This is a genomic window from Streptomyces sp. NPDC103540, from assembly GCF_055584445.1.
On record NZ_JBVJMA010000011.1, the window covers coordinates 1 to 224,891 of the forward strand.

Genomic DNA, 224,891 nt, shown 5'->3' on the forward strand with positions numbered 1-224,891 from the left:
GACCCTGTGGGAGAGTAGGACGCCGCCGAACAATCATTGTGGGAAAGCCCCGCACCTTATGGTGCGGGGCTTTTCTGCGTTTACGGCCAGGTAGGTGCCCGGGCCGGCCGCAGGTTCCACCGTTTACCGGTACGAGCTTGCCGTGAACCTGAGCTGACGACTCGTACGCTGGGCCGATGGGCTATGAGCTGGTCATCTTCGACAACGACGGCGTCCTCGTGGACAGCGAGCCGCTCGCGAACTCCATCCTCGCCACGTACCTGACGGAGCTGGGCTTCCCGACGACGTACGAGGAGTCCCTGCGGGACTACATGGGCGCCGCCGTGCACCGGGTGCACGACCTGGTCTACGAGCGGACCGGGCGGCGGCTGCCCGAGGAGTTCGACCACACCCTCCAGGAGCGGGTGGCGGCGGCGTTCGAGCGGGAGGTGCGGGCCGTCCCCGGTGTGACGGAACTGCTGGGAGAACTCTCCGCGCTGGGGATCCCGTACTGCGTGGCCTCCTCCGGGAGCCACGCGCGGATCCGCGCCGGCCAGAGCGGTGCCGGACTCGGGGAGTGGTTCGAAGAGGAGTGGATCTTCAGCGCCGAGGACGTGGGCAAGGGGAAGCCGGCGCCGGACCTGTTCCTGCACGCTGCGGACATGATGGGCGTAGCCCCCGCGCGGTGCGTGGTCATCGAGGACAGCCCCCTCGGGGTGGAGGCCGCGCGGGCCGCCGGGATGGACGTCCTCGGCTTCACCTCCATGACGCCCGCCGAGGGACTCGCCGGTGCCACCGCCTGCTTCGGGGAGATGAAGGAGCTCTACCCCCTCCTCGGATTGGGCGTGTGATCTCTCTACCCACGGGTAGGGCCGGGCCCTACGCTGTGCCGCCATGACGGTTGAGGCACGTGATGCACGGCTGCGGCGCGGGCGCGGCGCACTGGGGTTCGGCTTCTTCGTGCAGGGCGTCGCCTTCGCGCTGCTCGTGACGCGGATCCCGGCGATCCAGGACCGGTACGGGATATCCGACGGGCTGCTGCCCGCCTTCCTTGCTGCCGTGCCGATCCTCGCCGGGGTCTCCAGTGTGGCCACCGAGCACCTGGTGAAGCGGGTCGCGCCCAGTGTCGTGCTGCGGTGGGCGCAGCCCGTGGTGCTGTTGGCGCTGCTGGGCGTGGGGGCCGGCGAGCGGATGTGGCACGTGGCGCTCGCGCTCGGGGTGTTCGGGCTCGCGGTGGGGGCGCTGGACGCTTCGATGAACATGCTGGGCGTGAGCCTCCAGCGGGCGTACGGGCGCAGCATCATGCTGGGTTTCCACGCCTCGTACAGCCTCGGCGGGATCCTGGGGGCGTCCGCGGCGTGGGTCGGGGCGCACTGGCACCTGAGCCTGTTGGCGGGGTACCTGCCGGCGGTGGCGGTGTTGCTGCCGCTCGCGTTCGTGGGGAGCCGGGCCTACGTGGACGCCGTCGACGGGGGCGGGGGACCCCGGGGGGCGGAGCAGGAGAAGGGGCTGGGCGCCGGCGGGGGGAGGTTGTTGCTGCCGCTGTGCCTGGTGATGGCGTGCGCGTACATCGGGGACTCGACGGTCGCGAACTGGAGTGCCAAGTACCTCCAGGACGTGTTGGGGAGCTCGGAGCAACTGGCGACGGTCCCCTACAACGTGTACATGGTGACGACGCTGATCGGGCGGGCCGTGGGGGACCTCGGGGTGCGTCGGTTCGGGGCGGTGGCCGTGGTGCGGGCGGGGTCGGTGGTGGCGGCCGGTGGTTTCGCGGTGGTGGCGTCCGCGCCGGGGGCGTGGGTGGGGATGCTGGGGTTCACGTTGCTGGGCGTCGGGTTGTGCGTGATCGTGCCGCAGACCTTCGCCGCGGCGGGCCGGCTCTTCCCGGGGGCCTCGGACACGGCGGTGGCCCGGCTGAACATCTTCAACTACGTGGGTTTCCTGATCGGTTCGCCGTTGGTGGGGGCGATCGGGGACGTCTGGAGCTACCGCGCGGCGATGCTGGTGCCGATGGTCCTGGTGCTGGTGACGCTGGTGTCGACCCGCTCGTTCGGCGCGGACGGCGCCCGATACCGTGTGCGGCATGAGCGGCGAGCCGGTGACCGGGTTGTTGATGTGGGACGAGGCGGTAACGAGGTATGACTTCGGACCGAGCCATCCGATGGACCCGGTGCGTCTTGCCCTGACCATGGGCCTGGTACGGGCCTTCGGGCTGGACCGGGAGATGGAGGTGCGGGCGGCGCCCGCGGCCGGGGACTCCACGCTGAGGTTGGTCCACCGCGAGGACTACGTGGACGCGGTGCGGGAGGTGTCGGCGGATCCCGGTGTGGCGGACGGCTCGTACGGGCTCGGGACCACCGACGATCCGGCGTTCCACGGGATGCACGAGGCCTCGGCGCTGATCGCGGGGCAGTCGGTGGCGGCGGCGGAGGCGCTCTGGCACGGGGAGCCGGGCGGGCACGCGGTGAACTTCGCGGGGGGCCTGCACCACGCGATGCCGGGCGGTGCGGCGGGTTTCTGCGTGTACAACGACGCGGCGCTCGCGATCGCGCGGCTGCTGGAGCTGGGGGCGGAGCGGGTCGCGTACGTGGACGTGGACGTGCACCACGGGGACGGGGTGCAGGCGGCGTTCTGGGACGACCCGAGGGTGCTGACGGTGTCGGTGCACGAGCATCCGCGGACGCTGTTCCCGCAGACGGGTTGGCCCGAGGAGACCGGTGGGGGCGCGGCCGAGGGGAGCGCCGTGAACCTGGCGCTGCCGGCCGGGACGGGTGACGAGGGGTGGCTGCGGGCGTTCCACGCGGTGGTGCCGGAGCTGTTGGAGGACTTCCGGCCGCAGGTGCTGGTGACCCAGCACGGGGCCGACACGCACTTCGAGGATCCGCTCGCGCACCTGGCGGTGTCGCTGGACGCGCAGCGGGAGGTCCAGGAGGCCTGTCACCGGTTGGCGCACGCGTACGCGGACGGGCGGTGGCTGGCGCTCGGCGGCGGGGGCTACGCGGTGGTGGACGTCGTTCCGCGGTCGTGGACGCACCTGGTGGGCATCGCCGCGCACCGGCCCGTGGATCCGGCGTCGGAGGTGCCGCGGGAGTGGCGGGACGAGGTGTACGCGCGGACGCGGCAGCTCGCGCCGGCGCGGATGACGGACGGGCGGACGGTGGAGTGGCGGGACTGGGAGGAGGGTTATGATCCGGCCGATCGGATCGACCAGGCGGTGTTGGCGACGCGGCGGGCGGTGTTCCCGTTGCGGGGGATGCTGACCTGAGGGGTCGTCGGGCGGATCGGTTCGTTACGCCAACTGTGGGGCGGTCGCGTGGAATTGATGAACCGCCAGGTGTCGTGCGGCAGCATCGGAGGGTGTTGAGCACCGGCGCGCTGCGTGCGCATCTGCTGGCCGCCCGTCTGGCCGGGCCCGTCGCGACGACGCGGGAGGAGAGCCTGCGCAGTTACCGTCTGTTCGCCGCGCGGGATCCGCGGGTGCTGCTCGGGCTGGATCCGGTACGGGTCTGGGACGAGGGTGCACTGTTGGGGCTGATGGCGGACAAGTGCGGGGTGTCGGGTGATCCCGCGCACGTCAGCGGGCCGGACGTGATCGATCCGGAGCTGACGGTCGCGGCCCTGGAGGCGTTCGGGGAGCGGTTGGGGGCGGCGGTGCGGGCGCGGTCGCCGGTGTTGTTCGGTACGGGACACCCGCATCGGCTCCTGGGCTTCTACGCCGCTTTGGCCCGTGCGGTGTCGGCGGCGGGATGTGTTGTCCTCACTCCGGCGCGGGGGGTCCATGTCGACATGGCGACCCGGTTCGGCGTACGTACGCACCGCATCGATTACGTACGGGGGGTCGCACTGGTGCGGGAACCCGGCGCGCGTGGGGCCGGGAGTGTCACCGGCGCACACACCCATTCCCCGCTGCCGGTTCGGGTCGCTCTCGGGGCGTCGGTGGATGCCGGCGAGCCGTTGCCGGAGCTGGTGGTTGGGGACCACGGTTGGGTCTGCGGTGCAGGTCAGCTGGGTATCGATGCGATCGGGCTGGCCGATACGGATGATCCCGCGCTGTTCGTGGGGGAGGCCGAGGGGCGGGTGGCGGTGACGGTTCCGCTTGATGACGGGGTGCGCCCGGAGTCGTACCGGCCCCTCACGGGGTATGTCCTTCGACGCGCGAACCTGCCGGGGCGTCAGGAGTGGCCGTAGCTCCTCTTCCCCACTCGTATCACGCGCCCCTACTCTGGGGAGTGAGCGTGCGACGACGAGGAGTAACCGGAGGGGAAGCCGGTGCCCGTCATGCGCGGAAGGTCAAGGTGTGTCATGGCTGCTGGCGAGAGGCCTCTCAGTGAGGTTCAGTTCCTGACCGTGGCGGAGGTCGCCTCGGTGATGCGAGTGTCGAAGATGACCGTGTACCGGCTGGTGCACAACGGTCATCTGCCCGCGATCCGGGTGGGCCGGTCCTTCCGGGTCCCCGAAAACGCGGTCCACGAGTACCTCCGGGAGTCCTTCGTGGGGGTGGAGTCGGCCTGAGAGTGAGGCTCAGGGCAACCTACGGGGGCCCTCGGATTACAAGCTCGGACTTCGGGCGGGTAGGCTAGGCCGACGTAGGTCGTGTGGGCCCAGACGCCCCGCACCGATCCCCGCTGGCGCGGGGATGTTCCGAGAAGTGAGCGAGGGTAGTCGTGGGCTCTGTTATCAAGAAGCGGCGTAAGCGGATGGCCAAGAAGAAGCACCGCAAGCTGCTCAAGCGCACCCGCGTCCAGCGCCGTAACAAGAAGTAAACGGTAGCTGTACGTGTTCTCCGCAGCCCCTCCACCATCCTGGTGGGGGGGCTGCGGTGCAGCCGGGGTACTTCTTCGAGGGAGGCGCTGAGCTCGTGGGGAAGGTCGTGCTCGTCACCGGGGCAGCCAGAGCGCTGGGGGGCCGCTTCGTGCGCCGCGTCCAGCGGGACCCGGACGTGGACAGGGTCATCGCGGTCGACGCGGTGAGCCCGCCGCACCGACTCGGCTCCGCCGAGTTCGTGCGCACGGACATCAGACAGTCGGCGATCGCCCGCGTCCTCGCGGAGCACGCCGTGGACACGGTGGTCCATCTGGCGGTCACCGGAGGCAGTGCGGGGGCTCCCGGTGCGCGCAGCACCGTCAAGGAGACCAACGTCATCGGGACGATGCAGCTCCTCGGGGCCTGCCAGAAGTCCCCGACCGTACGACGGCTCGTCGTGAAGTCCAGCACCAGTGTGTACGGGGGCACGGCGCGGGATCCGGCCGTCTTCACCGAGACCACCCAGCCGAAGTCGCTGCCGTCGGCCGGCTTCGCCAAGGACGCCGCCGAGGTCGAGGGCTACGTGCGCGGGTTCGCCCGCAGGCGGCCGGACGTGGCGGTGTGCGTGCTGCGCTTCGCGAACATCCTGGGGCCCTACGCGGACTCGGCGCTCGCCGACTACTTCTCCATGCCGGTCATGCCGACGGTCCTCGGCTACGACCCGAGGCTCCAGTTCGTGCACGAGGACGACGTGGTGGACGTGCTGCGCCTGGCGGCCGGGGAGCCGCGGCGCGGGACGCTGAACAGCGGCACCTTCAACATCGCGGGCGACGGCGTCCTGCTGCTGTCCCAGTGCTCGCGCCGGCTCGGACGGCCGACGGTGCCGCTGGTGCTGCCCGCGGTGACGTGGGTGGGCCACGCGCTGCGCGCGGTGGGGGCGACGGACTTCTCGCCCGAGCAGATCCGGCTGCTGACGCACGGGCGGGTCGTGGAGACGACGCAGATGCGCGACACACTGGGCTTCGACCCGATGTACACGACGGCCGAGACGTTCACGGACTTCGCACGCAGCCGGGGGACCGGGCTGCTGCCGCCGGAGCGGGTGGGGCGGGCCGTGGACCGGGTGGCGGGGTTGCTGAAGGTGGACGAGGGAGTGGAGCGATAGTGGCGGACGCCAAGGTCATCCCGTTCGACGAGGACCGGCCGCGCCGCCGGGGTCCCGCACGTGCGGTGCGGGCGGTGCCGCCCCCTGCCCCCGAGAGCGCCCCGCGGGCCGCCGCCGCGCCCGAGGAGCCCGAGGAGTCCGTGGAGTCCGTGGAGGCGGCGGGCGGGTCCGCGCGGGGCGGTGGTTGGGACCGGCGGATCGCCGGCGGGCTGTCGTTCCTGCGTCGGCGGATCACCGGCGACTACGAGGTCGACGACTTCGGTTACGACAAGGAGCTGACGGACCAGGTCCTGATGTCCCTGATGCGGCCGCTGTTCGACAAGTACTTCCGGGTCGAGGTCAAGGGCATCGAGAACATCCCGAAGGAGGGCGGCGCGCTGATCGTCGCCAACCATTCGGGGACGCTCCCGTTGGACGGGCTGATGCTCCAGGTCGCCGTGCACGACCACCACCCGGCGGAGCGGCACCTGCGGCTGCTCGCGGCGGACCTGGTGTTCATGCTGCCGGTGGTGAACGAACTCGCGCGCAAGGCCGGTCACACCCTGGCGTGCGCGGAGGACGCGCAGCGGCTGCTGGAGGCCGGGGAGCTGGTCGGGGTGATGCCCGAGGGCTTCAAGGGGATAGGGAAGCCGTTCGGTGAGCGCTACAAGCTCCAGCGCTTCGGGCGGGGCGGGTTCGTCTCGACGGCGCTGCGGGCGGGGACGCCGATCGTGCCCTGCTCGATCGTGGGCGCGGAGGAGATCTATCCGATGATCGGCAACGCGAAGACGGTGGCCCGGCTGTTGGGGGTGCCGTACTTCCCGGTGACGCCGACGTTCCCGTGGCTGGGGCCGTTGGGGGCGGTGCCGCTGCCGACGAAGTGGACGATCCAGTTCGGGGAGCCGATCCCGACGGACGGGTACGCGGCGGAGGCCGCGGAGGACCCGATGCTGATGTTCAACCTGACGGACCAGGTCCGGGAGCAGATCCAGCACACGCTCTACAAGTTGCTGGTGCAGCGGCGGTCGGTGTTCTTCTGAGGAACGTCTCCCGAGGGACGTTCCCCTGAGGGGCGTTTTCGCACACGGGTGAGCGCCGGCGGGGCCTGGGGCCCCGCCGGCGCTTCGTGCACCGCGACCTACTCCGCGTCCTCCGCCTGGATGCCCAGGCCCGGGAGGAGGCCCGGGAGGAGCGGCGGGAGGGTGATGTCCGGCTTCGGGTGGTCCGGGGTCGCCGAGGTGGGCGGCGCGGACTGGCCGGGGGCCGGGGGGTGCAGGAGGTCGCCCGTACCGCCCAGGAGACCGCCTCCGCCCTGCTGCGCCGGGGGCCGGCTGCCGGTGGAGGGGCTGGGCGCCGCGGGGGTGGCCGGGGCGGCGGGCGCGTCGGCGGCCGGTGGGGGCTGCTGTTGCTGTCCCGTCGCGGGCGCGCTGGGTCGGGGCGTCGACGACGAGCCGCGGGACTGCTCCGGCGGCTTGGGCAACAGGCCCTGGAGCGGCGCCACGTCATCGTCTATGGCCTGGAAGACCGAGGACACCTGGTCCCCGACGTCCGTGAGCTGCGGGGGCAGGTTGGACCGCAGTCGGCCCCACGCGTCGCGGTGCGAGCGGGAGAACGAGGACAGGGCCTGGATCGGGCCGAGCGAGCCGTCCCGTTCGTACGCCGCCTGGAGCAGCCGGTGGCCCTCCGTCGCGTCGTGCTTCATGCCCGCCAGCGCACGGCGGATCGCGCCCAGGGACTCGTGGTCCAGGGTGCCCGTGCGCCCGCGCTCCATCAGCCTGCGCGCCTCCGACAGCCGGTTCGAGGCCTGGTCGAGGTAGAGCTCGCCCCGGTCCGAATCCTCGTCGGCCATGCCCAGCTTGAGATCCTCCATGCCCCGTTTGATGGGGTAGAGGGAGTCACCCGGCAGGGCGTCCGTGCTGGCAGCGGCCACTCCGCTGAAGGCCCCTGCGGCCACACCCACGGTGAGGCCTCCCGCTGCGATGCCCTTGGACCAGCGGGAGCGGGGCCGCAATTTCCGGAGCGAGGTCGCCCGGTGGGCGCCGCGGCCGGTCCGCTGCTCGGGCACCAGAGGGTCCTCGGCGGCACCGCCTCCCGCCCTCTGCTCCATCACCATGGCCTCCATGGCGGCGACGAGCTGCGCTCGTTGCACCACTTTGACCTCGGGGTCCAGCACCGGGCGCGGCATTCTTTCGCCGAGTACGTTCGCCAGGGCCAACAACCGGTCGTGGTCGGCAGGTTCGGCAGGTGCCTCGGACTGCTCGGCCGCCGGGTCCGGTGCGGAGGGGTCGGACGGGGTCCGATCCTCCAGGGCCTGGGCGAAGGCGTTCGCCCGCCGGTGCGGAGTCACGTTCGCGATCACTGGCGGCACCTCCTCTCGTCATGACGATCGACTCCCCAAGGTGTCCGGAAGGTTGCCTTCCTTGAGCACATCCACACTTTCGGGTGAGCGGCTTCGGGCAGGGCGTGTCCAAAGGGAGCCTGCATTCCGCACAACGAGCGGCGCGGCACTTGGGTTACGGACGAAGGATGATCGGACCACAGCGTCATCGAAGGGTCACCGTATGTGAGGTTGTTTGTCGTGGTGGCATGGGTGGCGACAGGGGCATGGGTGTGGGTTCGGCTCGGGGTGGTGGACCGGGCCGGCGGGGCCGGGGCCGGTCAGCGGGCGTCGTCCGGCAGCAGGCGGGCCAGGGTGCGCACCGCCCGGTACTGGAGCGTTTTGATGGCGCCCTCGTTCTTCCCCATCACGCGGGCGGTCTCGGCGACCGAGAGGCCCTGGAGGAAGCGCAAGGTGACGCACTCCTGCTGTTGCGGGTTCAGTTTCCGTACGGCTTCGAGCAGTGCCGCGTTGGAGAGGGACTCCAGGACGGAGTCCTCGGGGCTGCGCTCCACCTCGTTGGCGTCGAGCATCTCGCCGGTGGTGACCTCCAGCCGGAAGCGGCTGGACTTGAAGTGGTCCGCCACCAGGTTCCGGGCGATGGTCACCAGCCAGGCGCCGAAGTCGCGGCCCTGCCAGGTGAAGGTGGAGATGCGGCGCAGCGCGCGCAGGAAGGTCTCACTGGTGAGGTCCTCCGCGGTCGCCTTGCCCCCGACGCGGTAGTAGATGTAGCGGTACACCGTGTCGCTGTACTGGTCGTAGAGGCGGCCGAAGGCCTCGGCCTCGCCGGCCTGGGCGCGTTCGACCAGGTCCATCATGCGGGCCTGGTCGCTGTCCGCGGTGGGGCGGCGTGCGGTGGGGGCGCTCGTGCCGCCGCCGGCGCTCGCGCCGCCCGTGCGACCGCGTCTGCCCACCGTCGCTCCGCCGTCGGTGAGGGCGTAGCAAGGGCCGGCCGGGCCGGGTCCGGCGGGGATCGCGGCGGCGAGGGCGGGGACGGCGTACGCGGTGGGGACGAAGCCACGCAGGTGGTCGAGGACCGTTGCGCGCAGCGTAGCCAGGCCCGAGGCGTCAACCCCGACAGGTGGGTACACGGGACTCCCAGAGGCAGAGCTTCCATCACGTGCAGTGCGGGACCGTTCACCCGTCGTGGCGACAGATGGGCGGTGGCATGCGTTTGAGGAGAATAACGCTTCGTACAGGCAGCGCTACACCCAGTTGCTGAAATCACCGGTTCCGACACTTCTGTTGCGTGTCCAGGGCATATTCAGATCTGGTTGGTGATCGATTCTTGATCACTTGCATGCACGGAATGGACGCTTCCACGGTGGCTCCCGACCGAGTCGGGCATGCCGGAGTGCCGCGCCCACGGCGCGGGTAGAGGTGAGCGAATGAACGCCGGGCGGCCCCCCTGCGGGGGCGGGCCCGGCGTCCTCACGTGCGGCGTCGCTACTTGCGGCGGCGGTGCAGGGCGATGGCGGCGGCCGTGCCGCCCGCGATGGCGCCGACGCCGGCGGCGGCCGGGACGCCGACCTTCACGGCCTTGCGGCCGGTGCGGTAGTCGCGCAGTCGCCAGTCGTTGGCGCGGGCATGCTTGCGCAGTTTCGTGTCGGGATTGATCGCGTACGGATGTCCGACCAGCGACAACATCGGAATGTCGTTGTGCGAATCGGAGTACGCGGCGCAGCGCGCGAGGTCGAGGTCCTCGGCGGCGGCCAGGGCGCGGACCGCCTCGGCCTTGGCGGGGCCGTGCAGCGGTTCGCCGACCAGTCGGCCGGTGTAGACCCCGTCGACGGACTCGGCGACGGTGCCCAGGGCGCCGGTGAGGCCGAGGCGGCGGGCGATGATCGTGGCCGTCTCGACGGGGGCGGCCGTGACGAGCCAGACCTTCTGACCGGCGTCGAGGTGGGCCTGGGCGAGGGCGCGGGTGCCCGGCCAGATCCGCTCGGCCATGTACTCGTCGTAGATCTCCTCGCCGATGGCCATGAGTTCGCTGACCTTGTGGCCCTTGACGATGGACAGGGCGCTGTCGCGGGCGTCCTGCATGTGGTCGGGGTCCTCGACGCCGGCGAGCCGGAACCAGGCCTGCTGCCAGGCGAAGCGGGCCAGTTCGCGGCGGCGGAAGAACTCGCGCTTGTAGAGGCCGCGGCCGAAGTGGAAGATCGCGGCGCCCTGCATGACGGTGTTGTCGAGGTCGAAGAAGGCGGCGGCGAGGTCGTCGCCGGGGACCGGGAACTCCGGCTCGTCGGACTCGGCGGCCTCTTCGGCCAGGCCGTCGAGGACCTCGTCGAGGGCCTCGGCGGTGTCGATGGAGTCGAGGTCGGCGGGGTACGGCGCGGCGTCGGGCAGGGCTTCGGTGCCCGGTGGGGCGGTGTCCGCCGCCGTGAGGGCGGTCTTGCGGGCGGCTTCGGCCGAGGCCTCGCCTGCCAGCACGCTCCGCGCGGTGGCGGAGCGCCTACGGGGGGTGAGCCATCCGGGAGCGGCCATGACGCGAGCATAGCCATTGTGTTCGGGACTTCCCGAACCGCCGGGAAACGGAGCGGTTAACTCTTCGGGGCCCGCCCTGCGGGGCGGGACAATGAGGACATGACTCCGTTGCTGCGCCGTAAGGAAAAGAAGCGTCCCGAGGAGCGGCTGGTGACGCTCATCGGGAAGCCGGGCTGTCACCTCTGCGACGACGCCCAGGAAATGATCGAGAAGATCTGCGCCGAGACCGGGGCGCGGTGGGAGAAGAAGGACATCTCGCAGGACGAGGAGCTGTACCGCCTCCACTGGGAGCAGATCCCGGTGGTGTTGGTCGACGGCGAACAACACACCTTCTGGAGGGTGAACCCCGACCGGCTGCGCCGCGCATTGGGAGCCTGACCGTCCCGACCGTTACCATCATGGGCGATTTATGGGGACTCGGGGGCGTATCGATGAGGAGTGTGTGCGGTTTTGCCCCCTTCGGGATTTGAACGGGTTCGGGCCGTTCTCGGTTCCGGGGTTCCGTACCCGGTACGCGTGACCCCGGTCACTTTGCTCGGACAAAGCGGACACAATCTTTGTGCACGCGTTCACAAAGACATAGCCTGCATTCGACGGGGCGGTCCTGGGACAACTGGCCGCCTGCAGCCCCGCTCATCCCGCAGGAGCATCGTGGCAACTGGCCGAACTCACCGACCGGCGACCCGCAGCCGAGGTATTCCCGAGGCCACTGTCGCCCGGCTTCCGCTGTACCTGCGCGCCCTCACGGCGCTGTCCGAGCGATCGGTCCCCACGGTGTCCTCCGAGGAGCTCGCGACCGCCGCCGGCGTGAACTCGGCGAAGCTGCGCAAGGACTTCTCCTACCTCGGGTCCTACGGCACCCGCGGCGTCGGCTACGACGTCGAGTACCTCGTCTACCAGATCTCCCGCGAGCTCGGGCTGACCCAGGACTGGCCGGTCGTCATCGTCGGCATCGGAAACCTGGGCGCCGCCCTGGCCAACTACGGCGGTTTCGCCTCGCGCGGCTTCCGCGTGGCCGCGCTCATCGACGCCGACCCGGCGATGGCGGGCAAGCCGGTCGCCGGCATGCCCGTGCAGCACACCGACGACCTCGAAAAGATCATCGAGGAGAACGGCGTCTCCATCGGCGTCATCGCGACCCCGGCCGGCGCGGCCCAGCAGGTGAGCGAGCGGCTCATCGCCGCCGGCGTGACCTCCATCCTGAACTTCGCGCCCACCGTGCTGTCCGTCCCGGACGGCGTGGACGTGCGCAAGGTCGACCTGTCGATCGAGCTCCAGATCCTGGCCTTCCACGAGCAGCGCAAGGCCGGCGAGGAGGCCGCGGCCGGCGGTGCCCCCGGCGCCGCCGAGGCCGAGGCCGCCCCCGCCGGTACCGGTTCGGGTACGGGCGCCGCCCCCGCGGCCGCCGTCGAGCCCCCGGCCGGCCGGGCCGCCGCGGCCGCCCGCAAGGGCGGTCCCGAGGGCGACGTGCCGGCGGTGATGCCGGCATGAGTCTGCTCGTAGTGGGCCTGAGCCACCGCAGCGCGCCCGTGAGCGTGCTGGAGCGGGCCTCCCTGTCCGTCGACGCCAAGGTGAAGCTGCTGCACGACACGCTGGCCACCGAGCCGGCGACCGAGGCGGCCGTCCTCGCCACGTGCAACCGCATCGAGCTGTACGCGGACGTCGACAAGTTCCACGCCGGTGTCGCCGAGCTGTCCACGCTGCTCGCGCAGCACAGCGGCGTCGCCCTGGAGGAACTGACCCCCTACCTGTACGTGCACTACGAGGACCGGGCGGTGCACCACCTGTTCTCGGTGGCGTGCGGACTGGACTCGATGGTGGTCGGCGAGGGCCAGATCCTCGGCCAGATCAAGGACGCGCTGGCGCTGGGGCAGGAGCTCCACACGGCGGGCCGGCTGATCAACGACCTCTTCCAGCAGGCCCTGCGGGTCGGCAAGCGGGCGCACTCGGAGACCGGCATCGACCGGGCCGGGCAGTCGCTGGTGACCTTCGGGCTGGAACAGCTCGCCGCGCACCGTCCGGTGGCCGAGTGGGCCGCGGGCAAGCGGGCGCTGGTGATCGGCGCCGGGTCGATGTCCTCGCTCGCCGCCGCCACGCTGGCGCGGGTGGGCGTCGCCGAGATCGTGGTGGCCAACCGCACCGCCGAGCGGGCGGACCGACTCGTCGAGATTCTGGTTGCCTCAGGCACTGGGGTGTCGGCGCGTTCCGTGCCGATGGCCTCGGTCGCCGACGAGCTGACACGTGTTGACGTGGTGGTGTCCTGTACGGGCGCCACCGGACTGGTCCTGACCGGCGACGACGTCGCGGCCGCGGTGGCCGGCGTCGACGCGGCGGCCTTCGCCCACGAGGCTCCCCCCGCGCCGCGCGCGCCCGAGTCCCCGGCCGCCGGCGGCGCCCTCGTCGACGCCGCCGTCGTGGCCCGGCTCGCCGCCGCCTCCCAGGCCGGGGTTCGCCTGGCCGACGCCGGAGTGGCCCGCACCATCGCACCCGGCGCCGACCGCGACGGATGCCCCGTCGAGGCACCGGCCGGCGACGGCCGGGCCGCGCTGACCGGCGTCGACGCCGGCTCCCTCGAACTCCACGGAGCCTGGGCCGACCAGGGCGAGGCCGCCGCGCAGAGCCGGCCCCGCCGGGCCGTCCGCAGCAGCGTGAACGGCACCGCCGTACGCCTGGCCCTGCTGGACCTGGCCATGCCCCGCGACATCGACGCCGCCGCGCACCGCGTGCCCGGCGTACGGCTCGTCGACATCGAGAGCCTCGCCGAGGCCTCCGCCGACGCGCCGATGGCCGCCGACGTGGACGCCGTACGCGGCATCGTCGCCCAGGAGGTGGCCGCCTTCGGCGCCGCCCAGCGGGCCGCGCACATCACGCCCACCGTCGTCGCCCTGCGGGCGATGGCCGCCGAGGTCGTCGCCATGGAGGTGGCACGGCTCGACGGGCGGCTCCCCGACCTCGACGAACGGCAGCGGGCGGAGGTCACCCAGACCGTGCGCCGCGTCGTCGACAAGCTCCTCCACGCGCCGACCGTGCGCGTCAAGCAGCTCGCCAGCGAGCCCGGCGGCGCCGGGTACGCCGAGGCGCTGCGCGAACTCTTCGACCTCGACCCTCAGACGGTGGCATCCGTCAGCCGGGCGGACGCGGCCGATCCGAAGACCGACGACCCAGGACGGGCATCATGAACACACGTCCCGACCAGCCCCTCCGGCTTGGCACGCGACGCAGCAAGCTGGCCATGTCCCAGTCCGGGCACGTCGCCGAGGCGGTCCGGGCGGTCACCGGCCGGCCCGTGGAACTCGTGGAGATCACGACCTACGGTGACGTCTCCCGCGAGCACCTCGCCCAGATCGGCGGCACCGGTGTGTTCGTCACCGCGCTGCGCGACGCGCTCGTGCGCGGCGAGGTCGACTTCGCGGTGCACTCGCTGAAGGACCTCCCGACCACCCAGCCCGCCGAGCTGGTCGTCGCGGCCATGCCGAAGCGCGAGGACCCGCGCGACGCGCTCGTCGCCCGCGACGGCCTGACCTTCGAGCAGCTGCCCGACGGCGCCCGCGTCGGCACCGGCTCGCCGCGCCGCACCGCGCAGCTGCACGCCTACGCGCGCAGCCTGGGCAAGTCCATCGAGACCGTCGCCATCCGCGGCAACGTCGACACCCGCATCGGGTTCGTCCGCGCCGGCGAGCTCGACGCGGTCGTCCTGGCCGCAGCCGGCCTCAACCGGATCGGCCGCGGCGACGAGGCGACCGACCTGCTGGCGGTCGACAACGTGCTGCCCGCCCCCGGTCAGGGCGCCCTCGCCGTCGAGTGCCTCGCCTCGGACGCCGAACTGATCGCGGCCCTCGGCCGGCTCGACGACCCGATGACCCGGGCCGCCGTGACCGCCGAGCGCTCCCTGCTCGCGGCCCTGGAGGCCGGTTGCAGCGCACCGGTCGGGGCGCTCGCCGACCTGCTGGCCGACGGCCAGACTGTCAATGAAATGCGCCTGCGCGGCGTCGTCGGAACCCTCGACGGCTCGACGCTGGTGCAGCTGTCCACCACCGGTTCCGTGCCCCAGTCGTACGACGAGGCCATGGCGCTCGGCCGTGAACTCGCGGACGAGATGCTGGCCAAGGGCGCGGCCGGTCTGATGGGGGAGCGATCCCTTTGAAGCCCTCAAGCCCCACCACCTCCGCTTTCCCGGCCGTCGCCGCCCAGGGGCTCGTCACCTTCCTCGGTGCCGGCCCCGGCGATCCGGGGTTGCTGACGCTGCGCGCCGTCGAGGCGCTCACCGCCGCGGACGTACTGATCGCCGAGCCGGACGTGCTCGACGTCGTACGCACCCACGCGCGCGCGGGCGTCGACACGCCGCAGCTGACGGTCGCTGACGAGGCGTCAGCAGCCGCCGGGGTCCCGGTGATCCGCGACGCCGCCAATCTTGTCATGGAGGCCGCGCGCGCCGGCAGGCGGGTCGTCCGTGCCGTCACGGGCGACCCCGGGCTCGACGGGAACGCGGCCGGCGAGATGCTGGCCTGCGCCAACGCGGGCATCCCCTTCGAGGTGGTCCCCGGTGTCGCCACCGCCGTCGGCGTGCCCGCGTACGCGGGTGTGTCGCTGCGCGGCGAGCAGGGCGCGGACGTGCGCTTCGTGGACGCCCGGACGGCCTCGGCCCGCTGCTGGAGCGAGGTGGGCGCCAGCGACGGCAGCCTCGTCGTCTCCGCCACCCTGGAGACGGTCTCGGCCGCGGCCGCCGAGCTGGTGTCGGCGGGCCGCAGCCCCGAGACCCCCCTGACGGTCACCGTGGGCGGTACGACGACCCGGCAGCGCACCTGGTGCGCGACGCTGGGCACGATCGCCCAGGTCTTCAAGCAGGGCAAGGTGCTCCCCTCGCCCGAGGGCTCGCGTCCGGTGATAGCCGTGGTCGGCGAGCAGGGCGCGAGCGCGCGCCGCGAGGAGCTGGCCTGGTTCGAGTCGAAGCCGCTGTTCGGCTGGCGGGTGCTCGTGCCGCGCACCAAGGAGCAGGCCGCTTCGCTCTCCGACCAGCTGCGTTCGTACGGCGCGGTGCCCCACGAGGTGCCGACCATCGCCGTGGAGCCGCCGCGCACCCCGCAGCAGATGGAGCGGGCGGTCAAGGGCCTGGTGACGGGCCGCTACGAGTGGATCGCCTTCACCTCGGTCAACGCCGTCAAGGCGGTCCGGGAGAAGTTCGAGGAGTACGGTCTCGACGCGCGCGCCTTCGCGGGCATCAAGGTCGCCGCGGTGGGCGAGCAGACGGCCGCCTCGCTGATCGAGTTCGGCGTGAAGCCGGACCTGGTGCCGAGCGGCGAGCAGTCGGCCGCCGGGCTGCTGGAGGACTGGCCGCCCTACGACCCGGTCTTCGACCCGATCGACCGCGTCTTCCTGCCGCGCGCCGACATCGCCACCGAGACGCTGGTGGCGGGCCTGATAGAGCTGGGCTGGGAGGTCGACGACGTCACGGCCTACCGGACCGTGCGCGCGTCGCCGCCGCCGGCGGACACCCGCGAGGCGATCAAGGGCGGCGGCTTCGACGCGGTGCTGTTCACCTCGTCGAGCACGGTGCGCAACCTCGTCGGCATCGCCGGCAAGCCGCACAACGTCACCGTCATCGCCTGCATCGGCCCGGCGACGGCCAAGACGGCGGAGGAGCACGGCCTGCGCGTGGACGTGCTGTCGCCGGAGCCGTCGGTCTCGAAGCTGGCCGAGGCGCTGGCCGCGTACGGCGAGGCCCGCCGCGAGGCGGCCAAGGAGGCCGGCGAATCGGTGGCCCGCCCCAGCGAGCGCCGTCCCGGCGCCCGCCGCCGCCGTACGACCTGACGTTCCGCGTCCCCACGGGGCCGGGTGCCGAGCGCACCCGGCCCCGTGGCATGTTCGAGACCATGGACCCGGACGAGGCGGTACGGATCGTCGAGGGGGGCTCCCCGGCGGCGTGCGGGGCGCTGCTCGGCGGGGACGCGGGGGCGGCGGTACGGGCCGCCGCCGGCGACGTCCTTGCCTCCGGCTACACCACCACCGGGACCCGGGCCGTCCTCGCCGACCTGCTCCGCGATCCGCGGCGGGCCGTACGACATGCGGTGGCGGCCTCACTGGCCACGTCCCTCGACCGGACACCGGCCGTCACGGCCCTGCTGGTCCCGCTCCTGGACGCGCAGGACCAAACGATGCGTCTGGAGGCCGCGTTCGGACTGTCCCTGCGCGACGACCCCCGCACCCCGGACGCCTACGCCCGCGTGGGCCCACTCGGCCCGGACCACGACGACGACCAACGCGCGGACGGCCTGTGGCGCTGGAGGCTCAGGAACGCACCCAACGGGTGAGGTCGACCCAGGCCTCCGGCGCGAGGGCGAGGGTGGGGCCGTCGGTGACCTTGGAGTCCCGGACGTGGACGGCGTGGGTGCAGGTGGCGATCTCGACGCATGTGTCGCCCTCGTCGCTGCTGTAGCTGGACTTGAACCACTTCAGGGGGACGGTCATGACTCTCCTAGCAGCCGGTCCAACAGGCTTTTCGTAGCAGTGATGTTGAGGGCTTGTGACCGCAGCATCGCGTACTTCTGCGTGAGGATACCGACCTCATCGGGGGACCGGATGACGAAGCTGACGCGCTGGTTCTCGGAGTACGCGACATGTTGGCGATCGGGCGTTTCCAGCAGGGTGAACGACCCGGCGAGACCTGCGTGACCAAGGAGTCCGAGAGGCAGGACCTGGAGTGAGATCGTGGGACGGTCGGCGCATGCGCGCAGGTGGCGTAGCTGTCCGCGTCGTACGTGGTCGCCGCCGATGCGGTCGCGTAGAGCCGCTTCCCCGATGATGAAGCTCAAGGTGGGCGGGGTGTCGCGGTAGAGGATTTTCTGCCGCTTGATGCGGAGTGCCGTTTGAAGTTCGATGTTCTCCTCGCCCCAGTACGGGATGCGGCAGCCGAAAAGGGCGCGGGCGTATTCCTCTGTCTGAAGCAGACCGGGCACGACCCCGGCTTCGTACATGTACATGGCGAGAGCCTCGGCCTCGTAGGCGAAGTACTCCTCCACCCAGGGCGGGGTCACGTCGACCGCCGGCATTTTGTTCGCCGCGACGGTCAGCAGGCCCGGCAAGCCGAGGACGCGGTCCATATCCTCGGCGACCTCCGGTACAAGGGTCCGTCGGCCCTGCTCGATCGAGGCGATGGTCTCGACGTTCATGTGCAGCTCTTCCGCGAAGGCGCGCTGCGTCAGGCCCTTGGCGGTTCGCGCGGTGGCGACCAGAGCGCCGACCATCCTCAGCGCGGTTTCGTTGGGCCGGGGCCTCTTGCGTGGTGGCATGCCTGTGAACTCCCCGGACGGGTACGAGGGATGCCGGTACGGACCCGTACTCATCAAGGAGTACGGGTTCCCGACCTTCCCCACGCTAGTCACGCACCGCGACGATCGCCCCGTGAACGTGGAAATCCAACCCGCCCTGCTGCGCGAGCGGTTCTATCCCCGCAGCCGTCAATCCGTCCGCTCGGCCAGGGAGTTCGCCGCAGAGACACTGCACGCGTGGGGTGTCACACGCCACCGCGACGAGGTGTTGCTGTGCGTGAGCGAGCTGGCCACCAACGCCCTGCTGCACGGCGTTCCGCCCGGGCGCGGGTACCGGGTGCGGATGCTGCGGTTCGAGGGGGTGGTGCGGGTCGAGGTGCACGACAGCGGGGGCGGGCGGCCCCGGATCGAGGACCGGGATCCGGGGTCCGAGGGCGGGCGGGGGCTTTTGCTGGTGGCGGCCCTCGCGGACCGGTGGGGGGTCGGGACGAGGGTGCCGGGCAAGGTGGTGTGGGCGGAGTTCGGGGACGGGGCGTCCGGTACGGGGCCGACCCCGGGCGGCCTCTAGGCTGGGTGGCGACTGCTGTCGAAGCTCGAAGAGGCGACTGAAGATGAGCGCGTACGGATCCTTCCCCGGCTCCCGGCCCCGCCGGCTGCGCACCACCCCGGCCATGCGGCGGATGGTGGCGGAGTACCGGCTGCACCCCTCGGACCTGATCCTCCCGGCGTTCGTCCGGGAGGGCATCTCCGAGCCGCTGCCGATCTCGGCGATGCCGGGCGTGGTCCAGCACAGCCGGGACACGCTGCGCAAGGCGGCGGTGGAGGCCGTCGAGGCGGGCGTGTCGGGGATCATGCTCTTCGGCGTGCCGGCCGACGAGAACAAGGACGCGCGGGGCACCGCCGGCACCGAGCCGGACGGGATCCTCCAGGTCGCGATCCGCGACGTGAAGGCGGAGGTCGGCGACGACCTCGTCATCATGTCGGACCTGTGCCTGGACGAGTACACCGACCACGGCCACTGCGGGGTCCTCGACGAGCACGGCCGCGTGGACAACGACGCGACGCTGGAGCGGTACGCGGAGATGGCGCAGGTCCAGGCCGACGCGGGCGTCCACGTGGTGGGGCCGAGCGGCATGATGGACGGCCAGGTCGGCGTGGTCCGTGACGCGCTGGACGAGACGGGTCACGAGGACGTGGCGATCCTCGCCTACACCGCCAAGTACTCCTCCGCCTTCTACGGCCCCTTCCGTGAGGCCGTCGCCTCCTCCCTCCAGGGCGACCGCAAGACCTACCAGCAGGACCCGGCGAACGCGCGCGAGTCCCTGCGGGAGCTGGCGCTGGACCTGGAGGAGGGCGCCGACATGGTCATGGTCAAGCCCGCCGGCCCCTACCTGGACATCCTGCACCGGGTCGCGCAGGCCGTGGACGTGCCGGTGTCGGCGTACCAGATCAGCGGCGAGTACGCGATGATCGAGGCCGCCGCCGAGAAGGGCTGGATCGAGCGCGACCGGGCGATCATGGAGACGCTGCTCGGGATCAAGCGGGCGGGCGCGGACACGATCCTCACCTACTGGGCGACCGAGGTCGCCGGTTGGCTGCGCGCCGAGCGCTGAGCGCCGTCCCGCGGTGGGCTCCCGGGGGTGCGTCGGCGTCGGCGCGGGCGCACCCTGGAGGCAGAGGCCCACTGTGGAGGTGATCCGCCATGCCCACTCTCGCAGGCTGGCACGTCGAGATGGAGTTCACCGAGGACGGCCACCGTACGAACGCGGCGGCGATGCTCAGGCTCGCCGACGGCTCCGAGATGCGGGCGAAGGGGTACGCGATGCGCCACCCCTCCGACCCGGAACAGTTGCGGGTCGGTGAGGAGATCGCCGGTTCGCGGGCGCTGATGGACCTGGCGTCGCAGCTGTTGTCGAAGGCGCACGGGGAGATCGACGAGGCCACGGGCAAGCACTCGTACCCGCTGACCCGCTGACCGTCCGACCCGTCGCACACCACTGGCGCTGACGCGCGGTCGGTCCGCGCGTCAGCGTGTGCGGGTCGCGGGCGCGCGCTCAGCGCGTGCGCCGGCGGAAGAGGACGAGGGTCAGGGCCACGGAGCCGACCAGGATGCCCGCGCACCAGGTGAGGGCCGTCCACGGGGTGTTGCCGGCGGGCTGGTCGAGCAGGAGCGCGCGCAGGGACTCGATCACCGGGGTCAGGGGCTGGTGGTCGGCGAAGCCGTGGAGCCAGCCCGGCATGGTGTCGATGGGGACGAAGGCGCTCGACGGGTAGGGCAGGAACATCATCAGGAAGGTGAAGCCGCCGGCGGCCTCGGGGGTGCGGGCGAGCAGTCCGAGGGCGGCCGCGAGCCAGGAGATGGCCGTGATGTACGCGACGAGGAGTGCGGCGGCGGCGAGGTAGGCGGCGGCCGAGGCCTGGGGGCGGAAGCCGATGGCGAGGGCGACGGCCAGGACGAGGGTCGTCGAGACGAGGTTGCGCACCACGGAGGCCGTGACGTGGCCGGCCAGGAGGGGTACGCCGCCGACGTCCAGGGAGCGGAAGCGGTCGATGGCTCCGCTGTGCATGTCGTGGGCGACGCTCACGGCGGTGCTCGCGGCGCCGAAGCCCGCGCAGAGCAGCATGGCGCCGGGGACCACGTAGGTGACGTAGGTGGTGCCGGTGTCGATCGCCCCGCCGAAGAAGTAGACGAAGATCAGCATCAGCATGATCGGCAGCATGAGGGCGGCGATGATCGCGTCCGGGCTGCGGCGGCTGACGCGCAGGCTGCGGCCGGCCATGGTGAGGGCGGTGGCGGTCATCGGGCGGCTCCCGTCAGGGCGAGGAAGACGTCGTCGAGGGTGGCGCCGCGCAGGGCGAAGCGGTCGACGGCGGTGCGGTCGGGGTCGAGTTCGTCGAGCAGGGCCCGTACGTGGGCGGCGCTGCCGTCGGTGGGCAGGCCGAGGGTGAGCGCGTCGGGGTCGTGGTGGACGGCGCGGGCGGCGAGGGCCTCGTAGGCGGTGCGGCTGGTCAGGGTGAGGTCGAGGCGGTGGCCGGCGACGCGGGCCTTGAGCTCGGCGGGAGTGCCCTCGGCGGCGACGCGGCCGGAGTCGAGGACGGTGACGCGGTCGGCGAGCCGGTCGGCCTCCTCCAGGTACTGGGTGGTGAGCAGGACGGTGGTGCCGTCGGAGCGCAGTTCCCGTACGACGTCCCAGAGTTCGGCGCGGCTGCGGGGGTCGAGGCCGGTGGTGGGCTCGTCGAGGAAGAGGACCTCGGGGCGGGTGACGAGGCTCGCGGCGAGGTCCAGGCGGCGGCGCATGCCGCCCGAGTAGGTCTTGGCGAGGCGGTCGGCGACCTCCGACAGTCCGAAGCGTTCGACGAGTCCGTCGGCGCGCGCGGCGGCGTCGCGGGCGGAGAGCCCGGCGAGCCGGCCGACCATGCGCAGGGTCTCGGTGCCGGTCTGGAGGTCGTCCAGGGCGGTGAACTGGCCGGTGAGGGAGATGCGTTCGCGTACCCGGGTGCGGGCGCCCGCGATGTCGTGGCCGGCGACGCGGGCGGTCCCGGAGTCGGGCGCGGTGAGGGTGGCGAGGATGCGGACGGTGGTGGTCTTGCCCGCGCCGTTGGGGCCGAGGAGGGCGAGGACCGAGCCGCGGGGGACGGCCAGGTCGAGGCCGTCGAGGACGCGGGTCTCGCCGTAGGACTTGGTCAGGGCGGAGGCGTACAGGGCGTGGTCGTTCGTCGTCACGGGGACACGAATCCCTTCTGCGTATGGGTTACACGCTTCTGTGTAAGTAATACACAGAACTAGGATGTGGGTCAACGAGACGAGAGGGGAGGGGCGACATGGAGAAGGACCAACCGGACGAAACCGGGCTCCCGGTGAGCCTGCAAATGGCCTGGGGCCTGCGCGAACGCCCCGGCAAGGGCCCCCGCCCCACCCTCACCCTGCCGAAGATCGTCGACGCGGCCGTGGCCCTGGCCGCCGCCGAGGGCATGGACGCCGTCTCCATGGGCCGCGTGGCCAAGGAACTCGGCGTCTCCACCATGTCGCTCTACCGCTACGTCACGGCGAAGGAGGAGCTGCACATCCTGATGTCGGACGCGGGCGTGGGCGCCCCGCCGCCGCTGCCGCCCGAGGCCGCCGACTGGGGCTGGCGGGAACGGCTGACGCGGTGGGCGCACGACCAGCGGGCCGTGCTGATGGCCAACCCCTGGATCCTGCGCATCCCCATCACCGGGGCACCGCTCAGCCCCAACCACCTCGCCTGGATGGAGCGGGGGCTCGCCTCGATGGCCGGCGCCGCCCTGAAGGAGGGCGAGAAGATCTCGACGATCATCCTGATCGGCGGCCTCGTGCGCAACGAGGCCGTCATGGCCGCCGACATGATGGAGGCCATCGTGAAGTCCGGCGTCCGCCCGGACCAGGTGCTCGGACAGTACGTCCGCACCCTGCGCCTGCTCACCGGCCCCGAGACCCACCCCGCGGTGACCCGGCTGCTGGAATCCGACGCCTTCACCGGCTCCGACGAGCCCGACTTCCAGTTCCGCTTCGGCCTGGACCGCATCCTCGACGGCCTGGCCGCGCTGATCGACGGGCGGTCGCCCGCGCGCTGAGCGGATCGGCTCGGCGCGCGGGACCGTCCACGGCCCGCGGGGTCCACAGGCTGTGGACGACGGCGGAGGCCGACGTCAGGCCGGGTCCTCCTGCGTCGACGAGGTGATGATCGAGAACGCCCCGCCCTGCGGGTCGGCCAGGACCGCCATCCGGCCCGCCACCATGTCGAACGCCGGGGCCAGGACGGTGGCGCCGGCGCGGACGGCCGCGGCCTGTACGTCGTCCACGCTGTCCACGTGGAAGTACGGCTGCCAGTGCGGGGGCACCCCCGGCGGCATCTTGGCCATGTCCATCATCCCGCCCACCGCGCGACCGGCGACCTGGAACTCGATGTAGTCCTCGGCGCCGGGCATCTCGGAGCGGTGCGTGGTCACCGGCAGGATCGAGGAGTAGAACGCGGACGCGGCCGGCAGGTCCGGGGTGGTCAGCTCGTTCCAGATCAGCGCGCCGTGCTCGTTGACGATGCCCGCCCCGTCGAAGGTGCCGGCCTCCCACAGGCCGACGACGGCCCCCGTCGGGTCCGCGATCACGGCCATCCGGCCGAGGTCCATGACGTCCATCGGACCCATCATGACCGTGCCGCCGGCGTCGGTGACGGACTTGGCGGTGGAGTCGATGGAGTCCGTCGACAGGTACGTCGTCCACACCGTCGGGGGCAGCGGGTCGGGGATCGAACCGTCCGGGTTCATCGCCTTCATGATCCCGGCGACCGGCTTGCCCTTGAGGGTGCAGACCGCGTACCCGCCCTGCTCGGCGGGACCGACCTCGCCCTGCCAACCGAACAGGTCGCGGTAGAAGTCGAGGGCGGCCTGCTGATCGGGGACCATCAGGTCGATCCAGCACGGGGTGCCGGGCTTGTAGGGGCCGTTCATGTCGGGCACGGATGCCTCCGGGATGACGCTCGGGGGAAGGACGGGCCGTCCCCTACCCGGGCTCCGACGGCGAAATCGAGCCGTACGGGTGAACCGTTCCTCCCGCGCCCCCGGCCCCGGGAACGCCGACGGCCCCCGGCGCGGGTGCGCCGGGGGCCGTCGGGCGTGCGTCAGAGCTTCTCGGGGGTGCGGATGCCCAGCAGGGACATGCCCTTCGAGAGCGTGCGGGCGGTCAGGTCGCACAGGAACAGGCGGTTCTCACCGACCGCGAGCTCCGGCTCCGGCTTGATGACGGGGCACTGGTCGTAGAACGTCGTGAACAGCGAGGACAGCTGGTAGAGGTACGCCGCCACCTTGTGCGGGGCGTACTCCGCCGCGGCCTCGCCGATCAGCGCGCCGAAGCCGTCCAGGTGCAGGCCCAGCGCGCGCTCGGCCGGCGCCAGCTCCAGCTCCGGGTGCGCGGCCGGCCGGCGCTCGCCCGCCTTGCGCAGGATCGAGCGGATACGGGCGTAGGCGTACTGGAGGTACACGGAGGTGTCGCCGTTCAGCGAGACCATCTGGTCCAGGTCGAACTTGTAGTCACGAGCCGCCGAGGTCGACAGGTCCGCGTACTTCACGGCACCGATGCCCACGTACTGGCCGTTCTCGACGATCTCCGCCTCCGTCAGGCCCACCTTCTCGGCCTTCTCCCGGACGACGGCCGTGGCCCGGTCCACCGCCTCGTCCAGGAGGTCGACCAGACGGACCGTCTCGCCCTCACGGGTCTTGAACGGCTTGCCGTCCTTGCCGAGGACCGTGCCGAAGGCCAGCTGCACGGCCTTGACGTCCTCGTTCAGCCAACCGGCGCGGCGGGCCGTCTCGAAGACCATCTTGAAGTGCAGCGACTGGCGCGCGTCCACGACGTAGATCAGCGTGTCGGCCTCCAGCGCGCCGACGCGGTCACGGATCGCCGACAGGTCGGTGGCGGCGTAGCCGAAGCCGCCGTCCGACTTCTGCACGATCAGCGGCGTCGGGTTGCCGTCCGGGCCCTTGTACTCGTCGAAGAACACGCACAGCGCGCCGTTGGAACGGACGGCCACGCCCGACTCCTCCAGCAGCTTGCAGGTCTCGACCAGCATGTCGTTGTAGCCGGACTCGCCGACCACGTCCGGGTCCTGGATGTCCATGTCCAGCTTGTTGAAGACCGAGTAGAAGTAGATCTTCGACTCGTCGACGAACCGCTGCCACAGCGCCAGCGTCTCGGGGTCCCCGGCCTGGAGGTCCACCACCCGGGCACGGGCCCGCGTCTTGAACTCCTCATCCGAGTCGAACAGGGCCCGCGAGGCCTTGTAGAGGCGGTTCAGGTTGGACATGGCCTCCTCGCCGGAGACCTCCTCCTCCGACTCGTGGTCCAGCTCGTGCGGGTGCTCCAGCAGGAACTGGATCAGCATGCCGAACTGGGTGCCCCAGTCGCCGATGTGGTGACGACGCACCACCTTCTCGCCCGTGAACTCCAGGATCTCGACCATGGCCGCGCCGATCACCGCGGAACGCAGGTGACCGACGTGCATCTCCTTGGCCACGTTCGGCTGCGCGTAGTCGATCACCGTGGTGCCGGCCGTCGGCGACAGCGGCACGCCGAGCCGGTCGTCGGCGGAGCGGGCCGCCAGGGTCTCGACGATCGCCCGGTCGGAGACCGTGATGTTCAGGAAGCCGGGCCCGGAGACCTCGATCTCCTTGATCAGGTCGCCGTCACCGGTCGGGATGCCCTCGACCACGGTCGTCGCCAGCTCGCGCGGGTTGGCCTTGGCCTTCTTCGCGAGCGCCAGGATGCCGTTGGCCTGGAAGTCGGCCCGGTCGCTTCGTCGCAGCAGCGGGTCGGCGGCGCCGGCCTCCGGCAGAGCGGAGGCGAGGGCGTCCGCGACGCGCTGTTCGACGGAGGAAGCGAGGGAAGGGACCGATGCCATGAGCTGCCGTTCCTGTGAGTCGGTTGGTGAGTGTCGAGTATCCCATGGGGGGCCTGTCCACATTCCGGGATTTACGGTCGCCCGACGGCGGGCGGCACACGGCGGTCCGGTGCGCGCGGGCAACCTCCGAGGGCCCGCTTCCGTCTGGGAGAATGGCGGACAGCCAGCATTTCGAGATAGAAGGACGTGTCGTGGCTCAGAGCAGCACCGAGACCGACTGGGTCTCCCGTTTCGCGGACGAGGTCATCGCTGAGGCGGAGCGCCGAGCACCCGGCAAACCTGTCGTCGTCGCGTCCGGACTCTCGCCCTCCGGCCCCATCCACCTGGGCAACCTCCGCGAGGTCATGACCCCGCACCTGGTCGCGGACGAGATCCGCCGCCGGGGCTTCGAGGTCCGGCACGTGATCTCCTGGGACGACTACGACCGCTACCGCAAGGTGCCCAAGGGCATCCCCGGCGTCAGCGAGGAGTCCCACGCCCGGCACATCGGCCGCCCGCTGACCGCCGTACCCGCCCCCGAGGGCTCCGCGTACGCGAACTGGGCCGAGCACTTCAAGGCCGCCATGGTCGAGGCGCTCGCCGAGCTCGGCGTCGAGTACGACCCGATCAGCCAGACCGAGCAGTACCTGGCCGGCGCCTACCGCGAGCAGATCCTGCACGCGATGAAGCACCGCGGCGACATCGACGCCGTCCTCGCCCAGTACCGCACCAAGCAGAAGCCCGGCAAGAAGCCCCAGCAGAAGCCGGCCGACGAGGCCGAGCTGGAAGCCGCCGAGGGCTCCGGCGCGGCGAGCGAGGACGACGGCAGCGCCGAGGGCGCGGAGTACTTCCCGTACAAGCCGTACTGCGCGGAGTGCAACAAGGACTTCACCAAGGTGACCTCGTACAACGACGAGACCACCGAGCTGACCTACGTCTGCACCGAGGACGAGCACACCGAGACGGTCAAGCTGTCCGAGTTCAACCGCGGCAAGCTCGTCTGGAAGGTCGACTGGCCCATGCGCTGGGCCTACGAGGGCGTGATCTTCGAGCCCTCCGGCGTCGACCACTCCTCCCCGGGCTCGTCCTTCCAGGTCGGCGGCCAGATCGTGCACCTCTTCGGTGCCGAGCAGCCGATCGGCCCGATGTACGCCTTCGTCGGCATCAGCGGCATGGCCAAGATGTCCTCCTCCAAGGGCGGCGTGCCGACCCCGGCCGACGCCCTGAAGATCATGGAGCCGCAGCTGCTGCGCTGGCTGTACGCGCGCCGCCGCCCCAACCAGTCGTTCAAGATCGCCTTCGACCAGGAGATCCAGCGGCTCTACGACGAGTGGGACAAGCTGGAGGCCAAGGTCGCCGACGGCTCCGTGCTGCCGGCCGACGCCGCCGCGCACACCCGCGCCGTCCGCGTCGCCTCCCACGAACTGCCCCGCACCCCGCGGCCGATGCCGTACCGCACGCTCGCGTCGGTCGTCGACATCACCGCCGGGCACGACGAGCAGACCCTGCGCATCCTCAGCGACCTGGACCCGCAGAGCCCGCTGACCTCCCTCGACGAGGTCCGCCCGCGCCTGGACCGCGCCGAGAACTGGATCACCAGCCAGGTCCCGGCCGACCAGCGCACCCTCGTCCGCGAGGAGGCCGACACGGAGCTGCTGTCCTCCCTCGACGACAACGGCCGCGAGTCGCTGCGGCTGCTCCTGGAGGGCCTGGACTCCCACTGGTCGCTCGACGGGCTCACCACCCTCGTCTACGGCGTGCCGAAGGTGATGGCGGGCCTGGAGCCCGACGCCAAGCCGACCCCGGAGCTGAAGGTCGCGCAGCGCGAGTTCTTCGCCCTGCTCTACCGCCTCCTGGTGACCCGGGAGACCGGACCGCGCCTGCCCACGCTGCTGCTGGCCGTCGGCGCGGACCGCGTCCGCAAGCTGCTGGCCGCGTAGCCGCCGGTGACGTGAGGAAGGGCCCGCACCCCTCAGGGGTGCGGGCCCTTCCGCGCGCGTGGCGCCGGCGCCGGGGTCGGTTAGGCGATGTGCTCGTTCTCCAGGTCACGCTGGTAGCGCTGCTTCAGCTCCGGCATCAGCCGGGAGATGGTCGAGAAGCTGCGCGGGTGCGCGATGCCGTGACGGTCCGAGAGGTATATGTCGACCTGCTCGGGGCTCGGGACCTTGCCGTTCTCCTCGATGTACGTACGGAACACCTCGTACGCCGCCTCGGTGAACCGGGCGTCGTCGATCGAGTCGACGTCCTCGGCCCCCCGCGGCCCCTCGGCCCCCTGCGGCCGGTCCGCGTCCGGGGTCGGCCGCGGCGCGGGGCCCTCCTCGACCGGCTCCGGGTGGTACCCGCCCTCGTACGCCGCCTTCGGGTCCAGCGGACCGGCGAACCAGGCGCTGTCGTGGGCCGCGGGCATGGCCGTGGGGTCCACGGCGAACGGCGCGGGGGCGTGGACGCCGGGGGCGGGGGCCGGGGCGACCGGAGCCTGGGCCTGGGCCGGAGCCTGGGCCTGGGACGGGATCCGGGCCTGGGCCGGCAGGGGCTGCGGGTCGGGGGCCCCGTCGTCGGCTCGCGGCGCGACCGGGGCGACCGGGGCGACCGGCGCGACCGGGGCGTCCGCGGCGTGGGCGGCGTCCGTCGTGTCCGGCGCCTCGGCGGCCGGCAGGGCCGCGGCCGCGGTCGCGGCCGCGGTCGCGGCGGGAGCCTTGCGCACCGGCGGCAGCAGGACCGGGTCGATGCCCGCCGCCGCCAGCCCCTCGGGAGCCGTCTGCGCGAGCGGCACACCGATCCGGGCCAGCCGCAGCGGCATCAACGCCTCCACCGGCGCCTTGCGCCGCCAGGCCCGCCCGTAGCGGGCCTGGAGCCGCGCCTGGTAGATCAGCCGGTCCTGCTCCATGACGACGGCCTGCTCGTAGGAGCGCAGCTCCCACAGCTTCATCCGCCGCCACAGCTTGAACGTCGGCACGGGGGAGAGGATCCAACGGGTGATCCGCACCCCCTCCATGTGCCGGTCCGCGGTGATGTCCGCGATCCGGCCCACGGCGTGCCGCGCCGCCTCCACCGTGACCACGAACAGGACCGGGATCACGGCGTGCATGCCGACACCGAGCGGATCCGGCCAGGCGGCGGCGCCGTTGAACGCGATCGTCGCCGCCGTCAGCAGCCACGCCGTCTGGCGCAGCAGCGGGAAGGGGATCCGGATCCACGTCAGCAGCAGGTCCAGCGCCAGCAGTACGCAGATGCCCGCGTCGATACCGATCGGGAACACCAGCGAGAAACTGCCGAAGCCTTTCTGCAGGGCCAACGCCCGTACCGCGGCATACGAACCGGCGAAGCCGATGCCCGCGATGACCACGGCACCGGCGACCACGACGCCGATGAGTATCCGGTGCGTACGAGTCAGCTGCATCGCGGCCACCCGCGGTCCCCTCCCCTTGTCGAGCTATGGCAGGCACAGCGTACGGGTGACCGGAAGCCGCTCTTCCCGTAGGCCCCCCAAGGGTGTTACTGCTGCGGCGAGGCAGAGGACGAGGCCGAGGCGGAGCCGGACGGGGCGGCGGAGCCCGACGGGGCTCCGGCGGGCTGGTCGGCGGCGCTGCCGACGGAGGTCACGGCCTCCTTCGTCGCGGCGATCGCGTCCTGGAGCAGCTTCGCCGCGTCCGGGGCGCCGGCGCCCTCGTAGGCGGCACCGTTGTAGTCCACCGTGATCACGACGTTCTGGGTGCGGGCCACGATCGTGGTGTTGGCGAAGTCCACGTCCTTCTTGACGCCGAAGGTCACCGAGGTGGCCTGGTCGCCTATGCCGCCGGCCTGCTCGGCCTTGACGTTCTGCGCGCCCTCGGCGGTCTTCGCGGTCTCGACCTGCTTGTTGTACTGCTCCTCGGCCCGCTTGTTGCCGCTGCCGAGCGAGGCGTGCGAGTCGTAGCGGACCAGCGAGACGGACAGCCAGCGGTACTGCGAACCCTTCGCGCCGTCGGTGTCGAGGCCGTTCCAGGAGCAGCTGGCGCGGTTGGCGAGGTCGTTCGACTTGGCCGCCGTACCGTTCTTCTCCTTCGCCTCCGGGACGAGCGAGTCGATGGTCTTCGACGCGACCGCCTTGCAGGGGTCGGGCAGCTTCGCGAACGCCACCTTCTCCAGCACGGCCGAGGGCTTCGAGCTGGGCTGGGAGGAAGAAGAGGAGGACCCGGACTTCTTGGCGGAGTCCGAGCCCGAGCCCTTCCCCGAATCGGACGAGCAGCCGGCGACGGTGAGGATCACCGGGACGGCCGCACAGGCGAGGACGCGGGTGAGGCGCGAGGCAGATCGCTGCATGGTTCCTTCAGACGGTTGGGGTCTTCTTGCGGGGCGCGTTTCGGGCGCGGGACCCGAGCAACGGTAGCCCGATCGGGTGGCGGCCTGCTGTGCGCGCCGTCACGATCGGCCCCCACGGCACCCGCCGGCGGGCCCGCTACTCGTTGAATCGCTCGGCGAGGGCCTCCGCCAACTCCAGCGCCCCGTCCTGCGTTTCCGCGCTCGGCGGGACCGTTCCCGCGGCGGTGGGCTGGACGCTGTACTCGACGGTGACGATGACGTTCGCGGTACGGAACACGATCCGCACCGTGCGCGCCTGCGCGGCGGTGGCGCCCGCCGCGCTCAGCTTGTCGTCGAGGAAGGCCTCGTTCCCGAGCCCTTCCAGGACACGGGAGCCGAGCTCGGGCGGGGCGGTGGGGGAGGTGGACGGGGAGCCCGACGCGGGGGCGGAGGGCGCGCCCGAGGGGGCTCCGGACGGTTCGGCCGGCGGGGGCGACGCGGGGGGCGTGGAGGAGGCGGCCGGGGAGGCCGGCGGTGCGGGTGTGCCGGAGGCGGGCGGGGCGCCCGGGGCCGGCGCGGAGGAGGACGCGGGCGCGCCGGGGCTCGTCGTCGGTCCGGGGGAGGGCAGGTGGGCGGCCGTCAGGCGGCTGACGTAGACCTGGCGGGCCTTGTCGTCGTCGCTCATCGCGGCGCGGTCGTAGGAGACGACCCGCTCGAACTGGACGGACAGCAGCAGGGTGCCCTCGGGGCCCTGCGCGTTCCACCGGCAGCCCACCTTGCGGTCGCCGTCGAAGGAGGCGTCCGCGGTGCCCGCGTAGAGCTTGTCGCGCTCCTCGGTGGTCAGGGAGTCCGCGGCCGGGAGCATGGCGCGCAGCCGCTTGCCGTCGGCGGCCTTGCAGGGCTGCGGCAGGCTGCGGTACTTGCCCGGTTGGGCCGGGGTGGCGGTGCTCGCGCCGCCCTTGGCGTCGCCGGTGCCCCCGATGCCGCCGCCGTCGGTGCATCCGGTGAGGCCGGTCGCTCCGGCCACGAGCGCGGTGAGCATCGCGACGCCGGGCAGCACCCTGTGTCGTACCGCCCTGCGCCGCTCCACGTCCACTGGCACGCCTTGGCTCCCTTGGTTCCCTCGGGAAAATCCGTTGCCGCGACTTGGGCACGGATGGACACAATGTCTATCGCACGCGCTGGTGCCGGCGCCGGTTCCCTGTCTGCTTTGGGGCGATGAGCGAGGCTTTTGCGTAATCAGACTTTTCTTTGGTTTTCGGGGGATTGACTCCTTATGTCGTATGTAGAGGTACCCGGGGCGAAGGTCCCGATCCGGATGTGGACCGATCCCGCGTCGGTCGAGGACAGCGCGATGCGCCAGCTCCAGAACACGGCCGGCCTGCCCTGGATCAAGGGCCTGGCCGTGATGCCTGACGTCCACTACGGCAAGGGCGCCACCGTCGGCTCGGTCATCGCCATGAAGGACGCGGTCTGCCCGGCGGCGGTCGGCGTGGACATCGGCTGCGGCATGTCGGCGGTGAAGACCTCCCTGACGGCCAACGACCTCCCGGGGGACCTGTCGAAGCTGCGCTCGCGGATCGAGCAGGCGATTCCGGTGGGGGCGGGGATGCACCGGGAGCCGCTGGACCCGGCGCGGCTGTACGGGTTTTCGGAGTCCGGCTTCGGCGACCTGTGGGAGCGGTTCGACTACGTCGCCGACGCCGTGAAGTTCCGGCGGGAGCGGGCGCTGCGTCAGATGGGAAGCCTTGGCCAAGGAAACCACTTCTGGGAGCTTTGCGTCGATACCGTCGGGGACGTTTGGATCATGCTGCACTCGGGATCCCGGAACATCGGGAACGAGCTGGCGGACTTCCACATCAACGTCGCCCGTGGCCTCACGCACAACCAGGGCCTCGTCGACCGGGACCTCGCGGTGTTCCTCGCGGAAACGCCCGAGATGCGGGCGTACCGGAGTGACCTCTTCTGGGCCCAGGAGTACGCGAAGTACAACCGTGCCGTGATGATGAGCCTGTCCAAGGAGGTCATCCGGCGGGAGTTCCGCAAGGCGAAGGTGTCCTTCGGCCGGGAGATCAGCTGCCACCACAACTACGTGGCGGAAGAGCGCTACGACGGCATGGACCTGCTGGTCACGCGCAAGGGCGCCATCCGTGCGGGCAGCGGTGACTACGGGATCATCCCGGGCTCGATGGGCGCGGGCTCTTACATCGTGAAGGGGCGGGGCAACGAGAAGGCCTTCAACTCCGCTTCGCACGGCGCGGGCCGCAGGATGAGCCGTACGGCGGCGAAGAAGCGGTTCTCGGCGCGCGACCTGGAGGAGCAGACGCGGGGCGTGGAGTGCCGAAAGGACTCCGGCGTCGTGGACGAGATCCCGGCCGCCTACAAGTCGATCGACCAGGTCATCGAGCAGCAGACCGACCTGGTCGAGGTCGTGGCCAAGCTCAAGCAGGTCATCTGCGTCAAGGGCTGACCCGCGTCCTGTGGCGCGGTTGTCGGGGGGATGGAGGAGCCCGGACCGGTACCCGGTCCGGGCTCCTCCGTTTCCGGGCGGTGCGGGCATGTCGCCCGTCGGCGGGTGGTGTCACGGTGAGCCTCCCCTGGAGAATCTCCACTCGGTGTCCCGGAAGCTCCCTGGAGAGTCGATCGGCGGCCTCCGCGATCGTGGTCTCGTGTCGCATCACGGCCATGGCTTCCTCCTCTTCGCGGCTCACGCTTCCGGAGCGTGTCCGTGGCCGTCGACACACCGCGCGGATTCACCCGTACGGGCCTCGGGCGGGTGCGGAATGGGCAACTTCCGCTTGTTGGGCGGGGGTTGACGAGGGGGTTGGTCTAGACCAGGGTGTGCGGCATGTGGAGATCTCGCGTGGTCGTCGCCGCGCTCGCGTCGTTGTCGCTCGCTCTCGGGGCCGCCGGGTCCGCGCGGGCGGGGGTGGGGTTGCCCCCCGTCGTGTCGCACGTGCCGACCCAGGAGAAGGTCGTCTTCATCACCATCGACGACGGCTGGAACCACGATCCGGAGGCCGCCCGGATCCTGCGGGAGAAGCGGGTGCCGGCCTCGCTGTTCCTGCTGCCCGGCGCGACCTCGTACGACACCGGCTACTTCACCGACCTCGCCGAGCAGGGCCGCGTCACCTTCGAGAACCACACCGTGAACCACCCCGACCTCACCACCCTCGACGCCGCCGGCAAGGACGCCGAGGTGTGCGGGGCCGGGGAGCGGCTCGCCGCGACCTTCGGGAAGACGCCGAAGCTGCTGAGGCCGCCGTACGGGGCCGTCAACGACGACGTGCGGCTCGCGGCGAAGGCCTGCGGGGTGAAGGCGCTGATCACCTGGACGTACGACTTCACCACCTGGGGGCAGACGCCGCCCACCCCGCAGCTGAAGGCGGGGGACATCGTGCTGCTGCACTTCACGCCGACGCTCGCGGCCGACCTCCAGCGGGCCCTGGACGCGGCGAAGGCCGCCGGGCTGAAGCCGGCGGCCCTGATGCCGCACCTGAAGGCGGCCGGGTACGTCTCCTAGGGCGTCGGGCCACGCCCCACCAGGCGCGGCCCGGCGCGGCGTGCGGCGCGGCGGTGTCGGCGCGCGTGCGGGGCGACGACGACGGCGAGGGCGCCGGCGGTGGGCAGGGCCGCGAGGGCGGCCCAGGTGGCCGGGCCGGTCCGGGGGGCCTGGGGCGTGGCGCGGGCCTCCAGGACGTCGTCGGGCGTGCGGGCGATGCCGGTGTGGACGAGCTCCAGCGCCGCCGACCGCCCGGCGGCCGGGGCCCGGACCCGGCCGACCGCGCCCTCGACCCGGCGGTCGATGCGCACCGTGAGGTAGGCCCGGTCGCCACCGCAGGATCCGGTGCGGGTCGGGGGTGAGCTCCGGACGCCGCAGTACGTCTCCTCGGACGGGTGGGAGCCGATCCCGGGCGGCTGGAAGGAGACGCCTTCGGGCAGGTCGACGCGGACGTTCGTCGCGTACGCGAGCGGGATCGTGACGTACTGGCCGACCCGGCCCCGCAGGGTCAGCGGGGTGGCCAGGAAGGCTCCGGTGTCCGGCGAGGCGGCCGGGGCGACGGGCATGCGGCCGGGTTCGCCGTATCCGCGGTCGCGGTCGAGGGTGTCGGCGTCGACGGTCTTCAGGCCGAGGGGGGCGCCGGTGCCCCGGGTCCAGCCGGGTTCCGTCCCCGCGTCCGCGTCCGCGGCGGTGTCCAGGGGGGTGACCTCGTACGCGTACGCGCCCCGGGCGGCGTCGCGGTCGGCGGGCGCGGCGCGCAGCGGCGCGTCGGTCTCGTAGGCCCGTCCGGGGACCGGGGGGCCGGGCAGGGTGCAGGCGGCCTCGCGGCGGTCGGGGGAGTAGGCGCAGTTGGTGTGGGTGGTCGCGAGGCGCGGGCCGGTGGCCGGGTCGCCGTCACCCGACGGGTCGGAGAGGGTCAGGCGCAGCAGCACCGGGCCGGGGGCCGGCGGGCCGCCGGCGACGAACGCCGGGGTGATCGGGGGCGGGACGGCGGCCTCGGCGGCGGGGAGCCGCGCGGCGCCGTGGATCCGGAGCCGGAACTGCGGGCGGCCGAGGTGGACGCGCGCGCCGTGGGTGACGGGGGCGTACCCGGGGGCGGTGAAGCGGGCGGTGATCGAGCCGGCGTCGCCGACCGCGGGGGTGAGCGGGGTCAGGGCGAAGGGCAGGACGTCGCGGTCGGGGCCGCCGGCCGGCAGGGCGCAGCGCACCCGGCCGGGGGAGGCGGCGCAGCCGGGGGCGAGGTCGTGGACGCGGACCGGGCCGGTGAGGGCGGTGAGGTCGTACGTCGCGACGAGGCCGTGCAGGGCCCGGTGGCGCGGGGCCCGCAGGTGGGTTTCGAAGGGGGTCCCGGCGGTGACGAAGAACGTCGTGCGGGGGTGCCAGAGCCGCAGGGCGGGCGCGTCCGGGTCGACGTCCGGCCCGTGCGGCCCGGACGGCATGACGGAGGCCGAGGTGAGCGCGCCCAGGCAGGCCGCCGCGGTGAGGAGCGCGGCGAGGAGGGTGTTCCTCGCCGCCGCGCCCCGCGAACGCGTGCGCGGACGTGTGCGTGCGCTTGACCGCGTGTGCGGCATCCCGGCCCCCCGCTCCGTGTGGTTCAGAGGTCGCGGTGGACCTTGGTGTTCGAGGCCTGGGCGCGGGGGCGGACCACCAGGAGGTCGATGTTGACGTGGCTGGGGCGGGTCACCGCCCAGGTGATGGTGTCGGCCACGTCGTCGGCGGAGAGGGGTTCGGCCACGCCCGCGTAGACCTTGGCGGCCTTCTCGGTGTCGCCGCGGAAGCGGGTGGTGGCGAACTCCTCGGTCTTGACCATGCCGGGGGCGATCTCGATGACGCGGACCGGCTGTCCGACGATCTCCAGGCGGAGGGTTTCGGCGAGGACGCGGGCGCCGTTCTTGGCGGCGACGTAGCCGGCGCCGCCTTCGTAGGTGGAGTGGCCGGCGGTCGAGGAGAGCACGACCACGGTGCCGTCGCCGGAGGCGGTGAGGGCGGGCAGGAGCGCCTGGGTGACGTGGAGGGTGCCGATGACGTTGACCTCGTACATCGTGCGCCAGTCGGCCGGGTCGCCGGTGGCGACGGGCTCGGCGCCGATGGCTCCGCCGGCGTTGTTGACGAGGACGTCGCAGCGGTCGAGGGAGGCGGCGAGGGCGTCGACGGCGGCGCGGTCGGTGACGTCGAGGGCGTGGGCGACGGCCTGGTGTCCGGCGTCCGTCAGCTCGGCGGCGAGGGCCTCGATGCGGTCCTTGCGGCGGGCGGTGAGGACGACGCGGTAGCCGGCGGCGGCGAGCTGGCGGGCGGTGGCCGCGCCGATTCCGCTGCTCGCGCCGGTGACTACGGCGGTTCGGGTGGCCGGGCGCGTGCTCATGGGCGGGGCTCCTCGTGCGGTCGTGTCGCGGTTCGGGCGTACGGGGTGGCGTACGGGTCGCGCCGCGCGGTGGTTCGTTCGTACGGGCGATTCCCGGCCAGCATAGGCGCGGTCACCGGCGCGGCGCGTACATGATCACGGCCATCCCGGCGAGGCAGACGAGGGCGCCCAGGACGTCCCAGCGGTCGGGGCGGTAGCCGTCGGCGACCGCGCCCCACAGGAGGGAGCCGGCGACGAAGACGCCGCCGTAGGCCGCGAGGACGCGGGCGAAGTCGCCGTCGGGCTGGAGGGTGGCGACGAAGCCGTAGAGGCCGAGGGCGATGACGCCGGCGCCGATCCAGGCCCAGCCCTTGTGTTCGCGGACGCCCTGCCACACGAGCCAGGCGCCGCCGATCTCCAGGAGGGCGGCGAGGGCGAAGAGGGCTGCGGAGCGGGCGATCTGCATGGGGGCAGCGTACGCAGGCGAATGGGGGTGGGCTCGCCCTCGTTCGTGTGATGGTCCGACCGCAGGGAGGGGTGGGTGGCCTAGCGTCCGCGCGAGGACACGAGGGTCACGAGCAGGAGGTGGTGACGGTGGCGGTGCGCCGTGGCGCCGTACGCGGTGTGGTGGTGGCGGGGTTGCTGGCGCTGGCCTGTGCCGCCCAGGCGGGCCCGGGGTCGTGGGCCCCGGGCGGCGCGTGGGCCGCCGGGTCCGGCCGGGGCGCGGGGCCGGAGGCCGACGTCGCCTACCACGGGCGGGTGACCCTGGACCGGGGGCGGCTGCGGGTGTGGATGGTGCCGGAGAACGAGGGGCCGGCGGCGCTGGCCAACGCGACCGTGCGGGTGAGGCTGTCCGCCGACCTGGCGGACCGGCAGGAGCTGGCCGACGGGTGCGCGCGGGCGGGGGCGCGGGAGGTGGTGTGCGAGACGGGCGCGCTGCCGCTGCACGGGCGGGGCCGGCACATCGGGTTGGCGCTGGCGCTGGAGGAGCGGCCGGCGGAGGTGCTGGTGCGGATCGACACCTGGTGGAACGGCGGGGCGACCGACCGCGACCTCGCGAACAACGACCACGTGGTGCTGGCGCTGGACACGGGGGACGCGTACGTCTTCTGAGCCGGGCCGTATGTCCGAGCCGGGCCGAACACGCCGACGGGGCGGCGTCCACGACGTGGTGTCGGGGGACGCCGCCCCGGGTGGGACGGGGTGCGGGAGCGGCCCGCGGGCGCACGGCGGCTACTTCGGGTCGCGGTTGAACGAGGCCGTCGACCAGCGGTAGCCGAGCGCGGCGAGGACCAGGCACCAGCCGAGGGCGAGCCACCCGTTGTGGCCGATCTCGGTGCCGAGCAGGAGCCCGCGCAGGGTCTCGATGGCGGGGGTGAAGGGCTGGTACTTCGCGAACGGCTGGAACCAGCCCGGCATCGCCGTGATCGGGGTGAAGGCGCTGGAGACCAGCGGCAGCAGGATCAGCGGCATGGCGCTGTTGCTCGCGGCCTCGGCGTTCGGGCTGACCATGCCCATCCCGACCGCGATCCAGGTCAGGGCGAGGGCGAACAGGACCAGCAGGCCGAACGCGGCGAGCCACTCCAGGGCGGTGGCGTCCGTGGAGCGGAAGCCGATGGCGACGGCGACGGCGCCGACGAGGACCACACTGGCGACGGACTGCATGACGCTGCCGACGACGTGTCCGATGAGCACGGATCCGCGGTGGATGGCCATGGTGCGGAAGCGGGCGATGATCCCCTCGGACATGTCGGTGGCGACGGACACCGCGGCTCCGATGACGGTGGAGCCGATGGTCATCAGCAGGATGCCGGGGACGACGTAGGCGACGTAGGCGGAGCGGTCGCCGCTGCCGCCGGAGATGCCCGCGCTCATCGTGCCGCCGAAGACGTAGACGAACAGGAGCAGCAGCATGACCGGGGTGAGCAGCAGGTTCAGGGTCAGCGAGGGGTAGCGGCGGGCGTGCAGCAGGTTGCGGCGCAGCATCGTGGACGAGTCGCGGACGGCGAGGGAGAGGGCACTCATCGGACAGCCTCCTTCGGCTGGGCGGTCGGGGCGGTCGGGGCGGTCGGGGCGGTCGCGGGGGCCGGCGCGGTCGCGGAGGTCGCGGGGGAGCCGGTCAGGGCGAAGAACACGTCGTCGAGGTCGGGGGTGTGCACGGTCAGTTCGTCGGCCTCGACGCCGACGGAGTCCAGCCGGTCGAGTACGGAGCGCAGGTCGCGCTGGCTGCCGTCGCTGGGGACCTGGAGCGTCAGCGCCTCGTCGTCGCGGGTCGCCCCGGGCAGGGCGGCGCCGGCGGCGCGGTGGGCGACGGGGTCGGTGAAGCGCAGGCGTACGTGGCCTCCGGGGACCAGTCGCTTCAGTTCCTCGGCGGTTCCCTCGGCGGCGATGGTGCCGCCGTGGAGCACGGCGATGCGGTCCGCGAGCTGGTCGGCCTCCTCCAGGTACTGGGTGGTGAGGAAGACGGTGACGCCGCCGGAGACGAGCTCGCGGATGATCTGCCACATGTTGTGACGGGAGCGCGGGTCCAGGCCGGTGGTCGGCTCGTCGAGGAAGATGACGCGAGGGTCGCCGACCAGGGTCATGGCGATGTCGAGGCGGCGCCGCATCCCGCCGGAGTAGCCGGCGGCGGGCTTCCTGGCGGCCTCCACCAGGTCGAAGCGTTCCAGGAGTTCGGCGGTGATCCGGCGTCCCTCGCGCCGGGGCAGGTGGTGCAGGTCCGCCATGAGGAGCATGTTCTCCTCGCCGGTGATCAGTCCGTCGACCGCGGAGAACTGGCCGGTCACGCCGATCGCGGCGCGTACGGCGCGGGGGTCCTCGGCGAGGTCGTGGCCGGCGACGCGGACCTCGCCGGCGTCGGGGCGGATCAGGGTGGAGAGGATCTTGACGGCGGTGGTCTTGCCGGCGCCGTTGGGGCCGAGGAGGGCGAAGACCGTGCCGGTCGGCACGCTCAGGTCGACGCCGTCGAGCACGACCTTGTCGCCGTAGGACTTGCGCAGTCCGCGTGCCGCGATGGACGGGCTGGTCATGGGAGGTGCTCCTTCTGGAGGCTGCGGGGCGGGGCGGGCCGGGTACCGGGGCCGGGGGTCAGAGGCTGCGGGCGGTGACGTCGCCGTAGGAGGTGGTCGCGTGGATGTCGAGCTCGGCGGCGCCGTCGTTGCGCAGGTGGTTGGCGACGCGGCCGTAGGCGGTGCCGGCGTCCAGCGAGGCCGAGACCCCGGCGGCGGCGGTGATCGAGATGTCGCCCTGCTGCGTGTTCAGGACGACCGTGCCGCGCCCGGCCTCGGCGACGCGGATGTCACCCCGGGTGGTGGCGATCCGGGCGGGGCCGGTCAGGCGGCCGACCTCGACGGTGCCGTCGACGGCGCTGAGGTCGACGCTCGCGGCCTCGTCGATCTTGATCTGTCGGTAGGCGCCCTCGAAGGCGATGTCGCCGAGGCGGCCGACGGCCCGGAACTCGGTGCTGGCCGCCTTGCCCTCGACGCGGGAGCCGGCGGGCAGTCGGACGGTGACCTCGACGGATCCGGAGGGGCCGAGGTACTGGTTCTTCGCCGGGACCGCGATCCGCAGGACCCCGTCGGCGAACTCGACCGAGGTCTGCTCGGCGGCCTTGACGTCGCGGCCCTTGGAGGGGTTGGTGGGTCGGACCTCGACCGTGGTGTCGGCGCGGTCGGCGGCGATGATCTGGACGCGGCCGGCGGGGATGTCCAGGGCGGTGGTGATCGGGGTGGGGGTGGGGAAGGTCTGCATGGCGCTCTCCTTGCGACTCGCTGTTTCCGATGAACGAAAAGCTACGTTGCGTTCATAATATCGGCAACATGCTTGTTGCGCTGAAAAGGCATAATCGCAGGTGAACTGCCGATTATCGTTGCGATGGTTCTGCGAAGAACGCAACTCGAAAGTATCGAATGTTGCAATGAAATGAGCGTGAACGCTATGCTCGCGGCATCGGACGACATGTGAAGGAGGGCGCGATGCCCGGCGGCAGGCTCACCCAGAAGGACCGTCAGCAGATCGCGCTGGGGCTGGCCGACGACCTGCCCTACGCCGAGATCGCCCGGCGCCTGGAGCGTCCGACCTCGACGATCACGCGCGAGGTGATGCGCAACGGCGGACCCGCCGGCTACCGCGCGGACCTCGCCCACCGCGCCACCGAGCGGCGCGCCCACCGCCGCAAGCCCGGCACCACCCCCGGGGCGGAGCCGGTCGTGCTGCCGCACGGGCGCGATCCCGAGGCGGTGGCGGAGTACGAGGAGCTCTACACCACCGTCATGATGGGCTCGGGCCTGTCCAAGATGATGTCGCGGGTGATGGTCTGTCTGCTCACCACCGACTCCGGCAGCATGACCGCGTCCGAACTGGTCCGGCGCCTCCAGGTCAGTCCGGCGTCCGTCTCCAAGTCGATCGCGTTCCTGGAGAGCCAGTCCCTCGTGCGCAGGGAACGCGACGAACGCCGCCGCGAGCGGTACGTCATCGACGAGGACCTCTGGTACCAGTCGATGCTGGCCAGCGCCCGCTCCCTCGTGCAGCAGGTCGAGATCTCACGGCAGGGCGCCCAGGTCCTCGGCGCCGGCACCCCGGCCGCCGTCCGCCTGGAGAACGTCGCCCGCTTCCTCGACTTCGTCGCCGAGAGCATCACCCGCTCCGCGGAACAGGCGCGCGAGATCCTCTACTCGACGTCCGGGACGGCCGCGCCGGCGCCGGACGCCGAGGTCGCCGGGGCCGACGCCCCGGCCCGGTCCCGGCCCTAGGCCGAGTCCCGGTCCGGGTCCCGGTCCGGGTCCCGGTCCGATCCCCGCGCCGCCGCGTCGCCGAACTCGGCCACCGCCTCCTGGACGATGCGCTCCAGGCGGGCGTGGTGGGCGCCGCGCCAGTAGACGCGCTCGCACGCGACGCACTGCGCGAAGACGTCGTACGAGCGCTGCGTGCCGTGCTCCAGCCGGTCCCCGACGGAGTCCTTGTCGGCCTCGCGCAGGGCCCCGTTGCAGGCGGTGCAGCGGGTCCAGGGGGCGAGCGCGGGGGCGAAGCGGCCCAGGACGTCGCGCAGTTGCTCGTCGGGGTTGTCGCTGTAGACGTAGGCGCCGGCGAAGATCTCGCGCCGGCGCAGGAGTCCGCGGTCGCGCGAGAGCAGGACGCGGTCCTCGGCGGCGGAGCGGGTGGCGAGGGCGGGGTCGCCCGGGTCCTCGTTGTCGTAGGCGGCGTCGACACCGAGCAGGCGCAGCCTGCGGGCGAGGGTGCCGAGGTGGACGTCGAGGAGGAAGCGCAGCGGGACACCCGGCACGCGCTGGGGGCGGTCCACGCCGAGCACCTCGACGGACTGGCCGGCCAGGGGCACGTAGGAGAACGGCACCTCCCGGCCGTCGACGAGGAGCCGGCCGACCTCGGTCAGCGGGACGCCCGCCGACTCGACGACGTGGCCGAGGCTGGAGGCGCCGTCGGTGGCGGTCGGTACGCGGTCCGCGCGCCGGCTGGGCGGGGCGAAGAGGCGCAGTTCGGGGGCGAGGGTGAGCTGAATACCGGGACCGTTCACGGGGTCAGCATGCCACCGGATCCCGGGCGGGCGCGGCCGAATTACGCCCCCCGCGACGACGACCCCGGCGGCAGGCCCGGCGGACGGCGGCCGACCGGCACCCGCCGCGCGGGCCCGGCCGATCCGCCCCGGTGTCGGGGGCGGTCCGTCGGGCGTGGGTCAGGGCCAGACCAGGCAGTAGGGCTGGTGGCCGGCCTCGTGGAGGCGGTGGGAGAAGTCCTGCCACTCGTGCAGGAGCTGGTAGACGTTGAACGCGTCGCGCGGGCCGCCCCGGTCGGGGACCGTCGACCAGATGAAGGCCGCCGCGCCGACGGACTCCTCGCCGACCCCGCGCAGCGGGTCGACGACCGTCATGGGGAGCTTGACCACCGCGTAGTCGGGGTGCAGGACGACGAGCTCCAGCGGGGGCACCTTGTGCAGGGGTATGCCCTCGATGCCGGTCAGGACCATCGCGGCCACCGTCTCCGGCTTGATCTTGGTGAACATGCCGCCCATGCCGAGCTCGTCGCCGCCGAGCTCCTCCGGGCGCATCGTCTGGGGCACGCGCGCGGCCGTCGCCCCGTCCGGGGCGCCGAAGTACTTGTAGGTCACGCCCATGCCGCGACCCCTGGGGAGGCCGTCTTCGGGTGCGTCGGCGGCCTCGCCGCCGTCGGGCCGACCGCTCGACGCGCGCGTGATGTCCGGTACGGGGTCCGCGGCCTCGGCGGCTCGCCGCCGGTGCTTGCCGCGACGGCGGGCTTCACGGGCTTCGCGGGCGCGCTGCGGGTCGAGGCCGTCCGTACCCTCGCCCGGTCCACCACCGCGTTGCATATCTCCACCCGACACGTATTGCCTGCCCCGGCCCCGCGGCCCCCGCCACGCAGCCTGATCATCATGGCAGTGACCTCCCCCGCGGCGGCGCGGTGAAACGCCCGCCCGCAAGTCTGTCGCGGCCTCTGAGACCATGGCTGGTGTGAGCTACCCGTACCCGTATGAAGCCCCAGTTTCGCAGACGCTCTTCGAGCGCGCGTCCCTCGTGACCCCCGGCGGCGTGAACTCTCCCGTCCGCGCCTTCCGTGCCGTGGGCGGTACGCCCCGGTTCATGGTGTCCGGCACCGGTCCGTACCTGACCGATGCCGACGGGCGGGAGTACGTCGACCTCGTCTGCTCGTGGGGGCCGATGATTCTCGGCCACTCGCACCCCGAGGTGATCGAGGCCGTCCAGGCCGCCGTCGCCCGCGGTACGTCCTTCGGCACGCCCGGTGAGGGCGAGGTCGCGCTGGCCGAGGAGATCGTCGCCCGCATCGAGCCCGTCGAGCAGGTGCGCCTGGTGTCCTCCGGCACCGAGGCGACCATGTCGGCGATCCGGCTGGCGCGCGGATTCACCGGCCGCGCCAAGGTCGTCAAGTTCGCCGGCTGCTACCACGGTCATGTCGACGCGCTGTTGGCCGCCGCCGGTTCCGGTCTGGCGACCTTCGCGCTGCCCGACACCCCCGGGGTGACGGGCGCGCAGGCCGGCGACACGATCGTGCTCCCCTACAACGACCTCGAAGCGGTGCGGGCGGCGTTCGCCGCGCACCCCGGTGAGATCGCCTGCGTCATCACCGAGGCCGCGCCGGGCAACATGGGCGTCGTGACCCCGGGCGAGGGCTTCAACCAGGGTCTGGCCGACCTGTGCCGCGAGAACGGCGCGCTGTACATCTCCGACGAGGTCATGACCGGTTTCCGCACCTCGCGGGCCGGCTGGTACGGCGTCGACGGGGTCAAGCCCGACCTGATGACCTTCGGCAAGGTCATGGGCGGCGGCTTCCCGGCGGCGGCGTTCGGCGGTCGCGCCGACGTCATGGGCCACCTGGCCCCGGCCGGTCCGGTCTACCAGGCGGGCACGCTCTCCGGTAACCCGATCGCCACCGCCGCGGGTCTCGCGCAGCTGCGGCTGCTGGACGGGGCGGCGTACGAGAAGGTCGACGCGGTCTCGAAGGAGATCCAGGGCCTGGTGACGGGGGCGCTGGCCAAGGAGGGCGTGGCCCACCGGCTCCAGACGGCGTCCAACATGTTCTCCGTGTTCTTCACGGCGGACCCGGTGCGCAACTACGACGAGGCGAAGACCCAGGAGGGCTTCCGCTTCAACGCGTTCTTCCACTCGATGCTGGCGCAGGGCGTGTACCTGCCGCCGTCGGCGTTCGAGTCCTGGTTCGTGTCCACGGCCCACGACGAGCGGGCGGTCGAGCGGATCGCGGCGGCGCTGCCGGCCGCCGCCCGCGCCGCGGCGGAGGCGACGGCATGAGCGACATCACCGTCGTCCACCTGATGCGGCACGGAGAGGTGCACAACCCCGACGGCGTGCTCTACGGGCGCCGGGCGGGCTACCACCTCTCGGAGCTGGGTCGGCAGATGGCCGACCGGGTCGCCGAGCACCTCCAGGACCGGGACGTCACGCACGTGGTGGCCTCCCCGCTGGAGCGGGCGCAGGAGACGGCCACGCCGATCGCGAAGGCGCACGGGCTGGACCTGGCGACCGACGGCCGGCTGATCGAGGCGGGCAACGTCTTCGAGGGCAAGACCTTCGGCGTCGGTGACGGGGCGCTGCGCAAGCCGGGCAACTGGAAGCACCTGACGAACCCGTTCAAGCCGTCGTGGGGCGAGCCGTACGTGGAGCAGGTCGTGCGGATGATGAGCGCGATCGAGGCGGCGCGGGACGCGGCGCGCGGGCACGAGGCGGTGGCGGTCAGCCACCAGCTGCCGATCTGGATCGTGCGGAGCTTCGCGGAGAAGCGGCGGCTGTGGCACGACCCGCGGCGCCGGCAGTGCACGTTGGCCTCGCTGACCTCGTTCACGTACCAGGGCGACAAGCTGGTGTCGGTGGGGTACAGCGAGCCGGCGCGGGACCTGGTGCCGGCGCACCTGCTGGCCGGGGCCAAGCCGGTGAAGGGCAAGTCGAAGGCCTTCGGCGCGTAGTCGCGGCGGGGTTTCCGGGGGCGGCGCCCCCGGGCCCCGCGCCGCCGTGCGCCGCCGTTCCGCCGCCGCGCTTCCCTCCGTTCTCGCCGTTCTCTCCGGACTCCCAAATTTCATACAAGTTCTCCGCGACGCCGACGCGGCACCTCGATTTCCCTGGAATGTCCGCTTATATGACATTTCATGAGCGAGGGACGCGGGTTCAGTCGTAGGGGAGTCCTCGGCCTCGGAGTCGGGGGCGCCGCCGCCGCGATCGGGGTCGGGGCCGCCGGCTGCACGGTCGGCGCCGGCGGCGGACCGTCCGGAACGGGCCGGCCGGCCGCGCCCGGGGGCGGTGCGCCCGTCAAGGCCATCGGCGACGGATCCACCGCCGACACCGGCCCCCAACCCCACCAGCCCGACCGCCCCGTCCCGCTCCAGCGGGGCGAGACCCCGCCCCAGTTCGTCGTCTTCAGCTGGGACGGCGCGGGCGAGGTCGGCAACGGCCTCTTCCCCCGCTTCCTGAAGCTGGCCAGGGACCACGGGGCGGCCATGACCTTCTTCCTCTCCGGGCTCTACCTCCTGCCCGAGTCGAAGCGGCACCTCTACGCCCCGCCGAACAACCCCGTCGGCGCCTCCGACATCGGCTACCTGAAGGACGGCAACGTCCGCGCCACCCTCACCCACGTCCGCGAGGCCTGGCTCGACGGCCACGAGATCGGCACCCACTTCAACGGGCACTTCTGCGCCGGCTCCGGCTCCGTCGCCCGCTGGTCCCCGCGGGAGTGGCGCAGCGAGATCGACCAGGCCGTGTCGTTCGTCACCAACTGGCGCACCCACACCGGCTTCACCGACCTGCCGCCGCTCCCCTTCGACTACCACCGCGAGCTGATCGGCTCCCGGGCCCCCTGCCTGCTCGGCCAGGAGGCCCTGTTGATCGCCGCCCGCGAGCTGGGCTGGCGCTACGACGCCAGTTCGCCCGGCGGCCTCCAGCGGTGGCCGGTGCGCAAGGAGGGGATCTGGGACCTGCCCCTCCAGTCCCTGCCCTTCCCCGGGCACTCCTTCGAGGTGCTGTCGATGGACTACAACATCCTCGCCAACCAGTCGAAGAGCAGCACGCGGGGCGTCCCCGCCCACTACCCGGCCTGGCGCGCCCAGGCCGTCGCCACCTACCTCGGCGGCTTCCGTCGCGCCTACGAGACCAACCGCGCGCCCCTGTTCATCGGCAACCACTTCGAGGAGTGGAACGGGGGCATCTACATGGACGCGGTCGAGGAGGCCCTCAAAGCCATGTCGGACAAAAGGGATGTAAGGCTCGTATCCTTCCGGCAGTTGGTCGACTGGCTGGACGTCCAGGACCCGAAGGTCCTGGCCCGGCTGTGCGCCCTCGCACCCGGTCAGACGCCCACCGGCGGCTGGCCCGGCTACCTCTTCGCCGCCTGAGCCTTGGCTGACCAGCGCCTTAACATCCCGTCGGGGGGTGCGGAAGATCCGCAAATCGCTCATGCGAAACTTTTCACATGAGCCTTAGCCGCGCCCCCCGACGCCGCCGCTCGACCAGCGGCCGCGCCATCCTGCTGACCGCGGTGACCCTCGCGAGCGCCCTGACCCTTACGGCGTGCGGCGATTCGGGCAGCGGCAGCAAACCGTCCGGCTCCGCCGGCGGCAACTACGTGACCGGCCCCAGCGGCATCTCCACCGTCTCCAGGGCCGACCGCGTGGACGCCCCCAAGCTCGACGGCGAGACCGTCGACGGCAAGACGCTCGACACCACCACCCTCAAGGGCAAGGTCGTCGTCCTCAACGTCTGGGGCTCCTGGTGCCCGCCGTGCCGCGCCGAGGCCCCGTACTTCGCGAAGGTCTCCAAGGAGCTGGCCGACGCCGGCAAGGACGTCGCCTTCGTCGGGCTGAACACCCGCGACAACAGCAAGCAGAACGCCGCCTCGTTCGAGCAGAACTTCGGGATCACCTACCCGAGCCTGTACGACCCCGACGGCAAGCTGATGCTGCGCTTCCCCAAGGGCACCCTGAACGCGCAGTCCATCCCCTCCACGATCGTCCTCGACAAGGAGGGCAAGATCGCCGCCCGCACCCTGGTCGCGGTCAACGAGGAGCAGCTGCGTTCGATGATCGACCCGCTCCTCGCGGAGCAGTGACCTCGTGGACCCGCACCCGCACCTCCTGCTCGCCGCCGAGACCGGCGTGAACACGACCGTCCTGAGCGGCGGACTGCTGCTGGCCCTGCCGATCGCACTGCTCGCGGGCCTGGTCTCCTTCTTCTCCCCCTGCGTGCTCCCCCTGGTCCCCGGCTACCTCTCCTACGTGACCGGCATAGGCGGAGCCGACCTCGCCGAGGCCAGGCGAGGCCGGATGGCGGCCGGCGCGGGCCTGTTCATCCTCGGGTTCACCGCCGTGTTCGTGTCGACCGGCGCGCTCTTCGGCCAGTTCGGCGACGTCTTCCAGGGCGAGAACAAGGACGTCATCACCCGGGTCCTCGGCGGCCTGGTGATCCTCCTCGGCCTGTTCTTCATGGGCGCGATCCCGGGCCTGACGATGCGCGAGTTCCGCTTCCACCGGAAGCCGACGGCGGGCCTGCTCGGCGCGCCCGTGCTCGGCGTGCTCTTCGGCATCGGCTGGACCCCCTGCATGGGGCCCACCCTCGCCGCCGTGAACACGCTCGCCATCTCCCTCGACGACGCCAGCGCCGCGCGCGGCGCGCTGCTCATGGTCGTCTACTGCTTCGGCCTGGGCCTGCCCTTCATCCTCGCCGCGATCGCCTTCCGCAAGGCGCTCGGTGCTTTCGGCTGGGTGAAGAAGCACTATGCGTGGGTGATGAGGATCGGCGGCGGCATGCTGATCGTGACCGGCCTGCTGCTCGTCACAGGAACGTGGGACAGCATCGTGGGCGAGATGCAGGGCTGGACCCAAGGCTTCACGGTGGGGATCTGAGGACTACAGGGACATGAGTACGACCGACAAGGCGTCCCCCGAGGCGCCGCACACGTCCACCGCCGAGGCGGACACCGAGGCCGCGGCCGGGGCACAACTGTCCACCGCTCCCGTCGAGGACGGCCCCGCCGCCCCCGTCGGCATCGGCGTCATCGGCTGGGCCCGCTGGTTCTGGCGCCAGCTGACCTCCATGCGGGTGGCACTGATCCTGCTGTTCCTGCTCTCCCTCGGCTCCATCCCCGGCTCCCTCGTCCCGCAGACCCAGGTCGACGCGATGAAGGTGGCCCAGTGGAAGAAGGACCACTCCTTCTGGGTGCCGGTCGCGGAGAAGCTCCAGCTCTTCGACGTCTACAGCTCGGTGTGGTTCTCCGCGATCTACATCCTGCTGTTCGTGTCGCTGATCGGCTGCATCGTCCCGCGCACCTGGCAGTTCGTCGGACAGCTCACGGGCCGTCCGCCGGGCGCGCCCCGCCGCCTGGACCGGCTGCCCGCCTACACGACCTGGCGCACCGACGAGGCCCCCGAGGAGGTCCTCGCCTCGGCGAAGACCGTGCTCGGCGGACGCCGCTTCCGCACGGAGGCGCGCGCCGACGCCGTCGCCGCCGAGAAGGGCTACCTGCGCGAAGCCGGGAACCTGGCCTTCCACATCGCCCTGATCGTGATGCTGGTGGCGTTCGCCTGCGGCCAGCTGTTCAAGTCCGAGGGCGGCAAGCTCGTCCTGCGCGGCAAGGGCTTCGCGAACACGCTCACCCAGTACGACGACTTCAAGTCCGGCAGCCTCTTCTCCGCCGACGACCTGCCGCCGTTCTCCTTCACGCTCGACCGCTTCGACGCGAGCTACGAGAAGACCGGCCCGCAGAAGGGCACCCCGCGCGACTTCAAGGCGTACGTCACCTACAGCGAGGGCGCGCACGGGGAGCCGAGGAAGGCCGAGATCGAGGTCAACAAGCCCCTGGAGATCGACGGCTCCAAGGTCTACCTGCTGGGCCACGGCTACGCGCCGGTCATCTCGGTGACCGACTCCACCGGCAAGGTGATCTACAAGGACGCCGTGCCGATGCTGCCCTTCGACTCCAACCTCAGCTCCTCCGGCGCCGTCAAGGTCACCGACGGCTACCGCAACAAGAACGGCGACAAGGAACAGCTCGGCTTCAACGCCATGTTCGTGCCGACGTTCGCGGGCGCCGGTCAGGGCACGATGCTCTCGCAGTTCCCGGCCCTGGACTTCCCCGTCCTCGCGCTCAGCGCCTACCACGGCAGCCTCGGCGTCGACTCCGGCCTGCCGCAGAACGTGTACCAGCTGAACACCTCCAAGATGCAGGAGTTCAAGGACACCGACGGGCAGCTGTTCAAGAAGCGGATGCTGCCCGGCGAGACCATGGAGCTCCCCGGCGGGGAGGGCGTCGTCAAGTTCGAGGGCATCGAGCGCTGGGCGACCTTCTCCGTCACCCAGCAGCCCGCCAACGGCCTGGCGCTGGGCGGCGCCATCGCCGCCATCGGCGGCCTGGCCGCGTCCCTGTTCATCCAGCGCCGCCGCGTCTGGGTCCGCGCGGTGCGCGGCGAGGACGGCGTGACGGTCGTGGAGATGGCCGGTCTGGGCCGCAGCGAGTCCGCGAAGCTGCCCGAGGAACTCTCGGCGCTGTCCGCCGCCCTGTACGAGCGGGCGCCGTCGGCGCCCGCCGCGTCCCCGAACCCCGATGAAGAAGTCCCGGCAAACCGAGAAGGAGAGCGCGGATGACGCTGCTCGCGGCCGCGGCCAACGAGAGCTTGGCCGAGCTCAGCAACAAGCTGGTGTACGCGTCGATGGCGGTCTACACGCTCGCCTTCTTCGCGCACATCACCGAGTGGGTCTTCGGCAGCCGCAGCAAGGTGGGCCGTACGGCCGCCGCGCTGACGGCCGACCGGTCCGCCGCCGGCGCCCCCGCCGTGCGGGTGCGGACGAAGGGCGGGGGCACCGCCGTCCTGGACAAGCCGAAGGTCGTCACCCGCTCCGCCGCCGGCACCCGTGACGTGCCCGACGGTCCGGGCGCGGCCGGCGGCACCGAGAAGGGCGACCTGTACGGGCGCATCGCGGTCTCCCTGACCGTCCTCGGCTTCCTCATCGAGGCGGGCGGCGTGGTCACCCGCGCGATGTCCGTCGAGCGGGCCCCCTGGGGCAACATGTACGAGTTCTCGGTGACCTTCTCCACGGTCGCCGTCGGCACCTACCTGCTGCTCCTGGCGCTGGGGAAGAACGTCCGCTGGCTCGGTCTGATCCTGGTCACGACCGTCCTGCTGGACCTCGGCGTCGCCACCACCTGGCTCTACACCGAGAGCGACCAGCTGGTCCCCGCCCTGCACTCCTACTGGCTGTGGATCCACGTCTCGACCGCCATCTTCTGCGGCGCCGTCTTCTACATCGGCGCGGCCGGCGCGGTGCTCTACCTCTTCCGCGACGGTTACGAGAGCACCCTGGAGGCGGGCGGTACGCCGGGACGTTTCCGCACCTCGGTGATGGAGCGGCTGCCCTCCGCCGCCTCGCTCGACAAGTTCTCGTACCGGATCAACGCGGCGGTCTTCCCGCTGTGGACCTTCACCATCGTCGCCGGCGCCATCTGGGCGGGCGACGCCTGGGGCCGCTACTGGGGCTGGGACCCCAAGGAGGTCTGGTCCTTCGTGACCTGGGTGGCCTACGCCTGCTACCTGCACGCCCGCGCCACCGCCGGCTGGAAGGGCCGCAAGGCCGCCTACCTCGCGCTGTTCGCGTTCGCCTGCTGGATCTGGAACTACTACGGCGTGAACATCCTGCTCAGCGGCAAGCACTCCTACGCGGGCGTCTGACCCGCGACGGTGGGACGCTGGTGGTATGTCTCCCGTGAGCCATACCACCAGCACCCCGCACGGCCCGGGCCGCTGGGACGTCCGCTTCGAGGTGCACCTGCCGTTCGCCTACGAGGCCCTGTGGCCCGCCCTGACCACCCCGCAGGGGTTGCGCGGCTGGCTGGCCGAGGCCGAGGTGCCCGAGCACCGGCTCGGCGGGGAGGTCACCCTGCGCCGGTCGGACGGCGCAGGGACGTCCACCGGGCGGATCACCGCCTGGGACGTCGAGCGCGTCGCCGAATACACCCTCACCGCCCCCGAGAGCGCCGGCCCCGGCGCCCTGCGGGGGCGGATCCGTTTCCACCTGGAGCCCGTGGGCACCGACTCGACGGTGATCCGCTTCCTCGACGAGCGCGGCGGCTCCGACGAGGAACGCTTCGACTGCCTGGCCGACTGGCACGAACGCTTCGAACGGCTGGAGGCCGTACTGACCGGGCAGCCGCCCCCGTCCGGGAGCCGCCGGGAGGAACTGAGGGCCTCCTACGCCGCCTTCTCACGGGCCTGAGGGCGCGCGAGGGCCCACGTGACGGCCCACGCGACGAACACCGGCCCCCGAAGGGCCCCGGGGCTCAGGCGCGGTCGCCCTTGCCCGGGCCCTCGTGGCCCTCGCCGCGCTCGTCGCCCTCGTCCCGCTTCTCCTTCTCGTCCTTCTCCAGCGACTTCAGGAACTCCGGGTTGTCGTCCGGCGCCACCCACTGCTGCCGGCGCCCGCGCCCCGCGCGGGACACGCCCCCGCCCCCGCCGACGGCCGCCCGCTTCCTGCCCGCCGACAGCCACACCACCGGACCGACGATCGAGAACACCAGGATGATCAGCACCCAGACGCCCTTGGGGAGGTGCTTGACCTCCTCCTCGGGGGTGTTGAGGCAGTCGATGAACGCGTAGATGGTCAGGGCGAGGAGAAGCAGGAACGGCAGATAGCGCAGCACGGTGTGGGACCGACTCCCCGGCAGTGGCGGCGGCCCCGTACGGGGCCCGGTGACATCCCCAGGGTAGTTGGTGACGGATACTGGGCCCCATGGCTTACGACGATCTCCGCTCGCTGCTCCGGGCTCTGGAGCGGGAGGGCGACCTCAAGCGCATCAAGGCCGAAGTCGACCCGTACCTGGAGGTCGGGGAGATCGTCGACAGAGTGAACAAGGCGGGCGGTCCGGCCCTGCTCTTCGAGAACGTCAAGGGCTCGGCGATGCCGCTGGCCATGAACGTCTTCGGGACCGACCGCCGCCTCCTGAAGGCCCTCGGCCTCAAGTCGTACGGCGAGATCAGCGAGAAGATCGGCGGCCTGCTCAAGCCCGAGCTGCCCCAGGGCTTCATCGGCGTCCGCGAGGCCTTCGGCAAGCTCGGCTCGATGGTCCACGTACCGCCGAAGAAGGTGAAGGGCGAGTCCGCGCCCGTCCAGGAGGTCGTCCTCACCGGCGACGACGTCGACCTGGACCTGCTGCCGGCGCTCTTCACCTGGCCCAAGGACGGCGGCGACTTCTTCAACCTCGGCCTCACCCACACCAAGCACCCCGAGACCGGCGTGCGCAACCTCGGTCTCTACCGCCTCCAGCGCCACGACAAGCGCACCATCGGCATGCACTGGCAGATCCACAAGGACAGCCGCAACCACTACGCCGTCGCCGCCGCGCGGGGCGAGCGGCTGCCCGTCGCGATCGCCTTCGGCTGCCCGCCCGCCGTCACCTACGCCTCCACCGCGCCGCTGCCGGGCGACATCGACGAGTACCTCTTCGCCGGGTTCGTCGCGGGCAAGCGCATCGAGATGGTCGACTGCAAGACGGTCCCCCTCCAGGTCCCCGCCAACGCCGAGGTCGTCATCGAGGGCTGGCTGGAGCCGGGCGAGATGCTCCCCGAGGGCCCCTTCGGCGACCACACCGGCTTCTACACCCCGCAGGAACCCTTCCCCGCGCTGAAGATCGACTGCGTGACGATGCGCAAGCGCCCCCTGATCCAGTCCATCGTCGTCGGCCGGCCGCCGACCGAGGACGGGCCGCTGGGCCGCGCCACGGAACGCTTCTTCCTGCCGCTCCTCAAGATCATCGTCCCGGACATCGTGGACTACCACCTGCCGGAGTCCGGCGGCTTCCACAACTGCGCGATCGTCTCGATCGACAAGAAGTACCCCAAGCACGCGCAGAAGGTCATGCACGCCATCTGGGGCGCCCACATGATGTCGCTGACCAAGCTGATCATCGTGGTGGACAAGGACTGCGACGTCCACGACCTGCACGAGGTGTCCTGGCGGGCCCTGGGCAACACCGACTACTCCCGCGACCTCACCGTCGTCGAGGGACCGGTGGACCATCTGGACCACGCCTCGTACCAGCAGTTCTGGGGCGGCAAGGCGGGCATCGACGCCACGAAGAAACTGCCGGAGGAGGGCTACACGCGCGACGGGGGCTGGCCCGACATGGTGGAGTCCGACCCCGCGACGGCGGCCCTGGTGGACCGCCGCTGGAAGGAGTACGGCCTGTGAGCCCCATCGCCGTGGGCGGACCCGCCCTGTTCATCGGAACCGACACCCCCTGCGTGGCGCTGGTGCGCCCCTCCATCGACCCCGCGCAGCCGGGCGTCCGCGAGGCCGCCAAGCACGCCGGCGTCACGCCGGAGGAGTTCGCCGGCCCCTCCGACCTGTGGCAGCTGATCGCCGACCGGACCGACGGCGAGGGCCGTGAGATCGCCCTCGACGACCTGTCCGACGCCGACGCCGACGCGTTCGCCGACCGGCTGCTGGCCGCGCTCGCCGACCCCGACGCCGAGTCCACCGTGATCCTCACCGTGGCCGCGCACGACGTGCTGCGCCTGACCGCGCGCCCCGCCGGCGAGGGCTTCGCCTTCCTCGCCGCGGTGGTCCCGCCGCCCTCCGAGGGGACGCCCCCGCTGGAGGTGGAGATCGGCTCGGCGTCCGTGACGGACCTGCGGGCCGAGATCGAACAGTTCCGGAGGTCCCTCGGATGACATCGGCCGCCGAGGGAGTCCTCGGGTCCGGACCGGCGCCCGCCCCGCGGGCCGACGGCAAGGTGAAGGCCTTCCTGCGGCTCGTGATGATCGAGCACTCGATCTTCGCGCTGCCCTTCGCCTACATCGCCGCGCTCACCGCCATGTTCACGCTGGACGGGCGCATGCACTGGGGCGAGCTGCTGCTCGTCACCGTCTGCATGGTGGGCCTGCGGACCTTCGCCATGGCCGCGAACCGGATCATCGACCGCGAGATCGACTCCCGCAACCCCCGCACCGCCGGGCGCGAACTGGTCACCGGCGCGGTGTCGGTGCGGTCCGCCTGGACCGGCGCGGGGATCGCGCTGGTGGTCTTCCTCGGCTCGGCCGCGCTGCTCAACCCGCTCTGCCTGATGCTGGCGCCGATCGCCGTCGTGCCGATGGTGGTCTACCCGTACGGCAAGAGGTTCACGGACTTCCCGCACGCCATCCTGGGCCTGGCCCAGGCGATGGGACCGGTCGGGGCCTGGCTGGCCGTCACCGGTGAGTGGTCGTGGGACGCGGTCGTCCTCGGCCTCGCGGTCGGCGTGTGGATCGGCGGCTTCGACCTGATCTTCGCCTGCCAGGACGTGGCGGCCGACCGCGCCGAGGGCGTCCGTTCCGTGCCGGCCCGCTTCGGGATCCCGGCGGCGCTGTGGGGCGCCCGGGGGGCGCACGTCGTCACCACCGGCCTGCTGGTCTGGTACGGGGTCGCGACGGGCGCCGGGGCGTTCTTCTGGTTCGGCCTGCTGGTGGTCGTGGGGGCCTTCCTCTACGAGCACACCATCGTCAAGCCGCACGACCTGTCCCGCCTGAACCGCGCCTTCTTCACGGTGAACGGCTTCATCGGGATCGCGCTGTTCGTGTGCGCGCTCGCGGACCTGATCGTGCGGGGCCTGAGCCTCTAGACGGTGACGGGCCCGCGGGTGGGCCGGCGGTCGGGCCGGCGGTCGGGGCGGCGGAACCACAGGGCCGTCGCCACGCCCGCGAGCAGGCCGCACAGGTGGCCCTGCCAGCTGACCATGGTGTTCGTCGGGAGCAGACCGAGCAGGAACGATCCGCCCCAGTAGAAGCCGACGGCCACGCCCACCAGGATGCCGAGCACCCGGCGTTCGACGAACCCGCGCACCACCACGTAGCCGAAGAGGCCGTAGACGACGCCCGAGGCGCCCAGGGTCAGGGTGTTCGACGGGGAGATCAGCCAGGTGCCGATGCCGTCCGCCAGGGTGATCAGCGCGGCCACCACGAGGAAGCGCCGGATCCCGGACAGGGCCACGATGAAGCCGAGGACCAGCAGCGGGACGCTGTTGGAGGCGACGTGGTCGAAGCCGAAGTGGAGGAAGGCCGCGGTCACGACGCCGCCGAGGCTGTCGGGGTCGCGGGCCACGATCCCGTACCGGTCCAGGGCGTGCCCCGTGACGAGGTCGATCCCCTCCAGTGCCCACAGCAGCGCCACCCAGCCGAGCATCAGCATGCCGGCGGCCTTGGCGCGCTCGGTCCGGCTCCACTCCGGCACCGTGTCGGTCGTACTCATGTGCTGGTCCCCCCGAGGTGTGTCGTACGCCCCCCTCCGGGGCCGACGTCCGGGACACCTTAGCGAGTGCCCGCTCGGGGTGGCCGGATAGTCTCGGAGGTATGACTGAGCGCAAGCGCACCCCGTGGGTGGTCGGGGTTTCCGGGGCGTCCGGGACGCCGTACGCGGCGGCGGTGGTCCGGGGACTGCTCGCGGCGGGGGAGAGCGTCGACCTGGTGGTCAGCCGGGCTTCGCGGCTCACCCTGTTGGACGAGACGGGGATCGCGTTCCGCGACGCGCACTGGCGTACGGATCTGGCCGAGTGGCTGGGGCGGGGCGCGGACGGCAAGCCGGGGACCTTCGAGGTGCCCGCGCTGGAGGACGTGCGCCACTGGGCGGCCGGTGACCTGGCCGCCGGCCCGAGTTCGGGCTCGTACCCCGTCAAGGGGATGCTGATCGTCCCCGCCTCCACGGCCTGCGTGGCCGGTGTGGCGCTGGGACTGTCGAAGGACCTGCTCCAGCGGGTGGCGAGCGTGACGCTCAAGGAGCGGCGCCGGCTGGTGGTCGCGGTGCGGGAGACCCCGCTGAACGGGCAGACGCTGCGGCATCTGGTGGCGCTGGACGAGGCGGGCGCGGTCGTGCTGCCCGCCTCTCCGGCCTTCTACGCGGGTGCGACGCACATCCAGGATCTGGTGGATTTCGTCGCTGGGCGGGTGCTGGACGCGGCAGGGGTGCCGCACCGGCTGTACCGCCGTTGGGAGGGGGAGCTTGGCAGCGCCCGCCCTCGTGACTAGCGCTTCTTGTGGGTGCGCGGCTTGCGGGTCTTGTCGACGCGGTGCGCGGCGCTGGGCTGGTCGGTGCGGGATCGGTTGGCCAGCTCCTGGAGCTGTCGCATGTGCGCGTAGGCCATCTCGATCGTGTACACGGTGAACCACTCCTGAAGATCGTCATTGATCTGTTGAAAGATTCACAGGGTGTTGACCCTGCGTGCCTTTGATTCTATACCTAAACTTGCAGGAACGCCGAATAATGGAAGGCTCCACGTAATGGACACGGTGGACAGGCAGCTCATCCAGGCACTTCGTGAGAACGGTCGTGCCTCGTACGCGGAGCTGGGCCGTCTCGTGGGCCTCTCCGGCCCCAGCGTCACCGACCGCATCAACCGGCTGGAGAGCGCCGGTGTGATCACCGGCTACCGGGCGACCGTCGACTCGGCCTCGCTCGGCATGGGGGTCACCGCGCTGATCGGCATCTCCCTCTCGGACGCGGCCGACCACGAGGACGTGGCCCGTCGGCTGCGCGACCTCGCGGAGATCGAGGACTGCTGGTTCATCGCGGGCGACGACTCGTACATGCTCAAGGTGCGCGCCGGCGACGTCGACGGCCTGGAGAAGATCATCCGCAAGCTGTCCGGGACCAAGGGCGTCTCGCGCACCCGCACGACCATCGTGCTCTCCACGAAGTGGGAGAACCGGGTCGGGGAGCTGCCCGGCGAGGCCTGAGAGTACGGTGGGTGGCGGTTGCACACAGGTCGGGACACAGAGGCGACAGAGGAGACACCGGCATGGACGCTGGGCTCAAGCGTGAGCTGGAGGAGAAGGTCCGCTCCGGCGAGCGGCTGACCCGTGAGGACGGCATCGCCCTCTACGAGTCGGACGACCTGGCGTGGCTGGGAGGTCTGGCCCACGAGGTGCGCACGCGCAAGAACGGCGACGTCGTCCACTTCAACGTCAACCGTCACCTCAACATGACGAACGTGTGCACCGCCTCCTGCGCCTACTGCTCGTTCCAGCGCAAGCCGGGCGAGAAGGACGCGTACACGATGCGCATCGAGGAGGCCGTCCGCCTGGCCAAGGCCATGGAGAACGAGAACCTCACCGAGCTGCACATCGTCAACGGCCTGCACCCCACGCTGCCGTGGCGGTACTACCCGCGCTCCCTGTCGGCCCTGAAGGAGGCGCTGCCGAACGTCTCGCTGAAGGCGTTCACCGCCACCGAGATCCACCACTTCGAGACGATCTCCGGTCTCTCGGCGTCCGAGATCCTGGACGAGCTGATCGAGGCCGGCCTGGAGTCGCTGACCGGCGGCGGCGCGGAGATCTTCGACTGGGAGGTCCGGCAGCACATCGTCGACCACAACACCCACTGGGAGGACTGGTCGCGCATCCACCGCCTCGCGCACGAGAAGGGTCTGAAGACCCCCTCCACGATGCTCTACGGGCACATCGAGGAGCCGCGCCACCGCGTGGACCACGTGCTGCGGCTGCGCGAGCTCCAGGACGAGACCGGCGGCTTCCAGGTCTTCATCCCGCTGCGTTACCAGCACGACTTCGTGGACATGCAGGACGGCAAGGTCCGCAACAAGCTCCAGGCGCGCACCACGATGGCCACGGGCGCGGAGGCCCTGAAGACCTTCGCCGTCTCCCGCCTGCTCTTCGACAACGTGCCGCACGTCAAGGTCTTCTGGGTGATGCACGGCGTGCAGACCGCCCAGCTCGCGCTCCAGCACGGCGCGGACGACATGGACGGCTCGGTCGTCGAGTACAAGATCACGCACGACGCCGACAACTACGGCACCCCGAACAAGCTGGGCCGCGAGGACCTGCTCGACCTGATCCGCGAGGCGGGCTTCCGTCCCGTGGAGCGCAACACGCGCTACGAGGTCATCCGCGAGTACCCCGGCCCGGACGCCTCGCTGCGCGAGACCCCGCAGGCGATGCGCGTCTGACGCTCCGGCGGCGCCGGGCGGCGCCCGGCGGCACATGGCGCCGCCCGGCGCCGCATGACGTCGCGTGACGAGTGAACCCCGGTCCCGAGCGGACCGGGGTTTTTCGTTGCCCCCGCATCGAGTAATGGGTACTCTCGGGGAATGATCCTTACCTTCACCTTCGATCCGGTCGTCGACCCCGCCCTGCGCGACGGCATCGCCGAGCTGTGGGTCGACGTCACCAACGCCGGCGGCGCGGTGGGCTTCGTCGGCCCCGTCACCGCCGACGACGTCCGGCCGGAGCTGCTGAAGCACCTCGTCGCGCTGACCGAGGGCCGCCACCGGCTGCTCGTCGGGCGGGACGGGGCGGGGCGGGTCGCGGCCGTCGCCTTCCTCGCGCTCAACACCCACCGCCTGATGACGCACTGGGTCTGGGCCTACACCGTCATGGTCGACCCCGCCCGCCAGGGCCGCGGCGACGGGCGCGCGCTGATGGCGGCCCTCGCCGACGCGGCCCGCTCGCTGGAGGGCGTCGAGGCGATCCGGCTGAGCTGCCGGGGCGGCCTCGGACTGGAGCACTTCTACGCCGCGTGCGGCTACAAGGAGGTCGGCCGGGTGCCCGACGCCATTCGGGTGGCGCCGGGCGAGGACCGCGACGACATCACCATGCTGCTGCCGCTGCACTGACCCCGGCGGGCCGCGGCGCCGGGCCGGCGTGCTTCACTGGACGGGCACGTGCCCACGTAGACGACGAGAGAGAAGGGGTCACCGTGTCCCTCAAGACGAGCGCGACGATCCGCTACACCGCGATGCGCCTGGGCATCTTCGTCGGATGCCTGGTACTCGTCGCCGTCCTGGTCAACCTGGGCTGGGTGCCCTCCGGCCTGGGCGAGGCCAACCCCGCCTGGGTCGTCCTGCTCGCCCTCGTGCTCTCCGCCCCGCTCTCCTTCGTCCTGCTGCGCAAGCAGCGCGACGAGATGTCGACGCAGATCTCCGGACGCGTCGCGGGTGCGAAGCAGAAGCTCGCCGCGAACCGCAGCCAGGAGGACGCGGCCGACGACGCCGCCCGCGTGAACTGACCGGGAACCGGTTAGCTTCCTCACACACCGAACCGCCCCAGCGACGGGAACACCCCCGTTCCGCTGGGGCTTCGGCGTTTCCGGACCCGGCGCGGGGGTCCCGTACGCCCCGTGGCTGAAAGTACTACTTTGAGATTCTCAAAGTAGAAGTGTTAGCGTGTTCAACATGTTGACCTCAGCCGCGCACCCGATGACCACGAGCGTCCCGCTCGTGGGGCGCCTGCACGTCGACCTCTGCCGCCGCGTGTCCGCGGCCTGTTGCTGTTGCCATTGATTCCGTCCCGTACTGAGCCGAATCGACACAGCAGCGGTCCCCGGCCGGCCCGGCCCCTTTCCGGCTGCTGCCGCACCGCACCCCGCAGAACCAGCAGAAACCTTCCGCCGTACTTCTGTGCGTCACCCCCCGGAGAGTGTCCGTGTCCGCGTCCCCCCAGGCCCAGGCCCCCGCCAAGGCCGGCTTCAAGTTCCCCTTCTGGGCCCAGATCGTCACCGGTCTCGTGCTCGGCGTCCTGTTCGGCTGGCTCGCCCGCAGCCAGGACATCAGCTGGCTGAAGACCACGCTGGAGCAGGTCGGCGACATCTTCGTCCAGCTGCTGAAGCTGGCCGTCGCCCCGCTCGTCTTCTTCGCGATCCTGGTGTCCATCACCAACCTGCGGAAGGTCAACAACGCCGCCCGCCTGGCCTCCCGCACGCTCCTCTGGTTCATGATCACCTCGCTGATCGCGGTCGCCATCGGCCTCGCGATCGGCCTGCTGACCAACCCGGGCGCCGGCACCGGCCTCACCCCGGCCGACGGCAAGGAGCCCAAGCGGACCGGCTCCTGGATCGACTTCCTGACCGGCATCGTGCCGAAGGACATCGTCACGCCCTTCACCGAGCTGAACGTCCTCCAGATCGTCTTCCTCGCCGCCGTCGCCGGCATCGCGGCCCTCCAGCTCGGCTCCAAGGCCCAGCCGGTCCTGAACCTCGCCGAATCCGTCCTGGAGCTGCTCCAGAAGGCCCTGTGGTGGGTCATCCGCCTCGCCCCGATCGGCACCGTCGGCCTCATCGGCACCGCCATCGCCTCGTACGGCTGGGACCTCATCGGCAAGTACGCGACCTTCACCGCCGACGTCTACATCGGCTCCGCGCTCGTGATGTTCGGCGTCTACCCGCTCCTGCTGTGGACCGTCGCCAAGGTCAACCCGCTCCAGTTCTACAAGGGCGCCTGGCCCGCGATCCAGCTCGCCTTCGTCTCCCGCTCCTCCGTCGGCACCATGCCGGTCACCCAGAAGGTCACCGAGCGCCTCGGCGTCCCGAAGGAGTACGCCTCCTTCGCCGTCCCGTTCGGCGCCACCACCAAGATGGACGGCTGCGCCGCGATCTACCCGGCGCTCGCCGCGATCTTCATCGCGAACATCTTCGACGTGCAGCTGGGCATCAAGGAGTACCTGCTCATCGCGTTCGTCTCGGTGGTCGGCTCCGCCGCCACGGCCGGTCTGACCGGCGCGACCGTCATGCTCACCCTGACCCTCTCCACGCTGGGCCTGCCGCTGGCCGGCGTCGGCCTGCTGATGGCGATCGACCCGATCCTCGACATGATGCGCACCGCCACCAACGTGGCCGGCCAGGCCGTCGTCCCGGTCATCGTCTCCGCCCGTGAGGGGATCCTCGACAAGGAGGCCTACGCCGCCGCCTCGTCCTCCCCGCTCGACGAGGACGCCCCCGCCGAGCGCACCCCGGTCGCCGTCGCCGCCTGATCCCGGCGCCCACGACCCCGCGGCCCCCGCCCCCGTCCGGGCGGGGGCCGCGTGCGTGTGTGCGCGCGCCGGGGCCGCGGGCCCGGGGGCCGGTGGTTTCAGGCCGTCTGCGCCCGCCAGAACGCCACCGACGCCAGCAGGAACGGGAAGGCGTACCACCACCGGCCCAGCGTGCGGTGGAAGACGGGCACGGCGGTGATCAGCAGCCCCAGCAGGCACAGCCCGATCGACATCCCGGCCGTCACCCGGATGTCGTCGCGCGCCCGGTCGTACGGGGACGGCGACCCCGGCGTCATCACCAGGGCGATCCAGCACGCGTAGGCGGCCAGGAGGTAGATCAGCCCGAGCGGCGCCCCGAGGACCCAGCGCAGGCACCCCCGGTCGCCGGGCAGGTCGAGGCCCTCGCGTTCACGTCCCATCAGGTGATCTTCCACAGGCGGATCGTGCCGTCCCCGGAGCCACTGGCGAGGGTCTTGCCGTCGGGGGAGAAGGCCACCGACCACACGGGGGCCGTGTGACCGCGCGCGGGCGCCGGCGTACGGTCCCCGCCCAGGCTCCACAGGCGTACGGAGTTGTCCCAGCCGCCCGTGGCCAGGGCCCTGGAACCGGGCCGGAAGGCGATCGACGCGGCGCGGTGGGCCAGCCCGGTGCGGGTGGCGGTGGAGACGTGCGCGTACGCGTCCCAGGCGCGCAGCTCCCCGAGCCCCTCGGCCGTCTCCGTGGCTGTGAGCGGGTTCCCGCCCTGGTCCTGGTGTCCCGCGGTGCCGCCTCCCGCGCCGGCGACGATCGCGCCGTCGGAGCTGAACGCCACCGCGTTGACGTCGGCCGTGGGCCCGGTCAGCGAGTTGATCATCGAGGCGTTGGGCACGTCCCACAGCCGGAGCGTGCGGTCGGCGCCGCCGCTGGCGAGGACGGCCCCGTCGGGGCGGAACGCCACCGACCAGACCCCGCCACCGTGCCCGGGGAGGAGCTCCTTGCGCCGCCCCGAGGCCACGTCCCACAGCCGGATCTCGGCATCGGCGCCCGCGCTGGCCAGGACCCCGCCGTCCGGGGCGAACGCCACCGACCGCACGGAGGCGGTGTGCTCGACGAGCCGGGCGGCCACCGACCCCGACGGCAGGTCCCACAGCACGACGGCCCGGTCCTCACCGCCGCTCGCCAGCCTGCGCCCGTCCGGGGAGTACGCCACCGTCCGCACGGGCGCGGTGTGGCGGAAGGTCGCGCTGAGCGCGCCCGCGCCGACGTTCCACAACCGGACCGTGCCGTCGCGGCCACCGCTGACCAGGGTGCTGCCGTCCGGGCTGAACGCCACCGACTCCACCGACGACCCGTGCCCGCTGAGCACCGCCGCCTGTTGGAGCCGGTGCGACTCCCCGCCGGAGCCGTCGTCCCCGGTGAAGCGCAGCGCGGCCACCGTCCCGCCGGCCGCGACCGTCAGCGCGGCCAGCCCGCCGAGCACCACCGCCCGCCGGCTCGGCCCCCGCCCGCCGGGGGCGTGCGCGGGGGTGGGGTTCGGCGCCGGGGGCACGGCCGTCGTCGGAGCCGCCACGGGCACCGGCGGCGCGAGCGGAGCCGGGATCGGGGGCGCGACCGGCGGCGCGAGGTCGACCCGGGTCGCGGACAGCGGCGCGGGCACCGCCACGGGCTCCGCCGCCGCAACCGGGACCGGCACCCACAGCGCGCGCAGCCGCTCGGCGGTGGCCGAGGCGTCGGGGCGGTCGGCGGGCTCCTTCGCCAGCAGGGCGGAGACCAGCTCCGCGAGGGCCTCGGGCACGTCCGCCCGTACGGAGTCCACGGCGACGGGCGCGTCCTCCAGGTGGCGGCGCATCAACACCCAGGCCTGCTCGGTGCCCGCGAACGGCGGCGCACCCGTCAGCAGGGCGTGCAGCACGCACCCGAGGGCGTACAGGTCGCAGCGGGCGTCGACGTGCTCGCCCCGCCACTGCTCGGGCGCCATGTAGGACGGCGTCCCGAACACCCGGCCGGTGACGGTCAGGCCGCCCGTCGCGTCGGCGGTGCGGGCGATGCCGAAGTCACAGATCTTCAGCCGGCCGTCGGCGAGGAGGAAGAGGTTCGCGGGCTTCAGGTCACGGTGGACCACCTTGCGCTCGTGCGCGGCCGCCAGGGCCTCCGCCGCCTGGAGGGCGAGCCCGACCGCCTCGTGCAGCGCCAGCCCGCGCCCGGGGGTGCGGGCCAGCAGCTGGGCCAGGTCCTGGCCCTCCAACAGCTCCATGACGATGAACAGCCGGTTCTCGTGCTGCCCGATGTCGTGGACGACGGTGATCCCGGGGTGCTGGAGCCGCGCCCCGATCGCGGCCTCGCGGCGGAACCGGCGCAGCAGTTCGTCGGAGGCGTCGAACTCCAGGAGCACCTTGACGGCCACGGCCCGGCCGAGGTCGACGTCGTAGGCCCGCCAGACCTCCCCGATGCCGCCCTGCCCGAGCCGCACATCCAGCCGATACCGCCCGGCCAGCTGCTCTCCCGCCCGCATGGCACCCCCCGCGCTACGTCAACCCCCGTTGTGGCCAGGGGTCATTGTGTAACACGCGCGGCCGACACGAACCCGCTCCACGCATCGGGGCCGAAGCTGAGATGGGGGAGGGCGGTGTCCTTGGAGTCGCGGACGTGGATCAGGGCGGGCGTGTGCGCGACCTCGACGCAATCGTCGCCTTCGCTGCTGCTGCTGTAGCTGCTCTTGAACCAGTCCAGCTCGGGATTGTGGATCATGTCTCTCCTAGTAGTCCCTCGATGAAGTCCCGTGACTCCCGTGGCGTGAGCGCTTGAGCTCGGATGATGCCATAGCGCAAATCGAGGATCCGGAGTTGCTTCGGGTCGTGGACGGGGCGCCCTTGGAAGGCCCCTTCCGATCGCCCCACCGCCCTGCCGTCCGCGAACTTGAGCAACTCGATGAGTCCACCCATCCCCGCATGGTCGGAGACGTCGGTTGGCATCACCTGGAACTCCACATTCGGCAAGTGCGCAACCTCCAGCAGATGTTCGAGCTGCCGACGCAGAACCATTGTCCCTCCGATGGGCCGGATGAGGGTCACCGCTTCTTGGACGAAGCTGAGCGTGGGCGCCGGGACCCGCTCAAAGATCGAGTGGCGCGCCATGCGGGCGCCCAGAACGCGATCCATCTCGGCCGGCGAGTAAGCCGGTCGACGCATCGAGAACAGGGCAGAGGCGTACTCCCTTGTCTGCAAAAGGCCGTGAATGTTGTGGTTGTTGTAGATCCCGATCTCCACCGCCCTCGCCTCCAGCTTCGCGAGAGCGCGGACCGTCTTCGGGTAGCGGACCTGTTCCAGGTCCACCTTCATCGCCGCGATCCGGCCCCTCGCCGCGAGTACCTCGTCCGCCTTGTCCAGGTACTCCGGGCGCGGGATCCGTTTGCCCGCTTCGATCTTGCGGACCAGGTCTTCGCCGTAGCCCACCGCCGTGCCGAAGTCCGCCGCCCTCAGGCCGGCCTCCTCGCGCCACGCCCTGAGCTGGCGGCCGAGCGCGGCCAGGACCGCCGCGCCCTGCTCGTCCTCGGGGTCGAGCTCCCAGCCCGCGTCTTCCGTACCGTCACTGTCCACGCCCATGCGTGCCCACCTCCGACGCACCGAAAATGACTCGACACCCCCTGCCCGTACGGCCTTCGGGACAGCCCGGACAGCGCCGGACAAGCGGCGGACAAAGCCCGGACACGGGGGCGATCCCGCTTCTCACGCTACGCAGCGCGCTCCACGCTGGGTGACGTGAATAGTCAAATCGGTTACTTCGAGAACCAGTTCGTGGCGGTTCTGCCCGCCACGCCGCGCGCCGCCCGGCAGGCGCGGCGGCTCGCCGTGGAGCAGTGCCTCGCGTGGGGGTTGCCGACCGAAGGGGTCGCCCTGGTGGTCGGGGAGTTGGCCGCCAACGCGGTGACCCACGGCCGGGTGCCGGGGCGGGGGTTCCAGGTGGCGCTGATCCGGGGGGAGAAGGCGCTGCGGGTCGAGGTGACGGACACCCGGCGGGACCGGATCCCGGAACTCCGGGACGCGGATCCGGGCGCGGAGGGCGGGCGGGGGTTGGCGCTGGTGGTGGCGGTGGCCGACCGGTGGGGCGTGGAGGCGGGGCCGCCGCCCCGCAAGGTGGTGTGGGCGGAGTGGGACGTGCCCGGTGAGGGGCTCGCGCCGTGACGCGGGGAGCCGGGATCCGGTGATCCGGTACGTCCCCTCCGGGGGTGTACCGAAGGCAAGAACCAACCCCTCCCCACCCCACCGTCCCCGCACTCACTCGCGCGGGTGAATCGGCCCAACTGGGCTGGATTTCGCCAGGGTTGGCGGGCATATGCTCGCCCCGCACGCCATACGAAATGAGGCGGCCCCCGGCGGGACAGCAATCCCGGGCGAGGGCCTCACCAAGTAGGAAGCGAAACCCTTCCCCATGGCTCTTACGCAGCCTAGCGCGAGCTGTCGCGCGCCGTCCCCCGATCGGGGCGCGAACACCCCGTCCGGGGTCATGCACGTCAACGTCCGGCACCGCGATCACTACGTGGTGGTCGGCAACCACCTCGCCCGGCACCGGCGGTTGTCGCTCGTGGCCATCGGGCTCGGGGTGCACATCCAGTCGCTGCCGGCCGGCTCCCGGGTCGGGATCAAGGTGCTCGCCGAGCGGTTCCCCGAGGGGGAGGTCCGCATCGCCTCCGCCCTGCGGGAGCTGGAGGCGGCCGGTTACCTGGAGCGCTGTCGCGTACGGACGGCGGACGGCCGTCTGGTGACCCGGACGGTGTCCTACAACCGGCCGGACGGAGCCGCCCCCGAACCACCCGAACCCCCCGGGCCCCCCGAACCGCCCGGGCCCCCCGGGCCGGAGCCGGTTCCGGCCCGGGTTCCCGAGCCGTCCCCGCAGCCGGCCCCCGAGGCGGTGCGGGTCCCGGCCCGCGCGCCGGACCCCGCGCCCGCGCCGGACCCCGTGCCGCCCGGGGCGGAGGAGGCCGGGCGGGCCGCCGCCGACCTGCTCGTGCGGTTGCGCGGGGACGATCCGCGGCTGCTGCTCGGGGAGCGCGACGTACGCCGGCTCGCGCCCAGGGTGGACGCCTGGCTGGAGCGGGGCGCCGACCCGGAGGCGGTGCGGCGCGTGCTCGTGGCGGACCTGCCGGCGGACCTGCGCAGCGCCGCCGGTCTGCTCGGGCACCGGCTCGGTGCGGGGCTCCCGCCGCCCATGCCGCAGGCCCCGCCCCCGCCGTCCGTACGGCGGCCGGCGGTGGTCCCGATGCAGAACTGCGACGGCTGCGACCGGGCCTTCCGGGCCCCCGCGCCCGGCCGCTGCCGGACCTGCCCGCCCGAGGACGACCACCCGGGCGCCCCGGGGGCCGCCTGAGGCCTACTCCGTGGCCGCGCGTTCGGCCGCGCTGCGCTCCACGCAGAACTCGTTGCCCTCCGGGTCGGCCATCGTCACCCAGCCGGTGCCGTCGGGCCTGCGGAAGTCGCCGACCGTCCTCGCGCCCAGGGTGAGGAGGCGTTCCACCTCCTCGTCGCGGCCGCGGTCCTGCGGCTGGAGGTCGAAGTGGACGCGGTTCTTCACGCTCTTGCCCTCGGGGACCCGGATGAACAGCAGGGAGGCGCCCGCCGAGGTCACGGTCGCCTCCGGGTCGCCCGGGTGGTCGTCGTCGGCGAGGGTGCCGTCGAGGGCCTCCGCCCAGAACCGGGCGAGGGCGTAGGCGTCGGAACAGTCGACGGTGGTGTGGCGCACGAGAGAGCTCATGGCCCGCACTATCGGAGGCCGGGCGCGGGGCTGTCCATCCGTTCGTCCCCCGCCCGTCAGGTCAGCGGGCGTACGAGCCGAGACCGACGAGGCAGTAGACGTACTGGTTCGTGACGACGCCGCCGCGCGTGTAGCGGGCCGAGAAGGAGTACTCCGTCTTCGAGTTGGACTTGCAGCGGTCCATGTCGTCGGTGCCGGGGAAGGTCTCGATCACCTTGTAGTGGGCGTCGGACGCCGAGCAGGGCACCTCGTCCACGTCGTTGACGCGGGTCGGTGTCGTCGAGTCCGGCAGCGTGCCGTTCAGGCAGGTGCCCCGGTCGTACGGGCTGGGCTCGGCGGGGGAGGGGAAGACGGGGGTGGGGAAGGAGTACGTGGGGGCGTCGGCGGGTTCCGAGGTCGGCGTGGGCTCGGGCGTGGGGGCGACGGTCACCGTGGGCTGCGGGGCGGTGTCGTAGGGCGGCGAGGAGGACTCGGTGGGCGAGGGCGTGGCGGACGAGGAGGAGCCCGCCTTGTCGGAGGTGTAGTCGTCGCGACCGCCGATCGCGACGGCGGCGATGACCACGACGAGCGCCACCGCCCCGGCCACCAGGCAGCCGACCGCGCGGGTCCGGCCGCCCGGGGCGGGCCCGGCGGGAGGCGGCGCGGCGAAGGTCGCGGTCGCGGCGCCCGCCCCCGCGCCCGCCGCTGCCGCCGCCGTGGCGGCCGTGGCCGAGACCCGGATCCGCAGCAGCACCTCCTCGTCGCCGACGCGGGCCCGGACGAGGTCGCCGTCCCGGGCCGGCGGGATGCGCAGGCGGGTGGAGCCCGTCGGCAGGGGGACCGTGATGGTCACCCCGGTGGCGGCCTCCTGCGGGCTGAGGGTCAGGACGATTTCCTGCGAGGACACCGGCTGCTCCAAAGGGTGGGCTGCGGAGGCGAGTTGACGGACCACCGGGGATTCTGCCCGGTGCCCCCGCGTCGACGCAGCCGTTCCGGGGCAGAGGTTTCGGCGAGGGGGGCTCGGGTGCGGGGTGTGCAGGTGCGGAGGAGAACGCGTCCGAGGGGTGTTCGCCGGCGGTTACCCGTGCGTAGATTACCGGCGGTAACTCCCGAGCGACCGAGGAGAAGACGCCCGTGGACCTGGACACCTTCGAACCGAGACTCGTCGAGCCCGTCAAGACCACCGTCGACGGAGTGGTGCGCGAGGTCTCCGTACCCGCGCTCGTACCGCCGCCGACGAGCGGATCCCTCGGGGACCTCCCCTTCGTCAACGCCCGCGAGGACCCCGGCGCGATCGTCCTGTCCCGCAAGGAACGCGACGGCACCTGGCGGGACGTGAGCGCCGCCGAGTTCGCCGCCGAGGTGCTCGCCGTCGCCAAGGGGCTCATCGCCGAGGGCCTCGCCGAAGGCGACCGGCTCGCCATCATGGCCCGCACCACCTACGAGTGGACCCTGCTCGACTTCGCCGGATGGGCCGCCGGGCTGGTCACCGTACCCGTCTACCCCACCTCCTCCGCCCTCCAGGTCCGCTGGATCCTCCACGACTCCGGCACCGTCGCCTGCGCCGTCGAGGACACCGCCCAGGCCCGCATGATCAGCGCCGAGCGCGCGAACCTGCCCGGCCTCGCCCACCTGTGGGAATTCGACACGGGAGCCGTGGCCCGGCTCGTGAAGGCCGGGGAGCACGTGCCCGACGCCGTCGTGCACGCCCGCAGGGCCGCCCGCACCCCCGAATCCGTCGCCACCCTCGTCTACACCTCCGGCACCACCGGCCGCCCCAAGGGCTGCGTGATCACCCACGCGAACTTCTTCGCCGAGGTCGACAACGCCGTTGCCCTGCTGCACCCCGTCTTCACGTCCGCCAGCAAGGAGCCGGCCTCCACCCTGCTCTTCCTGCCGCTGTCCCACGTCTTCGGCCGGATGGTCGCCGTCGGCTGCCTGCGCGCCCGCGTCCGACTCGGCCACGCCCCCAGCATCCAGACCGAGGAACTCCTCGCCGACCTCGCCGGCTTCCGCCCGACCTTCCTCCTCGCCATCCCCTACGTGATGGAGAAGGTCTACAACACCGCCCGCGCCACCGCCGAGAAGATGGGCCGCGCCTCCTCCTTCGACCGGGCCGCCCGCATCGCCCGACGCTTCGGGGAGACCGTCGAGGGCAAGACCCCCGGCCTCGGCCTGCGCCTCGCCCGCGCCCTCTACGACCCCCTCGTCTACCGCCGCATCCGCGCCGCCCTCGGCGGGCACGTCCGCTACGTCCTCAGCGGCGGCTCCCCCCTCGGACGCCGCCTCGCCGCCTTCTACACCGGCGCCGGCATCGAGATCTTCGAGGGCTACGGACTCACCGAGACCACCGCCGCCTCGACCGTCACCCCGCCGCTGCGCCCCCGCCTGGGCACCGTCGGCTGGCCCCTGCCCGGCACGTCGGTGCGCATCGCCGACGACGGGGAGGTGCTGCTGCGCGGCGGACACGTCTTCGCCGGGTACTGGAACGTCGCCGCGCACCCGGGCGGCGGCTGGCTGGCCACCGGGGACATCGGCGAACTCGACGCCGACGGCTACCTCACCATCACCGGCCGCAAGAAGGACCTGATCATCACCTCCGGCGGCAAGAACGTCGCCCCCGCCCCCCTGGAGGACTGGCTGCGCGCCCACCCCCTGGTCGGCCAGTGCATGGTCGTCGGAGACAACCGGCCCTACGTCGCCGCCCTGCTCACCCTGGAACCGGACGGGCTCGCGCACTGGCGCAGGATGCACCGCAAGCAGGAGGTGCCCCTGCGCGAGCTGGTCACCGATCCGGAACTGCTGGCCGAGCTCCAGACGGCGGTGGACGAGGCGAACAAGCTCGTCTCGCGGCCCGAGTCCATCCGCCGCTTCACCGTCCTGACGGCCGACTTCACCGAGGCCCGCGGCCACCTCACCCCCTCCCTCAAACTCCGCCGGGACGCCATCGCCCGCGACTACGAGGAGCGGATCGAGGAGCTGTACCGCCGCGCGTAGAAGGACCCGAGGGGCGGGCACCGCCGCCAGGCCGGGCGGTGAGGCGGCCGGGCGGTCGGCGGTCGGGGGGCGCCCCGGGCGGGGCCCGCTTATGGTGGAGCGGACCGGTCCGGGGGGCCGCGCGAGGCACGAGGAGGTGCCGTGCACCGTTCCCGCCGCCCCCGCGCCGGCCGGCCCCGTACCGGCCCCGCGGCAGCGGCCTGCGCACTGGCCCTCGCCACCCTCGCCACCGCCCCCGCCGCCCCCGCCCCGGCCGCCCCGTCCCCGGCGCCGAAGGCCACCGGCCCCGCCGACCCCCTCGCCCGCTTCCACGAGCAGCGCCCCCGCTGGGGCCCCTGCCCCGAACGGCGCGCCCCCGCCGAGATGCGGTGCGCCACCCTGACCGTGCCCCTCGACCACGCCGACCCGGCCAAGGGCACCACCCGGGTGGTCCTCGCCCGCATACCCGCGACCGGCCCCGCCCACCGCCGCCTGGGCCCGCTCCTGCTGAACTTCGGCGGCCCCGGCGGATCCGGAGTCGCCGCGCTCGCCGCCGGGTCCGAGGACTTCGCGAAGCTCGGCGAACGCTACGACCTCATCGGCTTCGACCCCCGCGGCGTCGGCCACAGCGACGGCATCTCCTGCGGCGCCGGCCACGACCCGGCCGACGCCGTCCCGGCCGACGGGGACGCGGCCGAAGGGGCCACGGCCCCGGACGCCGCCGCGCAGTTGGCGGCCCTGCGCGCCCACGCCGCGCGCTGCGCGCGCCACTCCGGGCCCGTCCTCCCGTACGTCGGCACCGTCAACGTCGCCCGCGACATGGACGTCGTACGCCGCGTCCTGGGCGGTCGCAAGCTCGCCTACCTGGGCTTCTCCTACGGCACCCGCCTCGGCGCCGTGTACGCCGCGCTGTTCCCCCGCGACACCGGCCGGATGGTCCTCGACGGGGTCGACACCCTCTCCGAGCCGCTCGTCGAGCAGGCCCTCGTCTCGGCGCGCGGCCAACAACGCGCCCTCGACAACTTCCTCGTCTGGTGCGCGCACCGCCCCGGCTGCGTCTACGGCACCAACACCCGCACCGCCAAGGAGGAGGTCGACGCCCTCGTGGAGCGGCTCGACCGGGCGCCGCTCATCGGACAGGACGGCTCGCACTTCACCGGGGCCGACGCCGCCGCCGCGATCGCCGCCGCCCTGTACTCCCGCGCGCGGTGGCCCGCCCTCGCGGACGCCCTCGCCGCGGCCGAACACCGCGGCGACCCCGTCGGCCTCCTCGAACTGGGCGGCCCCGCCGAACCGCCGCCCGAGGACGACGACGACCCCTCCCCGGTGCCCGCCGACAACGGGGAGGCCGCCCTGACCGCCGTGAACTGCGCCGACGACCCGGACCGGAGCGGCGACAAGGCCACCCCGCAGGCCCTGGAGAAGGAACTCCTCGCCCTGCGCCCCGCGTTCCTGGAGGCGTCGAGGATCTTCGGCCCGTACCAGTTGGGGTCCGTCCTGGCCTGCCACGGCCGCCCCGCCGGCACCGACTTCATCCGCCGGATCGACCACCCGGGCGCCCCGCGCATGCTGCTCGTCGGCACCCGGGGCGACCCGGCGACCCCGTACGAGTGGACGGAGGAGACGGCCCGCCGGCTCGGCTCGGCGGTGATCATCGACAACAAGGGCGAGGGCCACACCGGCTACGGGCAGACCCGCTGCGTCACCGGCTACGTGAACGGCTTCCTCCTCGACGGCCGCCTCCCGCGCGGCACCCGCTCCTGCCCGGCGGAGGACTGAGCCCGCCGGGCACCGGGGGCGCGGCCGGGGGCCGGGCACCCCCGCCGGACGGGGCCCGTCAGCAGTCCGGGCGCGAGGGACGGTCCGCGAAGCGGTCCGCCAGCCAGTTCCCGACCGTCAGGGAGTGCGTGATGACCCCGCTGACGTGCTCACCGAGCCAGATCGTGTCGAACCGCACGTCCGCGCCCCGCGCGCACCACTCGGAGCGCAACCGCCGCCCCGTCGCGTACGGGATCAACTCGTCCCCGACCGCGTGGTACTGGAGCACGGGCGCCGCCGGAGCGGTCCGGCCCAGCCGGCTCTGGTTCAGGCGGGCCCGCCAGTCCGGCCGCTCCAGCGGGTTGCTCGTCGTCAGGTCGGAGATCCGCTTGAAGGCCCCGGCGACCGCGTCGACGGCGACGCAGTTCTCCTTCATCCCCGCCACCAGGGCCCGGCCCGCCGGATTCAGGTAGGAGTCGAGCTTCAGCTCGGGGAAGGCCGCGTCCTGCCCGGCCGCCGCCATGAAGATCAGCCCCGATCCGAAGGAGCCGTCGTTGAAGTCGGCCACCTCCAGGAGGTCCGCGGGGACCCCGCCCGTCGCCGTGCCCTTCACGTTCAGCTCCGGCGCGTACGAGCCCTGCAACTCGGCGGCCCAGGCGCTCGCCTGGCCGCCCTGGGAGTAGCCCACGATCCCCACGGGCGCATCCGCGGACAGGCCCGCCTCGGGGAGGCGTACGGCGGCGCGGGCGGCGTCCAGCACCGCGTGACCGGCCGAGGGCCCGACGGTGTAGGTGTGCGTGCCCGGGGTGCCCAGGCCCTCGTAGTCGGTGACCACCACGGCCCAGCCGCGCAGCGTGTACTGCTGGATGAGGTTGGCCTCCATGGAGGTGCCGTGCGGCAGGTTGGCGCTCGGCGCGCAGGAGTCGCCGAGGCCGACGGTGCCGACCGCGTAGGTGATGAGCGGGCGCGGGCCGGTGCGGCCGTCCTGCGGGACGATGACCGTGCCGGAGACCACGTTGGGGGCGCCGTCGGCGGTGGTGGAGCGGTAGTGGACCTTCCAGGCCTTGGTGCCGGTGGGCTGCCCCGGCAGGGGGTGGAAGGCGGACGGGGCGCTGGAGACCAGGTCGCCGGGGGCCTTGCCGGTGGTCGGCCCTGCGGCGGTCGTGCCGGCGGCGGTGGGGTCGGCGTGGGCGCCGGTCGCGGGGATCCAGGCCGTGACGGCCAGGACGACGGCGGTGGCCAGGGTGGTGCCGGTGCTTCGGACGCGCATGGCGGCTCTCCCGGGGGTCCGGTGTGGGGGTGGGTGAGGCGAAGGTAGTGACCGACCAGTCGGAATGTGTCTGACCGGACAGCTCACCTTTCCTGACCCGGACTCCCCACACCGGTCGGCCGCGCCGAAGCGGGCGGGCCGCTCGCCCGTGAGGACGCGGCCCGGGAGCCGTGGAGAGGCCCTAGAAGTGCGGCAGGACGAAGTCGTAGCCCTGCATGCCGTGCGCGTTGCCCGCCGGGCAGCGGCCGTTGGTCGGGTAGCCGTAGTAGTAGAGGCCGTAGCACTTCGGGCAGAACCGCCAGTTGCGCTGGGTGCCGGTCGTCTGCGGGACGTCGTGCGGCAGCACGAAGTCGTAGCCCTGCATGGCGTGCGCGTTCCCGGCCGGACAGCGGCCGTTGTCCGGGTAGCCGTAGTAGAACATCCCGTAACACTTCGTGCAGAAGCGCCAGTTCCGCTGAGCCGTCGCGGTCTCCGGCACGTTGTACGGGAGGTTGAAGTCGTAGCCCTGCGCGTCGTGGCCCGCGCCCGCCGGACAGGCGCCGTCCGTGGGGTAGCCGCGGAAGAACATGCCGTAGCACTTCGTGCAGAACCGCCAGTTCGACTGGTTGGCGCGGACCCCCGCCGCCGCCGGACCGGCCGCCGCGCCCGTCGCCAGGGCCGCGCCCGTCAGCCCGGCCGCCGCCACGCCCAGGGCGCGCGTCAGGACCGCCCTGCGACCCGGTCCCGCGCCGCTCCCGTGCCCGCTCGCGCCGTCGCCCGCGTCCTCGTCCTCGCTCCTCGTCAGGAAGCCCATGAGTCCACCTCTCCACCGGTGAAACCGTCTGCGAAGCCCGAGCGGGCGTTCGCCACGCCGAGTATCCGGGCCGTCGCTTTGCGTGGTCAACGGTGATCGGATGCGTGGGGGAGCGAGCCCGTACGGGACCCCGCGCGCCGCCGGCGCCAAGCCTTCGCCTACGCCCCCGACGCGATCCGGTACGCCCCCGGAGTCGTCCCCGTCCAGCGGCGGAAGGCCCGGTGGAAGGCGGTGTCCTCGGAGAAGCCCAGCCGGGCCGCGAGCTCCGCGATCGGCTCCCGCCCCTCGGTCAGGCCCGCGATCGCCGCGTCCCGCCGCACCTGGTCCTTGAGCCGCCGGAAGGAGGTGCCCTCCCCCTGGAGGCGGCGCCGCAGCGTCGCCGGGGACACCGCCAGACGGGCCGCCACCTCGCCCAGCTCCGGCAGCCGCGGCGCCTCGCGCAGCCGGTGCGTCAGGGTCCGGCGTACCTGCTCGGCGACCGTCGTCGCGTACTCGGGACGGGCCAACAGGCCGAACGGGGCCCGGCGCAGCATCGCGTCGAGCTCCGCCTCGTCCCGCACGAGCGGCGCCGTCAGGCAGCGCGCGTCGAAGGTCGCGCCCGTCCGGTCGGCGCCGAAGCCCACCGGGCAGCCGAACAGCGCCGCGTACTCCCGGGCGTGCGGCGGCGCCGGATGGGCGAACGACACCCGCTCCAGGGGGATGCGGCGGCCGATCAGCCAACTGCTCAACCGGTGCCAGATCGCGAGCACGCACTCGCCGATGAACCGCTCCTCGTCCCCGTCGAAGGCGTCGGCGACCGTGAACCGGGCCCGCACGCCCGCCACTTCGAGCGCGAGCGTCGGCCCGCCGGGGAACAGCCCGTAGAAGACGGCCGCCCGCCGCGTCGCCGCCTCCAGGTCGCGACAGCCCAGCGAGGCGTGGCACATCATCGCGAACGTGCCCGGCCGGCTGGGCAGCGGGGCCAGGCCGAGGAACTCGTCGCGCGTCGTGCGGTACAGGGCCCGGAACAGCCGGGCGAACTGCGCCGCCGTGAACCGCGCCCGGTCGTCGCCGAGCAACAGCGGCGCGATCCGCGCCTCCTGGAGCAGCGGCACCGGATCGACGCCCGCGCGCCGCACCCCCGCGAGGACGGCGCGGACGTGGTGCACGGTGACGGTCCGCCGGCCCATGGCGGCGCCGGCCGGTGTGGCGCTTCCCGCAGCCCTCTCCATGCCCCCGACGGTAGCCGCGATGAGCGCCGCGGTCAGCGGTGCCGACGCCTCCGGTCGCCGCGCCGCGCGGAGATCGCCCGCCGCTGCGCCGCCGAAATCGACGCGCTGTACGGCTGAGGCCCAGGGTTCAATGACCCCCATGACCGCCACGCACCCCACGGACCCCGTGAACCCCACGGACGCCGTGAACCCCTGGAAGACCCGCTGGACCTGGGAGCGGGAGATCCCCCTGCGCTTCGTCGTCGTCGTCGAGGAGCGGGAGACCCCCGAGGGGGACCCGGGAGAGCTGCGGGTGTTGGCGAAGTGCACGGCGGTCGAGGGGCTGTTCGCCGAGGTGCCGGTGCCCCCGAGGGAGGAACTCGTCCTCTTCGGGTGCGCCCCCGAGGGAGCGCTGCTCGCCGCGATCGAGGGCGCGAACGGCGGCCGGGCCGGCGACCTGTGCCTGGACGTGAGCCTGGGCGGCGAACGGGTGTGGGGGTGGAGCTACCTGCTGCACGACGTGGTCGTCACCGACTTCCGACGCGACCCGAAGGACCCCGCGCGCTTCGACGTGGCCGTCGAGGTCGGCGTCGAGGCCCCGGACTGGTCCTTCGGCCGCCCGTCCGCCTCCCGCCAGGAGCAGATGACGTACGTCCTGTACGACGCCTCCGGCCGGCGCGAGGAGCCGAACGGCACCTGCGAGGCGGTGCCGGGCCTGTTCGCCGGCGGCCCCGACCGCCGGGGCATCCCCGAGGACTCCCACGTGCTGCGGCTGCTGGGCTGCGAGGTGGACGACCGCGCGCTGTGGGAGTGGTCCGCGCGCGGGCGGGTGGAGATCCTGGCGGTCGACCGGGCGGGCCGCGTGCTCACGGGCCGCCACCTGTCCGTGCACGTCATGGAGGAGGAGCCGTGCGACCGGGGCGACGGCCTGCTCGACGTGACGGCGATCGGCCAGATCCAGGAGCGGCCGGTCCCGGAGGTCGAGGCGCTGTGGCGGCTGTGGGAGGAGGGGCGCCCCACCACGCCGGGCCTGTGGCGGGAGTTCCCCGACGCCCTGCACGGCGAGTGGCTCGACCTGGCGGTGCGGGAACCCGACGGGCCCCGGGCGGGCGACACCCGCCACCTCGACGGCGCCGCGGTGACCGGCCACCACGCCCTCTACTGCGCGCTCGGCGAGGCCGTCAACGGCCCCGGCGGCGCCTACGGGCGCTGCTGGAACTCCCTCTTCGACGCCCTGTCCGGCTGCTACGAGGCCTGCCCCACCCCGCCCTTCACCCTCGTCTGGCACGACTTCGAGGCCTCCCGAGCGGCCCTCGCCGACGCGGGCGCCACCCCGGACGTCTCCTACGCCGAGGAGGTCGTGGCCCGGCTGCGGGACTTCGGCGTGACCGTCGAACTCCGCTGACGGGCCACCGCCCGGGCCCCGCGGCCCGCGCCCCACGCCCTATCGCAGGGCCCGCCCCAGCCGGAGCAGGCCCTCGGCTATCTCCGCCGGGGTGTGGGTGGTGAAGGACAGCCGCAGCGTGCGCGGGTCGGGGGAGCCCGTGAAGAAGGGGGCGCCGGGCACGTACGCCACGTCGTGGGCGACGGCGGACTTCAGCAGCGCCCCCGCGTCGTACCCCTCGGGCAGACGGGCCCAGACGAACATGCCGCCCTCGGGGCGGTTCCACTCCGAGCCGGCCGGGAGCGCCCCGCCCAGTCCCGCCAGGAGGGCGTCGCGGCGCTCCCGGTAGGCCTCCTTGACCCGGGCGACGTGGGCGTCGAGGTCCCGGCCGGCGAGGTAGTGGGCGGCGGCCAGCTGGTCGACCGTCGAGGTGTGCAGGTCCGCCGCCTGCTTGGCGACCACGGCGGCACGGCGCAGCGCGGCCGGGGCCCGCAGCCAGCCCAGGCGCAGCCCGGGGGCCATCACCTTGGAGAAGCTGCCGAGCAGGGCGGTGCGGTCCTCGGCGCCGGGGTGGGCGGCGATCCACGGCTCGTGGGAGCCCTCGTAGCGCAGGTCCCCGTACGGGTCGTCCTCGATCAGCCACAGTCCGAGGCGGGCCGCGATCCGGGCGACCTCGGCCCGGCGCGCGCCGGGCAGGGTGCGGCCGGTCGGGTTCTGGAAGGTGGGCACGGTGTAGAGCAGCTTGGGCCGCTCCCGGGCGACGGTCTCGGCGAGGGCGTCGGGCAGCAGCCCCTGCGCGTCGCAGGGGACGGCCACGACCCGGGCCCCGGCGAGGGCGAAGCACTGGAGGGCCGCGAGGTAGGTCGGGTTCTCCACGAGGACGGTGTCGCCGGGCTCGATCAGGGTGGCGGCCAGGAGGGTCAGGCCCTGCTGGGAACCGGTGGTGACGAGGAGGTCGTCCGCCGTGCCGGCCAGGCCCCGGGCGCCGACGCGGGCGGCGACGGCCTCGCGCAGGGCGGGGGAGCCCTCGGTGGTGGAGTACTGGAGGGCGCGGGCGGCGTCGGGGCCGTCGAGGACGGCCCCGTAGGAGGCGCGCAGTCCGGCGGTGTCGAAGAGTTCGGGGGCGGGCAGGCCACCGGCGAAGGAGATCACCCCAGGGCGTTCGGTGAGCGCCAGGATCTCGCGTACGGGCGAACCGCCGGTGGAGCGCGCGCGGGCGGCGAAGGCGGGCAGTGCGGCGGCGGGGGCGAGGGGCATGGGGGCTCCTTCGGGTGGCGGGTGGCGGCAGCCTAACGAGGAAAGGTGCAGAGGGCACCTACCCGTCCACGGAGTGAACGGCGTCCGCCCCCTCCCCATCTGACGCCACATCAGTTAGACCGGTGCCATGACGACGACAGAGGGACAGGGGCGCCGCGCCGAGGGCCCCGGCGCCGAGGACACCCGCGCCGACGACTACGGGGAGCTGGCGGCGGTCGGCCCGTACGGGGTCCACCCGGGCCACGCGCTGATCACGATGGTGGAGCCGCACCCGGGCCACGAGTACGCCTACAACCGCTGGTACGAGGACGACCACTACTACGCCGGCGCCATGGCCATGCCCTGGATGTACGCCGGCCGCCGCTGGGTCGCCACCCGCGACCTCCAGGAGCTGCGCTACCCGGAGAAGTCGGCCGTCGCCCAGCCGGTCACCGCCGGCTGCTACCTGTCGACGTACTGGGTGACCGAGGGCCGCTACGACGAGCACATGAAGTGGACGGTCGGCATCAACAAGCGGCTGAACCGCGACGGGCGCGTCTACCGGGACCGCACCCACGTCTTCACGGCCTTCCAGGACCACGAGGCGACGGTCTACCGCGACGGCGCCGCCGGCCCCCGCGACTTCCACGCCCTGGACCACCCCTACGCCGGGCTCGTGCTCCAGGTCGTCGAAGCCGACGGGCCCGAGGGTCGGGCGGAGCTGCTCGAACGGCTGCGCTCGCGGATCCTGCCCCAGCGGCTGAACGATTCTCCGGCGGCGATGGTGACCGTCTTCCGGCCCACGCCGCTGCCCGGGGACCGGATGACCTACGTCAAGCAGGTCGAGGGGGTCGACACCCGCCTCACCCTGCTGTGGTTCCTCGAAGCCGACCCGCGCACCTGCTGGGACCGCTTCCAGGGCCTCGACGAGGAGATCGCGCGGTCCGGGTCCGGGTCCGGGTCCGGACCGGGGTCCGGATCGGGCTCGGGACGGGTGGAACTGGTGGCGCCGTTCATTCCGACGGTCCCGGGGACGGACCGTTACGTGGACGGCCTGCGCTGAACGCCGGGGCCGGCCCGCCTGGCGGTCGGGCCGGCCTTCACGACATCGGCGCCGCGGGTGTGGCCGAGCCCCCTCGGCCAGGACGGCGGGCCGGTCGAGAGGGCTTCGAAGGTGGGGATGTGGGGGGAGACGTTCAGACGAGCCGGCCCTCGGTGACGCCGGTGACGAAGGAGGACCAGGAGCCCGGCGCGAAGGTCAGCGCCGGACCGTCCTGCACCTTGGAGTCGCGGACCGCGACGGTCTCCATGACGGGGGACTTGACCTCGACGCAGGCTCCGTTTCCGCCGGAGTAGGAGGACTTGGTCCAGTTGTCCGTGGCGCCCTGACGAATAGCCATGATGTTCTCCGGTTCAGCGAGTAGTTCCGGTTGCGCCCGCCGGACCCTTCCCCGGCTGACGTGATCGACGCTACCCGCACCTCTCCACGGGTGACGGAGGCATTCACTCGACCGGGTGGCATATTCCATTCGGGCCTTCTGCGGCCGGGGAGTGACGGTGTACGGTGCCCGCCCCCCGCGACCCCACCGGCCACAGGGGCCCCTCCGCTTACGCCTTGGACGCGTACTGGTCGATGATCTCGGAGATGAACTGCCGGGTCTGATCGACGTTGAGGGCCTGCGCGCGCAGGTGCTCGTACATCACGCTGTACTTCTGGACGTCGTTGGCCTTCTCCAGGTACAGGTCGCTCGTGACGCCCTCGATGTAGACCACCGTCGAGTCCGAGGCGTCCGGGAACTCCAGGATCGCGTACTGGCCGTTGACCCCCGGGTGCGCGCCCATCGAGAACGGCATCACCTGCACGGTGATGTACGGCTGCTCGGACTGCTCTATCAGGAACTCCAGCTGCCGGATCATCAACTGCGGATCGCCCACGTGCCGGCGCAGGGCGGCCTCGTCGATCACCGCCCACAGCCGCAGCGGCCCGACCTCCGGGTTGTTGTTGTCCGTCTCGGACAGCCGCTTCTGGCGGTGCATGCGGACCTGGACGCGCTTGTCCACGTCGGCGGGCGCCGTCTCCGGCAGCGCGCCGCGGATCAGGGCCTGGGCGTAGTCGGGGGTCTGGAGGAGCCCGGGCACCATCTGGGGCTCGTAGGTGCGCAGGCTGGCGGCGTCCGTCTCCAGGCCGATGTAGACGCTGTACGGGATGTCCCCGAAGGCGTGCCACCAGCCCTGCTGGCGGGAGTCCTTGGCCATCTGCATGAGCGAGTCCACGAGACGGGGGTCCTCGACCTCGTACACCTCGCACAGGTCCCGTACGTCGCGCTGGCTGATGGAACGGCGGCCGTTCTCCAACCGGCTGATCTTCGACTGGGAGACGAGGAGGCGCTCGGCGACCTGCTCGGCCGTCATGCCCTTGTCCTCACGGAGCTTGCGCAACTCCATGCCCAGTCGGCGGCGTCGGACGGTGGGATTGACATTGGACGCCACGGGAACGGCACCTCCGCCTTCTTCTGTCGCTGTCTCGCTGCGTTTCTGATGTTCAGCAGACTGCCACCGAAGGGTGCGATACCGCTGGGGAACGGGAAATCGGGAACCGCGGGCGCACCGGCGCGAACGCGCGGGCGTACGGACGTACGGCGCGTGGGCGTACGACGGGCGTCCGGACGTACGGCGCGGCCGGCGCGTACGGCGCCGACGCGCCTACGCGCGGGGCGGTGGGACCGGAAGGTCGGCCCCACCACCCCGCGCGGTGGATCGGTGCGTGCTGAACCCGTGTGCGGTGGATCAGTGCGCGGCGACCCGCGCCATCGCGCCCGTACGACGCGGTTGCATCGGTACGCCGGCGCTCCCGGACGCGGCCCGGGCCGGCGGCGGGGCCGCGGCGCGGTCACGACGCGGCTGTGCCGCCACACCGTTCTGGACGTCCATGACGGCGTGCGCCACCAGACCGCCCATCGGGTCGTGCCGGATCAGGTCCCGCAGCCGGGACCTGGACGAACGCCCCTCGTTGCCGGGGTACAGGTGCTTGCCGAGTCCGACCGCGTGGGCCAGCGCGGCGAGCGCCGCGGTCCGCGGGTCCGGCGGTACGCCGGTGCGGATCGCACTGTCCAGCCGGGCACGGATCTCCCGGCTGATCGCCGTATCGGTCGCCTGGTAGCGAGTCGTCGGCAACACCCCGCACATCTGGCCCGCGACGGCATGCACCATGCCGCAGCGCTCCAGGTGCGCGAGGTAGATCTGGCGCAGCCCCAATCGGGGCCCGCCGATCCAGTGGACCGCCCGTACCGGGCTGCCGCGCCTGCGCAGCAGTTCCAGTGCGGAGTCCAAAGTCGGATCTCCTGTCGGCCGTGGCATCACCACGGCGATACGATCCCCGTCAGGGGCTATCCGTCCTGCCAGAGCCAGCTCCACTAGCTGTGCCCCGGCCAGGCCGAGGTCGAGCGACTGCGGCTGCGCCGTGGTACCCGTGGCCGGGTCCAAGGCGAGCAGCAGAAGCTCCTCCGGAATTGTTCTGCGGCTCCTGCCCATCCATGCCTCCCCGCGTGGATGAGTGACAGGGTGACGCCTCTCACATTCATCTGTCGAGAGTGCCTGGTCGCTTTGTAGGGGAACCAGCAGCTATGTCGTTCTCGTCTAGCACGTGGGCGATGCCCCCTAGACGGGACACTGTTAGACGGTTCGGACAGCGGCCGGACGGCGATCGAGGAGGAACGGTGGCGGGCGAGTCCCCCGACAAGTCGGTAGATGAGGGAGCGCCGGGGGCGGCGGAGTCCTCCGCGGAACAGGACCCGAGGTTCTCGGTCTTCCAGCCGCTGAAACGTCGTGACCCGCTGAAGGAGGCGGTGGCCGCCTGGGTGGCGACCGCCGAGCCGTCGCGGGCGCCGGCCGCGGACTCCGAGGGCGAGGCCGAAGCCGAAGCCGACTCCGAGGCCGGGTCGGGCACGCGCGCCGGGTCCGCCGAGGCCGCGGGCTCCGAGGCGAAGTCCGGGGCGGAGCCTGCGCCGAAGCCGGCCGGGGGCGCGGGTTCCGACGCGTCCTCCTCCCGGGCGGACGCGGCCCCCGCCTCCGCTCCGGCCCCCGCCGTGGTCCGCCAGTCCCCGGGCCCGGACCCGCGTACGGAAGGTTCCGCTTCCGTGGGATCCGGTGCGGCGGCCGCCTCCGGGTCGGGCGCGCCGAAGCCGGAGGCGGAGGATTCCGCTTCCGCCCCCGCGAAGGCGCCCGACACCGAACGCACGGCCGTTTTCCGCGCCGTGCGCCCGACCCCCTCCACCCCCGCGCCCGAGGCCGACGACGACGCCACCGAGGCCGACGACGCCACCGAGGCCGCCGGCGCTGCTGACGAGCCGACTCCGGCCGCCTCACCCGAGGCCGGGAAGAAGCCCGCCGCGGACGAGCGCACGGCGGTGTTCCGTACGGTCAGGCCGGGCTCGCCCGCACCGACCGCCGACCGGCCGGAGGGCGACGCGCAGGACGCGGGGAAGACCGACGCGCGCACCGCCGTCTTCCGCGCCGTGAAGCCGGGCTCGCCTGCGCCCGCCGAGCCCTCTGCGCCCTCCGCTTCCGACGCGGACGCCCCCGAGGCGGGGAAGAAGCCGGTCGACGGCGAGCGCACGGCGGTGTTCCGCACGGTCAAGCCGGGTGTGCCCGCGCCGACCGTCGACCGGTCCGACAAGCCCGAGGCGGCCGAGAAGCCCGAGGCGGCCGAGAAGGCGGAGAAGACCGAGAAGTCGGGGGCTGCCGACAGCGAGCGGACCGCCGTCTTCCGTACGGTGAAGCCCGGTCAGGCCGCGCCTGCCGCCGAGAAGGCCGAGAAGGCGGAGAAGGCCGCGAAGGCCGACACGACCGAGGAGCCCGAGAAGGCCGGGAAGGCCGAGAAGCCGGAGTCCGTCGACAGCGAGCGGACCGCCGTCTTCCGTGCCGTGAAGCCCGGTTCGGCGCCCGACCCGAGGGCCGCCGGCGGTCCGACGGAGGGTCCGAAGAAGCCCGCCGCGGGCGAGGACGACCGCACCACCGCCTTCCGCGCCGTCAAGGCCGACTCCGATTCCGCTTCCGCCGAGACGAAGCCCCCGTTCCCCGGCAGGCCGGCGGCGAAGCCGGCCTCCGGTTCGGCCCCCGCGGAGTCCGACGGCGAGCGCACCGCCGTGTTCCGCGCCGTCAAGCCGGGCGCGCCCGCGCCGACGGACGCGGACAAGGACCGGGGCAAGGACGGCAAGGCCACCGGGAACGCGGGCCGGGACGGCCGCGCCCCCAGCACCTTCGTACCGCTGCGCGGCGACGGCGAGAAGCCGGCCCCGCCGAAGCCCGCGCCCGCCCCCAAGGCCGCCGCGGGACCCGTGCCCACCCCCGCGGCCGCGCCCCCGGCGCCGCCCCGGATCGACCCCAGCGAGCGCACCACCCAGCAGCCGCTGCCGCCCAGGCCGCCGCTCGACATGCTGGCGGACCTCACCAACAACCCGCCCCCGCCGCCGTCCCCGATGCGGACCGCGCTGCGGCGGGTCAAGATCTACGCCCCGATCGTGGTGCTTCTGGCGATCGTGCTGGCCGTCGTGCAGTTGGTGCGCCCGCTGCCCGCGCCGAAGCTCGTGCTGACCGCGGAGTCCACGTACGCCTTCCCCGGCGGCAAGCCCGAGCTGCCCTGGCCCACCGAGGGACAGGCCTCCATGGCCGCCGCCGGCCTCGGCACGATCGGCAGCTCCGGCGAGCAGAAGCCGGTGCCGATCGCGAGCGTCACGAAGTCGATGACGGCGTACATCATCCTGCGCGACCACCCCTTCAAGAAGGGGGAGAAGGGCGCGATGATCGACGTCGACAAGACGGCGGAGATCGAGGGGCAGAAGGACAAGTCCGACAACGAGTCGACCCTCAACACCGTTCAGGAGGGCGACAAGATCTCGGAGTACGACGCGATCGCCGCCCTGATGATCCCGTCGGCCAACAACATCGCGCGGCTGCTGGCGCGGTGGGACTCCGGTTCCCAGGAGGCGTTCGTCAAGAAGATGAACGAGACCGCCAAGGAACTCGGCATGACCAACACCACCTACACCGACCCCTCCGGCCTGGACGCGACCACGGTCAGCACCGCCGAGGACCAGGTGAAGCTCGGCCTGAAGATCGTCGAGATGGACGCGCTGGTGGACATCACCCGCAAGCCGAGCTGGGTCGACCCGAAGGGCAAGACCTGGCCGAACTGGAACCGTCTGGTCCCGCTCAACGACTCGCTCGGCATCAAGACCGGTACGACGACCAAGGCCGGCGGAAACCTCCTCTTCGCCGCGCAGAAGAAGGTCGGCGACACCAACCAGCTGATCGTCGGCGCGGTCCTCGCCCAGCACAAGCCGCCGATCATCGACAGCGTCATCGCCGCGAGCCGCACCCTCCTGATCGCCACGCAGAAGGAGATCCAGGGCGCGCCGGTGGTCAAGAAGGGCGCGGTCGTCGGCTACGTCGACGACGGCCTCGGCGGCCACACCCCGGTCGTCGCCACCGCCGACGTGCAGGCGGTCGGGTGGCCGTCCCTGAAGGTCGAGCTCAAGCTGGGTGACGGCGGGACCCCGATCCCGGAGTCGGCCAAGGCCGGGACCCCGGTGGGCGTGCTGACCGTCGGCGAGGGCGCCAGCCAGGTGAAGGTGCCCGTGGCCCTCAAGAGCGAGCTGTCCTCGCCGGGCGTCGGCAGCAAGCTGACCCGGATCGGATGACGCGACGGGAACGGCCGCGGCGCCCCGGGCAACCCCGGGGCGCCGCGGCACGTCCGATGAGTCGGGATCCGCGACCGGGTCCCGCGTCCGTGGTCCGTACGTCGGGGAGGGAGTGCCGGTCGTGAGCACAGTCGAGCGTCGGGACCACCGGGCCGGCGACGACCGGCCGTCCGAGGCGTCCGAGGCGTCCGAGGTGTCCCGGGCGTCCGGGGCGTCCCCCGCCGGATCCGAGGACGGCACGGACGCCTCCGGGCAGCCCTCCGGGAGCTTCTCCCGGCTCTCCGGGGCGCTCGTGGTGGCCCACCGGCACCCGGTGGCCGTGGCGACGGCCTTGGCCGCCGTCCTGCACGTCGTCTGGTTCTTCTGCTTCGCCAACAGCGGCGGGGACCTGGCGGCGCAGGACGCGTGGGCGGAGTTCGTGGGCCGTCACCCCGACACCGCGTACAACCTGGCCTGGTACGGGGGCATGCACCCCGTCTCGTACAGCGTGATCTCCCCGTACCTCATGCACGTGCTGGGCGTGCGGACCACGATGATGATCGCCGGGACCGCCTCCGCGGCCCTCCTCGCCCTGATCCTCACCCGCTGCCGCGGCGCGGTCCGCCGCCCCCTGTGGCCGGCCCTCGCCGGGGTCTACGGGCTGTTCTGCAACGCCCTGTCGGGACGGGTCACCTTCGGCCTCGGCGTGCTGTTCGCGCTGGGCGCCGTCACCGCCGTGTTCTGCCTGCCGCGCCGGTGGGCCGGGCGCCGCTGGGCCAAGGGGGCGGTCGCGGCGCCGCTCGCCGCCCTGGCCACCGCCGCGAGCCCGGTCGCCGGACTGTTCCTCGGGGTGGTCGCGGCCGCGCTGTTCCTGAACCGGCGGCGGCCGGCGGCGTACGTCCTCGGGCTGCCGCCGGTGGTCGTGGTGGGCCTGTCGGCCTGGCTGTTCCCGTTCTCGGGGACCCAGCCCATGAAGCTGGGGTCGGCCTGGCTGCCGTTCCTCTTCGGGCTGGCCGTCGCGCTGCTCGTACCGAAGGCGTGGCGCACGGTGCGGGTCGCGGCCGGTGTGTACGCCCTCGGCGTGTTCCTGACCTGGGCGATCGACTCCCAGGTCGGTTCGAACGTCACCCGCCTCGTGATGCTCTTCGGCGGCGCCGCGCTGCTCGCGGCCCTCCCGCACACGGCCGCGCGCTCGTGGCGGCGGCGGGCGCTCGTGCTCGCCGTCGTCGGGCTGACCGCCTGGATCACCACCAACAGCGTCACCGACATCGTGCGGACCACCCCGGTGGCCGCCTGGAACCGGGAGCTGGCCCCGCTGGTCGACCAGCTGAGGAAGGCGGGCGCCGACCGGGGCCGCGTCGAGGTGGTCCCCGCCAGCAGCCACCGCGAGTCCTCGGCCTTCCCCGCGTACGTCAACCTCGCGCGCGGCTGGAACCGCCAGGCCGACCTGGAACGGAACCCGATCTTCTACGAGGCCGCCCTCACGGCGGACGCCTACCGGGCCTGGCTGGAGCGCTGGGCCGTGCACTACGTGGTCCTGCCGGCGGACAAACCCGACTCGGGGGGCGTGACGGAGGCGAAGCTCGTGCGCGGGGGGCTCCCGTACCTCCGGGAGGTGTGGGGCGACGCGAACTGGCGCCTGTTCGCGGTGGAGGACCCGACGGACCTGGTGTCCGGGCCCGCGAGCGTGGTGCGGGCCGGCGCCGACCGGCTCGTGATCGACGTACGGGCGCCGGGGCGGGTGCTGGTGCGGATCCCGCACTCGCCGTGGCTGGGGCTGGTGGACGCCGCGGGGAAGGCCGTACCGCCCCCGCAGGAGACGTTCGCGTCGAGGGCGCGCGGCCCGGCCGCGGTGCCGAAGGACTACGCGAACACGTCCGGCTGCCTCTTCAAGGCGGCCCCCGACGCCTCCGGCGACGTGTGGACGGAGCTGCTGGCCCCGGCCCCCGGCGAGTACCGGGTGGCCGCGAAGTACCAGCTCCCGCGGGGTACGCCGTGCCCCGACGAGCTGGTCAACCACACCCTGGGCACCCCGGAGCGGCCGACGCCGCCGCGCCCTTGATCGGCATTCTTTGCACACCGCCCGGGTGCGATGGGCGGGATGTCTGCATACGATCCCAGTAGTCCGATTGGGTGCTTCCCGAGGGAGTTGACGACGGGATGAGCAAAGAGCAGAAGCGGGACGTCCGCGAGGTCATCGCGAAGGCGGCGGAGCAGCTCCAGGTGCCGCGCGCGCAGGGCCACGGCTTCGAGGGGCCGGTCAGGAGCAAGGTCAAGGGCGGTGCCCACACGAAGGCGGCCCTGAAGCGGGCCGGCACCCCCCAGGGCGACCGGATCGGCGAACGCAGCAGGGGCCTGAGCTGACGCGACCGCGTGACGATCGGTCTCCGCCCTCCCGGCCCGCCGGGAGGGCTTTCGGCGCCCCGAGACCCTTCCGCCGCCCAATATCGGGACAACGGTTACATCCCCGACTGATCCCCTCAACGCACCCCTCGTAACGTCGTGCCCGTACCCCCCCCCGCACGACCCGAGGGACGGACGACCCACCCATGCGCGCCACTCTCCGCACCACCGCACTCCTCGCGGTCCTCGCGACCGGAGCCCTCACGGCCTGCGGGACGACCGCCGCGGCCGCGAAGCTCCCCCCGCAGCCCCGGATCTCCAGTACGGCCACCACCCCGGCCGCCCCCACCGCCGGGGCCCTGGACCGCTCGAAGCCCACCGGCCTGCGGATCGAGGCGGCGGGCGTGGACGCGCGGCGGATGGTCGACCTCTCCGTCGACCCGACCACCGGCGAACTCGGCGTCCCCGACGCCGACACCCAGGCCGACGACCCCGGCTGGTGGACCGGCGGCGTCACCCCCGGCGAGAAGGGCGTCTCCGTCCTGGTCGCGCACTTCGACACGAGGCACGGCCCGGCCCTGATGCGGAACGTCGAGAAGATCCGCCTCGGGGACCTGATCGAGGTCCCGCGCGAGGACGGCCGGACGGCCCGCTTCAAGATCCGCGAGATCGAGGACGTGAACAAGGCCGACTTCCCCACGGCGAAGGTCTACACCCCCACCGACCGCCCGGAACTCCGCCTCCTGACCTGCGGCGGCCCCCTCCACGACGGCCACCGCGCGAACAACGTCATCCTCTACGCCGACCTGATCGCCCCGGCCTGACGGATGCCGTCGATGTCGTCCGCGAATGCCGAAGGGCACCTACCGAAATCGGTAGGTGCCCTTCGCCCCTGTGCCCCCGGCAGGACCTGCGACACCCGCTTTACCGTAGACGTCATCTCATTTGGTGAGTCTGCGGTAGCAGATGAGGGTGCGGGCGATGCTGGTGAAGGCGAGGAGGTGCTCGGCTTTGCGTTCGTAGCGGCGATGGAGACGGCGGCAGCCGGCGAGCCAGGACATCGTCCGTTCGATGGTCCGGCGGTGACGGCCCAGGCGCTGGGATGACTCGATGCCTCGGCGTGCGATGCGGTAGGCGATGCCACGTCCGCGTAACCATCGCCGCAGGTGCGCGTAGTCGTATCCCTTGTCCGCATGGAGCTTGCCGGGCCTCCGCCGTCGACGTCCGCGTCTCGATCGGATGGGCGGTATGCCCCGGACGAGGGGCTCGAGGGCCTGGCTGTCGTGCAGGTTGGCGCCCGAGACCCCGACGGACATGGGCAGACCGGTCCTCTCGGTGATCAAGTGGATCTTTGGGTCGAACTTGCCCCGGTCGACAGGATTCGGACCTGTCAGGTCCTCAAGTCCCCTCACGCACCCCGCTGACGGAATTCCTCTGCGTCGGCCACGAAGGCGAGTCCCCCCACAGCCTGGCCCGCATCTACCCCCCCCGCGACCTCGTCGCCGCCGGGCCGCCCTGGTACCGCCAGCGGCCGGCGGAACTCCAAGACAAGGTCACCGCCCGCCTCCCAACCCCGGAAGAAGCTGCGACCCTCCGCATCACCCCGACCCTGGCCATCCTCGCCATCACCCGCGTCTCGACCGACATCACAGGCCGCGTCATCGAGGCAGCCCACCCGGTCCTCCCCGGCGACCGTGCCGAAGCCCTCTTCACCACTCACCACACGACCCAGGAAGGAGGTGCAATGGGATGACAGCCCACAACGGCCTCCGTCTCCTCCCGTGGACAACCCTCGACGGCAACCCCTGCTACCTGATCATTGGCGACACCAACAGCTATCTCTCCCAACTGGCTGACCGAACCGAAGCTGCTCAACTCGACGTCGGCGCCGAACTCCTGCAGCATGCCGTGGAGGTACTCGCAGACGAGCAGGCTGAGCCGGAAGAACTGCGTCTTGTGGCGATGGACCTCGCGACCGCCTTGCGAGACACACTCCGCGTAGCGATCAGCCGTGGCCACCTTGCGGTGCTGCATGCTGCGGATCGTGGCAGCGACGAGGGTCCGAAGCCGCCAGCGGGGGCCTTTGGCTAGCAGACTCCAGCTCAAAGGACAGAGAGAAGCCCCGGGCTCATTCCGGGGCTTCTCTGCTTCGATCGGGCTCGGCTCAACGAGGCTCGGGAGGCTGGCCAGTTGGGCTGATCGGCCGCGCGCCGATCGTCGGCGACAGTATCCTGCTTTGGCCGCAGTGATCCTGACCTGCAACCCAAAGGGCGAGCCATGACAAATCCTGCTAATGCTCACATCCTGAAGGAACTCGTATTCCCTGCACGTTATGAGTTCCTAATCGAGCACGTAGGATCTGAGGTCGCCCGACTGGTTGTAGCCCCTCCTTCGGAGACGCTCTACTCGATTGAACTAGCCGCGCAGAGTATTCGCGCGCGAGGTGAGGGGTTGTTCGTCCCGATGTATGCGCTTTCGGGTACGGGAAAGACTACTCTGGCCAGCAACCTGCGAACTTTCCTTCCTTCTCAGTTCTCGACAACCGTCCAACATAACGGCGCGGTCAGCTTTGATGAACTCAAAGCAGCAATTGAAAGTGCCGTTCAGTCTAGGCCGGCCAACGATGAACGCATCATCCCTCCCTTGTGGATCACCGTGAAAGCGCGCCTGCTGACACGGCGGAGCTGGCGGCCATTAAGCGTTTCCTCCGGGATCCGCTCGGCCGCAAGGTCATCCTCTGCTGGCCGGAGACCTCGGAATCAATGGCGAAGTCCATGTCGGCAGATTACGAGAGAATTGCGGGCCGACCCCCCATTCCGCTCCCGCTCCATATTGAGGGTCCACACCGGGATGCTTGGGTGGCGATCGCAACGAATACGCTGCAGCTGTCTAACAATGTGGAGTCGCTGGAGCTCTTGGGGGTTGATCCCCGCGATTACGACCCGGCAGAATTTGAGACGCTGGGTGGCTATCTCCGATCTATTTCCGACGATTTCACCAAGAATCGCCTAGATATTCTCCAGCGGACTAGGTTGCCCATCCGTTTGGCTGTAGTGGTCGTGTCGGCCAGCACGGACCCAGGTGTTCTCATGCACCTCACGAACAGCAGTCGATTCGGGTTCGTCGACGGAAACGCACTCCTCGCAGCAACCCCCGCAAGTGTGATCGGGAAGTGGTGGGCTCAGCGTCGCGGCCTGCTCACGCAGATGATTGTTCAGTTGGATGCTCGGGTCTTCGGGCTTCCCCCTGCCGTGACGATTCCGATTCTCCGGCGGTTCGGCCCGGAAGATGTCTCCGAAACACTCGCAAGTCTCGATGTTTCGGATAAGGGTGCAGCCTCGATCGCCCGCAATATGAAGCGGAGCGACTTCGGCAAGTATCTGCTGGGCATCGCAACGTCCACTTACGAAACCCGCGGAACTCCGTCCAACGTCTCTTCCCCTGCGTTTGACTTGCTAGCAGAGCGCGGCTTCACTCATGGCGCCGACAAGGAGCTCAACAAGGCCGTACTTCAGGCCATCGAGGCATTTCTTGATGTCAATGCGATGGAGGCATCCGAATTTAAGGCAGAAGAGAAGATGAGCTTCACCCCCCTAATTCCCGACACGTCCTTTGTTCTCAACAACGAAGCGGTGTGTCTTGAGTACACGTGGAGGTCGGGGGATTATCTCACCAACAAGAATCGTGCGGCGATTGCCGCGTACATCCTAGGGAAACTTCAAAATTACGCACGCGAGTTGGGCTACGTCGAGTAGGTCGGTGGAGCGGCTTTGGGCTGGAGCTGCCTTGGGGTAAGTGATCATGGCCCTGTAAGCTTCCGGCGCGTCGGGCAGTCTGTGGACCTGCCCGGCAAAGCACGACGTTGGGGCCATGATCTTAGAGGCTCGCCCCCTCACCGTTCCGGAGGTCATGGAGCGGCTCAATCTCGGCCGCTCGACCGTCTATGACCTCATCCGGTCCCGCCGCCTCACCTCGATCACTGTCGGCCGCGCCCGCCGCGTCCCGGTCGACGCCGTACGGGACTTCATCGACCGCGAGATCGGGGAGGCCGCCTGATGTCCGCCAAGAGCAAGCGCAACCCGAACGGCGCCGGCACCATCACCAAGCGGTCGGACGGCCGCTATCAGGCCGCCGTCTACGTCCTCCAGCCGGACGGCACCCGCGCCCGGAAGTTCGCCTACGGCAAGGCCTGGGAGGAGCGCGACGCCAAGCGCCGCGCCCTCCTCGACAAGGCCGACAACGGCATCCCCGTGCCGACCCGCTCCGCGAAGCTCGCCGAGTGGCTCCCATACTGGCTCGACACCTTCGTCAAGCCCCCGCGCCGAACGCTCGGCACGTACGACATGTACGACAAGTACGAGGCGCACGTCCGCCTCTACCTCGTCCCGGGGATCGGCTCCAAACGGCTGGAGTTCCTGAGCGTCGCCGACGTCCGGCGCTTCCTCGTCCAGCTGGAGAGGAAGACGACCGCGGCCACGGCCAAGGAATCTCACCGAGTCCTGCGGACCGCCCTCACTGCGGCCTGCCGCGAGGAACTGATCTCGCGCAACGTGGCCTCCCTCGTCGAGCCGCCCCGGACGAAGGCGCGGGAGCTGAGTCCGTGGTCCGTGGACGAGACGGTCACCTTCCTCGTGGCCGCCCGCCGTGACCCGCTGTACGCGGCCTTCGTCCTCGCCATGGGGCTGCGGCGGGGCGAGCTGGTCGGGCTGCGCTGGGCGGGCGTCGACCTCAACAAGCGGGTCCTCTACGTCCGCCAGCAGACCCAGCGCCGACGCGGGGTCCTGTACGACGACGATCCCAAGGGGCGCCGTCGTCGGGTCGTACCGCTGCCCGCCCTGTGCATCGCGCCCCTCCGGTGGCACCGGACGAAGCAGAACGATCAGCGAGTGAAGGCAGGGGAGAAGTAGCAGGAGGGCTCTTCACCACGAGCACCGGCCGCCCTGTTGAGCCGCGCAACGTGTACCGCTCCTTCACCCGTGTTGCCGCATGTGCCGGCCCCCGCGTGATCCGGCTCCACGACGCCAGGCACGGTACAGCGACGCTGCTCACAGCCGCTGGCGTCGCGCCCCGCGTCGTGATGGAGATCCTCGGACACAGCCAGATCAGCATCAAGATGGACGTGTACACGCACGTCGTCCAGGACACGCAGCGCGAGGCGATCAGCCGTATGGACCGGCTGCTCAGGAGGCGGCCCGGCCGTCAGTGACCGCCGCCGTTGATGTCACCTGTGGATGTCAAAGGGCACCTACCAAAAATGGTAGGTGCCCTTTTCCCATGTGCCCCCGGCAGGATTCGAACCTGCGACACCCGCTTTAGGAGAGCGGTGCTCTATCCCCTGAGCTACGAAGGCGCTGGGCCGCTGGTGAGGGCGGCCCAGGGGACAGGGTAGCGGATCGGGGCGGGGCTCCGTGGTGGGGTTTTCGCCGGAGTGGGGTGTGGTCGCGGCGGGTTCGGGTCAGACGGCCATCGGGGTGTGCAGTTCGACCGTGATCTCGACCTCGACCGGGGCGTCGAGGGGGAGCACCGCCACGCCGACCGCGCTGCGGGCGTGGATGCCGGCGTCGCCGAAGGCGATGCCCAGCAGCTCGCTCGCGCCGTTGAGCACTCCCGGCTGGCCGGTGAAGCCGGGGGCGCTCGCCACGAAGCCGACCACCTTGACCACGCGCTTCACGGCGGACAGGTCCCCGGCGACCGAGACGACGGCGGCCAGGGCGTTGAGCGCGCACTGCCGGGCGAGCGCCTGGCCCTGTTCCGGGGTGACCTCGGCGCCGACCTTGCCGGTCAGCGCGAGGGCGCCGTCCAGCATCGGCAGTTGGCCGGAGGTGTACACGCGGTTCCCGCTCCGCACGGCCGGTACGTAGACGGCGAGCGGGGCGGGGGTCGGCGGCAGCTTCAGTCCGGCCTCGGCGAGGCGTTCCTCGGGGGTGACGGGGGTGGCGGTCACGTCGGGCTCCTGGGGTGGGGCGGCGGGAGGGCGCGGGGGCAGGGGGTCAGGGGGTCAGGGGTCAGGGGTCAGGGGAAGCGGATCAGTGGTTTGACCATGCCCGGCTCCCGCGCCGAAAGCCGCCGAAATGCCTCCTCCACCCGGGTGAAGGGGAACGCGTGCGTGGTCATCACGGTCGGATCCAGCAGCCCGTCCCCGATCAGCCGGAGCATCCGGGTGACGCGCGCGCCCGAGCCGGGGCGGTCGCCCGTGGCGCAGCGGGCGTGGGTGACGCGTCCGGTCGGGGCGGTGGCCGTGCGGGCGGTGCGCGCGGCGCCCGGTGCGGCGGTGGCGACGACCGCGCAGTCGGCGCCGGTGCCGCCGGTCAGCTCCCTGATGCGCTCGGCGGAGTCCTCGTAGGCGGGGTCCACCACGACGTCCGCCCCGAACCGCAGGGCGAGCAGCTGGCGCTTGGGCTCCGGCTCCACGGCGATGACCCGCGCGCCGCGCAGTCGTGCGGCGGCGACCGTCGCGCCGAGTCCGACCGGGCCCTGTCCGAAGACGGCCACGCACCCGCCGGCCCGTACGCCCGCCTCCTCGGCGGCGGCGAAGCCGGTGGGGAGGGCGCCGGTGGCGTAGAGGGCCTGGTGGTCGGTGATCGCGTCGGGGAGGCGTACGAGCCCCGCGCCGCGCACGGGCAGCGCGAAGCACTCGGCGAGCCGGCCGCGGCCCTCGGCGGCGACGCGGCAGCCGAGGTAGGCGTCCGGTACGCCGGGGCCGACCTCCCGGACCACGCCGACCGCCTCGTGGCCGAGGCGGGCGGGGGCGTCGGCCCGGGCGTGGCCGGGCCAGGCGCAGACGAGGGCGGCGGTGGTGCCCACGAGGACCTCGCCGGGGCGCGGGCGCGGCGCGGGTCGGTCCACCACGGCCGGTACGCCGCCCGGGGGCAGTACGAACGCCTTCACGGGTCTCGGTCTCCTACGGTCGGGGGCGGTTCCCCCAGCCTCCCCGGCCGGGCACCCCGGGGCAGGGGGCCGGAGGTCCGGACCTGCGGGGCCGAGCGTCCCGGCGGACCACAGGCGTCCCGGCCCACCACAGCGGCCTGGGCCGACCACAGCGGCCTGGGCCGACCACGGGCGTCACGGCCCACCGCAGCGGTCCGGCCCCGGTGGCGGACCACGGCGGCACCGGCCGACCACGGGCGTCCCGGCCGACCACAGCGGTCCGGCCCCGGCGGCGGACCACAGTGGCCCCGGCCGACCGCGGCGGTCCCGGCCGACCGCAGGACCCCGCCCGGGCCCGGCCGGCCTCGCCTCGCCCCGCCCGCCCGCCCGGCCGGCCTCGCCTCGCCCGGCCGGCCTCGCCTCGCCCCGCCGCCCGCCTGGCCCCGCCGCCCGCAGGCGCCGGGCCCCCGCCTCACGGCCGCGTCACGCGCACCTGGTAGTTCCCGTTGCGCAGTTCGCCCACCACCGAGATGCTGACGCCCGACTTCTCGTCGGTGAAGGTGTCGCCCGGCCGGAAGGGCGCGTCCGACAGTTCGGCGTGCACGTTCGGCCTCCTCGTACAGCCGCCGCTGGCGACGGCGCTGTCCGAGACGGTCACCGGCCCGTGCCCGGTGTCCACGTCGGAGTCGACCTTGTAGATGAGCACCCCGGGTTTGCAGACGGCCTCGTCGTTCCCGGCGAGGGTGCGGACCTCCACCGCGATCCCGGCGCTCTCCGAGGTCGGGACGAAGGCCAGCTTGGTGCCGCCCGCGACGGCCAGCGGCGACAGCACGTGGTCGCTGATGCCGGGCGCGGAGGCGCAGCTGATCTGGTTGCCGTCGAGCCAGCCCAGCTTCCACTTGTGCCAGCCGAGGAGGTCGTTGTTGGCGCCCCAGTCCTCGCTCATGATGTCCCAGTGCCCGACGGTGCCGCCCCCGTCGGCGGTGTAGAGGTCGGGCAGGCCGAAGACGTGCCCGTTCTCGTGGGGCAGTACCCGGTAGCCGGTCTCGCGGTAGGTGCCGGACCCGTCGTCCTGCCGGCTGTAGACGAAGGACGTGTTCGCGAGCGGCACCCCGTCGGCCACCGGCGCCTCGCTGTTGCCGGAGAAGGTCACCGACAGGACGGTGTCGAGGGCGGAGGGGCCGGCGTTCGGCGTGACCAGGATGTTGATCAGGTCGTAGCGGCTGAAGTCCACCTCGGGGTCGGCGGCCTTCGCGATGTGTTCGACGAGCCGGCGGTAGCCCGGCTCGTAGGGGGAGCCGCGTTCGATCCCGTACGCGGCGAAGGGCATCGGCATCCGCAGCCAGTCCCGTATGGGCGCCTCGGCGTGGTAGGCGAGCCGTCCGTAGGAGCTGGTGCGGAACCAGTCGGAGGTCTGGGGGAAGAACTCCGCGAGCCGGTCCAGGGCGGTGCCCTCCCCCTTGGCGTCGGGGAAGTCGATCATCAGGTTGAGCGCGCGGACCTCGCCCGTCGAGCGGGAGTACCCGGGCGGGGTCGGCAGGCCCTCCGACATCTGCACGCCCATGGTCCCGGCGATCCGGCAGGGGGCGAGCACCGATTCGGCGGAGGTGGCGACGGGGCCGGAGGCCGAGTGGCCGCGGCCGGATATCCCGGTGCTGGCGGTCGCCGTGACGCCGAGGGCCAGCGCGGTCAGGCCGATGTACGCGCTGGTGCGGCAGGGTCTGCGTATCCGGTGGCGGGTCTGCGGCATGGAGATCGCCTTCGGGTCCGCGGCAGCCGGCCGGGTCCGGACTGCGCTCTGTTCGCCCACCCTCCGTCCGCCACGACACGCCCGCGCGCCGAAAGCGTCCAAACGGGATGAACCAGCATCTTTTCATGTGACTCAGCTCACACCTGCGAGTGAAATAACCGGGGACCGCATCCCCGTTTGCAAGAGAGTCCCCATGAAGCGGGGACAGACCCCCCGGTTCGGGAGGTCGCCCGTTCCCCGTCGTACGCGTCACCACCCCAGGGAGGCCCCGGAATGAAGAGCATCGGCCGCACCTCCGCGCCCGCCCCCCGGGTCGGCGTGGACCTCGCGGACCCCGCTCCCGCCCCGGTGCCGAAGCCGCGCGCGGACGCCGTGCGCAACCGCGAGCGCATCCTCGCGGCCGCCCGCGAGATGCTCGTGGAGTTCGGCTCGCAGGCGCCGCTGGACGAGATCGCCCGCCGGGCCGGCATCGGCAACGCCACCCTCTACCGCCACTTCCCCGACCGCGCCGACCTCGTCCACCACGTGGTGCTGTACGTGACGGACCGGGTCACCGCCCTCGCCGAGGACTCCCTGGCCAAGGAGCCCGACGCCTTCGCGGCCCTCTGTCGCTTCACCCACACCGCCGCCGACGAGCGGATCGGCGCCCTGTGCCCGATGCTCTCCGACGGCTTCGACCGCGACCACCCCGAACTCCTCGCCTCGCGCGAGGCGCTGGGGGCGGCCGTGGAGAACCTCCTCGCCGCCGGCCAGCGCGACGGCCTGGTGCGCACCGACATCGGCGTGGGCGACCTGATGGTCGCGCTCTCCCAGCTCAGCCGTCCGCTGCCGGGCAGTGCCTGCCCGGAGGCGGACCGGTTCGCCCACCGCCACCTCCAGCTCTTCCTCGACGGGCTGCGGGCCCCGGCCCGCTCCGAACTGCCCGGCGAGGCGGCCACGTTGGAAGACCTGCGCCGCAAGACCGTGACTCCATGAGGCCGTGATGGCCTTGGCCGTGCGGCGCCCGCCGCGCGTCGCGAGCCCGCCCTACGGCGCGCGTCGGTCGTACGTCCGCCGCGCGTCGGCCGGGCGCGCACGACCGACCGTGCCGCACAAAACCACATGACGTAACAAACCTTCACGAACTAGCTTTTTCTTACCTTCTTCCAGTCATTCCGCACCGTCACACAGTGAGTGGGTACCCCCATGTCCAAAACAGCCGTGAGCGCGCAGTCGCCGGCTGCCGCCCTCCCCGATCCGAACCGGTGGAAGGCACTCGTCTTCATCGCCCTGGCGCAGCTGATGGTCGTCCTCGACGCGACCATCGTGAACATCGCGCTGCCCTCCGCCCAGACCGATCTGGGCATCTCGGACGGCAACCGCCAGTGGGTCATCACCGCGTACGCGCTGGCCTTCGGCGGTCTGCTGCTCTTCGGCGGTCGCATCGCCGACAAGTGGGGCCGCAAGAACGCCTTCGTCATCGGCCTCATCGGCTTCGCCCTGGCCTCCGCGCTGGGCGGCGCCGCCACCGGCGAGGCGATGATGCTCGGCGCCCGCGCCCTCCAGGGTGCCTTCGGCGCGCTGCTCGCCCCGGCCGCGCTCTCCCTGCTGGCGGTCGGCTTCACCGACGCCAAGGAGCGGGCCAAGGCCTTCGGCATCTACGGCGCCATCGCGGGCGGCGGCGGCGCCGTCGGCCTGATCCTCGGCGGCTTCCTCACCGAGTACCTCAACTGGCGCTGGACCTTCTTCGTCAACATCCCGTTCGCGATCGTCGCGGCCGTGGGCGCCTGGATGATCATCCGCGAGCCGGCGGGCGGCCGTAACCGCGCCCCGCTCGACATCCCCGGCGTGATCCTCTCGACCCTCGGTCTCGTCGCGCTCGTGTACGGCTTCACCCGCGCCGAGTCGGCCGGCTGGTCGGACGCGGTCACCGTGTCGATGTTCGTCGCGTCGGTGCTGCTGCTGGCGGCCTTCGTGCTCGTCGAGGCCAAGGTGAAGTCCCCGCTGCTGCCGCTGCGCGTCCTGATGGAGCGCAACCGCGGCGGTGTCTACCTCTCCCTGGGTCTGGCCGTCATCGCGATGTTCGGCCTGTTCCTCTTCCTCACCTACTACCTCCAGGTCGTGAAGGGCTTCTCGCCCGTCAAGACCGGCTTCGCCTTCCTGCCGATGATCGCGGGCATGATCACGGGCTCCACCCAGATCGGCGCCCGTCTGATGACCCGCGTGGCGCCCCGCCTGCTGATGGGCCCGGGCTTCCTGCTCGCCGCCGTCGGCATGCTGCTGCTCACCCAGCTGGAGGTCGACTCCTCCTACCCGGCGCTGATCCTCCCGGCGCAGCTGCTGCTGGGCCTGGGCATGGGTACGGCGTTCATGCCGGCCATGTCCCTGGCCACCTACGGGGTGGACGCGGCCGACGCGGGCGTGGCCTCGGCCATGGTCAACACCTCCCAGCAGGTGGGCGGCGCGATCGGCACCGCCCTGCTGAACACGATCGCCGCCTCGGCGACCACCGCGTACCTCACCGACCACGCGGCTGAGGCCGCGGCGGGCGGCCCGGCCGCGCAGCTGGTGCAGGCGCGGGCCATGGTCGAGGGCTACTCGTCCGCGATCTGGTGGGCCGTCGGCATCCTCGCCGTCAGCGCGGCCCTCGCGTTCGCGCTGATCAACACGGGGCGTCCGAACTCCGGCGGCCCGGTGGCCTCCGGCTCGGGTGCGGGCGCCGACTCCGAGGACGCCGGCCTCAAGGTTCCGGTGATCGCCCACTGACGGGCGCACCCCCGCCCTCGCCGCCGGTACCGGTGTGGGAATGACTGAGGACCCCGCTTCGTTCAAATTTGAATGAAGCGGGGTTCGTCGTGTCCGCGGCAGGTCCACGGCGCCCCACACGGACGAACGAGGAGCGCCCCCGATGGCCACCGCCCACCCCGAGCCGACGCCGACCCCGGACGGGGATCCCGCCCGCATGCCGGCCCTGTACCTCAGTCACGGCGCCCCGCCCCTCGCCGACGATCCGATCTGGCCCGGCGAACTCGCCGCCTGGTCGCGCGCGCTGCCCCGCCCGCGCGCGATCCTCATGGTCTCCGCCCACTGGGAGGAGGCCCCGCTCGCCCTCGGCGCCACCGCGCCCGTCCCGCTCGTGTACGACTTCTGGGGCTTCCCCGAGCACTACTACGGCGTGCGCTACGACGCCCCCGGCGCCCCGGACCTGGCCGCCTCGGTCCGCGCCCTCCTGCGCGCCCCCGGAACCCCCGTCCAGGACCTCCCGGAGCGCGGGCTGGACCACGGCGCGTACGTCCCCCTCGTCGAGATGTACCCCGGGGCCGACATACCGGTGCTCCAGATGTCCCTGCCGACCCTGGACCCGACCCGGCTCATGGAGATCGGGCGCAGGCTCGCCCCGCTGCGCGACGAGGGGGTGCTGATCGTCGGCAGCGGCTTCTTCACCCACAACCTCGCGGCCCTGCGCCACACCGGCCCCGGCGTGCCCGGCTGGTCGGCGGAGTTCGACGCCTGGGGCGGCGAGGCCCTGGCCGCCGGCGACGTCGACGCCCTGCTCGACTTCGAGGTCAAGTCCCCGGCCGGCCGGCTGGCCCACCCCCGCACGGAACACTTCGCGCCGCTGTTCGTCGCGCTGGGCGCGGCCGGGTCCGATCTCGGCGCCCAGCGCACCCCGGTGGACGGCTTCTGGATGGGCCTGTCGAAGCGCTCCCTCCAGTTCGGCTAGCCGCTGCGGGAGGCCGAGGGCGGCGCGCCAGGTCCGTTTCAGGCGGAAAGTCCGACTCCTGGCGTATTCGGCGATTCGATCGCCAGTCCAGGCAACCGGAAGGCGGCGGGCGCCGTCTTCCGGGGTGGGAGGGCGTCGAGGGAAAGCGCTCCCGCGGGGTGGAGTCGGCCGTACCGCGCGTGCGTACCGCATGGACCGCGTGTGACGGCGGTCTCACAGCGGTTGTGTGCGCGAGCCTCCGGGCAAGCGGAAGGGACTGCCTTCACTTCGGGCCTGACCTGCGCCTCTTCGGGCTCTCGCGGCATCGCGTCGCCCCTGCGGCGGGGCAGGATACTGCAAGATCTCGGAAATAGCGGGGCAACGTGGGAATTCTGTCCTGATTCCAGTCGTTGTTTCCTTCGGACGCGGGCACTCGGGAGAGTGTCCACAGCGCCTCCGGGCGCTCCGCCGCACCGCCGGCGGTGTCCCGCAGCCGCACCGCGACCGAACTTCATCGCAAGGGAGCACGCATGGCAACCCGCGCCGTCGCCCGTCGTCAGTCCACGAGCAGCGCACGCGCTGTGGGCGGGGAGATAGCAGACCGCGACCTGGTCGGCATGTACCTGGACGAGATCGCGCGCACCCCGCTGCTCGACGCCGCCAAGGAAGTGGAGCTCTCCCAGATCATCGAGGCGGGCGTCTACGCCCGGCAGATCCTCGACGGTGAGGCCGAGCGCGCGGGGGAGAGCCCGGCGCGCGAGGAGCTGGAGGCCCTGGCCGCCGAGGGCGAGCGGGCCAAGGAGGTCTTCATCCGGTCCAACCTCCGCCTCGTGGTCGCCGTCGCCCGCCGCTACCCGCGCAGCGGGCTCCCCCTCCTCGACCTGATCCAGGAGGGCAACGCCGGCCTGGTCCGCGCCGTCGAGAAGTTCGACTACGCCAAGGGCTTCAAGTTCTCCACGTACGCCACGTGGTGGATCCGCCAGGCCATCACCCGCTCCATCGCCGACCAGTCCCGCACCATCCGCCTCCCCGTCCACCTCGTCGAGGAGCTCGGCCGCATCCGTCGGGTGCAGCGCGAGTTCAACCGCGAGAACGGCCGCGACCCGGAGCACGCCGAGATCGCCGCCGAGCTCGACACCACGGAGAAGCGCGTCGGCGACGTACTGGACTGGGCGCGCGACCCGGTCAGCCTCAACATGTCCGTGGACGACGAGGGCGACACCCAGTTCGGCGACCTGCTGGAGGACACCTCCGCGATCTCCCCCGAGCAGTCCGTGCTCTCCCTGCTGCGCAGCGAGGAGCTGGAGGACCTGCTCGGCAAGCTGGACCAGCGCACCGCGTCCATCATCAAGATGCGCTACGGCATCGAGGACGGCCGGGAGCGGACCCTCACGGAGGTCGGCAAGCAGCACGGCCTGACCCGCGAGCGGATCCGCCAGATCGAGAAGCACGCGCTGCTCGAACTCAAGCGCATGGCCCGCGACACCGGCTTCGACGCCGTGGCCTGACCGCCCCGCGCCGCCGCCGCGCGCGGCCCCGCCCCACCCCGTACGGGCCCCGGCACCCCCAGGCGCCGGGGCCCGCGCCGCTCCGCCCGCCCCGGGATCGTGGCTCGGGGCGGCCCCTACGCCACCCCGCCCGCCCCCGCCAGCCGCGTGCCCAGCTCCGCCGCCGCCCGAGCCAGGCGCTCCGGCCCGCGCACCGTGAACGGCACCCCCAGCAAGGCCAGGCGGGCGGCCAGCCACTGCGGGTCGTCCCCGCTCTCGAAGCGGGCCCGCACCCCGCCCCCGCTCCCGTCCGGCTCCGCGAGCGCGCGCAGCCACTGCGGCAGGTCCTGCGGCGGGGCGGCGAAGGAGACGTCCGCCGTGTAGGTCTCCCGGCCCCGCAGCCCGCGCCGCACGAACTCCGCCGCGTCCATCGGCAGCTCCCGCGGCGCGAACCGGGCGCCCGTGGGGAACGGCTCGCTCACCCGGTCCACCCGGAAGGTCCGCCAGTCCTCCCGTTCCAGGTCGTAGGCGACCAGGTACCACCGGCTGCCCGTGCTCACCAGGCGGTACGGTTCCACCAGCCGCCGGGACTCCACCCCGTCCCGCGCCCGATAGGCGAACCTCAGCCGCTCCGGGCCCGCCACCGCCCCCGCCATCGCCGTCAGCGTGCGCGGGTCCACGCTCGCCCCGTCCCCCCGGGTCACGGCCACGGTGGCCGACTGGAGCGCGCCCACCCGGCGGCGCAGCCGCGCCGGCAGGACCTGCTCCAGCTTCGCCAGGGCCCGTACGGAGGCCTCCTCGACCCCCTCGATCGCGTGCCCCGCCCCCGCCCGCAGCCCCACCGCGATGGCCACCGCCTCCTCGTCGTCGAGGAGCAGCGGCGGCATCGCCGCCCCGGCGACGAGCCGGTACCCGCCGACGGCGCCCATCGTCGCCTCCACCGGGTACCCGAGCTCGCGGAGGCGGTCGATGTCCCGTCTGATGGTCCGCGCGCTCACCCGCAGCCGCTCCGCCAACTCGCTGCCCGGCCACTCGCGCGGGGTCTGGAGCAGGGACAGCAGGGTGAGCAGCCGCGCCGGGGTGTCGTTCATGGATCCAGGTTGCCAGGGAAATAGGACACCGATTGACCTACATCCCGTCTAGGTTTCTCTCCATGAGCACCGAGACGTCCCAGACATCGCCCGAAAGAAAGAACGGGCCCGTACGAGAAGAGCGGAACGCGGCCGCCGAAGGATCAGGCCCGGCCCCCGCACCGGCCGCCGGCGCCGGCGGGGAAGCCCCCGGCGAGGGGGCGGACGACGCGGGCGCGGCCCCCGTCGACCGCCGCCGCTGGCTCGCCCTCGCCATCGTGATGACCGCGGCCTTCATGGACCTGGTCGACGTCACGATCGTCAACATCGCGATACCCGGCATGCGCCAGGACTTCGGCGCCTCCACCAGCGCGATCCAGTGGATCACCGCCGGCTACGCCCTCGCCTTCGCCGCCGGTCTGATCACCGGCGGTCGCCTCGGCGACATCTACGGCCGCAAGCGGCTCTTCCTCGTCGGCATCGCCGGCTTCACGGCCGCCTCGCTGCTCTGCGGCATCGCCGCCAACCCGTCCATGCTCGTCGTCTCCCGCATCCTCCAGGGCGGCATGGCGGCCATGATGGTCCCGCAGGTCCTCGCGATCATCCACGTCACCTTCCCGCCGCACGAGCGCGGCAAGGTCTTCGGCATGTTCGGCGCGATCGTCGGCCTCGGCGCCGTCTCCGGCCCGATGCTCGGGGCCCTGCTCACCCAGTGGAACCTCTTCGGTCTCGAATGGCGCCCGATCTTCCTGATCAACCTGCCGGTGGGCATCGCGGGCGTGATCCTGGGACGCAAGTTCATCACCGAGTCCAAGGCCCCCAAGGCGCTGCGCCTGGACCTGGTGGGCGTCGTCCTCGCCACCCTCGCGCTGGTCATGCTGATCTTCCCGCTGACCCACGGCCGGGAGAACGACTGGCCGGTGTGGGGCTTCGTCTGCATGATCGCCTCGCCCTTCGTCTTCGCCGCCTTCATCGGCTACGAGCGGTACAAGATCAAGAAGGACGGCTCCCCGCTGGTCGAGCTGTCCCTCTTCAAGGTCAAGAGCTTCGCGGGCGGCATCGCCGTCCAGCTCACCTTCGGCATCGCGACCGGCATCTTCTTCCTGGTCTGGACGCTCTACATGCAGATGGGCCTGGGCTGGAGCGCCCTGCGCGCCGGCACCACGGGCATCCCCTTCTCCATCGCCGTCTCGGTGGCCGCGGGCCTGTCCGTCCAGAAGCTCGTCCCGCGCTTCGGCCGCAAGGTGCTCCAGGCGGGCGCCCTGACCATGGCCGCGGGCCTGCTCCTCTACATCTGGGAGTCCGAGCACTACGGCATGGCGATCGCCTCCTGGCAGATGGCCGCCCCGCTGATCGTCATGGGTCTGGGCATGGGCCTGATCGTGGCCCCGCTCACCGACACCGTGCTCTCCCAGGTGCCGCGGGAGCACGCCGGTTCGGCCTCGGGCCTGATCAACACCACCGGCCAGATGGGCAACGCGCTGGGTCTCGGCCTGACCTCCGTCGTCTTCTTCGGACTGATCGACGACGACATGGTCTTCGGCCCGCCCTACGTCGAGGCCTTCCGCGGCGCCCTGTGGTGGGTGGTGGCGGTCCTCGTCGTGATCTTCGCGGTGATGTTCATGCTGCCGCGCAAGCAGGTCCCGATGGGTGAGCGCGAGGGCGCCGTCGCCGCGGGGGAGCCCGCGATCGAGAAGGTCCCCGTCGGCTAGCCCGTCGCCCCGGCACGGCCGCCGCGAACGGACATGCCCGCCCCTGTTGGCGGGTATGTCCGTTTTCCTTTGTTTTTGGGGGCCACCCCACGTAAGGTGGGGGAGAATCGTCAGAAACGGGCATGGAACGGACGTAAATCCACATGTACGCATCCGGGCACCAGGCTCGCATGATCCTCACCGTCACCCCGAACCCCTCCCTGGACCGCACCTACGAGGTCCCCTCGCTCGACCGCGGCGCCGTCCTGCGCGCCGCCGCCGAGCGGGTCGACCCCGGCGGCAAGGGGGTCAACGTCGCGCGGGCCGTCGCCGCGGCCGGCCTCCGCGCCACGGCCGTCCTCCCGCTCGGCGGCGCCCCCGGCACCCTCCTCGCCGAACTCCTCGGCGCGCAGGGCGTGGACGTCACCGCCGTCGCCATCGCCGGCCAGACCCGCTCGAACGTCGCCGTCGCCGAACCCGACGGCACCCTGACGAAGATCAACGCGGCCGGCCCGGAGCTGTCCGCCGCCGAATCGGCACTCCTCCTCGACACCGTCCGCACCTGCTCCGGCGCCCCCGCCTGGATCGCCGGCTGCGGCAGCCTGCCCCCCGGCCTGCGGCCCGAGTGGTACGCCGAACTCGTCGACCGCGCCCACACGGCCAAGGCCCGCTTCGCCCTCGACACCTCGGGCCCCGCCCTGCACGCGGCCCTGCCCGCCCGACCGGACGTGATCAAGCCGAACGCGGCGGAGCTCGCCGAGGCGGTCGGCCGCCCCCTGGCCACCCTCGGGGACGCCGTCAAGGCCGCCGAGGAACTCCTCGGGCGCGGCGCGGGCGCCGTCCTGGCCTCCCTCGGCCGGCACGGCCAACTCCTGGTCGGCCCCGAGGGCACCTTCCACGGCACCGCCCCCGTCACCGCCGTCCGCAGCGACGTCGGCGCGGGCGACGCCTCCCTGGCCGGCTTCCTCATCGCCGGCGGGACCGGCCCCGCCGCCCTCGCCTCCGCGCTGGCCCACGGCGCGGCCGCAGTCCAACTGCCCGGCAGCGCCGTACCCACCCCGGCGGACCTGCGCCCCGAGCGGGTCCGCGTCACCGAGGACCTCCCGCTGGACCTGCCGCTGGATCCGCCCGGCGCCGGCGCCTGACGCCCGACGCCTGACGCCCGACGGGATCCGCCCGCCCCGCGGCCCCGGCTCACCGCACGCGGGAGCGGACCTCCATCGCCCCGCGCGCCGCGGACTCGCTCGCGTACACCTCGCACATGTGCCGGCCGTCCGGGGTCGCGGTGTGCTCGACCTCCCACAGGCTGAACTCGCTGCCGTCCAGCAGGACGAAGGCGTGCTCGTAGAGGCTGAAACCGGCGTCCCGTCCGTCCGCCAGGGCCTGCCGGCCGCCGAAGGCCTGGGTGATGCGGTGCGCGTACGCCGAGCGCAGCAGCGAGGCGACCCCCTCGCCCGGACGGTCGCCGTTCTCCGCGCGACGCAGCACCCGACGGGCGTGGTCGGCGGACTGCTCCACCGTGTACTCGCGGTGGCGCGGGGCGGAGCTCGCGAACAGGGCGCCCAGCAGCGCCAGATCGTGGTCGGGGTCGCCCTCGACGTCGAGGCCGGACGGGATCGTCGCCGCCGCCCCGTCCGCCGGGAGGTCGCCGAAGCGGCGGGTCACCGCGAGCGTCAGATCGCCCTTGCTCGCGAAGACCTCGCACCGGACGCTCCGCTCGCCGCGCGTGCGGTAGGTCAACTCCCACAGGGAGACCGAGCCACCGTCCGCCAGGAGGTAGGTGTGCCGGTGCGTCTCCCGCCACACGCCCGCCGACGGGCTGTGGTGGGTCGTGTAGAGGGAGGAGCTGTGGGCGAGCGCCGTACCGATGCGCTCCACCAACGGGTCGGGGAGGTCGAAGGAGTTGAGGGCGCGGCCCAGGAGTCGCTCGAGGTGCGCCTCGGTTGTCTCGTACGGATCGCTCAAGGTGGGTCTCCAGGCCGTCGCAGCTTGTGACTTCGCGGAAGCTCAACGTAGCGCCCGGTTCTGACATCACGTCCGGGGTTCGGTAAAACGTCCGGGAAGTATCGGGGGTTCCCGCCACACCTTCAGGTCAACTTTCGTACCGGGTAAGCATGATTGGCCCCGTTCTGGGGCATTGGGCGGGACCATGGTCGGATGGCAACGCACACAGTGGACGTCCCCCGTCAACAGGTCCGGTCCCGGTCCGGCCCCGGGGCGGCCCCGACCCCCACGGCCCTGGCCTGGCTGCTGGTGGTCACCGGGGCCGCCGGGCTGCTGGCCTCCTGGGTGATCACCCTCGACAAGTTCCTGCTGCTGGAGGACCCGGACTTCAAGCCCGCCTGCAGCCTCAACCCCGTGGTCTCCTGCGGCAGCGTCATGCAGAGCGAGCAGGCCGCCGCCTTCGGCTTCCCCAACCCCATGCTAGGCCTGGCCGGTTACGCCGTCGTGGTCTGCGTCGGCGCGGGCCTGCTCTCGGGCGCCCGCCACCGCGGCTGGTTCTGGCTGGGGCTGAACGCCGGCACCCTCTTCGGCACCGGCTTCTGCGCCTGGCTGATGGTCCAGTCGCTCTACGAGATCAACGCCCTGTGCCTGTGGTGCTGCCTGGCCTGGGTGGCGACGCTGCTCATGTTCTGGGCCGTCACGGCGCACAACGTCCGCAGCGGCGTCCTGCCCGCCCCCGGCCCGCTGCGGACCTTCTTCACCGACTTCGCCTGGGCGCCGCCCGCCCTGCACGTCGGCGTGATCGGGATGCTGGTCCTGACCCGGTGGTGGGAGTTCTGGACGAGCTGAGCGGAGGCGACGGACACGCGTCAGGGCCCCGGCGGCCGAAGCGGCTGCCGGGGCCCTGACGCGCGGTGCGGGAGCCGGGATCAGCTGCCGACGGAGGCGTTGCCGGAGAGGACCGGGATGTTGCTGAGGATGTGCGAGAGCGGCTCGTCACCCTTGGCCTGGGTGGAGTTCTCGGTGCACTGCTGGTTCTGCGGGTTGGACAGGACGTTGATGTCCTGGACGCCGATGTTGAGCAGCGCCACCAGCGACTGGGCGTTGACCTTGGCGGGCAGGCCGATGCAGGGCTTGTTCAGGGTGCCCTGGACGAGGCCGAGCTGCGGGCTCAGGTCGCCGTGGGTGGTCTGGTTGCCGTACGCCTGGACGGCGCCGTTGCCGTTGACGGTGTTGACCCCGTTGTCGTTGCCGATGGCCATGGCCGGGGTGGCAACGGCCGCGCCCGCGCCGACGGCAACGGCGGAGACCGCGGCGGCGGTCATGATCTTCTTGAACATCATTCGGTCCTTCTGTCGCACGAGTGCCCGCGAGTGGAGCGCCCTGATCAACCGGGCCGCCCGCGGGTTGGTTCCGCCGCTTCACTCAAACGGCCCGTTCGCGCCGCGCTTTTCCCCGGCGCGGGTGAGGCCGCTGCGGACGCGTGCGCGAAGCCCGTACGCAGCCGGCACGGCCGCGCCGCCTCGCCTCCGGGCCCTGCGGCGGCGCCCGGAGGCCCGGCGCGGCCGCGGTGGGCGCGACGCGTCCGGTTGCGCTCCGTACGAGGTGTTCGCACGGTGGGTAAGGAAGGCGGATCGCTCTGGTCCGCTTCCGTGTCGTCTCGCGAAGGAAAGCCCATGCACCGCACCCAGCCCTCCCGCCTCCGTGTCCTCGTCCCGTCGGCCCTCGCCGTCGTCATACTGTCCGGCGCGGTCGCCCCCGCGGTGGCCGCCGACGGGGAGCGCGCCGCCGACCTCACCCGGCGGGCCGCTGCGGTGCGCGAGCAGATCGACGAGGTCAGGGAGTTCAAGCAGGAAGCGAAGGCGCAGGGGCGCGTCGCGGCGGGCCCGATCGACGACCTCCTCGCGAGCCTCGGCACGACCCTGGAGGGCATCCTCAAGTCCGTCACGGCCCTGCTGCCCGCGGGGGTGGCCCTCCCGCCGATCAACCTGCCGACGCTGCCGACCCTGCCCGAGATCCCGGGGCTGCCGGACCTCCAACTCCCCACCCTGCCCACGGTCCCCGAGCTCCCCGGGCTCCCGGCGACGCCGACGGTCCCCGAGCTCCCGGCCGTGCCGCAACTCCCGGCGACGCCGCAACTCCCGGCGACGCCACAGCTCCCGGCCGCGCCCGCCGCGCCCGCCGTGCCCGCGGTCCCCGCGGTGCCCGCGGTCCCGGACGTGCCCCTCCCGGACATCCCCGTCCCCTAGGACGGGCGGGCGGACCGGCGGCATGGTTACGACTATTGGGCTGAACAGGTCGGATTCACCGGTCGGCCGTGTCGTTCGGGAAGGCGGACCGTTTCGCTCGGTGTGAGCCCCGGGACCGGGGCAGGACATCGAACAGAAGGTGCACTTCCCATGAACTCTGCTGCCAAGAAGGCCGCCGTGGCCCTGGCCTCCGCTGGTCTCGCCGTGGCCGGTGCCGCGGGCGCCGCGTCCGCCGACTCCGCTGCCGAGGGCGCGGCCGTGGGTTCCCCCGGTGTCCTCTCGGGCAACCTCGCCCAGGTTCCGGTCCACGTCCCGGTCAACGTCTGCGGCAACTCCGTGAACGTCATCGGCGCCCTGAACCCGGCGTTCGGCAACATCTGCGTCAACGACTGACGTACGTCGGCCTGTTCGACGCGAAAACGACTGTGGGCGCCCCGGCCTCGCCGGTGGCGCCCACAGTCGTGTGCGGCGCCTCTCAGTGCGCGCCCCCGTTGAGCTTCACCCCGCCGAGGAGCGGGGAGGCCTGGGTCGCACCGTTGGCCAGCCCCAGCACCTCGCCGGGGACGTTGTTGCGGACCTCGTTGACCTTCTGGACGGTGCCGACGACCTTGTCGACGTTCTGGTTCTGCTCGGCCAGGCCGTTGCCCAGCGTCTGGGGGAGCGCCTCGCTCACGGGCCCGGTGGCGTTCAGCACCTCGGTCAGTCCGCCCGTCGCGCTCATGGGAGGCATGGCGGCCGGGGTGTCGGCGGCGAAGGCGGGGGCCGCGGCACCCAGGGCGGCGACGGATCCGGCGACGACAGCGGCGACCTTGGACAGCTTCATTATCGAAAATCCTCTTCTTTTCGTGGGCGAAGGCTCCGGCGGCGGCGACCGTCGCGCCGCTTTCGCCCTGCGTAACGATTACCGGCGGCCACGGAAACGCGTACGGGCCCCGCACGACAATGGCCGGAGAATCCGACAAGGGATTCTCCGGCCGATATTTCTTCCGATTACCGGTAATGCGGTCAGGAGACGGCCGAACGCCGGTAGAGGATCGCCCCGCCCAGGACCAGGGCCGAGGCGAGGGCCGTCAGCGCGCCCAACTCGCCCGCGCCGGTCGCGGCGAGCTCCGGGGCCGTGGCGAGCGAGGGCAGCGGCGCCGGTGCGGGAGCCGCCGGAGCCGGCCCCGGGGTCACCGGCGGGGCGAGCGCGGGGGCGGGTGCCGGAGCGGGCGCGGTCGGCGCCGGGGGCAGGTGGACGGGGACGTCGCCGGCCGGAGCCGCCGGGGGCTGGTCCGCGGGGCGCTCGACCACCGGGGCGGGCTGTTCGACGGGCCGCTCCACAGGTTGGCTGCCGTGCGGCGGGTGCGGCGCGGGGCCGTCCTCCATCACGGGCGGCGCCGGCGTCGGGGCCTGCGGCGCGGGGGCCGGCAGCGGCTTCGGCTGCTCCTCGGGCTGCGGGACCTCCTGGACCGGAGGCGGCGCGGGCAGCGGGGCGGGGAGCGGCTTCGGCTGCTCCTCGGGCAGCGGCGCGGGCGCCTCGGGGGCCGGCGGCAGCGGCGGCATCGGCGCGGGGGCCGGCTGCTCGGCCACGGGCTCGGGCTGCGGCCACGGCACCGGCTCGGGCTTCGGCTCCGGGGCGGGGCGCGGCGGGGCCGGGGGCGCCGGGTGCGGGGTCGGGTGGTCGGCGTGCGGGGGCCGCTCCTCGTGCAGCGGCGGGTGGTCGTCGCACTCCTCCTCGCCGCGCGGGCCCCGCTCCTCGTCGCCGCCGTAGCCGCCTCGATCGGAGGCCTCGCGGGGGCCCTCCTCGTGGCGGGGGGCCGCGTGCTTGGGGGCCGCGTGCTTGGGGGCGTGCGCGCGGGGGGCCTCGTGGCGGGGCTCCTCCTCCCGGCGCTGCTCGGGCAGCGCGTGGCGGCCGCCCGGGCGTTCGGCGAGGTAGCGCTCGAAGGCCTCGGCGTGCTCGGGGCTGAGGTAGCGGTCGTAGTCGACGTCGGAGCCGTGGGAGCCGCTCGTGCCGGCGCACGTGTTGCCCATGGCGGGGTTGAGCGCCGCACCCGCGTCCACGCTGTTGCCGCACACGTTCGGCGAGAACGTGATCGGTACCGAGACGCTGTTGCCGGCCAGCACGCCCGGCGAGTGCGAGGCCTCGGCCATCGCCCCGGGGTGCGCGTACGCGGCGCCGGCCGCGATCGACAGCAGGCTCGACGCGGCCGCGGCCGTGAGTACCCCCTTGCCCAGTACCTGTCGGCTCAGTACCTGTCGCATGGGTCCTTCCCTGTCTACCGGCGCGGGGGCCGGTGGCTGAATCGAAGGTGGCCTCGGAGTGCACCGCCGTGCACTCCGAGGCCACCCCGAGGAGGTCTGCCCTTGCGGGCGCAGGCGCTTCGTCAGGCGTTGACGCAGGTGTTGCCGAACGCGGGGTTCAGCAGCGCGATCACGTTGACGGTGTTGCCGCAGACGTTGACCGGGACGTGCACGGGGACCTGGACGAGGTTGCCCGAGAGGACACCGGGGGAGCCCACGGCCTGGCCCGCGGCACCGGCGTCGGCCATGGCGGGGGCGGCGCCACCGGCGGCCATCAGAACGCCGGCGGCGAGCACCACTGCCTTCTTGTACGTCATTTCTTTTCTTTCCTTCCCGCAGAGGTCTATCCGCTGCACTGATAACAACGAGCAGTCGGAGAAAAAGAAACCGAGAAATTCCTCGAATTCAGGAGCGGTGGTGGGTCGGCGGCACTTCGGATTTTCCGCCCATTTCGCTTCGGGAATTTCCGGGCCCACACGCGGCGAGGCCGCCGCGACCCGAAGGTGCGACGGCCTCGCGGGAGTGGTGCGCGATCAGCTGCCGGAGGAGACGTTGCCGGAGAGGATCGGGATGTTGCTGAGGATGTGCGAGAGGGCCTCGTCGCCCTTGGCCTGGGTCGAGTTCTCGGTGCACTGCTGGTTCTGCGGGCTGGACAGGACGGGGATGTCCTGGACGCCGACGTTGACGAGCGCGAGCACGGACTGCACGTTGGCCTTGGCCGGCAGGGCGATGCAGGGCTTGTTGAAGGAGCCCTGGATCAGCGCCATCTGGGGGCTCATGTTGCCGTAGGTGGCCTGGTTGCCGTAGATCTGCGCGGCGTTGTTGCCGTTGGCGGTGTTGATGCCGTTGTCGTTCCCGATGGCCATCGCCTGCGGGGCCATGGAGGCGCCCAGGCCCACGACGGAGGCGGCAACCGCTGCGCCGGCCGCAAACTTCTTGATCATTATCGTCCCTTTTTTGCAGGATTGCCCGGTACTGGAGCACCCGGATCAACGGTCCGGTTCGCGATCGGGTTGCGTGACTTCACCCGGATGCCGCCGTTTCGGACGTCGTGGTTGACGCTCAGGCGTTCACGCAGGTGTTGCCGAACGCCGGGTTGAGGAGGCCGACCAGCTGCGCGGTGTTGCCGCAGACGTTGACCGGGACGTGGACCGGGACCTGGACCAGGTTCCCGCTCAGGACGCCGGGGGAGCCGGCGGCCAGGCCCTCGGCGCTCGCGCCGCTCCCGCCGTTCGCGGAGGCGAGGCCCGCGCCGCCCGCGAGCATCGCCGCGCCGGCGACCGCGATGGTGGTGCCGCGCATCAGGGTCTTCTTCATCTCCGATTTCCTTTCGATTCGAACGATGGTGCCCTCATAACGACCCGCCCGGGGTGAGGGTGCGTGTTATCGCCCAAAAGGCGGTACGAGCGAGTCCGGCGTGATTTCCAGCCTGATTTCTGACAAAGTGCACTCCTGTTTTGTCCCCTTGATCGGAAAATGGAGACAGGATCATGGGTTCCTCCCGCAGAATCCTCGGCACACTCGGCCTGCTGTCCTGCCTCACGCTTTCCGCGCAGTCGCCCACCGCCGCGGCGGCGCCCCCGGAGCCGCCGGCGGCGGCGCGGGAAATGGCCCGCGTCCCCTTCGTCCAGCGTTATCAGGCGGTGCAGCACGGCGGCCTGGTCCGGGCCTCCAACTCCGGGATCAGCTGCCGCAGGGCGCAGGCGGCGGACGCCGAGCCCTGCGCCGAGGTCAAGGCGGGCGCGGCCGGGGTCAACGGTGAGTTCGAGATGTTCTACAGCGAGGTCGACAAGGACCCCGACACCTACAACTCGACGCGGGCCGAGCTGAAGGTCCCGCAGGGGGCGAAGGTCTCGTACGCCCGGCTGTACTGGGGCGGGAACCTGCGGGTGGGCGAGCAGAAGCCGCCGGAGGACAACGGTCGGGTGCTGGTCGCCGAGCCCGGGGGCGCGTACAAGGAGGTGCTCGCCGACACCGTGATCGGGCACCGCAGCGACGCGGGCAGCGATGCCTACCAGGCCTCCGCGGACGTCACCCCGATGGTGCGCAAGGGCGGCGCGGGGATGTGGACGGTCGCCCAGCTCAACATCGCCATGGGGCACTCGGAGGTGGGTGCCTGGGGCGGTTGGACGCTCGTCGTCGCCTACGAGCACCCGCGGGAGCCGATGCGCCGGCTGTCGCTGTGGGACGGCTTCGAGGGCCTCGCTGCGGGGGCCGGGGAGGCCTCCGGGGAGACGGTGGAGATCACCGGCCTGGACGCGCCGGCCGGTGCCTCGGGGCGGGCCGGGGTGGTCGCCTACGACGGGGACCGGGGCGTCCTCGGCGACTCGCTCACGGTGACCGCCGACAGCGGGCGCCGGATCGATCTCAGCGATGCCGAAAATCCGTTCAACGACGTACTGAATTCCACGATCACGGAATTCGGAAATCCCTCACCAGTACGACAGCCCGAACATATGAATAATCTCGGATATGACGCGGACGTGTTCGACCTGAGCCCCGCGCTGTCCGGGGGCGCCCGCAGCCTGAGCTTCAGGTTCGCCGGCGAAAGCCAGGGTCAATTCCTCGGTGTGCTCTTCGTTCAGACAGACGCGCGCCGCTGAACGCAGGAGACCACTCCACGTGCCGACGCAACCCCCACCCCCGTCCCCCTCCTCCTCCCCGTCGCCGGCCGCCGTGCCGTCACCGAGGTCCCTCACCGTCCTCCACCTGGTCCAACCCGTCGACGGGGGCGTCGCCCGCGTCGTCGTCGACCTCGTACGCGCCCAGAGCGCCCAGGGTCTGCGCGTCCTCGTCGGCTGCCCGGCCGGCGGGACCCTCGCCGAAGGCGCCCGCGCCGCCGGCGCCGAGGTCCTCCCCTGGCGCGCCGGCCGCTCGCCCGGACCCGCCCTGCCCGCCGAAGTGGCCTCCGCCGCCGGACTCGTCCGCCGCGCCCGCCCCGACCTGCTGCACGCCCACAGCGCCAAGGCCGGACTCGCCGGACGCCTCGCCGTCCGCGGCCGGACGCCCACCGTCTTCCAACCGCACGCCTGGTCCTTCGACGCCGTCGGCGGCGCCACCGGCGCCCTCGCGCTGCGCTGGGAGCGCTTCGGCGCCCGCTGGGCCGACCGGGTGCTCTGCGTCAGCGAAGCCGAACGCCGCGCCGGCGAGACCGAGGGCATCACCGCCCGCTGGACCGTGATCCGCAACGGCGTCGACCTCGGCCACTTCCGCCCGGCCCACCCCGAACCCGACCGCGACCGGGCCGAGGCACGCACCGAACTCCCGTTCCCCGAAAACCTCCGCGGCGACGGCCCGCTCGCCGTCTGCGTCGGCCGGCTCTGCCCGCAAAAGGGCCAGGACGTCCTGCTGCGCGCCTGGCCGGAGCTGCTCGCCACCGTCCCCGACGCCCGCCTCGCCCTCGTCGGCGACGGCCCCGACGCCGACCGTCTGCGCCGCGCCGCACCCCCCGGGGTGTTCTTCGCCGGAGCCGCCGCCGACATCCGACCGTGGCTTCGGGCCGCCGATCTCGTTGTACTGCCGTCGCGGTGGGAAGGCATGGCGCTCGCCCCGCTCGAAGCCATGGCCTGTGGCCGACCGGTCCTGGTCTCCGACGTCAGCGGGGCTCGCGAGAGCCTGCCCTCCGGCCAGGGACGGCTCTGCCTCGTGCCCCCGGAGGACCCGACGGCGCTGGCCAAGGCCCTGGGACGGCTCCTCGCCACACCGCGGCTGCTCACCGAACTCGGGGAGCAGGCCCGGCAGCACGCGAGGACGGAGTTCGACGTGCGGCGGACCACGGACGCGGTCACCGGCCTGTACCACGAACTGCTGGGCAGGCCCCGGCCCTTGAACCAGGAGCGCATCAGCCGATGACGATGGACAGCGCACCCGCCCGGCACACCGGGCAGGGCGGATCGGGGCCCGCAGGCAGCACCGCCGTCCGCCGTTCCGTGACCGCCATCCACCCCCCTCGGGGGCCCCGGGCCGAACAGGCCCGCACCGCGGTCCGCCCCCGGCGGGCCCACCGCCGCGCCGGCCTCGCACCGCTGCTCACCGCCGACGCCCTGGCCGCCGTCGCCACCACCCTGGCCCTGCCCCTGGCCCTGCCCGCCGCCGCCGCGCTGCCACCGGAGACGGCCCTGCCCGCCGCCGTCGGCCTCGCCGCGCTGCACGCCCAGGCCGGCCTCTACCGGCCCCGACTCGCCCCCTCCGCCCTCCTCGAACTGCCCGCCCTCGCCGGGCGGGCCGCCGTCCTGTGGTGCGCCGTCGCCGCGGCCCTCGCCACCACCCCCGCCGGCCCCACCCTCGCCTGGGGCGCGCTGCTCGGCGCCGTGGCCCTCCAGAGCGTCCTCGGCTGCGCCGCACGCGGCCTCGTCCACCTGCTGCGCCGCCGTACGGCCCTCGCCCGCCCGGCCTCCACCCTCGTCGTCGGACCCGGGGAGGGCGCGGGCGCCGTCTGCGCCGCCCTGCACGGCCGCCCCGAGTACGGACTGCTGCCCGTCGGGATCGCCGACACCGCCGTGCGTCCCGACACCGAGGGCGGCGCCCTCCCCGTACTCGCCACCCACGAGGACGTCCGCCGCGCCGTCATCCAGAACTCCGTGCGCCACGCCGTCTTCACCCGCCCGCCCGAGGCCGACGAACGCACCGCCTCGCTGGTCCGCCTCTTCCACGACCACGGCTGCCGACTGTGGCTCGCCGACCCCGCCGGCACCGCCAAGGTCACCGGCATGCGCGTGGCGCAGCCCGCCGACCACCTGTGGGGCCACGCCGTACAGCCGCTGCTGCCCCGCCCCGCCCGCACCCCCGAGCGGTACGCCAAGCGCGCCATCGACTCCGTCCTCGCCGCCCTCGCCCTCCTCGTCGCCGCCCCCGTCATGGCCGCCTGCGCACTCGCCGTACGGCTCGCCGACGGACCCGGAGTGATCTTCCGTCAGGAACGCGTCGGCCTCTACGGACGCCCCTTCACCCTGCTCAAGTTCCGCACCCTGCGCGCCGACGAGCACGAGTCCGCCACCCGCTGGACCGTCGCCGGCGACCGGCGCATGAGCCCCGTCGGGTCCTTCCTGCGCAAGTCCTCCCTCGACGAACTGCCCCAGCTGTGGAACGTGGTCCGGGGTGACATGAGCCTGGTCGGCCCGCGCCCCGAACGGCCCTTCTTCGTCGCCAAGTTCAGCAGCGTCCACCCCGGCTACGAGGCCCGCCACCGGATGCCCGTCGGCATCACCGGACTCGCCCAGATCAACGGACTGCGCGGCGACACCTCCATCGAGGACCGGGCCCGCTTCGACAACCACTACATCGACACCTGGTCGCTGTGGCAGGACCTGTGGATCCTCGCCCGGACCGCCGCCTCCTTCTTCCGCTTCCGGCTGGGGGGCAGCTGACCATGAGCCTCGCCGCGACCCTGCCCACGCCCGGCCCCCACCGCCCCCACCGACTCGCCGACGCCCTGCGCCGGCACTGGCCGCTGCTGCCGCTCGCCGCCACCGTCCTGTTCCTCCTCGCCCCCCTGCCCGCCGGCGACGCGACCGCCTCCGGCAAGGTCGGCCCCGCCGACGCCGCCTCGCTCGTCCTCGTCCTCGTCTGCGCCGCGCAGGCCCTGCGCGGACGCGTACGGACCCTGAGCCCGCTCGGGGTCCTCGTCCTCGGGGCGCCCGCCGCGGGGCTCGCGGTCGCGACGATGACCGCCGGGGACCCGTACGCCGCCCTGCCCGGCTTCGTGCGCTACCTCCAGGTGTTCGTCCTCGTCCCCGCCGCCGTGGTGCTCCTGGTCCGCGACGCCCGCGAGTTCCGGCTCGCCGCCGGGTGCTTCGTGGTGCTCGCGCTGGTCCAGGGCGCCGTGGGCGTCGTGCAGTACGCCACCCACACCGGAGCCTCCTACCAGGGCGAGGACGTCCGCGCCGTGGGCACCTTCGGCCCCGGTGACGTCATGGGCATGGCCACCGTCGTCGCCTACGGACTGGTCGTCGCGACCGCCGCCGCCCTCGCGCCGGGACTGTCGCGGCGCCTGCGGCGGGCCGCCGGCGCCTCGGCACTGGTCCTGGTGGTGCCGCTCGTGCTCTCCTTCAGCCGCGGAGCCTGGATCGCCACCCTCGGCGCGGCCGTCCTCGTCATGGCGATGGCCGGCATCCGCCGCGCCCTGAAGGTCCTCCTCGCCCTCTCCGCCGCCGGCGTGGTCCTGGTCGGCGGCCTCGGCGTCGGCTCCGAGATGGTCGCCGAACGCCTCACCTCCATCACCCAGGTCTCCAGCGCCCCCGACCAGTCCGTCACCGACCGCTACACCATGTGGGCCGCCGCCGGCTCGATGTGGCGCGAACAACCCGCCGTCGGCGTGGGCCTCAAGGGCTTCCCCGCCCACCGCGACGGCCACTCCTCGATCGGCCTCTCCGCCGGCAGCGACACCGCCGGCGCCGGCCAGGCCTTCATCAAGCAGCCCCTGCTCTCCCCGCACAACATGTACCTGCTGATCCTCAGCGAACAGGGCCTCATCGGACTGACCGCCCTCGCCGGCGGCTGGCTCGCCCTGCTCGTCGCGGGCCTGCGCCGGTACGCGAACGGCACCGGCGCCGCCCGGGACTGCGGACTCGTCGCCACCGGCCTGTTCGCCTGGCAGCTGACCGACTTCCTCTACGCCGACATCGGCGGCCCCTCCACCGTCCTCACCGGCGTGATCATCGGACTCGCCGCCTGGTGGGCCCTGCCCTGCGCCCCCGCGGGCCCGCACCCCGCCGACGGGCCGGCGGTCCGGTGACGGACACGACCCCCTGGCGGCGGCCCGCGGCCGCGGCGACCGACGTCGCCGCGGCTGCGGGCCGTTCGGCCGGCGGCCCCGCCGCCCCCGCCGGGGACCCCCGCACCACCGAGCGGACCGCCCCGACGGCCCCCGCCGCCACCGGCACCGCCCACCCCGCCCCGGGCCGGCCGGCCGCACCCCCCGGCGCCCCCGGCACACGACCCGGCGCCGGCACCGGGATCCGCGCCGACGCCCCGCCCGCCCGCGCCCGCGCCGGCCGCCCCGCACCCGCCGACCCCGAACCCCCCGACGCGGGAGGCGACGCACCCGCCCCGCTCGGCCGCTTCCTCGCCAAGGCCGCCGCCGTCACCGCCGGACTCACCGCCGCCGGCGCCGTCCTCGGACTCCTGCGCGACCAGACCATCGCCCACCTCTTCGGCGCCGGACACGACAGCGACGCGTTCCTCATCGCCTGGACCGTCCCCGAGATGGCCTCCACGCTCCTCATCGAGGACGCCATGGCCCTGCTGATGGTCCCCGCCTTCAGCCACGCCCTCGCCCGCCGGGCCGCCGGCCGCGCCGGCCTCACCCGCAAGGAGGCCCGCGAACGCGACCCCGTACGCCTCCTCGTCGCGGCCACCCTGCCCCGCCTCGTCGTCTTCCTCGCCGCCGTGGCCACCGTCCTCATCGTGGCCGCGCCGCTCGTCGTCACCGTCCTCGCACCCGGCCTGCCCGACCCCGAACTCGCCGTCCAGTGCACCCGCCTGACCGCCCTGACCGTCCTCACCTTCGGCGTCGCCGGCTACTTCAGCGCCGCCCTGCGCGCCCACCGCTCCTTCCTGCCCCCCGCCGCGATCTACGTCTCCTACAACATCGGCATCATCGCCACGATGATCACCCTCCACCACCTGTGGGGGGTCCGCGCCGCCGCCGCCGGCGTCGCCGCCGGCGGACTGCTGATGGTCCTCGTCCAACTCCCCGCCTTCCTGCGCAACGTCGGCTTCGGACCCTCCCGCACCGGTGGCGCGGCGCCCCGCAGCCAACGCGACCGCGACCGGCCCACCCTCCTCGCCTTCGGCCTGATCGCGCCCGTCATCTTCTTCGCCGTCTTCCGCCAGTCACAGGTCCTCGTCGAACGCTTCCTCGCCGCCTCCCTGCCCCCCGGCGCCATCTCGCACCTCAACTACGCGCAGAAGGTCGCGCAGATGCCGATGGTGCTCTCCCTGATGATCTGCACCGTCACCTTCCCCGTCGTCGCCCAGGCCATGGCCGCCGGGGAACGCGACAAGGCCCGCCGCCGCGTCGAACAGGACCTCGCCCTCGCCGCCCTCGCCGTCCTGATGGGCAGCGCCCTCGTCATCGGCTACGCGCCCCAGATCATCGAGGTCCTCTTCGAACGCGGCGCGTTCACCGCCGAGGACACCCGGGCCACCGCCGGCGTCATGCGGGTCTACGGCCTCGGCCTCCTCGGCCACTGCCTCGTCGGCGCGCTCTCCCGGCCCTTCTTCTCGACCGCCCGGCCCACCTGGTTCCCGGCGCTCGCGATGGGCGCCGGGCTGCTCGTCAACATCGCCGCCGGAGCCCTCGCCGTCGGCTGGTGGGGCACCTACGGCATCGCCGCCGCCAACGCCCTCGCCATCACCACCACCGCCGTGCTCCTCCTCACCGGACTCGGCTCCCGCATCGTCGCCATCCAGGTCCGCCGGGTCGCCGTCAGCATCGGCCGGCTCGCCGTCGCCGCCGCGACCGCCTGCGCCACCGGCTGGATCGCCGGCCCCATGATCCCCGACCCGCTCCTGAGCGCCGCCCTCGGATGCCTCCTCGTCCCCGCCATGTTCGGAGCCACCGGGATGGCCATACGGGCCCTCGAAGTCACCGCCCTGTCCAACCGCGTCGACCGGCTCGCCACACAGACCGCCGGCCGGCTCACCCAGCTCACCCAGAGGTTCCGCAATGTCCGCTGACACCGACACGGCCCCCGCCGCCGTCGCCGTCCCCGCCCGCCGGACCGCATCACCGTGGGTCCTGATGTACCACTCCGTCGCCGAGTTCACCGACCCCGCCGAGGACCCGTACGGCATCACCGTCACCCCGGCCGCCCTCGAAGCCCAACTGCTGTGGCTGCGCTCCCGCAAACTGCGCGGGGTCTCCGTCGGCGAACTGCTGCGCGCCCGCGCCGCCGGCCGGGCCCGCGGACTCGTCGGCCTCACCTTCGACGACGGCTACACCGACTTCCTCACCCACGCCCTGCCCCTGCTGCGCCGCCACGACTGCACCGCCACCCTCTTCGTCCTGCCCGGCCGGCTCGGCGTCGACAACGTGTGGGACCCGCTCGGCCCCCGCAAACCCCTCCTGACCGCCGAGCAGATCCGCGAGGTCGCCGCCTCCGAAATGGAGCTCGGCTCCCACGGCCTGCTCCACCAGGACCTCACCGCCGCCGGCGACGACGTCCTCGGACAGGAACTGCGCGGCAGCCGCGACCTGCTGCGCGAACTGACCGGGACCCTCCCCGAGGGCTTCTGCTACCCCTACGGCCACCTCGACGCCCGCGTCGTCGACGCCACCCGCGCCGCCGGCTACACCTACGCCTGCGCCATCTCCCCCGGCCGCCTCGCCGGCCCCCACGCCCTGCCCCGCACCCACGTCAGCCAGGCCGACGGCGGCGGCCGCCTGCGGATCAAGGAACTGCGCCACCGGGCGCGCGAACAGCGGCGGGTGATCCTGCCGTGAAGGCCCTGCACATCATCACCGGCCTCGGTGTCGGCGGCGCCGAACAACAACTGCGCCTCCTGCTCCGACACATGCCCATGACCTGCGACGTCCTGACGCTCACCAACCCCGGCCCCGTCGCCGAGGGACTGCGGGCCGACGGCGTCCGCGTCGTCCACCTCGGCATGAGCGGCAACCGCGACCTCGGCGCGCTGCCCCGCCTCGTCGGCTTCATCCGACGCGGCCGCTACGACCTCGTCCACACCCACCTCTACCGGGCCTGCGTCTACGGGCGCCTCGCGGCCCGCCTCGCGGGCGTACCGGCCATCGTCGCCACCGAACACTCCCTCGGCGAGGGCGAGATCGAAGGCCGCCCCCTCACCCGCGGCGTACGCGCCCTCTACCTGGCCGGCGAACGCCTCGGCGCCGCCACCGTCGCCGTCTCCGACACCGTCGCCGGCCGCCTCGCCGACTGGGGCGTGCCCCCCGCCCGCGTCCACGTCGTCCCCAACGGCATCGAGGCCGCCCGGTTCCGCTTCGACGAGGGCGTACGCCGCGCCACCCGCGCCCGCACCGGCCTGCCCGAACGGGCCTTCGTCGTCGGCGGCGTGGGACGCCTCGTACCCGGCAAGCGCTTCGACGTCCTCGTACGGGCCGTCGCCGCGCTCCCCGGCGCGCACCTGCTGCTCGCCGGGGACGGACCGGAGCGGGCCGCACTGCGCTCGCTGGCCGCCGAACTGGGCGCCCAGAGCCGCATCCACCTGCTGGGGGAGCGGGACCCGCTCGGCGACAGCCCCGACGGGCGCACCCCCGGCATCCCCGCCCTGCTGGCCGCCATGGACGTCTTCGTCTCCCCGTCCAAGGAGGAGGCGTTCGGACTCGCCGTGGTGGAGGCCCTCGCCGCCGGCCTGCCCGTCCTGCACGTCACCTGCCCCGCCATCGACGACCTGCCCGCCGCGCAGGCCCCCGGCGCGCGGCGGATCGGCACCGGCACGGAGGAACTCGTCGCCGCCCTGCGCGGGCACATGGAGGCCGGCGCCCGCCGGCTGCCGCCGCCCCCCGTCGCCCGCCGCTACGACATCGCGAGCAGCGCCAGGCGCCTGCTGGACGTCTACGCCCTCGCCCTGCCCGCGCCCGCGCCCGCGTCCGTCCCGGGCACGGCCCCGGACCGGGAGCCGGACCGGGCCCCGGACCGGGAGCCGACGACGCGGGCCGGGGACGGCGGCTCCGTACCGGCGCCCGCCGGCGCGCCCGCCCCCGGCGCCGGCCCCCTCACCACCCCCCTCACCACCCCCCTCACCACCCCCCTCACCACCCCCCTCTCCGCGCCCGCGCCCGCCGGGGACGCGGTGCCCGCCGAGACCGACGCCGGGGCGCGCACACCGGCCCGGGGCGCCTGACCCCCCTCACCACCGCCCCGCCACCGCCCCGCCCCCGCCCGGCCCCGGAGCCGGCCGGGAGACCGACGAACTCCCCTCCACCCAGGAAGCGAGCACGCACATGGCCGACACCGTCGACACCGACAAGCCCGAGCCGAAGAAGGCCGAACAGAAGAAGACCGAGCAGCGCCGGTCCGACCACCGCTCCGGCAAGCGCCGCGGCCTCCTGCCGCCCCCCGCCTGGTGGCCCCTGCCCGCCTGCGCCCTGCTGGGGCTGGCCGCCGGCGGCACCTACGGGGTGCTCAAGGCCCCCGAATACGCCGCCACCAGCTACGTCGTCGCCGTCCCCGACGAAACCACCGAACCGGCCACCGCCCTCGGCTTCGCCCAGGCCTACGCCCGCATCGCCACCAGCAGCTCCACCCTCGCCTACGCCCAGCCCCGCGCCGGCATCCCGGCACGGACGCTGCGCACCCAGGTCCGCGCCGAGACCTCTCCCGAGTCCCCGATGATCGCCATCACCGGCACCTCCCGCAGCGCCGGCGAGGCCGCCGACATCGCCAACGCCGTCGCCGACGCGCTGTCCCTCAGCAGCAACCAGGCCGCCAAGAACACCGGCGTCCAACTGCTGCTGTTCAACCAGGCCGTCGCCCCCACCGAGCCCGCCTCCCCGTCCGCCGCCATCAGCGGCGCCGTCGGACTGTGCGCGGGCGGCCTGCTGGGCGGCCTGTGGCTGCTCGCCCGGCCCACCGCCCGCCGCAGGCCCGAGCAGGGCGCCGGGCGGCAGGGGGCGGACGGGCAGCGGACCCCCGTGGGGGAGTACGCCTCCCTGCCCGCCCAGGGTGAGCACTCCGAGACCAAGGAGAAGGAGTCCGTGCGATGAGCGGGGGCTCCGCCGGGGCCCTGTCGGTGACGCTGTGCCGCGACCCCCGGCAGTTCGCCGCGCTGGAGGAGCCGTGGACCCGGCTCGTACGCGGCTGCCCCACCGCCACCCCCTTCCAGAGCCACGGCTGGCTCCACTCGTGGTGGCTGTCCTACGGCAAGGAGGGCCGGCTGCGCCTCCTGCTCGTGCGGCGCGGCGACGAACTCGTCGGCGCCGCGCCGCTCATGCTCGTCCACCGGCCGCTGCCGCGCCTGGTGCCCCTCGGCGGCCCGATCACCGACCACTTCGACGTGCTCGTGGCCGCCGAGCACGCCGACCAGGTCGTGCCCGCCCTGGCCCGCGGGCTGCACCGGGCCGCCCGGGCCGCCGTCGTCGACCTGCGCGAGGTCCGGCCGGGAGCCGCCGCCGAAGCGCTGTACGAGGCGTGGCCCGGGGCGCGCGGCCGGCTGGCCGACTCCACCTGCATGGAACTGCCCGTGCTGCCCTTCGACGAGCTCGTCAAGCGGATGCCCGCATCCGGCGCCCAACGGGTGCGCGCCAAGCTGCGCAAGACCGACGCGGCCGGCATCGAGGAGCACGACGTCACCGAGGAAGAGGTGCCCCAGGCCGTACGCACCCTGCTGCGGCTCCACGAGAAGCAGTGGCGCGGCCGCGGGGTGACCCCCGAACACCTGCGGCCCCGCTTCGCCGAACACCTCACCCGGGCCACCCGCCGCATGGTGCGGACCGGCGAGGGCCGGTTGACGGAGTTCCGGCTCGACGGGAAGGTCGTCGCGGCCAACGTCACCCTGCTGTCCGCGGCCTTCAGCGGTGGCTACCTCTACGGGGCCGACCCCGACCTGCGCGGCCGCAAGGTGGACGTCGCCACCCTGCTGCTGCGCCACGAGGCGGGCCGAGCCTTCGCGGAGGGCCGGGGCGTGGTGAGCTTCCTGCGCGGCAACGAGCCGTACAAGAACCACTGGCGTCCGGAGACGGTCGTCAACCGGCGACTGTTGCTGGCCACGCACGCGCTCGCGCCCCTGCTGCGGCTGCACGAGTCGCAGATCACGGGGCGCGAGCGGGCGGTGGACGCGCTGCGCGAGGCGCTGCCGGCCGCCCGGGACTGGCGGGCGCGGCTCAACGAACTGCGGGTGCGATGACCCGGCTAGAAGGGCCAGAAGTCGAAGTCGTCGCCCCAGTCGAGCTTGAAGCAGACGGACTGGTTGCCGACCAGCCCGGACATCCACTCGCCGAAGTTGAGCGGCACGCACCACTGGGTGCCGTTGGTGGGCGGCCGGGGCGGGACGGGCGGCGCGGGCGGCTCCGGCAGGGGTACCGGGGTCGGGGTCGGCGGGACGGGGGCCGGCGGGAACACCGGCGGCACCGACACGTCGGGCTTCGGGGTCGGGGTCGGGGTGGGGGTCGGCTCCTCGGGCAGGGGTTCGACGGGCGGGACGCTGACCTCGGGCTCCGGCAGCGGCTCCGGTCCCGGGTCCACGGGCGGCAGGGACGGCAGGGGCTGTGCGGGGGGCTCCGGCACCGGCGTGGGAGCCGGGGCGGGCGTGGGCACCTCGGGCTTGGGCACCTCGGGGGTCGGCACCTGGGGGGTCGGCACCTGGGGCGTCGGGACCTGGGGGGTCGGGACGACCGGGGGGGTGGGCACGACCGGCGGCGTCGGGACCACGGGCGGCGTGGGCACCACGGGCGGGGTGGGAACGACGGGCGGGGTCGGGTCGACCGGCGTCGGGACCTGCGGGGTCAGCGCGTCGCGGAAGACCTTCGAGGACTGCGGATTCGCCTTGCACTGCCACACGCCGTGCGGGCAGTAGTCGGTGATGGTGTGGTAGATCGGCTTGTGCTGCTCGATCCACTTCAGCATGCGCCGCACGTACTCCGGGTTGTCCCCGTTGCGGAACAGCCCCCACTCCGGGTAGGAGATCGGCTTCCCGTGCGCCTTCGCGAAGTCGACGTGCGCCTGGAGCCCGTACGGCTGGCTGACCTGCTCGTCGAACGTGCGGCCCGGAGCCTGGTCGTACGAGTCCATGCCGACGATGTCGACGAAGTCGTCGCCCGGGTAGCAGCGGGTCCAGGCGATGTTGTCCGTGCCCCGGCTGGGCGCGAAGTCGAACCGGAACTCCTGGCCGGGGACGGCCCGCATCGTGGTGACGATCCGCCGCCAGTACGCCTTCCAGTTCTCCGGGTCCGGACCGCAGCGGTGGGTGTAGGTGGTGCCGTTCATCTCCCAGCCGAGCACGATCACCGTGTCCGGCACGCCCAGCGACACCAGCCGCTCGGCGAGGCGGCGGAAGTGGTGGTCGTACTGGCCCTCCGCGCCGGCCCGGATCAGCTGGGCGACCTGGTAGTCCGGCACCCGGGCCTCGTTGCGGGCCTGCATGGGCACGTTGAGGACGAACATCCTGTCGTCCTCGGCCTGTCGCCAGGCCGCCCAGGACGACAGGAAGTTCACGTTGCCCTCGATGGCGGGCCACACGTCACCGGGCAGATACGTGTGCCCCACCCGGATCTCCCGGCCGCCCAGCCAGCCCGACAGGTTCGGGATCCGGGCGACTCCCGCCGTCCCGGAGTCGAGGAAGGCCCCCATCGCGATGTCGGAGCCCTTCGACGCCTCCTCCTCCGGAGCCGCGAGGGCGGCGCCGGTCGCCAGGATTCCGGCCGTGACCGTACCGACGCAGGTGCTCGCCAGTCGGCGGTGTGGTCTGGGCATGGCGTCTCCCGAACGTTCCTGAACCGGTGTGCTTGCCACAGACGTTAGGCATCAGATCCGACTAATGGCCTGTTCGCCGGCCGCTGCGTAGGCCATTAGCAGGTGCCCATCCATCCCGCTTGGTCCGACTAGGTGAAAGACACCGTTCCCATGCACGCGTTCGACGGCCATGTGCCCGCTGTCCTGCTCAGACTCGATCGCAATCCGTTCCACCACGGAACCCTCGGCGCCGTCAGATCCCTGGGGCGCAGGGGAGTGGAGGTCCATGCCGTCGTCGAAGCCGGGGGAGGTCCCGTGGGACGTTCGCGCTATCTGCGCGCCGTGCACACCGGGCCCGACGGAGGACTCGACCCCGAGGCCCCGCAGGCCCTGCTGGAGTGCCTGACCCGGGTCTCCGAACGGATCGGCCGGCCCGCCGTCCTCGTCGCCATGGACGATCTGAGCGCCATCGCCGTGTCCCGCGTCGGGGCGGGGCTGACGGACCGTTTCCGGATCCCCCATCAGCCCGACAACCTGCCCGCCCGGGTGGCCGACAAGGCCGAACTGTCCCGCCTGTGCGCCCGCTGGGGCGTCCCCCACCCCGAGACGGTGATCCCCGCGAGCGGCGCCGAGGCGGCCGAGGCCGCCTGGCGGCTGGGACTCCCGGTGGTCGCCAAGTGGAGCCGGCCCTGGCTGCTGCCCGCCGGCGCCGGACTGCGCAGCACCACCCTCGTCCACAGCGCCGGCGAGGCGCGCGGCCTGTACGAACGCTCCGCCGAGGCCGGCAGCCGCCTGCTGCTCCAACGCTTCCTGCCCGCCGGAGGGGACACCGACCGTTTCTTCCACGGAGCCTTCGCCCGGGGCGGGCGCCCCCTGCTCACCGGGTCCGGCCGCAAGGAACTGTCCTGGCCCGTGCGGACGGGGCTGACCGCGGTGGGCCGCTGGCTGCCCGACCCGGCGGTGGAGGAAGCGGGACTGCGGCTCGCCGAACGGCTCGGCTACCAGGGGATCCTGGACCTCGACTTCCGCCGCGACGAACGCGGCACCTTCCGGCTCGTGGACTTCAACCCCCGCCCGGGAGCCCAGTTCAGACTGTTCACCGACGACTCCGGCCTGGACGTCGTCCAGGCCATGTACCTCGATCTGACGGGGCAACGGGTCCCGGAGCCGACCGGAGGCCCCGGTCGGGTCTTCGTCGCCGAGAACTACGCCCTGCTCGCCGCCGTACGCGGACGCTCGCTGCCGCGCCGGCAGGCCCCGGCGCCCCGGACGGACGCGCCGGGCGGGTCGGACGCGGCGGGCGGGGCGGCCGCTTCGGGTGGGGCGGCCGCTTCGGGTGGGGGCGCGGCGCGGGTCCCCGTGGTGCCGGCCGGGCGACGCCCCGGCCCGGGGCCGGACGGGCCGCCGCGGGGCGGCGTACGGCCGGCCGGCGCGACCCCCGGGAAGGCCGGGCCGGCGCGGACGCCCGACCCGGTGCGGCGGGGACGTACGGAGGCGGCCTGGTTCGCCGCCGACGACCTCGCGCCGTTCCTCGCGATGCTCGGCGCCTTCCTCGGGCGGGGCCTGGGCAAGGGCGCGCGCGCCCTGCGGGACGTGCCCGCGCAGGGTCGGCGTACGGCGCGGGCGGTACGCACCCCGCGCCAACGCGGCGGCGACGAGGCGGTGGGCGGCGGCCCTGCGACGGCGAGCGCGACCGCGAGCGCGACCGTGTCCGCGTCCGATCGGGCGTCGGGCCCGGACCGGCCGGCGCCGGGCCGGTCCTCGGGGGCGACCCGCCCGGCCGAACCGGACGAGCTGGTCAGCCGGTGAGCGCCCCCCGACCCCCGATGGACCGCGACGAGCTGGAGGAAGACCCGTGACGCGCATGGACGATCTCGTGGTGATCGGCGCGGGCCCGTACGGCCTGTCGATCGCCGCGCACGCGGCCGCGGCCGGGATCGGCGTACGGCTGCTGGGGCGCCCCATGGCCTCCTGGCGCGACCACATGCCCGAGGGCATGTACCTGAAGTCCGAGCCCTGGGCCTCGAACCTGTCGGCGCCCGGCGGCCGGCACACCCTGGAGGAGTTCTGCGCCGCCCGGGGACGGCCGGCCGTGCACGGCAGGCCCCTGCCGATCGGCACCTTCAGCGAGTACGGGCTCTGGTTCGCCGCCCGCGCCACCCCCGAGGTCGAGGAGGTGACCGTCACCGAGGTCGCCCCTCAGGGCGAGGGGTTCCTGGTCCGCACCGCCGAAGGCCCGCCGCTCGTCACCCGGACGGTCGCGCTCGCCGTCGGCGTGATGCCGTTCACGCACAGCCCCGAGGCACTGCGGGAGCTGCCTCCCGGCCACTGGTCGCACAGCAGCGGCCACCGGGACCTGACCCGGTTCTCCGGTCAGGACGTCGCCGTCCTCGGAGCCGGCCAGGCCGCCCTGGAGACCGCCACCCTGCTCGCGGAGGCGGGGGCCCGCCCGTCCCTGGTGGCCCGCAGAGCGCGCCTGAACTGGAACACCGTCCCGCAACCCCTGAGCCGGCCGCCGCTGCGGGCCCTGCGCGAACCCCACAGCGGGCTGGGCACCGGGTGGCGCAGCTGGGTGTGGGCGGAGCTGCCGTGGGCGGTACGGCACCTGTCCGCGGCGCGGCGGGAACGGATCGCCGCGACGGCCCTGGGGCCCGCCGGGGCGTGGTGGCTGCGGGAACGCTTCGAGGGGCGGGTGCCGGCGCTGCTGGGCCACCGGCTGCGGCGGGCGGTGGCGACCGAGGGCGGCCGGATCCGCCTCGGGCTGACCACCGCCTCGGGGGAGTCCCTCGTCCTGGACACCGGGCACGTCATCGCCGCCACCGGTTTCGCCCCGGACCTGCGCCGGCTGGCGCTGCTCGACGCCGGACTGCGGGCCGCGCTGGTCACCGTGGGGGACGGGGGGACGCCGGAGCTGGGGCCCGGCTTCGAGTCGTCGTGGCCGGGACTCTTCTTCGCGGGGCTGCTCACGGCTCCCTCATTCGGCCCTTCCATGCGATTCGTGCACGGTGCGGGGTTCACGGCGGGGAGACTGGTGAAAGGAGTCCGGGGGCGCCTCGGCGCCCGGGGTCCGCTGCCGGGCTCCACCGCCGGCGCCCGGCAGGACCGGGACGCCGCCGGGCAACCGAATCCGAAGACGACGTTTCTACGCTGACATCCACCGTGAGAGGGGTCCGCGATGGGCGCGGAGCGAGCACAGGGCGGCCGTGGCTGGGTGCGCATCCCCGCCAGCCGCGCGGAGCAGTCCCCGGCGCGACCGGCGGCGCCGACGCCGCCCGGGCCGGGGCCGTTCGCGGCCTTCGGCTCCGGCGATCAGGCCGCGATCTACCTGTCCCTCGTCAAGCGCTGGCGGGAGGCCGGACGCACCCTTCCGGGGCATCCTGACGAGGAGTGGGAGCGGCTGATCTCCCAGCCGTGCTGGCCCGGCCGTTAGGTGGTGTGACTCGTGGCAGCGGCGGAGCACGACGGGCCGGAGCGCGAGCGGCCGGAGCAGGGCCGACCGGGGCGCGACGCGCCGCCGGCGGGTGGAGCGCGGGCGGGCGGGGAAGCCGCGGCGGAGGCGGCGGGCGCGGCGGCGGGTGCGGCGGAGGCCTCCGTGTCCCCGGATCCGGCCGCCGGGGCCCCCGTGCCCGCCCCCGCGCCGGAGGCCGCGGACGCCGGGGCCGGGCCGCTGACCGGGCCCGGGGAGCGGCTCGCCCTCAACGGCATGGGCAGCTTCGAGTGGGACCTGGTCGGCGGGACCCTGAACCTGGACGAGGCGGGGATGGCCGTCTTCGACCTGGAGCCGGCGGAGTTCGACCGGACCCCGGAGGGCCTCGGCCTGCGGATCCCGGCCGACGACGCGGCCCGCCTGGCCGACACCGTGCTCGGGGTCCTCGACGGCGGCGGGAACACGTACGGCTCGTACTTCACGGTGCGCCGGCGCGACGGCGTCGACCAGTGGACCCACACCCAGGGCCGGGTGCTGCGCGATCCCGACGGGCGAGCGCGCCGGATCGTCGGCATCGTGCGCGACGCGACCGCCGAACTCGCCCACGCCACCGTCCTGCGCAAACTGGAGTCCGCCCGCGCCCAGCAGGCCACCATCGTGCAGCGCACCACCGAGGCCCTGTCGCGGGCGGTGACCGTGGACGACGTGACGGCCGCCCTGACCGGCGCGGGAGCGCTCGAACGCCTCGGCGCCGACGGACTGGCCCTGGGCCTCGTCGAGAACGGCGCCATCAAGATCATCGCCCTGAGCGGCGAATCCCTGGAGATCCTCAGCGAACGCCGCTTCACCCGCCTGGACGGATCCCTGCCGCTGTCGCAGGCGGTGATCACCAGGAAGGCACGTTTCGCCACCTCCCTCACCGAGCTCGCCGGCGAGTTCCCGCTGCTCGCCGACTACCTCAACCGCATCCGCTTCGACGCCGCCGCCTACCTGCCGCTCATCGCCCAGGCCAAGGCCATCGGCGGCCTCGTGCTCTTCTACCGGCGGCGCACCGACTTCAGCCCCGAGGAACGCAACCTCTGCCTCGGCCTCGCCGGCATCGTCGCCCAGTCCCTCCAACGGGCCCTCCTCTTCGACCAGGAACGCGAGTTCGCGACCGGCCTCCAGGCCGCCATGCTGCCGCGCCGCATCCCCGACATCAGCGGCGGCGAGATCGCCGTCCGCTACCACTCCGCCTGGAGCGGACGCGAGGTCGGCGGCGACTGGTACGACGTCATCGCCCTGCCCCGCGACCGCGTCGGGATCGTGGTGGGCGACGTACAGGGCCACGACACCCACGCCGCGGCCATCATGGGCCAGCTCCGCATCGCCCTGCGCGCCTACGCCGGCGAGGGCCACCCGCCCTCCACCGTCCTGGCCCGCGCCTCCCGCTTCCTCGCCGAACTCGACACCGAACGGTTCGCCACCTGCATGTACGCCCAGGTCGACCTGGAGACCGGCGGCGTACGGGCGGTCCGCGCGGGCCACCTCGGCCCGCTGATCCGGCACACGGACGGCCGTACCGGCTGGCCCAACGTGCGCGGCGGCCTGCCGCTCGGACTGGCCTCGATGTTCGAGCAGGAGGACTTCCCCGAGACCCGCCTCGACCTGGTCCCCGGGGAGACCCTCGTGCTGTGCACCGACGGGCTCGTCGAGGAACCCGGCACCATCATCACCAGCGGCATGGACGCCCTCGCCCACGCGGTGCGCAGCGGCCCCCAGGAGGCCGGCGCCCTCGCCGACCACCTCTCCGACCGGCTCTGGGAGCGCTGGGGTTCCGGTGACGACGTCGCCCTGCTCGTCTTGCGCCGCGCCCCCGACCCGGGCACCCACCGGGCCCCTCGCATCCACCAGTACGTCCACCAGGCCGACCCGGAAGGCCTCTCGGAGGCCCGCTACGCGCTGCGCCAGGCCCTGCGCGACTGGGGCATGCCCGAACTGGCCGACGACGTGGAACTGGCGGCGGGGGAACTGCTGGTCAACGCCCTGCTGCACACCGACGGCGGAGCGGTGCTGACCATGGAGGTGCTGCCCGAGCCGGTGCGGCGGATCCGGCTGTGGGTCAAGGACCGCTCCAGCGTGTGGCCGCGCAGGCGCAGCCCCGGCGAGGCGGCCACCACCGGGCGCGGGCTGCTGCTCGTGGACGCCCTGGCCACGCACTGGGGCGTGGAGTCCCGGGGCGACGGCAAGGCCGTGTGGTGCGAGTTCGACGCGGCGGGTGCGGCGGGTGCGACCGGTGCGGCGGGGGCGGCGGGTGCGACCGGTGCGACGGGGGCGGCGGGCGGTCCGCGCGGCCCGCTCGGTTCCCGATGAGCGCGCCCGGTCGGCTCCCGAGGGTGAGCGGGGCCTCACTCCCGGTTGTGGGCGGGCGGGCACGGGGCGATGATGCGGCCATGGAAAGGATCTGTCGGGACGTGCGGTGCGCCGCCTGAGCCGGGGCGCGATCACCGGCCTGCTGGCGGCCCTGCTGCTGGTGGCCGGGGTGCCGAAGGTCGTGGACTGGACGACGGGCCGGCCGCACGCGGACCCCGGGTGCCAGACGGTGGCGTTCATGTCCATGACGGGCGTCGCGCCCGAGTGCCGGTAGCGGCGGCTACCGGACTGCGGGACGTGCGGGGCCCGCGGTGCCTGCGGGACCTGTGGTGTGCGCGGGCCTGCGGTGCGCGCGGACCTGTGGTGCTCACGGGGCCCGTGGGGCTGCGGTGCGCGCGGGGCTGCCGGACTAGCGGAGCGAGTGGCTCAGGGTGACCTCCCGGCCGTCCTCCGCGAGGTTCGAGGCGTGCACCGCGCGCGGGATGAGCCCGGTGCCCGAAGCGCCGACCCGCTGAAGACGCGTTTCCGCGCGGGCCGCCCCCGGGTGCACGCCCGGCGTCATGCGCAGGGTCCCCGAAGCCGTCCACTCGTGCTCCTCGCCGTCACAGTTCGGGGCCTGGTCGCCGCCGAAGGTGAGGCGGGTCCCCTCCTGGATCAGCGTCGCCGAGATCTGAACCGTCCCCACGGGTGACGTCGGTGCGCACCGGTAGGTCCCGGAAAGGGTGACGGTGTTGTCCGGGTTCAGGTGCGCCTCTTCCCGTACGGAAATCCCATTTCCGTACGCGGCCGCCCCCGCCGGTGTGCTGAAGGCGGTCGCGGCGACCACCGCGGAAAGCGCCGCAAGGGTCAGTCGGGATACGGAAACGGCCATGGTTCCTCCAGGTTGACGCGGTATCTGCCCGCTCGGGTGGGGGTGACGGATTTCGTCGGCGGAACCCGTCGCAAGGCATTGTGGGGGCAGTTGCGCGGCAAGTGGCCGCGCGTGCTCGTGTCGGTGTGTGCAATTCCCCGCTCGGGCGCGTGAGACTGGCCGGAATAATCCCCGCGCCGAAGATCCCCGAAGGGGTTCCCGTATGCGTCAGTCCGTTTCCGCTTTCGCCTCCGCCGCCGTCCTGCCCCTCCTGCTCCCCGCCCTGCTGTTCGGCGCCACGGCCTGCTCCGGCTCCTCCGAGGGGGCGGCGGTGGCCCCCGCCGCCGTGCCCGCCGTCCCGGTCGACGACGCGGCCCCGGGCGCGGAGGCGGACCCGGCCGCCCCCGACGGCGCGGCGGCGCGCCCCGGCGCGAAGGATGCCCATGTGGGTGACTCCGTACGGGTGCGGGGGCGGCAGGTGGGCCGCCACCTCCAGGTGGTGCTGGCCGCGTTCGTGGACCCGGCCGTCAGTGTCGAGAAGAACTTCGTCCCGCCCGCCGGCAGGCGCTGGGTGGCCGCCTCGATGTCGTTCGTCAACGTCGGCGGGGCCTCGTACGGGGCGCTCGGGCGCATGTGGGCGTACGACACCGCCGGCAAGCGCCACCCCGCCGTGCGCACCGGGGAACTCACCACCGGCAAACCGCTCGTCTTCGATTCCCTGGAGGTCGGTGAACGGGCCGAAGGCTGGGTCGTGTTCGAAATCCCGGAAAACGTGCGCATTGCGCGCCTCCAGTACGTGGACGCGAACATGCAGGCGAATTCCGGAGGTGGATTCTGGGCGGTCTAGCCCGCCCGGGTGAAAGGCCGTGAAAGGGTCGGGGCCGCGGCCACTAAGGTGCGGCGCATGACTTCAACGCAAGCCGAGACCGACCGTTCCCAGCTCGGCACCCTTTCCGTGCTCGCCTGGATCGGAGACCCCTCCGAGGGCCACGACATGCCCTACCTCCTCGCCTACCCGCTCGGCGACGGCCCGCAGGGCCCGCAGGGCTCGGAAGGGGCCGCGCGCGGCCTGCTGGCGGACATGGGCCTGCGCATCGGCGACGTCGTCGAGGACGGCACCGCCAACCCGCACAAGTTCCAGGTCAAGGTCGTCCTCGCCGACAACCAGATCGCCCTGACCCTCCCCGGCCTGAACGTCACCTGCACCGCGCCGGACGAGTGGGTGGAGGCGGCCCGCGAGAGCGGCCGCGCGTACTTCCTGTTCTCCACGCGCTCCTGGCCCGAGGCCGTGCCCGGCCGGCCCGTCACGGAGGAGGCCCTGCGGGAGTTCGCCGGCGACGAGGCGGTGCTGAACGACTGCGCCCACTGCCTCGTCACGGTGCAGAGCCTGCAGAAGTAGCGGCCGTACGGCGCCCCCCCCCGGCGCCCGCGCACGCACTCCGGCCGCCGGGCCCCCAGCCTGCCCGGCGGCCGGTTCCGTCGTTCGGCCGCCTCGCCGGTTCCGGCGGCCGGGGCGGACGCGGGGGCCGGGCGGCGGAGTCAGGCGGTGGGCTGTTCGAAGGCGAACCGCAGCGAACGGACGCGGTTGTCGAAGTTGGACCCCGCCAGATCCGGCAGCCCCACCGCGCGCAGCCCCACGGGCCGCGTCAGCAGTTCCCGGAACAGCGCCTTCATCTCCACCCGGGCCAGGTGCGCCCCCAGGCAGAAGTGCGGCCCGCCCCCGCCGAACCCCAGGTGGGGGTTGGGGGAGCGGGTGATGTCGAAGGCGTCCGGGTCGGGGAAGACCGCCTCGTCGCGGTTGGCGGAGGCGTAGTACAGCACCACCTTCTCGCCGGGCAGGAACAGCCTGCCGCCCAGGGTGTGTTCGGCGATCACCGTCCGGCGGAACTGGATGATCGGCGTCGAGTGCCGGATCATCTCGTCGACGGCGCCGTCGGCGTACTTCTCGAAGTCCGACAGCAGCAGGTCCCGTTGGTCGGGGAAGTCCGTCAGCAGGGTCAGCCCGTGGGTGATCGCGTTCCGGGTGGTCTCGACGCCGGCCACCATCAACAGGCTGAAGAAGGCCCCGAGTTGCCGGGCGCCGAGCGCCTGCCCGTCGACGTCCGCGCGGACCAGCGCCGAGATCAGGTCGTCGGTGGGGTTCCGGCGCCGTTCCCGCCCGATCCCCGCGACCATCCGCTGCATGCGGGCCAGCGCCCGCAGCCCGCGCCCCGGCATCCGCAACCGGGACGCCAGGCCCCGCTCGACGCCGATGTTCTCCGAGGCGTGGTCGACCCGGGCGGCGATCTCCGCCCGGTGGCGCTGCGGGATCCCCATCATGTTGCAGATGACCTCCAGCGGCAGCCGGGAGGCCACCGCCGAGACGAACTCGTCGGGGCGGTCCGCCAGTACGTCGTCCACGATCCGGGCCGCGACCGCGTGGACGTCCGCCTCGGCCGCCGCCAGCAGCCGGGGCGTGAACGCCCGCTGCACGATCTTCCGCAGCCGGGCGTGGTCGGGGCCGTCCAGGTTCACCATCGAGTCCCCGAACAGGGCCCGCACCCAGCGGGCGGGCTCGGGCGTGGTGACGCCGGGGGCGCTCGCGAACACCTTCGGCAGCCGGCTCGCCTCCTGCACGTCCGCGTGCCGTACGAGGGCCCAGTGGCCGGCGCCCTCGGGGACGAACACCGGGGAGTCCAGGGCGCGCAGGCGGGCGAAGGCCGCCAGCCGGTCGGCGGGGGGCCGCTGCCAGAAGCCCGGCTCGGCCAGTTCCCGGCCGGGGCCGGACGCGGCGTCGGGACCGGGGTCGGCGCCGGGGTCGGGCAGGTGTCGCTGGGCCGGGAGTGTCATGGGCGTCGCTTCTTCCTTCTGTCGCTCGCCGCCGGCCTTCGCCCGCCGCCGGAACGCCGCCGCCCTCGCGCCGGCCGCGCGCGCCGGCGGGGGTCGACCGGGAGGCCGTGGGTTCGTGGTGCGTGATGCGTGGTGCGTGGCGTCCCGTGCTGGAGAACGGTGGGGGCGGCGCCGGGGTGACGGCCGGCGCGGTGACGGTCCGCGCGGCTTCGGTGGTCCCGGTGGTTGCGGTGGTTCCGGTGGCCTCAGTGGCCGGTGAGGGGGCCGCCCGCCGGCCGGCCGCGTACCGCGAGGGTCATGCCCACGATGACGGAGGCCGTCGCGACCAGACCCGCGTACAGGACCGCGTACGGGCCCGCCCACGTGCAGGCCAGCAGCGCGAGCGCGGTGACCGGCAGCACCAGTTGCTGGGCCGCCCCGCGCTTGAAGTGCCGCGAGTGCAGCAGCCACACCATCAGCAGGAACACCGCCGAGGGGACGGTGACGGCGGCGTTCGCGGCGACCTGCGAGATGTGCGCCTTGCCCACCGCGTGCTCGACCGCGACCTCGATGCCTGCTCCGATCGCCGCACCGGACGCGAAGATCAACAGGTGGCCGTAGCCCCACGGGATCGCTTCCCGGTTGCTGGTCAGCCGCTCGTGCATCGGCACCGCGAAGTAGATCCACCACGCGGCGAAGACGATCAGGAGCCCGCCGGCGGCGATCGGCAGCAGCTCGCCGAGGGCCTCGTGCTCGTCCAGCGCCGACTTCACCGCCACCGTGCTCGCCGCGATCGTCTCGCCGAGCACGATGATCGTGAACAGGCCGTACCGCTCCACGATGTGGTGGGCGTGCCACGGCGTCTGGTGGTGCCGCTCCGCCAACACCGGAACCATCAGTTCCGCACAGACCAGCACCAGGAACAACCACCGCTTGAGGTCGTTCGGCGCGAACAGCAGCGCCACCCAGCCCGCCTGGCAGATCACCAGACCCGCCGCGTAGTACAGCGCCGCCGTGCGGGCCCCGCCGCTCTCGCCGGCCGCGGCCCGCAACCACTGCGCGGTCAACGCCACGCGCATGATCAGGTAGCCGATGACGGCCACCGTCCAGTCGTTCTCGTCGAACGCGCGACTCACGCCCGCCGCGTAGACCAGCACACCGGCGATCTGGACGAGCGTCGCGATCCGGTACGGCACGTCGTCACAGTCGTAGGCGGACGCGAACCACGTGAAGTTCATCCACGCCCACCACACCCCGAAGAACACGAACGCGTAGCCGATCACCCCGGTCCCGGGATGCCCCTCCGCCAGCGCGTGCACGAGGCGCTGACCGGCCTGCGCGATCGCGACGACGAAACAGAGGTCGAAGAACAGCTCCAGCGGGGTCGCCGCCCGGTGGTCCTCGTCGCGACTGCGGGCGGTCATCGGTACGTACGTCATACCGCCCAGCACAGCAGTGCCCACGAGGCTACGAGGCGAGGCGCGCGGCTCGAAGCGCCCGCGTACCCCGGGCGGAGGCTCCCCCCGGAGCCTGTCGTCAATCTCCCGTCGGCCCCGCGGCGCCCGGCACGCGCTCTCGCCGCACCGGGCGCAGGCCCGCATACGTCCCACCAGCACGCGGGCTTCCCTCCGGCACGCCGAGAGCACGCACCGGACGCCGCGGGGCCGCCCTCCGGGCGACGACGGGAGTTCGACGACGGGCCATGGCGGACGCGTACCGCTCCAGCACCAGGCGCGCGATCCGCGGATGGTCGGCCAGCGGATCGGAGACCACCCACGCACCGGCCCCGGCCAGGGCGCGCGTGAACCGGCCCGGGGCCAGCAGGTGCGCCGCCACCGCGATCCGCTCGTGGCCCGCCGCGCGCAACGCGGCCACCGCCTCGGGCACGGTCGGCCCGGCCGAGGTCAGGTACGCGGCCACCACGGGAACGACGCGGGCGGTGGGCGCGCCGGGGGTGACCGCAGCGATGGGTGTGGCGGGAGCGCCGGGCATGACGGGAGTGCCGGGAGCGCCGGACATGACGGGAGTCATGGGAGCCCCGTGGGGGACGTGCGCGATGGGAGCGGCGGGGGCGATGGGCGCGATGGGACCGTTCGGCGCGCCCGCGCCCGCGCCCGCGTCCGCCCCGCGCGGGAAGCACCGGCCGGACACCCCCGCCGGACCCGAGCCCGCTGTGCCGGCCGGGCCGGAGCCTGCTGTGCCGGCCGGAGCGGGGCCGGGCGGGACGGCCGGACCCGAGCCCTGCGGGCAGGCCGGATCCGGACCGGTCGGGCCCGCCGGGCCCGGCGGGCCCGGCGGGCCCGCCGGGGCTCCCGGGCCGCCCAGGTCTGCCATACCCGGCAGCCCCGGCAGCCCCGGCAGCCCCGGCAGCTCCGGTGTGTCAGGCGGGCCCGGCAGGAATCCCGGCTCGGACGGGATCGCGAACCCCGGCGGGATCGCGGGGTCGGGCGGGGTGGTCGGGGAGGGAGGGCCGCTCGGGCGGCGCGGGGCGGTCGGGCGGGTCGGCGCGGACGGCGGGCGCCCCGGGGCGCGGTCGTACGCGAGCAGCGCGGACAGCCGCTCCGTACAGTCCCGCGTACCGGCGTCGCCGCCGGGGCGGGACGAACCCGCGCCGGCCACGACCACCGCGTCGGCCCGCTCCAGGCCGCCCCGCCGACGCTCGGCCTCCCGCAGGCGTTCGTAGAGGGCGAGCGCCACCTCCCGCTCACCGCCGAGGCCCTCCGTCAGCACGCAGCCCGTCCCCTCCAGCACCCGCGGGACGTCCACCCGACGGTGGTAGCCGTCGCCGAGCAGCAGCGGCACCACCACCGCGTCCGGGTGCTCCCGGACGACCTCGGCGAGCGACGGCCGCTGCACGTCCAGGTGCCCCACCAGCGGGCGGACCCCGCCGCGCGCCTCGATGAGGGCGCAGAGTCGGGCGATGGCCGCGGCGGCGGCCGGGACCGCGCTGCCGTGCACGGCGAGTACGAGCATGGGGTGCCTCCGGCGACCGGGCCCTCGGCGGACGCCCCCGCGACGCCGCCCGCGACACACCGACCCGGAGGGGCCGGGCCGGCGGCGGCCCGAGGGAACCCGGGGCCGACCCCTCCACGCTAGGGCGCGGCGAGCCCCCGCGGCCCCCGGCCAAGGACCCGCGCCGCAGGCCGCAGGTCCCCCTCCGGGCGGGCCGCCCGACCCCTTCCCGAACAGGTCCGCGGGCCCCCGCCACAGGGCCTTTCACGGACCCCCGCGCCCACCCCGCGCGCCTACCGTCGATAGGGCCACAACGCCCGCACGCACGTACGACGGAGTGAGACCCATGGCGCAGACGCTGGTTGTCATCGGCCACGGCATGGTGGGACACCGCCTGCTGGAGGCACTCGCCGAACGCGACGCGCTCACCACCCCCGACCACCCCGACGGCCCCGGCTGGCACGTCGTCGTCCTCGCCGAGGAGGACCGCCCCGCCTACGACCGGGTGCACCTCTCCGCCGCCTTCACCGGCGCCGGCGACAGCGAACTCGGCCTCGTGGAACCCGGATTCCTCGCACGCCACGGCATCGACCTGCGCCTCGCGGACCCGGCGACCGCCATCGACACCGCCACCCGCACCGTCACCAGCCGCACCGGGGCCGTCCTGCGCTACGACGCCCTCGTCCTCGCCACCGGCTCCTACCCCTTCGTACCGCCCATCGACGGCGCCGACGCCGACGGCTGCTTCACCTACCGCACCCTCGACGACGTGGAGGCCCTCACCACCTACGCCGCGGCCGACCACGTCCACAGCGGCGTCGTCATCGGCGGCGGACTCCTCGGCCTCGAAGCCGCCGGAGCCCTGCGCACCCTCGGACTGACCACCCACGTCGTCGAGTTCGCACCCCGACTGATGCCGCTCCAGGTCGACGACGGGGGCGCCGCCGCACTGCGCGCCACCATCGAATCCATGGGCGTCGCCGTCCACACCGGCGTCGGCGCCGCCGCCGTCGGCACGCACACCGACGGCCGGGCCCGGACGCTGCGCCTGACCAACGGCGAGGAGATCAGCTCCGACGTCGTGGTCTTCTCCGCCGGCGTCCGCCCCCGCGACCGCCTCGCCCGCGAGTGCGGGCTGGCCGTCGGCGACCGCGGCGGCGTCGTCGTCGACGCGCACTGCCGCACCAGCGACCCGTACGTCTACGCCGTCGGCGAGTGTGCCCAGAGCGTCGACGGCAAGGTGTACGGGCTCGTCTCGCCCGGCTACCGGATGGCGGAGACCGTCGCCGACGCCCTCGCCGGCGCCGGCGAGCTGACCTTCACCGGCGCCGACACCTCCACGAAGCTGAAGCTCATGGGCGCCGACGTCGCCTCCTTCGGCGACCCCTTCGCCCCCGAGGGCCGCGACGGGGCCGTCTCCGTCGTCTTCTCCGACACCCGCGAGGGCGTCTACAAGAAGCTCCTGCTGGGCCCCGACGGCGCCCTGCTCGGCGGGATCCTCGTAGGCGACGCCCAGGCCTACGGCTCCCTCCAACCGCACGCCGGCAGGCCCCTGCCCGCACCCCCCGAGGCGTTCATCCTGCCCACCGGCGAAGGCACGCCCCCGCCCGGCGCGGACGCCCTCCCCGACGACGCCGTCGTGTGCTCCTGCCACAACGTCACCAAGGGACAGGTGCGCGAGGCCGTCACCGCCCGGTCCCTCACCGACATCGCCGGGATCAAGAAGTGCACCAAGGCCGGCACCGGCTGCGGAGGCTGCCTCGGCACCCTCCAGGACGTCCTCGACACCGAACTCGCCGCCGCCGGCGTCCACAGGCCGCGCGGCCTGTGCGAACACTTCGCCCTGACCCGCTCCGAGATCTACGAGAAGATCCGCACCGAACGCATCCGCGGCTTCGGCGAGCTGCTGGAGGCCCACGGGCGGGGCGGCGACGGCTGCGCCGTCTGCAAGCCCGTCGTCGCCAACATCCTGGCCACCCTCGCCCCCGACCTCGGACTCGGCCACGTCCTCGACGGCGAACAGGCCACCCTCCAGGACTCCAACGACCTCTTCCTCGCCAACCTGCAAAAGGACGGCAGCTACTCCGTCATCCCGCGCGTCGCCGGCGGCGAGATCACCGCCGAGCAGGTCATCGCCCTCGGCGAGATCGCCCGCGACCACGACCTCTACACCAAGATCACAGGCGCGCAGCGGATCGGACTCTTCGGGGTGCGCAGGGAACAGCTCCCCGACATCTGGCGGCGCCTGGGCGCGGCCGGATTCGAGTCCGGACAGGCCTACGGCAAGTCCCTGCGCGCCGTGAAGTCCTGCGTCGGCGCCCGCTTCTGCCGCTTCGGCCAGGGCGACTCCATCAGGCTCGCCGTCGACCTCGAACTGCGCTACCGGGGCCTGCGCACCCCCCACAAGTTCAAGGGCGGCGTCTCCGGCTGCCTGCGCGAGTGCGCCGAGGCCCGAGGCAAGGACGTCGGCGTCATCGCCACCGCGAAGGGCTGGAACCTCTACGTCGCCGGCAACGGCGGCGCCAGCCCCCGCCACGCCGACCTGCTGGCCGCAGACCTCGACACCGCCGAACTGTTCGCGCTCGTCGACCGGTTCCTCATGTACTACATCCGCACCGGCGAGCGCCTCGAGCGCACCGCCGCCTGGATCGAACGCCTTGACGGCGGCCTGGACCACCTCAAGGCCGTGCTGGTCGAGGACTCCCTCGGGATCGCCGCCGAACTCGAAGCCCAGATGGACCGGCACGTCGCCGCCTATCGGGACGAATGGCAAGCCGTCCTGGAGGACCCGACGGCCCTGGAACGCTTCGGCCCCGTCGACCTCGCGGACGTCGACTTCGGCGCGACCGGGGCGGGCCTCGACGCCGCCGCCGGGGTCCTCGAACCGGGCCGGGGCCGCAGCACCGTCCTGCCCGACGGAACCCGCGCCGCCCTCTTCAGGACCCGCGAGGGCGCCGTGTACGCCGTCGGCGACCGCGACCCCTTCTCCGGCGCGGACGTCATGGCCGGCGGCATCATGGGATCGCGCGACGGCGTGCCCGTCGTCGCCTCCCCGATGCACAAGCAGGTCTTCGACCTGCGCACCGGAGTCTGCCTCGACGACCCCGAGGTGGCCCTCCCCGTGGTCGACGCGACCGACCTGCGCCCGACCCAGGAGCCGGCGGACCGCTGATCGGCCCGCCCGCAGGGCGCCGAAGGCACCGTGGGCGGCGGGACCTTGTCCTGTCGCCCACGCGACGTTCGCCCCTGACGCCGACCACCCGCGGCGGCGGACTCTGGATAGGTCAGGACCCGTCTCAACGTTCAGGACCACGCCATGAGTTCCACCACGCAACAGGCGCCGGCGAAGGGGACACTCGCCGACCCGGCGCAGTACCGCCCGGGACGCACCATCACGCAGTGGACGCCCGAGGATCCCGCCTTCTGGCGCACCACCGGGAAGAAGGTCGCGACCCGCAACCTGTGGATCGCGGTACCGGCCCTGCTGGTGGCCTTCGTGGTCTGGCAGGTCTGGAGCATCACGGCGACCAACCTGAAGGACGTCGGCTTCGGCTTCTCGCAGTCGCAGCTGTTCTGGCTGACGGCCGTCCCCGGGATCACCGGAGGCACCGCCCGCATCTTCTACACCTTCCTCGGACCGAGGATCGGCCAGCGCCGCTTCACCGCGCTGTCGACCGTGGTGCTGATCGTGCCGCTGCTGTGGCTCGGCTTCGCCGTGCAGAACCCCGACACCTCCTACGGCACCATGGTCGCCATCGCCGCGCTCTGCGGCATCGGCGGCGCCAACTTCTCCTCCTCGCTGGCCAACATCGGCTTCTTCTACCCGAAGGCCGAGAAGGGCAACGCCACCGGCATCAACGGCGGCCTCGGCAACCTCGGCGTATCCGTCGTACAACTCCTCACCCCCATCCTGATCACCGCTTCCGTCCTGGCCATCGGTGCCGGCCAGAAGAAGGCCGACGGCTCGGAGATCTACCTTCAGAACGCCGCCTTCGTCTGGGTCCCCGTCCTGATCGTGCTCGCCGCGATCGCCTGGTTCGGCCAGAACGACCTCAAGGTCGCCTCCACCCCCTTCAGCCAGCAGAAGGTCATCTTCAAGCGCAAGCACAACTGGGTGATGACCTGGCTCTACGTCGGCACCTTCGGTTCCTTCATTGGCTTCGCCGCGGCCCTCCCGCTCCTGATCAAGACCACCTTCCCGGCCTACTCCGTCGCCACCTACGCCTGGATGGGCCCGGCCCTCGGCGCACTGGCCCGCTGGGCCGGCGGCTGGATCGCCGACAAGCTGGGCGGCGCGCGGGTGACGATCCTGTCCTTCGTGGGCATGGGCGCCTCCATCATCGGCGTGATCAACTTCCTTCCCGGCGGCTCCGACGCCGGCTCCTTCCCCGGCTTCTTCCTCTGCTTCCTCGCGGCCTTCTTCTTCTCCGGCATCGGCAACGGTTCGACCTTCCGCCAGATCCCGGTCATCTTCCGGGGCCTGCACCTCAAGGGCCTCGACGAAGGCACCCCCGAGTACGCCGCCGCCCTCAAGCAGGCGGAGATCGAGTCCGGCGCCGTCACCGGCTTCACCGCCGCCATCGCCGCCTACGGCTTCTTCTTCATCCCGGCGATGTTCGCCAACTTCGCCGTCACCAGCGCCATGTGGGGCTTCGTGGCCTTCTACGCCAGCTGCGTGGTCGTGGCCTGGTGGTTCTACGCCCGCAGGAACGCCGAAGCCCCCAGCTGACCCCCCGGGCCGCGACCGCCCACCGCCCGCGGTGGGGCCGGCCGCGGGCCCGCCCCCACCGCGGGGGTGCCCCTGGAGGGGCGCCCCCGCCCGGACCGCCTCCCACTCAGGCCCCCGCTCGGCCTGCTCCGGCTCGGACGTCCCCGCTCGGCCTCCTCCCGCTCGGCCTCCTCCGGCTCGGACCTCCTCCCGCTCGGCCTGCTCCGGCTCGGCCTCCTCCGGCTCGGGCCTCCTCCCGGCCCAGGGCCCCGTCCTGCCGGCCCAGGGCCCCGTCCTGCCGGCCCAGGGCCCCGTCCTGGCCCCTGGCTCGGCCTGCCCCGACTGGCCGGCTCCACCCGGCGGACCCCCGCCGAGGCCGTGTCCGGCCCCGGCCGGGCCCCGGCTCGGATCCGCCCGGGCTCGGCCTGGCTCCGCCCCCACCTCGGCCCGGCTGCGCCCTGGCCCGGACCGGTCGCAACCCGGCCCCGGCCAGGTGCCGCCCCGGCCCCGACGCCCGGCCCACCCGGCTTCCGGCCAGGCCTCGACACCTCCCCGACGCCCCGCTCCGGCCGGCCCCGGGGCCTCCCCTCCCGCGAAAGGCGACGCCGTGCTCGGCATGTTCCTGCAACTCGCCGTGATGGTCGCGGCCATCGCGATGGGCTCGCGCAAGGGGGGAGTGGCCATGGGGCTGTGGGGGGCCGTGGGCGTCCTCGTCCTGGCGACCGTGTTCAAGGTCGCCCCGGCCGACACCTCCGGCATCGTCGACGTGATGCTGATCATCCTCGCGGTGATCACGGCCGCCGCAGCGATGGAGGCGGCCGGCGGCATCGACCACCTCGTGGGCGTCGCCGAACGCGCGATCCGACGCAACCCCCGCAGGGTCGTCTACGTTGCCCCCCTCGTCTCCTGGGCCTTCACCCTCGGGGCCGGCACGGCCCACGTCTTCTACCCCCTCCTGCCCGTCATCCACGACGTGGCCCGCGAGGGAGGCGTCCGACCCGAGCGCCCCATCGCCGCATCCTCGATCGCCGCCACCTTCGGTATCACCGCCTCACCCGTGTCCGCAGCCATGGCCGCCATGATCGTGCTGTTCGACGGCGACGGCTGGAACCTGCCGCGCATCATGGCCGTCGCCGTCCCCGCGACCCTCCTGGGCATCCTCGTCGCCGCCACCGTCCAGTCCCGGATCGGCAGGGAGATCGACCAGGACCCCGCGTACCTGCGCAGGGCCGCCACCGGCGACATCGACCTCCCGGCCCCCGCCGAAGCCGGCTCGCGGCCGCGCCCGCGGCCACGGGCGCGCCGGTCGGCGTACCTCTTCCTCGGCGGGACCGTCGCCGTCGTCGTCAGCGGTCTCTTCCCCGGGCTCCGCCCCACGGTCGGCAACGCCCCGCTGTCCATGCCCGCGACCATCGAGATCCTCATGATGTCCGTGGCCGCGCTGATCCTGCTGTGCTGCCGCGTCGACGCCAAGCGGATACCCGGTACCGAGGTCGCCCGCTCCGGCCTCGTCGCCGTCATCGGAGTCTTCGGCCTGTCCTGGCTCGGGCTCTCCTTCATCGGCGCCAACGAACACCGGATCACCGGCGCCCTCGGAGGGATCGCCCGGGAACACCCCTGGTTCTTCGCCGTCATGCTGCTGCTCCTCTCCGCACTGTTGTTCAGCCAGGCCACCACCACCAAGGCCCTGATGCCCCTCGGGCTCGCGCTCGGCATACCCGCACCCCTCCTGATCGCCATGTGGCCCGCCGTCAACGGCTACTTCCTGCTGCCGACCTACGGGACCTTCATCGCCGCCATCAACTTCGACCGGTCCGGCACCACCCGGGTGGGCCGGTTCGTCGTGAACCACTCCTTCATGTTGCCGGGGCTCGTGACGACCGTCGTCGCGATATCCACAGGCTTCTTCATGGTTCGGATCGTCTGATTTTCGGCCCCGCTCCCCATTTCTTGTGAATACATTCACAAGCGCACGATGGACCTTGGTCCTCCGTGAACCAGCAGGTCAAACGGGTCAATGCCGCACCGTGGCCGGAACCCGCAGGACTTTCGGGTTCCACCTCAGGACCAATGCGGCCCCAAATGATCGATCAAAGGGCGTGCAATGGATACAAGCAATGAGGCGACTCGGAAGGTGCCGGCGATGACTGCCACTCCTGCGGAATCCACGAAGAACGGCCAGGCCTGGGAGGGCTTCAAGGGCGGCCTGTGGCGCGACGCCATCGACGTCCGCGACTTCATCCAGCAGAACTACGCGCCCTACGAGGGGGACGACTCCTTCCTCGCCGGCCCCACCGAGCGCACCACCGCCGTGTGGAAGGCGATCACGGACAAGTTCCCGCAGGAGCGCGAGAAGGGCGTCTACGACATCGCCCACGACGTCCCCTCGTCGATCACCGCCCACGCCCCCGGCTACATCGACCGCGACAAGGACCTGATCGTCGGCCTCCAGACCGACGCCCCGCTCAAGCGCGCGATCATGCCCTACGGCGGCTGGCGCATGGTCGCCGGCGCCCTGGAGACCTACGGCTACCCCGTCTCCGGGGAACTGGAGAAGGTCTTCACCGAATACCGCAAGACCCACAACGCCGGCGTCTTCGACGCCTACACCCCCGAGATCCGCGCCGCCCGCAAGGCCGGCATCGTCACCGGCCTCCCCGACGCGTACGGCCGCGGACGCATCATCGGCGACTACCGCCGCGTCGCCCTCTACGGCGTCGACCGCCTCATCGCCTTCAAGAAGGAGGAGAAGGAGGAGCTCAACGCCCTTCCCGCGGGCAACCGCCCCCTGGAGGAGACGATCCGGCTGCGCGAGGAACTCGCCGAACAGATCCGGGCACTCGCCGAACTCAAGGCCATGGCCGCCTCGTACGGCCACGACATCTCCGCCCCCGCCCGCACCGGCCGCGAGGCCATCCAGTGGCTGTACTTCGCCTACCTCGCCGCCGTGAAGGAGCAGAACGGCGCGGCCATGTCCCTCGGCCGCACCTCCACCTTTGTCGACATATATCTTCAGCGTGACATCGAGGCCGGCGTCCTCACCGAGGAGCAGGCCCAGGAACTCGTCGACGACTTCATCATCAAGCTGCGCATCGTCCGCTTCCTGCGCACCCCCGAGTACGACGAACTGTTCTCCGGCGACCCCACCTGGGTCACCGAGTCGATCGCCGGCATGGGCGAGGACGGCCGACCGCTGGTCACCCGCACCTCCTTCCGCTACCTCCAGACCCTCTACAACCTCGGCCCCGCCCCCGAGCCGAACATGACGGTCTTCTGGTCGCCGCGACTGCCCCAGGGCTTCAAGGAGTTCTGCGCCCGCGTCTCCATCGACACCTCCTCGGTGCAGTACGAGTCCGACGAGCTGATGCGCCCCCGCTTCGGCGACGACACCGCCATCGCCTGCTGCGTCTCCGCCATGCCCGTCGGCAAGCAGATGCAGTACTTCGGCGCCCGCGTCAACGTCGCCAAGACCCTGCTGTACGCGATCAACGGCGGCCGGGACGAGAAGTCCGGCGCGCAGGTCGGCCCCGAGACCGGCGCGCTCACCGCCGAGGTCCTCGACTACGACGAGGTCATGGCCAAGTTCGACCGCCAGATGGAATGGCTGGCCGCGACCTACGTCCACGCGCTCAACGTCATCCACTACATGCACGACAAGTACGCCTACGAGCGCATCGAGATGGCCCTCCACGACCGCGACGTCCGCCGCACCATGGCCTGCGGCATCGCCGGCCTCTCCGTCGCCGCGGACTCCCTCTCGGCGATCAAGTACGCGAAGGTTACCGCCGTCCGCGACGAGACCGGCCTCGCCACCGACTACACCATCGAGGGCGACTACCCGGCCTTCGGCAACAACGACGACCGCGTCGACGACATCGCCGTCTGGCTCGTCGAGGAGTTCATGAAGAAGGTCCGCAAGCACGAGACGTACCGGGGCGCCGAACACACCCAGTCCGTGCTGACCATCACCTCGAACGTCGTCTACGGAAAGAAGACCGGCAACACCCCCGACGGCCGCCGTGCCGGCGAGCCCTTCTCCCCGGGCGCCAACCCGATGAACGGCCGCGACACCCACGGCTACGTCACCTCGGCCCTGTCCGTCGCCAAGCTCCCCTACGAGGACGCCGAGGATGGCATCTCGCTGACCAACACCGTCACCCCCGACGCCCTCGGCCGCACCCCCGAGGAGCGGATCAAGAACCTGGCGGGCGTCCTCGACGGCTACATGGCGGTCGACGGCTTCCACATGAACGTCAACGTCCTGAACCGCGACACCCTCAGGGACGCCATGGAGCACCCCGAGAACTACCCGCAGCTGACCATCCGCGTCAGCGGCTACGCGGTGAACTTCGTCCGCCTCACCCGCGACCAGCAGCTCGACGTGCTGAACCGCACCTTCCACGGCTCGCTCTAGAGCCGGCCGCCCCCGCCACCCGCCCGCCACCGCGAGCGGGGCGGCGGACCACCGGACCGCGCGGCCCGGGACCGGGCCTCACCCCGGGCCCCGGGGCCGCGCAACCCGACCGCCCCCGGCCCGCGCCCCCGGGCAGTACGACGGCCGACAGACCGACAGACCGACAGACCGCCCACGACGACCGGAGCATCCGCCATGACCGTCCTCTTCGGTACGAGCCTGCCCATCGGCCCCGCCGCGGCGGTCCCCGTCAGCGCCGGACAGACCCCGGCCGCCGCCGCGACACAGCGCCCCAGCGAAGGCTCGGTGCACTCCTGGGACCTCTCCACCGGAGTCGACGGCCCCGGCACGCGCTTCGTCACCTTCCTCGCCGGCTGCCCCCTCACCTGCCTGTACTGCCACAACCCCGACACCATGCGGATGCGCAACGGCAAGCGCACCTCGGCCGACGCCGTCATCGCGGAGGCCCGCAAGTACACCCGGTTCATCTCCGCATCCGGCGGTGGCGCCACCGTCTCCGGCGGCGAACCGCTGCTCCAGCCCGTGTTCGCCGGCGAACTGCTGCACCGCATGAAGAACGAACTCGGACTGCACACCGCCCTCGACACCTCCGGCTTCCTCGGCGCCCGCGCCACCGACGCCCTCCTGCGCGACGTCGACCTGGTCCTCCTCGACATCAAGTCCTGGGACCGCGAGACCTACCGCCACGTCACGGGGCGCCCGCTGGAACCCACCCTGGACTTCGCCCGCCGCCTCGCCGACCTCGGCAAGGAGGTGCACCTGCGCTTCGTCCTGGTACCGGGCCTGACCGACGCGCCCGACAACGTCGAAGGCGTCGCGGCCTTCGCCGGCACCCTCGGCAACGTCTCGCGGGTCGACGTACTGCCCTTCCACAAGCTCGGCGAGAGCAAGTGGGAGGCGCTGGACATGCCTTTCACCCTCCGCGACACGCCCTCGCCCAGCGCCGCACAGCTGACCGAAGCCAAGGCGATCTTCGCGGCGCACGGACTGACGGCCGTATGACCCGCACGTCCCGCCCCGTACGCCCACCTCGACCGCCTGCCCCGTTCGGAGTAACCGTAAGGTCCACATAACGGGCCGAACCGCACCTTTCCGCCTAGCGTGGTGCTGTGTCCGAGCCCGCAGAAGTCCTCGCCGAAGCCCCGCCCCCCACGCCGGGGCCGTCCGAGACGCCACCGCCGGCCCCCACCCGGAACGTCACCGCACGGGCCACCCTCGCCGGCGTCGTCGTCTCCCTGCTGCTCATCGCCGCGATCGTCCTCGGCAGCCGCCTGCTGCGCGACTTCGACTCGGCCCTGCTGCCCTACGCCGTCGCCACCGTCTTCCTCGCCTTCGGCGTCGCCTACCGGTACACCGTCTGGGTCTCCGCCCCCGGCGCACGCCGACTCTTCAAGAAGGGCTTCGGCAGCTTCTTCTCGGTCGCCAACTTCAAGAAGGCACCCACCGCCCTGCCGAGGATGATCGCCACCTACCTCGGCTTCCAGAAGTTCCTCGGCGCCCGCTCCCGCTCCCGCTGGGCCGCCCACCAGCTCATCTTCTGGGGCTGCCTGCTCGCCGCCGCGATCACCTTCCCCCTCACCTGGGGCTGGTTCACCTTCACCTCCGCCACCGGCTCCGGCCCCGGCTACGAGATGAGGATCTGGGGCTTCAAAGTCCTCGGCTTCGACTCCCTGAACATCGTCGGCTGGCTCATGTTCCACGGCCTGGACGTCGCCGCCGTCCTCGTCATCCCCGGCGCCTCCTACTTCCTGTGGCGCCGCATGAAGGACCGCGGAGCCATCACCGGACAACGCTTCGCCTACGACCTGCTCCCGCTGATCTGCCTCATCGTGATCTCGGTGACCGGCCTGCTCCTCACCTTCTCCTCGATCTTCCTGCACGGCGGCGGCTACGAGTTCCTGGCGATCCTGCACATGGTCTCGGTGGTCTTCACGCTCATCTACATCCCCTTCGGGAAGTTCTTCCACATCGTCCAGCGCCCCGCCGCCGTCGGCATGCAGCTGTTCAAGTACACGGCCCGCCAGGACGAACAGGTCTTCGCCTGCAAGCGCTGCGGCGAACCCATCGACACCACGCCCTACGTCGAGAACCTCCGCGGCACCATGAGCGACCTGAAACTCGACTTCAACGCCTTCGTCGAATACTGCCCGCGCTGCAAGCGGGTACTGCGCGGCAACGCCTACCTGAGCCACGTCAAGAAGGGCTTCAAGTGACCGCGACGGACCCCGCCAAGCCGGCCGCCCACCTGCCGCTCGACCCGGCCATCGCCCCGCCCGGCACCCGCAACTTCCGCGACGCCGGCGGCATCCCCGCCGACCAGTGGCACGCCGACCAGAACGGCGAGACCCTCGTCCCCACCCACTGCTGCTTCTGCGGCGTGCAGTGCGGCATGTACCTACGGGTCGACCGAGCCGGCAAGGTCTTCGGCGTCGAACCCCGCAACCACGACATCAACCGCATGCGGCTGTGCCCCAAGGGCATCAACGCCTACCAACAGGTCAACCACCCCGACCGGCTCACCGCGCCCCTCATGCGACGCTCCCGCGACGAGGAGTTCCGCGAGTGCTCCTGGGACGAGGCCCTCGACTTCACCGTCTCCGAGATCCGCCGCATCCAGAGCGCCCACGGCAACGACGCGTTCGGGCTCCTCGGCGGAGCCAGCCTGTTCTCCGAGAAGACCTACCTCGTCGGCAAGTTCGCCCGGGTCGCCCTCAAGACCAAGCACGTCGACTACAACGGCCGCCTGTGCATGGTCAGCGCCGCCGGCGCCAACAAACTCGCCTTCGGCATCGACCGGGCCGGCAACCCCTTCTCGGACATCCTCCTCACCGACTGCCTGCTCATCGCCGGATCCAACGTCGGCGAGTGCTTCCCCGTGATGACCCAGTACCTCTGGGGCGCACGGGACCGCGGCGCGACCCTGATCGTCGTCGACCCCCGCGAAACGGCCATCGCCCGCACCGCCGACATCCACGTCGCCCTCAAGCCCGGCACCGACTCCGCGTTCTTCAACTCGGTCCTGCACGTGATCGTCGCCGAGGGACTCACCGACGAGACCTACCTCGCCGCGCACACCACCGGCTGGGACGAGGTCAAGGCCACCGTCGCCGACTACCCGCCCGCCCGCGCCGCCGAGATCTGCGGCACCCCCGCCGACCAGATCGTCCTGGTGGCCCGCACCTTCGCCGGCGCCGGCAAGGCCATGGCCTGGCACGCGCGCGGCATCGAGCACCACTCACAGGGTGTGGAGAACTGCCTCTCCGTCATCAACCTGTGCGTCGCCACCGGCAACATCGGCAAGCCCGGCGCCGGCTACGGCACCATCACCGGCCAGGGCAACGGACAGGGCGGCCGCGAACACGGCCAGAAGTCCGACCTGCTGCCCGGCGGTCGCTCCATCACCAACCCCGAGCACCGCGCGCAGATCTGCCGCATCTGGGGCATTGAGGAATCCGAACTTCCCGGAGCCGGAACCTCCATGATGGAGATGGTCTGGCAGATGCAACGCCGCGAGATCCGCGGCCTCATCGGCATCTGCAACAACCCCTTCGTCTCCCTGCCCAACTACGCCGTCGTCAAGGACGGCTACGACACCGCCGAGTTCCACGCCCAGTTCGACTTCTTCCTCTCCGAGACGGCCGCCAACGCCCACGTCGTCTTCCCCGTCACCACCTGGGCCGAGGACGAGGGCGTGATGGCCAACGCCGAGGCCCGCGTCGTCAAGCACAACAAGGCCCAGGAGCCCCCCGCCGGTGTCCGCACCGACACCTGGGTCATCTGCGAACTCGCCCGCCGGCTCGGCGCGGGCGACCACTTCGCCTTCCCCGGCTCCCGCGAGGTGTTCGAAGAACTGCGGATCGCCTCCGCCGGCACCGTCAACGACTACTACGGCATCACCTACGACCGCCTCGAAGCCACCGGCGGCATCGCCTGGCCCTGCCCCTCCACCGAACACCCCGGCACTCCGCGCCTCTTCGAGGACGGACGCACCTACCACCCCGACCGCAAGATCCACATGCAGGTCGTGGAATGGCACCCGCCGATGGACGCCTACACGGAGGAGTTCCCGCTCTCCCTGACCACCGGCCGTACCGTCGCGCACTTCCTGTCCGGCAACCAGACCCGCCGCCTCGGCGCCCTCGTCGAACAGACCCCGCGCCCCTGGGTCGAGGTCCACCCCTCGCACGGCTTCAGCAACGGAGACCCCGTGCGGGTCGTCACCCGCCGCGGCAGCGAGGTCTTCCCGGCCCTGGTCACCGAGGCCATCCGCCCCGACACGGTGTTCATCCCCTACCACTGGCCCTTCCCGACCTCCGCGAACGCCCTGACCATCGACGCCCTCGACCCCCGCTCGAAGATCCCCGAGTACAAGGTGTGCGCCGCCCGCATCGAGTCGGCCGAGCGCGTCGACGACGTCCCCGCCCCGCCGACGGCACCCGGCCGGCAGGCCTACCCGGAAACGCAGGTCTCGCGCGACGACCCCCTGCCGCCCACCTCCCCACAGGGCCGCGGCACGGCGGAGAGGAGCTGACGCCGCCATGATGGGACGCACCATCTTCATCGACCCCGGCCGCTGCATCGGCTGCCAGGCCTGCGTCTCGGCCTGCCGCGAATGCGACTCCCACCGCGGCAAGTCGATGATCCACCTCGACTACACCGACCCCGGCCAGTCCGTCGCCTCCCTCCCGACGGTCTGCATGCACTGCGAGGACCCCGTCGCCCCCTGCGCCGAGGTCTGCCCCGCGGACGCGATCCTCGTCACCGCCGACGGAGTCGTCCAACAGGCCGACACCACCCGCTGCATCGGCTGCGCCAACTGCGTCAACGCCTGCCCCTTCGGCGTCCCGAAGATCGACCTCCAGGCGAAGCTCCAGATGAAGTGCAACCTCTGCTACGACCGCACCGCCTACGGCCTGGCCCCCATGTGCGCCACCGTCTGCCCGACCGGGGCCCTCTTCTACGGAACGCTGGAAGAGCTCCAGGCCGAGCGGCCCGGCGTGCAGGTCGCCGACTCCTTCGCCTTCGGCGACGTCGTCGTCAGCACCGGTGTGGCGATGGTCGTCCCCGCCGACAAGGTCCAGTGGCCCGTGCCCGGCGGGCTGCCCGTCGTCGAGATCAATGGGGTGGATGTGCGATGACCCTCACCGACCAGCCGGCGCCCACCCCCGGCCCCGACGGCCCCGACGGCGACGAGGCGGCCGAGCGGTTGCGCGACCGCATCAGCGCCGATTCCCTCACCACGCGCCGCGACTACCTCCGGATCGTCGCCACCGTCTCCGGCGGCCTCGCCATCGGAGGCATCGGAGTCGCCGCCGGCATCCTGCACCGACACGGCGACAGCGAGGGCGCGCCCGAGGCCAAGAAGGTCGCCGACCAGCTGGCGCCCGGCCAGTCGATCGCCTTCCGCTTCCCCGAGGACGAGGACCGGGCCCTGGCCGTACGCCTCGCCGACGGCACCCTGGTCGGCTACTCGGCCGTCTGCACCCACCTGGCCTGCGCCGTGCTCTGGCGCGAGGACCGCGGCGCCGACGGCGAGCTCTACTGCCCTTGCCACGAAGGCGTCTTCGACGCCCGCACCGGTGAGGTCACCGCGGGCCCCCCGCCCCGCCCCCTCCCCAGGATCTTCCTGACCGAGCAGCCCGACGGCAGCGTCTGGGCCATCGCCACCGCCCGGTCGGGAGAACCGGTCAGAGAAGCCCTCTGCCGGCAGTTCGCCGAGACCCGGCCCGAGACGGCCCGCCGACTGGGCTGCCCCGGGGCCGACCTCGCCACCACGACCGAGAGGGGACAGACGTGAGCCAAGCGCAGCCACCTCCCCGCCCCGAGTACCGGCCCGGCAGCGCCGACCCGCGGCTGAACCGCCCCGTACGCGAGCGGTACCCGCAGATCCGCCCCACCAGCGGCTACGGCGACCCCCGGATCCGACACACCGGCCCGGGGCCGGGCGCCGGCACCGAACAGGAACCGGAGCGTTCCTCGAAGCTGAACGCCCGTCTCGCCCTGGCCCTCACCGTCGTGATCGGACAGCTCTGGGCGCTGACCGTCACCGTCAACGAGTGGATGAAGGGCAACACCGGAACGGCCTGGTGGGGGGCTGGATTCCTGGTCCTGTCGTTCCTCGTCGTGCTCGGCCTGTGGCTCCTCGACCCGAAGGACCGATGACCATGTCGATACCCACGCCCACCCCGCCCACGGTCCGATCGCACCGCGCCGAGACCTACAAGCCGGGCGCCACCATCGGAGACTGGCGCCCCGAGGACGACGCCTTCTGGCAGTCCACGGGCCGCCGGGTCGCCCAGCGCAACCTGTGGGTGTCCATCCCCGCGCTGATGCTCGGCTTCGTGGTCTGGCAGGTCTGGTCGGTCACCGTCGTCAAGCTGAACGACGTGGGCTTCGCCTTCTCCCAGTCGCAGCTCTTCTGGCTCACCGCCATCCCCGGCATCACCGGCGGCACCTTCCGCATCCTCTACACCTTCATCGGACCGATCTTCGGCGAGCGGAAGTTCACGGCCTTCAGCACGCTGATCCTCGTCGTCCCCATGCTGTGGCTGGGCTTCGCCCTCCAGGACTCCGGCACCCCCTACTGGGAACTGGCCCTCATCGCGGCCGTCTGCGGCATCGGCGGCGCCAACTTCGCCTCCTCCATGGCCAACATCGGCTTCTTCTTCCCCAAGCGGGAGAAGGGCAGCGCCAACGGCCTCAACGGCGGCCTCGGCAACCTCGGCGTGAGCGTCGTCCAACTCGTCGCGCCGCTCGTCATCACCGCGGCCGTGCTCGGCGCCCCGGCGGGCGGTCCGCAGCGCGACACGAAGAACGACACGGACATCTGGCTCCAGAACGGGGCCTTCCTGTGGGTGCCGCTCCTGGTGATCATGGCGGTGCTCGCCTGGTTCCTGATGAACGACCTCAAGGTGGCCGCCGCCCCCTTCAGCCAGCAGAAGATCATCTTCAAGCGTAAGCACAACTGGCTGATGACCTGGCTCTACGTCGGCACCTTCGGCTCCTTCATCGGCTTCGCCGCCGGCCTTCCCCTCCTCATCAAGAACAACTTCGAGGCGCAGGGCTACCAGGCGACGACCTACGCCTGGATCGGGCCGTTCATCGGCGCGCTCATGCGCTGGGGCGGCGGCTGGCTCTCCGACCGTATCGGCGGCGCCAGGGTGACCATGCTGTCCTTCGTCGGCATGGCCGCCGCGCTGGTCGTCGTCATCTTCGCCCTGCCCTCCGGCAGCGACCAGGGCAGCTTCTGGGCCTTCTTCATCGGCTTCCTGGTGGCCTTCGCCTTCTCCGGACTGGGCAACGGCTCGACCTTCCGGCAGATCCCGGTGATCTTCCGCGACCAGCACATGCGCCAGGTCCAGGGCCAGGGCCCCCAGGAGCAGGCGGCCGCGCTCAAGCAGTCGGAGATGGAGGCGGGCGCGGTCACCGGCTTCTCCTCCGCCATCGCCGCCTACGGGTTCTTCTTCATCCCCGCCATGTTCGCGGCCATGGCCGTCACCAGCGCCCTGTGGCTGTTCATCGGCTTCTACGCGACCTGCCTCGCCGTGTGCTGGTGGTTCTACGCCCGCAAGGGCGCCGAGGCCCCCAGCTGACCCGGACCGGGACCGGGGGCGGTCGTACCCTTGAGGCATGAGCACCGCCGCCCCCTCCTCCGACCCGCAGCCCACGCCCGCCGCCGCGGCCGGGTCGAAGCCGGAATCCACCGGCCGCCCGGAGTCCGCGCCCCGGCCCAGGCCGCGGCTCGTATTCGACGACCCGCTGGACCAGCAGTCCTCGGACGACACCGACCGGGGCTGGGGCGAGCGGCCGCCCGCCGGCGGAAGCGCGGCCGACCTGGCCCGATTCCTCGACGAGAAGCCCCCGCACCACATCTGAACCGGAGGAACGGTCAGAACGCGTCGCGCGCCCCCGGCGTCGGGCCGCCGTTGGCCCCCCGCTGGGAGACGACGGCGTCCCGGATCTCCTTGAGCACCTCCAGCTCGGTGATCTCCATCGTCTCCTGCACGCCTTCCTTCGCCTTGCGGCGCGCCTCCTGCTTGGCGAGGTACTTCGCCATCGGCAGGACCATCAGGAAGTACACGACCGCCGCGGTGATCAGGAAGGTCAGCGTGGCGTTGAGCACGGAGCCCCACATGATGTTCACGCCGGTCGGCTCGCCCTTCGCGTCGACCCCACAGGGTGCTTTCAGACACGAGGTGTAGACATCCAGGTTTTTTGTGCCGATGGCACCCACGAGAGGGCTGATGATGCCCTTCACGATCGAGTTCACGATGTTCGTGAACGCGGCGCCGATGACCACGGCCACCGCCAGGTCCACCACGTTGCCGCGCATCAGGAAGGCCTTGAAGCCCGCCAGGACGCTCTCCTTCTTCTTCTCGCTCACCACTGAGCCTTTCCTCGGAACTGCCGATCTCGGAACCAACGGTTCCGAAAACTACGGCAGTCCACGCACGGCGTGTCCAATCGATGCCCACGCCAAGGTGACTTGACTGGGTTTCTGTGCGAATCAACACAACGCCACCGCCAGCCGTGCCACCGCGCCGGCGCCCACCAGGGCCCGCGCCGTTTCCCTGGGCACGGACAGCACCACCAGCGCCCCACCGTCCCCGACACCCGCTTCCGGAGCGGGCACTTCGGCCACACGGGCTCCCGCCGCCACCACCTTCGGCACTCCGCCGCGCTCCACCGCGACCACGTCCACGCGAGCGCCCGCACGCAGCAGCCGCACCGTCGCCGCGTCCGCGATCCTGACCGGGGCCGACACCATCCGCACCGCGGCGGGCGGCGGCTTCACCACCGGCGGGGCGGCCGCACCGCGCGAGGCCCGTGCCTCCGCCCCGCCCACCGCGAGGGCCGCCGCGACCACCGCCAACCCGGCCGAGGCGACCCGCCGCCTACGCCGCACCGCGCGCCGCAGCCGCCCCGCACCCCGGCCCACGCCCAGCGGGGGGAAGGGCGGAACGGGCCGGCAGGGGGGACACGTACGCGAGGGCGGGCACGTGGGGGAGGGGGCCGCGTCGGAAGCCGAAGGGAACGGAGACGGGGAGGGGGACGCGGAAGGGGAAGGGGTCCTGGACATGAGGTCACCGCCGGGTGGGTCGAGATCCGATGTCCGGGCAGGCGCCCGGACATCTCCCACGTTCCGCCTTTTCGCCGGCCTCCGGCGGGGCCTGTGGACGATCCCCAGGTTGTGGACAACGCCGTCACCCTGGGAGGTGAACCTCCCGGCAGACCAACCGCCTTGGGCGCGGAATCCGCCTCAGGCGCGAACGCCCCGCACCCGGCAGGCCTCCGAAAACCCCTGGCTGGTCAGCCCCAGGGCGCTGTTGATCCGCGACCGCCAGTTCTCCAGCGCGACCACGGCCGTCAGCTCGACGAACGCCTCCTCGCCGAGCCGCGCGACCAGCTCGGCCGCGAGCTCGTCGGTGACGGCCGGCTCGGTCTCGGTCATGGCCTCCGCGTACTCCATGACCAGCAGTTCCAGCCCGGTGAACACCTCGCGGTGCTCCCTCCACCGCGGAACCCGCTCGATCTTCTCCGGCGCCAAGCCCCGCTCGTGCCCCTCCCAGTAGCCGAAGTCCATGCACCACGAGCAGTTGATGCGGGCGGCGCAGGCCATCACGGCGAGGTGCCCCAGGCCGGCGTCGAGCCTGTTCCACTTCGCGACCCCCCGTTCGAGCCGAAGGTAGGAAACCAGCACGCGCGGGTTGTGACCGAGCGCCAGTCCGGGGTCCAGGACCTTGCCGTAGGTACGGCGCGAGTACCAGGACAGGACACGCATGAGGAGGGTACGGGGCGGGGTGAGCGAGATGCGCGGCATGACGGCTTCCTTCGATCCGGAAGGCTCTCGAACGTCCTTCACCCACGCAGACAAGCCGGCACCGGCGGATGTGACACCGACGAGGAAGCCGGCGCGCAACCGCCTCGGAACCGCCTCGGATCCGGGACGGCCGCTGCTATGGCAACGGCGACCCGTAGGGCGGGGGAGCCCACACCGTCAGCCGCAGCAGGGCCGCGCCGATCAGCAGCGCGGGCGGCCACAACCACCAGGACCGCAGTCGACCCGTCGCGACGAACGCCCAGGTCACGAGCGCTGCGAGGGCGCCGGTGAACAGGCCGAGTCCCGCGCCGATCGCGGAGTGCGCCCGGGTGTCGGTCCGGCCCGGCTCGGCCAGGTAACCGACGGCGAGGAAATATCCGGAGACCACCCCGAGCAGTACGACCACCCCGGCGGTCACCACCCGCACCGCCCACCCCGCACGGCCGGCGCGCCTCGCGCGACCCGCCTGCCCCTCACAACCCACCTGCCCCCCCCCCACGACCCGCCCGCTCCGCGCGCGGGGAGCGGGCGGAGCGGGGACGAGGCGGTGGACCGCCGCGGCCCGTCCGTCACGGGAGCTCGATGCCCAGGTCCCAGCCGTCGTGGGCGTGCGTGCACAGGCAGTCGCGCGACGCGGTCGCCGGAAGCGCCGCCACCGCGTCGAAGAGGACCTCGCGCAACCGGCCGACGTTCTCCCCGAACACCTTCAGGACCTCCGTGTGCGAGACCCCCTCACCCGTCTCGGCGCCCGCGTCCAGGTCCGTGACCAGCGCCATCGACGTGTAGCAGAGCCCCAGCTCACGCGCGAGGACCGCCTCCGGGTGCCCGGTCATGCCGACCACCGACCAGCCGGCCGCCGCGTGCCAGCGCGACTCGGCGCGCGTGGAGAACCTCGGTCCCTCGATGACGACCATGGTGCCGCCGTCCACCGGCTCCCAGTCGCGGCCCCGCGCCGCCGCGAGGGCGACGGAACGCCCGACGGGGCAGTAGGGATCGGCGAAGGTCGTGTGCACGACGTTGGGGACCGTGCCGTCGGGCAGCGGTTCGCCGTCGAAGAAGGTCTGGGCGCGGGACTTCGTACGGTCGACCAGCTGGTCCGGTACCAGCAGCGTGCCCGGACCGTACTCGGCCCGCAGGCCGCCGACCGCGCACGGGCCGAGCACCTGGCGGACGCCGACCGAACGCAGCGCCCACAGGTTCGCCCGGTAGTTGATCTTGTGGGGCGGCACGGTGTGGCTCTTGCCGTGACGCGGCAGGAACGCCACCTGGCGCCCGGCCAGCTCGCCCACGTACAGGGAGTCGCTCGGGGCGCCGTAGGGCGTCTCGACCCGGATCTCGGAGACGTCCTCCAGGAAGGAGTAGAAGCCCGAACCGCCGATTACGCCGATCTCTGCGTTCACCATGGCGCCACCCTAACGGGGCATCCCGACGGCACACACGGGCCCGGGTACGCGCGAGGCCCCGCAAGCCCGGAAGGGCGTGCGGGGCCTCGCGGAAAGGCGTACGGAACGGCCTGCCTCAGGCGGCCGAGGTGGAGCTGCTGCTCGTGCCGGCCGACGTCGAGGAGGACGAGGAGGCGGGAGCGGCGGTCGACGTCGTCGTCGTGGACGTGGCAGACGACGACGAGGACGACTTCGAAGCGGGCGTGCTGCTCGACGAGGCGCCACGGCTGTCGTTCCGGTAGAAACCGGAACCCTTGAACACGATGCCGACGGCGGAGAACACCTTCTTCAGGCGTCCGTCGCAGCTCGGGCACACGGTCAGCGCGTCATCGGTGAACTTCTGCACGGCCTCAAGGCCCTCACCGCACTCGGTGCACTGGTACTGGTAGGTCGGCACGAATTTCCTCCTGGCACTCTGACTCGATGAGTGCTAACGACGCTCCATGGTGACGTATTCCGGCGGATCAGTCCACCGTCACCGGCGTGCGGTGACCGATGCCACGCTCGTTCACCCGGTTACGCTCGGCGGCCGGCGCGGCCGCGGGGGCGGTGCGCGCGGACGAGTTCACGACCCGGCTCGGGGCCTTCGGGGCCAGCTTCGAGCGCAGCGTCAGCAGCGTGGCCAGCGCGAGCGCGGTCGCCACAAGGGGGACCAGGAAGCCGTACGAGGACCCGTGGGCGTCCGTCAGGCGGCCGGCCACGATCACGGCGACGGCCTGCCCGAAGGCGACGGCGCCGGTCAGCCAGGTGAAGGCCTCGGTGCGCGAGGCGGCCGGGATCAGCTGCTCGACCATGGTGTAGCCGGTGATCAGCGCGGGGGCGATGCACAGACCCACGACCAGGCCGAGGGCGCCCAGCAGGACCACCGAGTGCGCGGCCCACAGGACCGACGCGGCGGCGGTGAGGCCGATGTACCCGAGGATCAGGCGACGGCGCGGGCCGATCTTCCAGGCGATGGCGCCCATGGCGATGCCGGCGGTCATGTTGCCCGCGGCGAAGACGCCGTAGAGCAGGCCGTTGGCGCCCGGGTTGCCGATCTCGCTGGAGAAGGCGGCCAGGGAGATCTGCATGCCGCCGAAGACGGCGCCGATCCCGAGGAACGCGACGATCAGGACGCGCAGGCCCGGGTAGGACAGCGCGGAGGCGTGCTGCTCGCCGTTGGCGGCGGCCGCGGCGAGCTTCGGCTCGGTGGCGCGCTGGGCGGCGAAGAACAGGCCGCCGAGCAGCGTCAGGGCCGCCTCGGTGGCCAGGCCGGCCGCCGGGTGGATGCCGGTGCACAGCGCGGTGGCGAGCACGGGGCCGACGACGAAGGTGAACTCGTCGGTGACGGACTCGAACGCGGCGGCCGTCGGCAGCAGCGGCGAGCCCTCCAGCTTGGCGGCCCAGCGCGACCGGACCATGGGGCCGACCTGCGGGACCGACGCGCCGGCCGGGACGGCGGCCAGCGCGAGCGCCCACAGGGGGGCGCCGAGGAGCGCCAGCGCGGTCAGAGCGGAGACCGCGGTGGCGTGGACGAGGACGACCGGGACGAGGACGGCGCTCTGGCCGCGGCGGTCGGTGAACTTGCCCATGACCGGCGCGAACAGGGCCATGGAGACGCCGGTGACGGCGGAGACGATGCCGGCGTCGCCGTAGGAGCCGGTCGCGTGCTGGACGAGCAGCAGGATGCTGATCGTCAGCATGCCGAAGGGCAGGCGGGCGGCGAAGCCGGGGAGGACGAAGCCGAGGGCGCCGGGCGTGCGCAGCAGCTGCCCGTAGCCGGGGCGGGTGGACGTGGCGGACTTGTCGGTCGTGACCGCGGATGTCACGGCCTGGCCTTTCCGCTGCCTGGTAGAGCGTCCCCGTCTGCGGACGATGGGCCGCCTTGTGAGCGACCGCACCCGTACATGTGGGAGCCCCGAGAGCTGTCCTCTTGCGCAGAACCGAGTGATACCTGGGCGCCCCACTGCGGGAGGGTGCCACGGCCGCTTTGCGGTCGCGCCAGCTCTGCGTCAGGCAGAGTTGGTTCGATGTGGTGTGCCTTCATCGTACAGGGGGATTCGCTACCACGCCCTGTGATTGCGCTGACAACTCGTGTCTTCACCTGCGATTAACTGGAGCTTCGCATTCCCTGACCCTTGATATGGGGGCAATCCGGCCGAGACGCCACCGAAAATGGCCGAATTAGAGCGTCGCTCTAACGGAAAATCTTCGCCGATGCCACCATGGGGCCGCAAAAACCTCCGACCGCAAGGGGTATTTGTCACCCAAAGTGACGCCGCGCACCCAGGGTGACGCCTCCCGGGGGCGGTTCCGCCCCGATCGGAGGCCCCGGGAGGCCCCGGGAGGATGCGACGAACGAATGAACGGCCGGTGAGCGACCGACCGGCCGCCCGGCCGACCCGCATGCTCCGCCGCCGCGCCGCCGCGCCGCCGCGCCGCCGCGCCGCCGCGCTGCCACGCCGCCCCGCCGAAGCGGCGATCGACCTGCCGCCCACCCATCCCTCCTCGGGCGTCTACAGGGACGTCGCCCCGCCCGTCCCCAGCCACCCCGCGAGCTTGCCGCCGCGCGCCACCGCGCGCAGCCGCGCCTCCGCCGCGTCGCGCACCGGGTCGGTGGCCACCACCAGCAGCTCGTCCCCGCGCCGCAGCACGGTCGACGGCGACGGCACGAAGCTCTTCGCGTCCCGCACCACCAACGTCACCGACGCCCCGGCCGGCAGGCGCAGCTCACCGACCTCGACGCCGTGCATCCGCGACGCGGGCGGGATCGCGAACGACAGCAGGTGGCCGCGCAGTTTCTCCAGCGGCGCCGACTCGATCCCGAGGTCGGAGGCGGTCTCGTCCGTGTCGCCGAGGTTCAGCTTGCGCGCGAGCCACGGCAGCGTCGGCCCCTGCACCAGGGTGTAGACGACGACGAGCACGAAGACGATGTTGAAGACGCGGTCGCTGCCCTCGATCCCCGACACCATCGGGATGGTCGCCAGGATGATGGGCACGGCGCCGCGCAGCCCCGCCCAGGACATCAGCGTCTTCTCCTGCCAGGGCAGGCGGAACGGGATCAGGCTGACGAACACCTCCAGCGGCCTCGCCACCATCGTCAGCACCAGTCCGATGATCACGGCGGGCCAGAAGTCGTTCACCAGCTCGTGCGGGGTCACCAGCAGGCCCAGCAGCACGAACATGCCGATCTGCGCGATCCAGCCGAGCCCGTCCGCGAACCCGCGCGTGGCCGGCCAGTGCGGCAGCTTCGCGTTCCCCAGCACCATCGCCGCCAGGTAGACCGCGAGGAACCCGGAGCCGTGCGCCATCGCGCCGGCCGCGTACGCGGTCACGGCGATCGCCATCACCGCGATCGGGTACAGGCCCGAGGCGGGCAGCGCCACGTGCCGCAGGCCGTACGCCCCCAGGAAGCCCACCGCCAGACCGATCGCGGCGCCGATGGTCAGTTCCAGCGCGATCTTGCCGAGCAGCAGGTACCACTCGTCCACCGGTCCGACCGTCGCGAAGGCCACGACCAGGATGACCACCGGGGCGTCGTTGAATCCCGACTCCGCCTCCAGCACGCCCGTCACCCGCGAGGGGAGCGGGACCTTGCGCAGGACGGAGAAGACGGCCGCGGCGTCGGTCGAGGAGACGACCGCGCCGATCAGCAGAGCCTGGCGCCACTCCAGCCCCACGAGATAGTGCGCGCCCGCCGCCGTCACGCCCACGCTGATCGCGACGCCGACCAGCGACAGCACGATCGCCGCCGGCAGCGCCGGCTTGATCTCTTTCCACTTGGTGCCCAGACCGCCCTCGGCGAGGATCACGACGAGCGCGGCGTAGCCGATGACCTGGGTCAGCTCGGCGTTGTCGAATACGACGTTGCCTATGCCGTCCTGGCCTATCGCCACGCCTATGCCGAGATAGATGAGCAGGCTGGGAAGGCCGCTGCGTGAGGAGATGCGCACCGCCGCGACGGCGACGAGCAGGACGAGCGAGCAGACCAGCAGGAGCTCATTGAGCGTGTGGACAGTCAGTGGGCGGCCTTTCCTCGTGGCGCCGGGGCGGATGGATCCTCGCGGGCGCGGTCGGCAAGTACTTCGTTACCTTACCTAATAGTTGACGATTTCTTGACGCGCTCCTCACATTGTGAAACGCCCACCGGCCCCTGTCCTCGGCAGCCCGACCCCTGGCGGATCACCGGAGCCGGTCCTGCGCCTATGGTTGCTCCCAGTACTGCCAGGACCACCCTGCCCCTCTAAGGACAGCGATGCCCGCCACAGAATCCGGACCTCCCGTCAAGAAGAAGGGACGACGCGCACGCGCACGCCTGCTCGTGCTCGTCATGGTCCTGGCGCTCTTGGCGGGCCTCGGCTACGGCGCGTACTGGAGCGCGGACACCGTGCGCGCCTCCTTCCCGCAGACCACCGGCTCCCTCAAGGTCCCCGGGCTGACCGGGACCGTCGACGTCAAGCGCGACGAGCACGGGATCCCCCAGCTCTACGCCGACAACGACGACGACCTCTTCCGCGCGCAGGGCTTCGTCCACGCGCAGGACCGGTTCTGGGAGATGGACGTACGCCGTCACATGACCTCCGGCCGCCTGTCGGAGATGTTCGGCTCCGGCCAGGTGGAGACCGACGCCTTCCTGCGCACGCTGGGCTGGCGTCAGGTCGCGCAGGCCGAGTACGACACCAAGCTCTCACCCGAGACGAAGAAGTACCTCCAGGCCTACGCCGACGGGGTCAACGCGTACCTGAAGGGGAAGTCCGGCAAGGACCTCTCCGTCGAGCACGCGGCCCTCAAGCTCACCGACGACTACGCGCCCGAGAAGTGGACGCCGGTCGACTCGGTGGCCTGGCTCAAGGCCATGGCCTGGGACCTGCGCGGCAACATGCAGGACGAGATCGACCGCTCGCTGATGGCCTCGTCGCTGTCGCAGCAGCAGATCGACGAGCTGTACCCGCCGTACCCCTTCGACCGGAACAAGCCGATCGTCGAGGGCGGTACGGTCGCCGGCGGCAAGTACGCCCCCGCCGGCACCCCCGGCGCCTCCACCGGCGGCACGGGCACCGGCACCGGCACGGGCACCGGCACCGGCGGCACCGGCGCAGGCACCGCCGGCAACGGTTCCCCCGGCCTCGCCGGCAACTCCACCGCCCAGGGCGCGAGCGCCGGTCTGCGCACGCAGCTGACCGCCCTCTCCAAGACCCTGGACGAGATCCCGGCGATCCTCGGCCCCAACGGCAGCGGCATCGGCTCGAACTCCTGGGTGGTCTCGGGCAAGTACACGACCACCGGCAAGCCGCTCCTCGCCAACGACCCGCACCTGTCCCCGCAGCTCCCCTCGGTCTGGTACCAGATGGGTCTGCACTGCCGCACCGTCTCGGCCCAGTGCCAGTACGACGTCGCCGGCTACACCTTCTCGGGCATGCCCGGCGTGGTCATCGGCCACAACGCCGACATCGCCTGGGGCCTGACCAACCTCGGCGCCGACGTCACCGACCTCTACCTGGAGCAGGTCAAGCCCGACGGCTACGTCTACGACAACAAGACGCTCCCCTTCACCACCCGCGAAGAGGAGATCAAGGTCGCCGGCGGCGCGAGCAAGAAGATCACCGTCCGCAGCACCAACAACGGACCGCTGATCTCCGACCGCAGCGACGAGCTCGGCACGGTCGGCACCCGCGCCCCCGTCCCCAGCTCCGCCCCCGACCGCGGCAACGGCTACGCCATCGCCCTGCGCTGGACCGCCCTGGACCCCGGCCGGTCGATGGACGCGATCTTCAAGCTGGACCGCGCCAAGGACTTCAACGGCTTCCGCGCGGCGGCCGCCGACTTCGAGGTCCCCTCGCAGAACCTGATCTACGCCGACAACAAGGGCGCCACCGGCAACATCGGCTACCAGGCCCCGGGCCGGATCCCGATCCGCACCCAGGGCGACGGCCGCATGCCGGCGCCCGGCTGGGACCCGAAGTACGCCTGGAAGGGCGGCAAGGACGGCAACGCGGGCTACATCCCGCAGAACGAGATGCCCTGGGAGCTCAACCCGGCCCGCGGCTACGTCGTCACCGCCAACCAGGCCGTCGCCGAGTCCGGCACCGGCCCCGGCAAGTACCCGTACGTCCTGACGACCGACTGGGGCTACGGCGCCCGCAGCCAGCGGATCAACGACCTCATCGAGGCGAAGATCAAGGACAACGGCAAGATCTCCACCGACGACATGCGCACCATGCAGATGGACAACAGCAGCGAGATCGCCGCGCTGCTGACCCCGATGCTGGCCAAGATCCAGGTCTCCGACCCGGACGTGCGCTCGGCGCAGAAGCTCCTCGACGGCTGGAACTACACGCAGGAGCCGGACTCGGCGGCGGCCGCGTACTTCAACGCGGTCTGGCGCAACATCCTCAAGCTCTCCTTCGGCGACAAGATGCCCAAGGAACTGCGGGTCGAGGGCAGCTGCGTCAACGTCAAGGAGGCCAACGGCCCCAACGACGACCTCTCCGACGTGGTCCGAGAATGCGGCGAGCGCGGCCCGGACTCGGCGCAGCCCGACGGCGGCGACCGCTGGTTCGAGGTCGTCCGTCGACTGGTCAAGGACGAGAAGTCCGCCTGGTGGAAGTCGCCGGCCCGCAAGCTGGGCGAGAAGGAGACCACCACCCGCGACGAGCTGTTCGCACGGGCCATGAAGGACGCCCGCTGGGAGCTGACCGCCAAGCTCGGCAAGGACCAGTCGACCTGGAGCTGGGGCCGACTGCACCAGCTGACGCTGAAGAACCAGACCATCGGCAAGGAGGGCCCCGGCTTCATGCAGTGGCTCCTCAACCGCGGCCCGTGGAACCTGGGCGGCGGCGAGGCCACCGTCAACGCGACCGGCTGGAACGCCTCCAGCGGTTACGGCGTCACCTGGGTGCCGTCGATGCGCATGGTCGTCAACCTCAACGACCTCGACAAGTCGCGCTGGATCAACCTCACCGGCGCCTCGGGTCACGCGTACCACTCCAACTACACGGACCAGACGACGCTCTGGGCCAAGGGCGAGCTGTTGGACTGGCCCTTCGGCAAGGAGGCCGTGGACAAGGCGACGGTCGAGACGCTCACGCTGAAGCCGTAAAGCGCACCACCCCCGAGGGGGTGGCCACCGCCCGGACGGGGTGGTCGTGCGGTTCCTCCGGGACCCGCGCGACCACCTCTTCGTCGTAGAGGAGCACCACCAGGGCGGGATGCGCGCCGGCCCGTTCCAGTCGGGCCAGGACGCGGTCGTACGATCCCCCGCCGCGTCCCAGCCGCATCCCGCGCCGGTCCACGGCCAGGCCGGGCAGCAGGACGGCGTCGGCGTCCGTGACGGCGTCCGGGCCCAGGGCCGGCCCGGCGGGCTCCAGCAGCCGCATCTTCCCCGGGTGCGCGGCCTCGACGAGGCCGTCGGGGCCGTCGTAGGGCGCCCAGTCGAGGTCGTCGTCGGGGAGCAGCAGCGGCAGCAGTACCCGCTTGCCGGCCGCGCGCAGGGCGTCGAGGAGGTCACGGGTGCCGGGTTCGCCGCCGACGGAGACGTACGCGGCCACCGTGTGCGCGTCGGCGAGTTCGGGCAGGGCCAGGGCGGTGCGGGCGAGGTCGCGTGCCGCGCGGGCGCGGGCCTCGGGGGACAGGGCCCGGCGGGCGGCGAGGAGTTCGCGGCGCAGGCCCCCCTTCGCGGCGGCGGCCGGGTCGGGTGCTGACGGGTCGGGTGCGGACGGGCCGTGTGTCACGATCGGGTCACATATCCTCTGCTATTGGTATGTACCTGGGTGTATTTACCGGAAGGGACCGGGCGTTCGATGTGACCCACTATCGTTCTGCCCATGACTCAGTCGCACCCCGTGATCAAGAAAGCCGTCATTCCGGCTGCGGGCCTCGGCACTCGGTTCCTCCCGGCGACCAAGGCGACCCCCAAGGAAATGCTGCCGGTCGTGGACAAACCGGCCATCCAGTACGTGGTCGAGGAGGCCGTCTCGGCCGGCCTGGACGACGTACTCATGATCACGGGACGTAACAAGCGGCCCCTGGAAGACCACTTCGACCGGAACTACGAACTGGAATCGGCCCTCATCGCCAAGGGCGACGACGACCGACTGAAGAAGGTCCAGGAGTCCAGCGACCTCGCCACCATGCACTACGTGCGCCAGGGCGACCCCCGCGGCCTCGGCCACGCCGTCCTGTGCGCCGAACCGCACGTCGGCAGCGAACCCTTCGCCGTCCTGCTCGGCGACGACCTCATCGACCCCCGCGACCCGCTCCTGCGCCAGATGGTCGACATCCACGCGCGCACCGGCGGCACCGTGATCGCGCTCATGGAGGTCGAGCCCTCCAGCGTCCACCTCTACGGCTGCGCCGCCGTCGAGCCCACCGACGAGCCCGACGTCGTGCGCGTCACCGGCCTCGTGGAGAAGCCGGACGCCTCCGAGGCGCCCAGCAACTTCGCCGTCATCGGACGCTACGTCCTCAATCCCGCGATCTTCGGCATACTGCGGGAGACCGAGCCGGGCCGCGGCGGGGAGATCCAGCTCACCGACGCCCTGCAGAAGCTTGCCGCCGACGAGAGCGTGGGCGGCCCGGTGCACGGCGTGGTCTTCCGGGGCCGCCGCTACGACACCGGGGACCGCGGGGACTACCTGCGGGCCATCGTCCGACTCGCGTGCGAGCGCGAGGACCTCGGCCCGGAGTTCCGCACCTGGCTTCACCGTTACGTCACGGAGGAGATGTAGGACCTTGAGCAGTTCCGCGCCGCAGGACACCGGCCACCACCGTCTGTGGTCGGTGGACGAGCACCTCGCGGACGTCCTCGCCACCGTCCGGCCGCTGGAGCCCATCGAGCTCCAGCTGCTCGACGCCCAGGGCTGTGTCCTGGTCGAGGACGTCACCGTGCCCGTCGCCCTCCCGCCCTTCGACAACAGCTCCATGGACGGGTACGCCGTCCGCACGGCGGACGTCCAGGGCGCCAGCGAGGAGTTCCCCGCGGTGCTCGCCGTCATCGGCGACGTCGCGGCGGGCAGCGGCGAACTGCCCACCGTCGGCCCCGGCCAGGCCGCCCGCATCATGACCGGCGCGCCCCTGCCGCCCGGCGCCGAGGCGGTCGTCCCCGTCGAGTGGACCGACGGCGGCGCCGGCGCCGGCGCCGCCACCGGCATGGTCCCGGCCAGCGAGGCGCCCGAGGGCGCGGCCGGCGAGGTGCGCGTGCACCGCCCCGCCGAGGCCCGCGCCCACGTCCGCGCGCGCGGCAGCGACGTCGCCGCCGGCGACCTCGCCCTGGCCGCCGGCACCGTCCTCGGCCCGCCGCAGATCGCGCTGCTCGCCGCCATCGGCCGCGGCACCGTCCGCGTCCGCCCCCGCCCCCGCGTGGTCGTCCTGTCCACCGGCAGCGAGCTGGTCCAGCCCGGCGAACCCCTCACCGCCGGAACGATCTACGACTCCAACAGCTTCGCCCTGGCCGCCGCCGCCCGCGACGCCGGCGCCATCGCCTACCGCGTCGGCGCCGTCGAGGACGACGCCGAGGGCCTGCGCGCCACCATCGAGGACCAGCTGATCCGGGCCGACCTCCTCGTCACCACCGGCGGCGTCAGCGTCGGCGCGTACGACGTGGTCAAGGAGGCCCTGACCACCCTCCCCGGCGGCGAGGACGACGTCACGCCCGGCGGCGTCGACTTCCGCCGGCTCGCCATGCAGCCCGGCAAGCCCCAGGGCTTCGGCACCGTCGGCCCCGACCACACCCCGCTCCTCGCCCTGCCCGGCAACCCGGTCTCCTCCTACGTCTCCTTCGAGCTGTTCGTGCGCCCCGCGATCCGCGCGCTGATGGGCCTGCCCGAGCGGACGCTCAGCCGGCCGTCCGTGCGCGCCACCCTCGTCGCCGACAAGCCGCTCGGCTCCCCGGCCGGCCGCCGCCAGTTCCTGCGCGCCACCTTCGACGAGGAGAACGGCACGGTCGCCACGGTCGGCGGATCCGGCTCCCACCTGATCGCCGCGCTGGCCCACGCCGACTCGCTGCTCGTCGTACCGGAGGAGGTCACCTCGGTCGAGCCGGGCACCGAGCTGGAAGTGATCCTGCTCGGCTGACCACCGCCCGGTGGCGGTAGCGTGTTGCTCCACAGGCCCCAGGGCTCCAGGGGCCCGGAGCGGGAGCGGCACGAAGACATGAGTACGCAGAGCAGGCTGACGCACATCGACGAGGCGGGCGCGGCCCGAATGGTCGACGTGTCCGAGAAGGACGTCACCACCCGTACGGCCCGGGCGAGCGGACGGGTCCTCGTGTCACCCCGGGTCATCGAACTGCTGCGCGGCGAGGGCGTGCCGAAGGGCGACGCCCTCGCCACCGCGCGGATCGCCGGGATCATGGGGGCCAAGAAGACCCCCGACCTGATCCCTCTGTGCCACCCGCTCGCGGTGTCCGGGGTCAAGGTCGAACTGACCGTCGCCGACGACGCCGTCGAGATCCTCGCCACCGTGAAGACCGCCGACCGCACCGGCGTCGAGATGGAGGCCCTGACCGCCGTCGCCGTCGCCGGGCTCACCGTCGTCGACATGGTCAAGGCGGTCGACAAGGGCGCGGTCATCACCGACGTCCGGGTCGAGGAGAAGACGGGCGGCAAGTCCGGCGACTGGAGCCGGCAGTGACCCCGCGCGACGGCGAGGCCCACGGCCACGGCCTCGGCGACGGGGGTCGAGGCGCGTCCGCCGAGGGCGACCCCCGGCGGGCGGCGGAGCCCACCGCGCCCGCCCCGCGCGGGCTCGTCGTCACCGCCTCCAACCGTGCCTCGCAGGGCGTGTACGCCGACCGGGGCGGGCCCCTGCTCGCCGAGGCGCTCGCGGAACTCGGCTTCACCGTCGACGGCCCGCGGGTCGTCCCGGACGGCGATCCCGTCGAGCAGGCGCTGCGCGAGGGCGTCGCCGCCGGGTACGACGTCATCCTGACCACCGGCGGCACCGGCATCTCGCCGACCGACCGGACCCCGGACGCCACCGCCCGCGTCCTGGACTACGAGATCCCCGGCATCCCCCAGGCGATCCGCGCCGAGGGCCTGGCGAAGGTGCCGACGGCCGCCCTGTCGCGCGGACTGGCGGGCGTCGCCGGCCGCACCCTGATCGTGAACCTGCCCGGCTCCCCGGGCGGGGTGAAGGACGGCCTGGGTGTCCTCGCCCGGATCCTGCCGCACGCCGTCGACCAGATCCGCGGCGGCGACCACCCCAGAGCGTCGGCGGAGCCCGGGAGCCGGAGCTGAACGGCCCGTCCTGGCCGGTGGTGCTGACCGACGGCCCCGTCGTGCTGCGTCCGATAAAGCTCCGCGACCAGCGGGCCTGGCGCGAGGTCAACCGGCGCAACCGCGACTGGCTGCGGCCCTGGGAGGCCACCATCCCGCCGCCCGCACCGTGGGGGCCGGTGATCCAGCGCCCCACGTACCGGCAGATGGTGCGCCACCTGCGGGCGGAGGCGAACGCGGGCCGCATGCTGCCCTTCGTCATCGAGTACGAGGGCCGGCTCGTCGGTCAGCTCACCGTCGCCGGCATCACCTGGGGCTCGATGTGCGCCGCGCACGTCGGCTACTGGGTCGACCGCGACGTCGCCGGGCGCGGGGTGATGCCGACCGCGGTCGCCCTCGCCGTGGACCACTGCTTCCGCAAGGTCGGGCTGCACCGCATCGAGGTGTGCATCCGCCCCGAGAACGGCCCCAGCCGGCGCGTCGTGGAGAAGCTGGGCTTCCGCGAGGAGGGGCTGCGGCCGCGCTACCTCCACATCGACGGCGCCTGGCGCGACCACCTGGTGTTCGCGCTGACCGTCGAGGAACTCCCGGAAGGACTGCTGCGCCGCTGGCACCGCACGCGCGGACAGGTCGTCCCGGGGGAGGGGCCGCGCACGCAACCCCCGCCGGCCGGACCGTCCGCGCACCCGCCGGCGCATCCGCCGGCCGGACCGGCTTCGGGTCCGTCGGCGGAGCCGCGTTCACCGCAATCCCCGCCACCCGATCGGTAATCGTAAATGCGTTCGAATTAGGGGCCCTATTCGCCCGTCACCTGATCTCCTGATCCGAAGAATCACAAAAAAAGTCCGTGATATCAGCCTGATCGTGCGACACACCGGCCCAATTGGCTGATCCCCTCGGCCGCACCCCTCTACGGTGTGGGGTGTGAGCAGCAGCGGCCTCATCTACGCAGTCATTGTCGGGGCCTGGGCCGCCTACTTGGTGCCCATGTGGCTCCGGAGGCAGGACGAGCTGAACGAAGCGCGTCCGACGGAACGCTTCTCCACCGCCATCCGGTTGCTTTCCGGCCGGGCGGGAATGGAGCGCCGTTACGCCAAGGGACTGCGTGAGCGCGGTGAGGAACAGGCGGAGCCCCAGCCCCTCGTGGACCCGGACGCCTCGACGGAAACGGTGAATTCCGTGGACGCCGACGCCCGGGCCATCGGCGTGTCCCCGACCAGGGCCGAACCGAGGGCCGTCGAGGCCGAACGGGCCCGGCGTCGCCAACGCCTCCAGGTGCTCGCGCGCCGCCGCCGCACCACCGCGCTGCTCTTCCTCGTCTTCAGCGGCGGGGCGATCGTCGCGGCCGTCGGCGGTTTCCGCTACCTGTGGGCCCCGGCCGTGCCCGCGCTGCTGCTGAGCGCGTACATCGTGCACCTACGGGTCCAGGAGCGACGCCGCTACGAGTTCACGATGGACCGGCGGCGTGCCGAGGCCGCCGCCCGCAGCCTCCGCGAGAACCGCCCGCGCCGCCGCCTCGCCGAGGACACCGCCGCGGGCGCCGAACCGGACCCGGCGCCCCCCGTCTCCCCGCAGGAGGCCGGCCGGCGCGCGCTCGTCGAGCAGACCGACCACGCCGAGTGGGTGGACCAGCAGCGCGAGCGGGAGCGCGGACCGGCGCGCGGCGACAGCTGGGAGCCCGTACCCGTACCGCTGCCGACCTACGTGACGGCCCCCGTCGCCCCCCGCGCCACCGGTCCGGCCGCACCCGACGCCTGGAGCGCCACCCGTTCCAGCGCCGCCGAGCCGACGGACCCGCGCCTGCGCGCCCAGCCGTCCGTCCCGAAGCCCGACCGCGGCACGGACCGCGCGGCGGCGGACCGGGTGGCGGCGGACCGCGCGGCGGAACGCCTGCCGGACCCGGACCGGGACGCCAAGGCGCAGACCGCGCCCCGGCCGCGGGGACAGGGTCGGGGGCGTACGCCGCTCTTCGACCAGTACGAGAGCGACGACCGGCCTCGCGCCGCGAACGAGTGATCACCGTCCCGCGCCCGGCGCTCGCCCGCGACCTGCGGGGACGTTCGGGAGAACCCGTTTTGGAGCACCGGCGCGGGGATGCTAATGTTTCACACGTCGCAAGGGCCTGTGGCGCAGTCTGGTAGCGCACCTCGTTCGCATCGAGGGGGTCTGGGGTTCAAATCCCCACAGGTCCACAGACGACAGTTCGCGAGTAGCTCTCGGGAACGTCACGAGATCCCGTCCGGTCGAAAGACCGGGCGGGATCTCGGCGTTTCCGGGAAGCATGGCAGCCGTGGCCGAAAAGCGCCCCTAGGATGATCAGCTGATGATCACTCAACGGGGAGAAGCGTCATGCGATTCGGTTGGCAGGACACACCGGGGCAGGTTCGGGACGCGGCCACCTTCATAGGTCTGCCGAACCCCGCGCTGTGGTCCGGCCCCCCGGTCCGGGAGGGCGACCTCGCCGGGTGGATGGACGAGGTCAAGTACTTCACGCAGATCGAGATCGACTCCGTCATCACCCTGCACAGCCGCTCCGGAACCCCCTTCGAGCTGTACGGGCGGGGCAGCGACTTCCTCAACCCGGTGCGGATGGCGCGCTACGTGCCCTGTGTGATCGAGGCGGAGAACGCCGAGGAGAACCCGAACGTCCTCGCCCTCGCGCGCACCGCGTGGCGGGAGCACGTGGACGCCGTCGCGCAGCGCTTCGGCGATCCCGTCCGCGTCACGCAGGACGACGACGACCTCCTGGAGGCGATCTGGCGCCTGGCCGACGGCGAAGGCCCGGACCTGCGCCTGTGGTTGAACGCCACGCAGGTCCTGGTCCCGGACAGCCCGCTGTACACCCGCCTGCCCGGCCGCGCGCTGATCCGCCTCGACGCGCACGCCCCGGAGGACATGGCCGGCGTCACTCCCCGCCCGGTGGACGAGGCCAACGACGTGCCGGAGTGGATCCCGGACTGGTACCAGAAGCACGCGGTCGATCTGGCGCGGGCCGAGTACGAGGCGTTCGAGGACGAGGACCGCGCCGTCGACCGGGTGCGGCACGCCCTCGCCGGCGCCGTCGCCGGCGGCGGATCCGTCCTCGACCTCCTCGGGACCCTCGTCGACACTCCGTTCGAGGTCCGGCCGGAGGTCGAGTCGTACAGCTCGCGGCACGTGTTCCGGCACCCCGACGCCCCCCAGGGCCGGCTGCCCGCCCTCCACATGGCGTACGTGATCACCGTCCTCGCCAACCACGAGCGGACGGGCTCCGCCCGCACCGCGCAGTCGGTGGAGCCGGGCATGACCCTCCACCACCTCGACCTGTTCAACCCCCGCGTGCAGAATTCCCTCGGCGTCACCGGCCGGGAGGCCTGCGGGGTGTGGCGGCTGACGCGCGCCGGGTTCGAGAAGTCGATCGCGGGCAAGGCGTACATGGTCACCCCGGCGGACGTGCTGGAACGCCTGCGCGCCGGAGCGCTCGCCGACCGGGCTCCCGAGGAGGGTGAGTCGCCGTCAGAATGACGGTATGACGAGCCATGACGGTGGGACGGTCCAGGCGTGGCAGGCGCTGGGCGGGGCGGCGGATGCGGTCGGGCGGGTGCGCTACCGGGGTGCGGGCGGCCTGGAGGGCCCGCTGCCGGTCCGGGAGTTGGCGCGGGCCGCGGTGGGGGTGTGCGGGCTCGCGGCGGCGGAGCTGGCCGCCGTACGGGCCGGCCTGCCGGCCGGTGACGCGGCCCCCGTGGTCGTCGACGAGGGGGCCGTGGCGACCGCGTTCGTCAGCGAACGACACCTGAGGGTCGAGGGGCGGGCGCCGGTGTCGTTCGCGCCGCTGTCGGGCTTCTGGCCGGCCGCCGACGGCTGGGTGCGGACCCACGCCAACTACCCCCACCACGAGGCCGCGCTGATAAGGGCGTTGGGCGTACCCGAAACCCCGTACGCCGTACGTAACGCGTTGGCCCTGCTCGACGCCGTGGAGGCGCAGGAGCGGGTGTACGCGGCCGGGGGGCTGGCCGTCGCCGTGACGGAGGAACTCGGGCCGCCGCAGCCCCTGGTGGAGAACGTCCGGGGTCACGGCGTCGGGGACGGGCGGGTCCTGGACCTGCCGCCCGGCCCGCTGCCCGCCTCGGGGGTACGGGTGTTGGACCTGACCCGGGTTATCGCCGGCCCCGTCGCCACCCGCACGCTCGGGGTGCTGGGCGCCGACGTGCTGCGGATCGACGCGCCGCGGCTGCGGGAGGCGGACGACGCGTACGCCGACACCGGATTCGGGAAGCGGTCGGCGCTGCTGGACCTCGCCGACGCGGGGCACCGGGCGGTGCTGGAAGGGCTGCTGGACGGGGCCGACGTCGTGGTGACGGGGTACCGGCCGGGGGCGCTGGAGCGGTTCGGGCTGGACGGGGAACGACTGCTGGAGCGCCGGCCCCACCTGGTCGTGGCCGAGCTGTGCGCGTGGGGTCGGCGGGCCTGGGGCCCGTGGGCGGGCCGGCGCGGCTTCGATTCGCTGGTGCAGGCCGGCTACGGGATCTCCGCCGCCTGCGGCGAGGACGGCCGGCCCGGGGCGCTGCCCGCGCAGGCCCTGGACCACGGGACGGGCTACCTCATGGCGGCCGGCGTGCTGCGGGCGCTCGCGGAGGGCGGCGGACGGCTGCTGCGGTTCTCCCTCGCCGGGACGGCCTCGTGGCTGACGCGCGACCTGCCCGCGCACGCGGACGCGGATCCGGACGCGGGGGACGGGGCCGGCGCGCGGGAGTACGAGGCGGCGGCCTGGCTGCGCGAGGGCGACTCGGCGTACGGGTCGCTGCGGTACGCGGCGAGCCCGTTCGGGGAGTGGCGGCGGGGGCCGTCGCGGTGGGGGAGCGACCGGGCGGTGTGGCTGGAGCGGTGACCGCCGGCCCGCTCGGGTGACCGCGGCCCGCCCCGACCGGTGAGCGGGCCGGGATGGCGATCCGTCGATCAGTCGATTCGTCGACTCTGTGGCTCACGACCCCGTGGCCCGTGGCTCACGGCCCCGTGGCCTGCGGCTCGCGATTTCGCGGCCTGCGGCTCACGGCCCGCGGCCCCGGTTGTGCGGGGCCGGGGGCGGGCCGGCGGTGGGGTGGTCAGGGGTGGAGGGGCTTGCTCATGCAGCGGCTGGAGTCGTGGAAGCGGTAGTAGCCGAACTTCTCCGACATGGCGTAGCCCGAGGACAGGTACAGGGCGATGGCCTCCGGCTGCTGGTCGCCGGTTTCGAGGACCATGCGGACGCGGCCGGCGGCGCGGGCGTCGTCCTCCAGCTCCGCGAGGATGCGCCGGGCCAGACCCGTACCGCGGGCCTCGGGGACCACGTACATGCGCTTGAGCTCGGCGTCGCCGTCCGAGTAGCCCTCTTCGTTGTGGTCCTGGCGGCGCCAGCCCCCGCTGGCGACGGGGGTGCCCGAGGCGTCGTAGGCCAGGAGGTAGAGGCCGTTCGGCGGGTCGAACATCGCCGGGTCGAGGTGGGTGGCGTCGCCCTCGCCCTCGTAGCGCGCCTGGTACTCGACCTGGACCTGGGCCTCGAGCTTGACCGCGTCGGGGTGGTCGTACGGCACGGCGCGGAGGTTTATACCGTGAGACATTCGAATAGCGTACGGAAAGGTCCCGCTATGGTGCAGGGATGCTGACCGTTACCTCCGTGAACGTGAATGGGATCCGCGCCGCCGCGAAGAAGGGCTTCGTCGAGTGGCTCGCGGGATCCGGCGCCGACGTCGTGTGCCTCCAGGAGGTGCGGGCCGAGGAGGCGCAGATCCCGGTGGAGGCCCGGGAGCCCGAGGGCTGGCACACCGTGTTCGCCCCGTCCGTGATCAAGGGCCGGGCCGGGGTCGCGCTGTACGCGCGGCGGGCGCCGGAGGCGGTTCGGGTGGGCTTCGGGAGCGAGGAGTTCGACGCCTCCGGCCGCTACGTCGAGATCGACCTGCCCGGTGTGACCGTGGCCAGCCTGTACCTGCCGTCGGGCGAGGCGGGCACCGAGAAGCAGGACGAGAAGTACCGCTTCATGGCGGAGTTCCTGGAGTACCTGGGCAAGCTGCGGGTGCGGGCCGCCGCCGACGGGCGGGAGGTGGTGGTGTGCGGTGACTGGAACATCTGCCACCGCGAGGCCGACCTCAAGAACTGGAAGACCAACCGCAAGAACGCGGGCTTCCTGCCCGAGGAGCGGGAGTGGCTCGGCAAGGTGTACGGCGAGGCCGGCTACGTCGACGTGGTGCGCGGTCTGCACCCCGACCAGGAGGGCCCGTACTCCTGGTGGTCCTACCGGGGCCGGGCCTTCGACAACGACGCCGGTTGGCGCATCGACCTCCAGGTCGCGACGCCGGGGCTGGCGGCGCGGGCCGTGAAGGCGTACGTGGAGCGGGCCGAGACGCACCCCGAGCGCTGGTCGGACCACGCGCCGGTGACGGTCGTCTACGAGTCGGCGGTCTGAGGCCCCGGGCGGGCCGGCGGGCCGGCCGGTCCGGGAAGCGCGGTGGGGCTCGTGGTGCGACGGTCCGTGGTGCTGGGGCGCGTGGTGCCGCGGCTCGTGGTGCCGGGGTCGGCGGTGCGCCGGCCCGTGGTGCGCCGGCCCGCGGTGCTACGGCCCGTGGTGCTACGGCGCGTGACGGGGCTGGGGTGACGGGTGCTGTCGTTGCTGGTGCAGGCGGTCCATCGCCATCGTGAGCTCCGCCTCGACCACGCTCTTCGCCAGGGGGCGCAGGCGCGTCAGGGCGTCGTCGCCGATGTGCGTGGAGATCAGCTCGGTGAACAGGGCCGCCAGGGTGTCGGCGTGCTCGCGCACCATTCGGCCCGTCTCCAGGACGGCCGGGAGCGGGACGCCCTCGCGCACCAGCGCCGAGGAGACCTCCAGGAGGCGACGGCTGACGTGGACGATCGCGTCGCCGTCCGTGGCGATGTAGCCGAGGTCGAGGGCGGCCGCCAGGTTCTCCGGGGTGACCTCGCCCTCGAAGTGGTCGGCGAGGGCCTCGGGGGTCAGCCGTACCGGGGTCTCCTCCGACCAGCCGATGCCGAGCAGCTCGCCGAGCTGGCCGACGTCGCGGCCGTTCTCGAAGGCGGCGGTGAGCTCGGCGATGCCGCCGAGGGTGTGGCCGCGTTCGAGGAGGGCGGCGATGGTGCGCAGCCGGGCCAGGTGGTGGTCGTCGTACCAGGCGATGCGGCCCTCGCGGCGGGGTGGCGGCAGGAGCTTGCGCTCGCGGTAGAAGCGCAGGGTGCGCACGGGGATGCCGGCGGCCTCGGCCAGTTCCTCCGTCCGGTATTCGCGCACCGTGTTCCCTGTCTGCGTCGTCGCCTCGTCGTCCACCACACCGGCAGCCTAGGGCGTACCCCCGGTAACTTTCCGGGCGCGACCCCTACCCATGGGTACGGAGCTGTTCTACCCTCCCGATTGTGCCAGTGATTGCTGGCAGTGTTGCGGGTGTGGTGGCTGGGACGACTGCGGAAGCGGAAGGCGGCGGGCATGGGCAGCGGCGGGGACGGCAAGGTCAACACGGACGGACGCGACCACGTACGGGTGGCGGTGATCGGGTCCGGATTCGGCGGGCTCGGGGCGGCCGTACGGCTGCGGCGCGAGGGGATCACGGACTTCGTGGTCCTCGAACGGGCCGACTCCGTCGGCGGCACCTGGCGCGACAACAGCTATCCGGGATGCGCGTGCGACGTGCCGTCCCACCTCTACTCCTTCTCCTTCGCCCCCAACCCCGACTGGCCCCGCACCTTCTCCGGGCAGCCGGCCATCCGGGAGTACCTGGAGCACGTCGCCGACACCTTCGGGCTGCGCCCGCACATCCGCCTGCGCCACGAGGTGCGGATGATGCGCTGGGACGAGCGGGAACTGCGCTGGGAGATCGAGACCTCCGCCGGCGACCTCACCGCCGACGTGGTCGTCTCCGCCACCGGGCCGCTGTCCGACCCGAAGCTGCCCGACATCCCCGGCCTCGCCGACTTCCCCGGCAAGGTCTTCCACTCGGCGCGCTGGGACCACGACTACGACCTGCGCGGCAAGCGCGTCGCCATGATCGGTACGGGCGCCTCCGCGATCCAGATCGTGCCCGCCATCGCCCCCGACGTCGAGCACCTGACGCTCTTCCAGCGGACCCCGCCGTGGGTCATGCCCCGCACCGACCGGGCCATCAGCGCGCTGGAGCGCGGCCTGCACCGCCGACTGCCCTTCACGGGGGCGGCGCGCCGCGGGCTGCTGTGGGGGATCCGCGAACTCCAGGTCAGCGCGTTCACCAAGTACCCCGACCGGCTCGGACTGATCGAATCGCTGGCCAAGGCCAACATGGCGCGGTCGATCAAGGACCCCGCGCTGCGCGCCAAGCTGACGCCGTCCTACCGCATCGGCTGCAAGCGGATCCTGCTCTCCAGCGAGTACTACCCGGCGCTGGCCCGCCCCGACGTGGACCTGGTGGCCTCCGGCCTCAAGGAGGTCCGCGGCTCGGTGCTCGTCGCCGCCGACGGCACCGAGACCGAGGTCGACGCGATCATCCTCGGCACCGGCTTCCACGTCACCGACATGCCGATCGCCGACCGCGTCGTGGGCGCCGACGGCCGCACCCTCGCCGAGAGCTGGAAGGACGGGATGCAGGCCCTGCGCGGGGCGACCGCCGCCGGCTTCCCCAACTGGATGACGATCATCGGCCCGAACACCGGACTCGGGAACAGCTCGATGATCCTCATGATCGAGTCCCAGCTGAACTACATGGCCGACTACCTCCGCCAGCTCTCCCTCCTGGACGCCGGCGGCACCCGGGGCCGCACCGCCCTCGCCGCGCGCCCCTCCGCCGTCAACCAGTGGAACCGCCGGGTCCAGGCCCGCATGGAACGCACCGTCTGGAACACCGGCGGCTGCATCAGCTGGTACCTGGACGCGCAGGGCCGCAACACCACCGTCTGGCCCGGCACCACCGGGGAGTTCCGCCGCGAGACCCGCGGCGTGGACCTGTCCGAGTACGAGGTCGTACGCCGCCGCGAACCCGCCCACGCGACCGCCGCCCGTACGACCGCCGCCCGTACGACCGCCACCGCGACCGCCGCCCACGCGACCGCCGCCCCCGGGACGGACACGGCCGCGGCCACCGCCGCCGGGAAGCCCGCCGCGGCGACGGCCGCCGCCACGACCCGTACGACCCGCCGCGCCGCCGGCGGCGGGGAGGGCGCCGCGTGAGCCGCCCCGGGCACGTCACCTCCGGGCCCTGGGCGCCCCCGGTCGCGGCGCGCGAACTGACCGCCACGTCCGCCGACGGCGCCCGCCTGCACGTGGAACTGCACGGCCCCGAAGGAGCCCCGGCCGTGGTCCTGTCCCACGGCTGGACCTGCTCCACCGCCTTCTGGGCCGCGCAGATACGGGAACTGGCCGTCGACCACCGCGTCATCGCCTACGACCAGCGCGGCCACGGCCGCAGCCCCGCCGCCCCGGCCGGCGCCGACGGGTACAGCACCACCGCCCTCGCCGACGACCTGGCCGCCGTACTGAAGGCCGGCCTCGCCCCCGGCGAGCGGGCCGTCGTCGCCGGCCACTCCATGGGCGGCATGACGGTGATGGCCGCCGCCGACCGCCCCGAGTTCACCGAGCACGCCGCTGCCGCCCTGCTGTGCAGCACCGGCAGCTCGCGGCTGGTCGCCGAGTCCACCGTCCTGCCGCTGCGCCCCGGACGCGCGCGGACCCGCGTCACCTCGGCCGTCCTCGGATCCCGCTTCCCCCTCGGCCCCGTCACGCCCCTCACGCGGGCCGTCCTCAAGTACGCGACCATGGCCGCCGGCTCCGCGCCGGACCGGGTCGAGGCCTGCGCCCGCATCGTGCACGCCTGCCCCGCCGACGTACGCCACGCCTGGTCCCACGTCCTGGAGGGACTCGACCTGGACGCCGGGCTCGCCCGACTCACCCTGCCCACCGCCGTCCTCGCGGGCCGCTCCGACCGCCTCACCCCCATCGCGCACGCCCGCCGCATCGCGGCCGCCCTGCCGCGGTGCGTGGGCCTGACCGAACTCACCGGCGCGGGCCACATGACCCCCGTCGAAGCGCCGGAGGCCGTCACCGCCGCCGTCCGCGAACTGACCGCCCTGTACCTTTCCGCCCCCGAGAAGGAGAAGACGCAGTGAGCGCTCGCAGGAGTCTGGAAGGCCAGGTCGTCGTCGTCACCGGGGCGGCCCGCGGCGTCGGGGAACTGCTCGCCCGCAAGCTGTCCGCGCGCGGCGCCCGGATCGCGCTGGTCGGCCTGGAGCCCGAAGCCCTCAAGGAGGTCTCCGAACGGCTCCACGGCGAGAGCGGGCACTGGCACGCCGACGTCACCGACCACGAGGCGATGGCCCGCGTCGCGGGGGAGGTCAAGGAGCGGTTCGGGAAGGTCGACGTCGTCGTCGCCAACGCGGGCGTCGCCGCCGGCGGCCCCTTCGGCGACTCCGACCCGGTGGCCTGGCGCCGCGTGATCGAGGTCAACCTCATCGGCGGGGCCGTCACCGCCCGCGCCTTTCTGCCCGTCCTCACCGAGAGCCGCGGCTACTTCCTCCAGATCGCCTCCCTCGCCGCGATCACCCCCGCGCCGATGATGACCGCCTACTGCGCCTCCAAGTCCGGGGTCGAGGCGTTCGCGCACTGCCTTCGCGCGGAGGTCGGGTACAAGGGCGTCGGCGTCGGCGTCGGCTACCTCTCCTGGACCGACACCGACATGGTGCGCGGGGCGGACGAGAACGACGTCATGCGCGAGCTGCGGCAGCGGCTGCCCTGGCCCTCGAACCGCACCTACCCGCTGGGCCCGGCCGTCGACCGGATCGTCGCCGGCATCGAGCGGCGCTCGCCGCACGTCTACGCGCAGTGGTGGCTGCGCGGCATGCAGGGCACCCGGGGTTACCTGCCGGGGATCATCGCGGCCGCCGGCAAGCGGGAGATGCGGCGGTTCGAGCCGAGGCTCGCGGGCGTCGCCAAGGGGCTGGTGGGGGCCGGGGGCGCCGCCGACGAACGGGAACGCGCCCGGCGCCTCCCGTAGCCGACCGGCCGAAATGCGCGGAATGTCGCTGCGTGCCAGGCTGGGCGGGGCCACGCCCCGACACCCTCCAGGAGGTAACGCCATGGGTCTCAAGGACCAGTTCCAGGACAAGGCGAGGCGGCTCGCCGAGCGGGCCGAGGCCGCCGCGCGCGAGGGTCGGGAGCAGGTCTCCGCCTCCGCCGACGCCGCGTCGGCGCCGGTCGGGACATCGGCCGCCCCCTCCGCACCGCGGGCGACCGAGCGCGCCGACCGGGCCCGGGACGTCTTCGACGACCGTTTCGAGGACTGAGGGAAGAACGGGAACCGACGAGAACCGAGGGGCGCCGTCCGTGTCGTGCACGGGTGGCGCCCCTTCCTCGTCCCGCCCTTCCTCGTCCCGCTCGCCGCCCTCGTCCCGCTCGCCGCGCTCGGTCTACGGGCGCGGCGGCAGCTTCGGGCGGCGCCGGTCCGGTACGTCCGTGTAGCCGGGCGGGACGGCCGCCGGGTCCTGCTCCAGCAGTTCCAGCGCCAGGTGCACGGCGTCGTCGAGCTGCGCGTGCCGGCCCTCCGCCCAGTCCAGGGGGGTGCGCAGGATCGCGAGGTCGGGCTCCACGCCGTGGTTCTCGACGGACCAGCCGTACTCGGGGAACCAGGCCGCGTTCATCGGCACCGTGATCACGGTGCCGTCCCCCAGGGTGTGCCGGCCGGTCATCCCGACCACCCCGCCCCAGGTGCGCTGGCCCACCACCGGGCCCAGCCCCAGCAGTTTGAACGCGGCGGTGATCATGTCCCCGTCGGAGGAGGTCGCCTCGTCGGCCAGGGCCACGATGGGTCCGCGGGGCGCGTTGGAGGCGTAGGAGACGGGCTGCGCGCCCCGGGTCAGGTCCCAGCCGAGGATCGAGCGGGTGAGCTTCTCCACCACCAGCTCGCTGATGTGACCGCCCGCGTTGCCGCGCACGTCGACGATCAGGGCGGGCCGTGACACCTCCAGGCGCAGGTCGCGGTTGAACTGTGCCCAGCCGGAGCCGCCCATGTCGGGGATGTGGAGGTAGCCGCAGCGTCCGCCGCTCAGCTCGCGGACCACGGCGCGGCGCTTGGACACCCAGTCCTGGTAGCGCAGCGGCCGTTCGTCGATGAGGGGGACGACCGCGACCCGGCGGGCCCGGCCCTCGCCCTCCGCCGGCCGGAACGTCAGCTCGACGGTGGTGCCCCCGGCCGCCGACAGCAGCGGGTAGGGGCCCGCCACCGGGTCCACGGGGCGGCCGTCGACGTGGGTGAGGATCGCGCCCTCGCGGATGCCGGTGCCGGCGAGCGGGGAGCGGGCCTTGGAGTCGGAGGACTCGCCGGGCAGGATCCGCTTGACCATCCAACCGTCCTCCCGGCACACCAGGTTCGCGCCGAGCAGGCCGATCGCCCGCTGGTAGTGGGGCGGGCCCTCGTTGCGGCGGGCGGGGGAGACGTAGGCGTGCGAGGTGCCCAGCTCGCCGAGGACCTCGCGCAGCAGGTCGGCGAACTCGTCGGGGGAGGCCACCGATTCGACCAGGGAGCGGTACTGGCGCAGCACCCCGTCCCAGTCGATGCCGCACATCCTCGGCTCCCAGAAGTAGGCGCGGATGATCCGGCCGGCCTCCTCGTAGGCCTGGCGCCACTCGGCGGCCGGGTCCACCTCGTGCAGGATGCGCCGCAGGTCGAGGTAGACGGTGGAGTCGCCGTCGCCGGACTCGGTGGCGGGGACGGCGCGCAGGTCGCCGTCGTCGTTGAGGACGAGGCGGGTGCCGTCGCCGCTGACCGCGAACCAGTCCAGTCCGGAGGCCAGTTCGCTCTTGCGGGCCTTGGTGATCTCGAAGTGTTCCAGGGTGGGTTTGCCGCTGGTGTCGGTCGGGTTGGCGAAGGTCTCGCCGAGCGCGCCCGAGATGGGCCAGCGCAGCCACACCAGTCCGCCGCCGCTGACCGGGTGGAGGGCGGAGTACTTCGACGCCGTCACCGGGAAGGGCGTGACCCGGCTTTCGAGGCCCTCGACCTCGACGGTCACCGAGCCGTCGCCCTCGCCGGGCTCGCCCTCGACGGGGTCCAGGCCGCCGGCGGCGGGCCTGCCGTCGGGGGTGAAGGCGAAGGGGGAGGGCGTGGCCGAGGAGAGCGGCACCAGGTAGGGGCGGCAGCCCAGCGGGAAGGACAGGTCGCCGGTGTGGACGTCGTAGACCGGGTCGAAGCCGCGCCAGGACAGGAAGGCGAGGTAGCGGCCGTCGCGGGTGAAGACGGGGCTCTCGTCGTCGAAGCGGCCGTTGGTGACGTCGACGATCGTACGGGCGCCGGGGCCGGCGATCCGGGCCATCTTGATCTGCCGCAGGGAGCGGCCCACGCCCGGGTGGGACCAGGTCAGCCAGCAGCCGTCGGGGGAGAACGCGAGGTCGGTCACGGGCCCGTTGATGGACCGGATCAGCTCGGTCACCTCCCCGTTGGACTCCTCCGTCGCGTCGAGGAGCAGGAGGCGGCCGTCGTCGGAGGCGACGGCGAGGCGTTCCCCGTCGGGGTCGGAGAGCAGTTCCTGTACGCGGCCCAGCTCGCCGGAGGCCAGCCGGCGCGGTTCGCGGTCGCCGGAGGCGCGGGGCAGGTAGGCGATCTCGATCGCGTCCTCGCCCTCGGCGTCGGTGACGTAGGCGATCTGGCCGCCGCTGCCGAGCATCTCGGGCAGGCGCACCCGCACGCCGGGGGTGTCGGCGATGGTGCGGGCGGGGCCGTCGCGGTGGGTGAGCCAGTACAGGCTGCCGCGCACGACGACGGCGCTGGCCCGCCCGGTGGTGTCGACGGACAGCGAGTCGACGTGGCTGGCGGCCGGCACCTGGTACGTACGCCGCCCCGCGCGCGGTCCGCCGAGGCGGACGGGGAGCCTGCGGGGGAGGGCGTCGGGGGCGAGGGAGTCGACGAGCCAGATGTCGCCCGCGCACTGGTACACGACGCGGGAGCCGTCGCTGGAGGCGTGCCGGGCGTAGAAGGCGTCGTGGTCGGTGTGGCGTCGCAGGTCGGTGCCGTCGGGCAGGCAGGAGTAGAGGTTGCCGATGCCCTCGTGGTCGGAGAGGAAGGCGATGCGGCCGTCCACGAACATCGGGGAGTCGAGGTGGCCCTCGATGTCCTCCAGCAGGCGCTGCCCGTGCAGCCACAGCCGGCCGGTGGCGCCGCCGCGGTAGCGCTTCCAGGCGGCGGGTTCGTGCGGGGGCTTGCCCGTGAGCAGGAGGGTGCGGCGTTCGCCGTCGGCCCCGTCGTGGACGGCGATGTCGGAGACGGGGCCCCAGGGCAGGCGGCCGCCGGGGCTGCCGTCGGTGGGCAGGCTGTGGGCCCAGGAGAAGTAGGAGAAGGGCTGGCTGTGCGAGGAGACGGCGAGGATGTCGCTGCGGCCCTCCTCGTCGGGTGGGGTCCAGCCGCAGACGCGGGTGTCGGTGGCGCCCCAGTAGGTCAGCCGGCGGGCGGGGCCGCCGTCGACGGGCGCGAGGTGGATCTCGGGGTCGAGGCTGCGCCAGGTCGTGAAGGCGATGTGCCGCCCGTCCGGGGAGAACCGCGGGTGTCCGACGCGGGTCCGGTCGACGGTGATCCGCCAGGCCCGGCCGGGGGTTCGGCCGTCGGGGACGAGCGGGGCGACCCAGAGGTCGTCCTCGGTGGCGAAACACAGCAGGTCGTCGTGCAGGTGCGGGAAACGGAGGTACGCGACGTCGTGACTCACCCCCCAATGCTTTCCGTGCCAGGGGGGCGCGGCAACTCGTACAGGTGATCCACGCGTCGCGCGCGCGGGTGGCGGCGCCGCGCCCGCGGCGTGGGTCGCGGGCGGCGCGTGGCGTGCCTCGCGGCCCGACGCGTGGCCTGATCGGGGAGGGGGCTTCGTGGCGTGATCCATACCACTGCCCTATCGAAACGGAACGGTTTCGTTTCGCTTGGTGGCCGGGTATCGTCTGTGGAGTACGGAACGGCCTCGCTCACCCATCCGGGTGGACGGGTCCGCGCGCGACGCGAAGGGGAAGGGGCGGGCATGACCGAGCCGATGGCGGGCCGGCGCAGCCGCATCACCCCCGAGCGCGAGGCGGAGCTCCACGGCGCGGTCCTCGACCTCCTGCGCGAGGTCGGCTACGAGGCCCTCACCATGGACGCCGTCGCCGCCCGTACGAAGTCCAGCAAGGCCACCCTCTACCGCCAGTGGGGGAGCAAGCCGGAGCTGGTCGCGCGGGCCCTGCGATGTACCCAGCCGGTCTCCCTGCGGGAGATCGACACGGGCAGCCTGCGCGGGGACTTCGCACTCATGGTCGAGCGTTCGGACGACGCGCAGATGGCCAAGGACACCGCGCTCATGCGGGGTCTGGCCCATGCCGTCCACGAGAGCCCGGAGCTCCACAGGGCGCTGCGCGACCTGTTGGTCGACCCGGAGATCAACGGTCTCCAGGCCATGCTCCGGCGTGCGGTCGACCGGGGCGAGATCCGGTCGGACTGTCCGGCCCTGGATTTCGTGCCGCACATGCTCATCGGGGCGTTCATCGCGCTCCCGCTGATCGAGGACCGGTCCGTCGACCGGGCGTTCCTCGGTGAGTTCATCGACGCCGTGGTCTTCCCCGCCCTCGGTGTCTGAAGCACGGACAGAACAACCCCGTACGTCGTACCTCGTACACCGTACGGTCCGCACGTCCCCGCACCGTCTCCCCACCCGCTGTTCCTGACACGCCGCTCTCGTCGTCGGGCCGGCTCCTCACGCCCTGATCCGTCCCGGATCCATCCCACGACCTGAAACGGGAGAACCACGACGTGGCCACCTTCCTCTATCGGCTCGGCCGCGGCGCCTTCCGGCGCCGCGGTCTCGTCGCCCTGCTGTGGGTGGCGCTGCTGTTCGCCGCGGGCTTCGGCGCCGCGACGGCCTCCGCGCCCACCTCCGGCTCGTTCTCGATACCCGGCACGGAGGCCCAGAAGGCCTTCGACCTGCTGGACAAGAAGTTCCCGGGCATGTCCGCCGACGGCGCGACCGCCCGCATCGTCGTCAAGGCCCCGGCGGGCGCCAAGGTCACCGACCCGGGCACCAAGGCCGAGGTCGAGAAGATCATCTCGGGGCTGAAGGGCGGCGCCGGCGCCGACCAGGTGGCCTCCGTCGAGGACCCGTACCAGACGCAGGCGGTCAGCCAGGACGGCTCGACCACCTTCATCAGCGTGAAGTACAAGGTCAGCGGGATGGAGCTGAAGGACGACACCCGCGACGCGCTGAAGGACTCGGGCCACGCCGCCCAGCAGGCCGGTCTCCAGGTCGAGATCGGCGGTGACGCGCTGATGGCCGCCCCCGAGACCGGCTCCGGTGAGATCATCGGCATCCTGGTCGCCGCGATCGTCCTCGTCATCACCTTCGGTTCGCTGGTCGCCGCCGGGCTGCCGCTGCTGACCGCGCTGATCGGCGTCGGCATCGGCGTCTCCTCCATCACCGCGCTCGCCAACGTCCTCGACCTCGGCTCCACCACCTCCACCCTCGCGATGATGATCGGCCTCGCGGTCGGCATCGACTACGCCCTCTTCATCGTCTCCCGCTACCGCGCGGAGCTCGCCGAGGGCCGCGCGCGTGACGAGGCCGCCGGCCGGGCCGCCGGTACCGCCGGTTCCGCCGTGGTGTTCGCCGGTCTGACCGTGGTCATCGCCCTCGTGGGCCTGGCCGTCGTCAACATCCCGATGCTGACGAAGATGGGCGTCGCGGCGGCCGGCACCGTGGTCATCGCCGTACTGGTGGCCCTCACCCTGGTCCCGGCCATCCTCGGCTTCGCCGGCAAGAAGGTCCTGCCGGCGGGCGAGAAGAGCAAGATCTTCGGCAAGGGCGGCAAGGGCGGCAAGGGCGCCCAGGCCGGCGAGGCCGGCGAGGGTGTCGAGGGTGTCGAGTCGAAGCCCAACGGCGGCACCCGCTGGGCCCGCTTCGTCCTGCGCCGCCCCGTCATGGTGCTGCTGGTCGGTGTGATCGGCCTCGGCGCGATCGCCATCCCCGCGAGCAAGCTGGAGATGGGCCTGCCGGACGACGGCGCCCAGCCGGTCTCCACCACCCAGCGCAAGGCGTACGACCTGCTGTCCGAGGGCTTCGGCCCCGGCTTCAACGGCCCGCTGATGATCGTCGTCGACGGCGACAAGGCGCTCGCCGACAAGACCGCCGAGCGGATCAAGGGCCTGGAGGGCGTGGTCGCGGTGACCCCGCCGATGCAGAACCAGGCCAAGGACGCGGCCGTCATCAGCGTGATCCCGAAGGACCGTCCGTCCTCCAAGCAGACCGAGGACCTGGTCCACACGATCCGCGACGGCAGCGGGGACGACGTGTTCGTCACCGGCGCCACCGCGATGAACATCGACTTCTCGCAGAAGATGAACGACGCGCTGCTGCCCTACCTCGCGCTCGTCGTCGGCCTCGCCTTCCTGCTGCTGATGCTCGTCTTCCGCTCGATCCTGGTCCCGCTCAAGGCGGCCCTCGGCTTCCTGCTGTCGGTCGTCGCCGCCCTCGGCGCGGTCGTCGCGGTCTTCCAGTGGGGCTGGCTCGGCTCGCTCTTCGGGGTGGAGCAGACCGGTCCGATCATGTCGATGATGCCGATCTTCATGGTCGGCGTGGTCTTCGGTCTCGCGATGGACTACGAGGTCTTCCTGGTCACCCGCATGCGTGAGGCGTACGTCCACGGCGAGCGTCCCGGCCAGGCCGTCGTGACCGGCTTCCAGTACAGCGCCCGCGTGGTCGTGGCCGCCGCCGTCATCATGATCGCGGTGTTCGCCGGCTTCATCGGGGCCAGCGAGCAGATGGTGAAGATGATCGGCTTCGGTCTGGCCGTCGCCGTCTTCTTCGACGCCTTCGTGGTCCGCATGGCCATCGTCCCGGCGGTGCTGGCGCTCCTCGGCCACAAGGCCTGGTGGCTGCCGAAGTGGCTCGACCGGATCCTGCCGAACGTGGACGTCGAGGGCGAGAGCCTGCGCAAGCACCTCGGCGAGTCCGACTCCGGTTCCGGCGACGGCCACGGGCCGGACAAGGACCGCGAGCTCGTCAACGCGTAACCGGCGGGGCGCGAACGTCGGCGGGCGACCGCCGACCCGGCCCGCCGCGACACCGCCGGCCCCGCACCCGACCTCGGGTGCGGGGCCGGCTCCGTCGTGCCCCGTCCCGCCGAACGGGTGAGGGACCCGCCGTACGGGTGACGCCCGCGTCGTCCGGGTGCGGCGCGCCTAGCGACCGACGGCCGCGCCCGCGCCGGCTGCAGCGCTCGCACCCGCTCCGGCTCCCGCACCCGCGCCGGCTCCCGCACCCGCTCTGGCTCCCGCGGCCGTTCCCGCGTACGTACGGCGCAGGAAGCGGCGCAGGGAGGCGATGTCGAACTGGATGACCGCGACGCCCTCGGGGGAGTGGAACTCCACGACGGCCTGGACCCGTCCGCACGGCCAGACGCGTACGTCCCCGGTGCCCGTCGGGGCGCTCAGGCCCGCCTCCAGGAGGGCGCGGGGGAAGACCCACTCGTTGTCGGTGCCCTCCGGGGACAGCTCGGCGGGGAAGACGACGCGCACGGCCAACGGTTCCTCGGGCGTGAAGCGCAGGGCCACGGGAATGGCCCGGTAGAGGGGGTCGTCGGTGATCACACGGGCGCGTACCCGCACTTCGACGGCGGAGGGGGTCGCCGTGGACGGTGGATTCTCGGCGGTCGCTGGCATCGGAACGACTCCTCGAAATCGGAACAATTGAGTCCGTTTGTCCGTCCAGCCTCGCACATTCCGACGAAACCGCGCGTTCCTATTTGTGATGCGGGCGCTCTTGCCAACGGTTTGCAACTGAGCACTATTCTTGAACGGTTAAAGACTGTGTGAGAAGCGGAGCCCTTCATGCATGTGCCCGACGGATTCATCAACGCGCCCGTCTCGGTGGCCGCCGGAGTGGTGGCCGTCGGAGCCGTCGCCGTCAGCCTGCGCGGCGCACGCCGCGAGCTCGACGAACGCACCGCCCCCCTGGCCGGACTCGTCGCCGCCTTCATCTTCGCCGTGCAGATGCTGAACTTCCCCGTCGCCGCCGGCACCAGCGGCCACCTCCTCGGAGGGGCCCTGGCCGCGATACTCGTCGGCCCCTACACCGGCGTGCTGTGCGTCTCCGTCGTCCTGCTCATGCAGGGCATCCTCTTCGCCGACGGCGGCCTGACCGCCCTCGGCGTCAACATCACCGTCATGGGCGTCGTCACCGTCCTCGTCGCCTACGCCGTCTTCCGCGGCCTCCTCAAGGTGCTCCCGGCCGGCCGCCGCACGGTCACCGTCGCCGCCTTCGTTGGCGCCCTGCTCTCCGTGCCCGCCGCGGCCGCCGCCTTCACCGCCGTCTACGCCATCGGCGGCACCACCGACGTACCCCTCGGCAAGGTCCTCACCGCCATGGTCGGCGTCCACGTCCTCATCGGCATCGGCGAGGCCCTCATCACCGCCGCCACCGTCGGCGCCGTCATCGCCGTACGCCCCGACCTCGTCCACGCCGCGCGAGGCCTGGCCACCCCCCTGAAGCTGCGCGTCGGCGGCGAACTCGTCGACGCCCCCGCCGCCGGCGCCCCGGCGGCCGTGCCCGCCGCCGGCCGCTCCACCCGCCCCGTCTGGATCACCGGCCTCGTCACCGCCCTCGTCCTCGCCGGCTTCGTCTCCTTCTACGCCTCCGCCAACCCCGACGGCCTGGAGAAGGTCGCCGCCGACAAGGGCATCGACCAGAAGGTCGAGGAGCACGCAGCCGCCGACTCCCCGCTCGCCGACTACAGCGTCAAGGACGTCGAGGACGCCCGCCTGTCCGGCGGCCTCGCCGGCGTCATCGGCGTGGGCGCCACCGTCGCCGTCGGCACCGGCATCTTCTGGACCGTGCGCCGCCGCCGCGCGGACGACCAGGCCGCCTCCGCCACGAACGTGCCCGCCCCCCACTGACATGGGAGCGGGCCACGCACACCGGCTCTACCGGCACGGACACTCGCCCGTGCACGAGCTGCCGCCCCACTGCAAGATCGCCGCGACCTTCGCCTTCGTCCTCGTCGTCGTCTCCACCCCGCGCGAGGCGATGTGGGCCTTCGGCCTCTACGCCGTCCTCATCGCCGCCGTCGCCGCGGCGGCCCGCGTCCCCGCCGGCCTCCTGCTGCGCCGGCTGCTGATCGAGGTCCCGTTCGTCGCCTTCGCCGTGCTCATGCCCTTCGTGGCCGAAGGCGAACGGGTCGACGTGCTCGGCATGTCCCTCAGCGTCTCCGGACTGTGGGGCGCCTGGAACGTCCTGGCCAAGGGCACCCTCGGTGTCGCCGCCTCCGTCCTGCTGGCCTCCACCACCGAACTGCGCGCCCTGCTGCTGGGCCTCCAGCGCCTGAAGCTGCCGCCCCTGCTCGTCCAGATCGCCTCCTTCATGATCCGCTACGGCGACGTGATCGGCGGAGAGCTGCGCCGCATGTCCATCGCGCGCCGCTCGCGCGGCTTCGAGGCGCGCGGCATCCGCCACTGGGGCGTCCTGGCCAAGACCGCCGGCGCCCTGTTCATCCGCTCCTACGAGCGCGGCGAGCGGGTCTACCTCGCGATGGTCAGCCGCGGCTACGCCGGCTCCATGCCGGTGATCGACGAAGTGACGGCCACCCGCGCCCAGTGGGCGTACGCTGCCGCGCTCCCGGTGACGGCCCTCGCCGTCTGTCTGATGGGATGGACGCTGTGACGACCCCCGCCGCCTCCGCCGCCCCTGCCGCCGCCCCCTCCCTGGAGGTGTCCGGCGTCGCCTACGCCTACCCCGACGGCCACCAGGCCCTCTTCGGCGTCGACCTCACCGTCGGCCACGGCGAACGCGTCGCCCTCCTCGGCCCCAACGGCGCCGGCAAGACCACCCTCGTCCTGCACCTCAACGGCATCCTCGGCGGCGGGGTCGGCACCGTCACCGTCGCCGGCCTGCCCGTCGAGAAGCGCAACCTCGCCGAGATCCGCCGCCGCGTCGGCATCGTCTTCCAGGACCCCGACGACCAACTGTTCATGCCCACCGTCCGCGAGGACGTCGCCTTCGGCCCGGCCGCCGCCGGCCTGCGCGGCGCCGAGCTGGAGACCCGCGTACGCGAGGCCCTCGACCAGGTGGGCATGACCGCCTGGGCCGACCGGCCGCCGCACCACCTCTCCTTCGGCCAGCGCCGCCGGGTGGCCGTGGCGACCGTACTGGCGATGCGCCCCGAGATCCTCGTCCTCGACGAGCCCTCCTCCAACCTGGACCCGGCCTCGCGGCGCGAGCTCGCCGACATCCTGCGCTCCCTGGACGTCACCGTCCTGATGGTCACGCACGACCTGCCCTACGCCCTGGAGCTGTGCCCGCGCGCGGTGATCCTCAGCGAGGGCGTCATCGCGGCCGACGGCCCCACCCGGGACCTGCTCTGCGACGAGAAGCTGATGGGCGCGCACCGCCTGGAGCTGCCCTTCGGCTTCGACCCGCGCTCGGTGCCCGCCCCGCCGGCGGGCGGGGCCGTGACGGGGAGCGGGGTCGTGACGGGGGCCACCGCCGCGGCCGGCGCGGCATAAGCGCAGGCCGCGCGTTGTTGGGCTGCTCGTGAACATCCAGGGTGTGGTGGCCGACGGCTTCGAGCCGGTCAAGGACGCTTTCGTACGCAACTTCGAGGTGCTCGGCGACCGGGGCGCGGCCGTCGCCGTGTACCGCGACGGCCGCAAGGTCGTCGACCTGTGGGCCGGCGCCAAGGACGCCGACGGCGACGCCGCGGGCGACCCCTGGACCGAGGACACCGCGCAGATCGTCCGCTCCGCCGGCAAGGGCGTCGCGGCCGCCGTCCCGCTGCTGCTGCACCAGCGCGGGCTGCTGGACCTCGACGCGCCCGTGGGCTCGTACTGGCCCGAGTTCAAGGCCGGCGGCAAGGACCGGGCCCTGGTTCGCCACCTCCTCGCGCACCAGGCCGGCGTCCCCGCCCTGGACCGGGCCCTGAGCGCCGGCGAGGCCGCCGACGGGACCACCGGGCCGCGCGCCATCGCCGCGCAGCGGGCCTTCTGGGAGCCCGGCACCGCGCACGGCTACCACGCGCAGACCTTCAGCTGGCTGCTGTCCGAGCTGGTGCTGCGGGTGACCGGTCGCACCCTGGGCAACTTCCTCGCGGAGGAGATCGCCGAGCCGCTGGGGTTGGACCTGTGGATCGGCCTGCCCGACACTGAGGCGCACCGGGTGGGCCGGGTGGCGCCCGTGGAACCGCCGCAGAGCGCGGGCTCGCTGAAGATCAGGCCGAAGAGAAACGTTTCGGAGGCGTACGCCGACCCGAACTCCCTCACCCGCCGCGCCTTCGCCGCCATCGACCCGCAGCCCGACGAGAACGACCCCGCCTACCGGGCCGCCGAACTCCCCGCCTCCGCCGCCATCGGCACGGCACGCTCCCTGGCCCGCTTCTACGCCGCCACGATCGGGGTCGTCGAGGACGGCGGCCGCGTCTTCACCCCGGCGACCACCGCGCTCGCGGGCCGGGAGCTCGCGGCCGGACCCGACCGGGTGCTCGTCGTCAACACCCGCTTCGGTCCCGGCTGGATGCTGCACGGCCCGGCGTCGCCCCTGCTGTCCCCGGCCTCGTTCGGGCACCCGGGGCGGGGCGGCTCGCTGGCGTTCGCGGACCCGGAGGCGGGCGTCGGCTTCGGCTACGTCACCAACGCCCTGGCCAAGTCCGTCACGGCGGACCCGCGCGCCCAGGCCCTGGTCCGCGCGCTTCGGGCGAGCCTGGCGAAGGCGCGCTGAGGAGCCTTCGCCGCCCGCTGGTCACGGCCGACGGCTCACGGCCGGCCCACCATGCCGTACGCCGTACGCCGTACGCCGTACGTGTCACGGTCGCGCGGAGGGTTCCCGTACGTCGGCCAGCGCCGCGCCCGCGTGGTCGATGAGCTCCGCCGGGGCCATGGGGAACACCGTGTGCGGGGTGCCGGCCGCCGCCCAGACCACCTCGTGGGTCAGCAGGGCGCGGTCGGCGACCACCCGGGTGCGGGTGCGGTGGCCGAAGGGCGGAACCCCGCCGATGGCGTAGCCCGTCGTCTCGCGGACGAGCGCGGCGTCGGCGCGGGTCACCCGTTCGGCCCCGAGCTCGCGGCGGACGGCCTCCACGTCCACGCGGGAGGAGCCGTCCATGAGCACCAGCACCGGGACCCCGTCGGCGGCGAAGATCAGCGACTTCACGATCTGGCTCAGCTCGCAGCCGATGGCGGACGCCGCGTCGGCGGCGGTACGGGTCCCCTCGGGGAAGGTCCGCACGTCGAGGGCGTCGAGGCCGAGGTCGGCGAGCGCGCGGGCGAAGAGGGGATGCGGGGCGGGGGAGGACGTCGTCATGCGGGGACGCTAGCGCCGCCGAGGGCGCCCGCGCGAGCCGGTTTCGCGGGCCGGGACGGGGCGGGACGGGGCGGGGCGGAATGAGCCGGGCCGGGTCGGGCGGCGCCGGCCCGGCTCCGCGTCGCCTCGGTCAGGAGCCGGACAGGACGCCGGCGACGATCCGGCCCGCCGTGTCGGCGCCGTGCCCGCCGCCCTCGACCATCGCGGCCGCCGCCACGTCACCACTGAAGGCGGTGAACCAGCTGTCCGGGCTCGCCGCGCCGTCCACCTCCGCCGAACCCGTCTTCGCGCCCTTGTCGGAGCCGGGGACCGCCGCCATCGCCCCGGCTGCGGTACCGCCGCTCATGGCGGCCTGCCGCATCATCTGGGTCAGCTGCGCCGACACGCCCGGCCGCAGGCTCCGCGGAGCGCGCGCGAGCGGGCGGTCGTCCAACGAGGCCTTCACGAGCACCGGCTGACGGAACACCCCGGTGCGCGCCGTGGCCGTGATGGACGCGACGTTCAGCGGGTTCATCAGGATCGGCCCCTGCCCGATGTACTCGGCCGCCGCGGCCGTGCCCGAGGTCTCGGGCACCGAACCGTCCTGCGAGGGCACGCCGGTCTTCCAGTCCAGCCCGATGCCGAAGACCTCCTTGGCCTCGCGCGGCAGCGCGGCGTTGTCCTTCACCTCGTCGATCAGACCGATGAAGGCGGTGTTGCAGGAGCGGGCGAAGCTGGTGGAGAAGGGCTTCCCGTCGAGGCTGAAGCCGCCCTGGTTGCGGAAGGCCTTGCCGTCCCAGGAGACGGAGGGCGGGCACGCGGCCGTCCTGTCCGCCGCCACCAGCCCCTTGTCGAGCAGCATCGCCGCCGTCACGATCTTCATCGTGGAGCCGGGGGCGCGCCGGCCCTGCATCGCGGCGTTGAAACCGTCGCGGCGGTGGTTGGCCACCGCCAGGATGTCGCCGGTGCTCGGCTGGACGGCGACGACGGAGGCCTCCGCGTACGCGGCCACCGCCTTCTCCGCCGCCGCCTGCACGTCGGCGTCGAGCACCGTGCGGATCTCTCCGGGCTTGCCCTGCACCAGCGTCAACAGGGTCCGTTTGGCGGCGTCCCGGCCGTCGCCCTCCGCGGGTGCGGTCGTGGACGCGGTCGCGGCGTCCGGTTCGATCCACAGCTCGACGCCGGGGGTGCCGCCCGTCTTCTGCCCGTAGGTCTTGCGCAGCGCGTCCAGTACGGGCCGCAGCGACGGGTACAGCTCGGCCGTCAGCTCCCGGCCGTCGCGGTCGACGGCCTTGACGGGCGGGCTCGTCGGGACGCCGGCGCGTAGCCTCTCGCCCGCCCGCAGGTCCGGGTGGACGATCGACGGCTGCCAGTCGACGAGCGCCCTGCCGGTGCTGACGCCGCGTACGACGGTCAGGCGCGAGTCGTAGACGAGGGGCTTGGTGGTGCCCTCGTAGGTGACCTCGGCCTCGACCTTGAAGGGGACGGCGGTGCCGTCCGGGGCGCCGGGGGTGATGACGGCCTTGGAGACGTAGGCCTTGGCGCGGTAGTCGGCGACCGCGGTGCGGGCGGCCTCGGCGTTGTTCGTCAGGTCGGCCGCCGCGCCGTCGTCGCCGGCCGCCCAGGCGGCGAGGAAGGCCCGTGCGGCCTCGGCCGCCTCCTTCTCGGTGACGGGCCCGGTCTTCCCGGGAGCGGAGGCCGAGCGGGTGCCGGCGGCGCCGTCGTTCCCGCCGGTCTCGTCCTCGACGAGCGCGTACACGCCGTACCCGGCACCGCCGACCATGGCGAGGAACACCCCGCCGATGATGGCACCCTTGGCCGCCCCGTTCATCCCATCCCCCTGAACATGTTCAAACTTCCCCGTAGTCCGGACCCTACGCTGTGCGACGGCTCCGTTCCAAGTGCCCAACCCCGGCCGCCCCGACGGGATTCCCGCGACGGAGCCGCGCGAGGGGGCGCGAACGCGCGACGGGCCGATACCGCGCGGTGCCGGGCCGTCTACTCCTGTTCCCTTCGCCGACGATCGCCAGCGTGTGCGGGCGTGTGCCGGCGTAGGCGGGTCGGGCGGAGCAGCCCGCGGGCGACCGTGGACGTGCCTGAACGGCCGCGCGGACGGCTCACGTTCGTGCTGTCCCTGCCGGGACCATCCCTGCGGGTGCGGGGAGCGGTTCCGGAGGTAGTCGCGTGGCCGGTCGCCGTGAGGACCATCCCCGCGGATGCGGGGAGCAGGCTGCCCATGACCCCGTGGTGAGCCCGCCCGCAGGACCATCCCCGCGCGGGTGCGGGGAGCGGGCTTTCTGAGCCGGCACTCCATCCGGGGCGTCAGGCGGCCCGGCCCGACTGCGTCGAATCCGGATGAACGCCTCATGGGGGGCAATCCGTCACGCGGCCGAGGGGACCCCTCCGAGAGCTGCCGCGCGGTTCGGCTTCGCATGCCGTGGCCCGGGCGACGAGCGGTTCGCCGGGCCGTCCGTGGGCCGTCGGGAGACGGCCCACGATCCCTGACGACCGCCGACGACGGCCACGAGGGGCTGGGGGCGAAGTCGAGCGGTGGCCCCTGAACCCGCTGCTAGATCCAGGTGTCGAACCACATGCGGGCCCGCCACGAGTCCATCGGCAGGGTCTGGCCCGTGTAGATCGGCCAGAAGTAGATGAAGTTCCAGACGATCAGCAGCACCAGGACGCCGGCGCCGATCGCGCCGACCGCCCGGCGCCGCTCCGACGAGCCTGCCGGGCCCAGCAGGGCGCCGATCATCATGGCCACGGCCAGGCACAGGTACGGGACGAAGACCACCGCGTAGAAGTAGAAGATCGTCCGCTCCTGGTAGTTGAACCAGGGCAGCAGACCCGCGGCCAGCGCGCACGCGATGGCGCCCGCCCGCCAGTCGCGGCGGAAGAACCACCGCCACAGGACGTACAGCAGCGCGAAGCAGCCCGCCCACCACAGCAGCGGCGTGCCCAGCGCCAGGACCTCGCGGGCGCACTTGCCGGCCTCGCCGGCGGGGCAGCCGTCGGTGCCGGGCGCGGGGGACTCGTAGAAGTAGGAGACGGGCCGGCCCAGGACCAGCCAGCTCCACGGGTTCGACTCGTACGTGTGGCCGGAGGTCAGGCCCACGTGGAACTTGTAGACCTCCGTCTCGTAGTGCCACAGGCTGCGCAGCCACTCGGGGAGGAAGGACAGCGCGCTGCTCTGGTCGTACTTGGCGGCCCAGTCGCGGAAGTAGCCGCCCTTGCCGTTGTCGGGGGAGAGGATCCAGCCGAGCCACGAGGCCAGGTAGACGGCGATCGCCACCGGGACCGTCGAGAGGAAGGCGGGCAGCGCGTCGCGGCGCAGCATCGCCGCGTACGGGGCGCCCGCGCCCGCGGTGCGGCGTGCGGCGGCGTCCCACAGGACGGTGAGGATCCCGAAGAACGCGAGGACGACGAGGCCGTTCCACTTGGTGCCGAAGGCCAGGCCGAGACAGACGCCGGCCAGGATCCGGTACGGGCGCCACCCCAGCTTCAGCGTCCGGGCGATGTGGGGGTCGGGGCGTGCGCGGCCGTCCTCGTCGAGCGGCAGCGCCGCGGCGAGTCTGGCCCTTGCCCTGTCCCGGTCCACGACCAGCGCCCCGAACGCGGCGAGCACGAAGAACATCAGGACCAGGTCGAGGAGCGCGGTGCGGCTCATGACGAGGTGGAGGCCGTCGACGGCCAGCAGGGCGCCGGCGAGGCAGCCGAGGAAGGTCGAGCGGAACAGGCGCCGGCCGATCCGGCACAGCAGCAGGACGGACAGGGTGCCGAGCACCGCCGTCATGAACCGCCAGCCGAAGGGGGTGAGGCCGAACATCCATTCCCCGAGGCCGATCACCCATTTGCCGACGGGCGGGTGGACGACGTAGCCCGGATCGAGGGGCAGGGTCACCGAGTTCGGGTCGGCGAGGATCGACTTGTCGACATCCTTGGGCCAACTGGCCTCGTAGCCCTGCTTGACCGTGGCCCACGCGTCCTTGGCGTAGTACGTCTCGTCGAATATCACCGCCTTCGGGCTCCCCAGATGGGTGAACCGCAGGACCCCGGCGACCAGTGTGATCAGCAGCGGCCCCGCCCAGGCCATGACGCGCTCCCAGGACTCCCGGCTCCCTCGCGGGACGCCGAGCGCCGTCCACAGCGACGCGGAGGGGCGGGCGTACGGGGGCACGAGGCGGGTGCGGACGTCCACCCCCGGCGCCGGCGGCACGTAGCCGAAGCCGCGCAGGCGGCGCAGCCATCCGGGGCTCTCGGGGTCGAGGTCGCGCCCGCCGGGGGGGACGGGCGGGGCCCCCGCGGGGCTGGGCGGCGGCGGCGCGGTACTGGTCACCGGGTCATCGTAGGGAACCCGCCTGTGGGAACCCCAGCCTCCATGGGGTGCGGGCGCCGGCCGTGTTCCCGCGCAATTCCGGCCGTTCCGGTCCCTTCCCGCCCCTTTCCCGTCCCCTCCCGGGCCGGCGCGGACGTCGCGGTACCGCTTTCCGGAGCCCCGCGCGCCCCGCGCGCCCGGCCCGTGCGCGCCGTTCGCCGCCGCGCGGGCTCGCGGAGGGGCCCGGCGGCGCCCGGGGACGGTGCGGGCGCCGATGAGACAATGCACCGGTGACAGATGAGCAGCCGCGCCGCACCGAAGCGTCCCCCTCCACCCCGTCCGGCGCCGGCGGGTCCGACGGATCCGGCGTGCTCGTCCTCGCCGGGACCCCGATCGGCGACCTCGCCGACGCGCCGCCGCGCCTGGGCGCCGAGCTGGAACGCGCCGACGTGATCGCCGCCGAGGACACCCGACGGCTGCGCCGCCTGACGCAGGGCCTCGGCGTGTACACGACCGGGCGCGTCCTGTCGTACTTCGAGGGCAACGAGTCCGCCCGCACCCCGGAGCTGGTGGAGGCCCTGGAGGCCGGCAAGCGGGTGCTGCTGGTGACCGACGCCGGGATGCCCTCGGTCTCCGACCCCGGCTACCGGCTCGTCGCCGCCGCCGTCGAGAAGGACATCCGGGTCACCGCCGTCCCCGGGCCCTCCGCCGTGCTCACCGCGCTCGCCCTGTCCGGGCTGCCCGTGGACCGCTTCTGCTTCGAGGGCTTCCTGCCGCGCAAGGCGGGCGAGCGCCTCGGCCGGCTCCGCGAGGTGGCCGACGAGCGGCGCACCCTCGTCTACTTCGAGGCCCCGCACCGGCTCGACGACACCCTGGCCGCCATGGCCGAGGTGTTCGGCGCGGACCGGCGGGCGGCCGTGTGCCGGGAGCTGACCAAGACCTACGAGGAGGTCAAGCGCGGCGGGCTCGGCGCGCTGGCGCAGTGGGCCGCCGAGGGCGTGCGCGGGGAGATCACCATCGTCGTCGAGGGGGCGCCCGCGGCGGTCCCCGGCGATGTGGACGCGGAGGAACTCGTGCGCCGCGTACGGGTACGCGAGGAGGCGGGCGAGCGGCGCAAGGAGGCGATCGCCGCCGTCGCGGCCGAGGTCGGCCTACCCAAGCGCGAGGTCTTCGACGCGGTCGTGGCGGCAAAGAATGCGGCACAAAAGGTGCCGTAAGTCGGTAAAGAGCTAACCTGAATGGCAAAGCTCAGACCGCGCACCGGGCGTTTTGGGAATGAGTCGCCCAAAGACCGTCCAACAGTAGACAGGGCCTGATGCGCTCCCGCCCGAAGAGGCGTCCACTGGCAGTGGCACCAGTGGAACAAGAGGAGCTGGCATGAGTGAGATCGCAGAGACCCCGGTACCCGCGTCCGTACCCGTTCCCGCGCCCGCCGTCGCGCCCGCCACGACTCCCGCGCCGGCCGCGGGCGCCGTGCCGACCGTGCACGAGGCCTACTCCTTCGCCTGCATGAAGTGCGGCTACGCGTGGGAGCAGGGGTACGAGATCGAGCACCACGTCGACGCGCGGGGCGAGGCGTTCATCGTCTACACCGCCGACGGCGAGCGGGTCCCGTCGCCGCTCTCCAACCCGACCTGCATGAACTGCGGCGGCCACATCGTGCGGATCATGCGCGAGGGACAGGTCTCCTCGGTGCTCGGCACCCTCGACCGGCTCTACCACCACCGCGTGGCCCCCGGGATAGCCGGTCCGGTGCCGGCGGGCGCCTCCGAGCCCCGCGCGCCCAAGGCGCACAAGCCGCCGAAGGCCCACCCGCAGCACGACTCCCCCGGGCCGGTGGCCGTCGACGCCTCCCAGGAGCGCCGCGGACCCTTCGCCCGCCTGCTGGGATTCCTGCGCCGCGGCTAGTCCCGCAGGTTCTCTCCGGGCGGTGTACGACGTACGGTGCACGACGTGCGGTGTACGACGTACGGCGCACGGGGTGCCGTGCGGATCCTCGGCCCCGACGGGCTCGTGCGGCCGGTCATAAGATCGGCCGTATGAGCCCCAGCCCTTCCTCCTCCCCTTCTTCCTCCGGTTCCGCCGGCGCCCCCGCCTCCTCCTCGAAGGCCTCCAAGGACACTCCGCCGCCGCTCCCCGAGCCGTTGCGCGTACCGGTCGCGGACTCGCACACCCACCTCGACATGCAGGCCGGCACCGTCGAGGAGGGCCTCGCGAAGGCCGCCTCCGTGGGCGTGACCACCGTGGTCCAGGTGGGCTGCGACGTGAAGGGTTCGCGGTGGGCCGCCGAGACGGCCGCGGCCTGGGACAACGTCCACGCGGCGGTGGCCCTCCATCCGAACGAGGCCCCCCGGATCGTCCACGGCGACCCCGACGGCTGGTCGCGGCAGGGCGCCCGACCCGGCGGCGGCCAGGCGGCCCTGGACGAGGCCCTCGCCGAGATCGAGGCGCTGGCGGCCCTCGACCACGTGAAGGCGGTCGGCGAGACCGGCCTGGACCACTTCCGCACCGGTCCCGAGGGCATGGCCGCGCAGGAGCGTTCCTTCCGCGCGCACATCGAGATCGCCAAGCGCCGGGGCAAGGCGCTCGTCATCCACGACCGCGACGCCCACGCCGACGTGCTGCGCGTCCTGCGCGAGGAGGGGGCCCCCGAGCGGACGATCTTCCACTGCTACTCCGGGGACGCGGAGATGGCCCGGGAGTGCGCCGCCGCCGGCTACTACCTGTCCTTCGCCGGCACCGTCACCTTCAAGAACGCGGGCGCCCTGCGCGAGGCCCTCGCGGTGTCCCCGCTGGACCGCGTCCTGGTGGAGACCGACGCCCCCTACCTCACCCCCGCGCCGTACCGCGGTCGGCCCAACGCGCCGTACCTCATCCCGCTGACGGTCCGGGCGATGGCCGCGGTCCGCGGGATCGACGAGGACGCCATGGCGACGGCCCTCGCGGCCAACACGGCGCGCGCTTTCGACTACTGACACGCCCGTTCGCCCGACACGCTGGGTAGTCGAACGGCTTTGGCGCGTGACGGTCGCTCCCGCTAGGGTGCCGTGCCCCAACCCGCCGGGGCCGGACCAGTGGAGCGAGCGACGTGAGCGAAACCCAGGGCAGTCACCGCCGTGCCTCCTGGCCGGGGACCGCACCGGACCCCGGCCCCCTGCCCCACCCCGACGGGGCGTACGGCCCCCGCTCCGGCGACGGGGGCCGGCCCGGCCCGCTCCTGACCCCGGACGCGCCCGCCTTCGACCCCGCCTTCGACCCCGACCCCGGCTCCGGCTTCGAAGCCGACCCCGACCCCGGCCTCGGCTCCGACCCCGACCCGGCCGGCCCGGACCCCGCCCCCGCCGAGTCCGCCGTGCCGGCCCCCCGCGGCGAGGGCCGTGCCGCCCGCCGCCGCAAGGCCCCGGAACCCGCGCCCCGCCGCCGCCGGGCCGCCCCGGCCCCCACCCCCACCGCCGCCGAACCCGAACCCGAAGCCGAAGCCGCGCACGCGGCCGGCGACGGGCAGGCCGACGTACGCCGCCCCTCCGGCCGGCGCCGCGCCCCGCGCCCCACCCTCGGCCCGCCCGACGCCACCACCGACCGGGACCCCGCCGCACCCCCCGCCCCCGCGGCCGGTACCGTCCCCGGCCCCCGCGCCGGCGGCCGGCGCAAGCGCGCCGGCCGCACCCGCACCGGCCGTCCCCCCGGCGCCGGAGCCGGCGACCACTGGCGACGCCTCGTCCCCCAGGCCCTCGTCGTCGCCTTCCTCGCGGGCGGCACCAGCGCCTTCGTCGCCGCAGACAAGGCCGTACGCCTCTCCGTCGACGGGGTTCCGCGCACCCTGCACACCTTCGCCGGCAGCGTCGACGAACTCCTCGCCTCCGAAGGCCTCGGCGTCGGCCCCCACGACCTCGTCGCCCCCGCCCGCGGCTCCGCCCTCGACGACGGCGAGGAGATCGTCGTCCGCTACGGCCGCCCCCTGCGCCTGACCCTCGACGGCACCTCCCGCCAGGTGTGGACCACCGCCCGCACCGTCGACGGCGCCCTGCGCCAGCTCGGCGTACGCGTCGAGGGCGCCTTCCTGTCCGCCCCGCGCACCGCGCCCGTGCCGCGCTCCGGGATCGACCTCAGCGTCCGCACCGAACGCGGCGTCACCTTCATGGCCGACGGCCGCGAACGCACCATCCGCACCAACGCCGCCACCGTCCGCGAGGCCCTCGACCAGGCCGGCATCAGCCTCCACGGCGAGGACACCACCTCCGTCGCCCCGGACTCCTTCCCCCGCGACGGCCAGACCGTCACCGTCCTGCGCATCACCGGCGCCCGCGAGGTCCGCGAGGAACGCATCCCGTACACGACCGAACGCGTCGAGGACGACACGGTCTTCGCCGGCACCGAGGTCGTCGAACGCGCCGGACGACCCGGGGCGCGCCGCGTCACGTACAGCCTGCGCACCGTCAACGGGGTGCGCCAGCAGCCGCGCAAGGTCGCCGAGGAGGTCGTGCGCGAGCCCGTGCACCAGCTCGTCAGGGTGGGCACGAAGCAGCTCCCCACCTCCGTCGCCGGCGCCGACGGGCTCGACTGGGCCGCGCTCGCCCAGTGCGAGTCCGGCGGCCGGGCCTCGGCCACCGATCCGTCGGGCACCTACGGCGGCCTCTACCAGTTCGACGTCGCCACCTGGCGGTCCCTCGGCGGCGACGGCCGCCCGCAGGACGCGTCGGGCAGCGAGCAGACGTACCGGGCGAAGAAGCTGTACGTGCAGCGGGGGGCGAGTCCGTGGCCCCACTGCGGCCGTAGGCTTTACCGGTGAGCACCGCAGAGCAGCAGTCAGCACAGCCGTCCGACGAGACGTCCGGCCAGAGCGGCCCGGCGTTTGGCCCGACGCCCGGCCAGAGCGGCCCGACCGGCCAGGCCGAGCCGTCCGGGCAGGGCGGGGAGAGCGCCTTCGAGGCCCTCCTCGGACCGGCCGACATCCGGGAACTGGCCGAGGTCCTCGGCGTACGGCCGACGAAGCAGAAGGGCCAGAACTTCGTCATCGACGCCAACACGGTCCGCCGGATCGTGCGCACCGCCGGGGTGCGGCCGGACGACGTGGTCGTCGAGGTCGGCCCGGGCCTCGGTTCGCTGACGCTCGCCCTGCTGGAGGCCGCCGACCGGGTGGTCGCCGTGGAGATCGACGACATCCTCGCCGCCGCGCTGCCCGCCACCATCGCGGCGCGCATGCCCGAGCGCGAGGACCGCTTCGCGCTCGTGCACTCCGACGCGATGCTGGTGACCGAGCTGCCCGGCCCCGCGCCGACCGCGCTCGTCGCGAACCTGCCGTACAACGTGGCCGTGCCCGTGCTGCTGACCATGCTCGACCGCTTCCCGAGCATCGAGCGGACGCTCGTCATGGTGCAGTCCGAGGTCGCCGACCGGCTCGCCGCCGAACCGGGCAACAAGGTCTACGGCGTGCCCTCCGTGAAGGCCAACTGGTACGCGCACGTCAAGCGCGCCGGGGCCATCGGCCGCAAGGTGTTCTGGCCCGCCCCCAACGTCGACTCCGGCCTGGTCTCGCTGGTGCGCCGGTCGGAGCCGATCAAGACCACCGCCTCCAAGGCCGAGGTCTTCGCCGTCGTCGACGCCGCCTTCGCGCAGCGCCGCAAGACCCTGCGCGCCGCGCTGGCCGGCTGGGCCGGTTCGGCCGCGGGCGCCGAGGAGGCGCTCGTCGCCGCCGGGATCTCGCCGCAGGCCCGCGGGGAGTCCCTGACGGTGGAGGAGTTCGCGGCGATCGCCGAGCACAAGCCGGCGGCGGAGAGGCCCGCGCTGTGAGCGACCGCGCCGACGCCCCCCGCGCCGTGAACGCCGACGCCGTGAACGACGACGCCGTGAACGCCGACGCCGTGAACGACGACGCACCCCGCGGCGTGACCGTACGCGTCCCCGCGAAGGTCAACGTCCAGCTCGCCGTGGGCGCCGCCCGCCCCGACGGCTTCCACGACCTCGCCAACGTCTTCCTGGCCGTCTCCCTCTTCGACGAGGTCACCGCCACGCCCGCCGACGCGCTGACGGTCACCTGCGCCGGACCCGACGCCGACCAGGTCCCCCTGGACCGTACGAACCTGGCCGCGCGGGCCGCCGAACTGCTGGCCGCCCGCCACGGGCTGGCCCCGGACGTGCACCTGCACATCGCCAAGAACATCCCCGTCGCCGGCGGCATGGCCGGCGGCAGCGCGGACGGCGCCGCCGCCCTGCTGGCCTGCGACGCGCTGTGGGGCCTCGACACCCCCCGCGCCGAGCTCCTCGCCATCTGCGCGGAACTCGGCAGCGACGTGCCGTTCAGCCTCGTCGGCGGGGCCGCGCTCGGCACCGGGCGCGGCGAGGTCCTCACCCCCGTCGAGGCGGGCACCTTCCACTGGGTGTTCGCGGTCGCCGACGGTGGGCTGTCCACCCCGGCCGTGTTCCGCGAGTTCGACCGGCTGACCGAGGGCACCGCCGTCCCCGCCCCCGAGGCCTCCCCGGCGCTGCTGGCGGCCTTGGCCTCCGGCGACCCGGACGCCCTCGCCGCCACCCTGGCCAACGACCTCCAGCCGGCCGCCGTCTCGCTGCGCCCGCGGCTCGCCGACACGCTGGCCGCGGGCACGGCCGAGGGCGCGCTGGCCGCGCTGGTGTCCGGTTCCGGGCCCACGACGGCGTTCCTGGTGCGCGACGCCGAGTCCGCGGCGAAGGTCGCGGCGGCGTTGGAGGCCTCCGGCACCTGCCGGGCCACCCGTGTCACGTCCTCGCCCGCCCCGGGGGCGACCGTCCTGACCTGAGGGGTACCCAGGCGGAAATGAGTACGAGCGCCCTGTCGGCGGGAGGGCGTCGCGGGCGACCGTGGCGCCATGACAGTCAGCGCACGCGCCATGGCCGCGGCCACGCCCGCCTCCCGGGACCGCTACGTCGACCTGCTGCGGGTCCTCTCCCTCGCCACGGTCGTGCTCGGTCACTGGCTGATGGCCGCGGTCGGCGCCGACGGCATAGGGAACCTGCTCGCGCTCGTCCCGCCGCTCCAGGTCCTCACCTGGGGGTTGCAGGTCATGCCGGTGTTCTTCTTCGTCGGCGGGTTCTCGCACGCCCTGTCGTACCGTTCGACGGAGCGTCGCGCCGAGGGCCGGCCCGTCTACGCCGCCTTCCTGCGGGCGCGGCTGCGCCGACTGCTGGGGCCCACGCTGGTCTTCGTCCTCGTGTGGACGGCCGGCGCGCTCCTCGTGCAGCTCGCCGGCGCGGACGACGGCCGGCTGGCCGGGGCCGCGCTGCGCATGGTCACGCAGCCGCTGTGGTTCATCGGGATCTACCTGGCGATGGTCGCCCTCACCCCGCCGATGCTGAGGCTGCACGCCCGCCACGGCTGGGCGGCCTTCGCGGCCCTGGCGGGCGCGGCCGCGCTGGTCGACGTCCTGCGGTTCGCCTACGGGGTCCCGTACGTGGAGTTCCTGAACTTCGCCCTGGTGTGGCTCGCCGTGCACCAGCTCGGCTTCCTGCGCGCCGACGGGCGCCTGCGCCGGCCCGCGCTCCTGGCGGTCGCCGGTCTCGCCGGCGCCGTGGTGCTCGTCGCCCTCGGCCCGTATCCGCTGTCCATGGTCGGGATGCCGGGGGAGAAGGTCTCCAACATGGCCCCGCCCACGCTGGCCCTGCTGTGCCACGGCGTGTGGCTGGTGGGCGCCGTGCAGCTCCTCGCCCGGCCCGCCGGGGCGTGGCTGGAGCGGCCGCGGGTGTGGCGGGGCGTCGTGGTCGCGAACGGGGTCGCGATGACCGCCTTCCTGTGGCACCTCACTGCCATGCTGGGCGTGTACGCCGCCCAGCTCGCCCTGGGTCTCGCCCTGCCCGAGCCGGCCACCGCCGGCTGGTGGGCGCAGGTGCCCGTACGGATCCTGCTCGCGGCGGCCCTGACCGCGCTGCTCGTGGCCTGCTTCCGGCGCTTCGAGAACCCCGTCCACCGGGACCGGCGCACCTCCGCCCCCACCCCCGGTCGCGGGTCGGGTGCCGGCTCGGGTCGCGGTTCCGTCGCCGCCGTCGGGGTGACCCTGTGCCTCCTGGGGATCCTGGGCCTGTCCATGACCGGACTCGGCGGCCTGCTGGAGGGGCACAGCGCCACCCTGATCGCCTTCCCGATCACCGCGCCGGTGGCGATCGCGATGGCGGTCGGCGGCCGGCTCCTGGTGGAACGGTCGGGGCCCCGCGCGGAGGGTTAGGCTGAGGGGCTGATCCACACCCCTTCCCTGGAGCGCGTCTGATGGCCGTCAATCTGGTCAATGTCGAGGCAGTCAGCAAGGTGTACGGCACCCGTACCCTGCTCGACGGCATCTCCCTCGGCGTGTCCGAGGGGGACCGGATCGGTGTCGTCGGCCGCAACGGCGACGGCAAGACCACCCTGATCCGCATGCTGGCCAAGCTGGAGGAACCCGACACGGGCCGGGTCACCCAGAACGGCGGCCTGCGCATGGGCGTGCTCACCCAGCACGACTCGCTCGACCCCCGGTCCACGATCCGCCACGAGATCATCGGCGACATGGCCGACCACGAGTGGGCCGGCAACTCCAAGATCCGTGACGTGCTCACCGGTCTCTTCGGCGGCCTCGACCTGCCCGGCTTCGGCCAGGGCCTCGACACCGTCATCGGCCCGCTGTCCGGTGGCGAGCGCCGCCGCATCGCCCTGGCCAAGCTCCTCATCGCCGACCAGGACCTGCTCGTCCTCGACGAGCCCACCAACCACCTCGACGTCGAGGGCATCTCCTGGCTGGCCGGCCACCTCCAGACCCGTCGCTCGGCCCTGGTGTGCGTCACCCACGACCGCTGGTTCCTCGACCAGGTCTGCACCCGTATGTGGGACGTCCAGAGGGGTGACGTCTTCGAGTACGAGGGCGGCTACAGCGACTACGTCTTCGCACGCGCCGAACGCGAGCGGATCGCCGCCACCGAAGAGGTCAAGCGGCAGAACCTGATGCGCAAGGAGCTGGCCTGGCTGCGCCGCGGCGCCCCGGCCCGCACCTCCAAGCCGCGCTACCGCATCGAGGCGGCGAACGAGCTGATCGCCGACGTGCCGCCGCCGCGCGACAAGTCCGAGCTGATGCGCTTCGCCAACGCCCGCCTGGGCAAGACGGTCTTCGACCTGGAGGACGTGACCGTCCAGGCCGGGCCCAAGACCCTCCTCAAGCACCTCACCTGGCACCTGGGACCCGGTGACCGCGTCGGTCTCGTCGGCGTCAACGGCGCGGGCAAGACCTCCCTGCTGCGGGCCCTCGCCGAGGCCGCCCGCACCCAGGGCGAGACCCAGCCGGCGGCCGGCGAGATCACCGTCGGCAAGACCGTCAGGCTCGCCTACCTCTCGCAGGAGGTCGGCGAACTCGACCCCTCGCTGCGCGTCCTGGAGGCCGTCCAGCGCGTCCGCGACCGGGTCGACCTCGGCAAGGGCCGCGAGATGACGGCGGGCCAGCTGTGCGAGCAGTTCGGCTTCACCAAGGAGAAGCAGTGGACGCCCGTCGGCGACCTCTCCGGCGGCGAGCGGCGTCGCCTTCAGATCCTGCGCCTGCTGATGGACGAGCCGAACGTCCTGTTCCTCGACGAGCCCACCAACGACCTCGACATCGAGACCCTGACCCAGCTGGAGGACCTCCTCGACGGCTGGCCCGGCTCGATGATCGTGATCTCCCACGACCGGTTCTTCATCGAGCGCACCACCGACACGGTGATGGCGCTCCTCGGGGACGCCACCCTGCGGATGCTGCCGCGCGGTCTCGACGAGTACCTGGAGCGCCGGCAGCGGATGATCGAGGCGGCGGCCCCGGCGCCCGCCCCGGCCGCCGCGAAGACGTCCTCCTCGGGCGACTCGCGCGCCGCGAAGAAGGAGCTCCAGAAGATCGAGCGGCAGCTCAACAAGATGTCGGACCGCGAGTCGAACCTGCACGCGCAGATCGCCGAGAACTCCACCGACTACGACAAGGTCGCCAAGCTCGACGCGGAGCTGCGCGAACTCATCGCGGAGCGGGACGAATTGGAGATGCGCTGGCTGGAACTGGCCGAGGAGGCCTGATTTCCGGCGCCCCGGAGCGTCCGCGAGGACGTCGAGGGGCGTGATAACGGCCGCGTCACGGGCCGGTCCGACCTTGGGAACAGGGGTGCGACCGGCCCGTCGCATGTCGGCCACCAGTGATAGAAAGGTTCGGTTCTTCTCGACCCCCGTGCCCTTTCCGATCACGCCGAAGCCGAAGGTATGCGCTGATGACCGAGCCGCCCCAGCCGCCGAACCAGCCGCCCACGCCTTCCGGTTACGGCCACCTGCCGGGTCCGCCCCAGCAGGGTTACGGCTTCCCGCCGCAGGGCGCCAACCCGTACGCGCAGCCGCAGCCGCCGACGGTGCCGATGGCCCAGCAGCAGGGCGGTTACGGCTTCCCGCCTCCCGGTACGCCGCCCGGCATGCCCCCGGGTCCGCCGGTTCCCGGCGCTCAGGGCGGCCCCGGTGGTCCGGGCGCCGGCCGGCGCAAGACCACCGTCGTGATCGCCGCGGCCGTCGCGGGCGTCCTCGTCCTGGGCACCGGGGCCTGGTTCGCCTTCGGCGACTCCGGCTCCGACAAGCCGGTCGCGCAGGCTCCGGCCTCCGCCGACCCGCAGCCGTCCGCCTCCCCGAGCGTCGACAAGGGCGACGGCAAGGGCGGCAACGGCTCCGTCGAACAGACCGACCTCAACGCCGGCCGCAAGCCCGGCGAGGACAAGGTGCTGTGGCTGAAGACGGCCGCCCTCCAGGGCCCCGGCGCCGGCATCCCGACCAAGGGCATGTGGGTGCTCGGCGACACCGTCATCAAGACGGTCGACAAATCGATCGTCGGTTACGCGGTCACCGACGCCAAGGAGAAGTGGAAGCTCGACCTCAAGGCGGAGATCTGCGGGATGACCGACCAGATCACGCCCGACGGCAGGACCGTCGTCATGGTCCAGGACGGCGGCGAGGGCGCCAACGCCAACTGCAACCAGATCAAGCTCGTCGACCTGAAGGCCGGCAAGGAGGTCTGGACGAAGCTGCTGGAGAAGGAAGGCATCTTCGACGGCGACATCAACGCCGACGTCACCCTCACCGGTGACACCGTCGCCTTCAACCGGATGGGCGGCACCAGCGCCTACCGGATCAGCACCGGCGACAAGCTGTTCGCCGGCAAGGACGTCAAGGAGGGCTGCCGCCCGGACCGGTACGCCGCCGGCAACGGCCGGATGCTCGGCTTCTCCTACTGCGCCGACGCGGACCGCACCGTCGAGATCCAGGACGCCGACCCGGTCACCGGCAAGAAGACCTGGTCCTACAAGCTGCCCAAGGGCTACGACGTCGCGGGCGTCTACTCCGTCTCCCCGCCCGTCCTCGACCTGCGCGACCGCGACGCGAACAAGCGCGCCGTCCTCGCGCTGACCGACACGGGACAGAAGCGCGCCAGCATGGACGCCCAGGGCTCCTTCGAGATCAACTGCGGTGTCGGCAGCAGTGAGGACCTCCAGGCCTGCGGCACCTCCGCCGTCGACGGGGACACGCTCTACCTCAACACGACCACGGACAACGGCAAGAACAACGAGGTCGTCGCCTTCGACATCGGCTCCGGCAAGGTCAAGTGGCGCCACGCGGCCGGTGAGAAGAAGAGCATCTTCAACCTGAGCGCCGGCAACGGCCAGGTGACCGCCTACCGCCTGGGCGCCTACAACGAACCCGGCGAGATCGTCTCCCTGGCGGCGGCCGGGGGCGCGCCCAAGACGCTCCTGAAGCTGCCCTCGGGACCGGCCGCGAAGATCGAGAGCTCCTTCATGTTCTCCCGGCGGGCCTACGTGGACGGGCGCTTCTTCCTGTCCGTCACCGATCTGACCGCCAACGGCAAGGACGAGAAGCTCCTCATGGCCTTCGGCAAGTGAACGAGCCCACCGAGTCCGCCGCGCCGACCGAGCCCACCACGCCGACCCAGTCCGCCGAGTCCACCGCGCCGACCGAGCCGACCACCGCGCCGCCCACCGAGAGGCAGTACACCCCCCGATGAGTACCCCGAGCACCCCGCCGCCCCCCGGGCAGCCCCCGAACCAGCCGCCCTCCGGCGGTTTCGGCGGGCCCCCGCCGGCGCCGCCCGCCGGTGGCTTCGGCGGCCCCACCCCGACGCCGCCCGCGCAGCCGCCCATGCCGCCGGCCGCGCCCCCCGTCCCGCCGACGGTCCCGCAGCCGACGGCGCAGCCCGCGTACGGCTACCCGCAGGACCAGCCCGGCTACGGCTACCCGCAGCAGCCGGCCACGGTGCAGGCCCCGCCGGTGCCGCCGGGCGGCGGTACGTCGGGCGGCGGCGGTGACAAGCGCACCCAGCTGATGATCGTCGGCGCGGCGCTGCTGTCCATGGTCCTGATCGTCGGCGCCGGCTTCTGGTACGTCTCCGGCGAGGAGTCCGGTACCGACCGGCCCTCCGCCGACGGCGGTCCGAGCGGCGCGCCCGACGGGGACAAGCCCCCGGCCGGCGCGCCCGGCACCGAGAAGGTCCCGGCGAACCCCAAGTCGAAGACGCTGGTCAACGTGCCGAGCCCGACGCCGGCCGAAGTGATCTCCGTGGACGGCTCCTGGCTGACCGACACCACCTACATCAAGTCGGACATCGGCAAGGTCGTCGGCTACAACCTCGTCGACGGCGGCAAGAAGTGGGAGACCCCGCTCCCCGCCAACGTCTGCGGCGCGACCAAGCACATCAGCGACAACAAGTCGGCCATCCTCTTCGAGGAGGGCCCGCCGACCGAGCAGCAGAAGTACCCCCAGTGCACCCAGGTCGGCGTCATCGACCTGAACACCGGCAAGCTGCTGTGGTCCGCCTCCGCGAAGTCGGCCACCGGCGGCGACAAGCCGGTGCGGCTGAACGAGGTCACCATCAGCGGCCAGACCGTCGCCGCCGCCGGCACCAGCGGCGGCGCCGCCTGGAACCTCGCCGACGGCAAGTCGCTGTGGCTGCCCAAGGTCGACGGCGAAGGCTGCTACGACATGGGCTACGCGGGCGGCGAGGCCCTCGCCGTCCTGCGCAAGTGCGGCCGCTCGCCCAACCAGAGCCTGCTGGCGCAGGTCCTCGACCCGACCAGCGGCGCTCCGAAGTCCTCCTACAAGCTGTCCCCGGGCATCGAGTGGGCGAGCATCATCTCCACCAAGCCGCTCATCGTCGCGGCCGACGTCGGCAAGACCGCCAAGAACGCCACCGGCGTCAGCGACCTGTTCGTCGTCGACGACGCCGGTCAGCTGAAGACCCGCATCGGCCTGTCCGAGGGCAACTACGCCCCCGAGTGCCCGGCCACCGAGGTCGAGCAGTGCCGCAACATCGTCGTCGGCAACGGCAAGGTCTACCTGCCCTCGTACGAGCACCAGGGCGCGACCTCCTCCGGCCGCACCAACGAGATCGTCTCCTTCGACCTGGAGACCGGCAAGGCCACCACCGACCGCGCCGACGCCGGCGAGCGGTACACCATGTACCCGCTGCGCATGGACGGGTCGCAGATCATCGCCCACAAGCTCGCCCCCTACAACGCGGGCGGTCAGGTCGTCAGCATCGACCCGGTGACGATGAAGCAGACCCTGCTGATGCAGAACCCGGCCGAGAAGGCCAGCCAGCGGGCCGAGTCCGGCTTCTCCCTGAACCACTCGGAGTTCCGCTACCACAACGGCAAGTTCTTCATCTCGCGCACCAACGTGCGCAAGCCGTACTCCGACAACGGCGATCCGGAGTTCCTCTTCATCTCCTTCACCGCCAGCTGACGGAGCACCGTCGAACACGCGCCACGAAGCCCCCGGAAGGTCAGCCCTTCCGGGGGCTTTCGCGCGGTATCGGGCACGCTCCGTCGAACAAGCGTGTAGCTTGCCGGGTCAGAAGGATCTGGGGTGGGAGCCTTGATGGGCGTACGGGTCATGGTGGTCGACGAGCACCGGCTGCTGGCCGAGGCGCTCGCCTCGGCCCTGAAACTGCGCGGGCACCGGGTGCTCGCCGCCGCGGCACCGGCCGCGGGCGCGGCCGAACTGGTCATCAGCCGGGCCCCCGAGGTCTGTCTGTTCGGTACCGCGACCCCCGCCGAACCGGGGGTGTTCGAGCCCGTCGTCCGCATCAGACGCGAACGCCCGCAGATCGCCGTCGTCGTCCTGGGACCCGTCCCGAGCCCGCGCGGGATCGCGGCCGCCTTCGCCGCCGGGGCCTGCGGCTACGTACGCCAGGACGAGCGCATCGAGGGCGTCGAGCGGGCCCTGGCCAAGGCGCGGGGCGGAGAGGTGGCCATCTCCCCGCCGCTGCTCCAGGCGGCCTTCGCCGAACTGCTCAACCCCTCCGCCCAGCCCGACGACGAGGGCAGCCGGCTGCTGCGGCTGCTCACCCCGCGCGAGGTGGAGGTGCTGGTACGGGTCGCGGAGGGCGAGGACACCCGACTCATCGCCGCCGGGATGGAGATCGCGCCGAGCACGGCCCGTACGCACGTCCAGCGGGTCCTGATGAAGCTGGGCGTGGGATCGCGCCTGGAGGCCGCCGCGCTCGCCGCCCGTACGGGGCTGCTGGAGCGGGCGGTGCTGCCGGGGCGGGAGCAGAGCGCCGAGCCGGCGCGGGACGGGGTACCGACACGGGACAGGGTACCGGCACGGGACGGGGCAGCGGCGCGCGACGGCGTGCCGCGGCAGGCGCGGCCTTCGGGCGTGTGAGACGCCCCGACCGCGAATTTCCCCGGAGGCGCGTCATCCGGTAAGCCAGTGCGTGCACGCGCGTCCGCGTGCGTCCGCGAACAGTGGGAGTGCGAGTGAGCAAGTACCTGGTCACAGGCGGCGCCGGTTACGTGGGCGGCGTCGTCGCGGCCCACCTCCTGCAGGCCGGCCACGAGGTCACCGTCCTCGACGACCTGTCCACCGGCTTCGGCGAGGGCGTACCCCCCGGCGCCCGCCTGGTCAACGGGCGCGTCCAGGACGCCGCGGCCCACCTGGACCCCTCCTACGACGCGGTGCTGCACTTCGCCGCCTCCTCGCAGGTCGGCGAGTCCGTGGTCAACCCCGGCAAGTACTGGGACAACAACGTCGGCGGCACCCTGGCGCTGCTCACCGCGATGCGGGAGGCCGGCGTGGGCACGCTCGTCTTCTCCTCCACCGCGGCCACCTACGGCGAGCCCGTCGACGGCGTGCTGACCGAGGACTCCGTCACCGCCCCCACCAACCCCTACGGCGCCTCGAAGCTGGCCGTCGACCACATGATCGCGGGGGAGTGCGCGGCGCACGGCCTCGCCGCCGTCTCCCTGCGCTACTTCAACGTGGCCGGCGCGTACGGCGGGTTCGGCGAGCGCCACGACCCCGAGACCCACCTGATCCCGCTGGTCCTCCAGGTCGCGCTGGGCGAGCGCGAGTCGATCTCGGTGTTCGGCGACGACTACCCGACCCCCGACGGCACCTGCGTACGCGACTACATCCACGTCGCCGACCTCGCGGAGGCCCACTTGTCCGCGCTGCGCGTCGCGGCCCCGGGCGAGCACCTGGTCTGCAACCTCGGCAACGGCAACGGCTTCTCGGTCCGGGAGGTCATCGAGACCGTCCGCAAGGTCACCGGCCGGGAGATCCCGGAGGTCGTCGCCCCGCGCCGGGCCGGCGACCCGGCGGTCCTCGTCGCCTCCGCGCGCGCCGCCCACGAGCGCCTCGGCTGGACGCCGACCCGTTCCGACCTCACCCGCATCGTCACCGACGCCTGGGAGTTCGCCCGCCGCCGGCGCTGACCGCGAACGGCTCCGCACCCCGCGCCCCTCGTACTGCGGTACGGGGGGCGCGCGTGCGTGCGGCGGGCGCGGTGGTCGGGCGCCGTGCGCGGGCGCCCGGCGTGCGTACGCCGGGTGAATCGGCCTCCGTGCAACTGCCCGCGGCACGCGCCGGTCGACGTATCGCCCCCGGTATTCGCCTGACCGACGAAATCCGGCCACCCGGGCGGCTGTTGCGTACCCACCCACGGGAAAATCGCTGGAAAAACTTCTGCTATTCGGCCAACCGCGAGACGCGGGCGGCTCTACGCTGATGCGTGACACCGGTGGGGGCCGGTGTTGATTCAGGGGTCGAGACACGCCGGGTACGGCGTCCGGTCCGGGGTAGTTGCACAGATGTCTCGGCGGCGGCCGCGACTCCTTGTGGGCCACCTGGTCCGGGCGTCGTACCCGTAGTCGTCCGTTCCCCGACCCTTGGGGGTTTTGTGGTTCGTATCCGGGTCCTGGTGGTCGACGACCACCGCATCTTCGCCGAATCTCTGGCAGCCGCGCTCGCGGCCGAGCCCGACGTGGACGTGTCCGCGGCGGGCAGCGGTCCCGCCGCCTCGCGCTGCCTGGATCGCGCAGCGGCCGAAGGGCGCCGCTTCGACGTGCTGCTCGTCGACGCCGACCTCGGCGCGGCCGTGGCCGCCGTCGGCCTGCCGATCCAGCGCGCGCCCGGCTCCGGCCCCGTGCCGGGTCCGGGGCCCGCGCCGCCGTCCGACGGGATCGCGCTGGTCGCGGGCGTGCGCGCGGCCCATCCGGGCGTCCGTACGGTGGTCCTCGCCGAGCGCGACGATCCCCGGCGGGCGGCGCTCGCCCTCCAGGCGGGGGCCTCCGGCTGGGTCGCCAAGGACTGTTCGCTGTCCCGCCTGCTGGCCGTCGTACGCGGGGTGCTGCGGGAGGAGACGCACCTGCCGCCCGCGCTGCTCACCGGGGTGCTGCGGGAGCTGACGGCCGCGCGCAAGCACCGCAGCGACAGCGAACGGCTCGTGGAGTCCCTCACGCCGCGCGAACACGAGGTGCTGCGCTGCATGGTGGCCGGGCTGGGGCGCAAGGACGTGGCCGCGCGCCTGTTCCTGTCCCCGCACACCGTCCGCACCCACATGCAGAACGTGCTGGGCAAGCTCGGCGTGCACTCGACGCTCGCCGCCGTGGCGCTGGCCCGCAGGGCGGGCGTGCGGCCGGCGGAACTAGCCGGGGATGTTGTCGAACGGAGCGGTCAACTGGCGTAGCAGTCCCGCGAGGTCGACCCGTTGGGCCGTGGAGAGCTGGGCCAGGATCGCGCGTTCCTGGGCCAGCAGCCCGGCGAGCGACTGGTCGGCGCGGTCGCGCCCCTCGGGGGTGAGCCGCACGAGTACCCCGCGCCGGTCACTGGGGTCGGGCAGGCGCTCGACCAGGCCCTTCTTGGCGAGCCGGTCGATGCGGTTCGTCATGGTGCCCGAGGTGACGAGCGTCTGCGTCAGCAGTTGGCCGGGGGAGAGCTGGTAGGGCGCTCCCGCGCGCCTCAGCGAGGTCAGGACGTCGAACTCCCACGGTTCCAGGCCGTGCTCGGAGAAGGCCAGCCTGCGGGCGCGGTCGAGGTGGCGCGCGAGCCGACTGACCCGGCTGAGCACTTCGAGCGGTTCCACGTCGAGGTCAGGGCGCTCTCGCCGCCATGCCGCGACCAGTCGGTCGACCTCGTCCTCCATGCCGATCAGTGTAAGGGGTCTGTCGATGTGAAGTCTCTTGAAGTCGAGAATCTTGACATCGAGATATAGTCTGGGCGACCATGGGGCATGGAGGGTGCCGGAAACGCTTCCGCTTCCGACCGCCCCACCAGTAGGGAGGCTCGAACATGCATTCCGACATCGCGCCGGCCGTGCCGCACCCCACGGCATTCCAGGACTCCGGCCCTTCCGCGCCCGTCTGGGACCCCCAGCAGTACCTGCGACACGCGGGTCACCGGACCCGCCCCTTCCTCGACCTGCTGACCCGGATACCCGAGCTCCCCCACGCCGCCGCGGGCGCCGACCGCTCCGCGCGCATCGCCGACCTCGGCTGCGGCCCCGGCAACGTCACGGCCCTGCTCGCCGAGCGCTGGCCCGACGCCCGCATCACCGGCTTCGACCTCTCCCCGGAGATGCTCCACCGCGCCGGTGCCGAGTACGGGGGCCCCACCCCCGGCGGGGGTCGGCTCGACTTCCGCCACGCCGACCTCGCGCACTGGATGCCCGAGGAGACCTACGACCTCATCGTCTCCAACGCCGCCCTCCAGTGGGTGCCCAGCCACCCCGGCTCCTTCGCCGCCTGGATCAACGGGCTGCGCCCCGGCGGCACCTTCGCCTTCCAGATCCCCGGCAACTTCACCGCCCCCAGCCACCGGCTGCTCGCCGAACTGTGCGACACCCCCAGGTGGCGCGACCGGCTCGCCGGGCACGGCGCCCGCTACGTCCACCTCCTCGAACCGGCCGAGTACCTCGCCCGGTTCACCGAGCTGGGATGCGCCGTGGACGTCTGGGAGACCACCTACCACCAGCTCCTCCAGGGCGCCGACCCGGTGCTCGACTGGGTCAAGGGGACGGCGCTGCGGCCCGTGCTCACCGCCCTCGGCGAGGACCACGAGGCCGTGGAGGGCTTCCTGTCCGAGTACCGGGACCTGCTGCGCCAGGCCTACCCGACGGGGCCGCGCGGCACCGTCTTCCCGTTCCGGCGGATCTTCGCCGTCGCCCGCAAGGAGGCCTGACCGTGCTGATCGCCGTCGACCACGTCCAACTCGCCGCGCCACCGGGGTCCGAGGACGGGCTGCGCGCCTACTACCGCGACGTCCTGGGCATGGCCGAGGTCCCCAAACCGCCCGTGCTCGCCGCGCGCGGTGGCTGCTGGTTCGCCGCGGGCGACGTCCGGCTGCACCTGGGGGTGGAGGAGGACTTCAGGCCGGCCCGCAAGGCGCACCCCGGGCTGAGGGTGGTCGACATCGAGGGGATCGCGCGCAGACTCCGGGAAGCCGGCGTCGCGGTCCTGTGGGACGACAACCTCCCGGGTGAGCGCCGGTTCCACACCGAGGACCCCGTCGGCAACCGGCTGGAGTTCCTGGAGGCGGTCGCGCGCTGAGCGCCTCCGCCCGACGCGACGGCGCCCCGCCACCGGACCTCCGGTGACGGGGCGCCGTCGCGTTCGGGCGCGCGGTGGTTCCCGTACGCGCGCGGGTCGCCGTACGAGCGGGTCGCCGTGCGCGCCCGCCGGCGCGCGGCGTGCCCGCCGCCCTCGCGTCCGCTCAGCTCTTGCGGTGGCCCACCAGGCGGGGCTTGGCCTCCAGGTTCTCCAGCCCGTGCCAGGCCAGGTTCACCAGGTGCGCCGCGACCTCGGCCTTCTTCGGCCGCCGCGTCTCCAGCCACCACTGCCCGGTCAGCGCCACCATCCCGACCAGCGCCTGCGCGTAGAGCGGGGCCAGCTTGGGGTCGAAGCCCCGGGCCTTGAACTCCAGCCCGAGGATGTCCTCCACCTGCGTGGCGATGTCGCTGATCAGCGAGGCGAACGTACCCGTCGACTGGGCCACGGGCGAGTCCCGGACCAGGATCCGGAAGCCGTCCGTGTAGTTCTCGATGTAGTCGAGCAGCGCGAACGCCGCCTGCTCCAGCAGCTCACGCGGGTGCCCCGCCGTCAGCGCCCCGGTCACGCCGTCCAGCAACTGGCGCATCTCGCGGTCCACGACCACCGCGTAGAGGCCCTCCTTGCCGCCGAAGTGCTCGTACACCACCGGCTTGGACACCCCGGCCTTCGCCGCGATCTCCTCCACCGAGGTGCCTTCGAACCCCTTCTCCGCGAACAGGGTGCGGCCGATGTCCAGCAGTTGCTGGCGCCGCTCGGCGCCCGTCATCCGGACCCGGCGGCCCCGCCGGGGCTTGTCGCTGCTGGAACTGCTGCCGTCGATCGCCACGTCCCCCATCATGCCGCGTTCGACGTCTTTTCCTTGCGCCGGGCGTCGATGCGCGCCTCGGACGGCCACCGCACGTCCGTGGCCCAGCCCAGCTGTTCGAACCAGCGGATCAGCCGCGCGCTGGAGTCGACCTGACCGCGCAGCACCCCGTGCCGCGCCGAAGTCGGGTCGGCGTGGTGCAGGTTGTGCCAGGACTCGCCACAGGACAGCACCGCCAGCCACCACACGTTGCCGGAGCGGTCGCGGGACTTGAACGGCCGCTTGCCCACCGCGTGACAGATCGAGTTGATGGACCACGTCACGTGGTGCAGCAGCGCCACGCGCACCAGCGAGCCCCAGAAGAAGGCGGTGAACGCGCCCCACCACGACATCGTCACCAGACCGCCGACCACCGGCGGGATCGCCAGCGAGAAGATCGTCCAGAACACGAAGTCGCGCGAGATCCGCCGGATCGCCGGGTCCTTGATCAGGTCGGGCGCGTACTTCTGCTGGTTGGTCTGCTCCTCGTCGAACAGCCAGCCGATGTGCGCCCACCACAGGCCCTTCATCAGCGCCGGCACGGTCTCGCCGAACCGCCACGGCGAGTGCGGGTCACCCTCGTGGTCGGAGTACTTGTGGTGCTTGCGGTGGTCCGCCACCCAGCGCACGAGCGGCCCCTCCACCGCCATCGAACCCATGATCGCCAGCGCGATCCGCAGCGGCCGCTTCGCCTTGAAGGAACCGTGCGTGAAGTAGCGGTGGAAGCCGATGGTGATGCCGTGGCAGGCCAGGAAGTACATGAACACCATCAGGCCGACGTCCAGCCAGCTCACCCCCCAGCCCCAGGCCAGCGGGATCGCCGCCAGCAACGCCAGGAAGGGCACGGTGATGAACAGCAGCAGCGCGATCTGCTCGACGGACCGCTTCTGCTCACCGCCGCGGGTCGCGGAGGCGTCGTCCGCCGCGCCCGGGGTCGGGGAGGACGACGAGGCGTCCTCGATGAGATCGGGACTGATGGTCATGGGGGTCCCCTGGGGGGTGAGAGTCGGCAGGTGCCGGGCCCACGGACCCTACGGATCCGTAACCTACGGCATCGTAAGTATGGCAAAGCTCCGGCACCCGGCAAGAGGACCCGCCCCCGCACCACCCCCCTGCCGCGCCCCGCGCCGGGACCGCGCCGGGACCGCGCCGCACCCCCGTCGCGACCCGCGCCGGGCCCGGACGGGCGGGCTCTGCCGGGGCACAGGTACGGGACACCTATCCTGGTGTCGTCGGACAGCGCGGTCCGCACGGGTAGTCCGGGCTGCACATCGAAGCGGCGCCGCCGCGCGCAGCCGGGAACCCACCGCCCAGTAGCGCTCGAACACTGCAAGGAGCCGCACCTGTGAGCAGTGCTGACCAGGTCCCCGCCACCCCCGCCGCACCGTCGGCGCCGACGACCTCCGCCGAGAACGCGAACGCGGAGCTGCGCGCGGACATCCGTCGCCTCGGCGACCTCCTCGGCGAGACGCTCGTACGACAGGAGGGGCAGGACCTCCTCGACCTCGTCGAGCAAGTACGCGCCCTGACCCGCACCGACGGCGAAGCCGCCGCCACGCTGCTCGGCGACACCGACCTGGAGACCGCCGCCAAGCTGGTGCGCGCCTTCTCCACCTACTTCCACCTCGCCAACGTCACCGAGCAGGTGCACCGCGGCAAGGAGCTGCGCGCCCACCGCGCCGCCGAGGGCGGCCTCCTGGCCCGCACCGCGGACATGCTGAAGGACGCCGACCCCGAGCACCTGCGCGACACGGTCCGCAACCTCAACGTCCGGCCCGTCTTCACCGCGCACCCCACCGAGGCCGCGCGCCGCAGCGTCCTGAACAAGCTGCGCCGCATCGCCGCCCTGCTGGAGGAGCCCGTCTCCGGCGCCGGCGAGCGCCGCCGCCACGACCTGCGGCTCGCCGAGAACATCGACCTCGTCTGGCAGACCGACGAGCTGCGCGTCGTGCGCCCCGAGCCGGCCGACGAGGCCCGCAACGCCATCTACTACCTCGACGAGCTGCACGCGGGCGCCGTCGGCGACGTCCTGGAGGACCTCGCCGCCGAGCTCCAGCGCGTCGGCGTCGAGCTGCCCGCGGGCACCCGTCCGCTGACCTTCGGTACCTGGATCGGCGGTGACCGCGACGGCAACCCGAACGTCACCCCCGAGGTCACCCGCGACGTCCTGATCCTCCAGCACGAGCACGGCATCACCGACGCCCTCGAACTGGTCGACTTCCTGCGCGGCCTGCTGTCGAACTCGATCCGCTACACCGGCGCCACCGAGGAGCTGCTCACCTCCCTCCAGGCGGACCTGGAGCGCCTGCCGGAGATCAGCCCCCGCTACAAGCGGCTGAACGCCGAGGAGCCGTACCGGCTCAAGGCCACCTGCATCCGCCAGAAGCTCCTCAACACCCGCGAGCGCCTCGCCAAGGGCATCCCGCACGAGGAGGGTCGCGACTACCTCGGCACCGCCGAGCTGCTCACCGACCTCACGCTGATCCAGACCAGCCTGCGCGAGCACCGCGGCGCCCTGTTCGCCGACGGCCGCATGGACCGCACCATCCGCACGCTGGCCGCCTTCGGCCTCCAGCTCGCCACCATGGACGTGCGCGAGCACGCCGACGCCCACCACCACGCCCTCGGCCAGCTCTTCGACCGGCTCGGCGAGGAGTCGTGGCGCTACGCCGACATGCCGCGCGACTACCGGCAGAAGCTGCTGGCGAAGGAGCTGCGCTCGCGCCGCCCGCTGGCCCCCACCCCGGCCCCGCTCGACGCCGCCGGCGCCAAGACCCTCGGCGTCTTCGGCGCGATCAAGGACGCCTTCGAGAAGTTCGGCCCCGAGGTCATCGAGTCGTACATCATCTCGATGTGCCAGGGCGCCGACGACGTGTTCGCCGCCGCCGTCCTCGCCCGCGAGGCCGGTCTGCTCGACCTGCACGCCGGCTGGGCCAAGATCGGCATCGTCCCGCTCCTGGAGACCACCGACGAGCTGCGCGCCGCCGACGTCATCCTCGACGAGATGCTCGCGGACCCGTCCTACCGCCGCCTGGTCTCGCTGCGCGGGGACGTGCAGGAGGTCATGCTCGGCTACTCGGACTCCTCCAAGTTCGGCGGCATCACCACCTCGCAGTGGGAGATCCACCGCGCCCAGCGCCGGCTGCGCGACGTCGCCCACCGCTACGGCGTGCGCCTGCGCCTCTTCCACGGTCGCGGCGGCACCGTCGGCCGCGGTGGCGGCCCCTCGCACGACGCGATCCTCGCCCAGCCCTGGGGCACCCTGGAGGGCGAGATCAAGGTCACCGAGCAGGGCGAGGTGATCTCCGACAAGTACCTGGTGCCGTCGCTGGCCCGGGAGAACCTGGAGCTGACCGTCGCGGCCACCCTCCAGGCCTCCGCCCTGCACACCGCTCCCCGCCAGTCCGACGACGACCTGGCCCGCTGGGACGCCGCCATGGACACCGTCTCGGACGCGGCCCACGCCGCGTACCGGGCGCTCGTCGAGGACCCGGACCTGCCGGCGTACTTCTTCGCCGCGACCCCGGTGGACCAGCTCGCCGACCTGCACCTGGGTTCCCGGCCCTCCCGCCGGCCCGACTCGGGCGCCGGCCTCGACGGCCTGCGCGCGATCCCGTGGGTGTTCGGCTGGACCCAGTCCCGCCAGATCGTCCCCGGTTGGTACGGCGTCGGTTCCGGCCTGAAGGCGCTGCGCGAGGCCGGTCAGGACGGTGCGCTGGCGGAGATGGGCGAGCGCTGGCACTTCTTCCGCAACTTCCTGTCCAACGTCGAGATGACGCTGGCCAAGACGGACCTGCGGATCGCCCGCCACTACGTCGACACGCTGGTGCCGGAGAACCTCAAGCACGTGTTCGCCCGCATCGAGGCCGAGCACGAGCTGACCGTCCGCGAGGTGCTGCGCATCACCGGCGGGGAGAAGCTGCTGGACTCCCAGCCCGTCCTCCAGCAGACCTTCGCCGTCCGCGACGCCTACCTGGACCCGATCTCCTACCTCCAGGTCTCGCTGCTGGCCCGTCAGCGTGCCGCCGCCGCCCGCGGCGAGGAGGCGGACCCGCTGCTGGGGCGCGCCCTGCTGCTGACCGTCAACGGTGTCGCCGCCGGTCTGCGCAACACCGGCTGACGCTCCCCGTACGCGCGAAGGCCCCCGCACACCCGGTCTCCCGGGGTGCGGGGGCCTTCGCGTCTCCCCGTACGGCGTACTTCGTACACTGTACGTCGTACGCCGTGCGGGGAGGTGGGCTCAGGAGTTGTACGTCGACTGCGCGCGCTCCAGGCCCTCCGCGAGGAGGCACTCCACCGCGTCGGCGGAGCGGTCCACGAACCAGTCGAGGTCCTTGCGCTCCGTGGAGGAGAAGTCCTTCAGCACGAAGTCCGCGACCTGCATGCGGCCCGGCGGGCGGCCGATGCCGCAGCGCACGCGGTGGTAGTCGGGGCCCATCGCCTTCGTCATCGACTTCAGCCCGTTGTGGCCGTTGTCCCCGCCGCCCAGCTTCAGGCGCAGGGTCGGGTAGTCGATGTCGAGTTCGTCGTGGATCGCGAGGATCCGGTCGGTGGGCACCTTGTAGAAGTCGCGCAGCGCCGTGACCGGGCCGCCCGACAGGTTCATGAACGACATGGGCTTGGCCAGCACGATCCGGCGGCTCGCCGGCCCGGGCGGGCCGATGCGGCCCTCGACGACCTGGGCCCGTGCCTTGCCGTGGGCCTTGAACCGGCCGCCGATGCGCTCGGCCAGCAGGTCCGCGACCATGAACCCGATGTTGTGGCGGTTGCCCGCGTACTCCGCGCCGGGGTTCCCGAGGCCGACGATCAGCCAGGGTGCCGCGTCGTCCGACATCAAAAGCTCCTCAATACCGTGAACGAGAACGACCGCCGTCCCGCTCCAGTGGAGCCGGACGGCGGTCGGTCGGCAACTGCTGAGGGGGTGGGGCGAGGCTCAGGCCTCGTCGCCCTCGGCGGCCTCGGCGGCCGGCTCCTCGGCCTGCGGGGCGACGACCTGCAGGACGGCGGTCTCGCCGTCGACGGCCAGGGTGGTGCCGGCCGGCAGGACCAGGTCGGAGGCGTGCACGGTGGCACCGGCCTCCAGGCCCGCGATGGAGACGGTGATCTCGGTCGGGATGTGGGTGGCCTCGGCCTCGACGGAGACGGTCGTCAGGAGGGTCTCCAGCAGGTTGCCGCCGGCGGCCAGGTCGCCCTCGGTCACGACGGGAACCTCGACGGTGACCTTCTCGCCCTTCTTGACGATGAGGAAGTCGACGTGGCTCAGGGTGCGCTTGACGGGGTGGCGCTGGACGGCCTTGGGGATGACCAGCTCGGTGCCGTCGCCCGCGATGTCCAGGGAGAGCAGGACGTTCGGGGTCTTCAGGGCCATCATCAGGCCGTGGCCCTCGACGTCGACGTGCTTCGGGGCGGTGCCGTGACCGTAGATGACACCGGGGACCAGGCCGTCGCGACGGGCCTGACGGGCGGCGCCCTTGCCGAAGTTGGTGCGCGTGGAAGCGGAAAGCTTGATCTCGGACATGCTCACTCCTCGTGGGGTGACGGAACGGACGAAAGTCACCCGGCCTGAACGGCCTGCTACGAAGAGCGCGTCGATAACGGAGCCTCCGTACCGGAAAACGGTACGGCCTCCCTCGCCGAGCAACTCACAGAGTGTACCCGGCGGGGGAGGCCGCACCAAAAGGATCTACCGGGGGCCGATCAGCCCTGCTCCTCGAAGAGGCTCGTGACCGAACCGTCCTCGAAGACCTCGCGCACCGCGCGGGCCACCATCGGGGCGATCGACAGGACCGTGATCTTGTCGAGCTCCAGGTCGGAGGGGTCCGGCAGGGTGTTCGTGAAGATGAACTCGCTGACCTTGGAGTTCTTCAGACGGTCGGCGGCCGGGCCGGAGAGGATGCCGTGCGTGGCCGTGACGATGACGTCCTCGGCGCCGTGTGCGAACAGCGCGTCGGCGGCGGCGCAGATGGTGCCACCGGTGTCGATCATGTCGTCGACCAGGACGCAGACGCGGCCCTTGACCTCACCGACGACCTCGTGGACGGTCACCTGGTTGGCGACGTCCTTGTCGCGGCGCTTGTGCACGATGGCCAGCGGCGCGTCCAGGCGGTCGCACCAGCGGTCGGCGACGCGTACGCGGCCGGCGTCCGGGGAGACGATCGTCAGCTTGGTGCGGTCGACCTTGGCGCCCACGTAGTCCGCCAGGACCGGCAGGGCCGAGAGGTGGTCGACGGGGCCGTCGAAGAAGCCCTGGATCTGGTCGGTGTGCAGGTCGACCGTGAGGATGCGGTCGGCACCCGAGGTCTTCAGCAGGTCGGCGACCAGGCGGGCCGAGATCGGCTCGCGGCCCTTGTGCTTCTTGTCCTGACGGGCGTAGCCGTAGGAGGGGATGATCACGGTGATGGAACGCGCCGACGCGCGCTTCAGCGCGTCGATCATGATCAGCTGCTCCATGATCCACTTGTTGATCGGAGCCGTGTGGCTCTGGATCAGGAAGCAGTCCGCGCCGCGAGCCGACTCCTGGAAGCGGACGTAGATCTCACCGTTCGCGAAGTCGAAAGCCTTGGTCGGCACGAGGCCGACTCCCAGCTGGTGTGCGACCTCCTCGGCCAGCTCGGGGTGGGCGCGGCCGGAGAAGAGCATCAGCTTCTTCTCGCCGGTCGTCTTGATCCCGGTCACAGCACTGTCTCCTCAGACGTGTGGAAAGCTGCTCGCCCCCGTGTGCGTCCGTCCCGCACACGGTGAGCCAGCCGAATTGCGTGCACCTATCACGGTACGCCGTCCCGGGCGTACCTGTTTCCGGTCAGTTCACCTCAACGGCGTCCGGAGTCCTCGTCGGCCGACGACTGCGCGGCCGTGGCGGCCGCGCTGCCGGGGCGCTTGCGGGCCACCCAACCCTCGATATTCCGCTGCTGGCCACGGGCCACGGCCAGGGCGCCGGGCGGCACGTCCTTGGTGATCACCGAGCCGGCGGCCGTATAGGCGCCGTCCCCGATGGTGACGGGAGCCACAAACATGTTGTCCGAACCCGTCTTGCAGTGTGAGCCGACGGTGGTGTGGTGCTTGTGCTCGCCGTCGTAGTTCACGAAGACGCTGGCCGCGCCGATGTTCGTGTACTCGCCGATGGTCGCGTCGCCGACGTACGACAGGTGGGGGACCTTGGTGCCCTCGCCGATCGTCGCGTTCTTCATCTCGACGTAGGTGCCGGCCTTCGCCTTCAGCCCCAGGTTGGTGCCGGGCCGCAGGTAGGCGAAGGGGCCCACCGAGGCGGACTCGCCGATCACCGCGCCGTCCGCCACCGTGTTGTCCACGCGGGCGCGGGCGCCCACCCGGGTGTCCTTCAGGCGGGTGTTCGGGCCGACCTCGGCCCCCTCGCCGATGTGGGTGTCGCCGATCAGCTGGGTGCCCGGGTGGATCAGGGCGTCCTGCCCGAAGGTGACGGTGACGTCCACGAAGGTGCCGGTCGGGTCCACGACGGTGACGCCCGCGAGCATCGCCCGCTCCAGCAGGCGCGCGTTCAGCAGGGCGCGCGCCTCCGCGAGCTGCACGCGGTTGTTGATGCCGAGGATCTCGCGGTGGTCGGGGCCGACGGCCGCGCCGACGCGGTGGCCGGCCTCGCGCAGGATGCCGAGGACGTCGGTGAGGTACTCCTCGCCCTGGCTGTTGTCGGTGCGGACCTTGCCGAGGGCCTCGGTCAGCAGGGCGCCGTCGAAGGCGAACACCCCGGAGTTGATCTCCGAGATGGCGCGCTGGGCTTCGGTGGCGTCCTTGTGCTCGACGATGGCGGTCACCGCGCCGGTGGCGTCGTCGCGCACGATCCGCCCGTAGCCGGTGGAGTCGGGGACCTCGGCGGTGAGCACGGTGACGGCGTTGCCGTCGGCCTCGTGGGTCGCGGTGAGGCGGGCGAGGGTGTCGCCGGTCAGCAGCGGGGTGTCCCCGCAGACGACGACGACCGTGCCGGTCACCGTGCCGCCGAGCTCTTCGAGGCCCATGCGGACGGCGTGCCCGGTGCCGTTCTGCTCGTACTGCACGGCGGTGCGGACCTCGGCGTCGACGCCGGCCAGGTGCGCGGTGACCTGCTCGCGGGCGTGGCCGACGACGACGACCAGGTGCGTGGGGTCCAGCTCGCGGGAGGCGGCGACCACGTGACCGACGAGCGAGCGCCCGCAGATCTCGTGCAGGACCTTGGGAGTGGCCGACTTCATGCGGGTGCCCTCACCCGCTGCGAGTACGACGACGGCTGCCGGGCGGGTTGCGCTCACGGGTGTGCCCTTCGGCTTCGGGGGTGGACCCGTGAAGGATAGCGGGGGCCCCGTACCGCTCAACGAACGCGGGTCCCGACCGTGGAGGTCAGGACCCGGAACCCGAACGCGCGTGTTCGGTGAGCTCCCGGAGAAGGATTCGAACCCTCATTCAATGGACCAAAACCATTTGTCCTGCCCTTAGACGATCCGGGATGGTTCGCCCTTTGAGTCCGATTTTGTTGATCGGATTCGGTTGCAGCCCCTACTATGCCGCACCGGCCGCCCCGGGCGCGACGGTATCGAGCGGCGCTTCGCCGGACCGCGATCCGTACGCTGGACGGCATGACCGATACGGGGGAAGAGACGGACGGAGCAGGGCGGGACGGGCCCTGGTGGTGGGAGAGGCGGCGGGCGGCCGCCCTGGACGTGGGACTCGCGGCACTGTCCGCCGCCGAGTGCGCGCTGGAAGGGGTGCCCTTCGCCCGGGAAGCGGGGCTCCCGGTGCCCGTCGGGGTGCTGTTCGGGCTGGTGGTGGGGGCCACGCTGCTGCTGCGCCGGCGGTGGCCCGTCGCGGTGGTGCTCATCGGCATCGGCGTCGCGCCGGCCATGATGGGCTTCCTCCTCGGCGTGGTCGGCCTCTACACCCTGGCCGCGTGCGAGGTGCCGCGGCGCGTCATCGCGACGCTGGGCTCGATGTCGCTCGCCGGGACCTTCGCGGTGACCTACCTGCGCACCCGCGGGGACGTCGAGGCCGACGGCGCGCTGGTGATCGTGCTCTCCGGGTTCATGGCGGTGGCGCTGACCGTGCCGCCCGTCCTGCTCGGGATGTACGTCGGCGCGCGGCGCCGGCTGATGGAGAGCCTCCAGGAACGCGCCGACTCGCTGGAACGCGAGCTGTCGCTGCTCGCCGACCGGGCCGAGGAACGCGCCGAGTGGGCCCGTACGGAGGAGCGCACGCGGATCGCGCGCGAGATGCACGACGTGGTGGCGCACCGGGTGTCGCTGATGGTGGTGCACGCGGCGGCCCTGCAGGCGGTGGCGGTCAAGGACCCCGCCAAGGCGGCGCGCAACGCGGCGCTGGTGGGGGACATGGGGCGGCAGGCGCTGACCGAGCTGCGGGAGATGCTCGGCGTGCTGCGGTCCGCGCCGCCCCGGCCACAGCCGGCGGCCGGGCAGACCGGGCAGACCGGGCAGGCCGGGCAGACCGGGGCGGCCGGCGTGGTCGGGGCCGCCGGGATCGCGGGGGCCGCCGGGACGGCCGTCGCGCTCGCGCCGGCCGGCGCCGAGGAGGGACCCACGCTGGACGAGCTGGACGCGCTGGTGGAGCAGTCCCGGGCGGCCGGGATGAGCGTCGAGGTGGTGGTGCAGGGGGACAGGTGCGCGTACGCGGCCGAGGTGGAGCAGACGGCGTACAGGGTGGTGCAGGAGGCGCTCACCAACTGCCACAAGCACGCCCCCGGCGCACGGGTCGTCGTACGCCTCGCCCATCGGGACGGGGAGGTCGCCACCCAGGTGGAGAACGGGCCCACGGGCGCGGACGCGCCGCGACCCGGCCTGCCGAGCGGGGGCAACGGACTCGTGGGGATGCGCGAGCGCGTCTGCGGCCTCGGCGGGGTGTTCGTGTCCGGTCCCACCGAGGCGGGCGGGTTCAAGGTGTCGGCGGTGCTGCCCGCGCGGTAGCGGTAGGGGTCGCGCGGGGCGGGGCCCCGTCCCGCGCGGCGGGTGTCAGGGGGTCGTGGTGAGGCGGGCCGGCTGGAGGCCGGTCAGCAGCAGCACCAGGGCGTCGTCGAGGCCCGCGCCGAGGTACCAGTCGCCGGTGTGGTCGATGCCGTACACGCGGCCCTCGCGGTCGATCGCGAGGTGGGAGCCGCCGTCGGCGTCGGCCCCCAGCGGGCACAGCTGCGTGGACAGCGCGCGGCCGAGGTCGGCGAAGGTGCGGGCCAGGTGCAGACCCGTCAGGGGGTCGATGCGGACCCGGGCGGGCGCTATCTGCCGGCCCGGCCCCGGCGCGGTCAGGTTCAGCCCCCCGAACTCCGCCCAGGCCTCGACGGCCGCGGGGAAGACCGTGTGCCGGTGCCCGGCGGGCGTGGTGTGGTCGCGCAGGGCGTCTGCCCAGTACTCGGCCTGCTTGATGTCCCAGCGGCCGGGCTCCCAGCCGGCGGTGCGCAGCGCGGAGTCGACGGCGCCGGTGAACCGGGTGGCCGAGGAGCGGTCGTAGGAGGCGGAGGAGGCGGTCATGGCGGCTACTCGGGGTGGGTGAGGTCGACGGGGCGTACGCCGAAGTGGGTGAGGAGCGCGTCGCAGGAACGGCAGGGGGGCGCGTAGCTGCCGTGCAGGGGGTCGCCGTCCTCGCGGATGCGGCGGGCGGTGATGCGGGAGTGCTTCAGGGAACGGCGGGCCTCGCTCGCCGTCAACGGCTTGCGGGAGGCGCGCCTGCTGCGGGCGCCCTCGACGGTGGTGAGGTGGCGGGAGAGCAGGATCGCCTCCGGACATCGCCCGGTGAAGCGTTCCCGCTGGCCGCTGGTGAGGGTATCGAGGAAGTCCTGGACCAGCGGGTGCAGGGTCGGCGGCCGGTCGGCCTTGCCGGCGGTGCCGGTCAGGGTCTCGCCGCGGACCGACAGGGCGGCGGCGACCGTGGGCAGGATGCCGTCGCGCCGGAAGCGCAGGACCGGCGGGGTGCGCGGGTCGCCCGCCCCGCTCCAGCGCAGGCGGGGATCGCCGGCGGCGGCCTCCGCGGTGCCGGCCTCCGCGCGGTCGCCGCGGGTCTTGGCCGCGGTCGCTGCCGCTGTGTGTGGTGTCGCGCCGTGTGGTGTCGCCGTGTGCATGCTCTCTTCCCTCCCGTGGCGGCGGTGGTGTCCGGTGTCGCGCACGCCCCCGTGCTGCGGGACAGCCTGTCAAATGTCGGCTGCCGTGTGGAAGCGGGGTCGAATATTCGTA

206 protein-coding genes, 3 tRNA genes and 2 pseudogenes are annotated in these 224,891 nt (G+C 72.8%); 131 read left to right on the forward strand and 80 right to left on the reverse strand.

Going from position 1 to position 224,891, the window contains the following annotated elements:
* The first annotated feature begins 176 nt into the window (after positions 1-176).
* The 8 genes from ACZ6ZI_RS25475 (at position 177) to ACZ6ZI_RS25510 (ending at position 6,906) form a co-directional block, all read left to right on the forward strand.
* Complete coding sequence (locus tag ACZ6ZI_RS25475; RefSeq protein ID WP_469524481.1) at positions 177-830, forward strand: HAD family hydrolase; 654 nt, start codon at positions 177-179, stop codon at positions 828-830.
* Between the two features lie 43 nt (positions 831-873).
* Positions 874-2,121 (forward strand): MFS transporter, encoded by a 1,248-nt coding sequence (locus tag ACZ6ZI_RS25480; protein ID WP_469524482.1) that lies wholly within the window; start codon positions 874-876, stop codon positions 2,119-2,121.
* Positions 2,093-3,244: an acetoin utilization protein AcuC gene (locus ACZ6ZI_RS25485; RefSeq protein WP_469524879.1), complete on the forward strand. Its 1,152-nt coding sequence runs from the start codon at positions 2,093-2,095 to the stop codon at positions 3,242-3,244. The genes ACZ6ZI_RS25480 and ACZ6ZI_RS25485 overlap by 29 nt, the downstream gene beginning before the upstream one ends.
* A gap of 92 nt (positions 3,245-3,336) precedes the next feature.
* On the forward strand, positions 3,337-4,167 hold the full coding sequence (locus tag ACZ6ZI_RS25490) for a phosphatase (RefSeq protein WP_469524484.1): 831 nt from the start codon (positions 3,337-3,339) through the stop codon (positions 4,165-4,167).
* Positions 4,168-4,281: 114 nt separating this feature from the next.
* Entirely contained in the window at positions 4,282-4,491 is a 210-nt protein-coding gene (locus tag ACZ6ZI_RS25495; protein ID WP_162688852.1) for a helix-turn-helix domain-containing protein, read from the forward strand.
* 152 nt (positions 4,492-4,643) lie between these two features.
* Entirely contained in the window at positions 4,644-4,742 is a 99-nt protein-coding gene (locus ACZ6ZI_RS25500) for a 30S ribosomal protein bS22 (RefSeq protein ID WP_003948845.1), read from the forward strand.
* A 95-nt stretch (positions 4,743-4,837) separates the two neighbouring features.
* Complete coding sequence (locus ACZ6ZI_RS25505; protein WP_469524485.1) at positions 4,838-5,887, forward strand: NAD-dependent epimerase/dehydratase family protein; 1,050 nt, start codon at positions 4,838-4,840, stop codon at positions 5,885-5,887.
* Positions 5,887-6,906, forward strand: a complete 1,020-nt coding sequence (locus ACZ6ZI_RS25510) for a lysophospholipid acyltransferase family protein (RefSeq protein WP_469524486.1) — start codon at positions 5,887-5,889, stop codon at positions 6,904-6,906. The genes ACZ6ZI_RS25505 and ACZ6ZI_RS25510 overlap by 1 nt, the downstream gene beginning before the upstream one ends.
* Positions 6,907-7,004: 98 nt before the next feature.
* Here ACZ6ZI_RS25510 and ACZ6ZI_RS25515 read toward each other — a convergent pair whose 3' ends face one another.
* The 3 genes from ACZ6ZI_RS25515 to ACZ6ZI_RS25525 form a co-directional block, all read right to left on the reverse strand.
* Positions 7,005-8,225 carry a DUF5667 domain-containing protein gene (locus tag ACZ6ZI_RS25515; protein ID WP_469524487.1) on the reverse strand — a complete coding sequence of 407 codons (1,221 nt, stop codon included), beginning with the start codon at positions 8,223-8,225 and terminating at the stop codon, positions 7,005-7,007.
* Between the two features lie 299 nt (positions 8,226-8,524).
* The gene (locus ACZ6ZI_RS25520; RefSeq protein WP_363061437.1) at positions 8,525-9,334 is read right to left on the reverse strand and encodes an ECF subfamily RNA polymerase sigma factor, BldN family; all 810 of its coding nucleotides are present in this window, start codon (positions 9,332-9,334) and stop codon (positions 8,525-8,527) included.
* A gap of 355 nt (positions 9,335-9,689) precedes the next feature.
* Entirely contained in the window at positions 9,690-10,727 is a 1,038-nt protein-coding gene (locus ACZ6ZI_RS25525) for an HAD family hydrolase (RefSeq protein WP_469524488.1), read from the reverse strand.
* A 99-nt stretch (positions 10,728-10,826) separates the two neighbouring features.
* Between ACZ6ZI_RS25525 and ACZ6ZI_RS25530 the strand changes: the two genes are divergently transcribed.
* The 6 genes from ACZ6ZI_RS25530 to ACZ6ZI_RS25555 all read left to right on the forward strand — a co-directional run bounded on the left by ACZ6ZI_RS25530 (position 10,827) and on the right by ACZ6ZI_RS25555 (position 17,035).
* Positions 10,827-11,105 carry a glutaredoxin family protein gene (locus ACZ6ZI_RS25530; RefSeq protein WP_469524489.1) on the forward strand — a complete coding sequence of 93 codons (279 nt, stop codon included), beginning with the start codon at positions 10,827-10,829 and terminating at the stop codon, positions 11,103-11,105.
* Between the two features lie 273 nt (positions 11,106-11,378).
* Positions 11,379-12,218 carry a redox-sensing transcriptional repressor Rex gene (locus ACZ6ZI_RS25535; RefSeq protein WP_469524491.1) on the forward strand — a complete coding sequence of 280 codons (840 nt, stop codon included), beginning with the start codon at positions 11,379-11,381 and terminating at the stop codon, positions 12,216-12,218.
* Positions 12,215-13,906, forward strand: a complete 1,692-nt coding sequence (locus ACZ6ZI_RS25540) for a glutamyl-tRNA reductase (RefSeq protein WP_469524493.1) — start codon at positions 12,215-12,217, stop codon at positions 13,904-13,906. The genes ACZ6ZI_RS25535 and ACZ6ZI_RS25540 overlap by 4 nt, the downstream gene beginning before the upstream one ends.
* Positions 13,903-14,871 carry a hydroxymethylbilane synthase gene (gene hemC / locus ACZ6ZI_RS25545; RefSeq protein ID WP_469524495.1) on the forward strand — a complete coding sequence of 323 codons (969 nt, stop codon included), beginning with the start codon at positions 13,903-13,905 and terminating at the stop codon, positions 14,869-14,871. The genes ACZ6ZI_RS25540 and hemC overlap by 4 nt, the downstream gene beginning before the upstream one ends.
* Positions 14,868-16,535: a bifunctional uroporphyrinogen-III C-methyltransferase/uroporphyrinogen-III synthase gene (locus ACZ6ZI_RS25550; RefSeq protein ID WP_469524497.1), complete on the forward strand. Its 1,668-nt coding sequence runs from the start codon at positions 14,868-14,870 to the stop codon at positions 16,533-16,535. Before hemC ends, ACZ6ZI_RS25550 begins: the two co-directional genes overlap by 4 nt.
* A gap of 50 nt (positions 16,536-16,585) precedes the next feature.
* Positions 16,586-17,035: a HEAT repeat domain-containing protein gene (locus ACZ6ZI_RS25555; protein WP_469524499.1), complete on the forward strand. Its 450-nt coding sequence runs from the start codon at positions 16,586-16,588 to the stop codon at positions 17,033-17,035.
* Here the strand turns inward: ACZ6ZI_RS25555 and ACZ6ZI_RS25560 are convergent.
* Positions 17,013-17,192 carry a DUF397 domain-containing protein gene (locus tag ACZ6ZI_RS25560; protein ID WP_469524500.1) on the reverse strand — a complete coding sequence of 60 codons (180 nt, stop codon included), beginning with the start codon at positions 17,190-17,192 and terminating at the stop codon, positions 17,013-17,015. The two genes, ACZ6ZI_RS25555 and ACZ6ZI_RS25560, sit on opposite strands and share 23 nt — an antisense overlap.
* Positions 17,189-18,013, reverse strand: a complete 825-nt coding sequence (locus ACZ6ZI_RS25565; RefSeq protein WP_469524501.1) for a helix-turn-helix domain-containing protein — start codon at positions 18,011-18,013, stop codon at positions 17,189-17,191. The genes ACZ6ZI_RS25560 and ACZ6ZI_RS25565 overlap by 4 nt, the downstream gene beginning before the upstream one ends.
* A gap of 112 nt (positions 18,014-18,125) precedes the next feature.
* On the opposite strand from ACZ6ZI_RS25565, the gene ACZ6ZI_RS25570 reads away from it, so the two are divergent.
* From ACZ6ZI_RS25570 to ACZ6ZI_RS25580, 3 genes are all read left to right on the forward strand, one after another.
* Positions 18,126-18,560, forward strand: coding sequence for an ATP-binding protein (locus tag ACZ6ZI_RS25570; RefSeq protein ID WP_469524503.1), 435 nt, complete (start codon positions 18,126-18,128; stop codon positions 18,558-18,560).
* A gap of 43 nt (positions 18,561-18,603) precedes the next feature.
* Entirely contained in the window at positions 18,604-19,605 is a 1,002-nt protein-coding gene (gene hemB / locus ACZ6ZI_RS25575; RefSeq protein WP_363061456.1) for a porphobilinogen synthase, read from the forward strand.
* A gap of 89 nt (positions 19,606-19,694) precedes the next feature.
* A complete protein-coding gene (locus ACZ6ZI_RS25580) occupies positions 19,695-19,967 on the forward strand; it encodes a DUF1876 domain-containing protein (protein ID WP_363061457.1) in 273 nt (90 codons plus the stop codon).
* A 79-nt stretch (positions 19,968-20,046) separates the two neighbouring features.
* Here the strand turns inward: ACZ6ZI_RS25580 and ACZ6ZI_RS25585 are convergent, their stop codons facing one another.
* Together ACZ6ZI_RS25585 and ACZ6ZI_RS25590 are read right to left on the reverse strand one after the other, a co-directional pair.
* Positions 20,047-20,793 (reverse strand): ABC transporter permease, encoded by a 747-nt coding sequence (locus tag ACZ6ZI_RS25585; RefSeq protein ID WP_469524506.1) that lies wholly within the window; start codon positions 20,791-20,793, stop codon positions 20,047-20,049.
* The gene (locus ACZ6ZI_RS25590; RefSeq protein WP_469524508.1) at positions 20,790-21,716 is read right to left on the reverse strand and encodes an ATP-binding cassette domain-containing protein; all 927 of its coding nucleotides are present in this window, start codon (positions 21,714-21,716) and stop codon (positions 20,790-20,792) included. The genes ACZ6ZI_RS25585 and ACZ6ZI_RS25590 overlap by 4 nt, the downstream gene beginning before the upstream one ends.
* A 98-nt stretch (positions 21,717-21,814) precedes the next feature.
* Here ACZ6ZI_RS25590 and ACZ6ZI_RS25595 point away from each other — a divergent pair, with 98 nt between their 5' ends.
* Positions 21,815-22,585, forward strand: a complete 771-nt coding sequence (locus ACZ6ZI_RS25595) for a TetR/AcrR family transcriptional regulator (RefSeq protein WP_469524510.1) — start codon at positions 21,815-21,817, stop codon at positions 22,583-22,585.
* 75 nt (positions 22,586-22,660) lie between these two features.
* Here ACZ6ZI_RS25595 and ACZ6ZI_RS25600 read toward each other — a convergent pair whose 3' ends face one another.
* Both ACZ6ZI_RS25600 and argS read right to left on the reverse strand, forming a co-directional pair.
* Positions 22,661-23,458: a VOC family protein gene (locus ACZ6ZI_RS25600; protein WP_469524880.1), complete on the reverse strand. Its 798-nt coding sequence runs from the start codon at positions 23,456-23,458 to the stop codon at positions 22,661-22,663.
* 170 nt (positions 23,459-23,628) lie between these two features.
* Positions 23,629-25,404 (reverse strand): arginine--tRNA ligase, encoded by a 1,776-nt coding sequence (gene argS, locus ACZ6ZI_RS25605; RefSeq protein ID WP_469524512.1) that lies wholly within the window; start codon positions 25,402-25,404, stop codon positions 23,629-23,631.
* Between the two features lie 152 nt (positions 25,405-25,556).
* Here argS and lysS point away from each other — a divergent pair, with 152 nt between their 5' ends.
* Entirely contained in the window at positions 25,557-27,323 is a 1,767-nt protein-coding gene (gene lysS / locus ACZ6ZI_RS25610; RefSeq protein ID WP_469524514.1) for a lysine--tRNA ligase, read from the forward strand.
* Positions 27,324-27,403: 80 nt separating this feature from the next.
* On the opposite strand, the gene ACZ6ZI_RS25615 is transcribed toward lysS, so the two are convergent.
* The 3 genes from ACZ6ZI_RS25615 to ACZ6ZI_RS25625 form a co-directional block, all read right to left on the reverse strand.
* Positions 27,404-28,783, reverse strand: coding sequence for a DUF2637 domain-containing protein (locus ACZ6ZI_RS25615; protein ID WP_469524516.1), 1,380 nt, complete (start codon positions 28,781-28,783; stop codon positions 27,404-27,406).
* A 95-nt stretch (positions 28,784-28,878) separates the two neighbouring features.
* A complete protein-coding gene (locus ACZ6ZI_RS25620; protein WP_469524518.1) occupies positions 28,879-29,685 on the reverse strand; it encodes a DUF3558 family protein in 807 nt (268 codons plus the stop codon).
* 136 nt (positions 29,686-29,821) lie between these two features.
* Entirely contained in the window at positions 29,822-30,766 is a 945-nt protein-coding gene (locus tag ACZ6ZI_RS25625; RefSeq protein ID WP_469524519.1) for a DUF3558 domain-containing protein, read from the reverse strand.
* Between the two features lie 174 nt (positions 30,767-30,940).
* Here ACZ6ZI_RS25625 and ACZ6ZI_RS25630 point away from each other — a divergent pair, with 174 nt between their 5' ends.
* Entirely contained in the window at positions 30,941-32,134 is a 1,194-nt protein-coding gene (locus tag ACZ6ZI_RS25630) for an RtcB family protein (RefSeq protein WP_469524521.1), read from the forward strand.
* Between the two features lie 378 nt (positions 32,135-32,512).
* Complete coding sequence (locus ACZ6ZI_RS25635; RefSeq protein WP_469524523.1) at positions 32,513-33,187, forward strand: polysaccharide deacetylase family protein; 675 nt, start codon at positions 32,513-32,515, stop codon at positions 33,185-33,187.
* Here the strand turns inward: ACZ6ZI_RS25635 and ACZ6ZI_RS25640 are convergent.
* From ACZ6ZI_RS25640 to ACZ6ZI_RS25650, 3 genes are all read right to left on the reverse strand, one after another.
* Positions 33,184-34,737 carry a hypothetical protein gene (locus ACZ6ZI_RS25640; RefSeq protein ID WP_469524524.1) on the reverse strand — a complete coding sequence of 518 codons (1,554 nt, stop codon included), beginning with the start codon at positions 34,735-34,737 and terminating at the stop codon, positions 33,184-33,186. The genes ACZ6ZI_RS25635 and ACZ6ZI_RS25640 overlap by 4 nt on opposite strands.
* Positions 34,738-34,760: 23 nt before the next feature.
* On the reverse strand, positions 34,761-35,528 hold the full coding sequence (locus tag ACZ6ZI_RS25645; RefSeq protein WP_363061483.1) for an SDR family oxidoreductase: 768 nt from the start codon (positions 35,526-35,528) through the stop codon (positions 34,761-34,763).
* A 112-nt stretch (positions 35,529-35,640) separates the two neighbouring features.
* The gene (locus tag ACZ6ZI_RS25650) at positions 35,641-35,973 is read right to left on the reverse strand and encodes a YnfA family protein (protein ID WP_363061485.1); all 333 of its coding nucleotides are present in this window, start codon (positions 35,971-35,973) and stop codon (positions 35,641-35,643) included.
* A gap of 128 nt (positions 35,974-36,101) precedes the next feature.
* Here ACZ6ZI_RS25650 and ACZ6ZI_RS25655 point away from each other — a divergent pair, with 128 nt between their 5' ends.
* On the forward strand, positions 36,102-36,620 hold the full coding sequence (locus ACZ6ZI_RS25655; protein ID WP_469524528.1) for a hypothetical protein: 519 nt from the start codon (positions 36,102-36,104) through the stop codon (positions 36,618-36,620).
* Positions 36,621-36,740: 120 nt separating this feature from the next.
* On the opposite strand, the gene ACZ6ZI_RS25660 is transcribed toward ACZ6ZI_RS25655, so the two are convergent.
* The 3 genes from ACZ6ZI_RS25660 to ACZ6ZI_RS25670 are packed head-to-tail and all read right to left on the reverse strand — an operon-like array spanning position 36,741 to position 39,257.
* Positions 36,741-37,532 (reverse strand): ABC transporter permease, encoded by a 792-nt coding sequence (locus ACZ6ZI_RS25660; protein ID WP_469524530.1) that lies wholly within the window; start codon positions 37,530-37,532, stop codon positions 36,741-36,743.
* Positions 37,529-38,536 (reverse strand): ATP-binding cassette domain-containing protein, encoded by a 1,008-nt coding sequence (locus tag ACZ6ZI_RS25665; RefSeq protein ID WP_469524532.1) that lies wholly within the window; start codon positions 38,534-38,536, stop codon positions 37,529-37,531. Before ACZ6ZI_RS25665 ends, ACZ6ZI_RS25660 begins: the two co-directional genes overlap by 4 nt.
* A gap of 58 nt (positions 38,537-38,594) precedes the next feature.
* Positions 38,595-39,257, reverse strand: a complete 663-nt coding sequence (locus tag ACZ6ZI_RS25670) for a DUF4097 family beta strand repeat-containing protein (RefSeq protein ID WP_469524534.1) — start codon at positions 39,255-39,257, stop codon at positions 38,595-38,597.
* A gap of 224 nt (positions 39,258-39,481) precedes the next feature.
* On the opposite strand from ACZ6ZI_RS25670, the gene ACZ6ZI_RS25675 reads away from it, so the two are divergent.
* The gene (locus tag ACZ6ZI_RS25675; protein ID WP_469524535.1) at positions 39,482-40,258 is read left to right on the forward strand and encodes a helix-turn-helix domain-containing protein; all 777 of its coding nucleotides are present in this window, start codon (positions 39,482-39,484) and stop codon (positions 40,256-40,258) included.
* Here the strand turns inward: ACZ6ZI_RS25675 and ACZ6ZI_RS25680 are convergent.
* A complete protein-coding gene (locus ACZ6ZI_RS25680; RefSeq protein ID WP_469524536.1) occupies positions 40,255-41,037 on the reverse strand; it encodes a Mut7-C RNAse domain-containing protein in 783 nt (260 codons plus the stop codon). The two genes, ACZ6ZI_RS25675 and ACZ6ZI_RS25680, sit on opposite strands and share 4 nt — an antisense overlap.
* Positions 41,038-41,196: 159 nt before the next feature.
* Positions 41,197-41,847: a hypothetical protein gene (locus ACZ6ZI_RS25685; RefSeq protein ID WP_469524538.1), complete on the reverse strand. Its 651-nt coding sequence runs from the start codon at positions 41,845-41,847 to the stop codon at positions 41,197-41,199.
* Between the two features lie 133 nt (positions 41,848-41,980).
* On the opposite strand from ACZ6ZI_RS25685, the gene hemL reads away from it, so the two are divergent.
* From hemL to ACZ6ZI_RS25725, 8 genes are all read left to right on the forward strand, one after another.
* Positions 41,981-43,303: a glutamate-1-semialdehyde 2,1-aminomutase gene (gene hemL / locus ACZ6ZI_RS25690; RefSeq protein ID WP_469524540.1), complete on the forward strand. Its 1,323-nt coding sequence runs from the start codon at positions 41,981-41,983 to the stop codon at positions 43,301-43,303.
* The gene (locus ACZ6ZI_RS25695; protein WP_363061499.1) at positions 43,300-43,974 is read left to right on the forward strand and encodes a histidine phosphatase family protein; all 675 of its coding nucleotides are present in this window, start codon (positions 43,300-43,302) and stop codon (positions 43,972-43,974) included. The genes hemL and ACZ6ZI_RS25695 overlap by 4 nt, the downstream gene beginning before the upstream one ends.
* 180 nt (positions 43,975-44,154) lie before the next feature.
* Entirely contained in the window at positions 44,155-45,393 is a 1,239-nt protein-coding gene (locus ACZ6ZI_RS25700) for a polysaccharide deacetylase family protein (RefSeq protein ID WP_469524542.1), read from the forward strand.
* A gap of 77 nt (positions 45,394-45,470) precedes the next feature.
* Positions 45,471-46,106 carry a TlpA family protein disulfide reductase gene (locus tag ACZ6ZI_RS25705; protein ID WP_469524543.1) on the forward strand — a complete coding sequence of 212 codons (636 nt, stop codon included), beginning with the start codon at positions 45,471-45,473 and terminating at the stop codon, positions 46,104-46,106.
* A 4-nt stretch (positions 46,107-46,110) separates the two neighbouring features.
* Positions 46,111-46,899 carry a cytochrome c biogenesis CcdA family protein gene (locus ACZ6ZI_RS25710; protein ID WP_469524545.1) on the forward strand — a complete coding sequence of 263 codons (789 nt, stop codon included), beginning with the start codon at positions 46,111-46,113 and terminating at the stop codon, positions 46,897-46,899.
* Between the two features lie 13 nt (positions 46,900-46,912).
* Positions 46,913-48,637: a cytochrome c biogenesis protein ResB gene (gene resB / locus ACZ6ZI_RS25715; RefSeq protein ID WP_469524547.1), complete on the forward strand. Its 1,725-nt coding sequence runs from the start codon at positions 46,913-46,915 to the stop codon at positions 48,635-48,637.
* Entirely contained in the window at positions 48,634-49,719 is a 1,086-nt protein-coding gene (gene ccsB, locus ACZ6ZI_RS25720) for a c-type cytochrome biogenesis protein CcsB (RefSeq protein WP_469524548.1), read from the forward strand. The genes resB and ccsB overlap by 4 nt, the downstream gene beginning before the upstream one ends.
* A 25-nt stretch (positions 49,720-49,744) precedes the next feature.
* Positions 49,745-50,263 carry an SRPBCC domain-containing protein gene (locus ACZ6ZI_RS25725; protein ID WP_469524550.1) on the forward strand — a complete coding sequence of 173 codons (519 nt, stop codon included), beginning with the start codon at positions 49,745-49,747 and terminating at the stop codon, positions 50,261-50,263.
* Positions 50,264-50,327: 64 nt separating this feature from the next.
* Here the strand turns inward: ACZ6ZI_RS25725 and ACZ6ZI_RS25730 are convergent, their stop codons facing one another.
* Positions 50,328-50,687 carry a PLD nuclease N-terminal domain-containing protein gene (locus tag ACZ6ZI_RS25730; protein WP_469524551.1) on the reverse strand — a complete coding sequence of 120 codons (360 nt, stop codon included), beginning with the start codon at positions 50,685-50,687 and terminating at the stop codon, positions 50,328-50,330.
* An 89-nt stretch (positions 50,688-50,776) separates the two neighbouring features.
* Here ACZ6ZI_RS25730 and ACZ6ZI_RS25735 point away from each other — a divergent pair, with 89 nt between their 5' ends.
* From ACZ6ZI_RS25735 to mqnP, 3 genes are read left to right on the forward strand one after another with little or no spacing between them, the layout of a single operon-like run.
* On the forward strand, positions 50,777-52,234 hold the full coding sequence (locus ACZ6ZI_RS25735; RefSeq protein ID WP_363061512.1) for a menaquinone biosynthesis decarboxylase: 1,458 nt from the start codon (positions 50,777-50,779) through the stop codon (positions 52,232-52,234).
* Entirely contained in the window at positions 52,231-52,716 is a 486-nt protein-coding gene (locus tag ACZ6ZI_RS25740; protein WP_363061514.1) for a hypothetical protein, read from the forward strand. The genes ACZ6ZI_RS25735 and ACZ6ZI_RS25740 overlap by 4 nt, the downstream gene beginning before the upstream one ends.
* A complete protein-coding gene (gene mqnP, locus ACZ6ZI_RS25745; protein WP_469524552.1) occupies positions 52,713-53,642 on the forward strand; it encodes a menaquinone biosynthesis prenyltransferase MqnP in 930 nt (309 codons plus the stop codon). The genes ACZ6ZI_RS25740 and mqnP overlap by 4 nt, the downstream gene beginning before the upstream one ends.
* Here the strand turns inward: mqnP and ACZ6ZI_RS25750 are convergent.
* Positions 53,639-54,268: a rhomboid family intramembrane serine protease gene (locus tag ACZ6ZI_RS25750; RefSeq protein ID WP_469524554.1), complete on the reverse strand. Its 630-nt coding sequence runs from the start codon at positions 54,266-54,268 to the stop codon at positions 53,639-53,641. The genes mqnP and ACZ6ZI_RS25750 overlap by 4 nt on opposite strands.
* Before the next feature lie 101 nt (positions 54,269-54,369).
* Here ACZ6ZI_RS25750 and ACZ6ZI_RS25755 point away from each other — a divergent pair, with 101 nt between their 5' ends.
* A complete protein-coding gene (locus ACZ6ZI_RS25755; protein ID WP_363061522.1) occupies positions 54,370-55,041 on the forward strand; it encodes a UbiX family flavin prenyltransferase in 672 nt (223 codons plus the stop codon).
* Here ACZ6ZI_RS25755 and ACZ6ZI_RS25760 read toward each other — a convergent pair.
* Positions 55,038-55,172 (reverse strand): hypothetical protein, encoded by a 135-nt coding sequence (locus ACZ6ZI_RS25760; RefSeq protein ID WP_363061524.1) that lies wholly within the window; start codon positions 55,170-55,172, stop codon positions 55,038-55,040. The genes ACZ6ZI_RS25755 and ACZ6ZI_RS25760 overlap by 4 nt on opposite strands.
* Positions 55,173-55,293: 121 nt before the next feature.
* Here ACZ6ZI_RS25760 and ACZ6ZI_RS25765 point away from each other — a divergent pair, with 121 nt between their 5' ends.
* The 5 genes from ACZ6ZI_RS25765 (at position 55,294) to ACZ6ZI_RS25785 (ending at position 59,772) form a co-directional block, all read left to right on the forward strand.
* Positions 55,294-55,749: an Lrp/AsnC family transcriptional regulator gene (locus tag ACZ6ZI_RS25765; protein ID WP_363061526.1), complete on the forward strand. Its 456-nt coding sequence runs from the start codon at positions 55,294-55,296 to the stop codon at positions 55,747-55,749.
* A 62-nt stretch (positions 55,750-55,811) separates the two neighbouring features.
* Positions 55,812-56,975, forward strand: a complete 1,164-nt coding sequence (mqnE, locus tag ACZ6ZI_RS25770) for an aminofutalosine synthase MqnE (protein WP_363061528.1) — start codon at positions 55,812-55,814, stop codon at positions 56,973-56,975.
* Positions 56,976-57,116: 141 nt separating this feature from the next.
* Positions 57,117-57,641, forward strand: a complete 525-nt coding sequence (locus tag ACZ6ZI_RS25775) for a GNAT family N-acetyltransferase (protein WP_469524557.1) — start codon at positions 57,117-57,119, stop codon at positions 57,639-57,641.
* Between the two features lie 122 nt (positions 57,642-57,763).
* A complete protein-coding gene (locus ACZ6ZI_RS25780; protein ID WP_469524882.1) occupies positions 57,764-58,033 on the forward strand; it encodes a DUF4229 domain-containing protein in 270 nt (89 codons plus the stop codon).
* 410 nt (positions 58,034-58,443) lie between these two features.
* Positions 58,444-59,772, forward strand: a complete 1,329-nt coding sequence (locus ACZ6ZI_RS25785) for a dicarboxylate/amino acid:cation symporter (RefSeq protein ID WP_469524558.1) — start codon at positions 58,444-58,446, stop codon at positions 59,770-59,772.
* A 98-nt stretch (positions 59,773-59,870) separates the two neighbouring features.
* Here the strand turns inward: ACZ6ZI_RS25785 and ACZ6ZI_RS25790 are convergent, their stop codons facing one another.
* Genes ACZ6ZI_RS25790 through ACZ6ZI_RS25805 form a run of 4 tightly spaced genes read right to left on the reverse strand, consistent with a single transcriptional unit; the run spans position 59,871 to position 63,353 of the window.
* The gene (locus ACZ6ZI_RS25790) at positions 59,871-60,191 is read right to left on the reverse strand and encodes a hypothetical protein (RefSeq protein WP_469524560.1); all 321 of its coding nucleotides are present in this window, start codon (positions 60,189-60,191) and stop codon (positions 59,871-59,873) included.
* A complete protein-coding gene (locus tag ACZ6ZI_RS25795; protein WP_469524561.1) occupies positions 60,191-62,263 on the reverse strand; it encodes a WD40 repeat domain-containing serine/threonine protein kinase in 2,073 nt (690 codons plus the stop codon). The genes ACZ6ZI_RS25790 and ACZ6ZI_RS25795 overlap by 1 nt, the downstream gene beginning before the upstream one ends.
* A gap of 41 nt (positions 62,264-62,304) precedes the next feature.
* Entirely contained in the window at positions 62,305-62,499 is a 195-nt protein-coding gene (locus tag ACZ6ZI_RS25800) for a DUF397 domain-containing protein (protein WP_469524562.1), read from the reverse strand.
* The gene (locus ACZ6ZI_RS25805) at positions 62,496-63,353 is read right to left on the reverse strand and encodes a helix-turn-helix domain-containing protein (RefSeq protein WP_469524563.1); all 858 of its coding nucleotides are present in this window, start codon (positions 63,351-63,353) and stop codon (positions 62,496-62,498) included. The genes ACZ6ZI_RS25800 and ACZ6ZI_RS25805 overlap by 4 nt, the downstream gene beginning before the upstream one ends.
* Positions 63,354-63,509: 156 nt before the next feature.
* Between ACZ6ZI_RS25805 and ACZ6ZI_RS25810 the strand changes: the two genes are divergently transcribed.
* Together ACZ6ZI_RS25810 and ACZ6ZI_RS25815 are read left to right on the forward strand one after the other, a co-directional pair.
* The gene (locus ACZ6ZI_RS25810; protein ID WP_469524564.1) at positions 63,510-63,932 is read left to right on the forward strand and encodes an ATP-binding protein; all 423 of its coding nucleotides are present in this window, start codon (positions 63,510-63,512) and stop codon (positions 63,930-63,932) included.
* Between the two features lie 247 nt (positions 63,933-64,179).
* On the forward strand, positions 64,180-65,115 hold the full coding sequence (locus tag ACZ6ZI_RS25815) for a helix-turn-helix domain-containing protein (protein ID WP_469524566.1): 936 nt from the start codon (positions 64,180-64,182) through the stop codon (positions 65,113-65,115).
* A 3-nt stretch (positions 65,116-65,118) separates the two neighbouring features.
* On the opposite strand, the gene ACZ6ZI_RS25820 is transcribed toward ACZ6ZI_RS25815, so the two are convergent.
* Both ACZ6ZI_RS25820 and ACZ6ZI_RS25825 read right to left on the reverse strand, forming a co-directional pair.
* Positions 65,119-65,499 (reverse strand): VOC family protein, encoded by a 381-nt coding sequence (locus ACZ6ZI_RS25820; protein ID WP_469524568.1) that lies wholly within the window; start codon positions 65,497-65,499, stop codon positions 65,119-65,121.
* A 61-nt stretch (positions 65,500-65,560) separates the two neighbouring features.
* A complete protein-coding gene (locus ACZ6ZI_RS25825) occupies positions 65,561-66,385 on the reverse strand; it encodes an LppU/SCO3897 family protein (protein ID WP_469524569.1) in 825 nt (274 codons plus the stop codon).
* A gap of 227 nt (positions 66,386-66,612) precedes the next feature.
* Between ACZ6ZI_RS25825 and ACZ6ZI_RS25830 the strand changes: the two genes are divergently transcribed.
* Together ACZ6ZI_RS25830 and ACZ6ZI_RS25835 are read left to right on the forward strand one after the other, a co-directional pair.
* Positions 66,613-68,475: an AMP-dependent synthetase/ligase gene (locus ACZ6ZI_RS25830; RefSeq protein WP_469524571.1), complete on the forward strand. Its 1,863-nt coding sequence runs from the start codon at positions 66,613-66,615 to the stop codon at positions 68,473-68,475.
* 141 nt (positions 68,476-68,616) lie between these two features.
* Entirely contained in the window at positions 68,617-70,233 is a 1,617-nt protein-coding gene (locus ACZ6ZI_RS25835; RefSeq protein ID WP_469524572.1) for an alpha/beta hydrolase, read from the forward strand.
* A 58-nt stretch (positions 70,234-70,291) separates the two neighbouring features.
* Here ACZ6ZI_RS25835 and ACZ6ZI_RS25840 read toward each other — a convergent pair whose 3' ends face one another.
* The 3 genes from ACZ6ZI_RS25840 to ACZ6ZI_RS25850 all read right to left on the reverse strand — a co-directional run bounded on the left by ACZ6ZI_RS25840 (position 70,292) and on the right by ACZ6ZI_RS25850 (position 73,486).
* Positions 70,292-71,482 carry a lipase family protein gene (locus ACZ6ZI_RS25840; RefSeq protein WP_469524573.1) on the reverse strand — a complete coding sequence of 397 codons (1,191 nt, stop codon included), beginning with the start codon at positions 71,480-71,482 and terminating at the stop codon, positions 70,292-70,294.
* Positions 71,483-71,663: 181 nt separating this feature from the next.
* On the reverse strand, positions 71,664-72,275 hold the full coding sequence (locus ACZ6ZI_RS25845; protein WP_469524575.1) for a hypothetical protein: 612 nt from the start codon (positions 72,273-72,275) through the stop codon (positions 71,664-71,666).
* Between the two features lie 158 nt (positions 72,276-72,433).
* Positions 72,434-73,486 carry an AraC family transcriptional regulator gene (locus tag ACZ6ZI_RS25850; protein ID WP_469524577.1) on the reverse strand — a complete coding sequence of 351 codons (1,053 nt, stop codon included), beginning with the start codon at positions 73,484-73,486 and terminating at the stop codon, positions 72,434-72,436.
* Between the two features lie 139 nt (positions 73,487-73,625).
* Between ACZ6ZI_RS25850 and ACZ6ZI_RS25855 the strand changes: the two genes are divergently transcribed.
* Positions 73,626-74,870, forward strand: a complete 1,245-nt coding sequence (locus ACZ6ZI_RS25855) for a barstar family protein (RefSeq protein WP_469524578.1) — start codon at positions 73,626-73,628, stop codon at positions 74,868-74,870.
* A gap of 39 nt (positions 74,871-74,909) precedes the next feature.
* On the opposite strand, the gene ACZ6ZI_RS25860 is transcribed toward ACZ6ZI_RS25855, so the two are convergent.
* Positions 74,910-76,106, reverse strand: a complete 1,197-nt coding sequence (locus ACZ6ZI_RS25860; protein WP_469524579.1) for an aminotransferase-like domain-containing protein — start codon at positions 76,104-76,106, stop codon at positions 74,910-74,912.
* Positions 76,107-76,233: 127 nt separating this feature from the next.
* Here ACZ6ZI_RS25860 and ACZ6ZI_RS25865 point away from each other — a divergent pair, with 127 nt between their 5' ends.
* Positions 76,234-77,148, forward strand: coding sequence for a hypothetical protein (locus ACZ6ZI_RS25865; RefSeq protein WP_469524581.1), 915 nt, complete (start codon positions 76,234-76,236; stop codon positions 77,146-77,148).
* A 133-nt stretch (positions 77,149-77,281) separates the two neighbouring features.
* Here the strand turns inward: ACZ6ZI_RS25865 and ACZ6ZI_RS25870 are convergent, their stop codons facing one another.
* The 3 genes from ACZ6ZI_RS25870 to ACZ6ZI_RS25880 all read right to left on the reverse strand — a co-directional run bounded on the left by ACZ6ZI_RS25870 (position 77,282) and on the right by ACZ6ZI_RS25880 (position 79,616).
* Complete coding sequence (locus ACZ6ZI_RS25870) at positions 77,282-77,485, reverse strand: DUF397 domain-containing protein (protein WP_363061568.1); 204 nt, start codon at positions 77,483-77,485, stop codon at positions 77,282-77,284.
* Positions 77,486-77,693: 208 nt separating this feature from the next.
* On the reverse strand, positions 77,694-78,575 hold the full coding sequence (locus ACZ6ZI_RS25875; RefSeq protein ID WP_363061570.1) for a helix-turn-helix domain-containing protein: 882 nt from the start codon (positions 78,573-78,575) through the stop codon (positions 77,694-77,696).
* 297 nt (positions 78,576-78,872) lie between these two features.
* Entirely contained in the window at positions 78,873-79,616 is a 744-nt protein-coding gene (locus ACZ6ZI_RS25880; protein WP_363061572.1) for a GOLPH3/VPS74 family protein, read from the reverse strand.
* A 185-nt stretch (positions 79,617-79,801) separates the two neighbouring features.
* Between ACZ6ZI_RS25880 and ACZ6ZI_RS25885 the strand changes: the two genes are divergently transcribed.
* From ACZ6ZI_RS25885 to ACZ6ZI_RS25900, 4 genes are all read left to right on the forward strand, one after another.
* The gene (locus ACZ6ZI_RS25885) at positions 79,802-82,783 is read left to right on the forward strand and encodes a D-alanyl-D-alanine carboxypeptidase (protein ID WP_469524583.1); all 2,982 of its coding nucleotides are present in this window, start codon (positions 79,802-79,804) and stop codon (positions 82,781-82,783) included.
* 121 nt (positions 82,784-82,904) lie between these two features.
* Positions 82,905-84,824 (forward strand): MFS transporter, encoded by a 1,920-nt coding sequence (locus ACZ6ZI_RS25890; protein WP_469524584.1) that lies wholly within the window; start codon positions 82,905-82,907, stop codon positions 84,822-84,824.
* Between the two features lie 98 nt (positions 84,825-84,922).
* Positions 84,923-85,126: a hypothetical protein gene (locus tag ACZ6ZI_RS25895; protein WP_363061576.1), complete on the forward strand. Its 204-nt coding sequence runs from the start codon at positions 84,923-84,925 to the stop codon at positions 85,124-85,126.
* Between the two features lie 185 nt (positions 85,127-85,311).
* The gene (locus ACZ6ZI_RS25900) at positions 85,312-85,929 is read left to right on the forward strand and encodes a sortase domain-containing protein (RefSeq protein WP_469524585.1); all 618 of its coding nucleotides are present in this window, start codon (positions 85,312-85,314) and stop codon (positions 85,927-85,929) included.
* 117 nt (positions 85,930-86,046) lie between these two features.
* Here the strand turns inward: ACZ6ZI_RS25900 and ACZ6ZI_RS25905 are convergent.
* Positions 86,047-86,517 (reverse strand): annotated as a pseudogene (locus ACZ6ZI_RS25905) (IS5 family transposase); the annotation flags it as partial.
* Between ACZ6ZI_RS25905 and ACZ6ZI_RS25910 the strand changes: the two are divergent.
* From ACZ6ZI_RS25910 to ACZ6ZI_RS25930, 5 genes and pseudogenes are all read left to right on the forward strand, one after another.
* Complete coding sequence (locus tag ACZ6ZI_RS25910; RefSeq protein WP_469524587.1) at positions 86,457-86,858, forward strand: UTRA domain-containing protein; 402 nt, start codon at positions 86,457-86,459, stop codon at positions 86,856-86,858. The pseudogene ACZ6ZI_RS25905 and the gene ACZ6ZI_RS25910 sit on opposite strands and share 61 nt — an antisense overlap.
* Positions 86,855-87,196: a hypothetical protein gene (locus ACZ6ZI_RS25915; protein WP_469524588.1), complete on the forward strand. Its 342-nt coding sequence runs from the start codon at positions 86,855-86,857 to the stop codon at positions 87,194-87,196. Before ACZ6ZI_RS25910 ends, ACZ6ZI_RS25915 begins: the two co-directional genes overlap by 4 nt.
* A 554-nt stretch (positions 87,197-87,750) precedes the next feature.
* Entirely contained in the window at positions 87,751-88,860 is a 1,110-nt protein-coding gene (locus tag ACZ6ZI_RS25920) for a hypothetical protein (protein WP_469524589.1), read from the forward strand.
* A 115-nt stretch (positions 88,861-88,975) separates the two neighbouring features.
* Positions 88,976-89,161 carry a helix-turn-helix domain-containing protein gene (locus ACZ6ZI_RS25925; RefSeq protein WP_469524590.1) on the forward strand — a complete coding sequence of 62 codons (186 nt, stop codon included), beginning with the start codon at positions 88,976-88,978 and terminating at the stop codon, positions 89,159-89,161.
* Positions 89,161-90,311 (forward strand): annotated as a pseudogene (locus ACZ6ZI_RS25930) (tyrosine-type recombinase/integrase). Before ACZ6ZI_RS25925 ends, ACZ6ZI_RS25930 begins: the two are co-directional and overlap by 1 nt.
* A gap of 71 nt (positions 90,312-90,382) precedes the next feature.
* Here ACZ6ZI_RS25930 and ACZ6ZI_RS25935 read toward each other — a convergent pair.
* From ACZ6ZI_RS25935 to ACZ6ZI_RS25950, 4 genes are all read right to left on the reverse strand, one after another.
* Positions 90,383-90,455: transfer RNA gene (locus ACZ6ZI_RS25935), tRNA-Arg, on the reverse strand.
* A 105-nt stretch (positions 90,456-90,560) separates the two neighbouring features.
* Positions 90,561-91,049: a RidA family protein gene (locus ACZ6ZI_RS25940; protein ID WP_363055150.1), complete on the reverse strand. Its 489-nt coding sequence runs from the start codon at positions 91,047-91,049 to the stop codon at positions 90,561-90,563.
* Positions 91,050-91,117: 68 nt separating this feature from the next.
* A complete protein-coding gene (locus ACZ6ZI_RS25945) occupies positions 91,118-91,993 on the reverse strand; it encodes a zinc-dependent alcohol dehydrogenase (RefSeq protein WP_469524592.1) in 876 nt (291 codons plus the stop codon).
* Positions 91,994-92,444: 451 nt separating this feature from the next.
* Positions 92,445-93,722: a M6 family metalloprotease domain-containing protein gene (locus tag ACZ6ZI_RS25950; protein WP_469524594.1), complete on the reverse strand. Its 1,278-nt coding sequence runs from the start codon at positions 93,720-93,722 to the stop codon at positions 92,445-92,447.
* 273 nt (positions 93,723-93,995) lie between these two features.
* Here ACZ6ZI_RS25950 and ACZ6ZI_RS25955 point away from each other — a divergent pair, with 273 nt between their 5' ends.
* The 4 genes from ACZ6ZI_RS25955 to ACZ6ZI_RS25970 all read left to right on the forward strand — a co-directional run bounded on the left by ACZ6ZI_RS25955 (position 93,996) and on the right by ACZ6ZI_RS25970 (position 98,912).
* Entirely contained in the window at positions 93,996-94,697 is a 702-nt protein-coding gene (locus ACZ6ZI_RS25955; protein WP_469524595.1) for a TetR/AcrR family transcriptional regulator, read from the forward strand.
* 210 nt (positions 94,698-94,907) lie between these two features.
* Complete coding sequence (locus ACZ6ZI_RS25960; protein ID WP_469524597.1) at positions 94,908-96,467, forward strand: MFS transporter; 1,560 nt, start codon at positions 94,908-94,910, stop codon at positions 96,465-96,467.
* A 142-nt stretch (positions 96,468-96,609) separates the two neighbouring features.
* Positions 96,610-97,425 carry a dioxygenase family protein gene (locus tag ACZ6ZI_RS25965; RefSeq protein ID WP_469524598.1) on the forward strand — a complete coding sequence of 272 codons (816 nt, stop codon included), beginning with the start codon at positions 96,610-96,612 and terminating at the stop codon, positions 97,423-97,425.
* Positions 97,426-97,934: 509 nt separating this feature from the next.
* Entirely contained in the window at positions 97,935-98,912 is a 978-nt protein-coding gene (locus ACZ6ZI_RS25970) for a sigma-70 family RNA polymerase sigma factor (protein WP_363055145.1), read from the forward strand.
* A gap of 116 nt (positions 98,913-99,028) precedes the next feature.
* Here the strand turns inward: ACZ6ZI_RS25970 and ACZ6ZI_RS25975 are convergent, their stop codons facing one another.
* Positions 99,029-99,982 (reverse strand): helix-turn-helix transcriptional regulator, encoded by a 954-nt coding sequence (locus ACZ6ZI_RS25975; protein WP_469524600.1) that lies wholly within the window; start codon positions 99,980-99,982, stop codon positions 99,029-99,031.
* A 62-nt stretch (positions 99,983-100,044) separates the two neighbouring features.
* On the opposite strand from ACZ6ZI_RS25975, the gene ACZ6ZI_RS25980 reads away from it, so the two are divergent.
* Both ACZ6ZI_RS25980 and pfkB read left to right on the forward strand, forming a co-directional pair.
* Positions 100,045-101,673, forward strand: a complete 1,629-nt coding sequence (locus tag ACZ6ZI_RS25980) for an MFS transporter (RefSeq protein WP_469524601.1) — start codon at positions 100,045-100,047, stop codon at positions 101,671-101,673.
* A gap of 170 nt (positions 101,674-101,843) precedes the next feature.
* Positions 101,844-102,797: a 1-phosphofructokinase gene (pfkB, locus tag ACZ6ZI_RS25985; RefSeq protein WP_469524602.1), complete on the forward strand. Its 954-nt coding sequence runs from the start codon at positions 101,844-101,846 to the stop codon at positions 102,795-102,797.
* Between the two features lie 49 nt (positions 102,798-102,846).
* On the opposite strand, the gene ACZ6ZI_RS25990 is transcribed toward pfkB, so the two are convergent.
* On the reverse strand, positions 102,847-103,617 hold the full coding sequence (locus tag ACZ6ZI_RS25990) for a DUF6227 family protein (RefSeq protein ID WP_469524604.1): 771 nt from the start codon (positions 103,615-103,617) through the stop codon (positions 102,847-102,849).
* Between the two features lie 192 nt (positions 103,618-103,809).
* On the opposite strand from ACZ6ZI_RS25990, the gene ACZ6ZI_RS25995 reads away from it, so the two are divergent.
* The gene (locus tag ACZ6ZI_RS25995; protein ID WP_469524605.1) at positions 103,810-104,445 is read left to right on the forward strand and encodes a vitamin K epoxide reductase family protein; all 636 of its coding nucleotides are present in this window, start codon (positions 103,810-103,812) and stop codon (positions 104,443-104,445) included.
* Between the two features lie 80 nt (positions 104,446-104,525).
* On the opposite strand, the gene ACZ6ZI_RS26000 is transcribed toward ACZ6ZI_RS25995, so the two are convergent.
* A complete protein-coding gene (locus ACZ6ZI_RS26000) occupies positions 104,526-104,936 on the reverse strand; it encodes a rodlin (protein ID WP_469524606.1) in 411 nt (136 codons plus the stop codon).
* A gap of 336 nt (positions 104,937-105,272) precedes the next feature.
* Here ACZ6ZI_RS26000 and ACZ6ZI_RS26005 point away from each other — a divergent pair, with 336 nt between their 5' ends.
* Positions 105,273-105,845 (forward strand): hypothetical protein, encoded by a 573-nt coding sequence (locus tag ACZ6ZI_RS26005; protein ID WP_469524607.1) that lies wholly within the window; start codon positions 105,273-105,275, stop codon positions 105,843-105,845.
* A gap of 150 nt (positions 105,846-105,995) precedes the next feature.
* Complete coding sequence (locus tag ACZ6ZI_RS26010) at positions 105,996-106,238, forward strand: chaplin (protein ID WP_469524609.1); 243 nt, start codon at positions 105,996-105,998, stop codon at positions 106,236-106,238.
* A gap of 82 nt (positions 106,239-106,320) precedes the next feature.
* On the opposite strand, the gene ACZ6ZI_RS26015 is transcribed toward ACZ6ZI_RS26010, so the two are convergent.
* The 5 genes from ACZ6ZI_RS26015 to ACZ6ZI_RS26035 form a co-directional block, all read right to left on the reverse strand.
* Positions 106,321-106,668 carry a hypothetical protein gene (locus ACZ6ZI_RS26015; RefSeq protein WP_363055136.1) on the reverse strand — a complete coding sequence of 116 codons (348 nt, stop codon included), beginning with the start codon at positions 106,666-106,668 and terminating at the stop codon, positions 106,321-106,323.
* A gap of 182 nt (positions 106,669-106,850) precedes the next feature.
* Positions 106,851-108,089, reverse strand: coding sequence for a chaplin (locus tag ACZ6ZI_RS26020; protein WP_469524610.1), 1,239 nt, complete (start codon positions 108,087-108,089; stop codon positions 106,851-106,853).
* Positions 108,090-108,211: 122 nt separating this feature from the next.
* Positions 108,212-108,445, reverse strand: coding sequence for a chaplin (locus ACZ6ZI_RS26025; protein ID WP_469524611.1), 234 nt, complete (start codon positions 108,443-108,445; stop codon positions 108,212-108,214).
* A gap of 216 nt (positions 108,446-108,661) precedes the next feature.
* Entirely contained in the window at positions 108,662-109,072 is a 411-nt protein-coding gene (locus tag ACZ6ZI_RS26030) for a rodlin (protein WP_363055134.1), read from the reverse strand.
* A gap of 118 nt (positions 109,073-109,190) precedes the next feature.
* A complete protein-coding gene (locus tag ACZ6ZI_RS26035) occupies positions 109,191-109,445 on the reverse strand; it encodes a chaplin (protein WP_469524612.1) in 255 nt (84 codons plus the stop codon).
* A gap of 173 nt (positions 109,446-109,618) precedes the next feature.
* Here ACZ6ZI_RS26035 and ACZ6ZI_RS26040 point away from each other — a divergent pair, with 173 nt between their 5' ends.
* From ACZ6ZI_RS26040 to ACZ6ZI_RS26080, 9 genes are all read left to right on the forward strand, one after another.
* A complete protein-coding gene (locus ACZ6ZI_RS26040) occupies positions 109,619-110,731 on the forward strand; it encodes a DUF3344 domain-containing protein (RefSeq protein WP_469524613.1) in 1,113 nt (370 codons plus the stop codon).
* A 73-nt stretch (positions 110,732-110,804) separates the two neighbouring features.
* Positions 110,805-111,980, forward strand: a complete 1,176-nt coding sequence (locus ACZ6ZI_RS26045) for a glycosyltransferase family 4 protein (RefSeq protein ID WP_469524884.1) — start codon at positions 110,805-110,807, stop codon at positions 111,978-111,980.
* A complete protein-coding gene (locus ACZ6ZI_RS26050; RefSeq protein WP_469524615.1) occupies positions 111,977-113,494 on the forward strand; it encodes a sugar transferase in 1,518 nt (505 codons plus the stop codon). The genes ACZ6ZI_RS26045 and ACZ6ZI_RS26050 overlap by 4 nt, the downstream gene beginning before the upstream one ends.
* 2 nt (positions 113,495-113,496) lie before the next feature.
* A complete protein-coding gene (locus tag ACZ6ZI_RS26055) occupies positions 113,497-114,861 on the forward strand; it encodes an O-antigen ligase family protein (RefSeq protein WP_469524616.1) in 1,365 nt (454 codons plus the stop codon).
* Positions 114,858-116,807, forward strand: a complete 1,950-nt coding sequence (gene murJ, locus ACZ6ZI_RS26060; protein ID WP_469524617.1) for a murein biosynthesis integral membrane protein MurJ — start codon at positions 114,858-114,860, stop codon at positions 116,805-116,807. The genes ACZ6ZI_RS26055 and murJ overlap by 4 nt, the downstream gene beginning before the upstream one ends.
* Positions 116,797-117,573 carry a polysaccharide deacetylase family protein gene (locus ACZ6ZI_RS26065; protein WP_469524618.1) on the forward strand — a complete coding sequence of 259 codons (777 nt, stop codon included), beginning with the start codon at positions 116,797-116,799 and terminating at the stop codon, positions 117,571-117,573. Before murJ ends, ACZ6ZI_RS26065 begins: the two co-directional genes overlap by 11 nt.
* Positions 117,570-118,952, forward strand: coding sequence for a glycosyltransferase (locus ACZ6ZI_RS26070; RefSeq protein WP_469524619.1), 1,383 nt, complete (start codon positions 117,570-117,572; stop codon positions 118,950-118,952). Before ACZ6ZI_RS26065 ends, ACZ6ZI_RS26070 begins: the two co-directional genes overlap by 4 nt.
* 100 nt (positions 118,953-119,052) lie before the next feature.
* A complete protein-coding gene (locus ACZ6ZI_RS26075) occupies positions 119,053-119,814 on the forward strand; it encodes a YveK family protein (protein ID WP_469524621.1) in 762 nt (253 codons plus the stop codon).
* On the forward strand, positions 119,811-120,953 hold the full coding sequence (locus ACZ6ZI_RS26080; RefSeq protein ID WP_469524623.1) for a GNAT family N-acetyltransferase: 1,143 nt from the start codon (positions 119,811-119,813) through the stop codon (positions 120,951-120,953). The genes ACZ6ZI_RS26075 and ACZ6ZI_RS26080 overlap by 4 nt, the downstream gene beginning before the upstream one ends.
* A 5-nt stretch (positions 120,954-120,958) precedes the next feature.
* Here the strand turns inward: ACZ6ZI_RS26080 and ACZ6ZI_RS26085 are convergent, their stop codons facing one another.
* Positions 120,959-122,518 (reverse strand): glycoside hydrolase family 26 protein, encoded by a 1,560-nt coding sequence (locus tag ACZ6ZI_RS26085; protein ID WP_469524625.1) that lies wholly within the window; start codon positions 122,516-122,518, stop codon positions 120,959-120,961.
* A 294-nt stretch (positions 122,519-122,812) separates the two neighbouring features.
* On the opposite strand from ACZ6ZI_RS26085, the gene ACZ6ZI_RS26090 reads away from it, so the two are divergent.
* From ACZ6ZI_RS26090 to ACZ6ZI_RS26110, 5 genes are all read left to right on the forward strand, one after another.
* Positions 122,813-124,306 carry a carboxylate--amine ligase gene (locus ACZ6ZI_RS26090; protein WP_469524626.1) on the forward strand — a complete coding sequence of 498 codons (1,494 nt, stop codon included), beginning with the start codon at positions 122,813-122,815 and terminating at the stop codon, positions 124,304-124,306.
* Between the two features lie 55 nt (positions 124,307-124,361).
* Entirely contained in the window at positions 124,362-125,648 is a 1,287-nt protein-coding gene (locus ACZ6ZI_RS26095) for an NAD(P)-binding domain-containing protein (protein ID WP_469524886.1), read from the forward strand.
* A 24-nt stretch (positions 125,649-125,672) separates the two neighbouring features.
* Complete coding sequence (locus ACZ6ZI_RS26100; RefSeq protein ID WP_469524627.1) at positions 125,673-125,927, forward strand: hypothetical protein; 255 nt, start codon at positions 125,673-125,675, stop codon at positions 125,925-125,927.
* Positions 125,928-126,119: 192 nt separating this feature from the next.
* Positions 126,120-128,276: a SpoIIE family protein phosphatase gene (locus ACZ6ZI_RS26105; RefSeq protein ID WP_469524889.1), complete on the forward strand. Its 2,157-nt coding sequence runs from the start codon at positions 126,120-126,122 to the stop codon at positions 128,274-128,276.
* Positions 128,277-128,382: 106 nt separating this feature from the next.
* Complete coding sequence (locus ACZ6ZI_RS26110; protein ID WP_363055123.1) at positions 128,383-128,550, forward strand: hypothetical protein; 168 nt, start codon at positions 128,383-128,385, stop codon at positions 128,548-128,550.
* 135 nt (positions 128,551-128,685) lie between these two features.
* Here the strand turns inward: ACZ6ZI_RS26110 and ACZ6ZI_RS26115 are convergent, their stop codons facing one another.
* Complete coding sequence (locus ACZ6ZI_RS26115) at positions 128,686-129,147, reverse strand: DUF6299 family protein (protein ID WP_469524628.1); 462 nt, start codon at positions 129,145-129,147, stop codon at positions 128,686-128,688.
* A 202-nt stretch (positions 129,148-129,349) separates the two neighbouring features.
* Here ACZ6ZI_RS26115 and ACZ6ZI_RS26120 point away from each other — a divergent pair, with 202 nt between their 5' ends.
* Together ACZ6ZI_RS26120 and ACZ6ZI_RS26125 are read left to right on the forward strand one after the other, a co-directional pair.
* Positions 129,350-129,973: a DUF4352 domain-containing protein gene (locus ACZ6ZI_RS26120; protein ID WP_469524630.1), complete on the forward strand. Its 624-nt coding sequence runs from the start codon at positions 129,350-129,352 to the stop codon at positions 129,971-129,973.
* Between the two features lie 57 nt (positions 129,974-130,030).
* Positions 130,031-130,525: a DUF5949 family protein gene (locus tag ACZ6ZI_RS26125; RefSeq protein WP_469524631.1), complete on the forward strand. Its 495-nt coding sequence runs from the start codon at positions 130,031-130,033 to the stop codon at positions 130,523-130,525.
* Positions 130,526-130,665: 140 nt separating this feature from the next.
* On the opposite strand, the gene ACZ6ZI_RS26130 is transcribed toward ACZ6ZI_RS26125, so the two are convergent.
* The 3 genes from ACZ6ZI_RS26130 to ACZ6ZI_RS26140 all read right to left on the reverse strand — a co-directional run bounded on the left by ACZ6ZI_RS26130 (position 130,666) and on the right by ACZ6ZI_RS26140 (position 134,907).
* Positions 130,666-131,955 (reverse strand): cytochrome P450, encoded by a 1,290-nt coding sequence (locus ACZ6ZI_RS26130; protein ID WP_469524633.1) that lies wholly within the window; start codon positions 131,953-131,955, stop codon positions 130,666-130,668.
* Between the two features lie 245 nt (positions 131,956-132,200).
* Positions 132,201-133,373 carry a low temperature requirement protein A gene (locus ACZ6ZI_RS26135; protein WP_469524635.1) on the reverse strand — a complete coding sequence of 391 codons (1,173 nt, stop codon included), beginning with the start codon at positions 133,371-133,373 and terminating at the stop codon, positions 132,201-132,203.
* Positions 133,374-133,470: 97 nt separating this feature from the next.
* A complete protein-coding gene (locus tag ACZ6ZI_RS26140) occupies positions 133,471-134,907 on the reverse strand; it encodes a CbiX/SirB N-terminal domain-containing protein (RefSeq protein ID WP_469524637.1) in 1,437 nt (478 codons plus the stop codon).
* A gap of 325 nt (positions 134,908-135,232) precedes the next feature.
* On the opposite strand from ACZ6ZI_RS26140, the gene nirB reads away from it, so the two are divergent.
* From nirB to ACZ6ZI_RS26200, 12 genes are all read left to right on the forward strand, one after another.
* Complete coding sequence (gene nirB / locus ACZ6ZI_RS26145) at positions 135,233-138,058, forward strand: nitrite reductase large subunit NirB (RefSeq protein ID WP_469524639.1); 2,826 nt, start codon at positions 135,233-135,235, stop codon at positions 138,056-138,058.
* 144 nt (positions 138,059-138,202) lie between these two features.
* On the forward strand, positions 138,203-139,615 hold the full coding sequence (locus ACZ6ZI_RS26150; RefSeq protein ID WP_469524640.1) for a NarK family nitrate/nitrite MFS transporter: 1,413 nt from the start codon (positions 138,203-138,205) through the stop codon (positions 139,613-139,615).
* Positions 139,616-140,210: 595 nt separating this feature from the next.
* On the forward strand, positions 140,211-141,521 hold the full coding sequence (locus ACZ6ZI_RS26155) for an anaerobic C4-dicarboxylate transporter family protein (protein ID WP_469524892.1): 1,311 nt from the start codon (positions 140,211-140,213) through the stop codon (positions 141,519-141,521).
* A gap of 216 nt (positions 141,522-141,737) precedes the next feature.
* Entirely contained in the window at positions 141,738-144,008 is a 2,271-nt protein-coding gene (gene pflB, locus ACZ6ZI_RS26160) for a formate C-acetyltransferase (protein WP_469524642.1), read from the forward strand.
* A gap of 195 nt (positions 144,009-144,203) precedes the next feature.
* Positions 144,204-145,031, forward strand: a complete 828-nt coding sequence (pflA, locus tag ACZ6ZI_RS26165; RefSeq protein WP_469524643.1) for a pyruvate formate-lyase-activating protein — start codon at positions 144,204-144,206, stop codon at positions 145,029-145,031.
* 107 nt (positions 145,032-145,138) lie between these two features.
* Complete coding sequence (locus ACZ6ZI_RS26170; protein WP_363055112.1) at positions 145,139-146,242, forward strand: MFS transporter; 1,104 nt, start codon at positions 145,139-145,141, stop codon at positions 146,240-146,242.
* On the forward strand, positions 146,239-148,560 hold the full coding sequence (locus tag ACZ6ZI_RS26175) for a molybdopterin oxidoreductase family protein (RefSeq protein ID WP_469524645.1): 2,322 nt from the start codon (positions 146,239-146,241) through the stop codon (positions 148,558-148,560). The genes ACZ6ZI_RS26170 and ACZ6ZI_RS26175 overlap by 4 nt, the downstream gene beginning before the upstream one ends.
* Positions 148,561-148,567: 7 nt before the next feature.
* Positions 148,568-149,167 carry a 4Fe-4S dicluster domain-containing protein gene (locus tag ACZ6ZI_RS26180; RefSeq protein ID WP_363055110.1) on the forward strand — a complete coding sequence of 200 codons (600 nt, stop codon included), beginning with the start codon at positions 148,568-148,570 and terminating at the stop codon, positions 149,165-149,167.
* Positions 149,164-149,826 carry a QcrA and Rieske domain-containing protein gene (locus tag ACZ6ZI_RS26185; RefSeq protein ID WP_363055109.1) on the forward strand — a complete coding sequence of 221 codons (663 nt, stop codon included), beginning with the start codon at positions 149,164-149,166 and terminating at the stop codon, positions 149,824-149,826. Before ACZ6ZI_RS26180 ends, ACZ6ZI_RS26185 begins: the two co-directional genes overlap by 4 nt.
* Positions 149,823-150,191, forward strand: a complete 369-nt coding sequence (locus ACZ6ZI_RS26190; RefSeq protein WP_469524649.1) for a hypothetical protein — start codon at positions 149,823-149,825, stop codon at positions 150,189-150,191. Before ACZ6ZI_RS26185 ends, ACZ6ZI_RS26190 begins: the two co-directional genes overlap by 4 nt.
* Positions 150,192-150,193: 2 nt before the next feature.
* Positions 150,194-151,621: a NarK family nitrate/nitrite MFS transporter gene (locus tag ACZ6ZI_RS26195; RefSeq protein WP_469524651.1), complete on the forward strand. Its 1,428-nt coding sequence runs from the start codon at positions 150,194-150,196 to the stop codon at positions 151,619-151,621.
* 37 nt (positions 151,622-151,658) lie between these two features.
* Positions 151,659-151,904, forward strand: a complete 246-nt coding sequence (locus ACZ6ZI_RS26200; RefSeq protein WP_469524653.1) for a hypothetical protein — start codon at positions 151,659-151,661, stop codon at positions 151,902-151,904.
* 13 nt (positions 151,905-151,917) lie between these two features.
* Here ACZ6ZI_RS26200 and mscL read toward each other — a convergent pair whose 3' ends face one another.
* The 8 genes from mscL to ACZ6ZI_RS26240 form a co-directional block, all read right to left on the reverse strand.
* On the reverse strand, positions 151,918-152,412 hold the full coding sequence (gene mscL / locus ACZ6ZI_RS26205) for a large conductance mechanosensitive channel protein MscL (RefSeq protein WP_469524654.1): 495 nt from the start codon (positions 152,410-152,412) through the stop codon (positions 151,918-151,920).
* Positions 152,413-152,535: 123 nt separating this feature from the next.
* Complete coding sequence (locus ACZ6ZI_RS26210) at positions 152,536-153,108, reverse strand: hypothetical protein (protein ID WP_469524655.1); 573 nt, start codon at positions 153,106-153,108, stop codon at positions 152,536-152,538.
* A 180-nt stretch (positions 153,109-153,288) separates the two neighbouring features.
* Positions 153,289-153,849 (reverse strand): carboxymuconolactone decarboxylase family protein, encoded by a 561-nt coding sequence (locus tag ACZ6ZI_RS26215; RefSeq protein WP_469524656.1) that lies wholly within the window; start codon positions 153,847-153,849, stop codon positions 153,289-153,291.
* A 136-nt stretch (positions 153,850-153,985) separates the two neighbouring features.
* Entirely contained in the window at positions 153,986-154,267 is a 282-nt protein-coding gene (locus ACZ6ZI_RS26220) for a hypothetical protein (protein ID WP_469524658.1), read from the reverse strand.
* 151 nt (positions 154,268-154,418) lie between these two features.
* Positions 154,419-155,252: an S-methyl-5'-thioadenosine phosphorylase gene (locus ACZ6ZI_RS26225; RefSeq protein WP_363055101.1), complete on the reverse strand. Its 834-nt coding sequence runs from the start codon at positions 155,250-155,252 to the stop codon at positions 154,419-154,421.
* Positions 155,253-155,367: 115 nt separating this feature from the next.
* Positions 155,368-155,688 (reverse strand): FmdB family zinc ribbon protein, encoded by a 321-nt coding sequence (locus tag ACZ6ZI_RS26230; RefSeq protein ID WP_469524659.1) that lies wholly within the window; start codon positions 155,686-155,688, stop codon positions 155,368-155,370.
* A gap of 67 nt (positions 155,689-155,755) precedes the next feature.
* Positions 155,756-157,099 carry an MFS transporter gene (locus ACZ6ZI_RS26235; protein ID WP_469524660.1) on the reverse strand — a complete coding sequence of 448 codons (1,344 nt, stop codon included), beginning with the start codon at positions 157,097-157,099 and terminating at the stop codon, positions 155,756-155,758.
* 687 nt (positions 157,100-157,786) lie between these two features.
* Positions 157,787-159,265: a potassium/proton antiporter gene (locus ACZ6ZI_RS26240; protein WP_469524894.1), complete on the reverse strand. Its 1,479-nt coding sequence runs from the start codon at positions 159,263-159,265 to the stop codon at positions 157,787-157,789.
* 260 nt (positions 159,266-159,525) lie between these two features.
* On the opposite strand from ACZ6ZI_RS26240, the gene ACZ6ZI_RS26245 reads away from it, so the two are divergent.
* The gene (locus ACZ6ZI_RS26245; protein ID WP_469524661.1) at positions 159,526-162,369 is read left to right on the forward strand and encodes a penicillin acylase family protein; all 2,844 of its coding nucleotides are present in this window, start codon (positions 159,526-159,528) and stop codon (positions 162,367-162,369) included.
* Here ACZ6ZI_RS26245 and ACZ6ZI_RS26250 read toward each other — a convergent pair.
* The gene (locus ACZ6ZI_RS26250) at positions 162,353-163,000 is read right to left on the reverse strand and encodes a 5-formyltetrahydrofolate cyclo-ligase (protein ID WP_469524662.1); all 648 of its coding nucleotides are present in this window, start codon (positions 162,998-163,000) and stop codon (positions 162,353-162,355) included. The genes ACZ6ZI_RS26245 and ACZ6ZI_RS26250 overlap by 17 nt on opposite strands.
* A gap of 93 nt (positions 163,001-163,093) precedes the next feature.
* Between ACZ6ZI_RS26250 and galU the strand changes: the two genes are divergently transcribed.
* From galU to ACZ6ZI_RS26295, 9 genes are all read left to right on the forward strand, one after another.
* On the forward strand, positions 163,094-163,996 hold the full coding sequence (galU, locus tag ACZ6ZI_RS26255; RefSeq protein WP_363055097.1) for a UTP--glucose-1-phosphate uridylyltransferase GalU: 903 nt from the start codon (positions 163,094-163,096) through the stop codon (positions 163,994-163,996).
* A gap of 4 nt (positions 163,997-164,000) precedes the next feature.
* The gene (gene glp, locus ACZ6ZI_RS26260; protein WP_363055096.1) at positions 164,001-165,341 is read left to right on the forward strand and encodes a molybdotransferase-like divisome protein Glp; all 1,341 of its coding nucleotides are present in this window, start codon (positions 164,001-164,003) and stop codon (positions 165,339-165,341) included.
* A 78-nt stretch (positions 165,342-165,419) separates the two neighbouring features.
* The gene (gene moaC, locus ACZ6ZI_RS26265) at positions 165,420-165,899 is read left to right on the forward strand and encodes a cyclic pyranopterin monophosphate synthase MoaC (protein WP_363055095.1); all 480 of its coding nucleotides are present in this window, start codon (positions 165,420-165,422) and stop codon (positions 165,897-165,899) included.
* Positions 165,896-166,504, forward strand: coding sequence for a MogA/MoaB family molybdenum cofactor biosynthesis protein (locus ACZ6ZI_RS26270; RefSeq protein WP_469524663.1), 609 nt, complete (start codon positions 165,896-165,898; stop codon positions 166,502-166,504). The genes moaC and ACZ6ZI_RS26270 overlap by 4 nt, the downstream gene beginning before the upstream one ends.
* A gap of 17 nt (positions 166,505-166,521) precedes the next feature.
* Positions 166,522-167,253: a GNAT family N-acetyltransferase gene (locus ACZ6ZI_RS26275; RefSeq protein ID WP_469524665.1), complete on the forward strand. Its 732-nt coding sequence runs from the start codon at positions 166,522-166,524 to the stop codon at positions 167,251-167,253.
* A gap of 154 nt (positions 167,254-167,407) precedes the next feature.
* Positions 167,408-168,499 carry a divisome protein SepX/GlpR gene (sepX, locus tag ACZ6ZI_RS26280; RefSeq protein WP_469524666.1) on the forward strand — a complete coding sequence of 364 codons (1,092 nt, stop codon included), beginning with the start codon at positions 167,408-167,410 and terminating at the stop codon, positions 168,497-168,499.
* A 102-nt stretch (positions 168,500-168,601) separates the two neighbouring features.
* A tRNA-Ala gene (locus ACZ6ZI_RS26285) sits at positions 168,602-168,675 on the forward strand.
* A gap of 157 nt (positions 168,676-168,832) precedes the next feature.
* Positions 168,833-169,987: a hypothetical protein gene (locus tag ACZ6ZI_RS26290; protein WP_469524668.1), complete on the forward strand. Its 1,155-nt coding sequence runs from the start codon at positions 168,833-168,835 to the stop codon at positions 169,985-169,987.
* A 4-nt stretch (positions 169,988-169,991) separates the two neighbouring features.
* Positions 169,992-171,350 (forward strand): CoA transferase, encoded by a 1,359-nt coding sequence (locus ACZ6ZI_RS26295; protein ID WP_469524670.1) that lies wholly within the window; start codon positions 169,992-169,994, stop codon positions 171,348-171,350.
* A 214-nt stretch (positions 171,351-171,564) separates the two neighbouring features.
* Here ACZ6ZI_RS26295 and ACZ6ZI_RS26300 read toward each other — a convergent pair whose 3' ends face one another.
* Positions 171,565-172,059 carry a GNAT family N-acetyltransferase gene (locus tag ACZ6ZI_RS26300; protein WP_469524672.1) on the reverse strand — a complete coding sequence of 165 codons (495 nt, stop codon included), beginning with the start codon at positions 172,057-172,059 and terminating at the stop codon, positions 171,565-171,567.
* Between the two features lie 38 nt (positions 172,060-172,097).
* Here ACZ6ZI_RS26300 and ACZ6ZI_RS26305 point away from each other — a divergent pair, with 38 nt between their 5' ends.
* Positions 172,098-172,901: an exodeoxyribonuclease III gene (locus ACZ6ZI_RS26305; protein ID WP_469524673.1), complete on the forward strand. Its 804-nt coding sequence runs from the start codon at positions 172,098-172,100 to the stop codon at positions 172,899-172,901.
* A gap of 162 nt (positions 172,902-173,063) precedes the next feature.
* On the opposite strand, the gene ACZ6ZI_RS26310 is transcribed toward ACZ6ZI_RS26305, so the two are convergent.
* Positions 173,064-173,774: a MerR family transcriptional regulator gene (locus ACZ6ZI_RS26310; protein WP_469524675.1), complete on the reverse strand. Its 711-nt coding sequence runs from the start codon at positions 173,772-173,774 to the stop codon at positions 173,064-173,066.
* A gap of 153 nt (positions 173,775-173,927) precedes the next feature.
* On the opposite strand from ACZ6ZI_RS26310, the gene ACZ6ZI_RS26315 reads away from it, so the two are divergent.
* The 4 genes from ACZ6ZI_RS26315 (at position 173,928) to ACZ6ZI_RS26330 (ending at position 177,745) form a co-directional block, all read left to right on the forward strand.
* Positions 173,928-175,637: a flavin-containing monooxygenase gene (locus ACZ6ZI_RS26315; RefSeq protein ID WP_469524677.1), complete on the forward strand. Its 1,710-nt coding sequence runs from the start codon at positions 173,928-173,930 to the stop codon at positions 175,635-175,637.
* Complete coding sequence (locus ACZ6ZI_RS26320) at positions 175,634-176,572, forward strand: alpha/beta fold hydrolase (protein WP_469524678.1); 939 nt, start codon at positions 175,634-175,636, stop codon at positions 176,570-176,572. The genes ACZ6ZI_RS26315 and ACZ6ZI_RS26320 overlap by 4 nt, the downstream gene beginning before the upstream one ends.
* A complete protein-coding gene (locus tag ACZ6ZI_RS26325) occupies positions 176,569-177,456 on the forward strand; it encodes an SDR family oxidoreductase (RefSeq protein WP_469524679.1) in 888 nt (295 codons plus the stop codon). Before ACZ6ZI_RS26320 ends, ACZ6ZI_RS26325 begins: the two co-directional genes overlap by 4 nt.
* Positions 177,457-177,538: 82 nt before the next feature.
* Positions 177,539-177,745, forward strand: a complete 207-nt coding sequence (locus ACZ6ZI_RS26330; protein ID WP_363055083.1) for a hypothetical protein — start codon at positions 177,539-177,541, stop codon at positions 177,743-177,745.
* Between the two features lie 123 nt (positions 177,746-177,868).
* Here the strand turns inward: ACZ6ZI_RS26330 and ACZ6ZI_RS26335 are convergent, their stop codons facing one another.
* Entirely contained in the window at positions 177,869-181,150 is a 3,282-nt protein-coding gene (locus ACZ6ZI_RS26335; protein WP_363055082.1) for a S41 family peptidase, read from the reverse strand.
* A 303-nt stretch (positions 181,151-181,453) separates the two neighbouring features.
* Between ACZ6ZI_RS26335 and ACZ6ZI_RS26340 the strand changes: the two genes are divergently transcribed.
* Positions 181,454-182,044 (forward strand): TetR/AcrR family transcriptional regulator, encoded by a 591-nt coding sequence (locus ACZ6ZI_RS26340; protein ID WP_469524682.1) that lies wholly within the window; start codon positions 181,454-181,456, stop codon positions 182,042-182,044.
* A 173-nt stretch (positions 182,045-182,217) separates the two neighbouring features.
* On the forward strand, positions 182,218-184,470 hold the full coding sequence (locus tag ACZ6ZI_RS26345) for an MMPL family transporter (protein WP_469524684.1): 2,253 nt from the start codon (positions 182,218-182,220) through the stop codon (positions 184,468-184,470).
* A gap of 168 nt (positions 184,471-184,638) precedes the next feature.
* Here ACZ6ZI_RS26345 and ACZ6ZI_RS26350 read toward each other — a convergent pair whose 3' ends face one another.
* The gene (locus tag ACZ6ZI_RS26350) at positions 184,639-185,118 is read right to left on the reverse strand and encodes an SsgA family sporulation/cell division regulator (RefSeq protein ID WP_469524685.1); all 480 of its coding nucleotides are present in this window, start codon (positions 185,116-185,118) and stop codon (positions 184,639-184,641) included.
* Positions 185,119-185,286: 168 nt separating this feature from the next.
* On the opposite strand from ACZ6ZI_RS26350, the gene ACZ6ZI_RS26355 reads away from it, so the two are divergent.
* From ACZ6ZI_RS26355 to ACZ6ZI_RS26370, 4 genes are read left to right on the forward strand one after another with little or no spacing between them, the layout of a single operon-like run.
* Positions 185,287-186,351, forward strand: a complete 1,065-nt coding sequence (locus ACZ6ZI_RS26355; RefSeq protein WP_469524687.1) for an energy-coupling factor ABC transporter permease — start codon at positions 185,287-185,289, stop codon at positions 186,349-186,351.
* Between the two features lies 1 nt (position 186,352).
* Positions 186,353-187,114: a cobalt ECF transporter T component CbiQ gene (cbiQ, locus tag ACZ6ZI_RS26360; RefSeq protein WP_469524688.1), complete on the forward strand. Its 762-nt coding sequence runs from the start codon at positions 186,353-186,355 to the stop codon at positions 187,112-187,114.
* Positions 187,102-187,956: an energy-coupling factor ABC transporter ATP-binding protein gene (locus ACZ6ZI_RS26365; protein ID WP_469524690.1), complete on the forward strand. Its 855-nt coding sequence runs from the start codon at positions 187,102-187,104 to the stop codon at positions 187,954-187,956. Before cbiQ ends, ACZ6ZI_RS26365 begins: the two co-directional genes overlap by 13 nt.
* 28 nt (positions 187,957-187,984) lie before the next feature.
* Entirely contained in the window at positions 187,985-189,163 is a 1,179-nt protein-coding gene (locus ACZ6ZI_RS26370; protein ID WP_469524692.1) for a serine hydrolase domain-containing protein, read from the forward strand.
* An 84-nt stretch (positions 189,164-189,247) separates the two neighbouring features.
* On the opposite strand, the gene ACZ6ZI_RS26375 is transcribed toward ACZ6ZI_RS26370, so the two are convergent.
* The 3 genes from ACZ6ZI_RS26375 to ACZ6ZI_RS26385 all read right to left on the reverse strand — a co-directional run bounded on the left by ACZ6ZI_RS26375 (position 189,248) and on the right by ACZ6ZI_RS26385 (position 194,060).
* Positions 189,248-189,745, reverse strand: coding sequence for a YbaK/EbsC family protein (locus tag ACZ6ZI_RS26375; protein WP_363055075.1), 498 nt, complete (start codon positions 189,743-189,745; stop codon positions 189,248-189,250).
* A gap of 130 nt (positions 189,746-189,875) precedes the next feature.
* Positions 189,876-191,555 carry a penicillin-binding transpeptidase domain-containing protein gene (locus tag ACZ6ZI_RS26380; RefSeq protein ID WP_469524694.1) on the reverse strand — a complete coding sequence of 560 codons (1,680 nt, stop codon included), beginning with the start codon at positions 191,553-191,555 and terminating at the stop codon, positions 189,876-189,878.
* Between the two features lie 738 nt (positions 191,556-192,293).
* Positions 192,294-194,060, reverse strand: coding sequence for a dolichyl-phosphate-mannose--protein mannosyltransferase (locus ACZ6ZI_RS26385; RefSeq protein WP_469524696.1), 1,767 nt, complete (start codon positions 194,058-194,060; stop codon positions 192,294-192,296).
* A gap of 347 nt (positions 194,061-194,407) precedes the next feature.
* Between ACZ6ZI_RS26385 and rsmI the strand changes: the two genes are divergently transcribed.
* The 14 genes from rsmI (at position 194,408) to ACZ6ZI_RS26455 (ending at position 211,012) form a co-directional block, all read left to right on the forward strand.
* Positions 194,408-195,256, forward strand: a complete 849-nt coding sequence (gene rsmI / locus ACZ6ZI_RS26390; RefSeq protein WP_469524896.1) for a 16S rRNA (cytidine(1402)-2'-O)-methyltransferase — start codon at positions 194,408-194,410, stop codon at positions 195,254-195,256.
* A gap of 160 nt (positions 195,257-195,416) precedes the next feature.
* Positions 195,417-195,947, forward strand: a complete 531-nt coding sequence (locus ACZ6ZI_RS26395) for a hypothetical protein (RefSeq protein ID WP_469524698.1) — start codon at positions 195,417-195,419, stop codon at positions 195,945-195,947.
* 131 nt (positions 195,948-196,078) lie between these two features.
* Positions 196,079-197,014, forward strand: coding sequence for a TatD family hydrolase (locus ACZ6ZI_RS26400; RefSeq protein WP_469524699.1), 936 nt, complete (start codon positions 196,079-196,081; stop codon positions 197,012-197,014).
* Positions 197,015-197,391: 377 nt separating this feature from the next.
* Positions 197,392-198,828, forward strand: coding sequence for a ubiquitin-like domain-containing protein (locus ACZ6ZI_RS26405; protein WP_469524899.1), 1,437 nt, complete (start codon positions 197,392-197,394; stop codon positions 198,826-198,828).
* Between the two features lie 161 nt (positions 198,829-198,989).
* Positions 198,990-199,829, forward strand: coding sequence for a 16S rRNA (adenine(1518)-N(6)/adenine(1519)-N(6))-dimethyltransferase RsmA (gene rsmA / locus ACZ6ZI_RS26410; protein ID WP_469524901.1), 840 nt, complete (start codon positions 198,990-198,992; stop codon positions 199,827-199,829).
* Positions 199,830-199,924: 95 nt separating this feature from the next.
* Entirely contained in the window at positions 199,925-200,812 is an 888-nt protein-coding gene (locus tag ACZ6ZI_RS26415; protein ID WP_469524903.1) for a 4-(cytidine 5'-diphospho)-2-C-methyl-D-erythritol kinase, read from the forward strand.
* 69 nt (positions 200,813-200,881) lie between these two features.
* Positions 200,882-202,231, forward strand: a complete 1,350-nt coding sequence (locus ACZ6ZI_RS26420) for an acyltransferase family protein (protein ID WP_469524700.1) — start codon at positions 200,882-200,884, stop codon at positions 202,229-202,231.
* A 41-nt stretch (positions 202,232-202,272) separates the two neighbouring features.
* A complete protein-coding gene (locus tag ACZ6ZI_RS26425) occupies positions 202,273-204,069 on the forward strand; it encodes an ABC-F family ATP-binding cassette domain-containing protein (protein WP_469524702.1) in 1,797 nt (598 codons plus the stop codon).
* Between the two features lie 188 nt (positions 204,070-204,257).
* Positions 204,258-205,925: a PQQ-binding-like beta-propeller repeat protein gene (locus tag ACZ6ZI_RS26430; RefSeq protein WP_469524704.1), complete on the forward strand. Its 1,668-nt coding sequence runs from the start codon at positions 204,258-204,260 to the stop codon at positions 205,923-205,925.
* Positions 205,922-206,047, forward strand: a complete 126-nt coding sequence (locus ACZ6ZI_RS26435) for a hypothetical protein (protein ID WP_469524705.1) — start codon at positions 205,922-205,924, stop codon at positions 206,045-206,047. The genes ACZ6ZI_RS26430 and ACZ6ZI_RS26435 overlap by 4 nt, the downstream gene beginning before the upstream one ends.
* On the forward strand, positions 206,044-207,783 hold the full coding sequence (locus ACZ6ZI_RS26440; protein WP_469524707.1) for an outer membrane protein assembly factor BamB family protein: 1,740 nt from the start codon (positions 206,044-206,046) through the stop codon (positions 207,781-207,783). Before ACZ6ZI_RS26435 ends, ACZ6ZI_RS26440 begins: the two co-directional genes overlap by 4 nt.
* Before the next feature lie 135 nt (positions 207,784-207,918).
* Positions 207,919-208,707 carry a response regulator transcription factor gene (locus tag ACZ6ZI_RS26445; RefSeq protein ID WP_469524905.1) on the forward strand — a complete coding sequence of 263 codons (789 nt, stop codon included), beginning with the start codon at positions 207,919-207,921 and terminating at the stop codon, positions 208,705-208,707.
* Between the two features lie 89 nt (positions 208,708-208,796).
* A complete protein-coding gene (galE, locus tag ACZ6ZI_RS26450; protein ID WP_469524710.1) occupies positions 208,797-209,759 on the forward strand; it encodes a UDP-glucose 4-epimerase GalE in 963 nt (320 codons plus the stop codon).
* A 464-nt stretch (positions 209,760-210,223) separates the two neighbouring features.
* Complete coding sequence (locus ACZ6ZI_RS26455; protein ID WP_469524712.1) at positions 210,224-211,012, forward strand: LuxR C-terminal-related transcriptional regulator; 789 nt, start codon at positions 210,224-210,226, stop codon at positions 211,010-211,012.
* On the opposite strand, the gene ACZ6ZI_RS26460 is transcribed toward ACZ6ZI_RS26455, so the two are convergent.
* Positions 210,971-211,468, reverse strand: coding sequence for a MarR family winged helix-turn-helix transcriptional regulator (locus ACZ6ZI_RS26460; RefSeq protein ID WP_249766361.1), 498 nt, complete (start codon positions 211,466-211,468; stop codon positions 210,971-210,973). The genes ACZ6ZI_RS26455 and ACZ6ZI_RS26460 overlap by 42 nt on opposite strands.
* 146 nt (positions 211,469-211,614) lie before the next feature.
* On the opposite strand from ACZ6ZI_RS26460, the gene ACZ6ZI_RS26465 reads away from it, so the two are divergent.
* The gene (locus tag ACZ6ZI_RS26465; RefSeq protein ID WP_469524714.1) at positions 211,615-212,502 is read left to right on the forward strand and encodes a trans-aconitate 2-methyltransferase; all 888 of its coding nucleotides are present in this window, start codon (positions 211,615-211,617) and stop codon (positions 212,500-212,502) included.
* A 2-nt stretch (positions 212,503-212,504) separates the two neighbouring features.
* Entirely contained in the window at positions 212,505-212,870 is a 366-nt protein-coding gene (locus tag ACZ6ZI_RS26470; protein WP_469524717.1) for a VOC family protein, read from the forward strand.
* A 163-nt stretch (positions 212,871-213,033) separates the two neighbouring features.
* Here the strand turns inward: ACZ6ZI_RS26470 and ACZ6ZI_RS26475 are convergent, their stop codons facing one another.
* Complete coding sequence (locus ACZ6ZI_RS26475) at positions 213,034-213,708, reverse strand: TetR/AcrR family transcriptional regulator (protein ID WP_363055063.1); 675 nt, start codon at positions 213,706-213,708, stop codon at positions 213,034-213,036.
* Complete coding sequence (locus ACZ6ZI_RS26480) at positions 213,705-214,697, reverse strand: acyl-CoA desaturase (RefSeq protein ID WP_363055062.1); 993 nt, start codon at positions 214,695-214,697, stop codon at positions 213,705-213,707. Before ACZ6ZI_RS26480 ends, ACZ6ZI_RS26475 begins: the two co-directional genes overlap by 4 nt.
* Before the next feature lie 362 nt (positions 214,698-215,059).
* Here ACZ6ZI_RS26480 and ppc point away from each other — a divergent pair, with 362 nt between their 5' ends.
* Positions 215,060-217,834, forward strand: coding sequence for a phosphoenolpyruvate carboxylase (gene ppc, locus ACZ6ZI_RS26485; RefSeq protein WP_469524720.1), 2,775 nt, complete (start codon positions 215,060-215,062; stop codon positions 217,832-217,834).
* A 120-nt stretch (positions 217,835-217,954) separates the two neighbouring features.
* Here the strand turns inward: ppc and pth are convergent, their stop codons facing one another.
* From pth to ACZ6ZI_RS26510, 5 genes are all read right to left on the reverse strand, one after another.
* Positions 217,955-218,548 (reverse strand): aminoacyl-tRNA hydrolase, encoded by a 594-nt coding sequence (pth, locus tag ACZ6ZI_RS26490; protein WP_363055061.1) that lies wholly within the window; start codon positions 218,546-218,548, stop codon positions 217,955-217,957.
* 99 nt (positions 218,549-218,647) lie between these two features.
* Entirely contained in the window at positions 218,648-219,232 is a 585-nt protein-coding gene (locus tag ACZ6ZI_RS26495) for a 50S ribosomal protein L25/general stress protein Ctc (RefSeq protein WP_469524722.1), read from the reverse strand.
* Between the two features lie 179 nt (positions 219,233-219,411).
* A complete protein-coding gene (locus tag ACZ6ZI_RS26500) occupies positions 219,412-220,389 on the reverse strand; it encodes a ribose-phosphate diphosphokinase (protein WP_363055059.1) in 978 nt (325 codons plus the stop codon).
* Between the two features lie 134 nt (positions 220,390-220,523).
* Positions 220,524-221,972 carry a bifunctional UDP-N-acetylglucosamine diphosphorylase/glucosamine-1-phosphate N-acetyltransferase GlmU gene (gene glmU, locus ACZ6ZI_RS26505; protein WP_469524724.1) on the reverse strand — a complete coding sequence of 483 codons (1,449 nt, stop codon included), beginning with the start codon at positions 221,970-221,972 and terminating at the stop codon, positions 220,524-220,526.
* 124 nt (positions 221,973-222,096) lie between these two features.
* Positions 222,097-222,167 (reverse strand) — tRNA-Gln (locus ACZ6ZI_RS26510).
* Between the two features lie 129 nt (positions 222,168-222,296).
* Here ACZ6ZI_RS26510 and ACZ6ZI_RS26515 point away from each other — a divergent pair.
* Complete coding sequence (locus ACZ6ZI_RS26515) at positions 222,297-223,634, forward strand: sensor histidine kinase (RefSeq protein ID WP_469524727.1); 1,338 nt, start codon at positions 222,297-222,299, stop codon at positions 223,632-223,634.
* Between the two features lie 45 nt (positions 223,635-223,679).
* On the opposite strand, the gene ACZ6ZI_RS26520 is transcribed toward ACZ6ZI_RS26515, so the two are convergent.
* Positions 223,680-224,192: an SUKH-3 domain-containing protein gene (locus ACZ6ZI_RS26520; protein ID WP_469524729.1), complete on the reverse strand. Its 513-nt coding sequence runs from the start codon at positions 224,190-224,192 to the stop codon at positions 223,680-223,682.
* 5 nt (positions 224,193-224,197) lie between these two features.
* Positions 224,198-224,779 carry a YwqJ-related putative deaminase gene (locus ACZ6ZI_RS26525; RefSeq protein ID WP_469524732.1) on the reverse strand — a complete coding sequence of 194 codons (582 nt, stop codon included), beginning with the start codon at positions 224,777-224,779 and terminating at the stop codon, positions 224,198-224,200.
* Positions 224,780-224,891 lie beyond the last annotated feature (112 nt).

Bases quoted from the DNA above. Each gene is read 5' to 3' on its own strand.
- ACZ6ZI_RS26065 (WP_469524618.1), top strand. From the start codon at position 116,797: ATGTCCGCTGACACCGACACGGCCCCCGCCGCCGTCGCCGTCCCCGCC.
- ACZ6ZI_RS26400 (WP_469524699.1), top strand. From the start codon at position 196,079: ATGAGCCCCAGCCCTTCCTCCTCCCCTTCTTCCTCCGGTTCCGCCGGC.
- ACZ6ZI_RS25525 (WP_469524488.1), bottom strand. From the start codon at position 10,727: ATGGCCGCTCCCGGATGGCTCACCCCCCGTAGGCGCTCCGCCACCGCG.
- ACZ6ZI_RS25995 (WP_469524605.1), top strand. From the start codon at position 103,810: ATGGCAACGCACACAGTGGACGTCCCCCGTCAACAGGTCCGGTCCCGG.
- ACZ6ZI_RS25640 (WP_469524524.1), bottom strand. From the start codon at position 34,737: ATGCCGCACACGCGGTCAAGCGCACGCACACGTCCGCGCACGCGTTCG.
- pflB (WP_469524642.1), top strand. From the start codon at position 141,738: ATGACTGCCACTCCTGCGGAATCCACGAAGAACGGCCAGGCCTGGGAG.
- ACZ6ZI_RS26350 (WP_469524685.1), bottom strand. From the start codon at position 185,118: ATGCCAGCGACCGCCGAGAATCCACCGTCCACGGCGACCCCCTCCGCC.
- ACZ6ZI_RS26225 (WP_363055101.1), bottom strand. From the start codon at position 155,252: ATGGTGAACGCAGAGATCGGCGTAATCGGCGGTTCGGGCTTCTACTCC.
- ACZ6ZI_RS25705 (WP_469524543.1), top strand. From the start codon at position 45,471: ATGAGCCTTAGCCGCGCCCCCCGACGCCGCCGCTCGACCAGCGGCCGC.
- ACZ6ZI_RS25850 (WP_469524577.1), bottom strand. From the start codon at position 73,486: ATGGAGAGGGCTGCGGGAAGCGCCACACCGGCCGGCGCCGCCATGGGC.
- ACZ6ZI_RS26495 (WP_469524722.1), bottom strand. From the start codon at position 219,232: ATGTCCGAGATCAAGCTTTCCGCTTCCACGCGCACCAACTTCGGCAAG.
- ACZ6ZI_RS26030 (WP_363055134.1), bottom strand. From the start codon at position 109,072: ATGATCAAGAAGTTTGCGGCCGGCGCAGCGGTTGCCGCCTCCGTCGTG.
- ACZ6ZI_RS26295 (WP_469524670.1), top strand. From the start codon at position 169,992: ATGACGAGCCATGACGGTGGGACGGTCCAGGCGTGGCAGGCGCTGGGC.
- lysS (WP_469524514.1), top strand. From the start codon at position 25,557: ATGGCGGACAGCCAGCATTTCGAGATAGAAGGACGTGTCGTGGCTCAG.
- ACZ6ZI_RS25495 (WP_162688852.1), top strand. From the start codon at position 4,282: ATGGCTGCTGGCGAGAGGCCTCTCAGTGAGGTTCAGTTCCTGACCGTG.
- ACZ6ZI_RS26115 (WP_469524628.1), bottom strand. From the start codon at position 129,147: ATGGCCGTTTCCGTATCCCGACTGACCCTTGCGGCGCTTTCCGCGGTG.
- ACZ6ZI_RS26195 (WP_469524651.1), top strand. From the start codon at position 150,194: ATGTCGATACCCACGCCCACCCCGCCCACGGTCCGATCGCACCGCGCC.
- ACZ6ZI_RS25485 (WP_469524879.1), top strand. From the start codon at position 2,093: ATGTGGGACGAGGCGGTAACGAGGTATGACTTCGGACCGAGCCATCCG.
- ACZ6ZI_RS26365 (WP_469524690.1), top strand. From the start codon at position 187,102: ATGGACGCTGTGACGACCCCCGCCGCCTCCGCCGCCCCTGCCGCCGCC.
- mqnE (WP_363061528.1), top strand. From the start codon at position 55,812: ATGGACGCTGGGCTCAAGCGTGAGCTGGAGGAGAAGGTCCGCTCCGGC.
- ACZ6ZI_RS26040 (WP_469524613.1), top strand. From the start codon at position 109,619: ATGGGTTCCTCCCGCAGAATCCTCGGCACACTCGGCCTGCTGTCCTGC.
- ACZ6ZI_RS26185 (WP_363055109.1), top strand. From the start codon at position 149,164: ATGACCCTCACCGACCAGCCGGCGCCCACCCCCGGCCCCGACGGCCCC.
- ACZ6ZI_RS26210 (WP_469524655.1), bottom strand. From the start codon at position 153,108: ATGTCCAGGACCCCTTCCCCTTCCGCGTCCCCCTCCCCGTCTCCGTTC.
- ACZ6ZI_RS25975 (WP_469524600.1), bottom strand. From the start codon at position 99,982: ATGAACGACACCCCGGCGCGGCTGCTCACCCTGCTGTCCCTGCTCCAG.
- ACZ6ZI_RS25665 (WP_469524532.1), bottom strand. From the start codon at position 38,536: ATGACCAGCCCGTCCATCGCGGCACGCGGACTGCGCAAGTCCTACGGC.
- ACZ6ZI_RS25815 (WP_469524566.1), top strand. From the start codon at position 64,180: ATGGCTCTTACGCAGCCTAGCGCGAGCTGTCGCGCGCCGTCCCCCGAT.
- ACZ6ZI_RS26180 (WP_363055110.1), top strand. From the start codon at position 148,568: ATGATGGGACGCACCATCTTCATCGACCCCGGCCGCTGCATCGGCTGC.
- ACZ6ZI_RS25805 (WP_469524563.1), bottom strand. From the start codon at position 63,353: ATGGGCGTGGACAGTGACGGTACGGAAGACGCGGGCTGGGAGCTCGAC.
- ACZ6ZI_RS25955 (WP_469524595.1), top strand. From the start codon at position 93,996: ATGAAGAGCATCGGCCGCACCTCCGCGCCCGCCCCCCGGGTCGGCGTG.
- ACZ6ZI_RS26460 (WP_249766361.1), bottom strand. From the start codon at position 211,468: ATGGAGGACGAGGTCGACCGACTGGTCGCGGCATGGCGGCGAGAGCGC.
- ACZ6ZI_RS25790 (WP_469524560.1), bottom strand. From the start codon at position 60,191: ATGGGACGTGAACGCGAGGGCCTCGACCTGCCCGGCGACCGGGGGTGC.
- ACZ6ZI_RS26120 (WP_469524630.1), top strand. From the start codon at position 129,350: ATGCGTCAGTCCGTTTCCGCTTTCGCCTCCGCCGCCGTCCTGCCCCTC.
- ACZ6ZI_RS26215 (WP_469524656.1), bottom strand. From the start codon at position 153,849: ATGCCGCGCATCTCGCTCACCCCGCCCCGTACCCTCCTCATGCGTGTC.
- ACZ6ZI_RS26515 (WP_469524727.1), top strand. From the start codon at position 222,297: ATGACCGATACGGGGGAAGAGACGGACGGAGCAGGGCGGGACGGGCCC.
- ACZ6ZI_RS26305 (WP_469524673.1), top strand. From the start codon at position 172,098: ATGCTGACCGTTACCTCCGTGAACGTGAATGGGATCCGCGCCGCCGCG.
- ACZ6ZI_RS25580 (WP_363061457.1), top strand. From the start codon at position 19,695: ATGCCCACTCTCGCAGGCTGGCACGTCGAGATGGAGTTCACCGAGGAC.
- ccsB (WP_469524548.1), top strand. From the start codon at position 48,634: ATGACGCTGCTCGCGGCCGCGGCCAACGAGAGCTTGGCCGAGCTCAGC.
- ACZ6ZI_RS26085 (WP_469524625.1), bottom strand. From the start codon at position 122,518: ATGCCCAGACCACACCGCCGACTGGCGAGCACCTGCGTCGGTACGGTC.
- ACZ6ZI_RS26395 (WP_469524698.1), top strand. From the start codon at position 195,417: ATGAGTGAGATCGCAGAGACCCCGGTACCCGCGTCCGTACCCGTTCCC.
- ACZ6ZI_RS26050 (WP_469524615.1), top strand. From the start codon at position 111,977: ATGACGATGGACAGCGCACCCGCCCGGCACACCGGGCAGGGCGGATCG.
- ACZ6ZI_RS26135 (WP_469524635.1), bottom strand. From the start codon at position 133,373: ATGACGTACGTACCGATGACCGCCCGCAGTCGCGACGAGGACCACCGG.
- ACZ6ZI_RS25660 (WP_469524530.1), bottom strand. From the start codon at position 37,532: ATGAGTGCCCTCTCCCTCGCCGTCCGCGACTCGTCCACGATGCTGCGC.
- ACZ6ZI_RS26380 (WP_469524694.1), bottom strand. From the start codon at position 191,555: ATGAACGGGGCGGCCAAGGGTGCCATCATCGGCGGGGTGTTCCTCGCC.
- ACZ6ZI_RS26080 (WP_469524623.1), top strand. From the start codon at position 119,811: ATGAGCGGGGGCTCCGCCGGGGCCCTGTCGGTGACGCTGTGCCGCGAC.
- ACZ6ZI_RS26330 (WP_363055083.1), top strand. From the start codon at position 177,539: ATGGGTCTCAAGGACCAGTTCCAGGACAAGGCGAGGCGGCTCGCCGAG.
- ACZ6ZI_RS25780 (WP_469524882.1), top strand. From the start codon at position 57,764: ATGCGCCTGGGCATCTTCGTCGGATGCCTGGTACTCGTCGCCGTCCTG.
- ACZ6ZI_RS26445 (WP_469524905.1), top strand. From the start codon at position 207,919: ATGGGCGTACGGGTCATGGTGGTCGACGAGCACCGGCTGCTGGCCGAG.
- ACZ6ZI_RS25900 (WP_469524585.1), top strand. From the start codon at position 85,312: ATGCGCGCCACTCTCCGCACCACCGCACTCCTCGCGGTCCTCGCGACC.
- ACZ6ZI_RS25630 (WP_469524521.1), top strand. From the start codon at position 30,941: ATGTCGTATGTAGAGGTACCCGGGGCGAAGGTCCCGATCCGGATGTGG.
- ACZ6ZI_RS25860 (WP_469524579.1), bottom strand. From the start codon at position 76,106: ATGCCCCTCGCCCCCGCCGCCGCACTGCCCGCCTTCGCCGCCCGCGCG.
- ACZ6ZI_RS25855 (WP_469524578.1), top strand. From the start codon at position 73,626: ATGACCGCCACGCACCCCACGGACCCCGTGAACCCCACGGACGCCGTG.
- ACZ6ZI_RS26000 (WP_469524606.1), bottom strand. From the start codon at position 104,936: ATGTTCAAGAAGATCATGACCGCCGCCGCGGTCTCCGCCGTTGCCGTC.
- ACZ6ZI_RS25925 (WP_469524590.1), top strand. From the start codon at position 88,976: ATGATCTTAGAGGCTCGCCCCCTCACCGTTCCGGAGGTCATGGAGCGG.
- ACZ6ZI_RS26095 (WP_469524886.1), top strand. From the start codon at position 124,362: ATGGACGATCTCGTGGTGATCGGCGCGGGCCCGTACGGCCTGTCGATC.
- ACZ6ZI_RS25600 (WP_469524880.1), bottom strand. From the start codon at position 23,458: ATGAACGGCCCCTACAAGCCCGGCACCCCGTGCTGGATCGACCTGATG.
- ACZ6ZI_RS25915 (WP_469524588.1), top strand. From the start codon at position 86,855: ATGACAGCCCACAACGGCCTCCGTCTCCTCCCGTGGACAACCCTCGAC.
- ACZ6ZI_RS26100 (WP_469524627.1), top strand. From the start codon at position 125,673: ATGGGCGCGGAGCGAGCACAGGGCGGCCGTGGCTGGGTGCGCATCCCC.
- ACZ6ZI_RS26340 (WP_469524682.1), top strand. From the start codon at position 181,454: ATGACCGAGCCGATGGCGGGCCGGCGCAGCCGCATCACCCCCGAGCGC.
- galU (WP_363055097.1), top strand. From the start codon at position 163,094: ATGACTCAGTCGCACCCCGTGATCAAGAAAGCCGTCATTCCGGCTGCG.
- ACZ6ZI_RS26075 (WP_469524621.1), top strand. From the start codon at position 119,053: ATGGCCGACACCGTCGACACCGACAAGCCCGAGCCGAAGAAGGCCGAA.
- ACZ6ZI_RS25755 (WP_363061522.1), top strand. From the start codon at position 54,370: ATGACTGAGCGCAAGCGCACCCCGTGGGTGGTCGGGGTTTCCGGGGCG.
- ACZ6ZI_RS26035 (WP_469524612.1), bottom strand. From the start codon at position 109,445: ATGAAGAAGACCCTGATGCGCGGCACCACCATCGCGGTCGCCGGCGCG.
- ACZ6ZI_RS26010 (WP_469524609.1), top strand. From the start codon at position 105,996: ATGAACTCTGCTGCCAAGAAGGCCGCCGTGGCCCTGGCCTCCGCTGGT.
- ACZ6ZI_RS25645 (WP_363061483.1), bottom strand. From the start codon at position 35,528: ATGAGCACGCGCCCGGCCACCCGAACCGCCGTAGTCACCGGCGCGAGC.
- ACZ6ZI_RS25695 (WP_363061499.1), top strand. From the start codon at position 43,300: ATGAGCGACATCACCGTCGTCCACCTGATGCGGCACGGAGAGGTGCAC.
- ACZ6ZI_RS26425 (WP_469524702.1), top strand. From the start codon at position 202,273: ATGGCCGTCAATCTGGTCAATGTCGAGGCAGTCAGCAAGGTGTACGGC.
- ACZ6ZI_RS26245 (WP_469524661.1), top strand. From the start codon at position 159,526: ATGCCCGCCACAGAATCCGGACCTCCCGTCAAGAAGAAGGGACGACGC.
- ACZ6ZI_RS26025 (WP_469524611.1), bottom strand. From the start codon at position 108,445: ATGACGTACAAGAAGGCAGTGGTGCTCGCCGCCGGCGTTCTGATGGCC.
- ACZ6ZI_RS25735 (WP_363061512.1), top strand. From the start codon at position 50,777: ATGGCTTACGACGATCTCCGCTCGCTGCTCCGGGCTCTGGAGCGGGAG.
- ACZ6ZI_RS26430 (WP_469524704.1), top strand. From the start codon at position 204,258: ATGACCGAGCCGCCCCAGCCGCCGAACCAGCCGCCCACGCCTTCCGGT.
- ACZ6ZI_RS25845 (WP_469524575.1), bottom strand. From the start codon at position 72,275: ATGGGCTTCCTGACGAGGAGCGAGGACGAGGACGCGGGCGACGGCGCG.
- ACZ6ZI_RS25560 (WP_469524500.1), bottom strand. From the start codon at position 17,192: ATGACCGTCCCCCTGAAGTGGTTCAAGTCCAGCTACAGCAGCGACGAG.
- ACZ6ZI_RS25685 (WP_469524538.1), bottom strand. From the start codon at position 41,847: ATGCAACGCGGTGGTGGACCGGGCGAGGGTACGGACGGCCTCGACCCG.
- hemL (WP_469524540.1), top strand. From the start codon at position 41,981: ATGGCTGGTGTGAGCTACCCGTACCCGTATGAAGCCCCAGTTTCGCAG.
- ACZ6ZI_RS26125 (WP_469524631.1), top strand. From the start codon at position 130,031: ATGACTTCAACGCAAGCCGAGACCGACCGTTCCCAGCTCGGCACCCTT.
- ACZ6ZI_RS26200 (WP_469524653.1), top strand. From the start codon at position 151,659: ATGAGCACCGCCGCCCCCTCCTCCGACCCGCAGCCCACGCCCGCCGCC.
- ACZ6ZI_RS26465 (WP_469524714.1), top strand. From the start codon at position 211,615: ATGCATTCCGACATCGCGCCGGCCGTGCCGCACCCCACGGCATTCCAG.
- pth (WP_363055061.1), bottom strand. From the start codon at position 218,548: ATGTCGGACGACGCGGCACCCTGGCTGATCGTCGGCCTCGGGAACCCC.
- ACZ6ZI_RS26155 (WP_469524892.1), top strand. From the start codon at position 140,211: ATGTTCCTGCAACTCGCCGTGATGGTCGCGGCCATCGCGATGGGCTCG.
- ACZ6ZI_RS25480 (WP_469524482.1), top strand. From the start codon at position 874: ATGACGGTTGAGGCACGTGATGCACGGCTGCGGCGCGGGCGCGGCGCA.
- pflA (WP_469524643.1), top strand. From the start codon at position 144,204: ATGACCGTCCTCTTCGGTACGAGCCTGCCCATCGGCCCCGCCGCGGCG.
- ACZ6ZI_RS25965 (WP_469524598.1), top strand. From the start codon at position 96,610: ATGGCCACCGCCCACCCCGAGCCGACGCCGACCCCGGACGGGGATCCC.
- ACZ6ZI_RS26005 (WP_469524607.1), top strand. From the start codon at position 105,273: ATGCACCGCACCCAGCCCTCCCGCCTCCGTGTCCTCGTCCCGTCGGCC.
- ACZ6ZI_RS25650 (WP_363061485.1), bottom strand. From the start codon at position 35,973: ATGCAGATCGCCCGCTCCGCAGCCCTCTTCGCCCTCGCCGCCCTCCTG.
- ACZ6ZI_RS26130 (WP_469524633.1), bottom strand. From the start codon at position 131,955: ATGACACTCCCGGCCCAGCGACACCTGCCCGACCCCGGCGCCGACCCC.
- ACZ6ZI_RS25880 (WP_363061572.1), bottom strand. From the start codon at position 79,616: ATGGGCAGGAGCCGCAGAACAATTCCGGAGGAGCTTCTGCTGCTCGCC.
- pfkB (WP_469524602.1), top strand. From the start codon at position 101,844: ATGATCCTCACCGTCACCCCGAACCCCTCCCTGGACCGCACCTACGAG.
- ACZ6ZI_RS25765 (WP_363061526.1), top strand. From the start codon at position 55,294: ATGGACACGGTGGACAGGCAGCTCATCCAGGCACTTCGTGAGAACGGT.
- ACZ6ZI_RS25585 (WP_469524506.1), bottom strand. From the start codon at position 20,793: ATGACCGCCACCGCCCTCACCATGGCCGGCCGCAGCCTGCGCGTCAGC.
- ACZ6ZI_RS26475 (WP_363055063.1), bottom strand. From the start codon at position 213,708: ATGATGGGGGACGTGGCGATCGACGGCAGCAGTTCCAGCAGCGACAAG.
- ACZ6ZI_RS26015 (WP_363055136.1), bottom strand. From the start codon at position 106,668: ATGAAGCTGTCCAAGGTCGCCGCTGTCGTCGCCGGATCCGTCGCCGCC.
- ACZ6ZI_RS26420 (WP_469524700.1), top strand. From the start codon at position 200,882: ATGACAGTCAGCGCACGCGCCATGGCCGCGGCCACGCCCGCCTCCCGG.
- ACZ6ZI_RS25750 (WP_469524554.1), bottom strand. From the start codon at position 54,268: ATGAGTACGACCGACACGGTGCCGGAGTGGAGCCGGACCGAGCGCGCC.
- ACZ6ZI_RS25795 (WP_469524561.1), bottom strand. From the start codon at position 62,263: ATGCGGGCGGGAGAGCAGCTGGCCGGGCGGTATCGGCTGGATGTGCGG.
- ACZ6ZI_RS26315 (WP_469524677.1), top strand. From the start codon at position 173,928: ATGGGCAGCGGCGGGGACGGCAAGGTCAACACGGACGGACGCGACCAC.
- ACZ6ZI_RS26520 (WP_469524729.1), bottom strand. From the start codon at position 224,192: ATGACCGCCTCCTCCGCCTCCTACGACCGCTCCTCGGCCACCCGGTTC.
- ACZ6ZI_RS26525 (WP_469524732.1), bottom strand. From the start codon at position 224,779: ATGCACACGGCGACACCACACGGCGCGACACCACACACAGCGGCAGCG.
- ACZ6ZI_RS26355 (WP_469524687.1), top strand. From the start codon at position 185,287: ATGCATGTGCCCGACGGATTCATCAACGCGCCCGTCTCGGTGGCCGCC.
- ACZ6ZI_RS25530 (WP_469524489.1), top strand. From the start codon at position 10,827: ATGACTCCGTTGCTGCGCCGTAAGGAAAAGAAGCGTCCCGAGGAGCGG.
- ACZ6ZI_RS25950 (WP_469524594.1), bottom strand. From the start codon at position 93,722: ATGCCGCAGACCCGCCACCGGATACGCAGACCCTGCCGCACCAGCGCG.
- ACZ6ZI_RS26020 (WP_469524610.1), bottom strand. From the start codon at position 108,089: ATGCGACAGGTACTGAGCCGACAGGTACTGGGCAAGGGGGTACTCACG.
- ACZ6ZI_RS26300 (WP_469524672.1), bottom strand. From the start codon at position 172,059: ATGTCTCACGGTATAAACCTCCGCGCCGTGCCGTACGACCACCCCGAC.
- ACZ6ZI_RS25820 (WP_469524568.1), bottom strand. From the start codon at position 65,499: ATGAGCTCTCTCGTGCGCCACACCACCGTCGACTGTTCCGACGCCTAC.
- ACZ6ZI_RS25615 (WP_469524516.1), bottom strand. From the start codon at position 28,783: ATGCAGCTGACTCGTACGCACCGGATACTCATCGGCGTCGTGGTCGCC.
- moaC (WP_363055095.1), top strand. From the start codon at position 165,420: ATGAGTACGCAGAGCAGGCTGACGCACATCGACGAGGCGGGCGCGGCC.
- ACZ6ZI_RS25895 (WP_363061576.1), top strand. From the start codon at position 84,923: ATGAGCAAAGAGCAGAAGCGGGACGTCCGCGAGGTCATCGCGAAGGCG.
- ACZ6ZI_RS25565 (WP_469524501.1), bottom strand. From the start codon at position 18,013: ATGCCACCACGCAAGAGGCCCCGGCCCAACGAAACCGCGCTGAGGATG.
- ACZ6ZI_RS26150 (WP_469524640.1), top strand. From the start codon at position 138,203: ATGAGTTCCACCACGCAACAGGCGCCGGCGAAGGGGACACTCGCCGAC.
- ACZ6ZI_RS26440 (WP_469524707.1), top strand. From the start codon at position 206,044: ATGAGTACCCCGAGCACCCCGCCGCCCCCCGGGCAGCCCCCGAACCAG.
- ACZ6ZI_RS25620 (WP_469524518.1), bottom strand. From the start codon at position 29,685: ATGCAGCGATCTGCCTCGCGCCTCACCCGCGTCCTCGCCTGTGCGGCC.
- mqnP (WP_469524552.1), top strand. From the start codon at position 52,713: ATGACATCGGCCGCCGAGGGAGTCCTCGGGTCCGGACCGGCGCCCGCC.
- hemB (WP_363061456.1), top strand. From the start codon at position 18,604: ATGAGCGCGTACGGATCCTTCCCCGGCTCCCGGCCCCGCCGGCTGCGC.
- ACZ6ZI_RS26290 (WP_469524668.1), top strand. From the start codon at position 168,833: ATGCGATTCGGTTGGCAGGACACACCGGGGCAGGTTCGGGACGCGGCC.
- cbiQ (WP_469524688.1), top strand. From the start codon at position 186,353: ATGGGAGCGGGCCACGCACACCGGCTCTACCGGCACGGACACTCGCCC.
- ACZ6ZI_RS25540 (WP_469524493.1), top strand. From the start codon at position 12,215: ATGAGTCTGCTCGTAGTGGGCCTGAGCCACCGCAGCGCGCCCGTGAGC.
- ACZ6ZI_RS25675 (WP_469524535.1), top strand. From the start codon at position 39,482: ATGCCCGGCGGCAGGCTCACCCAGAAGGACCGTCAGCAGATCGCGCTG.
- ACZ6ZI_RS25870 (WP_363061568.1), bottom strand. From the start codon at position 77,485: ATGGCTATTCGTCAGGGCGCCACGGACAACTGGACCAAGTCCTCCTAC.
- ACZ6ZI_RS25775 (WP_469524557.1), top strand. From the start codon at position 57,117: ATGATCCTTACCTTCACCTTCGATCCGGTCGTCGACCCCGCCCTGCGC.
- hemC (WP_469524495.1), top strand. From the start codon at position 13,903: ATGAACACACGTCCCGACCAGCCCCTCCGGCTTGGCACGCGACGCAGC.
- ACZ6ZI_RS26375 (WP_363055075.1), bottom strand. From the start codon at position 189,745: ATGACGACGTCCTCCCCCGCCCCGCATCCCCTCTTCGCCCGCGCGCTC.
- ACZ6ZI_RS25670 (WP_469524534.1), bottom strand. From the start codon at position 39,257: ATGCAGACCTTCCCCACCCCCACCCCGATCACCACCGCCCTGGACATC.
- ACZ6ZI_RS25725 (WP_469524550.1), top strand. From the start codon at position 49,745: ATGTCTCCCGTGAGCCATACCACCAGCACCCCGCACGGCCCGGGCCGC.
- ACZ6ZI_RS25865 (WP_469524581.1), top strand. From the start codon at position 76,234: ATGACGACGACAGAGGGACAGGGGCGCCGCGCCGAGGGCCCCGGCGCC.
- ACZ6ZI_RS25700 (WP_469524542.1), top strand. From the start codon at position 44,155: ATGAGCGAGGGACGCGGGTTCAGTCGTAGGGGAGTCCTCGGCCTCGGA.
- ACZ6ZI_RS25475 (WP_469524481.1), top strand. From the start codon at position 177: ATGGGCTATGAGCTGGTCATCTTCGACAACGACGGCGTCCTCGTGGAC.
- ACZ6ZI_RS25555 (WP_469524499.1), top strand. From the start codon at position 16,586: ATGTTCGAGACCATGGACCCGGACGAGGCGGTACGGATCGTCGAGGGG.
- ACZ6ZI_RS25980 (WP_469524601.1), top strand. From the start codon at position 100,045: ATGAGCACCGAGACGTCCCAGACATCGCCCGAAAGAAAGAACGGGCCC.
- ACZ6ZI_RS25635 (WP_469524523.1), top strand. From the start codon at position 32,513: ATGTGGAGATCTCGCGTGGTCGTCGCCGCGCTCGCGTCGTTGTCGCTC.
- ACZ6ZI_RS26140 (WP_469524637.1), bottom strand. From the start codon at position 134,907: ATGCTCGTACTCGCCGTGCACGGCAGCGCGGTCCCGGCCGCCGCCGCG.
- ACZ6ZI_RS25960 (WP_469524597.1), top strand. From the start codon at position 94,908: ATGTCCAAAACAGCCGTGAGCGCGCAGTCGCCGGCTGCCGCCCTCCCC.
- argS (WP_469524512.1), bottom strand. From the start codon at position 25,404: ATGGCATCGGTCCCTTCCCTCGCTTCCTCCGTCGAACAGCGCGTCGCG.
- ACZ6ZI_RS26055 (WP_469524616.1), top strand. From the start codon at position 113,497: ATGAGCCTCGCCGCGACCCTGCCCACGCCCGGCCCCCACCGCCCCCAC.
- ACZ6ZI_RS25800 (WP_469524562.1), bottom strand. From the start codon at position 62,499: ATGATCCACAATCCCGAGCTGGACTGGTTCAAGAGCAGCTACAGCAGC.
- ACZ6ZI_RS26480 (WP_363055062.1), bottom strand. From the start codon at position 214,697: ATGACCATCAGTCCCGATCTCATCGAGGACGCCTCGTCGTCCTCCCCG.
- nirB (WP_469524639.1), top strand. From the start codon at position 135,233: ATGGCGCAGACGCTGGTTGTCATCGGCCACGGCATGGTGGGACACCGC.
- ACZ6ZI_RS25840 (WP_469524573.1), bottom strand. From the start codon at position 71,482: ATGCGCGTCCGAAGCACCGGCACCACCCTGGCCACCGCCGTCGTCCTG.
- ACZ6ZI_RS25595 (WP_469524510.1), top strand. From the start codon at position 21,815: ATGGAGAAGGACCAACCGGACGAAACCGGGCTCCCGGTGAGCCTGCAA.
- resB (WP_469524547.1), top strand. From the start codon at position 46,913: ATGAGTACGACCGACAAGGCGTCCCCCGAGGCGCCGCACACGTCCACC.
- ACZ6ZI_RS25970 (WP_363055145.1), top strand. From the start codon at position 97,935: ATGGCAACCCGCGCCGTCGCCCGTCGTCAGTCCACGAGCAGCGCACGC.